This is a genomic window from Thalassospira australica (assembly GCF_000763295.1).
In the GTDB taxonomy this organism is placed as follows: Bacteria; Pseudomonadota; Alphaproteobacteria; order Rhodospirillales; family Thalassospiraceae; genus Thalassospira; species Thalassospira australica.
The window spans coordinates 1-163203 of record NZ_JRJE01000001.1; the positions used below are offsets into that span (position 1 = coordinate 1).

The 163203-nt window shown below is 54.6% G+C and carries 140 protein-coding genes and 2 tRNA genes; 73 read left to right on the forward strand and 69 right to left on the reverse strand.

Going from position 1 to position 163203, the window contains the following annotated elements:
- Window positions 1-148 precede the first annotated feature (148 nt).
- The 8 genes from JF44_RS0100005 to hutI all read right to left on the reverse strand — a co-directional run bounded on the left by JF44_RS0100005 (window position 149) and on the right by hutI (window position 9272).
- A complete protein-coding gene (locus JF44_RS0100005) occupies window positions 149-577 on the reverse strand; it encodes a dehydroquinate synthase/iron-containing alcohol dehydrogenase family protein (RefSeq protein ID WP_033066912.1) in 429 nt (142 codons plus the stop codon).
- A 103-nt stretch (window positions 578-680) separates the two neighbouring features.
- On the reverse strand, window positions 681-2228 hold the full coding sequence (locus JF44_RS0100010; protein ID WP_033067031.1) for a TRAP transporter large permease: 1548 nt from the start codon (window positions 2226-2228) through the stop codon (window positions 681-683).
- 2 nt (window positions 2229-2230) lie between these two features.
- Window positions 2231-2752 (reverse strand): TRAP transporter small permease subunit, encoded by a 522-nt coding sequence (locus tag JF44_RS0100015; RefSeq protein WP_033066913.1) that lies wholly within the window; start codon window positions 2750-2752, stop codon window positions 2231-2233.
- A gap of 62 nt (window positions 2753-2814) precedes the next feature.
- The gene (locus tag JF44_RS0100020; RefSeq protein WP_033066914.1) at window positions 2815-3909 is read right to left on the reverse strand and encodes a TRAP transporter substrate-binding protein; all 1095 of its coding nucleotides are present in this window, start codon (window positions 3907-3909) and stop codon (window positions 2815-2817) included.
- Window positions 3910-3986: 77 nt separating this feature from the next.
- On the reverse strand, window positions 3987-5663 hold the full coding sequence (gene hutU / locus JF44_RS0100025; protein WP_033066915.1) for a urocanate hydratase: 1677 nt from the start codon (window positions 5661-5663) through the stop codon (window positions 3987-3989).
- On the reverse strand, window positions 5660-6463 hold the full coding sequence (hutG, locus tag JF44_RS0100030) for an N-formylglutamate deformylase (protein ID WP_033066916.1): 804 nt from the start codon (window positions 6461-6463) through the stop codon (window positions 5660-5662). Before hutG ends, hutU begins: the two co-directional genes overlap by 4 nt.
- 2 nt (window positions 6464-6465) lie before the next feature.
- The gene (gene hutH / locus JF44_RS0100035) at window positions 6466-8007 is read right to left on the reverse strand and encodes a histidine ammonia-lyase (protein ID WP_033066917.1); all 1542 of its coding nucleotides are present in this window, start codon (window positions 8005-8007) and stop codon (window positions 6466-6468) included.
- A 62-nt stretch (window positions 8008-8069) separates the two neighbouring features.
- Complete coding sequence (gene hutI, locus JF44_RS0100040; RefSeq protein ID WP_033066918.1) at window positions 8070-9272, reverse strand: imidazolonepropionase; 1203 nt, start codon at window positions 9270-9272, stop codon at window positions 8070-8072.
- Window positions 9273-9354: 82 nt separating this feature from the next.
- Here hutI and JF44_RS0100045 point away from each other — a divergent pair, with 82 nt between their 5' ends.
- Entirely contained in the window at window positions 9355-10728 is a 1374-nt protein-coding gene (locus tag JF44_RS0100045; protein WP_033066919.1) for a formimidoylglutamate deiminase, read from the forward strand.
- On the forward strand, window positions 10725-11426 hold the full coding sequence (locus JF44_RS0100050) for a GntR family transcriptional regulator (protein WP_033066920.1): 702 nt from the start codon (window positions 10725-10727) through the stop codon (window positions 11424-11426). Before JF44_RS0100045 ends, JF44_RS0100050 begins: the two co-directional genes overlap by 4 nt.
- Window positions 11427-11521: 95 nt before the next feature.
- Here JF44_RS0100050 and JF44_RS0100055 read toward each other — a convergent pair whose 3' ends face one another.
- Window positions 11522-12544, reverse strand: coding sequence for a LacI family DNA-binding transcriptional regulator (locus JF44_RS0100055; RefSeq protein WP_033066921.1), 1023 nt, complete (start codon window positions 12542-12544; stop codon window positions 11522-11524).
- Between the two features lie 186 nt (window positions 12545-12730).
- Here JF44_RS0100055 and JF44_RS0100060 point away from each other — a divergent pair, with 186 nt between their 5' ends.
- The 7 genes from JF44_RS0100060 (at window position 12731) to JF44_RS0100090 (ending at window position 19964) form a co-directional block, all read left to right on the forward strand.
- Complete coding sequence (locus JF44_RS0100060) at window positions 12731-14053, forward strand: ABC transporter substrate-binding protein (protein ID WP_033066922.1); 1323 nt, start codon at window positions 12731-12733, stop codon at window positions 14051-14053.
- A gap of 117 nt (window positions 14054-14170) precedes the next feature.
- A complete protein-coding gene (locus tag JF44_RS0100065) occupies window positions 14171-15121 on the forward strand; it encodes a carbohydrate ABC transporter permease (RefSeq protein ID WP_202901457.1) in 951 nt (316 codons plus the stop codon).
- Window positions 15118-16056 carry a carbohydrate ABC transporter permease gene (locus tag JF44_RS0100070; RefSeq protein WP_033066923.1) on the forward strand — a complete coding sequence of 313 codons (939 nt, stop codon included), beginning with the start codon at window positions 15118-15120 and terminating at the stop codon, window positions 16054-16056. Before JF44_RS0100065 ends, JF44_RS0100070 begins: the two co-directional genes overlap by 4 nt.
- Complete coding sequence (locus JF44_RS0100075; protein WP_033066924.1) at window positions 16053-16241, forward strand: hypothetical protein; 189 nt, start codon at window positions 16053-16055, stop codon at window positions 16239-16241. Before JF44_RS0100070 ends, JF44_RS0100075 begins: the two co-directional genes overlap by 4 nt.
- A gap of 3 nt (window positions 16242-16244) precedes the next feature.
- On the forward strand, window positions 16245-17342 hold the full coding sequence (locus tag JF44_RS0100080; RefSeq protein WP_033066925.1) for an ABC transporter ATP-binding protein: 1098 nt from the start codon (window positions 16245-16247) through the stop codon (window positions 17340-17342).
- A complete protein-coding gene (locus JF44_RS0100085) occupies window positions 17335-18330 on the forward strand; it encodes an ABC transporter ATP-binding protein (protein ID WP_033066926.1) in 996 nt (331 codons plus the stop codon). The genes JF44_RS0100080 and JF44_RS0100085 overlap by 8 nt, the downstream gene beginning before the upstream one ends.
- An 11-nt stretch (window positions 18331-18341) precedes the next feature.
- The gene (locus JF44_RS0100090) at window positions 18342-19964 is read left to right on the forward strand and encodes a dihydroxyacetone kinase subunit DhaK (protein WP_033066927.1); all 1623 of its coding nucleotides are present in this window, start codon (window positions 18342-18344) and stop codon (window positions 19962-19964) included.
- Window positions 19965-20043: 79 nt separating this feature from the next.
- Here JF44_RS0100090 and yghX read toward each other — a convergent pair whose 3' ends face one another.
- The 3 genes from yghX to JF44_RS0100105 form a co-directional block, all read right to left on the reverse strand.
- Entirely contained in the window at window positions 20044-20931 is an 888-nt protein-coding gene (gene yghX / locus JF44_RS0100095) for a YghX family hydrolase (protein ID WP_033066928.1), read from the reverse strand.
- Window positions 20932-21112: 181 nt separating this feature from the next.
- The gene (locus JF44_RS0100100) at window positions 21113-21973 is read right to left on the reverse strand and encodes an intradiol ring-cleavage dioxygenase (RefSeq protein WP_033066929.1); all 861 of its coding nucleotides are present in this window, start codon (window positions 21971-21973) and stop codon (window positions 21113-21115) included.
- Between the two features lie 12 nt (window positions 21974-21985).
- Window positions 21986-22354: a hypothetical protein gene (locus JF44_RS0100105; protein WP_033066930.1), complete on the reverse strand. Its 369-nt coding sequence runs from the start codon at window positions 22352-22354 to the stop codon at window positions 21986-21988.
- Window positions 22355-22454: 100 nt separating this feature from the next.
- Between JF44_RS0100105 and JF44_RS0100110 the strand changes: the two genes are divergently transcribed.
- A complete protein-coding gene (locus JF44_RS0100110) occupies window positions 22455-22817 on the forward strand; it encodes a DUF2218 domain-containing protein (RefSeq protein ID WP_162181372.1) in 363 nt (120 codons plus the stop codon).
- 117 nt (window positions 22818-22934) lie between these two features.
- On the opposite strand, the gene JF44_RS0100115 is transcribed toward JF44_RS0100110, so the two are convergent.
- Complete coding sequence (locus tag JF44_RS0100115) at window positions 22935-23834, reverse strand: LysR family transcriptional regulator (protein WP_033066932.1); 900 nt, start codon at window positions 23832-23834, stop codon at window positions 22935-22937.
- A 150-nt stretch (window positions 23835-23984) separates the two neighbouring features.
- On the opposite strand from JF44_RS0100115, the gene JF44_RS0100120 reads away from it, so the two are divergent.
- Entirely contained in the window at window positions 23985-25484 is a 1500-nt protein-coding gene (locus tag JF44_RS0100120) for a CoA-acylating methylmalonate-semialdehyde dehydrogenase (RefSeq protein WP_033066933.1), read from the forward strand.
- Window positions 25485-25672: 188 nt separating this feature from the next.
- Here the strand turns inward: JF44_RS0100120 and JF44_RS0100125 are convergent, their stop codons facing one another.
- The 5 genes from JF44_RS0100125 to JF44_RS0100145 all read right to left on the reverse strand — a co-directional run bounded on the left by JF44_RS0100125 (window position 25673) and on the right by JF44_RS0100145 (window position 31054).
- On the reverse strand, window positions 25673-27091 hold the full coding sequence (locus JF44_RS0100125; protein ID WP_033066934.1) for an FAD-binding oxidoreductase: 1419 nt from the start codon (window positions 27089-27091) through the stop codon (window positions 25673-25675).
- Between the two features lie 22 nt (window positions 27092-27113).
- Window positions 27114-28013 carry a 4-hydroxy-tetrahydrodipicolinate synthase gene (gene dapA, locus JF44_RS0100130; protein ID WP_033066935.1) on the reverse strand — a complete coding sequence of 300 codons (900 nt, stop codon included), beginning with the start codon at window positions 28011-28013 and terminating at the stop codon, window positions 27114-27116.
- Window positions 28014-28050: 37 nt separating this feature from the next.
- Window positions 28051-29355 carry a TRAP transporter large permease gene (locus JF44_RS0100135; RefSeq protein WP_033066936.1) on the reverse strand — a complete coding sequence of 435 codons (1305 nt, stop codon included), beginning with the start codon at window positions 29353-29355 and terminating at the stop codon, window positions 28051-28053.
- A 9-nt stretch (window positions 29356-29364) separates the two neighbouring features.
- On the reverse strand, window positions 29365-29883 hold the full coding sequence (locus tag JF44_RS0100140) for a TRAP transporter small permease (protein ID WP_033066937.1): 519 nt from the start codon (window positions 29881-29883) through the stop codon (window positions 29365-29367).
- Window positions 29884-30019: 136 nt separating this feature from the next.
- Window positions 30020-31054 (reverse strand): TRAP transporter substrate-binding protein, encoded by a 1035-nt coding sequence (locus JF44_RS0100145; RefSeq protein ID WP_033066938.1) that lies wholly within the window; start codon window positions 31052-31054, stop codon window positions 30020-30022.
- 398 nt (window positions 31055-31452) lie between these two features.
- Here JF44_RS0100145 and JF44_RS0100150 point away from each other — a divergent pair, with 398 nt between their 5' ends.
- The gene (locus JF44_RS0100150) at window positions 31453-32070 is read left to right on the forward strand and encodes a helix-turn-helix domain-containing protein (protein WP_033066939.1); all 618 of its coding nucleotides are present in this window, start codon (window positions 31453-31455) and stop codon (window positions 32068-32070) included.
- Window positions 32071-32078: 8 nt separating this feature from the next.
- On the forward strand, window positions 32079-33224 hold the full coding sequence (locus JF44_RS0100155; protein ID WP_033066940.1) for an alpha-hydroxy acid oxidase: 1146 nt from the start codon (window positions 32079-32081) through the stop codon (window positions 33222-33224).
- Between the two features lie 30 nt (window positions 33225-33254).
- Here JF44_RS0100155 and JF44_RS0100160 read toward each other — a convergent pair whose 3' ends face one another.
- From JF44_RS0100160 to nirB, 4 genes are read right to left on the reverse strand one after another with little or no spacing between them, the layout of a single operon-like run.
- Entirely contained in the window at window positions 33255-34274 is a 1020-nt protein-coding gene (locus JF44_RS0100160; protein ID WP_033066941.1) for a precorrin-2 dehydrogenase/sirohydrochlorin ferrochelatase family protein, read from the reverse strand.
- Window positions 34246-36954 (reverse strand): nitrate reductase, encoded by a 2709-nt coding sequence (locus tag JF44_RS0100165; protein WP_033066942.1) that lies wholly within the window; start codon window positions 36952-36954, stop codon window positions 34246-34248. Before JF44_RS0100165 ends, JF44_RS0100160 begins: the two co-directional genes overlap by 29 nt.
- Window positions 36944-37291, reverse strand: coding sequence for a nitrite reductase small subunit NirD (gene nirD / locus JF44_RS0100170; protein WP_033066943.1), 348 nt, complete (start codon window positions 37289-37291; stop codon window positions 36944-36946). The genes JF44_RS0100165 and nirD overlap by 11 nt, the downstream gene beginning before the upstream one ends.
- 5 nt (window positions 37292-37296) lie before the next feature.
- The gene (gene nirB, locus JF44_RS0100175) at window positions 37297-39768 is read right to left on the reverse strand and encodes a nitrite reductase large subunit NirB (RefSeq protein ID WP_033066944.1); all 2472 of its coding nucleotides are present in this window, start codon (window positions 39766-39768) and stop codon (window positions 37297-37299) included.
- A 32-nt stretch (window positions 39769-39800) separates the two neighbouring features.
- On the opposite strand from nirB, the gene JF44_RS20235 reads away from it, so the two are divergent.
- The 4 genes from JF44_RS20235 to JF44_RS0100190 all read left to right on the forward strand — a co-directional run bounded on the left by JF44_RS20235 (window position 39801) and on the right by JF44_RS0100190 (window position 43773).
- Window positions 39801-40034 carry a hypothetical protein gene (locus JF44_RS20235; protein ID WP_156111545.1) on the forward strand — a complete coding sequence of 78 codons (234 nt, stop codon included), beginning with the start codon at window positions 39801-39803 and terminating at the stop codon, window positions 40032-40034.
- Window positions 40035-40541: 507 nt separating this feature from the next.
- Entirely contained in the window at window positions 40542-41852 is a 1311-nt protein-coding gene (locus tag JF44_RS0100180; protein WP_238318332.1) for an MFS transporter, read from the forward strand.
- 145 nt (window positions 41853-41997) lie between these two features.
- Entirely contained in the window at window positions 41998-42588 is a 591-nt protein-coding gene (locus JF44_RS0100185; RefSeq protein ID WP_033066946.1) for an ANTAR domain-containing response regulator, read from the forward strand.
- Window positions 42589-42591: 3 nt separating this feature from the next.
- On the forward strand, window positions 42592-43773 hold the full coding sequence (locus tag JF44_RS0100190; RefSeq protein ID WP_033066947.1) for a CmpA/NrtA family ABC transporter substrate-binding protein: 1182 nt from the start codon (window positions 42592-42594) through the stop codon (window positions 43771-43773).
- 27 nt (window positions 43774-43800) lie between these two features.
- Here JF44_RS0100190 and JF44_RS0100195 read toward each other — a convergent pair whose 3' ends face one another.
- The 4 genes from JF44_RS0100195 to JF44_RS0100210 all read right to left on the reverse strand — a co-directional run bounded on the left by JF44_RS0100195 (window position 43801) and on the right by JF44_RS0100210 (window position 48913).
- Window positions 43801-46566, reverse strand: a complete 2766-nt coding sequence (locus JF44_RS0100195; protein WP_033066948.1) for a sensor histidine kinase — start codon at window positions 46564-46566, stop codon at window positions 43801-43803.
- A 4-nt stretch (window positions 46567-46570) separates the two neighbouring features.
- Window positions 46571-46750, reverse strand: coding sequence for a hypothetical protein (locus JF44_RS0100200; RefSeq protein WP_052065278.1), 180 nt, complete (start codon window positions 46748-46750; stop codon window positions 46571-46573).
- An 83-nt stretch (window positions 46751-46833) separates the two neighbouring features.
- A complete protein-coding gene (locus JF44_RS0100205) occupies window positions 46834-47217 on the reverse strand; it encodes a response regulator transcription factor (RefSeq protein WP_033066950.1) in 384 nt (127 codons plus the stop codon).
- Window positions 47218-47338: 121 nt separating this feature from the next.
- Window positions 47339-48913 (reverse strand): helix-turn-helix domain-containing protein, encoded by a 1575-nt coding sequence (locus JF44_RS0100210; RefSeq protein WP_033066951.1) that lies wholly within the window; start codon window positions 48911-48913, stop codon window positions 47339-47341.
- A 204-nt stretch (window positions 48914-49117) separates the two neighbouring features.
- Here JF44_RS0100210 and JF44_RS0100215 point away from each other — a divergent pair, with 204 nt between their 5' ends.
- The 5 genes from JF44_RS0100215 (at window position 49118) to JF44_RS0100235 (ending at window position 54310) form a co-directional block, all read left to right on the forward strand.
- Entirely contained in the window at window positions 49118-50479 is a 1362-nt protein-coding gene (locus JF44_RS0100215) for an ABC transporter substrate-binding protein (RefSeq protein ID WP_052065284.1), read from the forward strand.
- Window positions 50480-50598: 119 nt separating this feature from the next.
- The gene (locus JF44_RS0100220; RefSeq protein WP_033066952.1) at window positions 50599-51615 is read left to right on the forward strand and encodes a branched-chain amino acid ABC transporter permease; all 1017 of its coding nucleotides are present in this window, start codon (window positions 50599-50601) and stop codon (window positions 51613-51615) included.
- 2 nt (window positions 51616-51617) lie between these two features.
- Window positions 51618-52796, forward strand: coding sequence for a branched-chain amino acid ABC transporter permease (locus JF44_RS0100225; RefSeq protein WP_033066953.1), 1179 nt, complete (start codon window positions 51618-51620; stop codon window positions 52794-52796).
- Window positions 52797-52799: 3 nt separating this feature from the next.
- The gene (locus JF44_RS0100230) at window positions 52800-53561 is read left to right on the forward strand and encodes an ABC transporter ATP-binding protein (protein WP_033066954.1); all 762 of its coding nucleotides are present in this window, start codon (window positions 52800-52802) and stop codon (window positions 53559-53561) included.
- Complete coding sequence (locus JF44_RS0100235) at window positions 53558-54310, forward strand: ABC transporter ATP-binding protein (RefSeq protein WP_033066955.1); 753 nt, start codon at window positions 53558-53560, stop codon at window positions 54308-54310. The genes JF44_RS0100230 and JF44_RS0100235 overlap by 4 nt, the downstream gene beginning before the upstream one ends.
- A 112-nt stretch (window positions 54311-54422) precedes the next feature.
- Here JF44_RS0100235 and JF44_RS0100240 read toward each other — a convergent pair whose 3' ends face one another.
- On the reverse strand, window positions 54423-54896 hold the full coding sequence (locus JF44_RS0100240) for an Lrp/AsnC family transcriptional regulator (protein WP_033066956.1): 474 nt from the start codon (window positions 54894-54896) through the stop codon (window positions 54423-54425).
- A 145-nt stretch (window positions 54897-55041) separates the two neighbouring features.
- Here JF44_RS0100240 and hppD point away from each other — a divergent pair, with 145 nt between their 5' ends.
- The 3 genes from hppD (at window position 55042) to JF44_RS0100255 (ending at window position 58660) form a co-directional block, all read left to right on the forward strand.
- Entirely contained in the window at window positions 55042-56154 is a 1113-nt protein-coding gene (hppD, locus tag JF44_RS0100245; RefSeq protein WP_033066957.1) for a 4-hydroxyphenylpyruvate dioxygenase, read from the forward strand.
- Window positions 56155-56252: 98 nt separating this feature from the next.
- Complete coding sequence (gene hmgA, locus JF44_RS0100250) at window positions 56253-57623, forward strand: homogentisate 1,2-dioxygenase (protein WP_033067034.1); 1371 nt, start codon at window positions 56253-56255, stop codon at window positions 57621-57623.
- 11 nt (window positions 57624-57634) lie between these two features.
- The gene (locus tag JF44_RS0100255) at window positions 57635-58660 is read left to right on the forward strand and encodes a fumarylacetoacetate hydrolase family protein (RefSeq protein WP_033066958.1); all 1026 of its coding nucleotides are present in this window, start codon (window positions 57635-57637) and stop codon (window positions 58658-58660) included.
- Window positions 58661-58767: 107 nt separating this feature from the next.
- Here JF44_RS0100255 and JF44_RS0100260 read toward each other — a convergent pair whose 3' ends face one another.
- On the reverse strand, window positions 58768-60360 hold the full coding sequence (locus tag JF44_RS0100260) for a gamma-glutamyltransferase family protein (protein WP_202901458.1): 1593 nt from the start codon (window positions 60358-60360) through the stop codon (window positions 58768-58770).
- A gap of 138 nt (window positions 60361-60498) precedes the next feature.
- On the opposite strand from JF44_RS0100260, the gene JF44_RS0100265 reads away from it, so the two are divergent.
- Window positions 60499-61212, forward strand: coding sequence for a GntR family transcriptional regulator (locus JF44_RS0100265; protein WP_033066959.1), 714 nt, complete (start codon window positions 60499-60501; stop codon window positions 61210-61212).
- Window positions 61213-61343: 131 nt separating this feature from the next.
- On the opposite strand, the gene JF44_RS0100270 is transcribed toward JF44_RS0100265, so the two are convergent.
- Window positions 61344-61769 (reverse strand): nuclear transport factor 2 family protein, encoded by a 426-nt coding sequence (locus JF44_RS0100270; RefSeq protein WP_052065305.1) that lies wholly within the window; start codon window positions 61767-61769, stop codon window positions 61344-61346.
- Between the two features lie 269 nt (window positions 61770-62038).
- Here JF44_RS0100270 and JF44_RS0100275 point away from each other — a divergent pair, with 269 nt between their 5' ends.
- From JF44_RS0100275 to JF44_RS0100290, 4 genes are all read left to right on the forward strand, one after another.
- Entirely contained in the window at window positions 62039-63226 is a 1188-nt protein-coding gene (locus JF44_RS0100275) for an ABC transporter substrate-binding protein (RefSeq protein WP_052065289.1), read from the forward strand.
- Window positions 63227-63330: 104 nt separating this feature from the next.
- Window positions 63331-64206, forward strand: coding sequence for a branched-chain amino acid ABC transporter permease (locus tag JF44_RS0100280; protein WP_033066960.1), 876 nt, complete (start codon window positions 63331-63333; stop codon window positions 64204-64206).
- Window positions 64206-66761, forward strand: coding sequence for a branched-chain amino acid ABC transporter ATP-binding protein/permease (locus tag JF44_RS0100285; protein WP_202901459.1), 2556 nt, complete (start codon window positions 64206-64208; stop codon window positions 66759-66761). Before JF44_RS0100280 ends, JF44_RS0100285 begins: the two co-directional genes overlap by 1 nt.
- Window position 66762: 1 nt before the next feature.
- Window positions 66763-67986, forward strand: a complete 1224-nt coding sequence (locus JF44_RS0100290; protein WP_033066961.1) for an amidohydrolase family protein — start codon at window positions 66763-66765, stop codon at window positions 67984-67986.
- Between the two features lie 110 nt (window positions 67987-68096).
- On the opposite strand, the gene JF44_RS0100295 is transcribed toward JF44_RS0100290, so the two are convergent.
- Window positions 68097-68330 (reverse strand): hypothetical protein, encoded by a 234-nt coding sequence (locus JF44_RS0100295; protein ID WP_033066962.1) that lies wholly within the window; start codon window positions 68328-68330, stop codon window positions 68097-68099.
- A 212-nt stretch (window positions 68331-68542) separates the two neighbouring features.
- On the opposite strand from JF44_RS0100295, the gene JF44_RS0100300 reads away from it, so the two are divergent.
- Window positions 68543-68980, forward strand: a complete 438-nt coding sequence (locus tag JF44_RS0100300; protein ID WP_033066963.1) for an Lrp/AsnC family transcriptional regulator — start codon at window positions 68543-68545, stop codon at window positions 68978-68980.
- A gap of 166 nt (window positions 68981-69146) precedes the next feature.
- Here the strand turns inward: JF44_RS0100300 and JF44_RS0100305 are convergent, their stop codons facing one another.
- The 6 genes from JF44_RS0100305 to JF44_RS0100330 all read right to left on the reverse strand — a co-directional run bounded on the left by JF44_RS0100305 (window position 69147) and on the right by JF44_RS0100330 (window position 76649).
- Window positions 69147-70211 (reverse strand): ABC transporter ATP-binding protein, encoded by a 1065-nt coding sequence (locus JF44_RS0100305; protein ID WP_033066964.1) that lies wholly within the window; start codon window positions 70209-70211, stop codon window positions 69147-69149.
- A gap of 1 nt (window position 70212) precedes the next feature.
- Entirely contained in the window at window positions 70213-71598 is a 1386-nt protein-coding gene (locus tag JF44_RS0100310) for an MGH1-like glycoside hydrolase domain-containing protein (protein ID WP_202901460.1), read from the reverse strand.
- Window positions 71595-72824 carry a carbohydrate ABC transporter permease gene (locus JF44_RS0100315; protein ID WP_033066965.1) on the reverse strand — a complete coding sequence of 410 codons (1230 nt, stop codon included), beginning with the start codon at window positions 72822-72824 and terminating at the stop codon, window positions 71595-71597. The genes JF44_RS0100310 and JF44_RS0100315 overlap by 4 nt, the downstream gene beginning before the upstream one ends.
- On the reverse strand, window positions 72824-74143 hold the full coding sequence (locus JF44_RS0100320; RefSeq protein ID WP_033066966.1) for a sugar ABC transporter permease: 1320 nt from the start codon (window positions 74141-74143) through the stop codon (window positions 72824-72826). Before JF44_RS0100320 ends, JF44_RS0100315 begins: the two co-directional genes overlap by 1 nt.
- 80 nt (window positions 74144-74223) lie before the next feature.
- Window positions 74224-75576, reverse strand: a complete 1353-nt coding sequence (locus JF44_RS0100325; protein WP_238318334.1) for an ABC transporter substrate-binding protein — start codon at window positions 75574-75576, stop codon at window positions 74224-74226.
- Entirely contained in the window at window positions 75573-76649 is a 1077-nt protein-coding gene (locus JF44_RS0100330; RefSeq protein WP_162181373.1) for a substrate-binding domain-containing protein, read from the reverse strand. The genes JF44_RS0100325 and JF44_RS0100330 overlap by 4 nt, the downstream gene beginning before the upstream one ends.
- A gap of 12 nt (window positions 76650-76661) precedes the next feature.
- On the opposite strand from JF44_RS0100330, the gene JF44_RS20425 reads away from it, so the two are divergent.
- The gene (locus JF44_RS20425) at window positions 76662-77024 is read left to right on the forward strand and encodes a hypothetical protein (RefSeq protein ID WP_033066967.1); all 363 of its coding nucleotides are present in this window, start codon (window positions 76662-76664) and stop codon (window positions 77022-77024) included.
- Between the two features lie 17 nt (window positions 77025-77041).
- Here the strand turns inward: JF44_RS20425 and JF44_RS0100340 are convergent, their stop codons facing one another.
- Window positions 77042-78283, reverse strand: coding sequence for a saccharopine dehydrogenase family protein (locus tag JF44_RS0100340; protein ID WP_033066968.1), 1242 nt, complete (start codon window positions 78281-78283; stop codon window positions 77042-77044).
- Window positions 78284-78363: 80 nt separating this feature from the next.
- Entirely contained in the window at window positions 78364-79461 is a 1098-nt protein-coding gene (gene nspC, locus JF44_RS0100345; RefSeq protein ID WP_033066969.1) for a carboxynorspermidine decarboxylase, read from the reverse strand.
- A gap of 623 nt (window positions 79462-80084) precedes the next feature.
- Between nspC and JF44_RS0100350 the strand changes: the two genes are divergently transcribed.
- On the forward strand, window positions 80085-80573 hold the full coding sequence (locus JF44_RS0100350; RefSeq protein WP_033066970.1) for a VOC family protein: 489 nt from the start codon (window positions 80085-80087) through the stop codon (window positions 80571-80573).
- Here JF44_RS0100350 and JF44_RS0100355 read toward each other — a convergent pair.
- Window positions 80570-81610: a LacI family DNA-binding transcriptional regulator gene (locus JF44_RS0100355; RefSeq protein WP_033066971.1), complete on the reverse strand. Its 1041-nt coding sequence runs from the start codon at window positions 81608-81610 to the stop codon at window positions 80570-80572. The two genes, JF44_RS0100350 and JF44_RS0100355, sit on opposite strands and share 4 nt — an antisense overlap.
- Window positions 81611-81786: 176 nt before the next feature.
- Here JF44_RS0100355 and JF44_RS0100360 point away from each other — a divergent pair, with 176 nt between their 5' ends.
- From JF44_RS0100360 to JF44_RS0100410, 11 genes are all read left to right on the forward strand, one after another.
- The gene (locus JF44_RS0100360; RefSeq protein ID WP_052065293.1) at window positions 81787-83340 is read left to right on the forward strand and encodes a sugar ABC transporter ATP-binding protein; all 1554 of its coding nucleotides are present in this window, start codon (window positions 81787-81789) and stop codon (window positions 83338-83340) included.
- On the forward strand, window positions 83333-84346 hold the full coding sequence (locus JF44_RS0100365; RefSeq protein ID WP_033066972.1) for an ABC transporter permease: 1014 nt from the start codon (window positions 83333-83335) through the stop codon (window positions 84344-84346). The genes JF44_RS0100360 and JF44_RS0100365 overlap by 8 nt, the downstream gene beginning before the upstream one ends.
- 63 nt (window positions 84347-84409) lie before the next feature.
- On the forward strand, window positions 84410-85366 hold the full coding sequence (locus JF44_RS0100370) for an ABC transporter substrate-binding protein (protein ID WP_033066973.1): 957 nt from the start codon (window positions 84410-84412) through the stop codon (window positions 85364-85366).
- Between the two features lie 92 nt (window positions 85367-85458).
- Entirely contained in the window at window positions 85459-86514 is a 1056-nt protein-coding gene (locus JF44_RS0100375; protein WP_033066974.1) for a sugar phosphate isomerase/epimerase family protein, read from the forward strand.
- Between the two features lie 54 nt (window positions 86515-86568).
- The gene (locus tag JF44_RS0100380; protein WP_033066975.1) at window positions 86569-87732 is read left to right on the forward strand and encodes a Gfo/Idh/MocA family protein; all 1164 of its coding nucleotides are present in this window, start codon (window positions 86569-86571) and stop codon (window positions 87730-87732) included.
- A 437-nt stretch (window positions 87733-88169) separates the two neighbouring features.
- Window positions 88170-89135, forward strand: coding sequence for a 2-hydroxyacid dehydrogenase (locus JF44_RS0100385; RefSeq protein ID WP_033066976.1), 966 nt, complete (start codon window positions 88170-88172; stop codon window positions 89133-89135).
- A 205-nt stretch (window positions 89136-89340) separates the two neighbouring features.
- Window positions 89341-90498 carry a TRAP transporter substrate-binding protein gene (locus tag JF44_RS0100390; RefSeq protein WP_052065310.1) on the forward strand — a complete coding sequence of 386 codons (1158 nt, stop codon included), beginning with the start codon at window positions 89341-89343 and terminating at the stop codon, window positions 90496-90498.
- Window positions 90499-90599: 101 nt separating this feature from the next.
- Window positions 90600-91172 (forward strand): TRAP transporter small permease subunit, encoded by a 573-nt coding sequence (locus tag JF44_RS0100395; protein WP_033066977.1) that lies wholly within the window; start codon window positions 90600-90602, stop codon window positions 91170-91172.
- A 55-nt stretch (window positions 91173-91227) separates the two neighbouring features.
- Window positions 91228-92649, forward strand: a complete 1422-nt coding sequence (locus JF44_RS0100400) for a TRAP transporter large permease (RefSeq protein WP_033066978.1) — start codon at window positions 91228-91230, stop codon at window positions 92647-92649.
- A 12-nt stretch (window positions 92650-92661) separates the two neighbouring features.
- A complete protein-coding gene (locus JF44_RS0100405) occupies window positions 92662-94014 on the forward strand; it encodes an amidase (protein WP_033066979.1) in 1353 nt (450 codons plus the stop codon).
- The gene (locus tag JF44_RS0100410; RefSeq protein ID WP_033066980.1) at window positions 94014-94199 is read left to right on the forward strand and encodes a hypothetical protein; all 186 of its coding nucleotides are present in this window, start codon (window positions 94014-94016) and stop codon (window positions 94197-94199) included. The genes JF44_RS0100405 and JF44_RS0100410 overlap by 1 nt, the downstream gene beginning before the upstream one ends.
- Window positions 94200-94278: 79 nt before the next feature.
- Here JF44_RS0100410 and JF44_RS0100415 read toward each other — a convergent pair whose 3' ends face one another.
- From JF44_RS0100415 to ehuR, 9 genes are all read right to left on the reverse strand, one after another.
- Entirely contained in the window at window positions 94279-94770 is a 492-nt protein-coding gene (locus tag JF44_RS0100415; RefSeq protein WP_033066981.1) for an Lrp/AsnC family transcriptional regulator, read from the reverse strand.
- Between the two features lie 2 nt (window positions 94771-94772).
- Window positions 94773-95771, reverse strand: a complete 999-nt coding sequence (gene doeB / locus JF44_RS0100420; RefSeq protein WP_033066982.1) for a N(2)-acetyl-L-2,4-diaminobutanoate deacetylase DoeB — start codon at window positions 95769-95771, stop codon at window positions 94773-94775.
- A 108-nt stretch (window positions 95772-95879) separates the two neighbouring features.
- Window positions 95880-97061: an ectoine hydrolase DoeA gene (gene doeA / locus JF44_RS0100425; protein ID WP_033066983.1), complete on the reverse strand. Its 1182-nt coding sequence runs from the start codon at window positions 97059-97061 to the stop codon at window positions 95880-95882.
- Window positions 97062-97109: 48 nt separating this feature from the next.
- A complete protein-coding gene (locus tag JF44_RS0100430) occupies window positions 97110-98102 on the reverse strand; it encodes a cyclodeaminase (protein ID WP_033066984.1) in 993 nt (330 codons plus the stop codon).
- A gap of 5 nt (window positions 98103-98107) precedes the next feature.
- Window positions 98108-99097, reverse strand: a complete 990-nt coding sequence (gene eutB / locus JF44_RS0100435; RefSeq protein ID WP_033066985.1) for a hydroxyectoine utilization dehydratase EutB — start codon at window positions 99095-99097, stop codon at window positions 98108-98110.
- Window positions 99098-99114: 17 nt separating this feature from the next.
- Window positions 99115-99897, reverse strand: coding sequence for a maleate cis-trans isomerase family protein (locus JF44_RS0100440; protein WP_052065295.1), 783 nt, complete (start codon window positions 99895-99897; stop codon window positions 99115-99117).
- A gap of 110 nt (window positions 99898-100007) precedes the next feature.
- Window positions 100008-101291 (reverse strand): TRAP transporter large permease, encoded by a 1284-nt coding sequence (locus JF44_RS0100445; protein WP_033066986.1) that lies wholly within the window; start codon window positions 101289-101291, stop codon window positions 100008-100010.
- 12 nt (window positions 101292-101303) lie between these two features.
- On the reverse strand, window positions 101304-101888 hold the full coding sequence (locus JF44_RS0100450; protein WP_238318335.1) for a TRAP transporter small permease: 585 nt from the start codon (window positions 101886-101888) through the stop codon (window positions 101304-101306).
- A 153-nt stretch (window positions 101889-102041) separates the two neighbouring features.
- Complete coding sequence (gene ehuR, locus JF44_RS0100455; RefSeq protein WP_033066987.1) at window positions 102042-103439, reverse strand: MocR-like ectoine utilization transcription factor EhuR; 1398 nt, start codon at window positions 103437-103439, stop codon at window positions 102042-102044.
- Between the two features lie 219 nt (window positions 103440-103658).
- On the opposite strand from ehuR, the gene JF44_RS0100460 reads away from it, so the two are divergent.
- Both JF44_RS0100460 and JF44_RS0100465 read left to right on the forward strand, forming a co-directional pair.
- Window positions 103659-104678 (forward strand): TRAP transporter substrate-binding protein, encoded by a 1020-nt coding sequence (locus JF44_RS0100460; RefSeq protein WP_033066988.1) that lies wholly within the window; start codon window positions 103659-103661, stop codon window positions 104676-104678.
- Between the two features lie 229 nt (window positions 104679-104907).
- A complete protein-coding gene (locus JF44_RS0100465) occupies window positions 104908-105327 on the forward strand; it encodes a hypothetical protein (RefSeq protein ID WP_033066989.1) in 420 nt (139 codons plus the stop codon).
- A gap of 130 nt (window positions 105328-105457) precedes the next feature.
- On the opposite strand, the gene JF44_RS0100470 is transcribed toward JF44_RS0100465, so the two are convergent.
- The 8 genes from JF44_RS0100470 to JF44_RS0100505 form a co-directional block, all read right to left on the reverse strand.
- Entirely contained in the window at window positions 105458-106858 is a 1401-nt protein-coding gene (locus tag JF44_RS0100470; RefSeq protein WP_033067046.1) for an aspartate aminotransferase family protein, read from the reverse strand.
- A gap of 45 nt (window positions 106859-106903) precedes the next feature.
- Window positions 106904-108391 carry an NAD-dependent succinate-semialdehyde dehydrogenase gene (locus JF44_RS0100475; RefSeq protein ID WP_033066990.1) on the reverse strand — a complete coding sequence of 496 codons (1488 nt, stop codon included), beginning with the start codon at window positions 108389-108391 and terminating at the stop codon, window positions 106904-106906.
- A 180-nt stretch (window positions 108392-108571) separates the two neighbouring features.
- Window positions 108572-108817 carry a hypothetical protein gene (locus JF44_RS0100480; RefSeq protein WP_033066991.1) on the reverse strand — a complete coding sequence of 82 codons (246 nt, stop codon included), beginning with the start codon at window positions 108815-108817 and terminating at the stop codon, window positions 108572-108574.
- Between the two features lie 42 nt (window positions 108818-108859).
- A complete protein-coding gene (locus JF44_RS0100485; RefSeq protein WP_033066992.1) occupies window positions 108860-112117 on the reverse strand; it encodes an ABC transporter transmembrane domain-containing protein in 3258 nt (1085 codons plus the stop codon).
- 102 nt (window positions 112118-112219) lie between these two features.
- Entirely contained in the window at window positions 112220-112999 is a 780-nt protein-coding gene (locus tag JF44_RS0100490) for an MBL fold metallo-hydrolase (protein WP_033066993.1), read from the reverse strand.
- Between the two features lie 128 nt (window positions 113000-113127).
- Window positions 113128-113949, reverse strand: a complete 822-nt coding sequence (locus JF44_RS0100495) for an ion transporter (RefSeq protein WP_033066994.1) — start codon at window positions 113947-113949, stop codon at window positions 113128-113130.
- A 126-nt stretch (window positions 113950-114075) separates the two neighbouring features.
- Window positions 114076-115032, reverse strand: a complete 957-nt coding sequence (locus tag JF44_RS0100500; protein WP_033066995.1) for an acetyl-CoA carboxylase carboxyltransferase subunit alpha — start codon at window positions 115030-115032, stop codon at window positions 114076-114078.
- 205 nt (window positions 115033-115237) lie between these two features.
- A complete protein-coding gene (locus tag JF44_RS0100505) occupies window positions 115238-115606 on the reverse strand; it encodes a winged helix-turn-helix transcriptional regulator (RefSeq protein ID WP_033066996.1) in 369 nt (122 codons plus the stop codon).
- Between the two features lie 187 nt (window positions 115607-115793).
- Here JF44_RS0100505 and JF44_RS0100510 point away from each other — a divergent pair, with 187 nt between their 5' ends.
- Window positions 115794-116816, forward strand: coding sequence for a zinc-binding alcohol dehydrogenase family protein (locus JF44_RS0100510; RefSeq protein WP_033066997.1), 1023 nt, complete (start codon window positions 115794-115796; stop codon window positions 116814-116816).
- A 63-nt stretch (window positions 116817-116879) separates the two neighbouring features.
- Here JF44_RS0100510 and JF44_RS0100515 read toward each other — a convergent pair whose 3' ends face one another.
- Window positions 116880-117791, reverse strand: a complete 912-nt coding sequence (locus JF44_RS0100515) for a LysR family transcriptional regulator (RefSeq protein WP_033066998.1) — start codon at window positions 117789-117791, stop codon at window positions 116880-116882.
- 102 nt (window positions 117792-117893) lie between these two features.
- On the opposite strand from JF44_RS0100515, the gene JF44_RS0100520 reads away from it, so the two are divergent.
- Entirely contained in the window at window positions 117894-118724 is an 831-nt protein-coding gene (locus JF44_RS0100520) for an NAD(P)H-dependent oxidoreductase (protein ID WP_033066999.1), read from the forward strand.
- A 73-nt stretch (window positions 118725-118797) separates the two neighbouring features.
- On the opposite strand, the gene JF44_RS0100525 is transcribed toward JF44_RS0100520, so the two are convergent.
- A complete protein-coding gene (locus tag JF44_RS0100525) occupies window positions 118798-119787 on the reverse strand; it encodes an HpcH/HpaI aldolase/citrate lyase family protein (protein ID WP_033067000.1) in 990 nt (329 codons plus the stop codon).
- A gap of 380 nt (window positions 119788-120167) precedes the next feature.
- Between JF44_RS0100525 and JF44_RS0100530 the strand changes: the two genes are divergently transcribed.
- Window positions 120168-121328: a GGDEF domain-containing protein gene (locus tag JF44_RS0100530; RefSeq protein ID WP_033067001.1), complete on the forward strand. Its 1161-nt coding sequence runs from the start codon at window positions 120168-120170 to the stop codon at window positions 121326-121328.
- A 15-nt stretch (window positions 121329-121343) separates the two neighbouring features.
- On the opposite strand, the gene JF44_RS0100535 is transcribed toward JF44_RS0100530, so the two are convergent.
- Together JF44_RS0100535 and JF44_RS0100540 are read right to left on the reverse strand one after the other, a co-directional pair.
- Window positions 121344-121865, reverse strand: a complete 522-nt coding sequence (locus JF44_RS0100535; protein WP_033067002.1) for a glycine cleavage system transcriptional repressor — start codon at window positions 121863-121865, stop codon at window positions 121344-121346.
- Between the two features lie 232 nt (window positions 121866-122097).
- Window positions 122098-122174, reverse strand: a tRNA-Arg gene (locus tag JF44_RS0100540).
- Between the two features lie 339 nt (window positions 122175-122513).
- Between JF44_RS0100540 and JF44_RS0100545 the strand changes: the two genes are divergently transcribed.
- Together JF44_RS0100545 and JF44_RS0100550 are read left to right on the forward strand one after the other, a co-directional pair.
- Window positions 122514-123632, forward strand: coding sequence for an OmpA family protein (locus JF44_RS0100545; protein ID WP_033067003.1), 1119 nt, complete (start codon window positions 122514-122516; stop codon window positions 123630-123632).
- A 112-nt stretch (window positions 123633-123744) separates the two neighbouring features.
- On the forward strand, window positions 123745-124044 hold the full coding sequence (locus tag JF44_RS0100550) for a DUF4169 family protein (protein ID WP_033067004.1): 300 nt from the start codon (window positions 123745-123747) through the stop codon (window positions 124042-124044).
- A gap of 374 nt (window positions 124045-124418) precedes the next feature.
- Here JF44_RS0100550 and JF44_RS0100560 read toward each other — a convergent pair whose 3' ends face one another.
- From JF44_RS0100560 to lipB, 3 genes are all read right to left on the reverse strand, one after another.
- Window positions 124419-124958, reverse strand: coding sequence for a hypothetical protein (locus JF44_RS0100560; protein ID WP_238318336.1), 540 nt, complete (start codon window positions 124956-124958; stop codon window positions 124419-124421).
- Window positions 124959-125348: 390 nt separating this feature from the next.
- A complete protein-coding gene (locus tag JF44_RS0100565) occupies window positions 125349-126359 on the reverse strand; it encodes a diguanylate cyclase (RefSeq protein ID WP_238318337.1) in 1011 nt (336 codons plus the stop codon).
- Window positions 126356-127018, reverse strand: a complete 663-nt coding sequence (gene lipB, locus JF44_RS0100570) for a lipoyl(octanoyl) transferase LipB (RefSeq protein WP_033067007.1) — start codon at window positions 127016-127018, stop codon at window positions 126356-126358. Before lipB ends, JF44_RS0100565 begins: the two co-directional genes overlap by 4 nt.
- Window positions 127019-127134: 116 nt before the next feature.
- Here lipB and JF44_RS0100575 point away from each other — a divergent pair.
- From JF44_RS0100575 to mgtE, 5 genes are all read left to right on the forward strand, one after another.
- A tRNA-Leu gene (locus tag JF44_RS0100575) sits at window positions 127135-127222 on the forward strand.
- Window positions 127223-127464: 242 nt separating this feature from the next.
- Entirely contained in the window at window positions 127465-128667 is a 1203-nt protein-coding gene (locus JF44_RS0100580) for an N-acyl amino acid synthase FeeM domain-containing protein (protein WP_033067008.1), read from the forward strand.
- On the forward strand, window positions 128664-129560 hold the full coding sequence (locus JF44_RS0100585) for a class I SAM-dependent methyltransferase (RefSeq protein WP_033067009.1): 897 nt from the start codon (window positions 128664-128666) through the stop codon (window positions 129558-129560). The genes JF44_RS0100580 and JF44_RS0100585 overlap by 4 nt, the downstream gene beginning before the upstream one ends.
- 287 nt (window positions 129561-129847) lie before the next feature.
- Entirely contained in the window at window positions 129848-132139 is a 2292-nt protein-coding gene (locus JF44_RS0100590; protein ID WP_033067010.1) for an NADP-dependent malic enzyme, read from the forward strand.
- A 136-nt stretch (window positions 132140-132275) separates the two neighbouring features.
- Window positions 132276-133679, forward strand: a complete 1404-nt coding sequence (gene mgtE / locus JF44_RS0100595; RefSeq protein ID WP_033067011.1) for a magnesium transporter — start codon at window positions 132276-132278, stop codon at window positions 133677-133679.
- 129 nt (window positions 133680-133808) lie between these two features.
- Here mgtE and JF44_RS0100600 read toward each other — a convergent pair whose 3' ends face one another.
- Complete coding sequence (locus JF44_RS0100600; protein ID WP_052065299.1) at window positions 133809-136436, reverse strand: bifunctional diguanylate cyclase/phosphodiesterase; 2628 nt, start codon at window positions 136434-136436, stop codon at window positions 133809-133811.
- Between the two features lie 380 nt (window positions 136437-136816).
- Between JF44_RS0100600 and JF44_RS0100605 the strand changes: the two genes are divergently transcribed.
- Window positions 136817-138208, forward strand: coding sequence for a class I SAM-dependent RNA methyltransferase (locus tag JF44_RS0100605; protein WP_033067012.1), 1392 nt, complete (start codon window positions 136817-136819; stop codon window positions 138206-138208).
- A 256-nt stretch (window positions 138209-138464) separates the two neighbouring features.
- The gene (locus tag JF44_RS0100610) at window positions 138465-139514 is read left to right on the forward strand and encodes a hypothetical protein (RefSeq protein ID WP_033067013.1); all 1050 of its coding nucleotides are present in this window, start codon (window positions 138465-138467) and stop codon (window positions 139512-139514) included.
- Window positions 139515-139601: 87 nt separating this feature from the next.
- On the opposite strand, the gene JF44_RS0100615 is transcribed toward JF44_RS0100610, so the two are convergent.
- Window positions 139602-140117 (reverse strand): SH3 domain-containing protein, encoded by a 516-nt coding sequence (locus JF44_RS0100615; protein ID WP_033067014.1) that lies wholly within the window; start codon window positions 140115-140117, stop codon window positions 139602-139604.
- A 199-nt stretch (window positions 140118-140316) separates the two neighbouring features.
- Between JF44_RS0100615 and JF44_RS0100620 the strand changes: the two genes are divergently transcribed.
- From JF44_RS0100620 to JF44_RS0100655, 7 genes are all read left to right on the forward strand, one after another.
- Window positions 140317-141303: a 2-hydroxyacid dehydrogenase gene (locus JF44_RS0100620; protein WP_033067015.1), complete on the forward strand. Its 987-nt coding sequence runs from the start codon at window positions 140317-140319 to the stop codon at window positions 141301-141303.
- A gap of 160 nt (window positions 141304-141463) precedes the next feature.
- Window positions 141464-141853, forward strand: coding sequence for a hypothetical protein (locus JF44_RS0100625; RefSeq protein ID WP_156111546.1), 390 nt, complete (start codon window positions 141464-141466; stop codon window positions 141851-141853).
- A gap of 152 nt (window positions 141854-142005) precedes the next feature.
- Window positions 142006-142692 (forward strand): fumarylacetoacetate hydrolase family protein, encoded by a 687-nt coding sequence (locus JF44_RS0100630; protein ID WP_033067017.1) that lies wholly within the window; start codon window positions 142006-142008, stop codon window positions 142690-142692.
- 60 nt (window positions 142693-142752) lie between these two features.
- Entirely contained in the window at window positions 142753-143550 is a 798-nt protein-coding gene (gene xth / locus JF44_RS0100635; protein WP_033067049.1) for an exodeoxyribonuclease III, read from the forward strand.
- Window positions 143551-143745: 195 nt separating this feature from the next.
- Window positions 143746-144597 carry an AsmA family protein gene (locus tag JF44_RS0100645; RefSeq protein ID WP_033067019.1) on the forward strand — a complete coding sequence of 284 codons (852 nt, stop codon included), beginning with the start codon at window positions 143746-143748 and terminating at the stop codon, window positions 144595-144597.
- Between the two features lie 470 nt (window positions 144598-145067).
- Window positions 145068-145919: an OmpA family protein gene (locus tag JF44_RS0100650; protein ID WP_033067020.1), complete on the forward strand. Its 852-nt coding sequence runs from the start codon at window positions 145068-145070 to the stop codon at window positions 145917-145919.
- A 31-nt stretch (window positions 145920-145950) separates the two neighbouring features.
- On the forward strand, window positions 145951-146148 hold the full coding sequence (locus JF44_RS0100655) for a YqaE/Pmp3 family membrane protein (RefSeq protein WP_033067021.1): 198 nt from the start codon (window positions 145951-145953) through the stop codon (window positions 146146-146148).
- 90 nt (window positions 146149-146238) lie between these two features.
- On the opposite strand, the gene JF44_RS0100660 is transcribed toward JF44_RS0100655, so the two are convergent.
- The 3 genes from JF44_RS0100660 to htpG all read right to left on the reverse strand — a co-directional run bounded on the left by JF44_RS0100660 (window position 146239) and on the right by htpG (window position 150013).
- Window positions 146239-146469, reverse strand: coding sequence for a hypothetical protein (locus tag JF44_RS0100660; RefSeq protein WP_033067022.1), 231 nt, complete (start codon window positions 146467-146469; stop codon window positions 146239-146241).
- Between the two features lie 2 nt (window positions 146470-146471).
- On the reverse strand, window positions 146472-147806 hold the full coding sequence (locus JF44_RS0100665) for a deoxyguanosinetriphosphate triphosphohydrolase (protein WP_238318338.1): 1335 nt from the start codon (window positions 147804-147806) through the stop codon (window positions 146472-146474).
- A 326-nt stretch (window positions 147807-148132) separates the two neighbouring features.
- Complete coding sequence (gene htpG, locus JF44_RS0100670; protein WP_033067023.1) at window positions 148133-150013, reverse strand: molecular chaperone HtpG; 1881 nt, start codon at window positions 150011-150013, stop codon at window positions 148133-148135.
- Between the two features lie 565 nt (window positions 150014-150578).
- Here htpG and JF44_RS0100675 point away from each other — a divergent pair.
- A complete protein-coding gene (locus JF44_RS0100675) occupies window positions 150579-150905 on the forward strand; it encodes an HPF/RaiA family ribosome-associated protein (protein WP_033067024.1) in 327 nt (108 codons plus the stop codon).
- A gap of 401 nt (window positions 150906-151306) precedes the next feature.
- On the opposite strand, the gene JF44_RS0100680 is transcribed toward JF44_RS0100675, so the two are convergent.
- Entirely contained in the window at window positions 151307-151906 is a 600-nt protein-coding gene (locus JF44_RS0100680) for an NADPH-dependent FMN reductase (protein WP_033067025.1), read from the reverse strand.
- 114 nt (window positions 151907-152020) lie between these two features.
- Here JF44_RS0100680 and soxR point away from each other — a divergent pair, with 114 nt between their 5' ends.
- The 7 genes from soxR to JF44_RS0100715 form a co-directional block, all read left to right on the forward strand.
- Window positions 152021-152482, forward strand: coding sequence for a redox-sensitive transcriptional activator SoxR (soxR, locus tag JF44_RS0100685; RefSeq protein WP_033067026.1), 462 nt, complete (start codon window positions 152021-152023; stop codon window positions 152480-152482).
- A 153-nt stretch (window positions 152483-152635) separates the two neighbouring features.
- Window positions 152636-155545 carry a helicase-related protein gene (locus JF44_RS0100690; protein ID WP_033067027.1) on the forward strand — a complete coding sequence of 970 codons (2910 nt, stop codon included), beginning with the start codon at window positions 152636-152638 and terminating at the stop codon, window positions 155543-155545.
- A 97-nt stretch (window positions 155546-155642) separates the two neighbouring features.
- Complete coding sequence (locus tag JF44_RS0100695; RefSeq protein WP_033067028.1) at window positions 155643-156050, forward strand: RNA-binding S4 domain-containing protein; 408 nt, start codon at window positions 155643-155645, stop codon at window positions 156048-156050.
- A 194-nt stretch (window positions 156051-156244) separates the two neighbouring features.
- Entirely contained in the window at window positions 156245-157969 is a 1725-nt protein-coding gene (locus JF44_RS0100700) for a peptidase domain-containing ABC transporter (protein ID WP_052065301.1), read from the forward strand.
- Entirely contained in the window at window positions 157966-160107 is a 2142-nt protein-coding gene (locus JF44_RS0100705; RefSeq protein WP_052065303.1) for a peptidase domain-containing ABC transporter, read from the forward strand. The genes JF44_RS0100700 and JF44_RS0100705 overlap by 4 nt, the downstream gene beginning before the upstream one ends.
- Window positions 160104-161459: an HlyD family type I secretion periplasmic adaptor subunit gene (locus tag JF44_RS0100710; protein WP_033067029.1), complete on the forward strand. Its 1356-nt coding sequence runs from the start codon at window positions 160104-160106 to the stop codon at window positions 161457-161459. Before JF44_RS0100705 ends, JF44_RS0100710 begins: the two co-directional genes overlap by 4 nt.
- A gap of 148 nt (window positions 161460-161607) precedes the next feature.
- Window positions 161608-163203 (forward strand): Ig-like domain-containing protein (locus JF44_RS0100715; RefSeq protein WP_033067030.1); only part of this gene is annotated, 1596 nt, incomplete at its 3' end.

A 163203-nucleotide genomic window follows, 5' to 3' on the forward strand; every position in this document is an offset into this window, starting at 1 on the left:
TCGCATAAATCCGGCGTTATCCTGCAGCCCCCAAAAAAGAAACATCTCGCTCCAAAAACAAAACCCCGCCTCTTAAAGACGGGGTTCGTCAGCAGTCTGGGTGCCTCAATCAAGGCACCGTTTTTTTGTTTCGCATATCTTATTCTGGTCAATAGACCTCGCGATAGATTGCCTCGATTTCCTTGGCAGTCATATCGCAGGGGTTGCTGTCAATCAGGCGGTGGATCTTGGTAAAGACTTCTTCTGCCATTTCCGGCAGAGACTCCTCGGTAACGCCAAGATCGCGCAAACGGGTTTCAAGTCCGCTGGCCGGGACCATTTCCTCGATCCGTTTGACAAAGGCTTCGGCGGCATCGTCTTCGTTGTCGAAATCAACACCCTCTATCAGGCAGGGGGCCAGTTCGGCATAAAGCGTCTTGGCCGCCGGCAGGTTGAACCGGATGACCTGTGCCATAACCAGCGCATTGGCATGACCATGCGGGATGTGGAAACGCGCACCGAGTTCCTTCATCAGGGCTCCGGCTTTGGCGATGCCGCCTGCATCAAGGTCTGCATGTGAATTGGATGGCCATGCCATTTGCGTGAAGCCTGTGTGCGAACCCAACCATTGTGCCTCATTTAAAAAAGAACGCCCGCGGAGTTCCGGGGCGTTCCTTGTGTCGGCGTTTTGTTTGGGTCGTTTAAAACACCACACTTGGTAACCAGTTGGCCAATGACGGCCATAGCCATATGACGAAAATGCCAAACAGCTGAAGGGCGATGAACGGGATGACGCCCTGATAGATTTGCCCGGTGGTGATTTCGGGCGGTGCGGCACTGCGCAGATAAAACAGCGAGAACCCAAAGGGTGGTGTCAGGAACGATGTCTGCAGGTTGATGGCAATCAGGATGGCCAACCAGACCGGATCGTGCCCCATCATGATCAATCCCGGCGCAATCAGCGGCAGCAGGATCACCGTGATTTCAACGAAATCAAGGAAGAAGCCCAAAACAAAAATCAGCGCCATGCAAAAGACCAGCGCACCCGTCGGACCGCCGGGCATGGATTCAAGGATCTCTGCCACATGTTCCTCGCCGCCCAGCCCAACAAACACCAGCGAGAACATGCTGGCGGTCAGGATGGTGGCAAAAATCATCGAGCTGACCGTCATGGTCGAGGTAAGGGCCGATTTCAGAATATCGGTTTTCCATGCCTGACGCAGGCAGGCAAGGATCGCAACAATCCCGATCACAGCAAGCACCACATAGCCTGCACCTAGCACATAATCAAAACTGGTCAGATCGCTGCGCTGGAACCGTACCGGTGCCACGCCGGCCATCACGGCCAAAATCAAAAGTGCGACGGTCCCGCCCAGAACCAGATTACGGTTCGCTCCCTGACGGACACCGGCCATCAACATGGCCCCGATCGCACCAACGGATGCGGCTTCGGTCGGGGTGGCGACACCGCCCAGAATGGCCCCCAGAACGGCAATGATCAGAAGAACCGGTGGCAAAATTGCCCGGGCAACCTCGCCGATGCCTGGGCGACCATCATCGCTTTTGACCGGCGGCATGTCTTCGGGGCGAAACACCCCGCGCAACAGGATATAAAGGATATAAATCGCAACCAGTGTCAGGCCGGGGATCAGCGCACCTGCAAATATCTGTCCGACCGAAATGGTTTCAATCGTGAATTTGCCCTGTTCATACTGGGCCTGCTGATAGGCCGATGACATCACGTCCGACAGAATAATCAAAAGGGTCGAGGGCGGAATGATCTGGCCCAGCGTACCTGCCGTGCAGACAAGCCCCGATGCCATTTTCGGATTATAGCCGGTGCGCAGCATGGTCGGCAGCGCAATCATCCCCATGGCAATCACCGTGGCCCCGACAATCCCGGTCGAGGCGGCCAGCAACGCACCAACCAGAACGACCGAAATCCCCAAACCCCCGCGCAACTGCCCGAACAGACGCCCCATGGTCTGAAGCAAATCTTCGGCAATGCGCGATCGTTCAAGGATGACCCCCATGACGACGAACAATGGAATGGCGATCAAAACGTCGTTGGTCAGGGTGCCAAATACCCGTTGTCCGAACGCGCCCATCAGGCTGATGTTCATCGTATCGGTGACCCAGCCGAGATAGCCAAAAATCACCGCCGTTCCGGCAATCGAAAACGACACCGGAAAGCCCAACAGAATGCAGCCCATCAGGGCGGCAAACATCAAAAGATCAAGATATTCCAACATCAGCTTTGCGCACCCCGGTCGTCAACGCCACTGCGCAAGGCAATGATTTGTCTCAGCAAACAGGCAAGGGATTGAATAATCAAAAGAATGCAAAAGGCAGGGATCAGTGACTTCAAAAGCCATACGGCGGGAATGCCCCCGACCGAAATTGCCCCTTCCATCATCGAGATGGAATTGATCACCGATGGCCAGGTCCAATACAAAAGGGCGACCATCGACGGGATCGCCAAAACCAGATAGCCAAACGTATTGATCCGCGCCTTGGTCTTGTCGGTGGCAGCAGCATAAAAAATGTCCACCCGGACATGGCCGTCAACCAACAGCGTATAACCCGCCCCCAACATGAACAAAGCGGAATGCAAATACAGAACGCTTTCATTCAGTGCGATTGAACTGAAACCGAAAACATAGCGTAACAACACCACGGCAAACTGCAAAAGAACCATGATCAGCGCAAACCAGCGCACCGTCATGCCGGTCCAGTGATTGACCAGATCAAGCCGATCAGCAAGGCGTTCCATGTCATTCCCCTGACAAATAAGCAACCGGCGCAGGATATTCCCTGCGCCGGTTTTCGGTTTTATCAGAAGCCGAGCACTTTGGCGCGTGCATTCATCTGACCGTTATCGGCATACGGCATATAGCCACCGATCAGGTCACGATAGGCAACAAAGCTTTCAGTGACCTTGCGGGTCAGGGCATCGTCGCTTTCGCGCAGATCCGCGATCACCTCGGCACCGGCTTTGCCCATGGCGTCAATCACTTCTTCCGGAAGCATGCGAACTTTAACGTCCTGCTCGGCAACCAGTTTCTGCAACGCCTTGGCATGGTTGGTTTCGTACTCGGTCCAGACTTCGTTATAAAGACTGTCACAAGCAAATTTAACCACAGCCTGAAGGTCTTCGGGCAGATCGGCAAATGCCTTGGCATTAACCGCACATTCCTCTGCCGAGGACGGCTCGCCAACACCCGGCCAGTAGTAGTTCTTGGCAACCTGATAGAAGCCAAGCGCGCTGTCCGTCCAAGGACCGATGAACTCACCGGCATCCAGTGCACCCGACTGCAGGGCCTGGAACATGTCACGACCGCCCATGGCCTGAACCGCCATGCCAAGTTTGGAACACATCTCGGATGCCAGACCGGTGGTCCGGAATTTAAGACCCTTAAGGTCATCAGCCGACTTGATTTCATCGCGGAACCAGCCTGCCCACTGCGGGCCGGAGTTCCCGCACAGGAACGGCTTCAGGCCGAATTGGCCATAAATTTCGTCATAGAGTTCCTGACCGCCGCCATAGGTCAGCCAGCCAACCTGTTCATCGGCACGCAGGCCAAACGGCTGCGAACCAAACAGAAGGATGCCCTTGGATTTCGATCCCCAATAGGCGGGAACCGCATGATACAGCTCGGCTGTGCCTTCGGAAACGGCGTCAAACACGCCACGTCCCGGGACAAGTTCGCCTGCCGCATGCAATTTGACTTCAAGGCGACCGCCCGAAAGGATGGTGATACGATCTGCCAGTTTCTGTGCCGCAACACCCGGCCCAGGCAGGTTTTTCGGCCATGCGGTGACCATGTTCCATTGCCGTTTGTCCTGGGCGATGGCAGGCGTTGCAAATGTCGCCGCGGCTGCTGCACCTGCGCCGGCAACACCGGCGGTCAAAAATTCACGTCTTTTCATGATAAGAAGCCTCCTTGATTGTACCCTGATTGGGCGGAGCAGGGGCAATCGTCACTGCCCCCACATGAGAGTTTTACTTATTTGCCAAGAATACCGGGCAGGTTCAGCCCGTTTTCCCGTGCGCAATCCAGTGCGATGTCATATCCCGCATCGGCATGACGCATCACACCGGTTGCCGGATCGTTCCAAAGGACGCGTTCGACCCTGCGTGCGGCATCTTCTGTGCCGTCACAACAAATCACCATGCCGGAATGCTGCGAAAAGCCCATTCCGACACCGCCGCCATGATGCAACGAGACCCAGGTGGCCCCCGATGCCGTATTCAGCAGCGCATTAAGCAGCGGCCAGTCACTGACCGCATCCGAGCCATCTTTCATCGACTCAGTCTCGCGGTTCGGGCTTGCGACCGAACCACTATCAAGATGGTCACGACCGATCACCACCGGGGCTTTCAGTTCACCATTCTTGACCATTTCGTTGAACGCCATGCCAAGACGATGGCGCTGCCCCAGACCGACCCAGCAAATACGCGCCGGAAGCCCCTGGAACGAAATACGCTCGCGCGCCATGTCCAGCCAGTTATGCAGGTGCGGATCATCGGGGATCAGTTCCTTGACCTTTTGGTCGGTCTTGTAAATGTCCTCGGGATCACCCGAAAGGGCGGCCCAACGGAACGGGCCGATGCCCTTGCAGAACAGCGGGCGGATATAGGCCGGAACAAACCCCGGGAAGGCGAATGCGTTCTCCAACCCTTCTTCCAACGCCATCTGACGAATGTTGTTGCCGTAATCGACCGTCGGAATACCCGCTTCATGGAAGGCGACCATGGCTTCGACCTGAACACGCATCGATGCACGTGCAGCCTTTGAAACGGCCTTGGGATCGGATTCCTGTTTTTCGCGCCATTCGGCAACACTCCAGCCTTGCGGCAGGTAACCATGCACAGGATCGTGGGCGGATGTCTGATCGGTCACGATATCCGGGCGGACACCACGTTTGACCAGTTCCGGGAACACATCCGCCGCATTGCCAATCAGGGCAACGGACTTTGCTTCGCCTGCCTTGGTCCAGCGGTCGATCATTTCCAGTGCTTCGTCCAGCGAATGGGTTTTTTCATCGACATAACGGGTGCGCAGACGGAAATCTGCACGGGTTTCATCGGACTCAACGGCCAAGCAGCAAGCCCCGGCCATGACAGCGGCCAACGGCTGTGCGCCACCCATGCCGCCAAGACCACCGGTCAGGATCCATTTGCCTTTAAGGTCACCACCGTAATGCTGGCGGCCGGCCTCGACAAAGGTTTCATAAGTGCCCTGAACGATGCCCTGTGATCCGATATAGATCCACGAACCTGCGGTCATCTGGCCGTACATCGCCAGACCCTTTTTATCGAGTTCGTTGAAGTGATCCCAATTGGCCCAATGCGGTACAAGGTTGGAGTTCGCAATCAAGACACGCGGCGCATCCTTGTGCGTGCGGAAAACGCCAACCGGCTTGCCCGACTGCACCAGAAGGGTCTGGTCGTCTTCGAGTTCCTTGAGGCTGGCAACGATTTGATCGAAATCCTTCCAGGTGCGCGCCGCACGGCCAATGCCGCCATAGACCACAAGCTCATGCGGGTTCTCGGCAACATCGGGATGCAGGTTGTTCATCAGCATACGCATCGGCGCTTCAGTCAGCCAGCTTTTGGCTGAAATCTCGGTCCCGGTGTCCGGATAGATGTCACGTTGATTGTGACGCGGATTGTTGGTCATGACTTGCCTCTTAGTGCTGGGGCCAAATCGGCCAGTGTCTTCAGGATTTCAGTAAGGTGCGTGCGCAATTTTGCCGCACGGCTTTCGTCATAGGTCCAAGGCGCTGCCTCAGCCGTCAGATAGGTTGATTGCGCCAGTTCCATCTGGATGGCGTGCTGATTGATGTCCGGTTGGCCATAATGGCGTGTGGTCCAGCCACCCTTGAAACGCCCGTTCAGAACCGCGCTATATCCCTCGGCCTGCGAACAGATATCGCTGGTCAGGGTTTCAATCATCGGGTCACATGTCGCGCCAAGATTTGTGCCGATATTGAAATCCGGCAGGGTGCCGTCAAACAGGAAAGGAATGTTTGAACGGATCGAATGGCAATCATACAGGATCGCCACCCCATGCTTGGCGCGTACACGTTCAAGCTCGGCCGCCAGCGCCTGATGATAGGGCGCGTGGAAAGTTGCCGCCCGATGGGTGATATCATCTTCGGTCGGTGCCACGTCCCAGATGTTTTCACCGTCAAAGTCGGTCAACGGCACAAGGGTTGTCGTGTTCTGACCGGGATAAAGGCTGACACCTTCGGGATCACGGTTGGCATCAATCACATAACGATGGAACGTTGCGCGCACGGTGGTGACACCATGAAGCAATCCGTCATACAGCGTATGGATATGCCAGTCCGTATCGGCCAGCTCGCGGCCACGGTCATTTAGTTTTGCGGCAATGTCGTCGGGGACATATGTGCCGGTATGGGGCAGGCCCAAAACAATCGGGCTGTCACCGCGTTTGATTTCAACCGGATCGGTCATGGTTATGCATTTCCCCCGACAACAAAGCCAGACAGCTTGGCTGCGCTGACAAGTGTTCCGTCACTAACCAGCCCCCCGGCCTTGGCAAGGTCCGGTGCCATGTAACGGTCCTGATCGACACTCGGGATGTCCTTGCGTACGGTCGCAAGGACATTTTGCAGACCCGCACTGGTTTTAAGCGGGGCCCGGAATTCGACACCCTGTGCAGCACAGATCAGTTCAACGCCCAGAATGTTTGACAGGTTGGCATTCATCCGTTTCAGGCGCAGCGCCCCGTGGGCGGCCATCGACACATGGTCTTCCTGATTGGCGCTGGTCGGTGTGCTGTCGGTTGAACACGGGTTGGCCAGATGTTTGTTTTCGCTCATCAGGGCTGCTGTGGTGACCTCGGCAATCATCAGGCCGGAATTCAGGCCCGGCTCCGGGGTCAGGAACGGCGGCAGGTCATGCGACAGGGTCGGATCAACCATCAGTGCAACACGGCGCTGGGCAATCGCCCCGATCTCGGCAATTGCAAGCGCGATCTGATCGGCGGCAAAGGCAACCGGTTCGGCGTGGAAGTTCCCGCCCGAAACAATGCGACCGTCTTCCTTGAGAACAAGGGGATTGTCGGTAACCGCATTGGCTTCGATCTCAAGCGTCTGACCGGCAAAGCGCAGCAAATCCATGGCCGCCCCGGTGACCTGCGGCTGGCAGCGGATGCAGTATGGGTCTTGAACACGGGTATCACCTTCGCGGTGGCTTTCGCGGATTTCCGAACCCGCCATCAGATCGCGCATCGCACGTGCGACATTGATCTGGCCCGGATGACCACGCAGTGTATGAATTTCATCAACCAGCGGGGCGGTTGATCCCATGATGGCATCGGTCGAAAGCGATGCGGTCACAATCGAACTTGCTGCATTCCGCCATGCCGAAAACAGCCCGACCAGCGCGCAGGCGGTTGAAAACTGCGTACCGTTGATCAGGGCAAGGCCCTCTTTCGGGCCAAGTACCACTGGCGTCAAACCTGCCTTGGCAAGGGCGTCACCACCGGCCATTGTCGCGCCTTCATACACGGCTTCGCCCGCACCGATCATGACCGCTGCCATATGTGCAAGCGGTGCCAGATCGCCTGACGCACCGACCGATCCTTGTGATGGGACAACCGGTGTCACACCCTTGGCCAGCATGCCTTCGATCAGGTCAATGACATCCCAGCGCACCCCTGATGCGCCGCGACCAAGCGAAAGCAGTTTAAGCGCCATCATCAAACGCGTGGTCGCGCCGTCAAGCGGCTCGCCAACGCCACAGCAATGGCTCAGGATCAGGTTGCGTTGCAGGGTTTCGGTATCTTCCGGGGCAATCTTGACCGAGGCCAGCTTGCCAAAGCCGGTATTTACGCCATACACCGCTTCTTCACCATCGGCGGCCTTACGCACCATCTCGCTTGCGGCTTCCACACCGGCACGTGCAGCTGGGTCAAGTTTGACCGGAACCTGGTCGCGCCAGATGTGTTCAAGCTCTGCCAGTTTGACCGAAGCGGGGATAAGGGTGACAGTCATGTTCTATCCTCTGGGCACGTGTTGATGCGGTGGCGCAGTGACGCGTTGGTATGGTCGTTTGGTTATGCAGCAGTACTTTCGCCCGCCAGAATGCGTTCGAACAGCGGGTTGAACCCGATGCGGTATGCAAGCTCGGCCGGGTGTTTGGCGTTCCAGATGGCAAGATCGGCGCGAAGCCCCGGCTTGATCCGCCCGGTATCCGTCAGGCCAAGTGCGCGTGCCGCATGGGCGGTCGCGCCAACCAAGGCTTCTTCCGGCGTCAGACGGAACAGCGTGCAGGACATGTTCATGGTCAAAAGGATCGATGCCAGTGGCGATGAGCCCGGATTGCAATCGGTGGCAATGGCCATCGGCACACCATGTTTGCGAAATGCAGCAATCGGCGGCAGTTGCGTTTCATGCAGGGTGTAAAATGCACCGGGCAGCAAAACCGCGACCGAGCCGGATTTGGCCATGTCAATCGCGTCTTCTTCGGTAGCGTATTCGATGTGATCAACCGAAAGCGCACCATAAGCTGCCGCCAGTTTGGTGCCGCCGATGTTTGAAAGTTGTTCGGCATGCAGTTTGACCGGGAGGCCAAGGTCGCGCGCGACATCAAATACACGTTTGATCTGATCGGTATCAAAGGCAATGCCTTCACAAAAACCGTCAACCGCATCAACCAGCCCTTCGGCGTGCGCCTTTTTCAGGGTCGGGATGCAGACATCATCAATATAGCTGTCGGGATTGTCTTTATATTCGGTGGGCACGGCATGTGCGCCCAAGAAGGTGGTCTTGACCCGCACCGCACGGTGATCGGCGATCTTGCGCGCCGCACGCAGCATATTAAGTTCGGTCTCTTCGTTCAGGCCGTACCCTGATTTGACTTCAATCACCGAAACACCCTCTGCCAGCAGCGCATCGACACGCGGCAAGGCCGTGGTCAGAAGGTCTTCAATCGTTGCCTCACGGGTGGCGGAAACCGTCGAAACGATGCCGCCACCGGCGCGCGCCACTTCTTCGTAGCTTGCTCCTTTAAGGCGCATCTCAAATTCAACCGCACGGTCGCCGCCATGCACCACATGGGTGTGGCAATCAATCAAGGCCGGGGTGATCAGACGACCTTCAAGATCGCGGGTGGGGCCATCAAGATATTTGGCGGGGATCGCATCATCTGTGCCGACCCAATCGATCAGGCCATCCTTGATTGCCAGCGCACCGCGCGCAATCAGGCCATAGCCACCGTTATCATCGACTGTGACGATTTGTGCATTTGTCAACAACATGACGAAGCATCACCCCTTGATAAGTTTGTTATTAAAGATAATATGTGCGTACATATTATTTCTGTCAAGACGGGTAGAGGCAATGACGGTTCTTTGGGCAAAACAGGCACTTACGACGGCAGGCTGGCAACAGGATGTCCGCATCGAGATTGATGAAAGCGGCAGAATTGCAGCGATTCAGGCCGATTCCCAACAGCCTTCTGGCGCAACCACCCGCACCGATATTCTGCTTCCGGCGGTTTCAAACCTGCACAGCCACGCATTTCAGCGTTCCATGGCGGGCCTGACGGAAAAGCGTGGGCCAGATCCACGTGATACCTTCTGGACCTGGCGGCAGTTGATGTTCCGTTTCCTTGATCAATTGACCCCGGATCATGTCGAAGCCATCGCCGCCTTTGTTCAGATGGAGATGTTGGAAGCCGGTTACGCCAATAATACCGAGTTCCATTACCTGCATCACCGCCCCGGCGGGCATTTGTATGACAATATCGCCGAGATGGCCGAACGCATTGCCGCAGCAACAGAAATCACCGGCATTGGCCTGACCATGCTGCCGGTTCATTACCAATATGGCGGCTGCGACAAGCGCCCGCTGGGGCCGGGGCAAATCCGGTTTGGCAATGATTCCGAACAGTTCGCCAAATTGTATGAGGAAACAGCACGCGCCATTCAAAACCTGCCGTCTGATACTGTTCTGGGGGTTGCACCGCATTCCCTGCGCGCTGTTGGCCGTGAAGACCTGATCGCGACCGCTAGGCTTTCCAAGGATGGCCCGATCCATATGCATCTGGCCGAACAACTGGCCGAGGTCGATGAGGTCAAGGAAAGCTGGGGCAAGCGTCCGACTGAATGGTTGCTGGAAAATGCCGATGTCAATGCGAACTGGTGTCTGATCCACTGCACCCAGATGCAAGAACACGAAACCCTTGGTCTTGCCAAAACCGGTGCGGTTGCGGGCCTGTGCCCGATCACCGAAAGCAGCCTTGGCGATGGCATTTTTGATGGCGTGCGGTATCTGAATGCCGGTGGCATCATTGGTGTGGGATCGGATTCCAACATCCGCATTTCATTGTCCGAGGAACTGCGCACGCTGGAATACAGCCAGCGCCTGCGCGACAATTCGCGTGCGGCATTGGCGACTGCGGAAAAATCGACCGCACGTCGTATCTATGAGGATGTCGCCAAGGGCGGGGCGCAGGCCGCAGGTCGCGACGCAGGCCGGATCGAGGTCGGTGCACTGGCCGATTTGATGGCGCTTGACGGTTCTGTGGTTGACCTTATCGGCCGGACAGGCGATACGATCCTCGATACATATATCTTCGCCGGAGATGATCGTATTGTGCGTGATGTCTGGTCGGCCGGTCGCCATGTCGTGACCGAGGGCCGCCACATCGCCCATGACGCGATCACGAACCGGTATCGCAAAGTGATGGAACAACTCAAGGAAGCGGTGTGAACAGCCCGCAACAAAAAAACTGGCAGTCGGTCCATGACGAGGTTTTGCGCCGCATTCACACCCGTGAATGGAAACCCGGCGATCAGATCCCCAAGGAAGTTGAGCTTGCCGAGCAACTTGGCTGCGCACGCGCGACCGTGAACCGGGCGTTGCGTGAACTGGCGTCCGAAGGGTTCCTTGATCGCAGGCGCAAGGCGGGCACAAGGGTGGCGGCTCATCCGGTGCGGCGCGCCAAGCTTGATATCCCGGTGATCCGTCTTGAAATCGAAGGGCGCGGGCAGAAATATGCCTATGGCCTGTTGTTTAGCGAACGGCGCACACCGCCGCCGGAAATTTGTGCCAATCTTTGTGTGACCGCAGACAGCGACATGCTGCATATCACGTCCCTGCATCTGGCCGATGGCAAGCCGTTCATGTTCGAAGACCGCTGGGTGTCGGTTGCGGCAACACCGGCGATCTTGGAAGCCGACCTTGATGAGATCAGTGCCAATGAATGGCTGGTCCTGCATGCGCCTTATACGCGTGGGGACATCTATTTTTCTGCGGTCAATGCGACCGAGGCCGAAGCCAGAATCCTGCGCACCGATCCGGGGACGTCGCTGTTTTTGATGGAACGTACCACGTGGGAAAATGAAACCGGAATCACATCGGCCCGACTGCTGTTCGCGCCCGGATATCGCAAGCATTCCGCGATCTGACCCTCTCCGAACGTCAAGACGGTGATTGCATCGCTGTTTTCCTGTGGCTTGTGTCTTGGGGGCGCTGTTATCGGACGGTGGTCTGATGTGTGGCGCTACAAATTTTCGGAAATAAGAATTTCAATTCGGATGCGTTCCTGTGAAGCCAGTGTTTCACGGTTTTCGCATTTGGCCCTGAGGGTGCGAATGGCGCTGCGCACGATATGGCCCGGGTCCTGATTGATCAGTGCATCAAGCGTGTTGTCGCGCAATGCCTGTTCGGTCGACGGGGTGCGTTCATGGGCAATGGTGATGAGTTTCCCGTCGGGTTTTAGTTGCCGGGCGCATTCAATTGCTGCGCGTGCCTCGGACCCCATGATGTATAGGCCGACTATGTCGGGATGGGCGGCAAGTGCGTTTTTTAAAACAAGGTTGGTGCGTTCCGGGTAACCATGTGTCTCAAGGGTCGGCAATGCATGGAATTGCGGGTAGCCAGGGCTCATCACCCGGTCAAAGCCAAGTCGCCGTTCAAGGCTGTCACGCGATTGCATGGTTTCGGCAAGAACAAGAATATCCCCCGAACGGTTGCCAAGAAAACGGGCCATAAGACGCCCGGCAGTTGCCCCGGCGGCAACGTTATCGATGCCGACAAAGGATTGGTCGTCTTCTTCCTGCTGGTTGGAGATAATGGCGACGGTCTGTATGCCGCGTTCGCGCATACGATAAAGCGCATCACGAATTTGCGGGGTTTCCGGTGCCATGATGGCAATGCCGTCATATTCATCCGCAGACAGGCGTGACAGTGTTCTGGCCGCGCGATGCGGGTCGTGCTCATCAATGCGCACGATCTTGGTCTGGATCATTTCGGCCCGGCTGGCCTGATCAAATTCCGAGATATGCTTGACGATGACGCTTAGGAATTCATCACCGGAACGCGGCACGACAAAGCCAAAGCGATACCCGCGCTGGCGGGCGAGGGTGGCGGCAACCTGATTGCGTTCAAAGCCAATGCGCGTGATTGCCTCATTAACCGCGTCAACGGTTTTCTGGCGCACGCCGCTGCGTCCGTTCAGTACGCGGTCAACCGTCGCAAGGCTTACACCGGCTGCCTTTGCAAGGTCTTTTGTGGTCGGTCTCATTGGTTTTGAAGGCCCAAGTCGGTCTGTTTTTCTTATCTTACCCTTAACTATCTAAGGCGTCTCTGCAAGAAATTTGAGGTACGTACCGCAAAAAATACTGTTTTTGAGGTGCGTACCTCAAAAACTTGTGGTAGAAGTGTCGCAGTCGCTAAAAAGCCGCGACTTTCCAATGGGAGGAAAAACAAAATGAAATCGATACCTTTGAAGGCGGTTATTGCGTCCGCAATCGTCGCCGGTTCGCTTCCGACAGCAGCTGCTGCCGAAGATCTGACCTTGTGCTGGGCGGCTTGGGACCCGGCAAATGCGCTTGTCGAGCTTTCCAAGGATTTTGAAGCCAAAAGCGGCCACAACATGAGCTTCGAGTTTGTGCCGTGGACCTCATTTGCCGATCGCATGCTTAATGAGCTGAATTCAGGTGGTCAGCTTTGTGATTTGATGATTGGCGATAGCCAGTGGATTGGCGGGGGTGCCGAAAATGGTCACTACGTCAAACTGAACGACTTCTTTGATGCCAATGGCATTGATATGGGCGACTTTATTCCGGCGACCGTTACCGGATATGCCGAATGGCCCAAAAACACACCAAACTATTATGCCCTGCCTGCGTTTGGGGATGTGGTCGGCTGGACCTATCGCAAAGACTGGTTCGAACGTCCGGAAATCCGCGAAGAGTTCAAGGCAAAATACGGCCGCGAATTGGGCGTGCCGGAAACTCTTGAAGAGCTGAAAGATATTGCGCAGTTCTTCCAGGGACGGGAAATTGATGGCAACACGGTTTACGGTGCGGCGATCTATACCGAGCGTGGCTCCGAAGGCATCACCATGGGCGTTACCAACGCGCTCTATAACTATGGCTTCCAGTATGAAAACCCGGATCAGCCCTATGACGTTGACGGGTTTGTCAACTCTGACGGGGCCGTCGCGGGGCTTGAATACTACAAGGAACTTTACGATACCGCGACACCCCCGGGTTCCTCGAACTGGTATATGGGCGAAAATATCGATGCCTATAAATCCGGTCAGGTTGCGCTTCAGATGAACTTTGCCTTTATCTGGCCAGGTGTTGAAGCCGATCCGAATGTTGGTGGTGGAAAATCCGGGTACTTCCCCAATCCTGCAGGCCCTGCAGGACAATATGCCCAGCTTGGCGGGCAGGGGATTTCGGTGGTTGCCTATTCTGAAAAGCAGGACGCGGCACTTGAATACATCCAGTGGTTCGCCCAGCCTGAAATTCAGAACCGCTGGTGGGAACTTGGTGGCTATTCGGCGCTCCGTGCCGTGGTCGAGGATCCCGGTTTTGCCAGCAGCCAGCCCTATGCACAGACCTTCCTTGATAGCATGGCAATCGTGAAGGATTTCTGGGCGGAGCCTGCTTATGCCGATCTGCTTTTGTCGATGCAGGAGCGCGTCCATAACTATGTTGTTGCCGGCGACGGCACGGCAAAGGAAGCGCTTGATGATCTGGTCAAGGACTGGATCGAAATCTTCGAAGATGAAGGCAAGCTTTAAGTCGTTTAGGTGACGACGACCGGCTTTGGACCGGTCCCGGTGTGATGGATAGTTGCGCCGGGACCTTCCCTGACCAAGCATAGACCGTGTGGCGCCGCCGCATGGCCAAGGGCATCCATGATGAAGAATACTCCGATCGAAAAGATCGCCAGTGCGACACCAGATAACGTGGCGCGGCACATTCGTGGCCTGTCGGACCGCAGTATCGCGTGGATATTTGTCGCCCCAACAATCTTCCTGTTGCTGGCGATTAACATCTTTCCGCTGATCTGGACCGTCTGGCTCAGTTTTACCAACAGTCGTGTAAACCGTCCCAACCGTGATGTTGATTGGGTGGGGTTACGCAACTACGAACGCATCCTGACAGATTCTGATATCTGGAACACGATGCAGGCAACAGCCCATTTTCTGATCTGGACCATCGTTTTGCAGGTTCTGATCGGTTTCATGCTGGCTTTCCTGATCAACAAGAAATTCAAGGGCAACGACCTTTGGACGACGATCATCGTCTTTCCGATGATGTTGTCGCCAGCGGTGGTCGGCAATTTCTGGACGTTCCTGTATCAGCCACAAATCGGCTTGTTCAATTATGTCATCGCCTTCTTTACCGGCGCGGACCCGGCAAGCTTTTCGATGATTGGTGATGTCCATCTTGCACCTTGGGCGATTGTGATCGCCGATACCTGGATGTGGACGCCGTTTGTGATGCTGATCTGTCTGGCAGGTCTACGATCAATCCCGGGCAGCATCTATGAAGCTGCCGAATGTGACCGGGCGTCGAAATGGCGACAATTCTGGACGATTACCGTTCCGATGGTCTTGCCGTTCCTGATGCTGGCCGTGCTGTTTCGCGGGATTGAGAATTTCAAGATGTTCGACCTTGTGGTCCAGCTTACGGGCGGTGGACCGGGAAACACGACGACATTGACGTCAATCGATCTCAAGCGTGAAGCCTTTGAAAAATGGCGGACCGGCTATTCGTCGGCCTATGCCGTCATCCTGTTTGTGACGGTGTTTGGCCTTGCGTCGATCTATGTCAAAGCCCTCAACAAGGTAAAAGAAAGATGAGTTTTTCTGTTACAGAACCAAATAAGGGAACCAAATGGTTCGCCGGGGTCCTTGTTGTTGGCTATGCCCTGGTGACGATAGCACCCTTGCTGTGGATCATTGCGACCGGGTTCAAATCCCCCGCTGATTCTATTGCCTATCCGCCAAAGGTGGTGTTTGAGCCATCAATGGAGGGATATGTAAACCTGTTTACCGAGCGTACCCGCGCGACCGAGGATATGCTTGAAGCGGCAGGCGAACCCGAAACCTGGTACGAGGAAATTGCACGTGATCAGGGAACCGTGATCAGTGGTCCGTCGCGCTATGGCGAACGGTTTCTGAACTCGGTGGTTATCGGGTTTGGTTCGACCGCACTTTGTATGATCCTTGGCACGGCTGCGGCCTATGCGTTCAGTCGTTTTCGCGTGCCGCTCAAGGACGATTTGCTGTTCTTTATCCTGTCAACGCGGATGATGCCGCCGATTGCTGTCGCCATTCCGATCTTTTTGATGTTCAGAAATTTGGGTCTGAATGACACGCATCTGGGGATGATCCTGCTTTATACCGGTGTGAACCTGTCATTGTCGGTTTGGCTGCTTAAGGGGTTCATTGATGAAATCCCGATCGAGTATGAAGAAGCCGCCCTCATTGATGGCTATACCCGTTTTCAGGCCTTCTACAAGGTGGTTCTGCCACAGGCGGCCACGGGCATTGCATCGACGGCAATCTTTTGCCTGATCTTTGCGTGGAACGAATATGCGTTTGCAGTCTTGCTGACGTCTGGCACGGCTCAGACCGCACCGCCGTTTATTCCGACAATCATCGGTGTCGGTGGCAAGGACTGGCCTGCGGTTGCCGCAGGGGCGACCATCTTCCTTGTTCCGGTCATGGTCTTCACCATCCTGTTGCGCAAGCATCTTTTGCGCGGGATCACGTTTGGAGCCGTACGCAAATGAGTGATTTCATCCATAACCTTCTTCGGCTGCGCCGTGGTCCATGGGAAATGGTGGCATCGGTGCTTATTGCGCTGGGTGTTGCCATGCTGATGCAACCGTTTGCGATCACGCTGTACACCTATTCCTTCATTACCACGCTGATTGGAACAGTCATGTTCATCATCGTCAGCCACTTCCCGGAGTAACCCATGGCACAGATTAGAATTGAAAACGTGCGTAAGGATTTCGGGGCGTTTACGGCAGTTCAGTCTTCAAGCTTTACGATTGAAGACGGTGAATTTTTCATGCTGCTGGGGCCGTCTGGCTGTGGCAAGACAACAACGCTGCGCATGATGGCCGGGCTTGAACTGCCAACGCGGGGCGAAATCTATATTGATGGTGAAGAGGTCGGCCAAAAGCCCGCCAGCCAGCGCGATATTGCTTTTGTTTTTCAGATGTTTGCGCTGTATCCGCATATGAATGTTCGCGGAAACATCAGCTATCCTCTGAAAAGTCAGGGGATGAAATCAGCCGACATCAAAAACAAGGTTGGCGAAGTGGCCGAAATTCTTGGCATTACAAACATCCTTGACCGTCCTGTCGGCGGGTTGTCTGGCGGGGACCGTCAGCGGGTTGCGTTGGGGCGGGCGATTGTCCGCGATCCCAAGGCCTTCTTCATGGACGAGCCGCTTGGCGCACTTGATGCCGAGTTCCGCGAACATATGGCCGAAGAACTTCGTGCCCTGCATGACCGGATGGGGGCAACCACGGTTTACGTCACCCATGATCAGCTTGAAGCCATGCAAATGGGCGACAAGATCGTTGTCATGAACCATGGCGTTGTCGAACAGTTTGGCGTTCCCCAGGACATCTATGACTGGCCAGCCACCCGTTTTGTCGCCGAATTTATCGGATCGCCGCCGATGAACTTCCTTGAGTTCGAAGGAATGATCGGCACCGGCGGCACAGAGGTGCGGTTAAACGATGTTCCGATGGAAGTGCCGCAAAGCCGCGAGGGAGCAAACGGCAAATTGACCTTTGGTGTGCGCCCCGAACATGTGGGTTTTGATGATGACGCGCCCTATCGTGGTCGGGTGACTGCGACCGAGTATCTTGGCACCACGCAAATCGTCACCTTTGATACGCCAAATGGTCTGTTAAAGGCGCGTGTCCCCAGTCATGAAGTTGTGACCAACGGGCAGCTGATTGGTCTGCGGTTTGATCCGAGAACAATCACATTGTTCGATAAGCAACATGGCAAGGCATTGCGTTCACAAGGGAATGAAGGAGTGCTCGGACATGGCTGAGGTATGCTTAACCGGTGTCAGCAAGCGCTTTGGCGCGGATGTGGCACTTGATGACGTGACAATGACCATTCCCGATGGATCCTTTGTCGTGCTTCTTGGCCCGACCGGGGCAGGGAAAACCACGACACTTCGGATGGTCTCAGGCCTTGATAAGCCTGATGCCGGACAGGTCATGATCGGTGGGCGTGACATGGCCGGGCTGACGCCAGCCCAGCGCGATGTCGCGATGGTCTTTCAGCAATATTCGCTTTATCCGCATATGACGGTACGCGACAATCTGGAGTTCCCGTTGAAATCGCCGATCCTGAAAACACCGCAGGATCAGATCAAACGCAAGGTCGATGAAATCGCCGAGATTTTGCAGATCAGCCACAAGCTTGATAACAAGGCGACCGAACTATCGGGTGGTGAGATGCAGCGTGTGTCGATCGGGCGTGCGCTGGTTCGCAAACCAACGGTCTATCTGATGGATGAGCCGCTCAGTTCGCTTGATGCCAAGCTGCGTGCAGATCTTCGGGTCGAGCTGAAATCCATTCAGGCAGATTCCGGTGCGACGCTTTTGTACGTCACCCATGATCAGATCGAAGCCATGACCATGGCAACCCATGTCGGGGTTCTTGATCAGGGGCGGCTGGTTCAGTTCGGTGCACCGCGTGAAATCTATGAAGATCCGGTCAGCATTTATGCGGCAAGTCGTCTTGGTTTGCCCCGGATCAATGTTCTGCCAGCAGATGTTTTTGCCGGTGCCCCCAGTGGTGCTGCGAAAATCGGACTGCGTCCTGAACAAATCATTCAGGGCGAGGGCGAGGAAAGCTTTGTTCAGCGGGTGGAACATCTTGGGGATCAAACCCGGCTTCATTTGACGTTCAAGTCCCATGACCTGATCACGGTTACAGATGCCCATACCGAACTTAAAACCGGAGACATCGTCAAGATCAGTCCCCGGAAACCATTCTACTTTGGCGCTGACGGCGCCCGGGTGGCCTGAAGGAGATCACAATGGCACAATTCATAAACAATAAAGACGCGACCGTAACCGAAGCCATTGACGGCGTGATCAAGGCATCGGGCGGAAAACTGGCCCGGATTGACGGGTATCCGCATATTCGCGTGGTTGTACGCAACGACTGGGACAAATCAAAGGTCGCCATCGTTTCCGGTGGGGGATCTGGTCATGAACCGGCCCATGCCGGTTTCGTCGGGGCGGGTATGCTGACAGCCGCCGTTTGCGGTGACGTTTTTGCATCCCCGTCGGTTGATGCGGTGCTTGCCGGTATTTTGTCTGTTACCGGCCCGTCCGGGTGTTTGCTGATTGTTAAAAACTATACCGGGGATCGGCTTAACTTCGGTTTGGCAGCAGAACGCGCGCGCGCCTTTGGCCTCAAGGTCAATATTGTCATTGTCGATGATGATATCGCCCTGCCGGATCTGCCGCAGCCACGCGGTGTTGCAGGTACGCTTTTTGTTCATAAAATTGCCGGTGCGATGGCCGAAAGCGGGGCGTCACTTGAAGATGTCACCGCTGCGGCCAATCGGGTAATCGACGGGACAAAATCAATTGGCATGTCGCTTGATACCTGTACCGTTCCGGGATCCCCCAAGGAAAACCGCATTGGCGATGGCAAGGCCGAACTTGGCCTTGGCATTCATGGCGAAGCAGGCGTTCAGCAGATTGATTACCATAATGCCGAACAGGCCATGGCGGCAGTAACCGCCAAGCTTGCAGCGGTCATGGAAAACAAACCGCATGTGGTCTTGCTGAATAACCTTGGCGGGACATCGGTGCTTGAGATGGCCATTCTGGCCAATGATCTGATCAATTCGTCGATTGCCAAGAACCTGAAATTCATCGTCGGCCCTGCGGCCATGATGACGTCGCTTGATATGCGTGGCTTTTCTGTATCGGTTTATCCGGTCAGTGCAGAAGATCACGCTTGGTTGTCTGCGCCCTGTGCGCCATCAGCCTGGCCCGGTTGCCATCCGATAAAGCCGGTCAGTGTCATCGAGCTTCCCGATGGTCTGACACCAATCCAGCCGATCCCGTCCGAGCACCGCCAGACGGCGGCGTTCCTGACCCAATGCTGTCATATTCTGATTGATGCTGAAAATGATCTGAATGCGCTTGATGCAAAGTCAGGTGATGGCGACACCGGCTCCACTCTTGCGACAGCAGCACGGGCGCTTATGGGGGCGCTTGATCGACTGCCACTTGCCGATCATACGCAGCTTCTGCGGGCAATCGGGCAGGAGCTTAGCCAGACCATGGGCGGGTCATCGGGGGTGTTGCTCGCGATCTTCTTTACCGCTGCGGGGGATGCTGCCTCAAGCGGGCGTTCCATGGTTGCCGCCCTTAAGGACGGTTTGGAACGCATGCAGCAGATTGGCGGGGCTGAACTTGGGGATCGCACGATGGTTGATGCCTTGAAGCCCGCACTTGATGCGCTCGAAGGCAAAGGCCTTGCTGCGGCCGCAGAAGCTGCGCGCAAAGGGGCTGTTCATACTTCAACCATCGTCAAGGCCAAGGCCGGACGGGCATCCTATATCAATGCCGAACAGCTTGAAGGACATATCGACCCGGGGGCAGAGGCCGTCGCTCGATTGTTCGAACAACTGAGTGCCTAGTTGGCAACAAGCATGAATAAAAACACCCCCGTCATCTGTGATGTGACGGGGGTGTTTTTCGTTCAGTGTGCAAGATGCGCTAGCTCAGGTACTTATTGAACCAGTCTATCGTGCGTTGCCATGCCAGTTCGGCGGCGTCCTTGTCATAGCGTGGTGTGGAATCGTTATGGAAACCGTGGTTGGCACCGGGGTAGATGTGGGCTTCATAGACCTTGTCATGTTCCTTTAGTGCCGCCTCATACGCAGGCCATCCGGCATTGATGCGTTCATCAAGTTCACCATATTGCAACAGGATCGGTGCCTGAATGCGCGGGACGTCTTCGACTGCAGCCTGACGGCCATAGAACGGCACGGCAGCGCCAAGTTCGGGATAGGCAACGGCTGCGGCATTGGCAACACCACCCCCATAGCAAAAGCCGGTAATGCCGGTTTTGTCGGTGGTGGCTTCATGTGCGGTCAGAAATTCAATCGCCGCAAAGAAGTCGTTCATCAGCTTGGTGCTATCGACAGTGCGTTGCAGTTCGCGGCCCTTGTCATCATTGCCGGGATATCCGCCAACCGATGTTAGGCCATCTGGTGCCAGTGCAATAAAGCCGGCCTTGGCAACGCGGCGGGCAACATCTTCGATATAGGGGTTCAGGCCACGGTTTTCGTGAACCACCACAACGCCGGGTACCTTGCCCGTCACATTGGCAGGTTTGACCATATATGCGCGCACTTCGCCGTGTCCGTTTGGCGATGGATAGGTGATATATTCGGCAACAATATCGGGATCGGTAAAATCGACCTGATGGGCCATGGCATAGTTCGGGCTCATGGCATTGAGAATCGCAAGGGCGGTCATGCCGCCAACGGCATATCGACCGGCACGATCAAGAAATTCGCGGCGATCAATCATCCTATGGGCATAGAAGTCATACAGTTCGAGAAGTTCTTGCGAAAAATCCTTGGCAGTCAAACGGTCCATCATGCGCTCCTTGTCGAAATGACGCAGCGATTGGGGGCTTTTGGTGACGGCACTTGATAGATAATCGGATTACGTGGGGCTGGCGGCAGGGGGTGTTTTCGAACACTGCGACCAGACGCGTTGATTTTCAGTGATTTACACAATTGCACAAATCACAACAGTGTTACCGGCAATAAAGCTGTCAGGCTGGATTGTTTGGCGGTGTTGCGGGTGCCAGCACAAAATCAAATGATGATTTCCAGACGGGGGTGCCGTTTTCGGTTTTCTCGAACGGTGCAATCAGACTTTGCTTGACGCCAAACACCGTATCGGATGTCAGATATTCATCCCCGTCAACAAAGGTATGGGTGACCAGTTTCTGATAGCCCGGAGCCGTGATCATGAAGTGCATATGCGCCGGGCGAAACGGATGGCGGCCAAGCAAGAATAGCATTTTGCCCACCGGGCCATCATCGGGGATCGGATAGCTGACCGGTTTGCTGCCAACAAAGCAATAGGCGCCGTCGTCGCCTGTGACAAAGATGCCCCGATTGTTCCATTTTGGCTGATGACCGGGTTGCTGAACGTCATAGAACCCTTCGGCGTTGTCCGCCCAGACATCGATTTTGGCGTTGCTGATCGGGGTGCCGTCCAGATCGGTAATGCGGCCCTCAAACAGGCAGCTTTCGCCCTTGCCATCAAGCGAGATGCAGTCACCCATCTTGCGGACCGGGGCGTTTTCGACGTGGAAGGGGCCAAATACCGTGCTTTCGGTCGCCCCTTCTGGACGTCGATTGTTAATGGCATCTACCAGCATGGATGCGCCAAGCACATCGCTTAAAAGGATATATTCCTGCCGTTGTTCGTCACACATCTGACCAGTGGCCGTCAGAAAGGATATCGCACGTTCCCATTCGTCTTCGGTCAGCTCCACCTCTTTGACGAAGGCATGCAGGTGATGGACAAGCGCGCTCATGACTGTTTTGAGGCGCGGATCAACATCCTTGCCCATGCGGGCATTGACCGCATCAGCCGATTGTTCCTCGCTAAAGAAGCTGGTCATGACATCCCTCCTCTACATAAAACGGCCCTGACGGTGACGTTTATCCGTGATGGAATGATAGCGCCGCTGTTGACTTGTCGCTAGCCGATATGGGTGGGGGCTAGCGAAAATGACCAAATGTTCTGTGTAATTGTCTGGTGTTTGATGAAGCTTGGCATCGAAGGTTTGGGCACTCTGCGCCAGGACGTGATGCGATTTCACGGTGTTGTAACATTCGGGCGCAGGCAGGTGAAAATACGGGAAAAATCCCTGCATTTGTGGGGTGTCTTCGTCAAAAAACCAAAAAAATGCCGCCGCAGACTTGCGGGCGGCGAAATTCAGAACATTTTTTGCGGGAGAAAGTGCATTGACGTCTTGCCGGAATTCATCATAAATGACCAAAAGTCATTGTGTATGGGCGGGGTGGCAGCCTGATATGCAGATCTAAGGGGTATGGGGATACCGTGCGCAGCTTTGCGCCCTAGAACGATTGGTGATGCACATGTCTAATCTGGCTCTCAAGATGAATGATGGTTGGCCTGATGCGGTCAAGTCAACGGAACTTTCCATAAATGATGGCGTCTTTGCATTTGCAGATATTTATCTGCGCAATGCGCCATGCTACCTCAAAGGACTGATGCTCCAGGCCCGTGGCGATGTCAAAGGCAAGCTCCGTGGTCCCGATGCAGGGGTGCTTGCGTTTGAAGATGGCGCTTGTGACGTCAGCGCGTCGTCGCTTTTCCTGACCGTGGCCATGGCGGCAACCGATGAGGCGGCCCTCTCAGACATGCAGGCTTACATCGAAAACAAGCTGCGCACCATGTCCCCGCAAACCAGAATTGACTTCGATTGGCGCAATAAGTGACTGTTGGTCGGATTGAGTGGCGTTGGTAATCCTGCGCCATTCGGTGCGATACCTGTCAGGGCGGGGCTGGGTGCAGGCGATGCATCAATTTTCCCGGACAACGACAAAGTCGATTGCTCAGGCGCGTTCTTCATGGACAATGAACCTGTCACGTGCGGTTCTGACCACACGTGTGATGTGTTCGGCAACCGTGGCGACGCTTCTGGTGTCCTTGGTGTCGGGATGCTGGAGCATCCAGTAATTTCGTGTAAAACGGATTTCAGGCAGCAGGCGGACAAGGTCCGGGATGCCATCGGTGGCGTAATCGTGCAGGATGCCGATGCCATATCCATTGCGCACGGCTTGCATCTGGGCGACGACACTGCCGCATTCAAAGCGGCGCTTCATCAGCTTGCCAAGGCGGGCGGCGTAATCCAATGCCCGGCTGTAAATCAGGTCTTCAATGTGGGTGACGAACAGCCGGTCGCTGAGATCAGCTTCGGTTTCGACGGTGCCAAAACGGTCGATATAAGCCTTTGTTGCATAAACACTTAGCGTATAATCCGTAAGCTTTTTGATCACCAGACGCCCCTGCTTGGGGCGATCAAGGGTGATGGCGATGTCCGCTTCGCGCTGGGACAGTGAAAATGTGCGGGGCAGTGGTACTAACTGAATCACAAGATCCGGGTGGTTGGATGCAAAGTGAGCCAACTCACTTGCCAAAAAATAATTCCCCAAACCATCAGGCACACCAACCCGCACCGTGCCGCTGATGGTTTCTGTTTGGTTGGAAACGGCGGTGCCTGCGCGCAGGAAAACGGATTCCGCCGCCTCCGCCGCACTCATGAGTTCCCGGCCGGCCGGGGTCAGGTCCGATCCGGTCGTGCGCCGTTCAACCAGTTTGGTGCCCAGTTCCTGCTCAAGTGCGGTTAATTGCCGCCCCACCGTTGCATGGTTCAGGCCAAGCTGATGTGCCGCGGCAAGGATTTGGCCGTGTCGGGCGACAGCAAGGAAAATGCGGAAGCGATCCCAATCCATTACGGGCCTATGTCTTTTGACTTTAAATTTTGCACATCGAAGGTGCAATAATGATAATTGATGTGCATCGCTGTGCATAGGCATAATGTAATCAGCTTATGATGTGTAGAACCACACAAATGGAACAACAGGTTTATCGGGAGAAACCCAATGGCGACCCAGCTTACCCACTATATCAATGGCAAACGCGTGGCCGGAACGTCTGGCCGCACCGCGCCGGTTTTCAATCCGGCAACGGGTGCGGAAAGCGCGACGGTTGATCTGGCCTCCAAATCCGAAGTGCGCGCTGCGGTGGAATCTGCGGTTGCTGTTCGTGATGCTTGGGCCAACACGACCCCGCTGCGCCGTTCGCGTATTCTCAACAAATTCCTGGGCATCCTTGAAGACCGTTCCGAGGAACTTGCCGCTGCCATCACAGCCGAGCATGGCAAGGTTCTGTCCGATGCGCTGGGCGAAGTGACCCGCGGGATCGAGGTTGTCGAGTTCGCCACCGGCGCACCGCAACTTTTGAAAGGTGAGTTCACCGAAAACGTTGGCACCAAGGTCGATAGCCATTCCGTGCGTCAGCCGCTTGGTATCGTTGCCGGTATCACGCCGTTCAACTTCCCGGCGATGGTGCCGATGTGGATGTTCCCGGTGGCCCTTGCGTGCGGGAATTGCTTTATCCTCAAACCGTCGGAACGTGATCCGTCTGCATCGCTTCTGCTGGCGGAATGGCTGACCGAGGCTGGCTTGCCCGATGGCGTATTTAACGTTGTTCAGGGCGACAAGGAAGCGGTTGATGCGCTTTTGTTTGATCCGGATGTAACGGCAATCAGCTTTGTCGGCTCCACCCCGATTGCGAAATACATCTATGAAAACGCAACAGCCCAAGGCAAACGTTGCCAGGCGCTGGGTGGTGCGAAAAACCACATGATCATTATGCCCGATGCGGATATGGATCAGGCGGTTGATGCGCTGATGGGCGCTGCTTACGGTTCGGCTGGCGAACGTTGCATGGCAATCTCGGTTGCGGTTCCGGTTGGCAAGGAAACCGCAGATACCCTGATCGACAAACTGGTTCCGCGCATCAATGAATTGCGTGTGGCACCGGGGACTGATCCGGCAGCTGAAATGGGGCCCCTGGTGACGGCGGCTCATCGTGACAAGGTTGTTGGCTATATCGACAAGGGTGTCGAAGAAGGTGCGAAACTGGTTGTTGATGGCCGTGGCATTAATCTGCAGGGCTATGAGGACGGCTATTTTGTCGGCGGGACCCTGTTTGATGAGGTCACCCCGGACATGAGCATCTACAATGAAGAGATCTTTGGCCCGGTTCTGTCGGTTGTACGTGCCGATGATTACGAAACGGCTGCCAACCTTGTTGATAGCCACGAATATGGCAATGGTACTGCGATCTTCACCCGTGATGGCGACACCGCACGCGAGTTTGCTGCACGCACCCAGACCGGCATGGTTGGCATCAACGTGCCGATCCCGGTTCCGATGGCCTTCCATTCGTTCGGTGGCTGGAAAGCATCACTGTTTGGCGACCATCACATGCATGGCCCGGAAGGTGTGCGTTTCTATACGAAACTGAAAACCATCACCTCGCGCTGGCCGACCGGCATTCGCAAGGGTGCTGAATTCGTCATGCCGACGATGAAATAAGCTCTGACCATTTTGTAAAAAACACCAAAAGGCGCACAATTTTTTGTGCGCCTTTTGGCGTTCTAAAGTAGGCCCGTCAGACCGAACCTTTTTGACGTCTGTTCGCATCGTACCGCGTTAGCAGGATACCAAGTTCACGGACACGCGATTCACGCCAAGCGTCGCGGATTTTAAACTTCGGTTCTTTGTCAGTTGAACAGAACGCCGGGGTTCATCCGGTTGTCGGGGTCGAAAGTTTTCTTGATGTTTTTCATCAGTTCATAGCGAAGCGGATCGCTCAGTCGCGCCAGTTCACCCGTCAGTTTGCGCCCGATACCATGTTCGGCACTGAAGGTGCCGCCGAAACTTGCCGAGATGTCGTGCACGCAGGTCTGGATATCGTTGATCATGGCCTCGGGGTCAGACAGATTGTTCCAATATTCATGCGGGAACATCAGGATGTAATGCACATTGCCATCGCCCAGATGGTTGACCAAAACCGGGGTGGCTTCGGGGAACTTTTGGGCCGTGACTTCCTTGGCCTTGGCGATGAATGCGGGAACTTTGGAAACACGCACTGCAATGTCATGTACGATGCCCATGCCTTCAAGCTTGTTAGCTTCGGTCACGGAGTGGCGTACATGCCAGATTTGTTCGGCCTGCTGGGAATTGCTGGCGATAAAGGCATCCAGCACAGATCCGTTATCAAGGTTATTACCCAGGATTTCCTCGAACGTCCCATTCAGATCGACATTGGCATCGGTTGATGTCAATTCGATCATCAACGACCAATCCGGCACGGTGTCAAACGGTATGGTTATGCGGTCGATGTGACGAACAACGGCATCAATTTCGGTCCCGGAAACCAGTTCAAATGCTTCGACATAGGGGCCACATTTGTCCTGAAACTCGGTAAACAGGCGCACAGCAGTTTCCGGTGAATCAACCGAAACCCATGCATGGGCATCATTGGTGTTCTCCGGGTGCAGGCGAAGCGCTGCCCCCGTAACAATACCAAGTGTACCCTCGGCCCCGATGAACAGGTGTTTTAAGTCGTAACCGGTATTGTTTTTTTTAAGCCCTTCAAGATCGGTCATGATGCGGCCATCGGGCAAAACAACTTCTATTCCACAAACCAGATCACGCATCGGGCCGTATTTTACAACCCCCGTTCCACCGGCATTGGTTGAAATCAGACCGCCGATTTGCGTGCTGCCTTCACTTCCCAGATAGAGAGGGAACTGGCGTTTGTTGGGGATACATTTTTCATGAAGGTCAGCAAGGATCACGCCCGCATCAACGGTTGCGATATTTGCCGCAGTATCAATCTCGCGGATCAGCTTCATTCGTTGCAGGCTGATGACGATGCCGGGTTTGTCCTTGGGGGTGGGGCTTTCGGGGACGCCGCCGTAACAAAGTCCGGTATTCCCCCCAAGGGGGAATACCGGCTGGCCTTCCTCGGCAGCCACTTTCATCGTTAGGGAGACCTCTTCGGTACTGGCCGGAAGGGCGACACAAAGTGCGTTGCCTTTCCTGCGATCACGCCAATCGATCAAGTAAGGGTGCATTTCTTGAGGATCGGTGATCAAACCTTTATCGCCGAGGATTTGGTGGAGACGATCAATCATGGCTGGTCCTTGGAAAGCTAGGTCAGGCTACTTTGGCAAGCGAAGCAGCTTCAAAGGCAATCTTGAGTGCGGAAATGGTTTGTTCGGACGGTCCTTCAAGCGGAAGGCGAACATCGCCAACCGGCTGACCAGCCAGTTCCATATATTTTTTGAGCGGCCCCGGATTGGTTTCGCGGAAGATCGCATCAATTGCATCGTCCAGTTTGGTTTGAAGTTTGAGTGCTTCTTTCAGTTTGCCTTCGCTGGCAATCTTGAAGATTTCAACCCAGATTTCCGGATATACGTTGGCGGAAGCCAGTACGCCACCCTTTGCTCCCATTGCGACGTGGGTTGCAAACAGGGGCTCTTCGCCGCTTAGGATCGCCATTTTGTCACCGGCGAGCTTCATGGTTTTGATGAAGGCAGGCATATCATAGTTCGAACATTTCATCCCGATGATCGAACCATCTTCGGCCATGGCCTGAATGGTTTCAGCATGGGTTGATACACCGGTACGACGCGGGATTTCATAAAGCAGAACAGGCACGCCGACTTCGTTGCGGTAGTTGGAAAAATATTCACGCATACCGTCTTGTGTCCCGGCAGCATAATAAGGGGTGACGGTCATCACCCCCTTGGCGCCAGCATCTTCGAAATCCTTGCCTGCTTCTACCGCATCCGGGAAGCCTGTGGCCAGTACGCCCGGAATGACCGGAGCGTTACCTGCAGCATCAACACAGGTTTTGACAATATCCTTGCGTTCCTGTTGTGACAGGGCGGGGTATTCACCAGTGCCGCCGATCGGGACCACGCCAGCAGCACCTGCCGAGATTTGACGGGTGACAAGATTGGCAAGGGCCTTGTGGTCGACCGTCTTGTCGGCATTAAAGGGGGTGACGATGGCCGTATAAAGACCATTGATGTCGTTTTTGGATAGCGTCATTTTTAGTCTCTTATTTTGTGGTGGCGGTAAGTGGTGTTTAGTTCAAAAAACCGAAGAGGCGCGGCAATGTGAGCGAAATAGCCGGGATGTAGGTAACGAGAAGCAATACGACTATGTTCGACACCAGGAACGGGAAGCTTTTGCGGACAATATTGGCAAGGGGCTGTCCGCTGATGGCTGATCCCAGATATAATCCAAGCCCATAGGGCGGGGTCATCAGACCGATCATCACATTGACCACCATGATCACACCAAACTGCACCGGGTCGACACCCATGGCAGCAACGATCGGGGTAAAGAGCGGCGCAAAGAGCAGAAGCTGTACTGAATCGCCAATCCAAAGACCGTTGATCAGGAAGAAGATATTAAGACACAGCAACAGCATCCACGGCTGCATATCCAGGGTCTCGATCAGCATGGTCAGTTCGGACGGCACGCGTTCGGTGGCAAGAATCCAGCTGATCACGCTGGCAAAGCCGACAATCAGATAGACGGATGCTGAGGTGCGGACCGCACGATCAAGGATTTCCCAAATCTGTTTGAGTGACAAGGTGCGATAGGCGCAGATGCCGACCAGAATGGCATAGGCAACAGCGATCGACGCGGCCTCAGTTGCAGTAAAGATGCCCGAAATAATCCCGCCGATAATGATCAGCGGCATAAAGAGGGCCCAAAACGCGTTGTAGAAAATGCGGAATGCAAGACCTAACGTCAGAGCCTTGATCGGGTTGGCGGGGAAATTGTTTTTGCGTGCGATGAAGTAAATCACAGCAATCTGAGCAATCCCCATCATTGCACCGGGAACAGCACCGCCCAGGAACAGGGCCGCGACTGAGGTGTTGGTCAGGCTTGAGAAAATGATGAGCGGAATAGAGGGTGGAATAATCGGGCCCTGAATGGCTGAGCTGACGGTGACAGCGGCGGCGAAATCTTCGCGGTAGCCATCTTTTTTCATCATATCGATTTCAACCGGACCAAGGGCTGAGATATCAGCCAATGCCGACCCCGATACACCTGAAAACATCATTGAGCCGACAACATTGACGTAGGCCAGTCCGCCGCGCCAGCGGCCAACCAATAAGCGGGAGAACTGAACAAGTCGTTCTGTCATCCCGACCGACGTCATTATTTCACCGGCAATGATGAATAGCGGGATCGACAGCCAAATAAACACATCCATCCCAGTAAAGAATTTATGGGAATACATGTGCAGCATGTCGACCATGCCAGGTTTGATGAAGAAATAGGAAAGTCCAGCAAAGCCAATTGCAAAGATCACCGGGCTGCCAAGGAACATCAGCAACAGCAGCAGGCCGATCATGATGAGAAGTGCGTAATCCATAATATTCCCCTAGAGCTCGGCGCGCAGAAGAGAGGCTTCGTGCTCGGTTTCGGGGCCTCTAAACAGGTCGCGGATGGCAAGGATAACCATGTGAAACAGCATCAGAGCTGCTCCGACGGGGACGGAAAGATAAATCCAGAACCATGATAAGTTCAGTGCCGCTGAGGTGCGCCGCATACCGAAAATGGCGGAATCAATACCTTTGACCAGCAAGATGCCAAGCAGCACAGCCAGAAGCAGACGAAACATGGCATTGCGATAACCCAGCCAATTGCGCGGCCAGAAACGGTCAAAGAAGTCAACACAGACAAGTTGTTCGTCACGGACAAGCAGACTGCCGCCCAGCATCACGACCCATACCATAAGGAAACGCGATGCTTCCTCAGGCCATGGCAGCGAAAAGTTAAAGCCAAATCGCAAAACGACCTGCACGAACAGAATGACCGCGACGGACGCAAGCATCAGCCGGGCCGCAATCGACGTTATTCGGGCGACAGTCGATGAGAGTTTGTCGAGGGTTTGAAGCATGGAAGATCCTCTCTCGGGCTATGCTTTCATATGAAAAGCACAGATCACGGAACAGCGCACGAACAGACCGCGTACAATCAGTAAATCAGGCGGGAACAGAAAAGGGCCTGGTCAGAAGCTGACCAGGCCCGGATCATTATTGCTGTGCCGCTTTGACGGCTGCATGAAGTTCGTCGATCAATTCAGCGCCAACCTTTTCTTCCATGAAAGCACGGATTGGTTCCTTGGTGGCGTCAACGAATTGCTGGAATTCATCGGGAGTTGGCTGATAAATTTCGACGCCAGCGTCACGGATGACTTTGAGGTCCTGTGATTCCTTGGCTGCGATGATGCCGAGCATTGCAAAGGTGGCTTCACGGCTGGCATTGTCGAAGATGATTTTGTCTTCGTCGCTCAGCCCCTGATAGAAGTCGTCATTGATGGTAACGAGCGGCATGTTGATCAGGTGATGATCGAGCGTGTAGTACTTCTGCACTTCCTGCAGGTTTGTCAGAAGCATGGTGTAAGGGGCGTTTTCCTGCCCATCGACAACACCCGTCTGAAGGGCACTATAAAGTTCGGCCCAAGCGATCGGGGTCGGAGAAGCACCAAGTGCTTTGACCATTTCCATATGCAGTGGGACGGTCTGGGTCCGGATTTTCAAACCCTGCATATCTGCAGGCGTCCGGATCGGGCGGACCGAGTTTGAGAAGTTGCGAAATGCACCGGTCAGATAGCTCATGATGCGCACACCGCTGCCCTCGGCAATCATGTCGGACAGTTTTGCGCCAAACGGCCCATCGTTGAGAACCTTGCGCGCGACTTCAGTAGTCGGGAAGGTGTAGGGCATCTCAAGGATTTGTGCAGGCGGATAATAGGCGGCAAGATGGCCGGCATTCAAGCCGCCAACCATGTCGACCAGACCGATGGAGTTTTGTTCGGCAAGGGATTCAAGATCGCCAAGCTGGCCGTTTGGGTAAACCTCAAGTTTATAACGACCCTCAGACTGAGTTTGAAGAACGTTGTCGAAAACCTCGGTAAAGGTCCAATACGGATTATCAAGAAGATCGCCTTCGCCATCAACGTGGGCGAATTTGACAATGGTTTGTGCGTAGGCAGGTGCAGACAATACGGAGCCAAGGCCAATGGTGGCGGCGAGGGTGGCAAGCCGAAGTTTTCGAAGGATCGTCATTTCTTCTCCTTTGCCAAACGACGTACAAAGCAGTGGCGCTTCGAAGGTCGCCCGGTTTCCCTGATTAAATTTGCAACGTTGGTCGGACTTTGTCCTGATCACAGACGTTCGTTTTGTTGCCGGATGCGTGTCAGACGGTCGAGCAATGGTGATTGGGCGAGAAAGCCATTACTGAATCCGACGGCATCCGGTAAAATCAAAATATATCGGATGCGATCAGTGTCAACATAATATGACAAAAAATTTCCTATAGTATATTTTTTGTCATATGTGGCATAATCCAGAGAATGTTATAAAGTGCGTTTGCAGCACAAGAGCACCGGTCGCGCAATTTAAGGTTGTCAGTTCGGTAACTAATTGAAATAAAATAAGATGTTTGCACAAGGGAATGAGTAAGGATGAACGTCGATCTGGAAAATCTTCAGAATCACCGTCGTCAGTTTAATGCGGACAGTAACAAGTCCGATGAAATCGGACCCCGGTTACATCAGTTGCGCAAGGGGCGCGGCTGGACGTTGCAGGATGCCAGCAAGGCGTCTGGCATCTCGGCATCGGCATTTTCCAAGATTGAGCGCGGTGAGCTTTCGCCAACCATCTCGACGATTCAGCGGATTGCGCGCGGGTTCGAGATGGATGTTCTCAGCCTTTTGTCCGACCCCGATGAACAGCCGACACTCTTGGGGCGCCGAAGTGTGACGCGTGTCAATGAAGGCAAGCCCCATCTGTCAGGTAATTGCGACAACCAATTGTTATGTGCGGACTTGAAAAACAAGCGCATGACACCGATTAGAACCCGCGTGGTGGCCCGTGATGTCGAGGAATATGATGTTTGGCCAAAAACCGACGCCGAAATTTATATGACGGTTCTAAGCGGTACGGTTGTTGTACACAGCAAGATCTATGAGCCGCTTGAACTGCATGAAGGTGACTCGATGTATTATGATGCGAGTGCCGAACATGTCTGGACGCGAGAGGGGCCCGAAGAAGCCATCGTTCTTTGGGTGCTGACGAGCTGACCAATATCATGACCAGCTTGCTAAACGCCGATGATTATCGGGCATCTGCCAAAAGATATTTGCCCAAGGGGCTGTTTGAATACATTGACCGCGGGACAGAGGCCGAACTGGCATTGTCTGATATTCGCCGGTCACTTGATGTGATCAAGTTCCGTCCATCGGTGTTGCAAGGTCATCTGGCCTGCGACATGACAGCGACGTTTCTTGGCAAGCGCCACGCAACCCCCTTGATCATTGCGCCAACTGCGCTGGCCGGACTGGTTTCCTATGACGGTGAGGTCAAGCTTGCCCGTGCGGCCAGTCGTTTGGGGATGCCGTTTTGTGTCTCAACCCAGTCAGTAACGTCGATTGATGACATCCGCAAAGGGGCACCCGATGCTGACTTGTGGCTGCAGTTATATGTCTGGAAGAACCGCGATTTGACCTGGGGGCTGTTGGGGCGCGCCAAACGTAGTGGGGTTTCGACATTAGTCGTGACTGCAGATACGCCTCTTTCGCCCAAGCGTGATTATAATCAGCGGAACGGATTTTCCGTGCCGTTCGTCCCATCGGTACGTGCATCTTGGGATGTGCTAACCCATCCGCGGTGGCTGTGTTCGGTGATGTTGCGTTATCTGATCCATACGGGTATGCCCGGCTATGCGCATTATCCAGATGCTTGCAGAACCTCGATTGCCAGCCAAGCAATAACCGAAGATGTTGAAATTGACAGTGCGATCAGTTGGGAAGATATCGCCGAGATCAAAAATCGCTGGCCGGGTAAAATGGTTATCAAGGGGGTGTTGTCCGTAAAAGATGCGCTGAAAGCCGAGGCCCTTGGCATGGACGGGATTGTTGTTTCGGCCCATGGTGGGCGGAACTTTGATGTCGCGCCCGCACCGGCGGATGTATTGCCCGATATTGTTAAGGCACTTGGCGGCCGGATGACGGTCATGGCCGATAGTGGCGTGCGCCGAGGCAGCGACGCGTTGAAGTATTTGGCACTGGGCAGTCAGGCGGTGATGATCGGGCGTTTGCCCCTGTATGGCTTGGCGTCGGGCGGAGAGCAGGGGGCTTGCAACGCGCTTTCCATGCTGATTGAAGAGATGCACAGCAATCTGGTGTTCGCCGGAGCCCGGAATATAGAAGCATTTAGTGCCGAAGCGATTTTGTAAGACGGTGCGCCAAACTGTCGTGTCATGGCATCAATGCGTGATCGGTTGGGTCAGGGTGACGATGTTGAACCCCTGACGGGCGAAGATCTTTGACTGTCGGGTGATGTTTTGGCGTTTTTGATCCGGGTTTTTATCCAGGCTGATGCAGCCAATCGGAATGATCGTGGCATCGCGCCGGGCAAGGGTCAGGATTTCAGCGGCAATATGATCTTCGTGAAACACGATATCGGCGGTTTCAATCGCACGCGCGATGCCATGCGGCAGGTCAAAGGCATTGTCGACCGTCAGCTCGGCAAACATGGTTTGTCCGCCCGCAACTGTTGCCAAACTGCCATCGGGAACAAATTGACGCAGTGCCAGATCAATGTCTTCGGGCCCGGCGCGGTCGGTGGCGCGCGCTTGCAGGCCGCGCTGAAAAAAATGGGTCCAGAACCGTTGGCGAGACAGATTGTCATGCAGGTGATCAGCAACCTTTTGCCGGGCATCGCGGGCAATGCGGGCCAATTGCGACATCGATGCGGGCAATACGGTTTCAAGGCGCTGGCGAATAATCCGTGCCAAGGCCGGTGCGCAGGCGCCCGTTGAAATCGTGATCATCACCGGCGAACGGTCCAGAATGGCCGGGACGATAAAATCGCAATGCGGGGTTCTATCCACTACGTTCAACAGGATATTGCGCCGCTTCGTTGCGGCCTGCAGTCGGTTGGTGAGGTAAGGATCATCCGCAGCGTCAAACACCATCGCGGCCCCATTGACCATGGTGTCAACGAAGGGCGCGTTTTCCCAAACGATCCGCCCTTCGTCCACCATCACTGCAATATCGTCACAGATTTCCGGGGCGACGACCGTGATTTGCGCCTGACTTCGGATCAGAAGGCGTAATTTGCCAAGGGCAACTTCACCCCCACCCAGAACCAGAACCTTTTTCCCGGTAACCCGAATGAATGCCGGGAAATAGGCGAAGTTTTCCGACCCGTCGGGCAACCCATGCCCTGCTGACGCGGTTGCGTCAGGGGTGTTGTTATTCTGCGGCGCGCGGTAGTGCGTCATCGAGAATCTCCTTTATTTCCGGCAAGCAGGACCCACATCCTGTCCCTGCCTGAAGCAGGCTGCCAATATCGGCGGCGGTGACGGCATTCTGTTGGGAAATTGCACGGCTGATGGCCGCAAGTCCGACCGAGAAACACGAACAGATCAAACGATCATTGAGCGCACTGGCATCGGGCATGCGCCCGGCCAAAAGCGCGTTGCGTTCAACCGGTGCGACAAGATCAGATGCAAACAGATTTGACACCCAGTCACGGCCAAGGGCGGGGCGGTCCGGGCCGATAAACAGCGCGCCGGTAATCCGGTCGCCATTCATGCGGGCATAGCGATGAATGCCTTTCTGGCTGTCGCTATATTCAATGACCTGTTCGACGTCATTGTTTGCAGCAACCGGTAAAAGGGATTTGAACATCAGCGCTTCATCCCCGGCGATCTCATAAATCATGCTGCCCGGCCCGGTGGTGCTGACCCAATAAGGCAAATTTGAAAGATCGACCGCTGTGCTGGAAAACAAAATGCCCTGCCATTTCGGGGTAAAGGGGCATACCGAAACCGGGACATGTTTGCTTTCGGGTTGGCCGGAGTGGGGGTCAACATTGGAGGGCGTTAGTCGACCAATCCCACCCGCAGCCGAGAAGATATCGTTCCAGTGCATGGGAACAAAAACCTGTCCCGGTGTTTGCGCATCTGTCACAGAAACCCGCATCAGTGCTGTGCCATATTTGCTCGAAATCCTGGCAATCCCGTTATCGTTCAGGCCATAAAAACCGGCATCCCGGGGGTGGATTTCAAGCAGTGGTTCAGGCCGATGCGCACTTAGGCGTGCGGCGGTTCCGGTGCGGGTCATGGTGTGCCATTGGTCGCGATAACGACCACTGTTGGCAATCAGTGGAAAGTCCCCATTTGTTTGCGATTGCGGCAGGGCATGTTCCACGGCAATCATTTTCGCCCGCCCGCTTGAGGTGGTGAAAATCCCGTCACCATAAAGGCGCTTGGCCCCCGATTTCGGTTGATGTTTGCGTGACGCGGGCCACTGGAACGGTTCCATTGCCTCATAGGCCGATTTCTTTGCCTTGCGCCAGATGCCGATGTCAAAGGCCCGCATGCCGTCGTTTTCAAATTCCGATAGCGCGGCATGTTCGGCAAAAATGTCGCTGGGGTCGCGGTATTTGAAAGCCTTGGCATATCCCATGGCTTTGGCGACCTCCGTCATGATCCACCAGTCGGGCTTGGCATTGCCCTGGGACGGGCGAAACGGCCGCTGGCGCGAAATGCGGCGCTCGGAATTGGTCACGGTGCCCGATTTTTCTGCCCATCCGCTGGCGGGCAGTTTGATGTGGGCATGGCGCAATGTGTCGGTGTCATTGACGACATCAGACACAATCACAAGCGGGCAGCGCGACAGGGCCAGACGTACGCGATCTGCATCAGGAAGGCTGACCGCCGGGTTGGTCGCCATGATCCAGACGGCCTTGATTTCCCCGCTTTCGATCGCGCGGAACATATCAACGGCCTTGTGGCCTTCGCCCGGTTCAAGAACGTCTGATTTCCAGAACCGTTTGATCCGATCCACATCCATCGGATCGTTCGGGTTCATATGGGCGGCCAGTTGGTTGGCAAGACCGCCGACTTCGCGCCCGCCCATGGCATTGGGTTGGCCGGTGACGGAAAACGGGCTTGAACCCGGTTTTCCGACACGGCCGGTTGCCAGATGGCAATTGAGGATCGAATTAACCTTGTCCGATCCGCTAGATGACTGGTTCACGCCCTGAGAAAACACCGTGACGGTGCGATCAAAGGCCGCAAACCAGGTAAACAACGTTTCCAGCTTTCCCAGACCTGAGCCGGTTTCATCGGCACTTTCTTGGGTGTCGAGCCCGCATTTTTCTGCGGTTGTCTCGATATCCGGGCAGTCAGCACGTGCGTCTGCCACGGCCTGTTCGTAGCCGCTGACATGGCGGGCCACGTAACGAAGATCGGTATTGCGGGTCTGGTCAAGCCAGGACAGCAAACCGTTAAACAGGGCAACGTCGCTGCCCGGTTTGATTGGCAGGTGCAGATCGGCAATATCGCAACTTGCCGTCCGCCTGGGATCAATCACGACGATCTTTGTGCCGCGTTTTTCCCTGGCCGCACGCAGGCGCTGATTAAGCACCGGGTGGCACCATGCCAGATTTGACCCGGTCAGAATGACCAGATCAGCGATTTCAAGGTCTTCATAGCAGCCGGGCACAACATCCGCGCCAAAGGCACGTTTGTGACCGACCACGGTGGACGCCATGCAAAGTCGGGAATTGGTATCGATATGCGGCGATCCGATGAAGCCTTTGATCAGTTTGTTGGCAACGTAGTAATCCTCGGTCAGGAGCTGACCGGAAACATAAAACGCCACCGACTTCGGGCCATGCTTTTCGATGGTGTCACGCAGGCGATTTGCGGTTTCGGAAATTGCCGCGTTCCAGTCCACCTGTACGCCATCGATTTCCGGTTCCAGCAAACGAAAATCGCGTTTGGTTTCGGCAGTGATCGTATCGATCAGTGCCGCGCCCTTGGAACATACCCGTCCGAAATTGGCCGGGTGGTCGGGGTCGCCGCCGACAGCCCATCCATCCCGGGTTGGCGAAATGATCAGGCCACAGCCAACACCGCAATAGGGGCAGGTTGTTTTGACCTCATCCCGCATGGCGCAAACCAGCTTGCAATTCTGTCAGGCCAACTCGCACGGTGCCATCCACCACCTGGCATTCCACCTTGGCCGCACAGCCGTCATCGGGGCCCTGGGCCTCGCCGGTTTCAAGTGAAAACACCATGTTATGAAGCGGGCAGGTCACAAAATGCCCATGAACGATCCCCTGCGCCAGCGGCCCCTGTTTGTGCGGGCAGCGGTCCAGCAACGCAAAGATCTGATCATCAAGGGTTCTGAAAATCGCAATACGATCGGTTTCCGTCTGAAGGGTGCGCGCCCCTTGTTGCGGAATGGCCGAAACAGGACCGATATCTATCCAGTGAAGGTTTGTCATCTGTCTTACTCCGCTGCGACCATCGAAAGAGGATTGAATTCATGCGCATCAACGCCTTCGGATGCGCGTTCGGCCCATGGATCAATCTGTGCGGTTTGCTGGCTGATCATGAAACGATCAAACAGCGCCTTGCGGTTGGCTGCATCGTCAACAACACGTTCCTGAACATGTTTCAGGCCAACCCGTTCGATCCATGGGGCGGTACGTTCAAGGTAACGCGCCTCTTCGCGGTACAGCTGAATGAAGGCGCCGCAATATTCACGGACTTCTTCATCGGTTGTGACCTTGCACAGAAGTTCGGTTGCGCGGACGTGAATGCCGCCATTGCCGCCAACATGAAGATCCCAGCCGCCATCGGTTGCCACGACACCGAAATCCTTGATGGTTGCTTCGGCGCAATTACGCGGGCAGCCCGATACCGCCATTTTGAACTTGTGGGGCATCCATGATCCCCAGGTCATCTTTTCAAGTTCAACCGCCATGCTCATCGACATTTGAGTACCAAAGCGACACCATTCCTGCCCGACGCAGCTTTTTACGGTACGAAGCGATTTGCCATAGGCATGACCAGATACCATGCCCGCCGCATTCAGATCGGCCCAAACACCCGGCAGGTCTTCTTTTTTAACCCCCAAAAGGTCGATGCGCTGTCCGCCCGTGACCTTGACTGTCGGGATTTCAAATTTGTCGGCAACATCGGCAATGGCGCGCAATTCACGCGGGTTGGTCAGGCCACCCCACATGCGCGGAATAACGGAATAGGTGCCGTCTTTCTGGATGTTGGCGTGAACACGTTCGTTAATGAAACGCGATGCACCGTGATCAACATAAACACCTGGCCAGGCGGCCAGCAGGTAATAGTTCAATGCCGGACGGCAGACATGGCACCCATCCGATGACCTCCATTCAAGTTCCTGCATGACGGCAGGCATGGATTTCAAATCCTTGGCAATGATCAGGCGACGCACGCTGTCATGATCATGGTCGGTGCAGGTGCAAATCGGCTTGATGGTTGCTGCCTCGTAGTCGCCGCCAAGGGTTGCCGCCAACAGGTTTTCAACAAGGCCAGAACAGGACCCGCAAGACGCGGATGCCTTGGTGTGGCATTTGACTTCATCAAGGGTTGTCAGGCCCTTTTCATTGATTGCCGAAACGATGGCGCCTTTGCAAACGCCGTTACAGCCACAGATTTCTGCGTCATCTGGCAGGGCTGCAACGGCGTCAAGAGGGTTTCCCGCAGATCCCCCCGCGAACGCCTGACCAAAGGCAAGGGTGTCACGCAACTCGGTGACGTCTTCGCCATCCTTCATAAGCTGGAAATACCAGGCACCATCGGATGTGTCGCCATATAGGACAGCGCCCTTGATCTTGCCGTCTTCAAGGACGATGCGCTTGTAAACGCCGCGCCCGGCATCGCGGAAGACGATTTCCTCGGTTTCACCGCCACCGGAAAAATCCCCGGCGGAAAACACATCAACGCCGGTCACTTTCAGTTTGGTTGATGTGACCGACCCGGCGTAGCCGGTGGTGTCAATTTCGGCCAGATGATCAGCACAGGATTTGGCCATTTCAAACAGCGGGGCAACAAGGCCATAGCATTGGCCGCGATGCTGGACGCATTCGCCAACAGCAAATACGGCCGGATCACTGGTGGTCATGACATCGTCAACAACGATGCCGCGTTCGACTGCGAGGCCCGCGTCTGCGGCAAGACGTCCGTTCGGACGAATGCCAACAGCCATAACCACCAGATCAGCCGGGATCATGCGCCCGTCCTTAAGGCGGACACCGGTCACATTTTCACTGCCAACAATTTCTGCGGTATCGGCTTCGGTGATGACCGTGATGCCGCGACGTTCAAGTTCCTGGGCCAGAAGATAACCGGCCGATGGGTCAAGCTGGCGTTCCATCACATGGCCAGCCAGATGCAGAACCGTGACATCCATGCCGCGTGATTGCAGGCCGACGGCGGCTTCAAGTCCCAAAAGACCACCACCAATGACAACCGCCGGGCCACCGTTGGCAGCAGCACCCAGCATGGTGTCGACATCATCGACATCGCGGAAGGTCACAACACCATCAAGCTTGTGGCCGGGAACCGGGATGATGATCGGGTCAGAACCGGTTGCAAGCAACAGCTGGTCATATTCAGTTTCGGTGCCGCTTTTGGAAATCACCACCTTGCGGTCCCGGTCGACTTCAACCACCGGATCGCCGGAATAAAGGTGAATGTTGTTTTCTGTGTACCATTCCGGGGTGTTGATGACGATTTCGTCGAATTCCTTTTCCCCGGACAACAGCGGGGAAAGCATGATGCGGTTGTAGTTCACGCGCGGCTCGGCACCGAAAACGGTGATGTCGTATTTATCCGGTGCGCGGCTTAGAACTTCTTCTACGGTGCGCATGCCGGCCATGCCGTTGCCGATAACAACCAGGCGGGCCTTGGTGGCTTTTATGTTGGCAGGGACGTGGTTCATTTGTCTCTGGCTCCTCGTCGCGGGATGCGAAGTTGGCACAAAAAAACGCCCGATGCGGCCTGCCCTTTAAAAAGGCATTTCGCAACGGACGTCGTTATCCGATGAACCCGTCTTTGGATTCTTTATATATAGGGTTGGCTTTTACGCCGGAGCTGCAGGCGACACTGCCCGCGCTCATGCCTTTCTATATTCAAGCGCCATGCCAGAATCGCAAATATCGTTGTTTTCCACACAAGGTGCTGAAATTAAAACGATTTCTCAAGTGATGTGCGGCGCTTGAAAACAGGCGCCGTGCTTTGTGTGATCAAAAAATAAACATCACGAAAAGCGTGTGATGTAAAATTGTGCAAATTGGATTGAAAAACACATGCTCAGAATTTTGCATCGCAGGCGCGATCTTTAAAAAAATAACCATTTCAAATGGTTGGAAGTTTTATCCCGCATCGCAGAAAAATTGGCGCGCTGTTTGCAATTCCTGATTTCGCGTGAGCAGCTTTGACGAAAGCAGGCCCAATGACGGGTGGCTCACAGTTCTTCGTCCAACGGCGGACGATCAGACGTTTGGAACAGCAGCGTGATACGCGCGCAGCCTTTCCGATACGAATGACGGGTCGCCTGCGGAATCTTCAAGATGATGCATGAGGCCCATGGGGAAAACCGTCGGTCGTTCACAGCCAAAAGCAAGCTCTGTACGACCTAACGAAGGGCTTCAAATCATGGATATCAAGAACAAGGCTACACGCATCAATCTATTCAGTCTCAAGACTGTTCAGATGCGGACTTTTCATCTTACCTGGCTTTCATTCTTCCTGTGTTTCTTTGGCTGGTTCGGTATTGCGCCGTTGATGCCACTGGTGCGTGATGATCTGGGTTTAACCAAAAGCGAAATCGGCAGCACGATCATTGCATCGGTTGCCATCACGGTTCTGGTCCGGCTTTTGATTGGGCCGTTGTGTGACAAAATCGGTCCGCGCAAGACCTATACCGGTTTGTTGGTGCTTGGGTCGCTTCCGGTCATGTTGATCGGTCTTGCCGACAGCTATGAGACCTTTTTGCTTGCGCGTCTGGCGATCGGGTCAATCGGCGCATCCTTTGTGATCACGCAGTATCATACCTCGATGATGTTTGCCCCCAATGTTGTCGGGACGGCAAATGCGACAACGGCCGGTTGGGGTAACCTTGGCGGTGGTGTGACCCAGATGGTCATGCCGTTGATTCTTGCCATGGTTCTTGGCTTTGGCGTTGTTGAAACCATGGGTTGGCGTTTGGCGATGGTCTTCCCGGGGGCGATCATGCTGATCGTTGCCGTGTTGTATTGGAAGTTCACCACCGATTGCCCGGATGGCAACTATGCCGAAATGCGCAAAAGTGGTGCGTTGAAGCCCGAAGACGACCATGCCGGTGCGACCAAGGGCATGATGTCTGCGATGTCTGATTATCGCGTTTGGGCATTGTTCCTGGTCTATGGCGCATGTTTTGGTGTCGAACTTACGATCAACAATATCGCCGCGATCTATTTCTTCGATAAATTTGATCTGTCGCTGGCGACTGCGGGCATGATTGCCGGTTTGTTTGGCCTGATGAACATTTTCGCCCGCACGCTTGGTGGTGTGTTTTCCGATAAGTTCGCCGCCAAGGGTGGTCTTTCGGGCCGGGTGAAATTCCTGTTCATGGCACTGTTCATCGAAGGGATCGCGCTTGTTGCCTTCTCGCAGATGGAAGCACTGGTTGTTGCGGTTTGCGTGATGGTCGTCTTCTCGTTGTTCGTGCAAATGTCAGAAGGGGCGACCTTCGGGATTGTGCCGTTTGTGAACCGTAAGGCGCTTGGTTCTGTTGCCGGGATCGTCGGTGCCGGTGGGAATGCCGGTGCGGTTGCGGCGGGCTTCTTGTTCAAGTCCGAGGCGCTGACGTATCAGCAAGGCCTTCTGTATCTTGGTGTTGCCGTGATCATCTGTTCTTTTGCCGCACTTGCTGTTCGTTTCTCTGCTGAAACGCAGGCCGAAGAGAAAGCACGCTTTGACAAGGCGCAGGCAGAGCGGTTTGGCACCAGTGGTGCACAAGGTCATCCGGTGCCGGCCGAATAAGGCCAAGGCCACAGGTTGACGAAAGACTTTTTCGGGATGCGGCAGATGCTGCATCCCGATATCCAATTCGGACCCGCAAACGGGCCGGAATAAATAATGTCAGAGAGATCTGGTCGCAAAAGACCGTCAGGGAGTAAGGGCTGGTTTGGTAAAGCTGGAAGAATTCAATATTCTGGTGATTGACGAAGACCCCGACCGCGCCGCCATTGTCGAGCGTGGTCTGGTCGAAAGTGGCTATACCCGTGTGGCGCGGATTGGCACGTCGCACAATCTGGTGGAGCGCGTTCAGGCACTTGCACCTGATATCATCATCATTGATCTGGAAAATCCCGACCGGGACACGCTGGAACAGATGTTTCAGGTGTCACGCGCCATTGCGCGCCCGATTGCGATGTTTGTCGATCAAAGTGACGCATCCATGATTCAGGAAGCCGTTTCTGCCGGGGTGAGTGCTTATGTCGTTGATGGATTGCGTCAGGATCGCATTCGCCCCATCGTCGAAATGGCGATTTCGCGCTTTAATGTCTTTGACCAGCTCAGACGCGAACGGGACGAAGCACAGGCAAAACTCAGCGAACGAAAATTGATTGAACGGGCCAAGGGTATCCTGATGAAGGAAAAGGGCCTGTCAGAAGAGGAATCCTATGCGCTGCTGCGCAAGAACGCCATGAAGCAAAATCGCAAGATTTATGAGATCGCGCAAAGCGTCATCACGGCGTTTCAGTTGGAGTTTTGAGGAATGGCTAACACGGTTCGTCTTGGGTTTGTTCCGCTTGTCGATTGCGCGATTCCGGTTGTTGCGCGGGCTATGGGATTTGCCAAACAGGAAAACATCGACCTTGAGCTGGTCCGCGAAATGTCTTGGGCGGCCATTCGTGACAAGCTGTCCTACGGCGTTTTTGAAGCGGCCCACTTGCTTGCCGGTATTCCCATCGCGGCCCGACTGGGGCTTGGTGGGGTTCCGGTTCAAAACATCGTTGTTCCCATGGCGCTTGGGCGTGGTGGAAATGCGATCACGGTTTCGACCGTGCTGTATCAGCGCATGCTTGAAGCCGACCCGGCCGCCATGCATGGGCCGCGCGGGCTGTCGGCGCGGGCCTTGAAAAAGGTGATTGATGAGGATCGCGCTGCCGGGCGACCTGTCATGTCCTTTGCGACGGTGTTCCCGTTTTCCAGCCATAATTATGAACTGCGCTACTGGATGGCGGCGGCCGGAATTGATCCGGATCTGGATGTAAACATTGGCGTGATCGCCCCGCCCCGGATGTTTGACAGTCTGCGCAATGGCTGGGTTGACGGGTATTGCGTGGGGGAACCCTGGAACCAGCGTGCGGTGTTTCATGGCGATGGTGTGATTGTTGCGCTTAAGGATGATATCTGGGCACGCAGCCCGGAAAAAGTTCTGGGCGTGCGCGAAGACTGGGTTAATGACAATGCCGATACCGCAGCAGCATTGGTGCGTGCCCTTGTAAGGGCCGCCGAGTGGGCCGATAAGCCGGGCAATCGGGCCGAACTTGCGCAAATACTTTCAGAAGAAGCCAATGTCGGCGCGCCCTATGAGGTTCTGAAGGCATCCCTTACCGGCAAGCCGGTTCTGCGTCCGGGCGAAGCGCCACTTGATGTGCCTGATCGGCATGTTTTTTACCGCTATACCGCAACTTTCCCGTGGTTGTCACAGGGCAGTTGGGTCGGAACCCAGATGAAGCGGTGGGGGCAGGTGCCGCCGGATGCGGATCTGAATGCTGTCGTTCGACAGGTTTATCGCCCGGATTTGTATCGTGCGGCGGTCGCGGAACTTGATGTTGCCGTGCCCAAGCATGACTGGCGGGTCGAAGGGGCTGCACAGGCAGATGACCGTGCCTTTGTCGGGCCAGATGGCTTTCTTGATAATACGATTTTCGACCCGGAAAACGTTCGCTAGGGCGCGTTGCGTTTAGGTCCGGGGGCATTAGTCAATGGAGGTTAGCGGTTTCACCGGTTCAATTGCTTCCATCATTTCGCCGGGGATGAAAACGCGGAAGGTTGCACCCTGGCCGGGGGGGCTTTCGGCCCATATTTTGCCCTGACAATGTTCGACCACATGTTTGGCAATCGCAAGACCAAGCCCTGATCCCGATGGCCTTGGCTTGTCATCGGCGTATTTGCCCCCGCGTGAGAACTTGTCGAAAATGATTTCCAGCTCGTTTTGTGCAATGCCTTTGCCGTTGTCGCTGATCGACACCAGATAGCCGCCGTCCATCGCCTCGCCGCGAACAGCAACTTCGGGGTGGTCGGGGTCGGAAAATTTGGCAGCATTGGACAGAAGGTTGATGAAAACCTGTGTCAGGCGGTCGCGATCCACATGCAGCAATACCGAATTGCGCGAATATTCGCAGGTCAGAACCACGCCCTTGCGGTCAAACAGGCCTTTGACGGCGTCGATGCTTTCATCAAGGACGGTACGCGGATCAACTTCGACGGCGCGCCAGTCCGAATGGCCGGCTTCGAGGCGGGCAAGGTCAAGATGATCGTCAATCAGACGTGTCAGGCGTTCGCTTTCGCGCACAATGATTTCAAGGAAACGGTCCGTCTGTTTCGGATCAAGGTTCGGGGAATCGACCAGAATTTCCGAAAACGACCGGATCGATGTAAGCGGGGTTCTGAATTCGTGGCTGACCATGGTCAGGAATTCATCCTTGAGGCGATCAAGCTCCTTGAGCCGTTCGTTGGCAGCACGCAATTCGGCAGCGGTTTTTTCAAGTTCAATCGACTTGGTTTCAAGGCGCTGGGAATATTCAATAACGTGTGAGGTTTCCTCAAGAATTTCAAGAACTTCGTCAAGGCTGACCATCTCGCCCTTGGCAACAGACGAAACCATCACCCGGGCCGACGCGGCCCCGATGGACCCCGCCAGAAGCCGTTCGGTAAAGGCGATCATGTCGGCATCGGCTTCGCCCTTGCCCCGCCAGGATGGGTCGGAGGTCCAGTCAAATTGCCGGAACGATTGATAGGCGCGATCGCGTCCCAAAAACCGTTCGACCAATTCATAAAGATCATTGGCCGAGGCCGACGACCGCCAGATCACCGTATCCTGGCCCTTGCGCGAAAAGGCATCGACAAACAGGGTGGCCTGAATGCGCTCAAGCGCACTTGGTTTGGTAAACAGGCTGATCAGGACATAGGCCCCGGTATTAAGCGAAATCGACCAGATCAGTGCATGGGTCAAGGGGGCAAAACCGGTCAGGCCAAGCAGGCTTTCGGGGCGCAGCCAGGGGTTGCCAAACGCACCTTCCTGAATAAGGGCCGGGTTCATCCAGCCGCTATCAGCAAGGGATGGCAGCAACAGCGTATAGCCCCAAACAGCAAAGCCGATAGAAAGTGCAACCTGTGCGCCCGTGCGGGTGCCGCCCTTCCAGTAAAGCCCGCCAATCATGATCGGGATAAACTGAGCAATGGCGGCAAAGGAAATCAGCCCGATTTCAGCCAGGGCATCGCTGGCCCCGGCAGACCGGTAATAGGCAAAGCCCATAAACACGACCACAACGATGGACGCGCGCCGGATAAAGATCAAAAGCCCGGTCAAATCATCGCGTTCGGTCAGGCGCAGCGGACGAATGCGCAAAAGGGCCGGGACGATCAGATCGTTACACACCATGGTCGAAAGGGCGATGGTCGCAACGATCACCATGCTCGTACTGGCCGACAACCCCCCGACATAGGCCAAAAGCGCCAGAAGCGACTGGTCCTCAAAAAGCGGCACCGAAATGACAAAGAAATCCGGGTCCGACCAGGCCGGAAGGGCGCCAAGCCCCGCCAATGCAATCGGCAGAACAAACAGGTTCATCGCCAGAAGGTATAGCGGAAAGGCCCAGCTTGCAGTTGCCAGATGGCGTTCATCGACATTTTCAACAATGATCACCTGAAACTGCCGCGGCAGGCACAGGATTGCTGCCATCGACAGCATCATCAAGGTAAGCCAGCGCGCACTGCTGTCTTCGCGCAGCATCAGAAGTTTGGCGGTGTCGGGATTTTGCGCCGATTGGGCAAATAAATCACCAAGCCCGTCATACATGACAAAGGACACAAAGAAACCCACAGCCAAAAGCGCGAACATCTTGACCAGACTTTCAAAGGCGATGGCCGCCACCATGCCTTCATGGTGCTCGTCGGCGTCAATGAAGCGTGTGCCAAACAAAATGCCAAACAGGGCCAGGCCAACAGCAGCCCAAAAGCCACTATCGGAAAACACGCTGATTGTTTCGCGGGTCGATTGGATCATGCCGTGATCCCACGCCGTCAGAACCGTATAGCTGGTGGCGATCGCCTTGAGCTGAAGGGCGATATAAGGCGTTGTTCCAATGACCGCGATAAGCGTGACAAGCACGGAAAGTTGCGTGCTTTTGCCATAGCGCGACGAGATAAAATCAGCAATCGAGGTAATCCGGTGGGCCTTGGAAATGCGCAGCATTTTGCGCAGCAAAAACCACCAGCCCAAAAAGATCACGGTCGGGCCAAGATAGATTGTCAGGTATTCAAGCCCGGTGCGCGCCGCCGTGCCAACCGCACCATAAAATGTCCACGACGTACAATAGACCGCAATCGACAGGGTATAGACCGTTGGATTGCGCACCCACGAATGACCATCACGCGCACGCTTGTCGCCCCACCATGCAATGGCATAAAGCAGGCCGACGTAAACCAGCGAGACAAAGATGACCAGTTCCGAGGACAACATATGCTTACGGTCCGTCGGCCTGGGCGGCACTTCTGAGTGCGCGCGTCAGAATGGCACAAAGCGCAATCAGAATAGCCCACCCTGCAAAGAAATAGACAAACAGGATCGGCAGCCCAAGGATGGTGCCATCAAGCGAAAACATCCCGACAATTGGCGGCAACCATAGGAAAAGGGCCACCAGCATCAAGACGAATGCGCGTTCTGTCAGTTTGCGTGGTGGTGTGATGGCGGCCTCCTGGCAGTTGTTATGAACGCAGCGGTGTTGGTTTAATTTTCTGCGCGCTCAAGCAGTGCTTTAACCCGCGATACGACGTCGCGGGTCGAGAAGGGTTTGGTCACGAAATCATCAACGCCAAGCTCAAGGCCCTTGCGGCGGTCCACTTCGCGGGTTTTCGCTGTGAGCATCATGATGGGAATTTTCTGCGTGCTGGAATCACCACGTACAGCGCGCACCACTTCAAAGCCGTCGCGAACCGGCATCATGACATCAAGCAAAACCATATCAGGGGTATCGCGCGCGATCATGTTGATCGCGGTTTGGCCGTCGGTGGCCACGCTTACCTCATAGCCTTCCTTTTCCATCAGGAAGGTAAGGGACTCAACAATGGTTTCCTCGTCTTCGGCAATCAAGACCTTTGGTCTCTTACTCAAGGACGTTCTCCCGATTTTTCGGATTGTTATGGCCCCAATCCTAACTGCTTATGGTGCAGATTATAATGCTACTTTGGGGTGGTATCCTTTGGGGTACTGTTTTGCCCGTGTTCAAGGGGTTCTAGCCTGCTGCTTTTGGGGTGCGGTCGGCCATTTCATATGCGCGTTGCGCACAGTCTTCTCGCGGGCACTGACGACATGCAATTCCCACAGGAACCGCAGAATCCGGGCGATCAAGCGACAGTCGGTCGCCGTAAACGACATCATTTGAAAACGCGGTATCGCACCCGATCATCACGGAATGAACCGAGCGCGGAACGCCATACCCACCCGCAGTTGAACGAAGCGCGCGGGCAACAAACAGATATTCGCTGCCATCGGGAAGGCGGACAAATTGCGGAATCACCCGTTCGGGGGCGGTGTAGGCTTCATGCACAACCCAGCGCGGACACGCCCCGCCATAGCGCGGCAATTGCAGGCCCGATGCGGAAAATCGTTTGGAAATATTTCCGGCAATGTCGGTGCGGATCAGGTGAAACGGAATACCTTCTGCCCCCGGACGGCGAAGCGTCGTCAGGCGGTGGCAGATTTGCTCCCAGCTTGCGGAATAACGTTGCTGCAGCAGTTCGATGTCATGGCGCATGCGACGTGCATCTTCAAGAAATGGCTCATAGGGAAACAGCAATGCTGCCGCAGCATAGGAAATCAGGGCTTCTGATGCGCGCACCCGTCCGGCGTCGCTGCCAATCTGGGCGTGATCAAGAATTTCATTGATCGGCTCGGCGGCCTCAATCCGGCAAATGGTGCGCGCAGCCTGAAACCGGGCAGATGTGATCGGCAGGGCGCGCGAAACGCGCAATGTGTTGTTTTGCGCATCCCATTGATAGCCGCTTGTCAGGAATTCCTCGGACGGCAGCCGTTCAATCCGGGTGTTGTGCGTGTTTTCAAGATAGTTGATCAGGTCTGTCAGATACAGGCCGCCTTGCGGATCAATGATCGGGCGCATGGCGCTGGCGTGATCTTCCAGCGTCGGGAAGTGGTTGGCATTGTCATATAGCAAATCATCGACTTCCTCGGCCGGGCTGGCGGCCGGGCGACCGGCCTCGCCGCGTTCAAGAAAGTTGAAAATTTCGGTCGCGGATTCTGCAAGGCGCTGGGACTCGCGTACCAGTGTCGCATTGAAACGCGCCCGCTGATCGGATGAAAGATCGTCATAATCATCAAAAATCTCGGCCACAGTGCGGATGGATGTGATCCGCGTAAGGATCGAATGGCTGGCCTCGGTCAGGAACGGGTCGTGGCTGAGCCGCTCGGACAGGGCGTTAATATCATCAAGGCCGCTGCGATACGCACGATATAGCGACAGAAAAGCGGTGATCATGCCCGGTGCTGCGGCGATCATCGCGGGGAACTCGCGGCTTTCAACCGGGGTGGTGCGAAAAACCGGATCAGAGGCGGCTTCGCTCAGATCAGACAGAAGGCGGCTTTCTTCGGATCCGGACAGGGTATGGGGCTGAATTTCAAGCGCTTCGGCGATCCGCATCAGCAAACCGCCACCGATCGAGCGACGGTTGTGTTCGATCAGATTAAGGTAGGAAGGCGAAATCCCCGCAGCCTTCGCCAGGGCATTCTGGGTCATGCCGATATCTTTTCGCCGTCCGCGAATGCGGTGCCCGATGGGTGCCTGACGCGCCATACTAAAGTCGTACCCCTTGACATAATTTACAAGTTTTCACAGCAACTGCTTATATATTTACAAAAAAAACGTTTTATATCAACTGGGTGTTGATTCATTTTCAAATGATGCTCATTGTTTGTACAGGTCGCTAAGAAAATAAGCCAAAAAACACAGACCTCAGATTTCTCTGAAACAAATCCCAAGACATTGGGGAGGAAAACCATGTCGGAGACTAAGCTTATCGGAAATGTATCCCGCCGTACGATCCTTAAGGGGTCAGCGGCTACTACTGGTGCGGCCCTTATTGGTGGCACGTTCCCGATGCATTTCATCAAGAATGCCCACGCCCAGACCTTCCGTGGCGATCCGGGCAATGCTGCCAGCGTCAAGCTCGGCTTTAACGTGCCGCAGACCGGCCCGTATGCCGATGAGGGTGCTGACGAACTGCGTGCCTACCAGCTTGCGGTCAAGCACATCAACGGCGAAGGCGACGGTGGTATGCTTAACACCATCAAGCCGCTGGAACTCAAGGGTAACGGTATTCTTGGCAAAAAAGTCGAGTTCGTTACAGGGGATACCCAGACCAAATCCGATGCTGCGCGTGCTTCTGCAAAACGCATGATCGAAAAAGACAATGTTGCAATGGTCACCGGTGGTTCGTCCTCGGGTGTTGCGATTGCCGTGCAGGGTCTTTGCCAGGAAATGGGCGTCATTTTCATGGCGGGTCTGACCCACTCCAACGACACCACCGGTAAAGACAAAAAGCGTTATGGCTTCCGCCACTTCTTCAATGCTTATATGTCGGGTCAGGCGATCGCGCCGGTTCTGCTCGACGAGTATGGTGCAGAGCGTCGCGCTTATCACCTGACGGCTGATTACACCTGGGGCTGGACCCAGGAAGAATCGATCAAGGCCGCGACCGAGAATATCGGTTGGGAAACTGTGAACACCGTTCGTACCCCGGTTGGTGCGGGTGACTTCTCGCAGTACATCACGCCGGTTCTGAACTCGGGCGCAGATGTCCTGATCCTGAACCACTATGGTAAGGATATGGTCAACTCCCTGACCCAGGCTGTTCAGTTCGGTCTGCGTGACAAGCAGGTGAATGGCAAGAACTTCGAAATCGTTGTTCCGCTTTATTCCCGCCTGATGGCACAGGGTGCTGGCGAAGCTGCAAAAGGTATCCTTGGTACCACCAACTGGCACTGGTCGCTGACCGATGCCGGTTCGCAGGCCTTCGTGAAATCGTTCGGTCAGGAATACGGCTTCCCGCCGTCCCAGGCTGCTCACACCTGCTACGTCCAGACGCTGCTTTATGCAAACGCCTGCGAATTGGCCGGTACCTTCGCACCTTGGGAAGTCATCAAGCAGCTCGAAGGCTTCGAGTTCGATGGCGCAGGCAACGGCCCGACCCTTTACCGTGCCGAAGATCACCAGTGCTTCAAAGACGTTCTGGTTGTGCGTGGTAAACAAGAGCCGCAGTCCAACTTTGACCTTCTTGAAGTCGTCAAGGAAGTGCCGCGTGCACAGGTTGAGTATCCGGCCGACATGTTCGGCGGGGAACTCGGACCCTACAAGGTCTGATCGACCTACATCGATGCAAGCAGGGCCGGCCATCTCCCAATGGCCGGCCCGTTTGCCCTCTGGCTTTGGCCTATACGACTTTTGACTAAGTCCCTTACGACTACGCGGCGGATAACCTGATGGACGCTATATTTCTTCAAATCCTGAACGGTCTGGACAAGGGTGGTGCTTATGCGCTGATTGCTCTTGGTTTGACCCTGGTGTTTGGCACGCTTGGCGTGGTGAACTTTGCGCATGGCGCCATCTTCATGATGGGCGCGTTCTGTGCAGTTACTGTTGAAAAACTTCTGACCTTGTCGGTCAAGGTCAAGGATGAGTCGGTTACCTTCTTTGACGCCTATAAGGAAACGCCCTACCTCGAACTGTGGTTTGGCGATACCGGTACGGCGATCATTGACTGGTCCGTGCCCTTATCCATCTTACTGGCGATACCGGTGATGCTGTTAATCGGCATTGTGATGGAAAGATCTCTCATCCGGTATTTCTATAAGCGTCCTCATGCAGAACAGATCCTTGTGACCTTTGGTCTGGCCATCGTTCTTCAGGAACTGGTCAAGGCGGCCTTTGGCGCCAACCCGATCCCGCAGGGGGCACCTGACATCGTTGCAGGTTCAGCCGCTGTTGGTGCGATCTTTGGTCTGGGTGAAGCTGTTGTTTATCCGTGGTGGCGTCTGATTTATCTGGCCTTCTCGCTGTTGACCATTGGTTTGGTCTTCTCGTTCCTGCATTTCACCACCTACGGGATGGTTGTACGTGCGGGGATGGCGGACCGCGAGACGGTCGAACTTCTGGGCATCAATATTGAACGTCGATTTACGATTGTGTTTGGCATCGCGGCAGTGGTCGCGGGTCTGGCAGGCGTGATGTACACGCCGGTTCTGCCCCCGGATTATCATCTGGGCATGGACTTCCTGGTGCTGTCGTTTGTTGTGGTTGTTGTTGGGGGCATGGGCTCTTTGCCTGGTGCGGTGGCCGCTGGCTTCCTGCTGGGGATCTTGCAGTCCTTCTCGTCGATGACCGAAGTAAAAGACATTTTCCCGGGTATTGACCAGATCATCATCTACCTTGTTGCCGTCGTTATTCTGCTGACCCGTCCGCGTGGTCTGCTGGGACGCCGGGGCGTGATGGAGAGCTAAAAATGACAAATACAAAAATCGTCTCGCCCAAAAAAGATATGATCTTCATGGCCATCCTGTCGGCCGTGGTCCTGACCATGCCGCTGTGGTTGCAGCCTTTCGGTGCGGCCTATCCCGATCTGATGCAGAAGTTCATGATCTTTGGCATCTTTGCCATCGGCTATAACATTCTGTTTGGTTTGACCGGTTATCTGTCCTTTGGTCACGCTGCCTTTCTGGGGGTCGGGTCATATACCGCTGTCTGGTCGTTCAAGCTGCTAAGCATGAATGTCATCCCGGCGCTGCTTTTCGGAACCGTGCTTTCGGGGCTGTTTGCCCTGGCGATCGGCTTTGTGTCGTTGCGTCGTTCGGGGATTTACTTCTCGATCCTGACACTGGCCTTTGCACAGATGTCTTATAATCTTGCCTATTCGGTTCTGACCCCGATCACCAATGGTGAAACCGGTCTGCAACTCGAACAGGCCGATCCGCGTGTGCTTGACCGCATGTCGGGGATCGAGGCAAACTCTTCGCTTCCGACCCCGAACCTGTTCGGGATCGAAGGTGTCGGTTATTCCGGCTTCTATATCTGTGCGGCCTTGATGCTGATTTCGTTCTTTATCTATCTGCGAATTTTCCGTTCGCCGTTTGGATTGAAGTTGCGTGCCATCAAGTCGAACCAGAACCGTATGAGCTATACCGGATACAGCACGCGTCCCTATCTGATGACGGCCTTTGTCATCTCGGGCATGTATGCCGGTCTTGCCGGTTCGCTTCTGGCGGTGACCGATCCGCTGGCGGGTGCCGAACGGATGCAATGGACCGCCTCGGGCGAGGTTGTTCTGATTACGATCCTTGGTGGCGTTGGCACCCTGATTGGTCCGCTTCTGGGCGCTGGTATTATCAAATACTTCGAAAACATCTTTTCGGCCTTTAACGATACGGTCCTGCTCAATGCGTTCTCCTTCCTTCCGGATTGGCTCGCGCATGGTGTGGCGTCTGTCGTTGGCCTGTTTGTTGGCGAAGGCTGGCACTTGACCCTTGGCCTTGTGTTCATGTTGATCGTGATCTTCCTGCCTGGTGGCATCATGGAAGGCATCAGTCGTCTTGCGCGGTTGGTCACCAACCGTAGCAAGTCCGATCCGAAATCCGATACGCATGAAAACAAAGAAAAAGAACAAACATCGGCGGGGGAGGTCTGATCCATGTCCGAATACATTCTTGACGTCACCGACGTTGACAAGAACTTTGGCGGTCTGAAGGCGCTTTCCGACATTAACCTTCGGGTTAAGGAAGGCACGGTTCACGCCATCATCGGGCCGAACGGTGCAGGTAAATCGACATTGCTGAACGTGATTGTCGGTCGACTGGCACCAAACCGTGGCCGCGTGTTGCTGGGGGATCAGGTTTTGACGGGCAAGGAGCCTTACGAAATCAACCAGCTTGGCGTGGCACGTGTTTTCCAGACGCCGGAAATCTTCCCGGAACTGTCATTGTTGCAAAACGTGATGGTCCCGGCCTTTGCCAAGCGCGAAGGCATTTTCAAGATGAACTTCATCAAAAGCCTGTTTGCGGAAAAAGAAATCCTCGAACATGCAGAACACCTTCTTGAAGATGTTGGCCTGCTGCAACACAAGGATCATCTGGCCGGTTCGATGTCACGCGGTGACAAACGCCGTCTGGAACTTGCCATGTGTCTGGGGCAGCAACCAAAGCTGTTCCTGCTTGATGAGCCAACCGCAGGCATGTCACGCCACGATACCAACCGCACGATTGACCTGCTTAAGCGGATCAAGGAACGCGGCATGACCAAAGTCATTATCGAACATGACATGCATGTGGTCTTTAGCCTTGCTGACCGCATCAGCGTGCTCGCGCAGGGGGCCATCATTTGTGAAGGCACCCCGGAAGAAGTCCGTAACGACCCACGGGTCAAGGAAGCCTATCTCGGAGGGGAAACGGTATGAACGCGTTGCCAAAATATGAACCCGTCCGCAAACAGGGCGGCGATCCGGCATTTTTCTCGGTCTATGACATTCACGCCTATTACGGTGAAAGCTATATCGTTCAGGGCGTGTCGTTTGAGATCCGCGAAGGCGAAATCCTCGCCCTTCTCGGGCGTAACGGTGCGGGCAAGACGTCAACCTTGCGCGCACTGGCCCGGATGTCGGACCCGGAACTCAAGCACGGTGAAATCTGGCTTGATCATCAGCCACTGCACGAAATGAAGGCATGGCAGGCCGCCCGTCTGGGTCTGCAGCTTGTGCCTGAAGATCGGCGCATCATTCCGGGCATGACGGTTGAACAGAACCTTGAGCTGGCCCAGATTGCCGAACCGCATGGCTGGTCCATTCAGCGTATCTACGAGCTGTTCCCGCGCCTTGGTGAAAGGGCAGAGCAAGAAGCCATCACCCTTTCGGGTGGTGAACAGCAGATGCTTGCCATTGGCCGTGCGTTGGCCCGTGACATCAAGCTTTTGCTGCTTGATGAGCCCTACGAAGGTTTGGCGCCGGTGATTGTTCAGGAAATCGAAAAGACGCTGCAAAACGTCAAGAAGCTTGGCATCACGACCATCATTGTTGAACAAAACGCGATTGCGGCCCTGAAGCTGGCAGACCGTGCCATCATCATGGACAGCGGCGAGATCGTCTTTGACGGGACCGCGCAGGCGGTTCTTGATGACGAAGAACTGCGCGACCAATACCTCGCGATCTAGCTTTGTTTGTGGGGGGCTTCCAAAGCTTTGTTGTAAGGGGAGCTTTGGAACAGGGAAGGCCGTGCCGATTGGGCGCGGCCTTTACCGTTTTTGGCATCTATAAAGTGTGTGTTTAATGCGCGCTGACCGCGACCCCTTCAAAATCCTTAAGCACATTTAGCACGATTGACGTTTTGACATGCTGGACCGAGTCATGGGGCAAAAGCACCTCATTGACGAAATGTGACAGGGCGGCAAGATCGTGCGTTGCGACTTTCAGGTGGTAATCCATCTCCCCGGTCAGGGAAAAGGCTTCTAAGACCTCGGGCAGGTCGGCCAGCAACCGGGCAAATCGTTTGGCATTGTCGCGGTTATGGGTGGCAAGCGTCACCGAAATCACCACCAGCAAGCCCAATCCCATCTTCTGACGGTCGATGTCGGCGCGATAACCCCGGATCACCTTGTCATCCTCAAGCCGTGCGCGACGGCGCGAACATTGCGATGGCGACAGACCGATGCGTTCTGACAACTCACTGTTGGTCAGGCGGCCATCCTTTTGCAGCTCAGCCAGTAATTTCAGATCCAGTTTGTCCAGGGTGCTTTGCATGTTTCACGCGCCAAATTTACCAAATACGCATGATGTGTGTATTGAAATGCGAAAATCAACCCTGAATGCATGCACGTTGCATCCGTTTTGGCGCACGATTGGGACATGACAAGAATTCGAATGTTTCAATCAGAGGAGACTTGCAATGGGACCGTTCCCGCATGACGCCCCCCGTGCAATCATCAGTGATAAGAACCCGGCCGGTACCGACGGGTTCGAGTTTGTCGAATTTGCCCACGAAGATGCCGAAAAACTTGGTGTCCTGTTTGAACGCATGGGCTACACCCCGGTCGCCAAACACAAGACCAAAAACATCACCGTCTGGCGCCAGGGCGATATCAACTACATCCTCAATGCCGAGCCGTCCTCATACGGCATGAAGTTTGTCGCAAAACACGGGCCTTGCGCACCCTCCATGGCATGGCGTGTTGTTGATGCCAAGCACGCCTTTGATCATGCTGTTGCCAAGGGGGCGGAACCCTATTTGGGCGATGACAAGACGCTTGATGTGCCGGCCATTGTCGGCATTGGCGGATCATTGCTGTATTTCATCGACAAATATGGTGAAACCGGTTCGGCCTATGACGCGGAATTTGACTGGTTGGGTGAACGCGATCCCAGGCCCGAAGGTGTCGGCTTCTATTACCTTGATCACCTGACCCACAATGTCTATCGCGGCAATATGGACAAATGGTGGGATTTCTACCGCGATCTGTTCGGTTTCAAGCAAATCCACTTCTTTGATATTGCCGGGAAAATCACCGGCCTTGTCAGCCGTGCGATCACATCCCCCTGCGGTAAAATCCGCATTCCGCTTAATGAATCGACCGATGACAAAAGTCAGATCGAGGAATATCTGCGTAAATACAAGGGCGAAGGCATTCAGCATATCGCCGTGGGAACCGATGGTATTTATGAGGCGACCGACAAGCTGGCCGCCAATGATCTGAAATTCATGCCCGGTCCGCCGGAAACCTATTACGAAAAATCCCGTGAGCGTGTGCAAGGTCATGAAGAGCCGATTGAACGCATGAAGCAACACGGCATTCTGATTGACGGCGAGGGTGTCATTGATGGCGGCACGACCAAAATCCTGTTGCAGATCTTTTCCAAAACCGTGATCGGGCCGATCTTCTTTGAGTTCATCCAGCGCAAAGGCGACGAAGGCTTTGGCGAAGGCAACTTCCGCGCCCTGTTCGAAAGCATCGAAGAAGACCAGATCCGCCGGGGCGTTTTGAAGGTTGATGCTGCGGAATAATCCCGCAATCCCCATATAAGCGTCAGGGCCGGGTCGCATGAGCGGCTGGCCCTGACGGTTTGTTGTCATCACATATGTTTGCTGCTTGGGACGTTGCCATGCTTGATAAACCGACCCGTGATTCCGCCAAGACGGCCACTGATCAGGCCGCGCTGACCTATATGTCTGGTTTTGGCAATGACTTCGAAACTGAAAGTCTGCCCGGTGCGCTGCCCCAAGGTCAGAACAGCCCGCAAAAATGCGCCTACGGGCTTTATGCCGAACAGCTTTCAGGCTCCCCATTTACCGCACCGCGCGGGACCAATGAACGGTCATGGCTGTATCGCATACGCCCAAGTGTCAAACATAACGGGCGCTTTACCGCGCTTGATCGCCCCCATTGGAAAACCGCACCATGCATCAATGATCATAGTCTCGCCCTTGGTCAGTTGCGCTGGGACCCGGTGCCCATGCCCAGGGATGCGACAGATTTCGTATCGGGCATGCGCACGATCACGACGGCGGGCGATGCGCTGACCCAGACGGGCATGGCAAGCCATGTTTACCTCTGCAATACCGATATGGTGGATGACTATTTCTTCAATGCCGATGGCGAACTTCTGATCGTGCCGGAATCTGGCACGCTTCGGATATTTACCGAACTTGGCATGATGGATGTGGCCCCGCTTGAGGTCGCCCTTGTTCCGCGTGGCATGATGTTTAAGGTCAGCATCCTTCACGCCGGGATTGATGGCGGTGCGCGTGGCTATGTTTGTGAAAACTATGGTGCGAAATTTACCCTGCCGGACCGGGGGCCGATCGGGGCGAACTGCCTTGCCAATCCGCGTGATTTCAAAACCCCTGTGGCCGCCTATGAGGATAAGGAAACGCCCTGTCGCGTCATGGTGAAATGGTGTGGGCAGTTCCATCAAACCGACATCGGGCATTCGCCGCTTGATGTCGTCGCATGGCACGGCAATTACACGCCGTTCAAATATGATTTGCGCAGCTTTTCGCCGGTTGGCGCCATTGCCTTTGACCATCCCGACCCGTCGATCTTTACGGTTCTCACCGCACCTTCGGACGAGGCCGGAACAGCCAATGTTGATTTCGTGATCTTTCCCCCGCGCTGGATGGTGGCCGAACATACCTTCCGCCCGCCCTGGTATCATCGCAACATCATGTCAGAATTCATGGGGCTGATTTGCGGTCAATATGACGCCAAGGAAAAGGGGTTTGTCCCCGGCGGGATGAGCTTGCATAACATGATGCTGGCCCATGGCCCGGATGCAGACGGGTTTGAAAAGGCAACGCATGCCGACCTTGCCCCGCAGAAGCTTGAAGGCACGATGGCCTTCATGTTTGAAACCCGTTTCCCGCAGCAACTAAGCAAATTCGCAGCTGAACTTGAAACACGTCAGGATGATTATCTTGATTGCTGGGCGGGGCTTGAACGCAAGTTTGATGGCACGCCCGAAGGCCGGAAGTGAGGGCGGGAAAAATGAAGCTCGCGACCCTAAAAAACGGCACCCGCGATGGTCAACTTGTTCTGGTGACCCGCGATCTGGCATTTTATGTCGACGCCAGTGCCATCGCCCCGACCCTGCAGGCCGCCCTTGATAACTGGGCCGTTATTGCACCGCGCCTGCAAGAACTGGCCGATGAAATAGATGCCGGTTCGACCATCGCAAAGCGCATCACGCTTGATCCCGAAAACCTGCATGCCCCTTTGGCGCGCGCCTATCAGTGGGCGGATGGATCGGCCTATGTCAATCATGTTGAACTGGTGCGAAAGGCGCGTGGGGCTGAAATGCCGCAAAGCTTCTGGACCGATCCGCTGATCTATCAGGGCGGATCAGACAGCTTTCTTGGCCCGCGGGATGATATTGTAATTGCCGATGCGGCCTGGGGCATTGATATGGAAGGCGAAATTGCCGTCATCACCGACGATGTCCCGATGGGGGCCAGTCTTGATCAGGCCAGGACAGCCATCCGGCTGATCATGCTGGTCAATGACGTTTCGTTACGTGGTCTGATTCCTGGTGAACTTGCCAAGGGGTTCGGCTTCTTTCAATCAAAGCCGTCATCTGCCTTTTCCCCGGTTGCGGTAACCCCTGATGAACTTGGGGATGCCTGGGATGGGGGAAAGGTGCATTTGCCGCTGCATGTTGATCTGAATGGTCAACCGTTTGGCCGCGCCAATGCCGGGGTTGATATGACCTTTGATTTTGCCCAATTGATCGCCCATGCCGCCCGGACCCGCCCATTGGTTGCGGGCACGGTTATCGGATCGGGCACCGTGTCAAACAAGCTGGAGGGCGGGCCGGGCAAACCGCTGGCGAAAGGCGGGGCGGGCTATTCCTGCATTGCCGAACTTCGCATGATCGAAACCATTGAAAACGGCACCGCCAAAACACCGTTCTTGCAGTTCGGCGATCAGGTCAAAATTGAAATGTTTGATGCGGACGGCGCATCGATCTTTGGCGCGATTGAACAATCGGTGCGCCAGTATGAAGCCCCGTCATAAGCCCGATGCAATAATGTGAGAAATCCTCATATTCGTTAAATTGGCGCATTTCGGTGATGTGCGATCACGCTGATCGCATCCCATTTCCCTGATCTTGACCTGATCGTTTACACGCCAATCGCCCTGCCATCACTGCGTGGATCGTGCGCGCCATCAACAATACCGTCGTCATCAATTCGAATGATCCCGGCCTGCCCGGCCAGTGCGCTTTGTGCTTCAATCGCGCGCAACATGTGCCCGCGCTGAGAAAGCGCGTCAAACACGTCATCCCCGGCATCGATTTCAAGTTTCAGACTGTCATTGGTATCTGAAAACGTCTTTCCCAGCAGGAAACGCGGCTTTGCAAGGGCGTCGGCGGGTGACAGGCCAAAATCAAGCAAGCGGGTCAAAAGCATGGCAAGGGTTTGTGGCTGCCCATCAGCCCCTTGCGTCCCATACAGCAAATGCGGTTTGCCGTCTTTCAGCGCCATGCCGGGGTTCAGCGTATAGAACGGAAGCTTGCCCGGTGCGAAGGCATTCGGGTGGCTTGGGTCCGTGCTAAACGCCGCCCCACGGTTTTGCCAGACAATGCCGGTATCCCCGGCAACAACCCCGCTGCCCCAATCGAAATAGGTGCTTTGCAAAACACTGGCGCAATTGCCGTTTGCGTCCTTCGCGGCAAGGAATACCGTATCGCCATGCCGGAACGGATGGGGCCACTCAAGCGCCTTGGTGGGCGAGATGCCTTTGGCGTCTTGGGCCAGAGCGGCCTGGTCGAGAAGGGCTGCAAAATCGGTGTCGGCGACGTCAGGATCGGCAATCTGATTACGCTTCAAAAACGCGCGTTTGATCGCCTCGACCACCAGGTGGTAATGATCCGCCGTTCCCTCTGCCCAGTTTTTTGCGCCCAGTTCACGCAACACCCCCATGGTCATCAGGGTCGCCAATCCTTGGGTCGGGGCAGGCGGGGCATAAAGCGTAACATCGCCATACTCAAGCGATACGGCATCCACTGTTCTGGTGCGGGTCTTGGCAAGGTCGGTTTTGCTGATCGGGGATCCGTGCGCAGACAGCCCGGCAACGATCTGATCGGCAAGCACACCCTCATAGAAATCGCGTGCGCCATGTTCGGCAATGCGTTTCAGGCTGCTGGCCAATTGGGGCTGATGGAATGTATCGCCGACATTGGGCATGCGGCCATTGGGCGCAAAGATATCGGCAAAGCCCGGCCATTGCGCGATTTCTTCCTTCCGGAAGCTTAGCCAAAAACACTGTGACGCGCTTATCGGAAAACCGTTTTCGGCAAGGGCGATGGCCGGTGCGATCAGATCAGACAGGCTTTTGCCGCCGCCCCAATGTTTGGCCGAATGATCCAGGGCATGTTGCCAGGAATCCACCGTGCAGGCCGTGGTCAGGGTTGATTCCGGACCGCGTAGTGGAATGGGCGTGTTGGGCGTGATGTGATCGCCGCCATTCTCCGCAGCCTGCCCGATGCCAAGGAAGGATTGCACTTTGCCGGAACTGTCTGACACCATCCAGACCGCGTCCCCACCAATCCCGCAGAAGTGCGGGTATGTGACGGCCAATACCGAGGCGGTGGCAACCACGGCCTCGATCGCCGTTCCGCCCTCGCGCAGGATTTTTGCACCGGCCTCGCTGGCGGCAGTACTTGGGCTTGTCACCATTGCGCGGCTTTTTGGGGCATTTTGGCTTACGGTCATGGGCGTTTCTTTCGGGAAGTGAGTGTGACGTCAAAAAGGTTGATCTGTTGCGCGGATCGGTTGTGGCGAAATTGCATGCAATCCTTTATACAAGCGCAAGCAACGAATTGTTCCTAACAAGAAACTTGGTGGGCAGGGATGAAGGCAGCGGACAAGGCAAAACATCGTACGGACATGATCAGTTCCGCGTTGCGCTCGGCAATTCTCGAGCGCGTGTTGATGCCCGGCATGAAGCTGCCCGAAGATTCCCTTGGCGAGCGGTTTGGTGTCAGCCGAACCCTGATCCGCCAATCGCTTGAACGGCTTGCCGCCGAAGGGCTGGTTGAACTGCGCCGGAACAAGGGGGCGATGGTTGCCAAGCCAAGCCTTGAAGAAGCCCGCGATCTGTTTGAGCTGCGCACCCAGATCGAAGATCTTGTGATCAGCCGGGTGATCAAGAACATGAACCCGGAAATTCTCGACGAACTTGAAGCCCATCTTGCCAAGGAAATCGCCGCCGAACATGCGTCCGAGCCGATTTCCATCCGTCTTGCGACCGAGTTCCACATCCTGCTGGCAAAGCTTGCCGGAAGCCCGGTTTTGTTGCGTTATGTCGAGGAAATCGGCTATCGCTGCGGATTGACCTTGTCGCTGTATGCGCGGCCGCATTCCACCGACTGCGGTATTCAGGAACACCGCCAGATCATTGATGCACTGGCCAAGGGCGATGAAGAAACCGCGCGCGAATTGATGCGTCATCACCTGACCGCTGTTGCCGACCGTGCGCTTTTCACCACCGTCGAAGGTGGGCCGCTTTTGTATCTTGATGCGCTTGAACCCTATGCCAAAAAAGTGCGCGACGGCGGGGCTTAGGGCAACGGTGCCGCCGCGCACATTGTCGCCTGTCCGCAAGAGCAGGCGATCTCCAAATCTTAGAAGATATTGGGCCGGATTGGCTGGATCGACTGGTTGGGCTGTGCGCATCAGGTGCATGGTTAAGCTGCTCAGGCCTTGATGCCCTTGCGGATCAGAATGCGCTCTGCACTTTCGTTCCACACATCCATTTTGATGATTTTCCCATTTTCGATCACAAAGCGGTCGATATAACGATTGCCTTCAAACGGGGTGCCATCGGGCCATTCGCCATATAGCCAGCCGGTGCTATAGACCACGGTTTGCCCGTTGGTATTGGCGACATCAAACTGACCAAACTTCTTTTTTACCCACTTATAGCGTGCTGCATTGAATGCGGTTGTTCCCGACGGATGGTCGTATTTTTGACCATCGGTAAAGGTAATCACGACATCATCAGACATGAAAGTCGCGGCCAATTCCGGGTCAGGCTTCATCGACGCATCAAGAAATTCACGCACGGTCCGGGCTTCGGGTGGCAGCGTATCAAGCACATTTTCCGTGGTCTGGTCGGTCATCTGAAAATCCTCATTCACAGCAATTGATCTTCGCGCAGCATAATATGTGAGCAGAAAATTTGCATGCATTAATTTTATGCAATAATTGCATGCAATTTGCGTATACATGAGGCAGTTGCCGTTCGAAGAATGACAGAGAGTCACATAAGATATTGAAAATAAACAATTCCTGTTCTTGGCATGGGCTTTGCTGCAGTGCGGTGACTGTTTGGCGCGCACCGTGAAACTGCGACGACCAAATACGAAGTCACATAATCAGGGAGTCTCACATGCCTATTTCTTCGCCTTTCCCGAAACTGACGCGACGGGCTGCCCTTTTGGGTGCGGCGGCTGCGTTGGTGTTTGCGGCCGTATTGCCGACCCAGAATGCCCGTGCTGAAGATACTGTTAAGCTTGGCCTTGTTGCCGCGCTGAGCGGTCAGTCCGCAAAATCGGGTGAAGCCATCACGCGCGGCATCACCCTTGCGATTGACAAGATCAATGCCGAAGGCGGCGTTCTTGGCAAGCCGCTTGAACTTGTATCGCGTGATGATGAAAGCAACCCGGGCAAGGGGCTGGTTGCAGCCCGTGAACTTGCCCAGCGCGAAGGCGTTGCTGCGATCATCGGCGGCCTTGATACGCCGGTATCCTTTGCCATCGTGCCTTACGTCAATCAGCAGAAAATGCCGTTCATTGGCCCGTGGGCAGCAGGCACCGGGATCACCAAAAACGGGGCTGACGAAAACTATGTCTTCCGTGTTTCGGCTGTTGATGAATATGTCGACGAAGCAATTACCGAATATCTGATCGCCAATTACGGTGCAAAGAAACCGGGCATGATCCTGATCAATAACCCGTGGGGGGAATCCAACGAAAAGGGCTTGCTCAAGGCGCTTGAAAAACGCGGCATGGACCATGCCGGGATTGAAAAGTTTGAATCCAACGACGTTGATGTTGTCCCGCAGCTGACCCGTCTCAAGGAAAACGGTGCAGATTCCCTGTTTGTTGTTGCCAACGTGGCCCCGACCGCACAGGTCATCAAATCGCTTGATCGTATGGGCTGGGATGTTCCGATTTCATCACACTGGGGCCCGGCAGGTGGTCGCTTTACCGAGCTTGCAGGCAAGTCGGGTGAGAAGGTCCACTTCATTCAGACCTATCTGTTTACCGATGCGGCTGATCCGATGTTCGCCAAGCTTCAGGAAAAATTCCCCGAGATCGAAACCCTTGCGGACGTAACCCCGGCAACCGGTATTGCCAATGCCTATGATGCGACCCTGTTGGTTGCGGCAGCCATTGAAAAAGCCGGTTCGACCGATGGTCCGGCCATCCGCGAAGCAATGTACGAAATCAGTGGTGTCGAAGGCATGATCAAAACCTATGACACGCCGTTCACCCCGGAAGATCAGGACGCGCTTGGTCCTGAAGATTACACCTTCGCGCATTTCGTCGAAGGTCAGATCATCCCGATCAAATAAGCAATCCATTTTACCTGTGCGGCGCGTTTTCCGATGCGCCGCACAGGGATTTCTTCCTTTTTGAATGATGCATCTTTGTGCATGGCAGAAGCAGGCGACTGGCAATGACATTATTAATCGCGGCCCTGATTACCGGTATCGGTCTTGGCAGTATGTACGGGCTGATCGCGCTCGGTTTTCAGATCACCTACTCGGTGTCCTCAAAGGTCAATTTCGCCCAAGGGTCCATGGTGATGCTTGGTGCGGTTCTTGGCTTTGTCTTTTGCGAGAAATATGGTTTCCCGGTCATTGTCGGTTATCCTCTGGCGATCCTGTGTTGCGGGGTCGCTGGCATTCTGGTGGAATTTTTCCTTGTCCGTCCGTTTGCCGTTCGCAATTCCGAAGCCTGGCTGATGGCAACCGTTGCCGGTGGTATCCTGCTTGATAACACTGTGCTGTTTACCTTTGGCAATGAGCCACGCACCTTGCCATCCGCCCTTGTTGGTGAAAGCTGGAACATCTTTGGTACCGGCGTTTATCCGCAACAAATTCTGATCCCGATTGCCGCTATTGGTGTGGCCTTGGCACTGCATGCGCTGTTTCGTCATACCCGACAGGGGCGCGCCTTGCTTGCGGTTGTGCAAAACCTTCAGGCAGCCAAGCTGATGGGGATCAACACCACCCTTATGGTGACGGGATCCTTTGCGATTTCATCGATGCTTGCCGGGGCGGCCGGTCTTTTGATCGCACCGCTGTTTTCGGTGCATTCTGATATGGGAACGCTGTTTGGGCTTAAGGCATTTGCGGTGGCCATTCTCGGCGGCATGACATCGGCCTATAGCGTCATGCTGGCAGGGTTCATCTATGGTCTGGTCGAAGCCGGTGTGACCACCTATCTCGGATCTTCCTATACCTTCATCGTCGTGTTTGCACTTGTCATCGCGGTTCTGACCATCAAACCAAGCGGCCTGTTTGGCCGTGCGGCGATCAAAAAGGTCTGATGATGAAACCCGAATTCAAAATCAAGAATCCCATGCCGAAACTCAATAAATCCATTGCCCTTGATAGCGTGATTCTTCTGGCTGTTATTGCCGGTTTGATCGGCGTTTCGATCACGGGCGGCTATACCCAGTTCATCATCGGCCTTGTCGCCATCACCACGATTTTATGTGTTGGCCTGAATGTTCTCTATGGCCTGACCGGTCTAGTATCGCTTGGTCAGGTTGGCTTCTTTGCCATTGGTGCTTATGGCAGTGCGATCCTGACTTTGGCGGGATTGAATTTCTGGCTGTCCCTTGTTGCGGCAACTTTGATTGCCGGTGTGGCGGGGTGTGTTTTGGCACTGTCTGCTGTTCGCATGGCCGGGCCGTTTTTGGCGATGGTCACCATCGCCTTTGCCTTTATCGTCGAACATGGCGCGATTGAATGGCGCGCACTGACCGGCGGGCAGAATGGGCTGATGGGTTTCCCGATGCCTGAACTGTTTGGCTATATGTTTAGCGAAGCGGATCTGGTGATGCTCTGCGTGGTGCTGGGCGGGGTTGCTCTTTGGGCGTTTCGTCGTCTCGCGACCAGTGGCTGGGGCATGGCAATGACCAGCATGCGTGATGCGGAAATTGCTGCAAGTTCGCTTGGCTATAATGCCTTTGCCGTCAAGGCCAGTGGCTTTGCCATTGCCGCAGCCATGGCAGGACTGGCTGGTGCATTGTTTGCGCCGCTTATGATGTTTATTGCGCCGTCAAACTTCCCGCTGAGCCAATCAATCCTGTATCTGTTTGCCGTCATTCTGGGCGGTGCGGGCACTGTGCTTGGCCCGCTGATCGGCGCATCGGTATCGGTTTTGTTGCCGGAATTTCTGGCGGACTTTGCCGAATATCGTTTGCTGATTTTCGGTGGTCTTTTGATCGTGGTTCTGTTGATTGCCCCGCGTGGAATTGTTGGCGTGATTGAACGGTTCATTCCGCTGACCAAACGTGGTGTGAATGCCACACCCGCCCATGAGATTGAAGCAGGGCTTAAGGCCTATGAAAAATCCGATGGTCTGGTGGTTGATGATCTTTCCATCGCCTTTGGCGGGGTGAAGGCCGTCAATGGCGTGTCCTTCACGGCCAAACCGGGCGATGTGACATCCATCATTGGCCCGAACGGGGCGGGGAAAACCACGCTTTTGAACATCATCAGCGGGTTTTACAAACCGACGGCAGGGACCGTGCGAAGCGGGGGGCAGGACATTGCCGGAATGCCAACCGATTTTGCCGCCCGCAACGGCATTGCCCGGACCTATCAGGCGACCCGTCTGTTTGAAAATATGTCGGTCATCGACAATGTGATTGCCGGTATCCCGGTGGGACGTTTTGGTAAACCGTTTCGTGCGATTGCATCAAGTGCGAACCGCAACCATGCGGCCGGGCTTCTGGCATTTTGTGGATATGGTGGTGATATCGATGCCCGTGCGGGGGACTTGCCGCATGTGGACCGACGTCTGGTGGAAATTGCGCGGTCGCTTGCGACCAAGCCTGCGGTCTTGTTGCTTGATGAACCGGCCGCAGGTTTGATGCATGCCGACAAGGTGGCGCTTGCCAAACTGTTGCGCCGGTTGGCCGATGCCGGGATTACGGTGGTTCTGGTCGAACATGACATGGAAATGGTCATGGGCATTTCCGATCAGATTTTGGCCGTCGACGCCGGAACGCCGATCATCTTTGATGTCCCGCAGGCCGTACAGCAGGATGCCCGCGTGATTGCCGCCTATCTGGGCGATGGGGAAATGAAAGCCCGTCCACGCCCGATCCCGTTTGAGGCAGGCCAGTCACCCGTGATTGAAACGCTGCGTCTGACCGCGGGGTATGGGGCAGCACCGGTGTTGCAATCGGTTGATCTTAAGGTCCGTCAGGGCGAAATGGTTGCCCTTCTGGGCGCGAACGGTGCAGGCAAATCAACCTTCCTGACGGCATTGGCCGGGTTGTTGCGTCCAGTAACGGGCAAGATCGTTTTGAACAACGAATATATCCATGACCTTGCCCCGCATCAGATTGTTGAGCAGGGGCTTGTTCTTGTGCCCGAAGGCCGACAGGTCTTTCCGGAACTGACCGTGCGCGAAAACATCGAACTCGGGGCCTATAAACAGCCCAAACCGGTTGGTGCGGATGAACTTGAAGCCATCCTGACCCGCTTCCCGCGTTTGCGTGATCGCATCAACAGTCCTGCTGGTCTGTTGTCGGGGGGTGAACAGCAAATGATGGCGATTGCCCGTGGCCTTGTGGCCAAGCCAAAGGCGCTGTTGCTTGATGAACCCTCCCTTGGTCTGGCACCGGCCATGGTCGAAGAGCTTTATGCCATTTTGGGAGAACTTCGCGATGAAGGTGTGACGATCCTGCTCGTTGACCAGATGGCGACCATGGCGCTTTCGGTGGCGGATTATGCCTATGTCCTCGAACAGGGGCAGGTGGTTGCCGAAGGCAATGCATCTGATCTGCGTCAGGATGAACGGCTGATTGCGGCGTATCTTGGTGGTGCGGAACAGGGTGATAAGAACAAAGAAAAGGTGGCACAGTAAGATGCTTGATTATCTGGTGAGGAACGCCTGCCTTCCGGGCGAGAATACGCTTGTCGATCTTGGCGTTGCCGATGGCAACATTACGCAAATCGCCCAGTCGATACATGGTGATGCGCCAAGCTTTGATGCGTGTGGCCAACTGATCAGCCCCGGTTTTGTCGAAAGCCACATTCATCTTGATAAGGCCTGCATCCTTGATCGTGCCAAAAACGAAACCGGCACCCTTCAAGGCGCGATTAGTGCGGTCGCCAATGCCAAAAGCGGCTTTACCGAAGATGACATCTATGCCCGCGCTGCCCGCGTGATTGAAAAGGCAATCACCGAGGGCACCAATGCGGTGCGCACCCATGTCGAAATTGATCCGGGTATTGGTCTTGCCGGGTTCAAGGCGATCAAGCGCCTGAAAGCCGATTACGCCTGGGCGATGGATGTCGAGATTTGCGTTTTCCCGCAGGAAGGCCTGTTTAATTATCCCGGCACCGAAGAATTGCTGCGCGAAGCGTTGGACAATGGGGCGGATTTGCTGGGCGGTTGCCCCTATATGGATACTGATCCCAATGGGCAGATCCTGCGCCTGTTTGAAATGGCACGCGAATACGATGTCGATCTGGATTTTCATCTGGATTTCGATCTTGATGCCAGTTGGCGTCATCTTGATGAAGTTGCCAAACAATCCATCGCCTTTGGCTGGCAGGGCCGGGTGATGATCGGCCATGTCACCAAGCTGTCGGTGCTGCCCAAACCCGAACTCGACGACACGATTGCCATCATGCGTGATGCCGGGATTGGCTTGACCGTGTTGCCCGCGACCGACTTGTTTCTGACCGGGCGCGATCATGATCATTCTGTGCCGTGTGGTGTTGCCCCGGCGCACAAGCTTGCCGATCATGGGGTGTGCTGCACGATTGCGACCAACAATGTGCTTAATCCGTTTACGCCTTATGGCGATTGTTCGCTGTCGCGAATGGCGAACCTTTACGCCAATGTCAGTCAGCTTTCGACAGAGGCAGAGTTGGAGAATTGCTTTGCCATGGTGTCTGACGCCCCGGCGAAATTGCTGGGCCGATCCAGCAAGATCGCGGTTGGCCAAGCGGCAAGCTTTATTGTCCTGCCTGCCCAAAGCCGCGCCCAGGTGGTCTCGGAAATCAGCCGCCCGGTCTGGGGCATGAAAGACGGGCGGGTAACGTTTGAACATCCGGTCGCAAAGCTGTTTCGCCCTGCATAGGCATCACATGTATTGCTGCGGATACCAAAAAGCCTGCCAAGCGTCATTGCACTGGCAGGCTTTTGGGTCAGACAGGGTGGGGCACCTGTCTTTTTGATATCTGTGCGTGGTTATCTTGGCGCGTGACCATGTTCGCAGACGAAATCGACGTCCATGCGATCAATACCGATATCCTGAAGAATTTCACGCGGGGCATTGCGCAGCATTTCTGCATCACGGCTGACCTTGTAGGCCAGTGCCCATTTGCGCGGAAAAAGGACGAGCCAGCGCCAGATGGATACGCCCGAAACCGGCGCAACATTGGTGGAGGCGACGAGGGAGTTATTTGTAAACTGTGCTGGCATGATGCTGGCTCGCTAGTTTGTTTGCTAATAAGGGGTCAAAGCTTCCTTTGAGCCCGCAAACAATTTACGCGCTGCTTTTGTTTAACGGTGCGCAAGTTTCGCAAATCCATGCGAGATTTTCGCAAAAATTCCTGAAAAACGATTTTCTTTCGTCGCGCGCATAGGTCATGTTTGCGGACGGGGCGTTACATCATTTTTTGAGGCATTGAACTTTGGCGGAACTCGATACGTTCGACTATCGCCTGCTGGAGCTGTTGCAGGAAAACAGCCGCATGACAGGTAACGAGCTTGCACAAAGGGTTGGCCTTTCGTCGGCGGCCTGTTTGCGCCGTGTGCAGCGCTTGCGCGAAACGGGTGTTATTGAACGCGATGTTGCCATCGTCTCGCCCAAGGTGTTTGGCAAGAAGATGATGGTGATTGTGCTTTTGACCATGGAGCGCGACCGCCCGGATCGCTACATGCTGATGCGCGACGAATTCGCCAAAATGCCCGAAGTCGTTCAATGCCATCATGTGACCGGTGCGCATGATTTTGTGCTGCGCATACAGGTCAGCGACATGGACGAATACAGTGCTTTCGTCGACCGGGTATTTCATGAACCCTATATCAAACGCTATGAAAGTCTGGCGGTTCTCGGCTCGCTGAAATAGCGCCAAAAGGGGCTTTTGGAATATTCAATTAAAATGAATAATTAGGCCGATTATTCAATATTGGTGAAAAGTCAGACATCGGGCGCAAAGCCCAATATTGGACGTCATTTTAATCCTCATACAATTAAAATGACGTCCAAATCGAAAACCCGGCATGTGCGTTTCGTCATGCCGGAATGGTTTTTTCCGACGCATCAAACAGGTGAACATCACCGGATGCGAAATGCAGCCCGACAGTATCGCCAACGACGGCTTGGGAATGGCCGACGATGCGCACGGTGAACAGTCCGACGTTGGGCACATTGACATAGGCAAAGCTGTCCGAGCCCAGATGTTCCATCACGTCAATCTGCCCTGACAGGATCGCCGTTGTTGTGTCGGTGGCATCGCACAGCGACATGTGTTCGGGGCGGACGCCCATTTTGGTCGCACCTTCGGCGTTGCGACCGATATCGGATGTATTGCCATTGGCAAATGAAAGCGCGCTGCCCTTGCCAGTGCAATCGACCACGTTCATTTTTGGTGAGCCGATGAATTGGGCGACAAACAGATTGCCCGGATGGCGATAAAGATCAAGCGGGGAGCCGACCTGTTCGATCTGGCCGGCCTGAAGAACGACAATCTTGTCGGCAAGCGTCATGGCCTCTACCTGGTCATGGGTGACATAGACCATGGTTGCGCCGAGTTTCTGATGCAGGCGGGCGATTTCAAGGCGCATCTCAACACGCAGGGCTGCATCAAGGTTTGACAGCGGTTCATCAAACAAGAATGCCCTGGGTTCGCGAACAATTGCGCGCCCGATGGCAACGCGCTGACGCTGCCCGCCAGACAGGGCCTTGGGTTTGCGATCAAGATAGTCTTCAAGCTTTAGCGTTGCGGCAGCTTCATCGACCTTTTGGGTGATTTCATTTTTGGGCATGCCCGCCACGGTCAGGGCAAAGCCCATGTTTTCACGCACCGATTTGTGCGGATAAAGCGCATAGGACTGAAACACCATGGAAAGTTCACGTTCTGCCGGTGGTTTGCCCGTCACATCATCGCCGTCAATCAGGATCTGACCATCGGATGCCTCAACCAGACCGGAAATCAGGCGCAGCAACGTCGATTTGCCACAGCCAGACGGGCCGACGAAAATGACCAGCTCGCCCTCATTGATCTGAAGGTCGATGCCCTTGATGACTTCGATGCCGCCAAATGATTTACGGATGTTTTTAAGTTCGATCTGCCCCATTTTATTTGGCCTCCTGATCTGTGGTGTCGGGCTTGGGGGTGTCGGGCTTGAGGGTGTTGGGCATGGGGATGGTGGCATCAGTGGGCGTGCCTGCGCCCCTGGGCCGTGCGGACCAGTAAAGTGACATGGATGCCGTCCATGAAAAGTCGGTGCCACCACCGCCACGGCCCGTTACCGGGCAGAAATATTCACGATAATCGGATTGGTCGATAAGGGCTTGGGTATCGGCGCGGATACGTTCGGCAAGTTCGGTTTCGCCATGTTCAATCAGACCCGTGGAGATCATCCAGTTGATCATGGCCCAGACAGGCCCCCGCCAATATCGGATTGAATCAAACAGTTCATGGTTTGGATCAAAACTGGGCACGCCATGCTTAACCGATGAAAGCCAGCGTGACAGGGTTGCTGCCATCTTGTTGGCCCGGATTTTTTCGACCTTGCCGGCAAACAGGGCAAGCCAACTGCCCGATGTCAGCGCGGTTGCATGTTCATTTCTTCTGAGATCAAGGGTGACATATCCGCCAACAGCCTCAGACCAAAGTGCTTCAAACCCGGCATCAAGACGGGCAAGGCGGGCGGTTGCGCGGGTTGCGATATCATCATGGCCCAAAAGTCTGGCCATGGTGATCAAATCGCGTTCGGCGCGCCGCAGGATTGCATTCATTCCCGGTTCAGCGACCCAAAACGGACAATCACGCGCAATCACCTGCGGGTCCCAGTTACAATCGCGTCCGAATTTTACCAACGACATATAGTGGTCGTAGTCATCTTTTTTCGGGCGTTCGTCTTTGTTGACGATATCCGTGTCACGCCGGTGATAGGTGCCAACGCCGGTTGTATCGATAAAGGACAATGGACGATCCCAGTCCGGCAGATTGTCACGTCCGCTTTCCCAGGGGTGCATGTTTGCGACGACACCGCGGCCTTCCGGATCACGGGCATCGAGAAACCATTGATGCCAGCGATCAAGTTTGGGCAGAAGTTTGGCGGCGCGGTCGCGGTGGGCGTTAATATCTTCGGCCAGAAGGTGTTCGATCACGGTCGCGGCAACGGGGGGCTGTGTAATGCCCGATGTTGGCGGGGTGTCGGCGATATTTTTTGTGCCCCATTGTTCCGGGCCGGGGAAATAGCTTTTTTCCTCTTTCCAGAAAATGATGTGGGGCACCATGCCGTTGTCCCATTGTGCAGACAGCAGGCTTTCGACTTCCTGCCATGCGCGGTCGGGATCAAAGACGGAAAAGCCAAGTGCGACCAGAGCACTATCCCAGTTCCACTGGAACGGATAAAGCTTGGCACTTGGCACCGTATAGCCGCCGCGATCATTGGCCAGAAGGATTTCGGCGGCACGTTTGTTCGTGCCCGAAAGCTGATCAATCGACATGGTCATCCCTTTACACTCCCGGCGGTCAGGCCCTGAACGAGGAAACGTTCGAACCACAGGAAGATCACAAGGATCGGGACCGTTGCGATGACGGCCCCGGCCATCAGGTGCTGGCGGGGGACTTCCGATGAATTCAGCGATACGACCCCGCGTGACAGGGTGAAGATGTCGGGATCATCAAGGAACATGAAGGCAAAGAGGAACTCGTTCCAGGCAATCATGAAGACGTAAAGCGATACCGACGCCAATGCAGGCAAGGCCAGTGGCAGGGTGATTTTCACGATCACGCCAAAGCGTGACAGACCATCCATCAGGCCTGCTTCTTCGAGTTCGGCAGGCAGACCCCGGAAGTAGCCCTGCAACATGTAAAGGGCGACGGGAACCGTCGTCGCGGGATAGACAATCAAAAGCCCAACCACGGTGTTGCGCAGTCCAAGTTGGCTGAATACCGCGTAAAGCGGGATGACCAGAACGATCATCGGCACGAGATAGATCAGCAGGACCGAGCTTGAAAGAACTGTCTGGCCGGGGAAATTCAATCGCGCAACCGCATATGCCCCGGGAATGGAAAAGGCCAGCGTGATGATGACGGTCGATACCGAGACAATCGTTGAAATCAACAGGAACCGGCCAAAGTTAAACTCGGTAAACAGTTCGACATAGCTGTCAAACAGGCTGGCGGCCCCTTGTGTCAGGTTAATCGACAAATCCAGCGGGTTTAAGAACAGCTCCTGCTGGTTCTTCAGGCTGGTCATGACCATCACATAGAAAGGCAGAATGACAATCACGCTAAAGAAGACAAAGCCGAACCCCTTGAGCACACGCACGATCACAAGATCAATGCTGTAGCGTTTGAGCATGCCGCTGTGGATGTCGTTCAGGACCGCCCGGTTGGCAAATGTCACCGACAGGGCAATCACCCCGACGCCAAAGGCCTGTGTGAGCGAGTTTTGCGAAAAGGCCAGACTGAAAGGGGCCCCAAAGGATACCAGCATCATGGCAACAATCACGGCAGCAAACGCAACCATGTAAAGACCCGGTGTGCGGTCTTTGGGGGCGCGCATCAAAATGATGGCGGCATTTACCGCCCCGCCCAGTGCCCCGGCGGACATGATCGGCGTTGCGGCAAGCCCGGTAATCAGGGTCAGCGAAATGCCGGTGATCGCAACGGCAATCGCGCCCCATAGCAAGCCTGACAGAAGGCCAAGAAGAAGACCCGTACCAATACGCATTACGAATCCTCCCGGTGGACGAATTTGAAGTAGAACACGGCAAAAATCAAAAGCAGGACAAAGATGGCAACCGCGACCGCCGCCCCGGCCCCAAGATTGGACAGGGCAAAGCCCTGCTCATAGACATCAACGGTCAGGGTGCGCGTGCCTGCGGCCCCGCCGGTCAGAAGGAAGATGTCGTCAAACTTGTTGAACGTCCAAATAAAGCGCAGCAGGAACAGGGTCGATAGAATGCCCAGAAGCTGCGGCAGGGAAATGTGCCAGAATTGCTGAAGTGGCGTGGCACCATCGACCTCGGCGGCCTCGTACATGTCTGATGAAATGGATTGCATGCGGGCGAGAATAAACAGGAATGACAATGGGAAATAACGCCAGGCTTCAAAGGCAATCACCGTTGCCAACGCCAGCGGGAATTCGATGGTCATGCCAAAGATATCGATTGGCAGTGCCCGCTGACCAAAGAAATTCACCCCCTCATCGGCAAGGTTCATGCGCTGTAAAATGGCATTGAAGGTGCCGTTGAACGGATCAAGCAGGATCACCCATGTAAAGGCAACCGCGATCACGGGCGCAACATAGGGAAACAGAAAAAGTCCGCGAAGGATGGATCGTCCGGCGAACGGTTTGTTGAGCATTTGGGCGGCAAACAGCCCTAAAACCAGCGCGCCCAGAGTACCAAACACGGTATAGGCGAGGGTCACCCACAAAACCGACCAGAATTCGCGGGAATCAAAAATCCGTGCGAAGTTATCGAGGGTAAATTCGCTGTTGGTCAGGATGTTTTCGGCGTTCCCGGTAACGGTCGGTTCACTGTCACGCGGTGATACCGGATTGGCAGCAAAGCTTTCATCTGCAATGGCGGTGAGTTCAAGACGGGTGCGTTCGCCTGCTTCAAGCTGATCAAGCGTGCAGCGCACATCCGATCCATTTACCGTACATGCAGGGTCATCTGTGATGATGGTGATGCCAGGGGGAAGAGTATCAATCAGGACAACATCGGTGATGTCACCTTTGCGCGATGAATTTCGCATTCTGTACTGAATGCGAAATTCCTGCCCGGCGACATCCATATCCCCGCGCACACGTTCAGAAACCACCGGTGTCGGTGGGCGCAGATCAGATAATTTGACCGGCTTGACCGAAATCCAGAAGTTGGCAAGCAGCGGAAACAGCACAACGCTCATGACGATCAGGAACGTCGGGGCAAGCATCCAAAGTGCCAGCCGTGCTTCGCGCCGGGCCATAGGCCCCAATTTTGATTTACGCTTTGGCGGAGGGGCCGTTGCGGACGGTGTCTTTGTGCTTTGGGACGTGGTCATCGTCTTGCCATCCGTTCTGAAAATCGGAAGTCCGGGGCACCGGCATGGTTGGGTGCCCCGGATACAAGGCTGTGCGTCGCTTATTCGATGGCGGCGATTTCTTCGTTGATCAGGTCAGCCGTGGCTGCGGCGTCACGTTCGCCGTCGATATATTCACGAACGTAGCGGTTGACCACCTGACTGTTGATGATGCGCGATGCCAACGAAAGCTGACCTTCGGCAACACCCCAACGGTTTGCGGTTTCAAGTCCGGAAACGATGTCGGTGATGACGGCCGGATCATAAAGTTCCGACAGCGGCTTTTTGCGATCGACGCCAACCGGCAGGGTCGACCATGCCTTGACGAATTTTTCCGGATCATCGGCTGTGCCGTGACGGACCGGGAATTTGCCCTCTGGTGCGATGGAAAGCGTGCTGGTGTAGCCTTCATCAAGCGAGAATTTGACGAATTCCTCGGCGGCATCGGTATCGGCATCATTGGTAATGCCGAAGTAACGAATGTCACCCCATGCCGCGCCATCCGGATTGGACGGGCCCATCAGGCGGGTCACAACACCGGTTTTGGAGGCCAGTTCATCAGAGGTCGGATCATCATTGATGGTGGGCGGCGCACTGTCACGAAGACCGGCCAATTCATCAAGGATGAAGGGTGACCAGATGATCATTGCTGTCTTGCCCGCGAAATAAAGCTCGCGGGACTGTTTCCAGTACAGGTCACCGGGCGGGGATGCTTCGGCGATGGATTTATAGAATTCCAGTGCCTCGACCAGCTTGTCCTTGTCAAAGCCAACCGAACCATCCGCGGAAACCGGGGTTGCACCGTTGGCGAGGAAAACATGTTCAAGCACCTGGCTCATGAAGTTTTCGTCGATCTTGGTCGCGGCGACGAAGCCATACATTTCGGGCGGATTATGCAGCGCATCAAGCGCCTTTTGGATGTTGGCATAGCTGTTGGGAGCCTCTAGGCCTGCTGCATCAAACAGATCCTTGCGGTACAGAACCATCTGAGTCCAGCCATCTGACGGCACAGCAGCCACTTCGCCGTCAAAGTCGGCCATCGAAAGTGCGGCTGGTGCGAAGGTGTCCTTGCCAAGGCTGGTGACAACTTCGTTGTTGGCTTCGGTATCGAGAATGCCTGCTTCGGACCAGGGCAGAACGTATTGCAGGGTCAAATAGATGACGTCTGGCAAATCACCAGCGGCATAGGCGGCCGTGGCGCGCGTGCCCAATTCTGACTCTGTGACCGGGATGACTTCAACGGCGGTGCCTGTTTTGGCTTCGAACTGCTTGGCCATTTCTTCTTGTTTGGCCAGGCGTTCGGGTTGTTCTTCGGTGGTCCAGAAACGCAGCTGGGCACTGGCGATGCTGGTTGAGACCAGCAAGCCGGCTGCTGCGAGCGTCAATGAACTCATCAATGCACGCTTAATGTTCATGAGATGCCTCCCTTGGCATTGGCGGCCAGCTTCAATGCTGGCGGGTTGGCTGACCCACGGATGGTCAGCGATGCTTCCCACAGAATTTGGGAAAATTCGGATGCAGGCGCATTGGCCTGCGAAACAACGATCCGGCCGACTTCACGGCCGATCTCATAGCTGGCCTGTGCCATCGTGGTCAGACCGGGGTGAATGGCTTCGCCCATGGGCAGGCCATCAAAACCAATGACGGATATGTCACGCCCGACCGTGATCCCGGCATGGGCAAGTGCATGAATGGCACCAATTGCGACGGCGTCGGTGACACATAAAAGGGCTGTGGGGCGGTCGGGGTGTTTGAGGAGTTCGGTCACCGCATCGCGTGCGGCCATTTCATCGGTGATGCCGTCATGAAGGTAGCCTGGCAAAACAGGGCATTCGTGTTTTCGGGCGGCAGCAAGATATCCCGCGCGGCGTTGCCAGGCATAGTTAAGGTCGGGATCGCCCCCAAGATAGGCAATCTTGCGATGCCCCATACCAACCAGATGATCCATCGCATCGGCAAATGCCTTTTCATTGTCGATATCAAGCCATGCGTAATCGTCGCAGTTTTCGGTGCGCCCCTGTACGACAAAGGGCAGGTTGGCTGATCTGAGGAAATCGACCCTTGGGTCCTTGCGCTTGGTGCGTGCGATCACGAAACCACCGACCTTTCCCGATCGGATCAACCGGTCCATGACTTCGACTTCGTCATGGCCATCGGGGACGGCTGCGACCAGCAAATCCCAGTCAGACAAGGCAAGTTCGGTCGCCAGACCATCAAGAATTTCGGCCAGAAACGGATCAATCTGATGGCCATCGCGGGCCGGTAAGACAAAACCGACGGTCTCGACAACACCGCGTGCCAAGCGCCGTGCTGTCGTAGACGGGCGATAGCCCAATTCATCTGCGGCCTTGCGGACCCGTTCGATGGTTTTCCGGGCAATGTCGGGATAATTGTTCAGGGCGCGTGAAACGGTTCCTTCTGACAAGCCAAGATGCTTTGCCAGTTGGGCAATAGACACAACCTCACGGCGTTTTTTAACCCGCGACACGGAACCTCCCTTATGCTTTTTCATCATCTTGTTGATGATGTTGGCTGTTTCCGAAACCGCTTTCGGAAACGTTCGAAACGCTATACGAAACCGCTTTCGGTTGTCAAATTGTTGATTTTGAACGATTTAATTTTGCGCCGCGAGATGGGCCTGGCGCTATTCTTAGGGATGGGGATATTCCGCGGGGAATCTTGGTTGTTGTGCGGGTTAAGGGCGGTTATCAACCAAAGGTATAAGCGATATTTGCTGCTTCCTGTTGCGACGCACACCGTCAACGAACAGGTGCCCAAAAGGCGCGTTCTTGACCAGCAGGTCAGGACTCGGCACAAAAAATGGCGGGCCAAATATGCGATGGCCCGCCATTTTACGTATTAGATCAGGATATACACCGCTTAGCTGAAATCGAGTGCGCGGTCGCCGTTGGCATCCTTGATGCGGGTCGGAAGACCCATGCCGTTGAGCAAATTCAGGAACGGTTTGGATGGCAGTTCTTCGACGTTTGCCATCTTTTTCACATCCCATTCACCGGTGGCGATCAGCATTGCAGCCGCGACGGGCGGCACGCCGGCGGTATAGGAAATGCCCTGACTTCCGACTTCGGTGTAGGCGTCCTTATGGTCGGCCACGTTATAGATCAGGACTTCGGTTTCCTTGCCGTCCTTCGTGCCCTTGACCAGATCACCGATGCAGGTCTTGCCGGTATAGTCCGGGGCAAGCGAGCTTGGATCGGGCAGGCAGGCCTTAACGACCTTAAGCGGCACGACTTCGAGGCCTTCGGCGGTGGTAACCGGTTTTTCGGACAGAAGACCGATGTTTTTCAGCACGGTGAAAACATTGACGTAGTGATCGCCAAAGCCCATCCAGAAGCGCACATTTGGCACATCAAGGTTCTGGGACAGGGAATGGACTTCGTCATGGCCGGTCATGAAGGTCTGGCTTTCGCCGACAACCGGCATATCCCAGATCTTTTTGACTTCGAACATCTTGTTGGACTGCCATTTGCTGTCCTGCCAGGAATAGACCGTGCCGGTAAATTCGCGGAAGTTGATTTCCGGATCGAAATTGGTGGCGAAATATTTGCCGTGGCTGCCGGCATTGATGTCGATGATGTCGATCGAGTCAATCTTGTCGAAGTAGTCTTCGACGGCCAGTTTGGCATAGGCATTCACAACACCCGGATCGAACCCGACGCCAAGGATCGCGGTTGTGCCAGCGGCTTCGCATTCTGCGCGGCGCTTCCATTCATAGTTGGCATACCATGGCGGGTTTTCGCAGATCTTGTCCTGCTCTTCATGGATGGCGGTATCAAGATAGGCGACACCGGTTTTGATACAGGCCGACATGACCGGCATGTTGATAAAGGCAGAGCCGACATTGATGACAATCTGGCAGCCGGTTTTTTCAATCAGGGCTGCGGTTGCATCAACGTCCGTGGCATCGAGTGCGTGACCTTCAAGAACGCCTTGTTCTTTGAGGTTTTTCTTTTCATGGATGCTGTCGATGATGGCCTGGCACTTTGATGCCGTGCGCGATGCGATATGAATATCGCCAAGCACGTCATTATGCTGTGCGCATTTATGGGCAACCACCTGTGCGACGCCACCTGCGCCGATAATCAGAACATTCTTTTTCATGTCGGGCCAAAAACTCCCCTGTTTTGAGAGGTGGGGAAATCGCTTTCCCCGGTTCGCTATGAAAACTGCGCTTTCGTGTTTTACGAAAGGCTCGAAACGTAATCGTCAAAGGTGAACTCACGCACGACGCGCTCTGTTCCGTCGAGTTCCCGGATCACGATGGACGGCATGCCGACCCCGTTAAACCAGTTCTTTTTAACCATGGTGTAACCGGCCGCATCTTCAATGGAGATGCGGTCGCCGACCTTGATCTCTTTTTCGAAATCAAATTCGCCAAACACGTCACCGGCAAGGCATGACTTGCCACAGATCATATAGGGATGATCGCCGGTGTTGGGCAGCACCTTGGCATTTTCGCGATAGATCAGAAGATCGAGCATGTGGGCTTCGATCGAGCTATCGACGATGGCAAGGTTCTTGCCGTTAAACAGGGTATCAAGCACGGTGACTTCAAGGGTGGTGCTGTTGGTGATCGATGCTTCGCCGGGCTCAAGATACACCTGCACGCCGAATTTCTCGGAGAAGGCCTTAAGGCGGGCGCAGAATTTATCAAGCGGGTAATCATCGCCGGTGAAGTGAATGCCGCCACCGAGGCTGACCCACTCAACGCGCGCGAGAAGCGATCCGAATTTTTCCTCGATATCGGTCAGCATGCGATCAAACAGATCAAAGTCGGCATTTTCGCAGTTATTGTGGATCATGAAGCCGGAAATCTGATCCATCACCGCTTCGACCTTGGCAACATCCCATTCGCCGAGCCGCGAAAACGGGCGGGCCGGATCGGCGAGATCAAAGCTTGAGGTCGAGACCTGCGGGTTGAGCCGAAGCCCACGCACGATGTTTGACGCCTGATCGGCAAAACGGGTTAGCTGGCCAATGGAATTGAAGATGATCTTGTCGGCATTTTCGATCACCTCCGTGATTTCATCATCGGAATAGGCGACACTATAGGCATGCGTTTCCTTGCCGAATTTCTTGCGGCCCAGCTTGACCTCATAGAGCGAGGATGACGTCGTGCCATCCATGTAGTCCGACATGAAATCAAACACCGACCAGGTCGCAAAGCATTTAAGCGCCAGCAACGCCTTTGCGCCGGAATGTTCGCGTACATAGGCGATCTTTTCCATGTTGCGCAGCAGCTTGGATTTATCGAGCAGGTAATAGGGCGTTGCGGGCATGGGCGGCTCTCTACAACTATGTCACGGGGAATGCGGGGTAACGCGGAACGCGCGATCAGGCGTTTATGTTCCGGGTTTGGGCAAAATCACCAGTCTGGTGGTGGTAACAACCGGCTTTTCTAGTGATCAGCCTGACGGTGCGTCATCCAATAGACAGAGACAGATAAACTGTATTCACTCATCAGACGCCTCCATCTTTCGGGTTGTTGCAAAGCTGCGCGTTGCCATTCATCAATCGGCGGTAACGGCATGTGTGTTTGCCGCGTCCCAATAGCAGCGAGGACCGGGGCGGTCAATACTGCAATGCCCCCTATGTAATGCAATTCTGCGTATCAAGGCATGTTGTGGTTTCATGACGCTTTGATCAAGGGGCAATCGCATTGATTTTGATTTGTTATTTCCTATCTGTTTATCTAGGGACTGTTGAGAAACAGGATGCCGTCGTGGTTGCCGCCTGAGGGCAGCAATGCCTTTGGGACGAGGGCGGCAATGCCTTGGAACGGGGCGTTTTTCAACAGGCCCCGGGGCAAGGGGATGAAAAATGACGTTGCCTTGCCTGCATCCATAATAAAGACAGCGAATTGTTTTAAAAACCGACAGGATAAAACCAGACGGAGGAGCCAATGTCACCCGCACCTGTAAGTGTCGATCATCTTGCTTTTCCGACCCGTGACCTTGAGGCAACCGACCATTTTTATTCCAAGGTATTGGGGGCTGCACTTGTCCATGCCGAAAGCGGGTATAGCCCATCGTGGAAAAGTGATTATTTGCTGATTACCTATGCACTGCCCGATGGCACGCGGCTGTCCTTTTTTGACTGGCCTGCTGATACCGGGCCGTATCCGGATGATCCTGATATGCCCGATGATGTTTTCCACATCGGTCTTCGCTGTGGCGCACCCCGCGATGTGATTGCCTGGCAAAACCATCTGTTTCAGCACAAGATCGTTTATCACAACGAAGATGATGGCAGGACGCGGCGCCTGTTTGTGCGTGATCCCAACGGCATCCGGTTTGAAATTTTTGCATCCGAAACCGCCAAATCCGGCGAAGACCACAAAGATCGTGCACGGTCGGTTGTCGACGAGTGGCAAAAGATTGCCGGCCGTTAGGCTCGGGTTTTGGGGCAGGGGCCGCTGCTTTGGCGGATGATCAGTTCGGTCGGAATGATCGCTGGTCCGGTTTCGGTGTTGGTAAAGGGCGCTTTTGCCCCCAATCGATCCAGCAGGAGGGTGATGGCCTGTTCGCCAAGCCGACGGCGCGGTTGGCGCACGGTTGTGATTGGCGGGTCATAGGCCGCAGCGTGCGGGATGTCATCAAAGCCGACGACTGACAGGTCTTCGGGAATGCGCAGGCCATATTCCTTGGCCGCGACAATCACACCAATTGCCATGCCGTCACTCGCACAGCTTATCGCGGTCGGGCGGGTTTTGGCATCACCAAGCAATGCGCGCCCTGCCGCGATCCCGGAATCGATTGAGAAATCCCCGCGATAGACCAGGGCCGGATCAAAGCCGATGTCCGCAGCATCAAGCGCGCGGCGGTATCCGGCAACCCGGTCGATGGTCAGGATATTGTTTGACGGGCCGCTGACATGGGCAATGCGGGTGTGACCGAAATCGGTCAGATGGCGGGTGGCAATAAAGGATGCCTCGTCATTATCAATGATCACGGTTGGCAAGGCACAGCCCGGGATGCGTTCGCAGGCAATGACGACGGGGGGCGTGGCATTTGCCGGGGCATTGGCAAGCGGTGCGGGCAAGCGCCCATTGAGCAGGATCATGGCATCGGCCTGATTGCTGCGCAGATAGGCGGCATAGGTTGCCTCGCGTTCGGGATCGTTTTGCGTATCACCGATCAGAACGTTATAGCCCGCCTGACTGGCACCTTTTTCAATGCCCGACAGAATCGCTGAAAAGAACGGGTTTCCGATATCAGGCACCAGCAAAAGAATCATGCCAGACCGGTTCAGGCGCAGGTTCCGCGCCATGACATTGGCGGTGTAGCCGGTCGCGGCGATGGCTGTTTGCACTTTTTCACGGGTGGTTTCGGAAACCACATCGGGTTTGTGCAAGGCCCGGCTGACAGTGGCAATAGAGACCCCTGCGTGGCGGGCAACATCTTCAATCGTCGCGATTTTTTCATTCATGCTTCTTCCTACTCCGCCGGTCACAGGCTGTCCAGCAGCATTCACTGTGCGTGTTTGGGGGGTGATTTTGGTCACTCTGAGTAAAATGTAAAGGTTTACATAAAAAATGAAAACGTTTACACAGGAGTCAATAAGCAGTTGATCGCAAAAAATGCGACGCTAGGGAGGATATATTCATGACGGATGCGGCAGTTCACGCCGTTGATCCCGGTCAACAGGCACGTCTGCGCCTGTCTGGTCGGCAGATTTGCAAGTCATTTGGCCCCGCACAGGTGCTGTTCGATGTTTCCATCGATCTGCATGCCGGCGAGGTCCATGCACTTTTGGGGGAGAATGGTGCAGGCAAATCGACGCTGGTAAAAATCCTGTCTGGCTATCACCAGCCGACCAGTGGTGAACTTGTCCTTGATCAGGCGCCGGTCACATTTGCCGACAGCGAAGTCGGGGAAAACCATGGTGTGATCCTGATTCATCAGGAACTCAATCTGGCCGAACAGCTTACCGTTGAAGAAAACATCTTTTTGGGACGCGAGATCAAGCGGGGCTGGTTCCTTGACAAGGCCGCGATGCGCGCCGAGACCCGCAAGCTTTTGGATCAGTTGCAATGCAATATTGATCCGCGCACCCGCATTCGCGATTTGCCTGTTTCAGATCGCCAGATGGTCGAAATTGCCAAGGCGCTTTCGAAAAACGCCGATATCCTGATCCTTGATGAGCCAACCGCGGTTCTGACCGGGCGTGAGGTCGACATCCTGTTTGATCAGATCAAGCGTCTGCGCGCGCAGGGCGTGGCGATCCTTTATATTTCCCATAAGCTTGACGAAATCAAAGCCATTGCCGACCGGGTAACCGTGCTGCGCGATGGCCGCCACATCACCACCGAACCTGTCGCCGGTCTTGAAAAAGACGATATGGCGCGCCTGATGGTGGGGCGTGACATCAAACAGATGTTCCCCGACCGTGAAGCGGTGCAGGCATCTGACATCGCCCTTTCGGTGCGCGATGTGTCTGTTCCTGGACAGGTCCGCGATGCCGGTTTTGATCTTCGGCGCGGCGAGGTTCTTGGTTTTGCAGGCATCGTTGGTGCGGGCCGTACGGCCCTGATGGAAGCGATCATCGGATTGCGTGAACGTTCATCGGGTGACATTGCGCGCAACGGTGCACCGGTCAGTATCAAGAACCTTCAGGATGCCAAAAAATGTGGCATTGCCTATTTGACCAAGGATCGCAAGGGCAGCGGATTGTTGCTTAATATGGATATGCGGCCGAACCTGACGTTACTGGCGTTGGAGAAATTTGGCCGTGTGATCATTGATCGCAAGGCAGAAGAAGCCGCCCTTGAACGCGCGATTGAGGCTTTTGATATTCGCGCGGCCGACCCGAAAACCAAGGTCGGTGATTTTTCCGGGGGCAATCAGCAAAAGCTGTTGCTGGCGAAGGTCATGGAAACCGACCCGGAAGTCGTGATCATCGACGAGCCAACGCGTGGCATCGATATCGGTACCAAAAGCCAGATTTATCATTTCATCGGCGATCTTACCAAGCGGGGTAAGTCCGTCATTCTACTGTCGTCGGAAATGCCCGAAATGCTTGGCCTGTCTGATCGCATCGTGGTCATGGCTGCAGGCCGCATCACGGGCATTCTGGAAGGAAACGACCGCAACGAGCATGAAATCATGCGGCACGCGACAGGAATATCAGGCAAGCAGGGAGTGTCTGTTCATGAGTAGCCTTGAACGAACCGAAGCTTCGACTTCGAAAGGGTTAAACATCGATTTCAAAGCATTGGGCCCGTTTCTCGCACTTGTGGCGCTGTTCGTTATCGGAACCGGTATCAACGAAGCGTTTCTGAGCGGTGGCAACCTTGCGAATATTTTCACCCGCGCAGCCTTTATCGGCATCATTGCGGTGGGGGCGACTTTTGTGATCACGGCTGGCGGCATTGATTTGTCGGTCGGGTCGATGGCAGCCTTTATTTCCGGGGCGATGATCGTTGTGATGAACACGCTTGTCGCAACCCTTGGCGCCGGGATCGAGACGGTGCTTCTGGGGGTGCTGATCAGCATCGTGCTTGGCATCGGGGCCGGTGCGGTCAACGGTTTGGTCAGCACAAAGGGCAAGATCGAAGCATTCATCGTCACATTGGGGACGATGGGGATTTACCGGTCGCTGGTTACCTATATGGCGGATGGCGGAACCCTGTCGCTTGATTTCGAAGTCCGTGGTGTTTATCGCCCGGTCTATTACGGTGACATCCTTGGCATTCCGGTGCCGGTGCTGGTGTTCTTTGCTGTGGCGGTTGCCGGCTATGTGCTTTTGAACATGACGCCGTTTGGCCGGAAATGTTTTGCCATCGGCTCAAACGAGCAGGTTGCGCGGTACTCGGCGATCCATGTCGATCGGGTCAAGACCCTGACCTATGTCATTCAGGGGCTGTGTGTATCGATTGCGACCATCATTTACGTGCCGCGCCTTGGTTCTGCATCAAGTTCCACGGGTGTCTTGTGGGAACTTGAAGCGATTGCCGCGGTGATCATTGGCGGCACGATGCTTAAGGGCGGCTATGGCCGGATCTGGGGCACGGTTATTGGCGCGATCATGCTGACGACCATTGGCAATATTCTGAATTTGACGGATGCGATCAGTAATTACCTGAACGGAGCAGTTCAGGGGCTGATCATCATCGTCGCCGTATTCCTGCAGCGTGGGGACTGGCGACGCAAAAAGAGCAAATAACCGGCGATCAACGTTCGGGAAGAATGTGAAAACGCATCATTTTTTGATCAGGAGGAAGCGTTTATGAAAACGTTTACGAAATATCTGGGGGCCGCCTGTATCTTGGGCCTTGGTTTGGCATCGACCGGTGCAATCGCACAGGAAAAAATCAAGATCGGGGTTTCAATCCCGGCGGCAACCCATGGCTGGGCCGGTGGCCTGAACTGGCATGCCGAACAGGCTGAAAAACGTATCGAGGCAACCCATCCCAACATTGACGTGATTGTTGTCAGTGCAAATGGTGCAACCGAACAGGCCAACGACCTTGAAGACCTTGTTTCGGTTCAGAACATTGATGCACTTGTTGTGCTGCCGTTTGAGTCCGATCCGCTGACCGTTCCGGTACAGCAGGTCAAGGAAGCCGGAAAGTTCGTCACGGTTGTTGACCGTGGGCTTTCGCTGCCGGGCATCGAAGACGTTTACGTTGCCGGTAACAACCCGCAGCTGGGCCGTGTATCGGGCGAATACATCCGTAAACGCCTGAACGACGAGGGCAAGATTGTTGTCCTGCGCGGCATTCCGACCACGATTGATACCGAGCGCGTAGATGCGTTTGTCGAAGCCATTGAAGGGTCGAAAATCGAAATCCTTGATATGAAGCATGCCAACTGGAACCGTGATGACGGTTATGAGGTCATGCAGGATTTCCTGTCGCGCTTCCCGGAAATCGACGCGGTTTGGGCACAGGATGATGATATTGCCCTTGGCGTGATCGAGGCGGTCAAGCAGGCCGACCGTACCGATGAACTGTTCATCGTTGGTGGTGCGGGCATGAAGGACATCATCAAACGTGTGATGGACGGTGACGAACTGACCCCGATTGATGTTCTGTATCCGCCGGCAATGATCGCAACGGCGATGGACATTACCGTGATGAAGTTCACCTCGAACGCACCGGTCGAAGGCCGCTACATTCTGGGCGCAACTGTTGTGACCCAGGAAAATGCCGAGAACTTCTATTTCCCGGACAGCCCGTTCTGATCGGGATGTGAAATCTATTGCGTCGGGCGGTTCCGCCCGACGCAAACCTTATCCACAAGAATTCTGTCAAGACGCAGTCAAAGAGGTCACAGATGAAAACGCTTAAGGGACCGGCAATTTTCCTTGCCCAGTTTGCAGATGACGAAGCGCCGTTCGATAGCCTTGATTCCATTGGCCGATGGGCAGCATCACTTGGCTATAAGGGTGTGCAAATTCCCAGTTGGGACAAGCGCCTGTTTGATGTCGAAAAGGCTGCTGAGAGCAAAGATTACTGCGATGAGGTGATCGGAATACTTGCCACGCATGGTGTGGCGCTGACCGAACTTTCGACCCATTTGCAGGGGCAGCTTGTGGCTGTGCACCCGGCCTATGATGAGATGTTTGACGGTTTTGCCGTCCCCGAAGTTCGCGGCAATCCGAAGGCCCGGCAGGAATGGGCGGTTAATCAGGTCAAAGCCGCCATCAAGGCATCACGCCATATGGGCATCAATGCGCATGCAACATTTTCCGGTGCCTTGGCCTGGCCATATGTTTATCCGTGGCCCCAGCGTCCGGCTGGTCTGATCGAGACCGCCTTTGATGAACTTGCCAAGCGATGGACACCGATCCTGAATACCGCCGAGGAGGCGGGCGTTGATGTCTGTTATGAAATTCATCCGGGCGAGGACCTGTTTGACGGGACGACATATGAAATGTTCCTTGAGCGGGTGAATAACCACAGTCGTGCGAACATCTTGTACGATCCGAGCCACTTTGTGCTTCAGCAGCTTGATTATCTTGATTTCATGGATATTTACGCCGATCGTATCCGCATGTTCCACGTCAAGGATGCCGAATTCAATCCGACCGGGCGTCAGGGTGTTTATTCCGGCTATCAAAGCTGGGCCGGGCGTGCGGGACGGTTCAGGTCGCTTGGCGACGGGCAGGTCGATTTTGGTGCGATCTTCTCGAAACTGGCGGCGATGGATTTTGACGGCTGGGCCGTGCTGGAATGGGAATGTGCGCTTAAACATCCCGAAGATGGTGCCCGTGAAGGGGCCGAATTCATCAAGAACCATATCATTCGTGTGACCGAAAAGGCCTTTGACGATTTCGCCGATGGCGGCACGGACGAGGCGGCAAATCGCCGTATTCTTGGTCTGGATTAAGTTTGCCCCGGCAGGCAAGCATGATTGAACACAGTTAGAAATCTGGAGACAGACATGAGCAAACCTTCCACTCCCGGTCGTCGCATCCGTCTTGGCATGGTTGGTGGCGGGCATGGGGCCTTTATCGGTGCGGTACACCGGATCGCAGCCCGGCTTGATGATCGCTATGAACTGGTCGCGGGCGCATTGTCATCGAAACCCGATGTTGCGGCGGCATCGGCAGCCGAGCTGTTTATCGATCCTGATCGCAGCTATGACAGCTTTGAAACCATGGCACGTGCAGAGGCAGACCGCGAAGACGGCATTGATGTCTGTGCGATTGTCACGCCCAATCATCTGCATTTCCCTGCTGCTATGGCGATGCTGGATGCCGGTATTCATGTCATTTGTGACAAGCCGCTGTGCATGACAGTGGATGAGGCAGAGCAAATTCAGAAAAAGGTTGAGCAAACCGGATTGCTGTTTGCGCTGACGCATAATTACACCGCCTATCCGATGGTGCGCGAAGCCCGCAAAATGGTCAGTGACGGAAAGCTTGGTGATATTCGCCTTGTTCAGGTCGAATATCCGCAAGGCTGGATGGCAACGCGGGTTGAAGATACCGACAACAAACAGGCCAGCTGGCGTGCCGATCCGGCAAAGGCCGGAATGGGCGGCGCGTTGGGCGATATCGGCACCCACGCCCATAATCTTGCCGGGTTTGTTTCCGGTCTGGAAATCAGCGAATTGTGTGCTGATGTTGATGCCATCGTTCCGGGCCGCAAGCTTGATGACAATGTGCAGATCCTGTTGCGCTATGAAAATGGTGCACGCGGGATGCTGTGGGCAAGTCAGGTTGCCGTGGGCCATGAAAACGGTCTTCGTCTGCGGGTTTATGGCGACAAGGGCGGAATTGAATGGGCGCAGGAGCATCCCAACCACCTGCATTTCAGCCCCCTTGAGGGACGCCCGGAATTGTTGACCCGTGGTGGCGCCGGAATTGGTGCCGAGGGGCTTCGCGGTGTGCGCGTACCGCCCGGACATCCGGAAGGTTACCTTGAAGGGTTTGCCAACCTGTACAGCGATTTTGCCGACCAGCTTAATGCCCATATTAACGGCACGACTGCTGATGCGGGATCGCTTCTGGTGCCTGGTGTGGTCGAGGGGCTTAAGGGCATGAAATTTGTTGAGGCCGTCGTTCGATCCGGTCGGGACGGGGCCGTTTGGGTCAAAATGTGATTGGGGCTTACATTCTGTAAATCTGGGGATTACCGAATGTGTGTCACCAAGCATTGAATTGAGAAATGGGTTCTTCCCGACCGGCGTCTTGCCGGCCACATTGCCGCTGCCTCATATCAAGGGCAGCGGCCTTTTTTTATCCTGCCTTGCGCCGATTCTATCGGATTGTGTCAAGAAGTGTATACATTGGCATGGTGAAATCAGGGCGCAAATATTGCGGCGTTTCAAAGATGTTTGACGCAATTTTTTATCATTAAAATCAAAATGTTAACCGGGAAATTGTGCGTATTAACGTAGCGTGATGTTGTCACTGGTTTTCCACGAAGTGAAAAAGAATTGCTGCTTGGTTGATCGCCTATTGCTGCTTTTTCCTTATAGGTGTTTCCTTGGATCATAAAAAATAACTCTACTTTCAGGGAAAACCGGGGAGCGTCCGCATGCCCGAGAAGCCAAAGCTTCTGATAACGCGCCGTTTACGTGATGCCGTTCAGGCACGCGCAGCGCAGGATTATCAGGTGCTGACCAATGCCGAAGACCGCGTCTTTTCACGCGCGGAACTGATCGAGAAATGCAAGCAGGTCGATGCTGTCCTGCCGTGCCATTCCGAGCATTTTTCTGCTGACGTGATCAAAGAATTACCCAAAACCCTTAAAATCATCGCAAACCATTCTGTCGGGGTGGATCATGTCGATCTGGCGGCCGCAAAGGCGGCAGGGATCGTTGTGACCAACACGCCCGATGTGCTGTCGGATGCCACGGCAGAAATCGCGATGCTTTGTATGCTTGGTGCTGCACGCCGCGGGGCAGAAGGGGATGCGCTGGTGCGTGCCGGGAAATGGGATTTCTGGTCGCCGGCCTTTATGGTCGGGCGTCAGGTTACCGGCAAACGGTTCGGTGTTCTGGGCATGGGCCGCGTTGGTCAGGTTGCAGCAGAACGTGCCCGTGGCTTCGGGATGGAGGTGCATTACCATAATCGCAAACCTTTGCCTGATCATTTGGCCAAGGGGGCGATTTTCCATGACACCATCGAAGATCTGTTTGCCCATTCCGATGTGCTGTCGCTGCATTGTCCGTCAACGCCTGAGACCAAAGGCATCATCAACCGCAAGACAATCGGCTTGTTGCCGGATCGGGCCATATTGGTAAATACCGCACGCGGAAACCTTGTTGACGAGGATGCGTTGGTAGATGCCCTTCAAAGTGGTAAGTTGTTTGCGGCAGGCCTTGATGTGTTCTGTGATGAACCCGGCGGGAACCAACGTATTAGCGCGTTGAATAACGTGTTTCTGTTACCACATATAGGCTCCGCAACTGAAGAAACGCGTGACGCGATGGGCTTTCGCGCACTTGATAACCTGGATGCCTATTTTCAGGGAAAAGAACCCGGTGACCGGGTTGCATAAACAGGCGGGATAACCGCCGGAATTCAGTTAGTTCAAGGTTTTAAAAATAACAAAATGCGTGCCGTTTTTTGGAGTCCCGAAACGGATCAAGCGCATCAAACATGATCTTCAATTCTGAGGTCAGGGGCTTTTGAGGCTGACAATTACCGTGTGTTTTCGACAATGGTTGTCGGGAAAAGACGGTATTTCTGGGAGGAAAATGGATATGAAAACCAAGTCAGACGACATGAAATCCAAGGAAGTATCCCGCCGTTCGTTCCTTACCAAAGGGGCGACCGGGGTGGTTGCAGGTGGTGCAGCAGCAACAGGCATGTTTGCCGCACCTGCAGTTCATGCGCAGCCAGCACCGATGGTGCTGAAAATGCAGACGTCCTGGCCATCATCCGACATCTGGATGACGTTTGCCCAACAATATGTTGACCGTGTTGAAGCCATGTCCGGTGGTCGTTTGAAAATCGACCTTCTGCCGGCTGGTGCCGTTGTCGCCGCTTTCCAGGTTTTGGATGGTGTGAATGACGGTGTGATTGATATCGCCCATTCCGTTCCGGTTTACTGGTACGGCAAGAACAAGGCGGCATCGCTGTTTGGTACGGGCCCGGTCTTTGGCGGTTCTGCAACCACCATGCTGAGCTGGTTCTATGCCGGTGGCGGTGAAGAGTTCTATCGCGAACTGATTCAGGACGTGATGGGTCTTGATATTATTGGTCTTCTGGGCTTCCCGATGCCAGCACAGCCGTTTGGCTGGTTCAAGGAGCCGGTAAATTCGGTCGCGGATATCGAAGGCTTCAAATATCGTACTGTGGGTCTGGCAGCAGATCTTCTGCAGTCGATGGGCATGTCGGTTGCGCAGCTTCCGGGCGGCGAGATCGTGCCGGCAATGGAACGTGGCGTGATTGACGCGTTCGAATTCAACAACCCGTCATCGGATATGCGTTTCGGGGCACAGGACGTTGCGAAGAACTACTATCTTTCTTCGTATCACCAGGCGTCGGAAAGCTTTGAATTCCTGTTCAGCAAATCGCTGATGGAAGATATGGATCCGGATCTGCAGGCCATCCTGCGCCATGCGGTTGAGGCGGCTTCGACCTCCAACACTGCATTGGCAATGGACAACTATTCTGCCGATCTGCAGAAACTTCAGGACGAAGGTGTTGAAGTTCACCGGACCTCGAAAGAGATCCTGGCTGCACAGCTTGAAGCCTGGGACAACCTGATCCCGACGCTTGAAGAAGATCCGTTCATGAAGCGTGTTCTTGATAGCCAGCGTGCATGGGTCGAACGTGTAACGTTCTACGAACTGATGAACTCGCCTGATTATCAGCTCGCATATGACCACTACTTCCCGGGCAAACTGAAGCTCTGATCGACCTAACCGGTTTTTCAGTGTTTCGATGACCCTGGCTGCTCCGCCTGCTGCGTTATTGCGGTGGGCGGAGCGGTCACGATGCGAACGGACAGGATTTCATGATCGGATTTATTGAATTCGCGGACAAGCTGTCGGCCTGGTTTGGCAAAGCCTTTGGCTGGTTGATCATCCTCATGACGCTTGGCATGAGCTATGAGGTGGCGTCGCGATACCTTTTTAATGCACCAACCACTTGGTCACTTGATGTGTCCTTCATCATGTACGGGACGCTGTTCATGATGGGTGGGGCCTACACCCTGTCGCGTGGCGGGCATGTTCGCGGCGATTTCCTTTATCGCCTGTGGAAGCCCAGAACCCAGGCCAAGGTTGATCTGGTTCTTTACATCTTTTTCTTCTTCCCGGGCGTGACCGCCCTGATCCTGTCGGGCTGGAAATATGCAGTCCGGTCGTGGGGCTATGGGGAAGTAAGTGTGAACAGCCCGGCGGGCGTTCCGATCTTTCAATTCAAGGCGGTAATCATTGCGGCGGGTATTCTTCTGTTCATTCAGGGCATCGCACAGGTGATGCGTTGCATTTTGTGTATCCGTGAAGGGTACTGGCGCAATGCTGATGATGATGTTCAGGAAACCGAAGAATTGCTGATGAAACAGCGCGTGACGAAGGAAGACTGATCAATGACGGATTTCCTGCCATTCGCGAAACACGCCCCCGAACGGAGCAGCCAAAGTGATTGACGCACATGTCGCCCTGATGATGCTGGGCATCTTTATTTTATTGGTATTTCTGGGTTTCCCGGTTGCCTTCACCCTGATGGCACTGGGCATCGGGTATGGGTATTACGCCTATTTCGATGCGGGTCGGATGTGGCGATCCTTTAACCGTCTTGCCGAAGACAGTGACACCCTGACATCCGCGTTGACGTGGTTTGAAGGGGCTTTCAACAACCGAATATTCGATCTTTTCATCAACCAGACATACACGGTGATGTCCAACGAGGTCCTGACAGCGGTGCCGCTGTTCTTGTTCATGGGCTATATCGTTGAACGCGCCAATATTGTGAACCGGTTGTTCTCGACGCTGAATATTGCGGCGCGCAACATCCCCGGATCGCTTGGTGTTGCTGCCTTGATCACCTGTGCGCTGTTTGCAACCGCGACCGGGATTGTCGGGGCGGTTGTGACCCTGATGGGGATGCTTGCCCTGCCAGCGATGCTTAAAGCGCGCTATGACAAAAGCTTTGCATCGGGCATCATTTGTGCGGGCGGGACACTTGGTATCCTGATCCCGCCGTCGATCATGCTGATTGTCTATGCGGCAGCATCGGGTGTTTCGATTGTGCGCCTTTATGCCGGTGCGCTGTTGCCGGGACTGACGCTTGTCGGGCTTTATCTTTTGTATGTGATGGGCCGTGCAATGTTGCAGCCCAAAGCAGCCCCGCGTCCGACCCCAGAAGAAGTGCCCGAAGTTCCGTTGCCCAAGGTTCTCTGGATGCTGGCGACCTCGTTCTTCCCGCTGGCCTTCCTTATTCTGGCTGTGCTTGGGTCGATCCTGTTTGGTTTGGCAACCCCGACCGAGGCGGCATCGATCGGTGCGCTTGGCGGCATGGTTTTGGCAGCGTCCTATCGTGCGCTGACCTTTGATCGGTTGCGTGAGTCGGTTTATCTGACGGTGCGGACCTCGGCGATGGTGTGCTGGCTGTTTGTCGGGTCTTATACCTTCTCGTCGGTGTTCTCCTATCTTGGTGGTGAACATGTGATTGCCGAGTTTGTTGGCGGGCTCGATCTGACGCCGCTTCAGTTCCTGCTGCTTGCGCAGTTGATTATCTTCCTGTTGGGCTGGCCGCTGGAATGGTCGGAGATCATCATTATCTTTGTGCCGATCTTCCTGCCGTTGTTGCCGCTGTTTGATATCGATCCGCTGTTCTTTGGTATCCTTGTGGCGCTCAACCTGCAGACATCGTTCCTGACTCCGCCCATGGCCATGTCGGCCTATTACCTTAAGGGGGTGGCACCAAACGGGATATTGTTGACCGATATCTTCAAGGGCATCATGCCGTTCCTGTTCATGGTGATTGTCAGCATGGTTCTGATGTACACTTTCCCTCAGATCGTATTCCACCTGCCTGACCTGTTCTATGGCGCGCGGTAAGGGAAGCTTGAGATGAGTGAGATCAATCCACTACTGACACTTGATGTTGTCGATCTGCGCGACCGCCTTGCCAGCGGGGCGGTGCGCGCAGTCGAATATGTCGAGGCATGCCTTGCGCGCATTGCCGAGATCGAACCACAGGTGCAAGCCTGGGCCTGGCTTGACAGCGATCATGCCATTGCCCAGGCACGTGCCCTGGATGCCCGGCGTCAGTCCGGCGCACCGATTGGCCCGCTGCATGGGTTGCCAGTCGGGCTTAAGGACGTGATCGATACGGCGAAAATCCCGACGTCAAACGGAACGCCACTTGACGCGGGACGGGTGCCCGAAGAGGACGCTGTTTTGGTCAGCCGTCTGAAAGCGGCAGGGGCGATTATCATGGGCAAGACGGTTTCGACCGAGCTTGCCTTTATGCATCCGTCCAAAACGCGTAACCCGCACAACCCGGACCATACACCGGGTGGGTCATCTGCCGGATCGGCGGCGGCCGTTGCCGCGGCCATGGTGCCGTTGGCCGTTGGAACGCAAACCGGCGGGTCGGTTATCCGCCCTGCGGCGTTCTGTGGGGTGGTCGGGTTCAAACCGACATTTGGCGCGATTGCCCGAACCGGGGTGCTGAGCCAAAGCCCCAGCCTTGATACCATTGGCGTGTTTGCCAATTCGGTCAACGGGGCGGCATTGGTTGCCGAAAGCCTGTTTGGGCATGATGCAGGTGATCCTGCAACGACCCCAAGCCCGACACCGCGTCTGTTTGACGTCGCCAAAGGCAAGCCGCTTGTCACACCGATGTTCGGGTTTGTCCGACCACCACAATTTGATGATGTGGCGGATGAAGAAACCGTGATGGCGTTTCGTGAAGTCACGGGGATGCTTGGTGATCAATGCTTTGAGGTGCCGCTGCCCAAGGCATTTGATGATGCGGCAAGTTTACGCGCGCAGATCAACTTTGCCGAAATGGCAAAGGATTTCTATGCCTATGAAAAACGTGGACGCGATCAGTTGTCGCCTGAAATCGTCGAGGCGATTGACAAGGGCAATGACGTCAAGGCGCGTGATTATCTTGCCGCCCTTGATTGGCGCAAGGTTCTGAATGCGGGGCTTGATGAAGTGTTCAACCGCTGTGATGCGATTATCACGCCAGCAACGCCGGGACCGGCGCCTGCGAACCTTCAGACAACCGGCAACCCGATCTTTAACGGGCTTTGGACATATTGCGGAACACCGGCTGTGACCATACCGGTGTTGTGGGCACAAAATGGCATGCCGATGGGCATACAGCTTGTTGGGCGGGTTGGCGATGATGCGCGTCTGATGCGAACTGCAAACTGGTTGAAAACATTCCTTAACAGTCAGGAGGCCGCGTGATGCAGAGCACTCTTTTAACCCGGATTATGGCGCTGCTATCCTTTGCAATCCTTGTCGGGTTTGTCGGCATTCTTCTGGGATATGTGCCGCGCTGGGACCTTGCGATCATTATTGCCGTTACTGTTGGTCTTGCCGGCTGGGATATCTGGCATGTTGCAATGGGCCACAAGGAAGACAAACACTGATCCAACAGGGGGAAAACCCCCTGGGGATGCAAGCAAACTTGCGGGGCAGGAAGCACTTCCTGCCCCGTTTTTTACGCGGTTATTTCCGTTCGGGAGAATCGACAAGATTTTCAATCGGCGTGATTGACGTGGTTTTGACTTTCTTGGTGACGATATAGGTGAAATAGCGGTCAATGCCGATATTGGACACCAGAAGTCCGTCGATCAGACGTTGATAGGCATCAACGTCATGACACAGCACCTTGAGCATGTAATCCACCCCGCCGCCCAACGCATAGCATTCGACGATTTCGGGGATGTCCTGAACGGCTTTTTCAAAAATCTGGAAGTCATCATGCTGATGATGGCGCAGGGTGACTTCGGTCAGGACCAGCGTTGGTTTGACCAGTTTTTCCAAGTTGATATGGGCGTGATAGCCCGAAATGACGCCAAGGTCTTCAAGGCGTTTCAAGCGTTCCCAGCATGGGCTGGGCGAAAGGTTCACCGCCTCGGCCAGTTTGACCTTGGTGATGCGCCCTTCGCGTTGCAGGGTTTTGAGGATTTTCAGATCCAGCTCATCAAGCCTGATCATGTTCAGAGTACCTCGGCAATCACAATCAGACAGTCACCTGTCTTGATCAAACCCGGGAAATGGCGGCATGACACGATGCCATCGCGCGGTGCAAAATATTCGCGTGGCGGTGTACCTGTGCGTTCAACATCATAGATGCGTGCGATCAGCTCGCCCTGTTTGACCATCTCGCCCAAATCAACACAGGGCTCGTAAAGGCCGGATGTTTCGGATGCGACAAAGCATCGGTCATCGGGCATATCAAGCATTGTCGTGTCTTCGGGGGCAGCTTCAAGTTCGCCTGTCAGAATGCCGGCATGGATCAGAAGATTGCGCACGCCGCGATCGGCAATGGCAACGCGTTCTGCGGTGGTTGATCCGCCACCCCCCAGTTCGGTGGTGACAAAGGTTTTGCCAGCTTCTTCGACGACGGTGTCAAACATGCCAACCGCATCAAGTTCAAGCATCATCATGGCATAGGGCGCGCCAAAGGCCTTCATGGCGGCCACACAGCGGGCTTCCTGTTCCTTGTCCGGCAGGACGTGGGCGGCGGCAAAGGGAATGAAATCAAGCGTTTTGCCGCCCGAATGAATATCAAGAACGATGTCGGCCTCTGGCACGAGATGACGCAACACATAATCGGCGATTTTTTGCGTGACGGTGCCATCAGGTTTGCCCGGATAGGACCGGTTCATATTGCCGGCATCAATCGGGGATGTCCGCGACGCATTGCGAAACGCCGGGTAATTCATTGCCGGCAAGATGATCACGCGTCCGGTAATTTCGGACGGGGATAATGCCCCGGCCAGTTTGAACAGGGATACCAGTCCTTCGTATTCATCGCCGTGGTTGCCCCCTGTAAGAAGGGCGGTGGGGCCATCGCCATTGCGGACCACGGTGATCGGGATCATCACAGCACCCCATGCGGAATCATCACGCGAATAGGGCAACTTCAAAAAGCCGTGGTGAATGCCATCCTGATCAAGAGGGATCGTCGGGCTGATGGGTGATGGTTTTGTCATGGTCGTGTCCTTAAAGAGCCTGGCGCCGCGACCGCCGTTGCCAGGCTGTGGCATCTGGAGCCGGACGCTGCAGGCATTATCTGGCAGCGTCCGGCGGTTTCAGGCGGGCTAGTTCTTGACGAAAAGCTGCCTTGGATAGCTGGTCAGCGTTTTGCTGCCGGTTTCCGTGATCATCATGCTTTCGGTGATCTCGATGCCCCAGTCATCAAACCAGAGGCCCGGCATGAAGTGGAAGGTCATGTTTGGTTCAAGAACCGTACGGTCACCGGGGCGCAGGCTCATGGTGCGCTCGCCCCAGTCCGGCGGATAGGACAGACCGATCGGATAGCCACAGCGGCTGTCTTTTTCGATGCCGTATTTCTGCAAAACGCCAAAGAAGGCATTGGCGATGTCTTCACAGACGTTGCCCGGTTTGGCAGCTTCCAGCCCGGCCTGAAGGCCTTCGATCAATGCGCTTTCGGCATCAAGGAAGCGTTGATCCGGCTCGCCGAGATAGATCGTGCGCGACAGCGGCGCGTGATAACGGCGATAGCACCCGGCAATTTCAAAGAAGGTCCCGGCGTCGCCCGGAATGGGTTTTTCATCCCAGGTCAGGTGCGGGGCGCTGGCATCCTGGCCGGATGGCAGAAGCGGCACAATGGCGGGATAGTCACCGCCAATGCCATCAACGCCGGCGATCCCGGTACGGAAAATTTCCGCGACCAGTTCGTTCTTTTGCATGCCCGGTTCGACGATTTCAAAAATGCGCTCATGCATGTTTTCGACGATGCGGGCCGCCTGACGCATATAGAAAATCTCTGTCTCGGATTTAACGGCACGTTGCCAGTTCACAAGTGCGGTCGCATCCGAGAATGTTGCGTTTGGCAAATGGGTTTGAAGCTGCAGGAAAGCCTTGGCCGAGAAATAGTAGTTATCCATTTCCACGCCAATGCGCCGCGATGCCCAGCCACGATATTCGATCACCTCGGACAGATAATCCATCGGGTGATGCGTGGTCGATTGCACATAATAATCTGCATAGGGAATGATGCGATCATGGGGCATGTAAACCGTGCGTTTTGCACCATTGGCGTCCTGAGAACGGCCAAACCAGATCGGATCATCTTCAATGGGTATAAGCACACATTGATGGACATAGAACGACCAGCCGTCATAGCCGGTCAGCCAGGCCATGTTTGACGGATCAGTCACGATCAGAAGATCGATTTCTTTTTCCACCATGGCTTTTTTGGTTTTCTCCAGGCGTTCGGTGTATTCCTCACGCGTGAAATTTAATTCAACCTGGCTCATCGCAGGCCTCCTGATAAAGGTGGGTCCAGACCCTGTTTCCCTTTGTTGTTAAGAATTAATCTCGACCCCTGCACCAACTGCATTGCAGCGGCTCCGGGCGAGGGTGGCGATAGCGGTGTCCTGTACACCGGTTCCGGTCAGGTCACAAATCGTAATCTGATCGGCAGAAGTTCGGCCCGTCATTGATTTGGCAATGATCTGACCAAGTTCGGGGAATGTGGCGTTCTTATCGGCAATTCCGGCAGTCAAGGCGTGATGAAGTTCGCCAAGAATGCTGGTCTGTGCCTGACTGTCGCAAACATAAAGATCAGCCGTCCCGATCAGGGCTGGATCAATTTCGTTTTTATGTTCGGCATCCGATCCCATGGCCGTTACATGCGTGCCCGGCGTGACCCAATCGGCCCTTAGAACCGGGTCGCGTGATGGGGTGGTTGTGACGATGATATCAGCATGCTGTGCTGCATCCTTGCCGTCACTGGTTGCGCTAACGGGGATGCCCAGTTCGAGCGATGCCTTTTTGGCGCAGGCTTCGGCCTTGGCAAGGTCGCGTGCCCAAATCGTGGCCGATGTAATATCGCGCACAAGGGTCAGCGCCTTGAGCTGCAAGCGGGCCTGAACACCTGCGCCGTAAATGGCGGCATGTTTGGCATCAGATCGGGCCAGATGCTTGGCGGCAACCCCGCCTGCGGCGGCAGTGCGGATATCGGTCAGATAACCGTTATCAAGCAGCACCGCTTCGAGCATGCCGGTTTTTGAGGAAAACAGGTTCATCAAACCATTTACAGATGGCAGGCCCAGTTTGGGGTTATCAAAGAAGCCCGGGCTGATTTTGATGGCAAAGCTGTCGATGCCCGGAACATAGGCGGTTTTGACATCGACCTCGCCATTATATTCATCAATATCCAAGCGCAGGATCGGGGGCATCCGGACATCTTTGGTCGCCAGTGCATGGAACGCATTTTCCACACAGTCAATTGCATCCATGTCCAGATCAATGACCTTGTGCAGGTCGGTTTCTGTGAGAATTCTGATTTCGGGCATGTCGGTTACTCCGCCATCAGGTCGACGTCTTCGCCGCCGACAATGCGTTTGTGTAAATCCATATCGATGTTGCACCCGGTGGTCAGCACAACGGTCCGACCGGGGTTGTCGACCAGTCCGGCCCGAAGGGCGGCAATGCCAACCGCGCCGGAGCCTTCGATCACCTGTTGGTCATCAAGATAGGCGGCACGAATGCCATCGGCGATCTGGGCTTCGTTGACCAGTACGAAATCGTCGGTCAGATCCCCGCACATATCAAAGGTGTATTGGTTCTGTTCGCCAATGCCGCCGCCAAGACTGTCTGCGAGTGTCGGCAGTTCCTTGACCGCGGTGGGTTTGCCTTCCTGAAGGCTTGTGATCATCGCACAGCCGCGTTCCATCGTAATGCCAACCACCCGGATCATCGGGTTGACCGACTTGGCCACCAGCGCCACACCGGCAAGCAGCCCCCCACCGGACAGCGGCACCAGCAAGGTGTCGACATCTGGCAGGGCTTCGATGATTTCAAGGCCAAGAGTTCCCTGACCTGCAATGACATCGGCATGGTCAAAGGGGGGCAGCATGATCATGCCTTCGTCCTTCACCAGGCGGTCGACTTCGTGTTGTGCTTCATCCTGTGATTGACCAATGATGCGCACTTCCGCGCCCTGGGCACGGATGCCATCGACCTTGTTTTGCGGGACAAGTTCGGACATGCAAATCACCGACCGGACGCCCGCGTTTCGCGCGGCATAGGCAAGGGCACGGCCATAGTTCCCGGTGGATACACCGACAACGCCTTTGGCCTTTTCTTTATCCGTCAGGCGCAAGACGGCATTGGCCGCACCACGCAGCTTGAAACTGCCAGTGTATTGTTGCTGTTCGCATTTGAGCCAGACCGGGCTGCCGACGTGATCAGACAGGCTTGCTGACGGACGCAACGGCGTATGGATCACATGACCCGAAATGGTTTTACGGGCAGAAAGAACATCAGCAAATGTGATGGGGTCTTTCATGGGACCTCGACTTTTTTCTATGGTTTTGAATCTTGATCAAACAGGGTTCCGAACCCTGTGACCGGTTTTGCGTAGTTCATCAGTTGCAAAGCATGCCAGACCAATGCCTGGTTGCTTGTAATCACGGGCTTGCCCAGTTGTCGTTCGGCTTCTGCGATAATCTCGGCAGACCGAACCGCCGTGCAGGAAATGAACACCGCATCGGCATCGGATGTGTCGACCTTAAGCGCCCCTTCCAGCAGGGCCGTGGGGGGCAGCGATGTCATGTCCAGATCGGTATCAAGGCCAAAGCCCATAATACGGGTGACATCAAATCCCCTGGCGCGGAATTCGTCTGCCACCGATTGGGTCACATCGGCAATATAGGGGGTCAGGATGGCAATTTTTTGTGCGCCAACGGCATGCAGTGCCATTTCACTGGCCAAAAGCGGGTTGGTGACCTTGGCACCGGGCATGCCCTGATTGATCAGTTCGCCAATTTTGTCCGAACCGGTGACAGCAGTGCCCGACGTACAGCCGAAAATGGCAACATCAACGCCATAACCGGGCAGCAGTGTTTTGGCCGCACGCGGCAAATCAGCGGCCATTGATTTCAGGTTTTCAACCGTCACAGGGTTGGCATTTTCGATGCGGGTGGTGAACAGACGTATATCAGCGGGCAGGATGCCACGCAGGTCATCCTCGCTGTTAAAATCTGTTGCCAGTGTGATCAGGCCAATGCGTCCTGCCGGTCCGACCGGATCAGGAAAATACGACACATCTACCGGCTCTGGCGTGACCGCATGGGAAACGGACATCATCCTGAACTCCAGAAGCGGGTCGTCCTTGCCATTTTGGCAGGACGACCCTGTTTCAAATTTTAAAGTTGCGTGTATCCGGGCGTGCCCGGGATTTTATTGCCTGATCCTGATCAGTGGAATGCAAGTTCAGGCAGGAACAAGGCGATCTGCGGCACGAAGATCAGGATCACCGCAGCCAGCAACAACATAATGATGAAGGGCGGTGTTCCGCTGATGACTTCGGCATAGGGTCGCCTGAAGATTGCTATGGCGGTAAAGATATCGCACCCGAACGGTGGCGTTGCAGAGCCGATCGCAACCTGCAGGGTCACAAGCGTCCCGACCAGAACCGGATCAAGTCCCGCTGCATTGACCAGCGGCATGAAGATCGGGGTCAGAACCAGAATGACAACAATCGGGTCAACGAACATGCAACCCACAAAGAAGGCAATGCAGATTGCCGCCAGAATGATGTAGGGATGCGCGCCTTCAAGTCCCAATGCGCCGATCACATGTTGCGGGATCTGGGCAAAGGAAATCACAAACGAGAACGTCGTCCCGGCACCGACCAGAATGAAAACAACGGCGGTAATCAGGCCGGTTGAACGGGCAATCGATAGCAATTCTGACCATTTGACCGATTTGAAGACCAGAACTTCAAGGATCACGGCATAGACCACGGCGACTGCGGCAACCTCGGTCGGGCTGACCCAGCCAAGATAAATGCCGCCAACGATCAGAACCGGGAACATGATGGCCGGTCCGGCATTGATCACGGCTTTGCCGCGTTCGGCCCAGGTCATGCGCGGGATGGTCGGGATGTTGTTCTTTTTGGCGTAGTACATGCAGTACAGCGAGAACATGATCAGGATGAGAATGCCCGGACCAATACCGGCCAAGAACAGCTCCCCGATCGAGACTTTGCCAACTACACCAAACACGATCATGCCAATGGACGGCGGGATCAAAAACGCGATGTCACTGGCATTGATGATCAGCGCCATGGCGAATTTGTCTTCGTAGCCAGCCTTGAGCATCTTGGGGCGCAAAGGCCCGCCCATGGCAACCACGGTTGCCTGCGTTGATCCCGAAACAGCCCCGAACATGGTGCAGCCAAGGGCAGTGGTCACAGCAAGGCCGCCACGAACATGGCCGACAAAGGTCATGGCAAGGTCAATCAGCCGGTTGGCTGTATGGCCCTTTGTCACGATATCGGCGGCAAAGATAAACATGGGCACTGCGATTAGTGCGACCGGTGAAATGCCCGTGACCATCTGCTGAATGAGAATGCGTTCCGGGATCGGCATGTAAAACAGGAATGCGACGACACTGGCAGTCGCAAGCGGCACCATCATGGGGAAGCCGAGCACAAGCAGTACAAGCATCACCAGAAGGATTGTCGTTCCTAAATCCATTTTTCTGTCCCCCTACAGATGATGCTCGTCGGCGTCACTAAAAGTATCCTCAACCTGATAGGACAGGTGTGTCCCGGGTTTGAGGATATTGGTCAGTGCGGCCAGAACAAACTGGATGCCGGTAACACACAAACCAAACGGCACGATCAGGACTGTGAGGTAATAAGGAATGCGCAACGCTGGCGTCAGCCGGTTGGACGTCATCAACGAGGATACGTAATCAATCGAATACCACGCCAAGAGGAACAGCAGACTGGCTGTGCCCAATGTAATGATGATCATCATGACCTTGCTTGCGCGCGGCCCCAGCATATCGGTAAAGGCGGACATGCGAATATGGCGGCCCATGCGGGCGGCTTCGCTGATGCCGACAAACGTCACAAGAATGATCAGAAACTGATTGAGCTCTTCGGAGAAGAAGATGCTCGAATTGAACCCCAAACGCATGATCACATTGGCGACGGTATTCACCGCCATGATCACAATGCTCCATCCAAGAAGCTGTCGCTCGACCACGGATAAACCGTGATCAAGTTTTCTCAGAATACCCAGCGCCCCGCCACTTGGAGCGGGGGCCTCCCCATTAGAACCTGACATAGAACCTCCTTGATGCGCGTGCGAGACATTGTTGTAAAACGATCTATGTGGTTGATGGTTCCCCCCACACGGGATGCCGTTCGCTTCGCGCCAGTTATGCCAGAATAAAAACGCTTTGTGGCGGTTCAATCAGATTTTTGTCATGAGACAAAATCAATACATGACGTCGAAGCCGTGTACGCCCGGCATCTGATCCATTGTATGGCGGATTTGGATCAGGGCGCGATGCGTTGTCGGTGTGTCTGGTGCCCCGCCAAGGCAAAGACGAATGGCGTTCGGACGGGGGACTTTTACCGTCATGAACGGGTCGGAAATCGTAACAGCCACGCCGTTTTTGCGCAGTTCAGAGGCAAACCATTCTTCCTGCCAGTGTTCGGGGATTCGGACCCAGGCGCTCAGGGATGTGGGGTGATGACGCACGACCGCATCCCCCAGAATTTCTGCGACAAGAGCTTGTCGTTCACGCATCAAGGCACGTTGGACTGTGACGGCCTGTTCAACGGTTCCATCGGCAATCCAGCGTGCGCCGATCTCTGCCATCAACGGAGTCCCCATCCATCCGGTGACGCGCAAAACGCTGCTGGCACGAATTGACAAGTGTTGGGGCACGGTCAAAAAGCCGGTTCGAAGTCCGGGCATAACGATTTTGGTCAGGCTTGAAACATGGAAGCCGAGTTTGGGCAGAAAGCTTGTGATCGGCGGCAGGTTTTCTTCAAGAAGTGGTCGATAGACGTCATCCTCGATCACGTAGACGCCGTAATGTTCGGCGATCTCGGCAATCTGTTTGCGCCGTTCCAGACCCATCAGGCAGTTTGTCGGGTTGGTGAAGATCGGTGTGACGACAAGGGCACGGATCTGACGTTGTTTGCATTCGCGCTCGAACGCGTCGGGCAGGATGCCTTCGTCATCGGTTGGCAGTGCGCCGAGTTTAAAGCGCAGGATACTCGCCGAGCCGATAACCCCATGGTCCGTCAGGCTTTCTGTTAGCACCACGTCATCAGGTTGCACGATGGTCGACAGGGCGGTGAAGACGCCCTGGGCGGCGCCATTGGTGATCAGGATATTGGGAACTTCGGCGTCTACCCCCATGCTTGCAAGCCAGCTTCGACCAATCTCGCGGTGGTATTCAAAACCCGCAACCGGTCGGCAACTTTCCATCCAGCTTTGATGAGGTTCGTCGGCCAGTTTGGCATGCATCTGGCGCGACAGGTCTGTGTGAAAGTCGGTAAATGCCGTGCGCACGATCGAGAGGTCAATCACATCTGGCTGGCGGCTGTCGAGGATGAAGGATGACGCACGGTCGGTCAGGCGCGCCTGAACAAATGTTCCGCGCCGGCGTTCAGAGCGCAGATACCCCTGACGTTCAACTTCCTTATAGGCCGCACTTACTGTTTGCACGCTGACTTTTAGGCGGTAGGCCAGCTCACGGTGCGTTGGCATTCGAATTTCATGCCGCAGTCTTCCGGACTCGATATCGGTAATGATTGCTTCGACAAGCGTTTTGTATTTCGGACCAGTTTCGCCGCTGAGGTCGATTTCTGGTAGCCACATGACACAATTTCCATCCCTGATGTTTTTTCAGACCCTAACATGGCTGGCGGTCGGATGTGTAGGCGTTACTGTTAATTTGTCATGATACAAAACTAGCATTGACCTGATGCAGGAACATTTCAACACTTTGCGCGTTTATGACTCTGAAATTTAATTTAGCGCTGCCGATTGTAGGCCTAATCGCCCGTCGTTGCGCGCGACAACCAGGGAGACTTCGATATGAGTTTGAACAAACTTCTTAAGGCGACTCTTTCTGCTGCTGCCCTGTTTGCAGTAGCCGGAACCGCCGCCCACGCCGAGGAATGGAAATTCGCCCACGAAGAAAGCCCGGGTGATGTCCAGGATCTTTATGCACAGGAATTCAAACGTCTGGTCGAAGAAAAGACCGATGGCGATGTGACCGTTACCATCTACACCTATGGCCAGTTGGGTACAGAGAACGACATTACCGAGCTGACCGCTGCGGGCGCTGTTCAGTTCTCCAACGCGTCGCCGGGCCATCTGGGTACTTTCGTTCCGGAAATTCAGGTTTTCGGCGTTCCTTACCTGCTGTCGCAGGATAACGAAGTGAACAAGAAAGTCCTGTCGTCCAGCCCGACCATCTATGAAGGCCTTTCCAAGGATTTCGAGTCCAAGGGGCTTAAGCTTTATACCATGTATCCGGAAGGTGAAATGGTCTGGACCACCAAGAAAGCGGTCGAAAAACCGGCTGATTTCGACGGTGTGAAATTCCGTGTGATGACATCGCCGATCCTGATCGAAACCTATAAATCGTTTGGTTCTGATCCGGTTGCCCTGCCGTGGGGTGAAGTTTATTCCGGTCTTCAGACCAGCGTGATCGACGCACAGGTCAACCCGATCTTCTTCGTTGAAAGTGCGAAATTCTACGAAGTGACCGATTACCTGATCTATGCCGGTCAGCAGCAGTACACCACCACCGTGGTATCAAATGCCGCCTTCTATGATGGCCTGTCTGATGAGCGCAAAGAGATGCTGGCAGAAGTTAAAGCCGAACTGGACGACTTCATCTATGACGCCCAGACAAAAGCAAACGAAGAAGCCCTTGCACGCATCAAGGAAGCCAAGCCGGAAATCGAAGTTATCCGTCTGAATGAAGAACAGCGTTCGGTCTTCAAGGAAGCTTCCAAAGGCGTTGGCGCAAGCCTTGTCGAAGAAGTCGGTGGTGACACCGAAGAAGTGCTGAAATCGCTTCGCGAAGAATTCGGTACCGCGATGTAATTCGACGTCCCCGATTTAACGGGATTTCGCAAAACCCCCGCAGGCGATGCTTGCGGGGGTTTTTGTTTGTCCTGGCCTACGGGTTCTGACGCCAGGAAATCCGGACAGGAAGGTTTGTTGATACACCCTTGGGATGCTCACAACATCAAGCGTCCCGCGTCTAACACGTGCCCTTTCCGATGATCGGACTGTGGTGATGAAACTGACGTGAAAGGATCTGGCTGTGAATATGTTCAACCTGCTTCACGGTGTCCGCGATGCTATCTTCCCGGCGATTATGTTTGCGGTGCTGTTGCTTGGAACGCTTGTGACCGCGCCAAAAGCCGAGGTTCGCAACCCCAATGGTGTGCCGATTTCCAAAGCCGAGCTGGCCGAGAAATCGCCGGATGCGGCAGAGGTGACCGTAGAGGATGCGCTGAGCAATTCTGCGAATCCCGACGTCGTTGCCGGGGTGACCAACACGGCGGCTGCGCCCTATTTGAATCTGTCTGGATCTGATGGTTCCGGGTCGATCTGGTGGAAGCCAGCAACGACCGGCGGAAATGCCGAAATCAAACTTACAATCATCAATGCATCGGGCAGCCCGACAGGCAGTTGCACGGTGTCGTCAAAAAAAGGTTCTGATGGCAAGTTTGAGACCAACTGCTGATGCGCTGGATTTCCGGTGCTCAGGCATAAAAACAGGGGCCGGTCATGGGCCCGGCCCCTGTGTATCGCCACGTCGGGAAGAAGGAATGACGCGGCGAATATGGGTGATATCGCAGTGATATCAGTTTGGCTTATTTGCCAGCGGCAACTTCGTCGGCAACCGCATCAACGGCCTGTTTGGCGATGTCGATGACTTTGTCGACTTCAGCTTTGGTGATGTTGAGCGGCGGTGCGAAGCCAAGGATGTCACCATGCGGCATGGCACGGGCAATCATGCCACGCTCAAGGCAGGCAGCCGATACACGCGGACCAATTTTGGCATTCGGGTCGAAACGCTCTTTCTTGGTTTTGTCGGCAACAAATTCAAGTGCTGCCATCAGGCCAACACCACGTGCCTCGCCAACCAGCGGATGTTCGTTGAAGGTTTCCCGCAGGCGTTTCTGGAAGTACCCACCCGTCTCAGCCGAGTTGCCGGTCAGGTTTTCACCATCAACGATATCAAGGTTGGCATTGGCCGCAGCCGCACAAACCGGATGCGCGGAATAGGTCCAGCCATGGCCGATCGGGCCCATCTGATCAGAACCCTGTTCAAGGACTTTCCAGACGCGCTCACCAATAATGACGCCCGAAAGCGGCAGGTAACCCGATGTCACACCTTTGGCAATGGTGATCAGGTCCGGCTTGATCCCGTAATGCTGGGAGCCGAAATACGACCCGGTACGACCAAATGCGGTGACAACTTCGTCAGCAACCAGCAGAACGTCATATTTGTTCAGAACGGCCTGGATGGCTTCCCAGTAGCCTTCTGGCGGGGTGATGATGCCGCCCGTGCCCATGACCGGCTCGCCGATGAAGGCGGCAACGGTTTCGGGGCCTTCGCGCAGGATCATTTTTTCCAGATCATCGGCACAGCGTTTGGCGAATTCGGCTTCGGTTTCACCGGCCTCTGCATTCCAGTAGTGATGCGGGCAGGTGGTGTGCAGGATCGGCGCACGCGGCAGATCAAATGCATTGTGGAAGGCAGCAAGGCCGGTCAGGCTGCCGGTCATGATGCCAGAGCCATGATACCCGCGCCAACGCGAGATGATTTTCTTTTTCTGCGGCAGGCCGCGAATGTTGTTGTAGTACCAGATCAGCTTGATGTTGGTTTCGTTCGCATCCGATCCCGACATGCCGTAATAGACGCGCTGCATGCCTTCGGGCGCGCTTTTGATGATACGGTCTGACAGGCGAATGATTGCTTCGTTACTGTGCCCGACATAGGTGTGGTAATAGGCAAGTTCCTTGGCCTGGGCATAGATCGCATCGGCAATTTCGGTACGGCCGTAGCCGATGTTGACGCAATAGAGACCGGCGAACGCATCGAGGCTTTCGCGGCCTTCGGTGTCATGGATGTAGATGCCCTTGCCGCCATTGATGATGCGGTTGGGGGTTTCGCCGTCGGCGTGCTGACGCATATGGGTCGAGGGGTGCATGACGTGCGCCCGGTCCATTTCCTGCAGATCAGCAGTGGTGTTTTTGATGACATTCATTTTCATTCTCCCATGTGAATGCTGTGGTGGCGCCAAGTGCGCAGGCTATGCCTTGTAGGCCGCGCACACGTATTTGAGTTCGGTAAATTCTTCGAGACCATGGCGCGATCCTTCGCGGCCAAGACCGGATTGCTTGACCCCGCCAAACGGGATCGGTGCGCCGGTAATCTTCACGCAGTTAAGAGCAACCATACCGTATTCCAGCGCATTTGAAACACGTGCGGCACGGTCGTTGTCCCTGGTCAGCAGATAAGCCGCAAGCCCGTATTCGCTGTCGTTGGCTTTGGCGACGACTTCGTCTTCGGAATCAAAGGCCATGACAGGTGCGACCGGACCAAAGGTTTCCTCGCGGTAGATCTGCATGTCGCTTGTGACATCGGCCAGCAGGGTCGGCGCATAGAACAGCCCGCCCATTGTCTTGCCGCCGGTCAAAACCCGTGCGCCCTTTGCCCGGGCATCGGTGACGTGCTCTTCGCATTTGCCAACCGCGCGGTCATGCATCAGCGGGCCGATTTCAACATGTTCCTCGATGCCATTGCCAACGCGCAGATTGGCGATCGCCTTGGCGTATTTATCAAGGAAATCGTCGTAAATACCGCGCTGAACAAAGATGCGGTTTGCTGCGAGGCAATCCTGCCCGCTGGTGGCGAATTTGGCATTGAGCGCATGTTCAACCGCTTCATCGAGATCGACATCATCAAAGACGATGAACGGCGCATGACCACCGAGTTCCATCGACATTTTCTTGATGGTCTGTGCGCCCTGGGACAGGAGCAAACGGCCAACTTCGGTCGAACCAGTAAAGGACAGGGCGCGGACTTCGGTATTGCCGCAAAGCTCACCCACCACCGGGTTCGGATCGCCGGTGACGATGTTAAACACGCCAGCCGGAATGCCGGCACGTTCGGCCAGTTCGGCCAGTGCGGTGGCGGAAAACGGCGTTTCGGTGGCCGGACGGACAATCATGGTGCAGCCTGCTGCCAGTGCGGCGGCGGCTTTACGTGTGATCATGGCGCAGGGGAAGTTCCACGGGGTGACCGCGGCGGTGACGCCAATCGGCTCACGCTTGACCGTCATGTTGCGACCCGGAAGGTGCGATGTGATGTTTTCAACATTCACCCGTTTGGCTTCTTCGGCGTAAAATTCGACAAAGCTTGCGGCGTAATCAATCTCGCCGCGGGATTCGTTGATCGGCTTGCCCTGTTCAAGCGTCATGAGCAGGGCGAGATCTTCCTTGTTTTCGATCAGAAGATCATGCCAGCGACGCAAAGCGGCACTGCGTTCCTGGGGCAGAAGGGCTGCCCATGTCGGGAAAGCTTCCCGGGCAGCCGCGATGGCCTTGCGGGTTTCGTGAACGCCCATGTTCGGAACGGTGCCGATGAAGTTGCCGTCAAACGGGTTGGTGACTTCGATCACCTGAAGGTTGTCAGCCGAGCACCAGCGACCATCAATATAGGCATGTTCGCGCAGCAAACGCAGATCGGAAAGCTGGCTGAGCGATACGCAACGCTGTTCCTTTGATTGTGCCGTCATGGTGGCCTCCTTCCTTAAGCTTGGCGCGGGTTGCGCGAAGCATGTCATTGAACTGGGAGGAAGGTAGCAGCAGGCGTTCAGAGGAGGTGACCGAACTCGGCGCCATTTGATGCGTTTTTTTTGGCCCGAGGTGGCAAAATCGATGTGTTTTTTCTGCCAGATGCGACAAACCGCAGAAAATCAGTCTTTTGGGCTGTCGAGGTAGTTTTGCACTTCGCGTTTCTGACGACGTTTTTCCAACACGGTACGAATGATGATCACCGCAAAGAAAAGGACAACAACGCTGGTCGTCATTGGAAATGCAACCGGGATGCCGACAATGAACAGCAACCCGCCAATGATGCTGCCGCCAACAAGGGCAGCAAAACCACCAAGCATGATAACGGCAAGCACGACGGCAAGCAGGATGGAGGCGATCTTATTCATAAAGGATCAAGTCTTGTTTCTGATCACGGTCGGGTACTGAAGTTAGCCATTGTTGCGGGCTGCTGACAGCTGTTTGGTTGTCTGATCAAGGCGATCGGCAAGAACACGGATCAGCTGATTGGAAACCGCCTGGTCCTGTCTTACCAGACCAAGGAATTCGGCCTTATCAAGTTTCAGGACTGTCATGTCTTCAACTGCACGGATCGTGGCCGAGCGCGGCGCATCAACAAGCAGGGCAATTTCACCAATGACTTCCTTGGGATGAACATCACGCAGTTTCAGGGTTTGGTGTTCATCGGTGGTCAACCAGATTTCGCCGCGTCCGGAAATGACAATATAGGCCGCATCGCCCGGATCGCCCTGTTTTACCAGAACCTCACCATGTTTGAATGTCAGGCGCGGACTGGTAAAGGCAAGCAGCTTGACGACACTTGGATCAAGACCGGAGAACAGCGGAATGGTACGCAGCAGGCGGACCTCCTGATCGATGTCGCCACCGGTTGCAGAGCTTTCTTCGTCGGGTTCGTCGGTGTCGGCAGCACTGTCATCAGCGGTGCTTTTGCGTTTGACCAGCTTGCCATTGGACATGTGCAGCAATGTGTCAAACTTGTCGCTATCATGATCATCATCATCGACCCAGACCAGACTGGTATGATCGGTTTCGCCGGTCAGGTAGTTGACGATGCTTTCGCGGGTTTCGCGGTCAAGCGCAGATAGACCTTCGTCAATGATGAGAAGATCAGGATTTTTGATCAGGGCACGGACCAGGGCGATCTTCTGGCGCAATGTCTGTGACATCCGGCTGCCGCCGACGCCAACCTGACTTTCAAGGCCCAGTGCAACCAATCCTTCGTAAAGTCCGCCTTCATGGGCGATCTCAAACAGGACTTCGCCGACCCGTTCTTCGGAATTCGCACGGCCATAGGCAAACCGACCAAACAGCAGGTTGTCAAGGATAGGTGCGGCCGGTGCGTATCCATCGGTTTCAAAGAAGTCGATATATTTTGCCAGTTCTTCTGGCAGGTTGGAGCGGACCTTTGGGCGGGCCTGCAAGACAAGTTCGCGGAAGTCATCATCAATCACACGCAAACGGTGACGTGCCGGGGTCAGATGCATCGCAACATCAAGAAGCTGCAACTGGTCTTCCTTGCGCATATCATCAATTGCGACACCGTCGGTCCGGCGCAGGATGTTTTTGACTTCGGGAATTTCATCAGCCGAGACAAAGCTGTAGCGATCAAAGAATTCGTGCCCCGGCGGCAGGCCGGTAAACAGTTCGATCATCAGATCAAGCGTTTCACGGCCCATCGTGACCATCTTGTCGTACAGGCCGTTTTCGCGCAGGCTGTTTTGCATATAGGGATGCGACAGGAAGTCGAACCGCTTGAATTCCGTGCGTGACGGTGTCCCGAACATCAGGTTCACGCCAACCGGTGCGTTGTCGTTGTATTTTTCAAAGTCGTAGGGTTCGACAAGGTCGGACAACTGACGTTCGGCAAGGATTTCCTTAAGGCGCGGACGGACATCAAGCACCGACTGCACAAGATCGGGGCGCTCATCGGGGCGGATACGGCGCTGAAGACCGATGCGATAGATATCACGATCAAGGCCGACGACCTCAAGCAGCCGCATCAATTCGCGCTGCAGGTCATCGCGTGATTTAAAGCCCGGCCCGACATAATCGACCCAATCGGCTGATGGATCATAGGGGATGTTGCCCGAAAGTTTGATCTCGTCATACATTTCGCGGGTCAGTTTCCACGGAAGTTCTGCCGGATCGGAAAGTTCAATCACATCAACAAATTTCGGGTCGGGGAAAGCCGCTTCGTCAGAGCTTGTCGACAGGGTTGTTGCAATGGCCTTGCCCGATTTCCTCTTTTCGGGCGCGGGAGTGTCATTGTCACCAGATGGCGCGATTGGTTTGGCATCGTCACTGTTGGCATCAATGATGATCGGACGGTGTTTCAAGCCATAAAACAGGTTGTCGGATATGCTGCCGTTAAACAGATATGCATCCGCCCCGACATAGGCCAGACGTTGCCCGACCACAGCCGCAGGCAGGCGCGATGCATCAAGGTCGTTAAACTGGATGCGTCCGTCGGTGGGATCAAGGATACGGGCCAGAAGACGGGCCAGTTGCGATTTGCCGCTGTCTGATGATCCGATCAAAAGCGCCTTGCCCGGCAGGGGCATGTTAAAGGACACGTTTTCGACCACGCGTGTGCCGTCATCATCGGTCCATGAAAGCGCGCTGACATCAAGCGGGCCGGTCAGGGCCGGTGATGTAGTTGCATTGAGCTGATGTTCGGGGGCAAGGTCGGACAGTTCAAACTGTTCGTGAAGCTGTTCGTATTTGATCCGCGCATCTGCCAGACGCTGGTAATAGGCCAGAAGTTCTTTCCAGGGGGCGGACATATCCTTATAGGCGGCAAGGGCTGCCACCAGTGCGCCGAAGCTAAGGTCGCCTGTGATCACCAGATAACCGCCAATCGAATAGAAAAAGAACGGGGTGATCTGGGCGATGAAATTGTTCAGGAACTTGATAAAGAATTTTCGATAATAGATTTCCTTGCGGATATCGAAAATGCGCCCCAGACGCTGGGTGAAATGGGTCAGCTCGAACCCTTGCGTTTCGTTGGCGCGAATATCGGTCGCGCCGCCAACGGCTTCACCGATATGCTCAGACATGCGCCGCACGTTCTGAACACGCTGTTTCCCCAGAAGATTGACGCGTTTTTGCAGTTTCGGGATCAAATATCCCTGCAAGGGATAAAAGGCGATGGCCGCAAGGCCCATCAACGGATCCTGAATGAAGATAAAGGCAGAAATCGTAATCAGGATGCCGCCCTGATAGAGCGGCAGTGAAATTGCCTCGCCAAAGAAACCGCCAAGCGGTTCGGCTTCGGCGGTGATCATGGAAACAATTTCGCCCTGACTTGTTTTGCGAAAATGCGGAACAGGAAAGCGCAGAACCCGATCAAACAGCAAATAGCGCAACCGGCGCAAAAGCCGTTCGGCCATCACGCCGCGATAGACGTTGATGAAATACTTGAAGCCGCCATTGACAAAAACAAGGGCAAGGAAAACCCCCGAGAGCGCGAACAGATATTCGACCTGCGTCATTGAAACGCCGGCAAAATCATAAGGCGCGCCAGCACCACCGATGGCCTCGTTGACGATCTGTTTGGGCAGGTCGAGCGAGTAATACAGGAACGGGAATGACGCCAGCGTGATCACTGTCAGAATGATCTGCTGCAGCCGGCTATGTCGCCAGATATAGGCAAAAACCGATTTGGGCATTCGCACGTCCCACCTTTTTGTTCGGAACCATTGTGTTCCGGGCGCTCGTTTTTGTTTGGGCAGGGTCAGGACCCTGATGCAGATTATGATCCGGAAGTCTGATCAACCAAGATCAAAACTTTGTTCCGGGTCAATGAACCCGCAAAAACCGTCCGCCTGAGCGTCGGGCTTGTCATACGCCTGATAATGATAGAGCCACATTTTGGCCTTTACGTCGTCGGGCAGGGTAACGAGTTGATCGTAATGTGCATGTACCCCTGAATGCCGGGGGCCCAATTCGCAATCCTGAAAGATGATATCGGCCTTTTTGTAGAAGGGCATATGGTCTTTGGGATTGAAAATCGCATCTGTTGTCAGGAAAAAGGATGTGTTTTTGCCATGCGCAAACAAGGCATAGGAGAACATCGTATTTTCAGGGGTTACAACGTGCGGGGCGGGAATGATATCAAAATGCATGCCCTGCCAGTCAAAGCCGTCCTTGGTGGTGAGCGGTACAACATCGAAATACGACGACAGTTCGCTGTTGCCATGATCGCTGGTTTCCAGCCCGCCGCGCAAGGAATGTTCCCATAGAGGTTCAAGCAATTCCTTAACCGCCAGCAGTTTCGTGCGGTGACCGTCAAAGACGAAATAATTGGCAAGCGCCATCCATTCCAGACCCCCGATATGATCGGAATGCAAATGGCTGATATAGACGCCCTCAAAGTCATTTGGCATATGACCAAGGTTGCGCAGCGAGTGGCGCGCATCTGAACCGCAGTCAATCAGCAGGCGCTGCGGTGTATCGTTGCCTGACGGGGTGGTTTCCAGAACCATATTGCTCTGAAAGTTGTCGGCAGCCATGCAAAAGGCTGAACCTGTCCCCGCAAACGTAAGCTTCATTCCCCGATCTCCCGATATTTTGTCGAAAGATTAGACGAGGTTCGGGGCGTTTAACCACCCCCTTTTATGAGGAAAGTTCTAATTTTTACCGACAGCCGTTTCTGACCGCCCGTCTTTGGGGATCACATTTACTGGTTTTTTTCCGACGACGTATTCTCGGGAACCCGATTTTGTGCATCGGCAAGCTTGCCCATTTCGGCCCTGAGAGCGCGGAGTTCTGCCATGATTTCGGTGTGGTCAAGCTCGATCCCGTCGCGGGTTATGTTTTCTTCAACATCGACATGTGTGGACATGGCATCCACGACAATCGCAATGAACAGGTTCAGGACCGCAAACGTCGTGATCAGGATAAACGGCACAAAGAAAAGCCACGCCTGCGGATAAGACTCCATCACCGGGCGGACAATTCCCATCGACCAGCTTTCAAGCGTCATGATCTGGAACAAGGAATAAAGCGACGCGCCAATGCTGCCAAACCATTCAGGGAAACCTTCACCGAACAGTTTTGTTGCCATCACAGCCGACACATAGAACACCAGCGACAGCAGTGTCAGGACGGAAACCATGCCGGGAATGGCCCGCATCAGTGCTTCGACGACCTTGCGCATGGAAGGCACTGTGGAAATCAGGCGGAAGGCACGTAGAATACGCAACGCACGCAGTACGGAAAGGCCCTGACCGGCGGGCAGCAGCGTTATCGTGACGATGGTAAAATCGAAAATATTCCAGGCCTTCTTGAAGAAGGCCAATCGATAAACCGCAAGCTTCATCAACAATTCCACGACAAAGATCGCGACCGCAAGCTGATCAAGGAAATGCAGAACAGGACCGGCCATGTCCATGACGGTCGTCGATGTTTCCAGACCCAGGATCACCGCATTTATTGCGATGACGGCGGTGATAAAGTTTTTAAAACGGTTGGATTCAACAATCCGGCGAAGAATGTTCATGATGCCTCCCGACCAAGTCGGAAATGGGCGCATCATTTTGCCGGATGTCACCGACGGACAGACTGCGCCGGAAAATAACGACAGGGCGCAGCACCGCTATCGGTGTCCTGCGCCCTGAATGAGAAATCAATTAAGGCCTTTGCGGCCCATTTCAAGGAACTTGTCACGGCGGCGTGCTTTAAGAACGCCACCTTCGACATTGTCCATGCTTTCAAGTGATTTGATGATGGCATCGCCAACCCGTTTGCAGGATTCCTTGGCGTTACGCTGTGCGCCGCCAAGTGGCTCGGGGACAATCTCGTCAATCACGCCAAGCTGCAAAAGATCCTGTGCGGTCAGGCGCAGCGCTTCGGCCGCTGTTTTGGCTTCGTCACCAGAACGCCACAGGATCGATGCGCAACCTTCCGGCGAGATCACCGAATAGATCGAATTTTCAAGCATCAGAACGCTGTTGGCAACGGCAAGCGCAATCGCACCACCCGAACCACCTTCGCCGATGACAACCGATACCAACGGAACCTTGATATCAAGGCAGGCCTCGATTGAACGTGCGATGGCTTCGGACTGGCCACGTGCTTCGGCATCGGCACCGGGGAAGGCACCGGCGGTATCAACCAGAGTGACAACCGGAATGTTGAACCGTTCAGCCATCCGCATCAGGCGAATTGCCTTGCGATAGCCTTCAGGACGGGCCGACCCGAAATTGTGTTTAACGCGGGTTTCGGTATCGCGGCCTTTTTCATGCCCGATCACCATTACCGTGCGCCCCTGAAGACGACCAAACCCGCCAATAATTGCGGCATCTTCGCCAAACTGGCGGTCACCGGCAAGCGGGGTGAAATCTTCGAACAGGTTGGCGATATAGTCGGTGAAATGCGGACGATCAGGATGGCGCGCCACCTGGGTTTTCTGCCAGGGCGTCAATTTGCCATAGGTGCCTTGCAAGAGCTTTGTCAGCTTGTCTTGCAGGCGCGAGACTTCGTCTGCGATGTTGACTTCGTCATTGCCCGTCAGGTGACGGAGCTCTTCGATCTTGCCTTCAAGTTCGGCGATCGGTTTTTCAAAATCGAGGAAGTTATGCATCAGGGCATCATATCCGACTGGGAAACAATGGAGCGGAACATAGTATATCGGCCCGCCACGTCAAGGGCTGAGGATATCGGGGGGCAAATTTTGCGTAACATGGCCTGCGTCTGCGTTCATGCCGGGCAGTCTGCACGTCGAAATGTCATACGTCCAGTATTCAGGCAGTATTTCAGATCACAGTGTTGGAGGCCAAGGTCGGCAGTCAGGCCGTTTCGCTTTCTGGCGATGGTTGTTTTGACAGCGCGTAGTAGGGCACGTGGGTCTCGCCCCAGTCTTTAAGTGCCAGAATGATGTCGCGCAAAGTTTCGCCCTTTGGCGTCATGCTGTATTCAACGCGCGGCGGCACTTCGGCATAGACTTCACGGTGCACCAGTCCATCGGCTTCAAGTTCGCGCAACTGGCGGGTCAACATCCGCTGGGTCACGCCGGGCATCATGCGGCGCAGCTCGTTAAAGCGTTTGGTGCCATCGAGTAGATGGAACATCACAACACCTTTCCACTTGCCGCCAATCACATCAAGCGCCCCCTCGACCGGGCAGCCGGGGCTTCTGTTGGGCGGGCAGATATTCATCAGGTGTCTCCTTTGACGGCGTCGATATCGACGGGGAAGGCGCGATGCTGTTTCGTTTTCCGCAGAAAGTCGCAATAGTATACAAATTGATACTATATGCATAAATTGTGCGTACTTATCATAATCGTGATTATGGTCTATTTGTTTTGCATTCACAATTCAAACCTTTGATGAAAAGGATGCAGAAATGAAAGCCATTGGTGTTTACACATCCGCGCCGGTTGAAACCCCGGACCTGTTCACCCAGATCGAAACAGATATCCCGGTGGCCGAGGGCCATGACATCCTCGTTCGGGTAAAAGGTGTCGCGGTTAATCCGGTCGATTTCAAAGTCCGCCAGGGCAAGCAGGATGATGGTGAATTCAAGGTGCTTGGTTGGGACGCAGCCGGTACTGTCGAGGCTGTTGGCGAAAATGTGACCCTGTTCCGCCCGGGGGATGAAGTTTGGTATGCCGGTGATGTGACCCGTTCGGGGTCAAATGCGCAGTTCCAGCTGGTTGATGAGCGCATTGTGGCACCGAAACCAAAGTCACTTGATTTTGCCGCCGCTGCTGCCTTGCCGTTGACGAGCATCACGGCGTGGGAAGCAATGTTTGACCGACTTTTGATTGATCGCACCGCAACGGATGCCAACGCATCGAAATCGATCCTGATCATCGGGGGGGCCGGTGGTGTCGGCTCCATCGCCATTCAGTTGGCCAAGCTTGCAGGTCTTAAGGTGATTACGACCGCATCGCGCCCGGAAACCATTGATTGGGTCAAAAAGCTTGGTGCAGATCAGGTGATCAATCATCGCAATCCGCTAAATGATGAACTGGCAGCGATTGATGTCGCCAATGTCGATTACATTTTCTGCACCTCGGAAACCGATCAGTATTTTGATGTGATGGCCGAAATCATCGCTCCGCAGGGCCGGATCGTGACGATTACCGAGGCCACGGAAAACCACAATGTGGATCTCCTGAAAGCCAAGTCTGCCAGCTTCTCCTACGAGTTCATGTTTACCCGTTCGATGTTTGAAACGGCCGATATGATCGAGCAGCACAAGCTTTTGACGACGGTCGCCCAATTGGTTGATGACGGAACGATCACCAATACGGCCAATGAAAGCTTTGGCGCGTTGTCGCCGGAAAGCCTTCAGAAAGCGCATGCGTTGCTTGAAAGTGGCAAGGCAATCGGCAAGATCACCTTTGAAGGTATCGCTGACTGATTACCTGAAATTGGACTAGATAAAGGCCGCCTCGCGTGTGTGAGGCGGCTTTTTCATGGGCGGTTAACGGCCTTGTTTTACCAAGGTGGCCAGCCTGTCGCGCAACCAACGATGCATGGGGTGACTGGTTGCGCGGTCATGCCAGACCAGGGCCATATCAAACCCCGTCACAGGCAGCGGTGGGGGAAACATTTGCAGATTGTGCGAGCGACCTTTGGCAACACGTTCGGGCACAAGCGCGATCATGTCACTGCAGGCGATAATTTCCGGCACAACCAGAAATCCGGGTGCAGACAGTGCGATGTTGCGTGTGCGCCCCAAAGCGCTAAGCGCATCATCGGTCGGCCCGTGAAACCCCCCGCCATCGGGTGATACAATCACATGAACAAGGTCGCAGAATGTTTCCAGATCAAGGCTGTTGGCGCTTGAAAGCGCCGGGTGCCCCTTGCGGACAATCGCGACATATTCTTCGCGATAGATTTTGCGCATGCGCAAGGTATCGGGCGTGGCTTGAGGTGTGGTCAGGGCAAGGCTGACTTCACCCGCGGCCATTTGTTTTTCCAGCGCCATCATATCAATGGTCCGCCAAGCAACCGTGATGCCGGGCGCCTCGGCACGCAGGATGTTCAAAAACGGCATCAGGATCGAATACTGCACATAGTCGCTGGCAGAAATGGCAATGGTTGCCGTTGCAGTTGATGGATCAAACGGGCTGCTTTCTGTCACAACCTGCCGGACGCCTTCGAGGGCGGCATGCAAGGGGGCCTGAAGTTCCAGCGCGCGTTCTGTCGGGATCATGCCCCGCTGTGCCGGGATCAGAAGCGGATCACCCAATAAATCGCGCAGACGGGTCAACCGTGTGGATATTGCCGGCTGGCTCAGGTTTAGTCGCTTGGCTGCATGGCTGACATTGCGCTCGGCCAACAGGGTGTCGAGTGTGACAAGCAGGTTGAGATCAAGCTTGCTTATATCCATTGAGTTTATACCAGAACATAAAATATTGAATTTCAGATATAGCAAAAACCTGGGCCATGATCACGCATCAAACGTGATCAACAGAAAATAAGGACGGGCCCGATGTCCAATATCCTGATTATCCATGCCCACCCGGAACCGCAATCGCTGACCAGCGCGCTCAAGGATCTGGCTGCTGCGCATTTGCGTGCAGATGGGCACGAGGTCAAGGTTTCCGATCTCTATGCCATGAATTGGAAGGCCGTTGCTGATGCCAATGATTTTAGCGCGCCTCAAGACACAGAACGCTTGAAATACATCCGGGAGTCCAAGCGTGCCTTTAAGGCCGGAACGCAAACCAGTGATATCCGGGCAGAACAGGACAAATTGCTTTGGGCCGATGCCGTTTTGTTTAGCTTTCCGCTGTGGTGGTATGGCATGCCCGCCATCATGAAGGGCTGGTTTGACCGTGTGTTTGCCAACGGATTTGGCTATGGCGTGGGCGAACATGGCCCCGAACGCTGGGGCGATCGGTATGGCGAGGGAACGTTGGCCGGTCGTCGTGCGATGGTTATCGTTCCGATCGGGGGGCACGGCCCGCATTACAGCGACCGCGGGGTTAACGGCAGCCTTGAAGATGTTTTATGGCCAATCCAGCATGGAATGCTTTTTTATCCGGGCATGGAGGTGATGGAACCATTTGCGGTCTATGGCAGTGATCGGCTTGATCCGGACGGCTGGCGGGGTGTTGCAGAAAAATTCAAGGACCGTTTGTCCGGGCTGTTTACCGACGCACCGATCCCCTATCGTACGCAAAATGGCGGGCACTATGATCGCGATCGTCGATTAAAACCCGGTCTGGGACATCAGGAAAGAGGTACGCGCATTCATCTGGTGCAGCCGGGAGATCCTGAAGAAGTCCTGGGCGGACGGGTGCGGCGTTTGGTGTCGTAACAGCGAAAATGAAAGCGGGCTGGCGTTATTACCAGCCCGCTTTTGATTTGGTGATTTAGGTTTGTCTTGGCTGTTACTGGCCCGCGTCGCGTGCGGCGATGGCTTCGGCCTGACGGACCATGACTTCGGCCTGTTTGATGGATGCGATATCAATCAGACGACCATCAAGGGCGACGGCACCAGCGCCTTCGGATTGGGCTTTTTCCATCGCTTCAAGGATGCGCTTGGCCTTGGTGACTTCTTCTTCGGAAGGCGAATAGACTTCGTTTGAAAGGGCGATCTGGCTCGGGTGGATGGCCCATTTGCCTTCGCAGCCCAGCACCATGGCGCGGGCCGCTTGCGCGCGGTAGCCATCGGGATCAGAAAAATCGCCAAACGGACCATCAATCGGGCGCAAACCATTGGCGCGTGCCGCAACCACCATGCGGGCAATGGCGTAGTGCCACATGTCGCCCCAGTGATAGTCACGCGGCGTGTCACCGTCCTTGTCGGTCAAAACGCCATAATGCGGGTTCGGGCCGCCAATGCCGGTCGTCATCGCCTTGGTCGAGGCAGCGTAATCGGCCACACCGAAATGCAGGCTTTCATTGCGCGGGGAGGCGGCGGCAATTTCGTGGATGTTTTGCATGCCAAGGGCTGTTTCAATGATCAGTTCAAACCCGATGCGCTTTTTGCGGCCTTTGGCGGTTTCGATCTGGGTTGCCATCATATCAAGCGCATAGACATCGGCAGCGGTGCCGACCTTGGGGATCATGATCAGATCCAGCCGGTCACCGGCCTGTTCAAGAACATCGACAACGTCACGATACATGTAATGCGTATCAAGACCATTGATACGGACCGAGAGAACCTTGTCGCCCCAATCAATGTCGTTGATGGCCTCGATGATGTTTTTGCGCGCCTGTTCCTTGTCGCTGGGCGCAACGGCGTCTTCCAGATCAAGGAAAATGGCATCGGCCTTGGATTTGGCGGCCTTTTCAAACAGTTCGATCCGGCTGCCGGGAACGGCAAGTTCGGACCGGTTCAGACGTGCCGGGGCCGGGGTTGGTGTGGTGAAGCTCATGGTAACGTTTCTCCAGAACCTGTCATTTAATCAATGCATCGCAGGCGATAAGTCATCGCACGAAGCATGTGGCGTATTTATGCGTCCCGTTTTCGGGATCGTACCGTGGCCGCCGTGACAGTTATGTGTTCTGCGGTCATTGTGCGCCGCAGTAAGCCTGAGGTCAATCTATGGTGCGAATGCGAATTCTGACAAGCTTTAATACAGGCTCTGTCGTTGTGCTTTCGACGGAGACGATCAGTATTTAAGAAAAAGTCGGGATAAGCCCGATAAAGCAATAGCCCCTTAACCGGACTGTCGTTAGATTACCGCCGATATCCGGGGCGCCATGCATCGCGCGCGTTCCCCATGTCTTCTCAACAGGTAGTAACAAACGACCCATGCGTCGCGCTTTTTCCATCGTCATTTCCGCCAGTTTGGCACCCGTCCTTATCATGGGTGCTTGTTTGGTGCTGGCGGTGTCACCGACGTTGGTGCCTGTGGAATTATCCGGACTGGTGCGATACGGGCCGTTTTTGCTGGCAGCGCTGGGCAGTGCGATCGGTTGGTGGTTTAACCGTGGTCGTGCGGTTTTCGTGATGCTGCTTTTGTTGATCTGCTATTGGCTTCTGGTGGGCAACGGGGCCGGGTTTTCGGCCGAGGGGGTGGCGTTTCTTCGGATCGCGACACTTTATCTTATTCCAGTCAATCTGCTGTTTCTGGGCTTTACGGCCGAGCGCGGGGTGCTGAACCCACGCGGTATTGCGCGTATGCTGGTCTTGGGCCTGCAGATATTCATCATGCTGATGCTTGCAGGGCAGCCAGACGTTGGTTCGGCACTTTATCAGCTGCTTGATGTACGGTTCTTTGACAGCACGGGCGTGCTTGATGCCATGCCCCATCCGGCCATGATCTTGTCCGTGCTGGCGGTGGTCTTGTTGCTGATCCGTCATAAACCGTTGGAAACCAGTTTTGCTGCTGCCGTCATTGCGATCAGTGTCGCCACCGTCATGGGAACCGGGTTTATTCAATATGGCTATTTGGCCGCAACCGGTGTTGTCCTGGCCGGGCTGGCGCAGGAAGCCTGGCGGATGGCCTTTGTTGATGATCTAACCGGTTTGCCGGGGCGTCGTGCGCTTGGTCATGCGATGGCAGAGTTGGGCAACCAGTATGCGATTGCGATGCTCGACGTTGATCACTTCAAGAAGTTCAACGACACTTATGGTCATGACGTTGGTGATATTGTTCTAAAAAAGGTGGCGCGTGAACTGGCCCGTGTTGGCGGCGGCGGCAAGGCATTTCGTTATGGCGGGGAAGAATTCACCGTTCTGTTTGCCGGGCGCACGGCAGAACGCGCACAGGAACCGCTTGATGCCCTGCGCAAGCGCATCGCCGAAAACAAGATCACCCCGCCAGAGAAAAACAAAACCGTCTCTGTTACGATATCAGTTGGCATATCCGAACGCGACGAGGACACTACCGATCCGTGGCAGGTTCTGAAGCGCGCAGACAAAAAGCTTTATGACGCCAAACAATCCGGGCGAAACCGCGTGGTTCTTTAAGGGCGTCGCGCCCAATCAGAGTTCATCAAATTTGAAGACCAGCCGCATGGAGCCCGCCGTATTGGCAAGGGTTGCCAGGCAGTTGGCGGCGCGTTCGGGCGGAATGGCGACCGCAAAACGCAGGGTATAAATCCGTGCGTCTTTCTCGTCGCTTGCCGATGCCGCCAGCTTTACGATGTTGGCCTTATATTCGATAAAGATTTCCGACAAACGTGCGATCAGCCCCGGTTGATCAACGCCCGAGCATTCAATCAGATGGGTCGCACCCGGTGCGGTGGTCAGTTTTGGTGCTGCTGCGATCGCCTCGACCGTGATATCGGCATTTTCAAGTGCGAGTTCACTCAGGCCGGTTTCACATTCCGATATCGGGCAATCATCGGGAAGTTCACAGGTTGTTTCGAAACGTGCTGTTGCGCCGTTCAGTGCAAAGGAGGTCGGGCCAAGATTGGTGCCGATGTCAAACAAACGCCCGGTGATGTCCGAGACCAGGCCGACACGGTCGTCGCAGGAAATGGTAATACGGGTGTTGGCATTCATGTGACGCTCCGTCCGATGGAAGTTTTCTTTTTGTGCAAGGGGCTTGATGCCGTTCCAATCATAGCATTGGACGGCTTGATCTGCAGTGACTTTGTCTGGCCTGCCATCAACGTCTTAGGATCGAAGGGGGATGGGGGCGGTCACGCAAGAACTGTTTCTTGCATGTTGGGCGTGGATTGAGGGGATAGATCGGAAATGACAAAGGCCCGACGGGTAACGTCGGGCCTTTGAATGGCGCGCCCGGGAAGATTCGAACTCCCGGCCTTCTGATTCGTAGTCAGATGCTCTATCCAGCTGAGCTACGGGCGCTTTGCCTTGTGTTCCGGCGGCTTGCATCATGTGTGCTCCCCGTCGGCGGAGCGGAACTTATGCAAATGAGCATGGCATTGCAAGTGGTAAATTTCAAATTTCACCATTTTTTCGCAAGGCCCGGATTACCTTGCTGCTACGGCCCTGTTTTGCCCGGCTTTGTCCAGTTTGACGGGTTTAAGGACAAGACTCGGCAAAAAAGGGGCAAATGCGTCTTGTTCCATAAGTGGTCGTAGACTAAGATGCTTTCAATCCCGGGGGAGCAGGGGCTTGTTTCACCTAGATAAAAAGAGCAGGCCCAGGGAGATTCGCATATTTCTACTTAGGTAATAGATCGAAATGGCCGTTCGTAAAACCTACCTTGCCGTAATTGGCGCCGCCCTGATGCTGGGGGGATGTTCTTTCTCTTCTGAGGCCTTGTGGCCGACACTTGCCGGAGAAGAAGAGGCGACGCAGGAAAATGCAGTCGTATCCGATCCGTCTGGTGCCAATACCACCACCAGCTATGACGTTGCTGCAAGCACGGCACCGCTGACCGGTGTATCTCAGACCGGGACCTTTGTTGGTTCCAAGGTCGAGAACATGCAGCAGGAACTCAACCGCCTGAAGGCGGCTCTGAACGAGCATAGCAATGAACTGCAACAGCTTCGCGGACAGACGGTCTCGCACTCGCAGGCCTATCATGGCACTGTAGCAGCGATCAGCGCGCGTCTGCAGGTTGGCACGACCCCGGGCAACCCGGTTCTGGTGCAGCAGTGGAATACCGCACAGGGCGAACTTGACCGTGTGAACGACGATATTGCCGCGCTCAATTCGCTGGCCAACAAGGTTGCTGCCGACAGCACGCTGTCGACCTTCCTGCTTGAGTCGGTTCGCTCGGCCTATCAGGTTTCAGGCGCGATTGACGAAGATCACCGTCAGTTGGCCCTGCTTGAAGATGAAACCAACCGGACCACGGTGTTGATTGATCGTCTTCTTAACGAAATCAGTGAAAGCCTTGCCCGTCAGACGTCATATGTCAGCACGGAGCGTGCTAACCTTAATGCGCTTGCTCTGGCTGTTAAAAATGGCGAAATCTTCGGGGATTCGCTTTCCAAACGTGTTTTCCAGTCGCAAGCCGCACCGGCATCGACCGGATCGCGCATGGCAGCCACAAGCGACCGCCCATTGGTGGTTATTCGCTTTGACACGGCCAGCGTGAAATACGAACAGGCCTTGTACAACGCGGTGAACCGTGTTCTGGAACGTCGCCCGCAGGCAAGTTTTGATGTTGTTGCGGTGACACCGAATCGTGGAACCCCGGCACAAGTTGCCTTGAACGCCAATAAATCCAAGCGTAATGCACAGGCAGTCCTTCGGTCCCTGACCGATATGGGGATGCCAAGCTCGCGTGTGCGCGCATCTGATGCGACCAGCGCATCCGTCTCGGCAAACGAGGTGCACGTCTTCGTGCGCTAAGTTCGACGGGACGACATACGGATTTCAAGAACGGCCATGCGGGTGCTTCGAATTTCGAAGCACCCGTTTGTTTTAGGCGCAGGTGACTGGGAAATGCGCAAAAGAGTGTGTCATGGGTGATCTTGTAAATTTGCGTCAGGCACGCAAACGCAAACAGCGTGAGGAAAAGGCCAAGTCGGCCGAGCAAAACCGTGCCTTGCACGGGCGGCCCCGCCATGAGCGTACTTTAAGCGATCAGCAACGCCAGAATGCCGAGAAGCAACACGATGGGCACAAGCGTGTTGATGAGGATGCTACCCCTTTAACCGATGATGCTGTCACAGATGTTGTCGCCAAGGCCCCAAAGACAAAGGGGCAGGATGAGGATAATGTGATTTCGATCTTTGCCCCCGAACCTTCTGCCATCGACTGACCATCGGCATTGCAACATGTTTAGGCGTTTTGTCGGATGGCAAGAGTCCCTGAGAGGCGGGGGGGTAAGAGGCGTGGGCTGATCGTTTCTGAATTCCCCGGCATAAGGCTGAAACCTGAAATCGCTTCGGGGCAGGATTTGGCGGGCACTGAGCCGCTGCCTATGCTGTTGGTGTGGTTGCCAGCATTGTACCGGCAAACGTATCACACGGGCAGGTTTGGGGCCGTTACATCATGCATGTACGGCGCGGCCGGCGTTCTGCGCCGGGATTTCAAATCACACAACCGAAAGGCCAGGGTCGCCGGTTGCTGATCACAAATCTTTTGGTTGCCTTGTCAGCGCATTGGACAAGGCTTGGTTCAGTTCAGTTCAGTTCAATTCACAAGCGTTTCTGCTTCGCGCTTGGCTTGGTCAAGGGCCTCGTCCCATCCCATCAACCAGTCCTCATGATCACGGGAATCAGAGGGATAGGGGTTTTCCGTCAGGCGATGGGCATCAATGCCTGCCGAGAAACCCGAGCCATATGCAGGATTTGGCAGGTGGCGTTCATGCACAACCGGTGCATGGGTTTCATAGATGCTGTTGCGGAATGCGGGAAGCGAACACAGCACGCCATCGTCAATGCCGAGCGGATAGGCCATCATCATGGCTGTTCCAAGGGATGTGATGGAAAGTTCTTCGTTGGCTGTTTCGCGGATCAGGCCCGCCATTTTAAGATGGGCTATGGCACTATCGATGCGACGCTTCAAATCAGGGCCGTCTTCGATGGTAATCTGATTGCCATCATCATCGGTGCAGAAAAGAGACAAGACACGGCGCAGCAACATGCTGCGGTCAAGGTTTGCTTCGGCACTGCGAAGCACGGTCAGCATCAAGGCGGGATCGCCAGGCGCGAAATCCATAGAACTGGACATTCATGGGCCTCCGTTCAAGTCAAAACGAATTCCCTCCCAAGTCAGCAGCTTTTCTCTTCCTCGGGTTTATAAACCCTGCTGCTTTATTGTTATTATAGTTTGCAGATATGTTTCCAACTTGTGAAGACAAGATTGCATGAGAATGAAAGTTTTCATTCCCATGAGTGAAACAGAACACATTTGATGGCTATTAAATTGAAAAGGCGCAGGGATTTGCCGTCGATCGTTGCGCGTTTTATCGTCTAATAAGGCCGATAAATATTTTCCGTGTGATCCAGCGGGGCTGCCAAATCATAAGGTGCACCGCCTGCGGGCCGTTGGGCACAATCGGGCCTGATGCGGTAACAGATGTCTTGAGGCGAAATTAAAAGAATCTCGGATTCTGCCGAGTTACTTTTGGTGTTTTCCGGCCCGAGGTTTGCGATCGGGATTGCGCCAGACACGCACCCGGTTGCGACCGCCTTCCTTGGCGGCATAAAGGGCCTTGTCGGCCTTTTCAATGATCTGTTCGGCGGTTCTGTTTTTGGTCATCGGGGCCGCGCCGATAGAGGCCGTGATCGGCAGGACGGTGTCGTCAGAGATGGCGACGGGAGAGGCTTCTATCACGCGCCGGAGACGTTCAAGCACGCGCGCGCATTGCTTCATGTCGGCATTGGGCAGGCAAATCAGGAATTCTTCGCCACCATAACGGTAAACCTTGTCAAACGGGCGCACATGCGATTGCAGGATGCCTGCGACCGCCTGCAGCACCACATCCCCGGCCTGATGACCATAGGTGTCATTGACCGATTTAAAGTGATCAAGGTCGACCAGGGCAATTGCGGTCGGCACCTGGGTGCGAATGGTACGTTCCCGTTCGGAATTAAGGTCGCCCATCATGGTTTGACGGTTGTAGGTGCCTGTTAGCGGGTCGACATCGGATCGTGCGGTTCGAAACGCCCGTTCAAGGCGACGCAGTTGGGCAAAGAACGACTCCGCACGCAGAGACATCATGTCAAATTCTGCCGAATCGACTTCACCATCAACTTCGTAGGCCGACAAAAGCCGTTTTGCAGAATCGTGAAGTTGCTGATGGGTGGTCGCCAAGGCGTGCATGGCGGGCTGGTCGATCAGGCGATTGTGGCGGTTTAGGGCGTGCCAGGCGCCAAAATCGCAGTCATGGTCATCATCGTCGGCATCATGCGGATCATTTGGCGCTGATGAATTGGGCAGCAGCAGTTTGCGATTCCAGCGCAGCAACAGCGCAATATGTTCACCCAGCGCCTTTTCAAGTTCTGCCAATATGTCGCGTTCGGCATCGGCCATGCCGCCATCAGCAACGCTTTCGGGCATTTTGTGGCCCGTTTGCCTGCTTTTGGCTGGCAGGTTTTCTGCCCTGGCCGGTTGCGACTTGTCATTCATTCAGAAGGTCCGGGAAAAATTTCACTAAAGGTTTGTTTTAACAGGCGGTCGAGTTCTTCCATAGGAATATCCACGCCAAGGTCCTTGAGACTCGTCACACCGTGTTCTGCGATGCCACAGGGTACAATCCCGCCAAAATGTGACAGGTCCGGGGCAACGTTGATCGCAATGCCGTGGAAAGTGACCCACCGGCGCACACGCACACCAATGGCGGCGACCTTGTCTTCGCGGCCATTGTCACGTGCGACCCAGATGCCCACGCGTCCGTCACGTCGTTCACCCGTGACTCCCAGAAGCGAAAGGGTGCGAATCACCCATTCTTCAAGGTTATGGACGTAGGCGCGCACGTCGCGACCGCGATTCTTAAGGTCAAGCATCAGATAAACTGTCCGCTGACCCGGGCCGTGGTAAGTATATTGGCCGCCACGCCCTGCATCGTAGACAGGAAAGCGATTTGGATCGACAAGATCGTCAATATGCGCGCTGGTGCCCGCTGTATAGAGCGGGGGATGTTCAAGAAACCAAACAAGTTCATGGGCTTCGCCCGCATGAATGGCTTCTGCGCGGGCTTCCATTTCGGCAAGCGCTTCGGGGTAGGATACCAACCCGGAGGTGGTGCGCCACTCGGGGATTTGCACGGTGGGGGCGTTGCTTTGCATTTTTCCTGTCAAATAAGTGAAATGAGCCCTTGATCAGGGGATACCAATTTGCTATCTCCCTTTCCGCGCCAAGGCAAGCCCGCTTCGATACCTCAAGGGCTTGTGGACATACATATGCGGTCGTGGCGGAATTGGTAGACGCGCAGCGTTGAGGTCGCTGTGGGTTAATAGCCCGTGGAAGTTCGAGTCTTCTCGACCGCACCAAAAAGGCCTTCCCTTATTTTTAAGGGAGGGCCTTTTTGATTCCGGCATGTCTTTGCATCGCGCAGCCCAAAACATCACAAATTTTGTTTGTATAACCTATGGTTATGGCTATTGTCGGACACGTATTGGTGTGAAGGTCGGTACTAAAGGAAGTCCCATACCCTTTCAGTCGGTGTCGCCATAGCCTCTTGCGGTTGCCCTCGATAAGGCCATCGGGATAGCGAAGGCGTGAAGGCGATACGATGTCTATCAGAATAAAACTTGCCGAAACCGAACAAGAACTGAGTGATGTTTATCGGTTGCGTTATCAGGTCTATTCCGAGTTGGGACGCTTTGCCGAAGAATATGATGATGCAATCGTCGATGTATTCGACGCCATACCGTCGGTTGCCAATATCATCGCCTATAGCGATGATGTGCCAATTGCGACGATCCGGGTCAATCTGGATACCGCACTTAAGCTGCCCTCAGATCACACCTTTGATTTCACCCCTTACCGGGAACGCATTGCCGCAGAGGAACAGGCTGCTGGTCGGAGCCAGCCGGTCTTTGCCAGTGCCGGGATGCTTGCGATTGCAGCAGAGTGGCGCAATCGTCGCAATGTGTTTGCAGGGCTTCTGCGGATGGCTGTTGATATCGGTCACATGTTGGGGGTTACCCATATTGTTGCGACGGTGAACGATGAGACAGCGGGCATCTATGAACGGCTGGGGTGGGAAAGGTTGTCCTCGCCGGTGCCGATGGGGGACTTTGGGGTTAATATATCGCCCTTTGCAACGCCGATGGCGTCAATGTATCGCTGGGCCTTTGGCATGTTCCGGGAGAAAAAGGACCTGCTGGAACAGTTCAGCGGGTGCTTTACCTGGTATCTGGTCGACAAGGGGACCAAAATCTTTTCCCAGGGGGAGCCGGGCGACGAAGCATATCTGATCACCACGGGTGGCGTTGATATCACCTGCTTTCATGAAGCTGCGGACAAAACGCTCTATCTGGCGAGGCTGGGACCAGGCGATATGTTCGGCGAGCTTTCACTGATTGACAGTTCCGAACGATCCGCAACGGCGGTTGCGAGCCGCAATACCGAATTGATTGTGATCAATCGCGATGTGTTCTGGGAAAAAAGCTATGAGGATCCAACGCGGCTGAAAGACCTGATGCGGGTTCTGGCTGCGCGACTTCGCGACGCAAACAACCTGAGCATGATCTATGCATATGCCTCTCTGGGCGAACGTTTGAGCTATTTTGTCGAAATGCTGCGCAGAACGGCGGTCGAAGATGTTCGGAACCCCGATATTTTGCGGTCCAAAATGACCGTGCACGAATTTGCCGACATGTCGCGCGCCTCTTTGGAAGAGGCAGAGCGTTTCCTTGATAAGCTTCAGGCAGAAAACAAGCTGGAATATTCCAAACACCAGATCACCTTTTTTGAAGGCAGGGACTCTTGAAGGAAAACACCGCAAGCTCGACAGCCTATACGGTTTTGCAGGGGCTTATCTATATCGCGAAATGCACCGAACACCGGTATCTGGTGCCAGATGAAATGTATCGCCTGGGCGAACAGGTTCTGCTGGCGTCCGACGAAGGCCGCAAACGGTTGGCAGAGTTGGACAAGCCGGCAATCAGGATCAAAACAGCCATTCGCGAGTTTATCTTTCTGCCGGGCATTACGCTGCATTACATTTTGCGCAAGCGGTGCATCGAAGAAAAAACACGCGAAGCAATTGCCGGCGGGGTGACGCAGGTGATCAGCCTCGGCGCGGGGTTTGACAGCCTGGCGTATCGGTTGTCGCGGGAGTTTACCGATGTGAATTTCATCGAAATCGACCATCCCGATACCCAGAAGTTCAAAGAAAATGCCTTTGATCAGGCGGATGCTGTTTCGACCGATCAGGCAAACCTGTCTTATCTGAGTGTTGATTTTACCCACCAGAACATCGAGAGCCGATTACAAGGTTTTGCCGCGTTTGACAGCAGCCGTCCGACCCTTTTCATCAGTGAGGGGGTGACCATGTATCTGACTGAGGACGAGATAACGCATATGTTTCAGTCCATACGCAATCTTGCTGGTGTGGGGACCAAATTTCTGTTTACGGCACTTGAGCCACGTGAAAGCCCGCGCAACAATACGCGGCTTGCGTTGTTCCTGTATCTCAAGCTGATTGGTGAACCGATCAAATGGTCGATGGAGGCACCGCGCTTGGGGGCGTTTCTTGAAAAACAGGGATGTGCTTTGCATTCGATTGACGCGACAGAAGAATTTAAAAGTCGCTACCTGCGATCAGGCCGTCAGCCGCGGTTGCACCATGGGGAATATGTTGCAATGGCCGAGTTTCAATAAGTTTGGCCAACCGGGTTTTTCGTTTTTGGTCCCACCCCATATACCTTACAATGATCAACCAACGAATGCCGGAACCGTATTGACAGTGTCCGGTGGGCGTCATGTTTGATTTATTGTGAAGTACGGCATTGAGAATTGTGCAATGCTGCCCACGGACTTGATGTGAACTGAATGCTTCAATCGCGGGGAAAACTGCATTAGTCTGCCGGTCCCGCTAGAGTGAATTATCAGGATTTAACCGATTCACGGTTAATTAATGTAAATACCTGAAATTAAAAGGTATTATAATGGCAAATAGAAATGACAAGCTGCGCGAAGCAGCTTTGGACTATCACCGGTATCCCACCCCGGGGAAATTGTCCGTAACGGCGACCACCACCCTTGCAAACCAGCGTGACCTTGCCCTGGCTTATTCGCCGGGTGTCGCGTTTGCCTGTGAAGAGATCGTCAAAAACCCCGATACAGCAGTCGATTACACCGCACGCGGCAATCTTGTTGGTGTTATTTCCAACGGAACAGCGGTGCTTGGCCTTGGCCCGATTGGGCCGCTGGCCTCCAAGCCGGTGATGGAAGGCAAGGCGGTTCTGTTCAAGAAATTCGCCAATATCGATGTTTTCGATCTTGAAGTGAACGAAACCGATCCGGAAAAATTCATCGATATTGTTGCTGCGCTTGAGCCGACTTTCGGGGGTGTTAACCTTGAAGACATTAAGGCGCCGGAATGCTTCATCATCGAGAAAGCATTGCGCGAACGCTGCAATATTCCGATTTTCCATGATGATCAGCATGGCACGGCCATCTGTGTTGCCGCAGCCGTTCTGAACGGTTTGCGGGTGACTGGCAAGGATATCAACAAGGTCCGCCTTGTGACGTCCGGTGCCGGTGCCGCAGCGCTTGCATGTTTGAATCTTTTGGTATCCATGGGCCTGCCGCGCCATAACATCACTGTGACTGACCGGTTTGGCGTGGTTTACAAAGGCCGTGCCGAGGAAATGGACCCTTGGAAGGCCGAATACGCCATTGAAACCAATGCCCGCACACTGAGCGATGTGATCGAGGGTGCGGATATTTTCCTTGGGCTTTCAGCGCCAAACGTGATGGGCGAGGAAGAATTGCGCAAGATGGGCGAAGGCCCGATCATTATGGCGCTTGCCAACCCGACCCCCGAAGTTTCCCCGGAACTGGTCAAGGAAATCCGCCCTGATGCGGTGATGGCCACCGGGCGTACAGATTACCCCAACCAGGTGAACAACGTACTTTGTTTCCCGTTCCTGTTCCGTGGCGCACTTGATGTGGGTGCGACCGAGATCAACGAGGAAATGAAGATTGCTGCGGTTGAGGCAATTGCGGATCTGGCAACGGCGGAAGTATCGGATGTTGTGGCAACTGCCTATGGTGGAGAGGCGCTGAAATTTGGCCCGGAATACCTTATTCCCAAGCCGTTTGACCCGCGCCTGATGCTTGAAATTCCGCCGCGTGTTGCCAAGGCCGCGATGGACAGTGGTGTTGCCAAACGCCCGATTGCCGATTTTGATGAATATCGCCAGCAGCTTGAAGGTTTTGTCTTCCGGTCTGGCCTTGTCATGAAGCCGGTCTTTGACGTCGCCCGGGCGCACAAGAAGCGCGTTGTTTATCCGGAAGGCGAATCGCGTCGCGTTTTGCAGGCCTGTCAGGTGCTTGTCGATGACGGCATCTGCCATCCGGTTGTGATTGGCCGTCGCGAGGTGATTCTGGAACGGATTACCGAACTTGGCCTGCGTCTTGTGCCAGATGAGCAGATCGAAATTCATGATCCCGATGACAATCCGCATTTCGAACAGGATTGGCAGGATTTCCACAACATCATGGGCCGTCGCGGGATCAACCCGGAATATGCCCGTGCCATCGTGCGTACACGACCGACTGTGATCGCAGCCCTAATGCTGCGTCGGGGTGAGGTCGATGCGATGCTGTGCGGCTGTCAGGGTGGTTTCCTGCGTCATCTGCGCTATGTCCGTAACCTTGTCGGCCTGAATAAGGGTGTTACCGACTTCTCGACCGTCAACATGATGATCATGAAGCAGGGGACGTTCTTCCTGACCGATACCTATGTGTCGGTTGATCCAACCCCCGAACATGTGGCGGAAACCGCCATCATGGCGGCGGATGTGGTCAAGCGGTTTGGCATTACGCCAAAGGCCGCGCTGATTTCGCATTCCAACTTTGGCAGCCACGAAAACAAGTCGGCTTGCAAGATGCGGGATGCGCTTCAGCTTATCAGGACCCAGGCCCCCGATCTTGAAGTCGAAGGCGAGATGCATGCGGATGCGGCGATTTCGCAGCCGATCCGTGATCGTATCTTCCCGCATTCGATGCTGAGCGGTTCGGCCAACCTTTTGGTGATGCCGACCCTTGATGCCGCCAATATTTCCTACAACATGGTGAAAATGCTGGGCGATGGCTTGCCGGTTGGGCCGATCCTGGTCGGCGCGGCGAAGGCGGCCCATGTGGTCAGTCCGTCCATCACGGTACGCGGTATTGTCAATATGACGGCGATTGCGGTTGTCGATGCGGTTACCCGCAGTCAGGAAGACGCCTAACACCAAACTGCTATCGGGCTCTTGACCGGGGCCAGGCGATAGCGCAAAAACAGCCGTGTCGGGAAATCTCAAACAGTTCCCGGCACGGCGTTTTACGGTCAGGAAGCAAAACCACACGTACATCAGGGAGCGGCAGATGACAGGTCAAGTTGAAGAGCTCGACCGCCCGGCGGATGCGTCCACCGGCGATGAATATGTCGATCTGACACCTGAATATGCGCGTGAGATTTTTGATGCGCTGGGGGAAGACCAAGGCAATACGGCAGGTGATCTGCTTGCCGAGCTGCATTTTGCCGATATCGCCGACTTGCTGGGATGGGCCAGCTCCAACCAGCGTGAACAGCTTGTCGATCTTATTCGCCCGGATTTTGACCCGGAATTCCTGACCGAACTTGATGATGAACTGCGCGAGGAAGTCATCGGGCTTCTGGGCACGGACGTGGTGGCCGAGGCCATTACGGAACTGGATTCCGATGATGTTGTCGAAGTCATCGAGGACTTTGACGAGGACGAACAACGCGAACTTCTTGGCGCGCTGTCGGACATCGAACGTGCGCGCGTTGAAGAGGCCCTGTCTTATCCGGAATATACCGCCGGTCGTATCATGCAGCGCGAGCTGGTGGCGATCCCGGATTATTGGTCTGTCGGGCAAACCATTGATTTCCTGCGGTCGGCCAAAAGCCTGCCCGAAGATTTTTACGACATCATCGTGGTTGATCCGCGCTACAGCCCGGTGGGCATTGTGCCGCTGTCACGCGTGATCCGCACGAACCGCCCGGTTCTGGTGCGCGATGTCATGGAATCCGATGAAATGCGCACGGTCGTCGTGACCGAAGAACAGGAAAACGTCGCCCATCTGTTCCGGCAGCGCGATTTGATCTCCGCCCCGGTGGTGGATGACAACGGCCGGCTGGTCGGGGTGATCACGGTCGATGACGTCGTTGACGTTATTGACGAAGAATACGAAGAAGACATGATGCGCCTTGCCGGTGTTGGCGAGGAAGATGACCTGTCGAGTGCCATCATCGCAACGACGCGATCACGCTTTACCTGGCTTCTGGTCAACCTTGGAACGGCGATCCTGGCATCTGCCGTGATCGGGATGTTCGAAGGTACGATTGAAAAACTGGTCGCACTTGCGGTTCTGATGCCGATTGTTGCGTCCATGGGCGGCAACGCCGGAACCCAGACCCTGACGGTTGCGGTGCGTGCGATTGCAACCCGTGAATTGTCCAGCACCAACGCATGGCGCGTCATCCGCAAGGAAGTTGCGGTCTGTGGGTTGAATGGTGTCGCCTTTGCGATTTTGTCGGGGTTGGTGACCTGGCTTTGGTTTGACGATTTGATGCTTGGCGGGGTTATCGGGGTGGCGATGATCATCAACCTGTTGTTTGCCGGGTTGTTCGGGGCCTTGATCCCGCTTGGTCTGGAACGCGCCGGGATTGACCCGGCTGTCTCGTCATCGGTGTTTTTGACAACCATCACCGACGTTGTTGGCTTCTTTGCCTTCCTTGGCCTTGCTGCGGCCTTCCTGCTTTGAGTCGTGTTGGGCATCGGCCCATCAGCCCCATTACCCCAGCAAAGCTATGAATTTCCTGATGATGAAAAACCCCGCACCAGAACCGATGCGGGGTTTGATTTACCTGCGCGATCCAGACTGACGTTCGGATCAGCCCGATGTTTGGCTTTCTGACGAGTTGGGTTTTGCATCCGATTTCGACGACGGCGTACTTTGCTGTGTTAGCAACTCGTAGGTATCAATGGCATCACGTGGCGCAGACAGCAGGAAGCCCTGCATCTCGTCACAATCGGCAGCCTTAAGCGAGGCCATTTGTTCTTCGGTTTCAACACCCACCGCGACGACCTTGCGGTTCAAGCTTTTGCAAAGCCGGATCGCAGGTTGAAGGACGCTGTTTTCCGGCTGCTCGTCGAGTGCCACATTAAACAGTGATTTGGACAGTTTGATTCGTTGAACCGGGAACCGTTTCAGATAGCGAAGTGATGTATTGCCTGCGGCAAAGTGATCAAGGGTCAGGCCAATGCCGGCTTCGGAAAAGCGATAGAATTGACCAAGGGCGCGTTCCGGATCGCGCATGGCGATATCTTCGGAAACTTCGATCTCGATCATGGCGGCCTCAACTTCATATTCTGCCGTCAGATCAGTGATGTTCTTGATCAGATCAGCCTGAATGAACTGGCGGCTTGAGACATTAAGTGCAATTGGCACAGGCATGTAGCCCTGCTGACGCCAATCGGCAACCTGTTTGCAGACCGTTTCAATGATCCAGTGCCCCAGCGGTGACAGAAGGCCGGTTCTGTCTGCAACGGCAATAAAATCAGGTGGCAGGCGGCGTTTCCCGCTGTCATCAATCCAGCGCAGAAGGGCTTCGAAGCCGGTCAGGCTGCGGTCCGAAGTCCGATAGCGCGGCTGATATTCAAGGACAAAGCGTTTCTCATCAACAGCGCGCCTAAGCTGCGTTTCCATCGACAGGCGCGCATGCATCACATTGTTCATCGTCTCGACAAAGAAGCAATAAGACGATTCGGCCGATTTTTGCGCCCGGTACATTGCCGCATCCGCATTCGCCATCAATTGTGATGGTGCGCGCGCATCATTGGGGTACAGGGCAACGCCGACACTGACATGCAGGCGGATTTCCTCGCCGGTGGTTGTTTGAATCGGTTGGGACATCGCCTCGACCACCCGTTCGGCAACAAGGGCGGCACCCTCTGCTTCGGAAAGGTCGGTTGCGATGATGGCAAACATATCGCCCGAGAACCGCGCACAGGTATCTTTTTCACGGACTGTTGCCCGCAGGCGCCCGGATATTGTGCGCAGTGTTTCATCGCCAATATCGGCACCAAAGCGGTCATTGATGGCCCGGAAGTTATCAATATCAACAACCAGTACTGACAACAGCTTTTCATACCGCTTGGCGTGGGCAACCGCCTGGTTTAGGCGGTCTTCAAACAGCGCATGGTTTGGCAAGCCGGTCAGCGGGTCATGGGTTGCCAGATACCGCAACCGGTTGACCGATGCATTGGCAGCCGGATTGTGGTGCAGGGTGATGTCGACGCAATCCGGATTTGTCGTCGATGGCTTCATCGTCAGGTTACAGACAACATGAACACCTTCGGCACTGCGGACGATCCATTCACGCCTGAGTTCTTCATCGCCGCGATTGATCGCCAGCAGCATCTTTTCCTGTGACCGGCGCGATGCGGTGCCGTCTGACTGGAATTCCGGCGCCAGGTTATAGAATCGGATGAAGCCGTAATCTTCTTCGCGCAGATCAAAGAATTCCGCCGTTTCAGGCGACATGGATTTCAAATGCCCATCAAGCTTGGTGATCGACAACAAAAGATCGTTGATGTCATCCCCGGCGTTGATGTGATGGAGGCTGCGTCGCATTGCTGCTTTTTGCCGGTTGGCCAACAAGAAGACAATTACGGAAAACAGGGCAGCCGTGATGCCGCCAAATATCAAGACCAGTTCCGGATTGACCGTTCCGCGCGATGCCAGTGCGGGGTTGGCGATCACATCGACCAGCCATTGGCGGCCAACGACATCAACGGCAACGGTTTGCTGCAATGTTTCGTCGTCGCCTTCGCCCCGGATCTCAAACAGTACGGTGTCGCCTTCGCGCACACGCACCGTGTAATCTTCGACCTGTTCGGTGTTAATCACCGAGGCCAGCATGGATCGGATGCGAAATGCCCCGTTGATCACACCAATGATTTCACCGTCGCGCCCAAGAACCGGACTATAGGCCGTAAAGCCACGTCCGCCTTGCATCAGTTCAAGGGTTGGTGTGATTTGGGTGCGGCGTTGATCAAGGGCGATATCAAGAACAGGCCCCGCCAAGGGGTGGCGTTTCAGATCCGCGCCCATGGCCGGTACGTTGCCCTTGATCGGGGCAACATACAAAATGATGTAGTTGGGGGTAATCCAGTTGATCGCCTGCAATGCGGGGAACCGGCTTTGTAGCGGGGTTGCAACCGAAAGATATTCACGTTCATCTTCGGGCGGGCCAGCTTGCCAGTTGTCGGCAAAACTTTCGAGCACCGCCAGATTGTTTTCCACAATCGTTTGGACCTGTCGGGCAACAGCGTTTGCGGTGATTTCGCCGGCGGACTGAAGGATAATCTTGCGGTTGGTTTCAACCGTTTTCCAGGCCATGAAAGTGACTGCGACAAAGAAAGCAGCCGTCAGAAATCCCGCCGCCAATGCACGCTTTTTCAAGCGTGACGTTTGCTTCGATGCGTTTTCTTCAGCCTGCTGTACTTCTTCTTCCATTTATCCCCCGACACCGCGCTGTTTACCATCTTGATGCGCGTGCAAATAAGGTATTCCCCGTTTGCAGCGGTGTATTGCCCGCTGATGGATTTACCGAAAACGGTGGCAAGGACCTTGATCCGGGTCAATCCGCATTGTTTCTTTTATGGTGTTATTCTTACACGACTTTAAGGGGGGGGTCGCCTTCATTTAAGGAATTAATTTTCCATACCGCGCATAAAAAGCTTTCCAAGGACGGGGTCGGAGGGCGCGAATACGGATATAAATCTGCGTTAGACCCTGTTCGGACGCAGAGAAGTGTTGTATCTCAGGCGGGAATCAGGCGTCCGCCACAAACCGGCGAAGAATCGCGTGACAAAGATCGCCCTCAGAGAGAGTTCATGAAACACCATCACCGCAATCCCCGTGCCCGTGGGGGACGCAAGCGCCAACCTTCCCGGCGTGATCCGCTTATCGGGTTTGAAGCAGACGTCACCATCGAACAGATTGGTGCGCGTGGCGACGGGATTGCGCATGTCGCAGCACCAGATGGAAAATCTGTGCTGATCTATGTCGATTGCGTTTTGCCCGATGATGAGGTGCGTGTTGCCTTGCGTCAGAAGCGCGGGGATGGCTATGGCGCAGAAGTCATCAAGGAAATCGCCCATGGCGGGGGGTATACCCCGCCAAAATGTTCGCATTTTAAAGAATGCGGCGGATGTGCCCTGCAGCATATGCAAGAATCCGATTACCGTGCGTGGAAACACGACAAGGCGATGGTTGCACTTAAGCGTGCAGGTGTTGACCCGCAGGATGCCGAAAACATCATTGCTGACGTTGAAATTTCGCCGCCTGCAAGTCGCCGACGGGCTGGATTTTCGGTGCATGTCGGTGCGACGGGTGTGTTTGTCGGTTTTCATGGCCGTTTCAGCCATACGGTGCTGAATGTGCCCGATTGTGCGGTGCTGCGCCCCGAAATCATGGCATTTCGTGCGGCATTTGTGACGTTCCTTTCGTCCTGTCCGCCCGATGATGCGCGTGACATCAAGGAAGTGTTTGTTACCCTGACCGATACCGGTCTTGATGTTCTGGTGCAGGCAGGCAAGGACCCTGATCTTGATATGCGTCAGGATCTGGCAGAGTTTGCCGATGCCCAGAATATTGCACGGCTGAGCTGGAAAACCGGTGATCTGCCGGATGAACCGGTTGCAGCCCGCCAGACGCCCCTTGTCAGTTTTGAAAATGTTGATGTGCCAATTGCGCCTGGTGGTTTCTTGCAGGCTACCAACGAAGGCGAAAAGGCCTTGGTCAAGGCTGTGACATCTGTGGTTGCGGAAATTGCCCCGAAACATGTTGCCGATCTTTTTTGCGGTGTTGGCAGTTTTACATTTCCGCTGGCACTTTCGGGCAAGCGGCGTTCGGTCACGGCGGTCGAAAGTGACCCCCGCGCGGTCGAACTTTTGCAATATGCGGTTGGCCAGTCGGGAAGCCCGATCAAGGTCGTGCAGCGCGATCTGTTCCGCCAGCCATTGTCTGGTGATGAACTGCGTGATTTCGATCTTGTGGTGTTTGATCCGCCGCGCGCCGGTGCATTGGCCCAGTGCGAGGCATTGGCCGCAGACGGACCGGAATGGGTGTTGGCAGTTTCGTGTAATCCGGCAACCTTTAGCCGCGACATGCGTGTATTGCGCAACAGTGGCTATGAGATCCTGAAACTTGTCCCGGTTGACCAGTTTTTGTGGTCTTCGCATCTGGAATTGTTTGCCGTTTTGCGTCGCACATCGGTCCAATAGGGAACCGATTCGTATAGGTTTCAGAGTGGTTTGCCACGCAAACACCATCAAGATTCCGGCAAAATCCGTCCGATTATAGCGGATTCTGCGGCTAATCCCTTTTGGGGCTTAAGTTTTCTTGCCTAATATACTATACTGTTAGCTGATATTTCCACCGGACACCAGGATGGTCGATTGGGCAAGGGATTGAGCATGTTCGATCCATCTGCCTGCGCAGCATGTAGTTGCCTTGCCGGCTTGTTTGTGCGGAATGACGATGGAACCACTGGCCAGTCAGCTGCCGATTTATACCAATACTGCGCGTGCAATCGCACCGCAGAACAGGTTAGCTGAATCTGAAAACAGCCAGTTTTCCGCCAATAGCCAAAGTACGAACCGCAATGCGGATGCCTTTCGCAGTGCGAGCTACGCCAGCCAACAGCTTAACGGTTCGCTTGGCAGTGCGGGGGCGCTTTTGGATCAGGCGTCAAACGATCTTTCACGGATCGGGGATGCGCTTGACGAAATTGACGCGATCGTCACCACCGTCGAAGAAAACAGCGATCTTTCGCGCCAGCAACGAGCGCAACTGAACGCGCAAATCGAAGATTATCTGGCCGAGATCGACGATATTGCCGCAAACAGTACCTATAACGACATAGACCTTCTGGCTTCAGAACAGACGATCACGCTGCAAGTCGGGTCCGGGACATCTTCAGACAACCGCCTTGATGTCGAATTGTCGGCTTCTGCGTCCGAGGATCTCGCGACCGGACTTTCCGATATTGATGTATCTGATGATGGCGGTGTTACCAATGCGCGCAGCTTGGTGGATGACGCACAGGAAGCGCTGCGGGATCGGGAAATCGCGCTGGCTGCAGATCAGGGCAGCCTGACAACGGCCCGCGATCAGAACCGTGTGTCCCAAGTTGCCGGCGAGAACATCTTGCAGGCGCAACTGGCAGCATCAGAAACGAGCGGCCGCGACGATGCGCAAAGCCGCATTTCGGAAAACCTGCAGGCTTATCTGGGGAACATAGCATCACAGTTGGCAAGTCAGACAGTGACTGTTGGTGGCTTTGGCCTGCCAGAACCACAATCTGATCCGTTCCTTGAGCAGGAAGACGCGCCGGTCTTTGATCCGACGGTTGACGAGGATGGCACATCTGGTCAGGACTTCTTTGGTCAAACCATCAACGGTGCGGGTGGTGGCCAGCCGTTCAATGCCCCGGTATTTGGCGGGTATGACAGTGGCGGCAATGGGACATCAAGTGGCGGTGGGGGCACGACAGAACGTCAGTCAAACCGCGTATCCGTCGATGCCTGATGGATACAGGCATCCCGGAATGCTGAATAATTCAATCCGGATCATGCGCCCAGGATAGCAGCATTATGATGCATGTTCGGTGCGCAATTAACCTTCGATGTTTTCACCGTCATAAATGCCCCAGAAGCCATGGCGGGGGGCCCAGCCTTCAAAATCGCCAAAGCGCAACTGGCACCAGTTCATGGTTGACGGGCAATCTTCGATCCTGCCGATGACACTGGCAGATACCATTGCAATCTTGCGCGCGTTTTCATCAGCAGCGGAATAAAGCGTGATGCTGTCATCGGTTACGATGACATGACGTGATCCAATCAAAAGACTTTGATGGACCCAGCCTTCACTTCCTTCCCAATCGCGAACCTTGCGCCAGGTATCAAACTCCGACACCACCTCCATCGGCATGTTGCGCCGATGATAAATCCAGACCTTGGGATAACGAAGGCCGGGACCAGCCCGCAGAAATACCTTGTCGGAGCGCAGTGCGACAAATCGCGGAATGGGCAGACCGGATTCTTGCGCGCTGGCCACAATCGGCGCGGTCAGACTGCCCAGAATCGCCAAAGCCATGAAGCGATACAGAAAACTGCGCAAAAACTGCGGCATCTTGTTGGTATTCCCCTGTTTACTTTATCTGAGCCGCTCTTGTGCATATTCGCGTCTGCGAAATAAAATTACAAAAACTGCGTCAAAATCCTTGCTTTTGTACCTTTTGGCATGGCATCACTGCATTGCGGCAGGGCACAAAAGTGAACCATGCCTTAGTTTGTCTGAAAAAAGTTAAAAGACCGCATAGGAACGGCACATGACCAAGAAAAAACCGCTTGTCGTCGTGACCCGGAAGCTGCCGGAAGCGATTGAAACCCGCATGATGGAATTGTTCGATGCACGTCTGAACATTGATGATGTATCCATGAGCAAACAAGAGCTGATTGATGCGGTCAAAGAAGCAGACGTTCTTGTCCCAACCGTGACCGACAAGATCGATGCAGCGGTTTTGGCACATGCCGGTCCCAACCTGCGTCTTATTGCCAATTTTGGCACAGGTGTTGATCATGTTGATCTGCAGACTGCCCGTTCGCGTGGCATCACCGTGACCAATACGCCAGATGTCCTGACCGAAGATACTGCTGATATGACGATGGCATTGATCCTGTCGGTGTCACGCCGTCTGGCCGAAGGCGAACGTCTGATCCGCAAAGGGGCATGGGACGGCTGGGGCCCGACCTTGATGCTGGGGCACCGGATTTGGGGCAAGCGTCTTGGGATTGTTGGCATGGGGCGTATCGGCCGTGCGCTTGCGCGGCGCGCCAAGGGGTTTGGTCTTTCAGTGCATTACCACAACCGTCGTCGTGTCCATCCCGATATCGAAGAAGAGCTTGATGCGACCTATTGGGAAAGCCTTGACCAGATGCTGGCGCATGTGGATGTCATTTCGGTCAACTGCCCGCATACACCGGCAACCTATCATTTGCTGTCAGCGCGCCGTTTGAAGCTGATGCAGCCCCATGCCATTCTGGTGAATACCGCGCGCGGTGAAATCGTGGATGAACCGGCATTGACCCGCATGCTTGCCGATGGCGAAATTGCCGGTGCTGGACTGGATGTGTTTGAACATGAACCGGCAGTAAATCCGAAATTGCTTGAGTTGCAAAATGCAGTACTGCTGCCGCACATGGGGTCGGCGACAATTGAAGGCCGCGTTGACATGGGAGAGAAGGTCCTGATCAATATCAAGACCTTTGTCGATGGTCATACGCCACCCGATCGTGTGATCGAGGGGCTTCTTTAGACCCTGATCCCGCGCCAGTTTAAGTAATGATTTCAAAGGGGTGATGCGTTTTGCATCGCCCCTTTTTCATACTCCCCATTTGTGGATGGTGAGCCGATCCCGAACAAGGCATTTTCCCGACACCCAAAAGAGAGAAGCTTGAGTTCCGGAATACCCGATAATGGTAAAACACACAGAGACACCTGTTACAGCACCCAATTCAGAAACAGCGTCGTTTGACGGTGGGACGTCAGGTGTTGAAGCCCGAGAAATGACGCTTAATGGGCCATGTGTGGTTTCAGGTGTTCAGGATCGTTGTGCCGAAGAACTTGTTTTCGTTCGGTCAGGGGCGGTCGATGTTTTTGACGGTGATGGAAACATTATGGAGCACGAGGGCAATTGTTTCTCGATCCCGTGTGGTCAAAGATATCATCTGCATGTGACGACTCGCGGTACTGCCAGATTTCTTGTTCTTATGATTCCGGCCTCAAACGACCCCGATCAGATTGCAGCAGTTCAGGCGATCAAAGCTGAATACAAGGACATGCTTCTGGGCAAGGCCGCAAGTTGAGCGATTGCAGCATGGCTGCGTGATTGGCCGCGAAATTCTGGCTCCTGACAATTCCTGACAGTAGATTGACGATTAACCGTATTGAACATTTCTTTCTGCGGGCTGCTTGGTTATGACTGTTGCATGATAGGAATAACCGCCAAGGGGCCATAATGAGCTTGATCTTTGATGCACCCAAACCGATCACCATTCCCGTTCAGGGAACTGATGACCTTTTTCCGGTAAACCGTATTTTCTGCATCGGTAAAAATTACGCCGATCATGTGCGTGAAATGGGATCGGATCCCTCTGATACGCCGCCCTGTGTCTTTATGAAGCCAACAGACTGCCTTGTCGTTGGCAGTGGTGATTTGCCTTATCCGTCCGCGACGGAAGACTTGCATTACGAAGGCGAATTGGTTGCGGCCCTGTCAAAGGGCGGCAAGGACATGGACCGTGCGGCGGTTGAAGATGCCATTTTTGGCTATGCTGCCGGACTGGATATGACCCGGCGTGATGTTCAGGCGGGTCTTAAAGAACGCCGACTTCCTTGGGATATGGCGAAATCCTTTGACGGCAGTGCGGCGATTTCTGCCATTCAGCCAAAGGCCAATGCCGGAAACCCGCATGCGACCGATCTGAAATTATCGGTCAATGGTGATGTGCGTCAGGATGACACCACGGCGAAAATGATCTGGCCGGTGGTCGATGCACTTGTTCATCTTTCGACCCTGATTGAACTCAAACCGGGTGACTTGCTGTTTACCGGAACGCCCGAAGGCGTCGGCCAGGTTGTGCGCGGCGATCGCATGGATTTGGTGATTGCCGATGTCGCGGAACTTTCAGTGACCCTGAAATAAGCAGACCACGGGGGCCAGGGTCAGGAGCCCGTCTCAATCAAAATGAAAACGGAGCCCGTTTTGAAAATCGTTAGCTGGAATATCAATTCCGTTCGTCTGCGCATCGAGCAGGTCGTCAAATTCCTTGAGGAACAGCAACCCGATGCGCTTTGCCTTCAGGAACTGAAATGCCCCGATGAGCATTTCCCCCACGAGGCATTTGAAGCCGCCGGGTACGTTCATCGCCACAATCATGGCATGAAAAGCTATAACGGGGTTGCCATCGTTTCACGTCTGCCTTTCGTTGAAACCGACATCAAACATTTTTGTGGCAAGGAAGACCGCCGTCACTGCATGGCGAAGTTTGAAAACGGTGTCGAGCTGCACAACTTCTATATCCCGGCGGGCGGTGACGAGCCGGACCCGGAAATCAACGAGAAGTTTGCCCACAAGCTGTCCTTTCTGGATGAAATGACAAACTGGTGGGATGAACGCCGGACAACGGACCCGGATCGCAAGGCGGTTCTGGTGGGGGACTTTAATATTGCCCCTTCGGAAAACGATGTCTGGTCGCATAAGAAACTTCTGCGCGTTGTCAGCCACACGGCGATTGAAATCGAAATTCTCGAAAAGTTTCGTCAGTCGGGCGATTTTATCGATGCCGTGCGTGAAGTGGTTCCGGAACCGGAAAAACTGTTTAGCTGGTGGAGCTACCGTGCACGTGACTGGCGTGCGAGCAACAAGGGGCGCCGCCTTGACCATGTCTGGATGACCCCGAATATGGCGGGAACGGTGCGTACGGCATCGGTCTATGATATCGCACGTGACTGGGAAAAACCATCGGACCACGCACCAGTGGTGGTGGAATTCAATCTTTGAGCCATACGGCGCACTGACAGAATAAAACAGCGGATTAGCAATGCTTAATCCGCTGTTTTGTCATGGGAAATAACTTGATTGTCAGGCTGATCGGGGTAACTCTTTTGGTTGAACGGAACCGAAAGAATGCCCATTTGATCCAGAACGGGGCGAACTTCGCTAAGTTTCGGTGACACATTACGCAGGATACGGGCAATGAAAAAGATACTGATTGGTCTGGCAGCGATCATCGTTTTGGTCGTCGGTGGCCTTATCTATGTCTACGCAAATCTTGATGACATTGTGAAAACCACCATCGAGAAGGCCGGTACACGTGTAACCCTGGCCGACGTGACTGTAAGCGGCGTTTCGATAGAACCAACGCAAAACACAGCCGCCATCGACGGGCTGGTGGTTGGCAATCCGGATGGGTTCGATACCGATTATGCGTTCTCGCTGGGCAATATCTCGGTCCGGTTGGATGGTTCGACCCTGACCAGTGATACCATCCGCATCATTGAAGTTGTCGTTGATTCGCCAAGCGTGATTTACGAACTGGGGAATGGCAGCTCGAACATCGCGACCATTCAGCGCAATGTCGAAGCCTTTGTTCAGCGTGTTTCGGGGCCGACCGGTGCTGGCGGCGCGGATCAAGAACCGGCTGATGATGTTGCCGGCTCTGAAGGTAGCGGAACCAAGATCATTATCGATAACGTCTATGTTCGAAATGGTGATGTTGGTATTTCTGCCGGGGTGCTGCAGGGCAAAAAGCTGTCGGCCAGCCTGCCGGAAATCCACCTTACCGATGTTGGCAAGGATGAGGGCGGTGCCACACCGGCCGAGGTTGCCGGTGAAATCCTGACCGCGATCAACGCATCTGTCTTCAAGGCGGTTTCCAGCCTGAATGTTGATGGTCTTCTGCAAGGTGTGGGTGATCTTGGCAAGGGTGTTGTCGGTGCCGTGGGGGCTGTCGGTGGTGCAGCCAGTGGCGGCGGTACCAAACTGAAAGACGGTGCCGACGCGCTTGGGGGTGCTGTCAAAGGATTGTTTGGCGGATCATCGGATTAACGTGATCACAGTGCCTTTGATCTGGATTTAATATATGGGCCCGATGAACGTGTCATCGTTCATCGGGCCCATTTTTGTCATTTCGCAGGTCAGCGCGCGTTGTGTTCAGAGTGGTTTTTAACGCAATGAAAACTCAAGGATACCGGACGCGGTATGGTGCGTGATGTAAACGGCGTGTGAACTTTCTCTATCCCACTGCTTTTTTTCAGGAAATTGACTTCTATATATGGTTGGGTAGGGACGGTTGTATCCAAACTCTGTATTGTCTTGGGGTGTTCGGCTGCAAATTTGGAGTGGCCGACGTGTGGGGTCGGGTCGTTTTGATCTGATCGGAAACAAGAACTGCATGGAAGCAGACAGACCAACAAATCAAATTCGCGGGCATCGAAGACATTGGCGACAAATGTCGATATGCCCACAAAATAATGGGATTGGGATTCCGATATTCGGTCAGACAAGGAGAAACACCGATGAAAGCGAAACTGCTTACTGTTGTGTCCGCCGCGGCCTTTTTAAGCGCGTGCGCAAACATGAACATTCCAGGGGTGCGTGATATGGCTGACGAAGGGTCGGCCTTTGACGCGGCCCTTCACCAGAATTACGCCGATCTTGCCCAGGCAGAATATGATGAAGCCGATTGGTCGGATGCACGGTACTTCACAGATCGTTCGAAAATGGCCGCCATGAGCCAGGATACCGGCCCGCAGATGATTTCCGAGCGTACCCTGCCGGAAGGCACCATGTCCGAGGTTGAAGTTGCCCGCAGTGATCTGTTGGCGGCACTTGATGCCGGTGGACGTGAAAAAGCCTCTTCGGCGGCGGCACGTGCCCAATCGAGCTTCGATTGCTGGCTGCAGGAACTTGAAGAAAACATCCAGCAGGAAGACATCGATAACTGCCGTGCTGCTTTCTATCAGGCACTTGCCATCGTTCAGGCCGAACTCGACACTGGCCCTGCACCAATGGCAGCGCCGATGGCAATGCCGGTTCCAATGAATGTCTATTTCGGGTTCGACAGTGCTGACCTCAGCGGCAAGGCAATGTCTGTTGTTGATGGTATCGTTGAGGCATATGGCAAATACGAGCCGGAAATGATCAGTCTGGTTGCTTATGCTGACCGTGCGGGCGATGCGATGTATAATGACATGCTTGCCAAGTCGCGTGTTGATGCGGTGGTCAAGGCATTGCGCGGTGCGGGCATCCCGGCAAGCAAACTTGTAATCAGCGTCAGCGGCGAAGCCGATGTGCCGGTTACAACCGCTGACGGTGTTGCCGAACAGGGCAACCGCGTTGTGACGGTAACTTTCGAAGACGGCATGTAAGCACGTCGAATTAATATAGGGGATTTCATCCATGCGTCTATTGATCGCACTTCTTCTGCCCTGGTTGCTTTTCTTTACCATCGGGCGTCCGATTGCAGGTGTTATCTGCCTGATCTTGCAGATTACCCTGGTGGGTTGGGTTCCGGCCGCGATTTGGGCCGTTTACTCGCTTAGCCAGTATAACACCGACAAGAAAATCAGCAGCGCCATGGGTGGCGGTCAGGAATAACTGGCCCTGTTTGTCGGGGAACCGGCAACAGCGAAAACCCGAAATAAGGAGGCAGGCTTTCGGGCCTGCCTTTTTTGTGTTTGGGGGCTTTTAATGCATTTGGCGGCGGACGCCGCCGATAAACCGGCCAATGACACGTGAAACGATGAAACGGGTCAGGACAAAGGTGATCGCACTGGCAACCGATGGCCAGTACCAAGCCTGTATTTCGGGCCGTGTGCTTTGTTCGACCAGACCGTAAATGATCGCAGCCATTGCAGCGGCGGCAATGAAAGCCGTCCGGCGTCGATAACGTGCGATAAAGGGGCCGAGCAACCACATGACTAATGTTGTCCGCCACCGATATCGCGGGCAAGTCGCGCGGCGAAGTCATCGGTCATGCCTGATACGTAATCAAGGATCACTAGATAAAGCTCGTATAGGGAGGCACCAATCGGCATGGCATCGGTACCGATCAATTCACGCACCCGTCCGGCGCGATAGGGAATATCGGCTTCCGACCCGGCGCGGTGCACATCAAGGGCGGTTTTACAGAAGGTTTCAAGCAGGGTGTCAAGATGGGCGAACGCCCCGACTTCGATCTGGACCTTGCGGCGGTTCAGGATGATTTGCTTTTCAGAAAACGACTTGGCCTCTTTGATCAGGTCATTATAGGGGCCTGCCGCACAGGCCAGAAGGTCGCCTTTCCACTCGCCAGCCAAAAGGGCCTCCTCGTTGGCGACAAAGGCATCAACCAGCGCATCAAGCAAACCGGTCATGATCTTGCCGCGCAGGAAGGAAATCTTGCGGCTGATATTGGGTTCGCGATGATATTCGCCGGGCAGTTCATCGGTGATGCAGGGCAGCAACATCTTTTCGAGAACGGCGAACTCCACCAGTTCAAGTTCAACCCCGTCTTCGATGTCAATCAGGGCATAGCAAACATCGTCTGCGGCCTCGACCAGATAAACAAGCGGATGGCGGCAAAAGGACTGATCCCCGGTGCGGATCAGGCCGGTGGCATTGGCAACATCTTCCAGAAGGCCAAATTCCTTTTGGAAGGCACCGAACTTTTTCTTCTGCGGGAAGGGACTTCCGGCTGCTGACCACGGATATTTCAGAAAACTGGCCAGCGTTGCATAGGTCAAACGCATCCCGCCATCATACAGACCAGTCCGTTTGTTGGTCAGAAGGCGGAAACCCTGGGCATTGCCTTCGTAGGTCGTAAGGTCCGCAAACTGTTCGGCGGTCAGGCTTTGGGTAAATTCGGGGGCGGCATCAATAAACCATTGGCGAATGGCATATTCCCCGGCATGACCAAAGGGCGGATTGCCGATATCGTGGCACAGGGCGGCGGCCTGAACAATGGCGGCCATATGGTCTGGTTCTATGGTGCTTGGCAGGCTGCCCTTTTCCTGCAGGCGATGCCCGACCATCAGGCCAAGCGAACGACCAATGCACGATACCTCCAGACTGTGGGTCAGGCGGGTATGGACATTGTCATTTTCCGGCAATGGATGGACCTGGGTTTTACGCTGCAAGCGACGAAAGGCAGCGGAAAAAATGATCCGGTCATAATCCTTGTGAAAGTCGGACCGGCCAAATGGCCCGACACTGGAATGACGGGTGCCAAGGCGCGCCGGTGAAAGCAGTTTTTGCCAGTTCATCATCGCAGTCATGGTATTTCGCGCCTTCCGGTCGGGCTTTGGATCTTGAGCATATGGGGCCTTTATGCCCACTGTTGGTAAATAAGCATTTTAAATTTTGCAGAAAACTTAAGGGGCAGGGCCTATTAATTTGATCGATCCGCCGGACAGACGTCGTTGTATTTGCAAAATGCGGCGTAGAACCCCTTGACCGGGATACCGACCCGCCCAGCGTGATTTTCCCAGGATGTCACAAATAAAACGTCTGTCATTCCAATCAAATTAATAGGTCCTGACCCTAGAGAAAACGGCGCATCAGATGACGCGCCGTTTTCAAGATTAATCACATTTGGGGCAGGTTATTCACCAAGACCCTTTTCCATTACCAGATCAAGACGGCGCGCGAAGCTGACCGGATCGGGCAGGGCTTCGCCTTCGAGGATGCGGGCCTGATCAAGCAACAGCAAGGCTGCATCATTCAGGATCGGTGCCTTGGCATCCTTGATGGCAATGTCAGACAGCTTTTTGATCAGGCTGTGCTTTGGATTGATTTCAAGGATACGCGGGCTGATTTCATCAACACGATTGTGCTGTTTCATCAGGCGTTCCATGCGCAAATCCATACCGGTTTCATCGGCAATCAAACAGCAGGCCGAACTTGTCAGGCGATCGGATTCACGAACATCCTTGATGCCGGTGCCCAGCGCGATCTTGATCGACGCAATCAGCGCATCAAGGGATGCATCGCTTGGTGCATCGTCTTTTTTCGCGTCCTTGTCGTCATCCTTATCGTCAGATTTGACGTCGTTCAGATCAGCACCGCCACGGGTGACCGATTTGAAGTCTTTTTCGTCAAACTGACCAACTGATGGCATCCAGAATTCATCAACCGGATCGGTCAGAAGCAGAACTTCAATTCCCTTGGCGTCAAACCCTTCAAGTTGCGGGCTGCGTTTAAGCGCATCAATGTCTTCGCCGCTGATGTAATAGATGGCTTTCTGGCCTTCTTTCATGCGTTCGACATATTCCGCAAGGGTCGTCCAGCCATCACCGTTGGTCGAACGGAACTTGGCGATTTTAAGGATACGGTCCTGGTGGGTGTGATCCTCATACAGGCCTTCCTTGACGACCGAGCCAAAGTTTTCCCAGAAGGTTTCAAATCCTTCGGCGTCTTTCTTGGCAGCCTTTTCAAGTTCGGACAGGACCTTTTTGGTCAGGCCGTTCTTGATTTTGGTCAGCAACGGATGGTCCTGAAGCATCTCACGCGAGACATTCAGCGGCAGGTCCTGACTGTCAACCACGCCCGAGACAAACCGCAGCCACGGCGGCAGAAGTTCGTCGGCACCCTCGGTGATGAAGACCTTGCGCACATAAAGCTTCAGATGGCCTTTGCGCTGGGGATCATAAAGATCGAACGGGCGCATGGTCGGAAGATAGAGAAGGCCTGTATATTCGATCGCACCTTCGGCCTGGTAGTGGATGGTTTTCCACGGATCATCAAAGGCGTGCGAGGTGTGCTTGTAGAATTCCTTGTATTGCTCTTCGGTGATCTCGCTTTTGGGGCGGGTCCAAAGGGCGGAGGCCTCGTTGAGCGTCTCGTCGCCATCACCTTTCATCAGGACCACCGGAATGCCGATGTGATCGGAATAGGTTTTGACGATATGGCGCAGACGCTGTTCTTCGGTGAATTCCTTGTTGTCATCGGTCAGGTGCAGGGTGATCTGCGTGCCACGACCTTCCATTTCAGCTTCGGCAATGGTGTATTCACCTTTGCCGTCAGATGACCATTTCCAGGCCTGATCTTCACCCGCCTTGCGACTGACGACTTCGACCTTGTTGGCAACCATGAAGGCGGAATAGAAACCGACGCCGAATTGACCAATCAGGTCAACATCCTTGGCATTGTCGGATTTCGAAACAGCATCAAGGAACTTTGCGGTTCCCGAATTGGCGATGGTGCCAAGGTTTTCGACAAGGTCTTCCTTGTTCATCCCGATCCCGTTATCGGCAATCGTCAGAACATTGCGGACATTATCTGTGAGCAGGCGGACCTTGAATTCAGCGTCGCCAGCGAGCAGATCTGGTTTTGCAATCGCTTCATAGCGCAACTTGTCGCAGGCATCCGAAGCGTTGGAGATCAACTCGCGCAGGAAGATGTCCTTGTTGGAATAAAGCGAATGGACAACGATATCGAGCAGTCGGCTGACCTCGGCCTCGAACCGCATTTTTTCTTCCGTCATGACCTCTTATTTCTCCTTTGTTTCAAGCGTCTGTCGGGCTTCTCCGATATTGGCAAAAGCACCAACACCTCAACGGGGTTAAACTTTAGATTCAGGACCTGTTAATTTTGTCGTCATGGCAACCATTATGTTTGAGAACTCCTGTGTCAAAACCCTTGTCCGGGGAGCCACCCCGCACAGCGGGCTTTTCCTCGGATTTCTCAAACATAATGGTTGTCCTACGGATCAAACGGATTAGCACGGACTACTTTGTCGTAAAACTTTGAAAGATGGCAATCTTCCTGCAGTTTTTCTCCTCGTACCCGTACAAATCTGATTGACCATGGCGGCAAAATTAACAGGTCCTGAATCTAAACCGAGCTTGATATGCGTCAACGCATCTTGCAGCGCAAGTCTTGTATCCTAAGTATAAAGTAAGACGGTTTTTTTACAGGGGCGCCCAACACAGTTTGGAAGCGTCCCCGAAAGCCCCGGAACAGTAGATGCGCATCGCAATTGTTCCGGGTTAATCCGCAGGGTGCAACGCCCTGTCTTGCGTCCAAGGCTTTATACAGGAGGCCGTATCATGAAGGTTCCCGTTCAAATCACCTACCGTGATGTTGATCAGTCTGATGCACTCGATGAGCGCATCCGTTTCAAGGTGCAAAAACTTGAAGAAACCTTCGATCGCATGACCAGTTGTCATGTCGTAGTGGAGCGCCCGCACGCATCGCATAATCATGGAAATCGTTTTGCTGTGCATTTTGGTATTAACGTGCCGGGCAAGGAAATCATGGTGAAACGCGACAGTGCGGATCATGCCCATGAAGACGTATATATCGCGTTGAAAAACAGTTTTCAGGCAGCCCGCAGACAGCTTAAGGAATACGCAGACAAGATGCGTAACCATTAAAACCTTCCCCAATCCATAAGGTAGACACGGGGCGGCCATATGGCCGCCCCGCATATAGGGGAACATCGACCCAACACCATCCGGGGGGGCGGGGGAGCTCAGGTGACAGTGTCAGGTCGATGTAACAGGTGAAGACCAGACGCGTTTAAGACGCCATGGCTTCTAGGCTCAGGACCTATTAATTTGATTTGAATGGCAGACGTTATATTTGTGAAATCCAAGGAAAATCCCGCAGGGCGGGCTGGTATCCCGGCCAAGGGGTTTGACGAAGGAGTTTGCAAATATAACCTCTGTCCTTCGGATTAACCGGATTTGCACGGGCTACTTTGTCGCAAATCCTTGAAAGATGTATATCTTCCTGCGGCTTTGCTTCGTGTATCCGCACAAATCCGGTGAACCATTCAAACCAAATTAATAGGTCCTGAGCCTAGTTGTTGGGGGATGGTCTGCGGTGATCGGGCGTTGCGCAGTGCGGCTGCCCACCATTTAAGATCAGTCGTCATATGGTGCAGGGCGCGATTGGTGCCCTGAAGGTCCGTGGGCAGACCTGTATCATCGAACCGGTCCCAGGCTTGGGCGAAACTAACCACATCGCGCATGGTGACCACATGCAGTTCGGCAAAGACGAGGCGCAATTGTTCCACAGCGCGCAAGCCGCCCGACACCCCGCCATAGGAGACAAAGGCAAGCGGTTTGCGTTTCCACTGGTCCTTGGCCGCATCAATCATCAGTTTCAACTCGCCGGGGAAGCTGTGATTGTATTCTGGGGTGATGACGATAAAGGCATCGGCCTTGGCAAGGGTGGACTGCAGTCGCGCCACGCCGGGATGGTCGGCACCAACATGGGCAGCAGGCAGATTGAGCTGTTGCGGATCGAGTGTTTCAATCGAAAGATCGTCATCGGTCTTAAGTGTGCTGACCGCCCAGTTTGCGACAGTGTCCCCAAACCGACCTTCCCGTGCACTTCCGTAAAGTACGGCGATATTGAATGCCTCTTTCATGGCGATGAACCCTTGATAATTTCTCTTCAATGGGTAGAGTTCTAAAACCTCAACTAATATTGAGGTCAAGCGCGAAATAGCATCACGCCAACAAACAAGAGGCGAAGTGGGGAAATGGCAGAAAAGGGCGTTTTACAGCGCTATTTGAGTGTCGGTGAGGTTGCCCGTCGATCTGGTGTTGCCGTGTCTGCAGTGCATTTTTATGAACGCAAGGGCCTGATCAGTTCGATCCGGACCGATGGCAATCAGCGCCGGTTCCATCGTGGAATATTACGGAAAATTGCCATTATCAAGGTGGCGCAACAGACCGGCATTCCACTGTCGGAAATTGGCGCGGCCTTTGATAAATTGCCGCATAATACGGTGCCCACGGCCAAGGATTGGGCCAAATTGTCATCGCAATGGCGCGATGATCTGAATGACCGTATCGAACAGCTTACCCGTCTACGTGATCAATTGGGGCAATGTATCGGGTGTGGATGTCTGTCGATTTCCGATTGTCCGTTGCGTAACCCGGCAGATGCGCTTGCCGATGATGGTCCCGGTGCCAGATTGCTGGAACTCGAAGAGGAATAATCTGCCTCGGATCTGCGTGATGGGGCCGCCACCGCATTCACGGCGCAGCCGCATGAACATGGGCAGAAAGCTTGACATTGCGCTGGTTCGCGTGTTGAAAGGCGCAATGATTGCGACGGTCCGGATCATTGGGCTGTCGATTGGAAAAGTTTGATGCAGATTTCAACCCGAACCAGCCCACGTATCCTTGCCATATTGGGGCCGACCAACACCGGCAAGACCCATCTGGCCATGGAACGGATGTTGGCGCATACCACCGGGATGATCGGGTTCCCGCTCAGACTTTTGGCGCGTGAAAACTATGATCGCGCAGTGGCCAAAGTCGGCAAAGGTGCCGTGGCACTGATCACCGGCGAAGAACGCATTCTTCCGAAAACAGCGCGTTATTTCCTGTGCACCGTCGAAGCGATGCCGGTCGCCAAACAAGTCGACTTTTTGGCCGTAGATGAAATTCAGATGTGTGCAGATCCGGAACGTGGACATGTGTTTACCGATCGGTTGCTGCATGCGCGCGGGCGTCATGAAACCATGTTCATGGGTGCGGAAACCATTCGTCCGGTGATCCGCAAGTTGGTCGATAACGTCGAATTTGATCGTCGCGAACGTTTTTCGACGCTGACCTATAACGGAGCGAAGAAAATCCAGCGGTTGCCTGCGCAGTCTGCGGTTGTGACCTTTTCCGCACAGGAAGTTTATGCAGTAGCCGAGCTGGTGCGGCGTCAAAAGGGCGGGGCTGCGGTTGTGCTGGGTGCGCTGAGCCCGCGGACACGTAATGCGCAGGTCGAAATGTTCCAGAACGGTGAAGTTGAACATCTGATCGCGACAGACGCGATCGGCATGGGGCTTAACCTTGATCTGAACCATGTGGCCTTTGCCGCCATGAAAAAGTTCGACGGCAAGTTCAATCGTGGCTTGAGTGCGGCTGAAATCGCGCAGATTGCCGGACGTGCCGGGCGGCACATGAATGATGGTACGTTCGGGGTGACCGGAAATCTGTCTGGCATTGATCCCGATATCATCGAACAGATCGAAGAGCACGAATTCGAACCCCTTGCCAAAGTCTTCTGGCGTAATGCGCGGCTTGATTTTCGCACTGTTGGCGCGCTTCAAAAATCGCTGCGCCGCCGATCCGATGACCCGACCCTTATTCTTGCGCGCGAGCCGGTTGATGAGATCATGCTGGATCATCTGGCGCAAAACGAGGATGTCGCACGCATTGCAACCGCACCGGATCGCGTACAGTTATTGTGGGAAGTCTGCCAGATTCCCGATTTCAGAAATATCCATACCGATGCGCATCCAAGGCTGCTAACATCTATCTATCGCTATCTTGCGAAACCCGGAAGCAAACTGCCCATCGACTGGTTGGGCGAACAAATCTTGCGTCTGGATCGTTATGATGGTGATATTGATCAGTTATCATCACGTTTGGCAGGTATTCGCGTCTGGACATATGTATCGCATAAGCATCACTGGCTCGAAGATGCCAATCATTGGCAGGAACGTACGCGGGCCATTGAGGACAAGCTCTCTGATGTGCTACATGAACGCCTGACCCAAAGGTTCGTCGACAGGCGAACTTCGGTTTTATTGAAAAGTCTCAAGGACAAGTCTGAACTCATGTCTACCATCACTGCGAATGGTGAAGTACAGGTCGAAGGTGAATTTGTCGGCCGTCTTGATGGATTCCGTTTCATTGCTGATGAAACCGATGCTGCTTTCGAAGGCAAGGCTATTGCCAGTGCCGCACGTCGCGCGCTTACGGGTGAAATCGCCCAGCGTGTCAAACAACTTGAAACCGATGAAGACGACAAGTTCGCAGTGAATGGGCAGCTTGATGTGCTCTGGAACGGTGCACAAGTTGGCGTTCTGAAAAAAGGCGACACGGTTTTGTCGCCCGAAGTTCAGGTCATCGACAGCGAGTTCTTTGACGGCCCGACCCGCGAACGGGTACGCACCCGTCTGCAGAATTTCATCAATGCTCATATTGAAGCGCGCCTGAAGATGCTCACACGGCTGCGCGATTGTCAGCTTTCCGGGCCGATTCGGGGTCTTTTGTTCCAATTGAACGAAGGTCTGGGCTGCGTTCCGCGTTCGGAACTTGAAAGCCTGGTCAAAGACCTGTCTGACGAGGACCGCAAGGCACTTGCCAAACTTGGCGTGCGTCTTGGCGTTGAAACCGTCCATGTGCTTGATGCGCTCAAACCCGATCCGGTTGAGTTGCGCGGCATTCTTTGGGCTGTTGCACGCGAACTTGAAGCACTTCCGGAATTGCCGCCAGCGGGCCGTACCTCGGTCCCGAATGATCGGGCAAACTCCAAGGGGTTCTATCTGGCAGCAGGTTATATGCCGGTTGGTCCACTTGCGGCCCGTGTGGACATGCTGGAACGTTTTGCCGCCCTTCTGCGCCAGAAGGCACGTGAAAACGATGGCAAGGTACGTCCTGATCCTGATCTGTTGTCGCTTTTGGGCTGCACGGTTGAGCAAGCCGAAGGCGTGTTTACCGCTCTTGGCTGGCGTGCCGAAGTGACCAAGGTCAAGAAATCCGAACTTGAAGCCAAGGAAGCCGAGAAAAAGCCGCAAGAGGCTGCTTCGGCTGACAAAGCTGAAAAACCTGAAGCCGACAAGGCCGAAAGTGCAGCACCGGCAGAGACCGAAGCAAAAGCAGAAGCCGATAGCCCGGCAGAAGCGCCCGCGCCGGTTGAAGCAGCAGCAGAAGCTGACGCGACGGCTGACGCCACCTCGGATACCGCCGAGGAAGGCCCGGCAGTTGAAACCGATGCCGATGGGGATGAACTGGTCGAAGTCAAATACTTCGTCCGTGTTGATCGTCGTAAACGCGGTGGCGGTGCAAACCGTGGCCAGCGTGGTGGTCCGCGTCAGGATGCACGTGGCAAAGGTGGCCCGAAAGGCAAGGGTGGCAATCGCCCGAACCAGGGTGGCAAAGGTGGTCGCGGTGGCAAGCCTGGTGGTGGCCGGGGGCAGGCACCGGACAAAGGCAACCAGATCAACGAAGATTCGCCTTTTGCCAAGCTTAAGGAAATGCTTGAAGCCAAAGGCTGATTGCATCGAAGACTGTGTTTTGAACGGCGGCTCATGCGGGTCGCCGTTCTGCGTTCCAAATGTATAATATTCAGATGGTTGCGGGAAAACATTGGCTGTGAAGGAACAGGCTGAGAAGCTCAGGATTGATAAATGGCTTTGGCATGCGCGGTTTTATAAAACACGGTCGCTGGCCAGCAAGGCATGTCAGGCCGGCCACATTGTTCTGAACGGTCAGTCGGTATCCAAGGCCAGTGTTACGGTTGTCGCCGGGGATCGCCTGCAGTTTTTTCAAGGGACGCATTTGCGTGTGGTCGAAGTTGTCGCCTTGGGCGAACGCCGTGGCCCCGCCCCGGAAGCCCAGACCCTGTATGTCGATCATTCGCCACCGCGAATACCGAAACAGGACGTCGCGGCAGACATTCGTACTGCCCCGATTGCCAAACGCGAAGCCGGGGCAGGACGCCCGACGAAGGCAGAGCGTCGGGCAATTGACCGATTGCGCGGTGAGGATGGCGACGCATAAAGTGCGATATTTGATGTGTGCAGGGGCGGTTCGTTGATCCGCGCGCATGGTTGGAATGTACAAGGAACTGGCGGGTTGTATTTGTCGCGCTAACTTCTTGCGTTAGATAAGACGATCCGATAGATATACTATCTAATGGTATATAGTCACCACTTTAGGGTGGCTTGTGTAAAGTTCTGGAGCATGCCAGCCTGATGAGACGCCGGTCTCGATTAAATATCGGTACTTTGTCGCACTTGAGCACGGGCCGTTTTGCCCTGTTGATCACAGCCCTTGTGATCAACCTGCTCACGCTTGCCTTGCCGATTACGTTGCTGCAGGTCTATGACCGGGTGCTGCCTCACAGTTCCATCCCGACACTGACGCTTTTGATCTTGGGGGTGTTGGGCGCACTTGTGCTTGAAGCAATCCTTCGCCTTGGGCGGGCTTATATTTCCTCCCTGTCAGCGGCGAAGTTTGAACATTACAGCTCTCAGCAAGCGGTTGGACATCTGTTGTCAACGAGTTTGACCGACTATGGGCGGACCGCGCCGGGCCTGCATTTGCAGCGCCTCAATAGCCTCAATATGCTGCGCGACTTCTATTCAGGTCAGGCAATTGGGGCGGTTGTCGATTTACCTTTCATCGTTCTTTTCCTTGCGCTGATCGCGGTGATCGGTGGTGAATTGGTGGTGGTTCCGCTTGGAATTCTTCTGGCCTTCTTTGTCACGGCGATGTTCCTTGGACGGCAGTTGCGCAGCGCACTTGATGATCGCAGTCAATCGGACGAGCGGCGCTACAACTTCATCATTGAAACACTGACCGGAATTCACACCATCAAATCGATGGCGATGGAAAACCTGATGATCCGCCGTCATGAGCAATTGCAAAATCAATGCGCCGAGGATGATTTGCGCTCAGCGCGTTCGGCGCATAGTGCGGTCAATGCCAGTGCGACTTTTTCGACACTGACAATGGTGCTGGTGGCGTCTGTCGGCAGTGTGCTGGTGATCAACGGCAACCTGACGGTTGGTGGATTGGCAGCCTGTACGATGTTGTCTGGGCGTTCTATTCAACCGCTTCAGCGTGCCATGAGTTTATGGACCCAATTCCAGAACATCCGTGTTGCACGACAGCGCGTGAACGAGCTGTTTGAAATCGAAGAAGAAGATCAGCCCGGTTCTTCGGACATGCCGCTGCTTGAGGGCAAGATTGAGCTGCGCAATGTTTCCTTTTCGCATTCTGACGGAAAAAGGGTGTTCGAGGACCTTGATTTGGTCATTGAGCCCGGGGACTCAATTGCGATCACCGGTGATAACGGGACGGGTAAAACCACATTGTTGTGGTTGCTGATGGGGGCTTTGCGCCCCGATCAGGGTGAGGTGCTGCTTGATGATAAAAAACCGTCGGATTACACAGCAGAGTCCACCCGTCGGCAGATTGCCTATTTGCCCCAACACGGGGTGATGTTCAAAGGAACGATCCTTGAAAACATTACGGGTTTCCGCAAGGACATCAGCGTTGAACGGGTGATTGAAATTGCCCGGCGGCTGGGGCTTGATGATATCGTCATGCGTATGCCGGAAGGCTACGATACCGAAGTCGGCGGGCAGGCGTCAGAAACCCTGCCGCGTGGTGTGAAACAGCGGATCGCTGTTGCCCGGGCCCTGATCGATTATCCGCAGATCGTTTTGTTTGACGAAGCCAACAGTTCGCTGGACATGGCAGGTGACAACATCATGTCCAGCCTGATGCTGGAACTTAAAAAACACTGCACGCTTGTGATGGTGTCGCATCGGCCATCGCTGATTGCGTTGGCGAACAAACAATATCGTCTTGTCGACAAGCATCTGGTGCCGGTCCTGCGCCGTTCGAACAAGCCCGTTCCCCTTGGTCAGGCTGCTGCACCCAAAGCGCAAGTCAGGACGGGGGCACGATGAAAAAACTCGAAAACATGGACTATGCGCTGAACTATCGGATGGGACTGTCCAGCACGGATGCCCTGTCTGATTTCGATGCATGTCTTTGGCCCTTGCTGCAGTCTCTTGGGTGGCGCGGGTTGCCCCGGCAGGTTGCAGAAGCCCTGCCACATATGGATCAGGCGCTTGATCTGACAGATTTTCGCAATGTTCTGGCGCATCTGAATTATCAGTCGCGCGAAATTGACGCGACGCTCAATCAGATTGATGAGCGTCTGATGCCGTGCTTGTTCGTGCCTGATTCCGGAACGGCTCTTGTCGTGATCCGCCCCGAAGAAAACGGGGTTCGTGTCTTTGACGGTGGTACGGACCGGGAAATGGTGATCAAGCTATCGTCGCTTCCGGGCAAGATTTATCAATTCACGCAGGCCGACCGCCGCGAACGTCATTTTGAAGATGACAAACGTGGCTGGTTTGGTGGCATTGCCGATCGGTTTTCCGGACTGGGGCGCCAGTTGCTTGTGATGACCTTTGTTCTGAACATCATGGCATTGGCAACCCCGATTTTCGTGATGGGGATCTATGATCGTGTGATTGGAACACGGTCGATCCCGATGCTCGTTCAATTTTCCATCGGGATTGGCATTGTCCTTATTTTAAGTTGGGTTCTGCGGGCGCTGCGCAGTCAGATTGTCAGCCATTTCGGGGCCCGGCTTGATACGTTGGTCAGTGGCGCGATTTTTGAACGCCTGTTATCGCTTCCGCCCGCCTTTACCGAACGTGCTCCGGTCGGGGTGCAGATTTCGCGTATTCGCGATTTTGAAAGTGTGCGTGAATTCTTTACCGGTCCGATGGCGCTGGTGATGATGGAAATTCCATTCGTGCCGCTGTTCCTGATTGTCATGTTTTATCTGGGCGGCTGGTTGGCGATGGTGCCGATTGCCTTGATCTGTGTCTTTGTGCTGATTGGATTTGTGGCATTTCCGGTGGTTTCGCGCAGGGTTTCGGAGCTTGGCCGACATGGGGCAAGCCGACAGGAGTTTCTGGTTGAAACCGTTGGGAAAATGTCGGCGCTTAAATATACCGCCTCGGAAAAACGTTGGTTGGGGCGTTTTCGCGAAGTTTCGGCCGATACGGCCTATGCCGGTTTTCGCGTTGCCATGGTCAATAATGTGATCAATACCTTGGCCCAGGTGTTGATGATTACCGCTGGTGCGCTGGTTCTGGCATTTGGGGCGCAACAGGTGATGAATGGCCATATGAGTGTTGGTGCGCTTGTGGCCTCGATGATGCTGGCATGGCGCGTTCTGGGGCCGATAAATCAGGCCTTTTTGGGGATGCCAAGGCTTGCGCAGTTGCGTGGCAGTGTTCGCCAGATCAACCGTTTGATGACCATTGCACCGGAAGGTGACCTTGTGCCGCGTTCGGTTGAACAGCGGCGCTTTGACGGGGGGGTTACGTTCTCACGCGTGAGTTTCCGATATAGTGCGGATTCCGATCCGGCCCTTGTCGGGGTGAATTTTGATATCGAGCCGGGGCAGGTTGTTGCGGTGGTCGGGGCCAATGGCGCAGGGAAATCATCGCTGATCAAATTGGTTGCAGGCATGTATCAACCCCAAGCCGGTGCGGTTCTGATTGATGGGGCGGATATCCGTCAGATGGACCCGCAAACCTTGCGTCAGGCGATTTCCTATGTGCCGCAGGACATCGAATTTTTCCGGGGATCCATTGCCCAGAACCTGCGGCTTGCGAACCCGGTGGCCTCAAATGATGACCTGCGCATGGCCTGTATGGCAGCGGGCATTCTTGATGAGGTCGAAGCCCTGCCGGACGGTTTTGATACCCGTGTTGGTGATCAGCATTCATCACGTTTTTCAGCAAGCTTCCTGCAGCGATTGGCACTTGCCCGTGCGTTGGTGCGCGAAGCACCGGTTATTTTGTTTGATGAGCCAACCAATGGTCTGGATCAGCGTGCTGATCGTGCTTTCCAAAGTACGATCAACCGTTTGCGTGGTGGTTCAACGATTTTCCTGATTACCCATCGGCCAAGTCACCTTGATTTGGCGGACCGCATTCTTGTGCTTGAAGCCGGTCAATTGCGCGGGGATGGCCCGCCTGAACGCATCAAGCAACAGGTGATAGACGGAGGCTACCTATGAGTGATGCTGCAACTCAGGACACCGCGATCGCGCGGTTCCGGCGCTCCCGGCGCATGGCGCGGTATTTGTCACATGCTGTTCTCCTTGAAGAAGGTGGCATTTCGGTTTTCGTGCGCTCGGCGATGGTTATGCTTTCGGTCGGTTTTCTGGCGCTGGTGGCCTGGTCGGCAACAACCGAAATCAAGGAAACAGCAATCACCTTTGGTCAGGTGATGCCGACAAGTGCCGTGAACAAGATTCAGCATCTTGAGGGCGGCATCATTGAACAGATCATGGTGCGTGATGGGGATCTTGTCGAAGAAGGGCAGGTGTTGATGCGGCTCAAGGCCGATGGCGCACGTGCGGAACTGTCCCAGACCGAGACGCGCCTTGGCAACCTTCAGCTTGAAGCCGCGCGTTTTCGTGCATTGGCCGAAGGCCGTGAACCGGATTTCACAACCCTTCTGGCGCAATATCCCGTATTGGCGCGTAACCAGCAGGAAATCTATAATATCCAGACGGAACTTGATGCGAACCAGAGTGAAATCCTTCAGGTCCAGATCAAGGAACGTAACGCCGAACTCGCCCAGCTTAGCGAACAGGAAGCAACGCTTCGCAAATCGGTTGATTTGCTTAGTCAGGAAGTGACCATGCGCCGCTCGCTTTATGAGCAGGGGCTGAATTCCAAGGTGCTGTTTTTAAATATTCAGCGTGAACTGAACGAAGCACAGGGCAATCTTTCCGGCGTTGTTGCCGAAAAAGCCCGGGCGCGCGAAACCATTGCCGAAGCCAATTTGCGTTTGAACGAACTTGAAAAAAGTCAGCGCGAAGAAGCCATTACCGAGCTTGGACGTCTTGGTGGCGAGATTGCCCAGGCCCGCGAAGCCTTGCGCAAGTTGCGTGACCGGGTTGCACGTCTTGAAATCGTTGCGCCGACGCGCGGCTATATCAAGGGCCTGCAGTTTACAACAATTGGCGGGGTTATTGCCCCGGCGCAGGTCGTTATGGAGCTTGTGCCGGTTGACGATGTCCTGATTGCGGAAACGCGCATTTCGACCGAGGATATCGGTCATGTTCATCTTGGGCAGCCGGTAACCGTCAAAGTTAGTGCATTCGACTTTATACGATATGGTGGTATAACCGGTGAACTGGTATCGATTTCTGCATCTACTTTTATTGATGAAGAAGGACAGCCATATTATAAAGGCAAGGTTGCGCTTGATGACGACTCTGTCGGCGAAGGTGCGACGGCTCAACGGATCATTCCGGGCATGACAGTTCAGGCCGATATTCAAACCGGGGAACGGACACTTCTTCAGTATCTTCTGAAGCCGGTTTATGTGTCTCTTGATCAAGCGTTTAGCGAACGTTGAGCAGATTTTTTTGGTCCCGCTGGAAATGAAGATTTCATTTCTACCGCCTGGCCGCACATTTCTCTGGTTTACATCGGGGAATCTATACTAAGGTATAGAAGTGTGAGCTGGGCTATACCCATCTTACATTTCATGGAGATTGGGTTTAATGGCGGACGATCCTCGCGATACTGAAAATTCACGTAGTGAAGGCAATGGCGGCTTCGGGAATGAAGACGCGCCAGATGATCTTCAGCGCGAGAGCGGTGAGGAAAACGAAAACGACGAACTGGTCGAGTTGCATGACGACCAGAACTCTTCCGGTCGGCCGGCACAGGAAGAACTTGGCTCTGTTCATTACGGCAATCAGGTCTTCACACCACAGAGTGAAGCACAGCAAGCTTTTCGTCGCCAGAATGCTGCCTCTCAGCGTGAAGAAACTGCACAGGCAGAGGAAGCCTCCGAAAAACAAGCCATAGCGCAGATCGAAGAAGCCGAAATCAATAGTGAAATTGATACCGGTGCAGAGACTTCTGATACCAACGCCGGAAACAGTGGTTCTGACGAAATCTCCCTGCAATCGGACCCGAGCACGGTCGATCTTCCCGATGTTCCGCTTTCAACCAATGATACGAATACGCTGCGCGGGGATCGTGAGAACCCCGGTGCCGAGGGTGGGGAATCTTTGGAGCCCGACTTCGTACCGACAGCAGGTGAAGAGGTTCTTGATCTCGAAGAAGAAGCTGTCGAAGAGGTTGAAGAGGCCGAAGAAACTGCCGTTGCCGAGGAAATAGAAGAAGTCGTTGAAGCCCCCAAGGTTGCTGACGCGCCAACGCTTTCAGCGGGCGATGTGAGTGGCTCGGAGGATGGTGCGATTTCGCTTGATCTTTCGGCGGCGCTAAATGACCTCGATGGTGGCAGCGAAACCCTTTCGATTGTGATTTCAGGCGTGCCGGACGGGGCAACGCTTTCGGCTGGTACTGATAACGGGAACGGCACATGGTCCGTCTCTGCTGGTCAGCTCTCAGGTCTTGCCATTACCCCGCCAGAGAATTTCAGCGGCAGCTTTGACCTTGGCGTGACGGCAACCAGCCGCGAAGCAAATGGCAGCACTGCGAAAAACAGTTCAAGCTTCACAATCGACGTCGAAGGTGTTGCTGATGGTGCAACGCTTGATGTCTCGGATGCCGCCGGCAGCGAAGACAGCACCATTGCGCTTGATATCGATACCGAACTTCTTGATGACAGCGAAGACATCTCGATCACGATTGAAGGCGTACCAGACGGCGCGACCTTGTCCGCGGGCGCCGACAATGGTGATGGCACCTGGACGCTGACCCCGGATCAACTCGAAGGTTTGAGCATCACACCTGCAGGTGACTTCAGCGGTGAAATAGACCTTTCTGTTCTGGTCTCTACAACCGATGGCAATGACACCGCCGTCGTGATGGAAGAAATCACGGTTGATGTGGCGGGTGTGGCTGATGCGCCGACTTTGGATGTCGCGGATGCTTCTGGTTCGGAAGACAATGCGATTGCATTGGATATCGATGCCGGCCTGACGGACAGCTCGGAAACTCTCTCAGTCACGATCAGTGGTGTTCCCGATGGTGCAACCTTGTCTGCTGGTTCGGACAATGGCGATGGCACGTGGACGCTATCTGCAGATGACCTTGAAGGCCTGACGATTACGCCAGCTGATGACTTCTCTGGCAGCTTTGATCTCGGCGTCACCGCCCAATCGGCTGACGGCGAAGATGTTGCC

What these genes read in the sequence shown, in the direction of transcription:
- JF44_RS0100005 (WP_033066912.1), bottom strand. Translation starts at nt 577, where the DNA reads ATGGCATGGCCATCCAATTCACATGCAGACCTTGATGCAGGCGGCATC.
- JF44_RS0100015 (WP_033066913.1), bottom strand. Translation starts at nt 2,752, where the DNA reads ATGGAACGCCTTGCTGATCGGCTTGATCTGGTCAATCACTGGACCGGC.
- JF44_RS0100020 (WP_033066914.1), bottom strand. Translation starts at nt 3,909, where the DNA reads ATGAAAAGACGTGAATTTTTGACCGCCGGTGTTGCCGGCGCAGGTGCA.
- hutU (WP_033066915.1), bottom strand. Translation starts at nt 5,663, where the DNA reads ATGACCAACAATCCGCGTCACAATCAACGTGACATCTATCCGGACACC.
- hutG (WP_033066916.1), bottom strand. Translation starts at nt 6,463, where the DNA reads ATGACCGATCCGGTTGAAATCAAACGCGGTGACAGCCCGATTGTTTTG.
- hutH (WP_033066917.1), bottom strand. Translation starts at nt 8,007, where the DNA reads ATGACTGTCACCCTTATCCCCGCTTCGGTCAAACTGGCAGAGCTTGAA.
- hutI (WP_033066918.1), bottom strand. Translation starts at nt 9,272, where the DNA reads ATGTTGTTGACAAATGCACAAATCGTCACAGTCGATGATAACGGTGGC.
- JF44_RS0100045 (WP_033066919.1), top strand. Translation starts at nt 9,355, where the DNA reads ATGACGGTTCTTTGGGCAAAACAGGCACTTACGACGGCAGGCTGGCAA.
- JF44_RS0100055 (WP_033066921.1), bottom strand. Translation starts at nt 12,544, where the DNA reads ATGAGACCGACCACAAAAGACCTTGCAAAGGCAGCCGGTGTAAGCCTT.
- JF44_RS0100060 (WP_033066922.1), top strand. Translation starts at nt 12,731, where the DNA reads ATGAAATCGATACCTTTGAAGGCGGTTATTGCGTCCGCAATCGTCGCC.
- JF44_RS0100065 (WP_202901457.1), top strand. Translation starts at nt 14,171, where the DNA reads ATGATGAAGAATACTCCGATCGAAAAGATCGCCAGTGCGACACCAGAT.
- JF44_RS0100070 (WP_033066923.1), top strand. Translation starts at nt 15,118, where the DNA reads ATGAGTTTTTCTGTTACAGAACCAAATAAGGGAACCAAATGGTTCGCC.
- JF44_RS0100075 (WP_033066924.1), top strand. Translation starts at nt 16,053, where the DNA reads ATGAGTGATTTCATCCATAACCTTCTTCGGCTGCGCCGTGGTCCATGG.
- JF44_RS0100080 (WP_033066925.1), top strand. Translation starts at nt 16,245, where the DNA reads ATGGCACAGATTAGAATTGAAAACGTGCGTAAGGATTTCGGGGCGTTT.
- JF44_RS0100085 (WP_033066926.1), top strand. Translation starts at nt 17,335, where the DNA reads ATGGCTGAGGTATGCTTAACCGGTGTCAGCAAGCGCTTTGGCGCGGAT.
- JF44_RS0100090 (WP_033066927.1), top strand. Translation starts at nt 18,342, where the DNA reads ATGGCACAATTCATAAACAATAAAGACGCGACCGTAACCGAAGCCATT.
- yghX (WP_033066928.1), bottom strand. Translation starts at nt 20,931, where the DNA reads ATGGACCGTTTGACTGCCAAGGATTTTTCGCAAGAACTTCTCGAACTG.
- JF44_RS0100100 (WP_033066929.1), bottom strand. Translation starts at nt 21,973, where the DNA reads ATGACCAGCTTCTTTAGCGAGGAACAATCGGCTGATGCGGTCAATGCC.
- JF44_RS0100110 (WP_162181372.1), top strand. Translation starts at nt 22,455, where the DNA reads ATGTCTAATCTGGCTCTCAAGATGAATGATGGTTGGCCTGATGCGGTC.
- JF44_RS0100115 (WP_033066932.1), bottom strand. Translation starts at nt 23,834, where the DNA reads ATGGATTGGGATCGCTTCCGCATTTTCCTTGCTGTCGCCCGACACGGC.
- JF44_RS0100120 (WP_033066933.1), top strand. Translation starts at nt 23,985, where the DNA reads ATGGCGACCCAGCTTACCCACTATATCAATGGCAAACGCGTGGCCGGA.
- JF44_RS0100125 (WP_033066934.1), bottom strand. Translation starts at nt 27,091, where the DNA reads ATGATTGATCGTCTCCACCAAATCCTCGGCGATAAAGGTTTGATCACC.
- dapA (WP_033066935.1), bottom strand. Translation starts at nt 28,013, where the DNA reads ATGACGCTATCCAAAAACGACATCAATGGTCTTTATACGGCCATCGTC.
- JF44_RS0100135 (WP_033066936.1), bottom strand. Translation starts at nt 29,355, where the DNA reads ATGGATTACGCACTTCTCATCATGATCGGCCTGCTGCTGTTGCTGATG.
- JF44_RS0100140 (WP_033066937.1), bottom strand. Translation starts at nt 29,883, where the DNA reads ATGCTTCAAACCCTCGACAAACTCTCATCGACTGTCGCCCGAATAACG.
- JF44_RS0100145 (WP_033066938.1), bottom strand. Translation starts at nt 31,054, where the DNA reads ATGACGATCCTTCGAAAACTTCGGCTTGCCACCCTCGCCGCCACCATT.
- JF44_RS0100150 (WP_033066939.1), top strand. Translation starts at nt 31,453, where the DNA reads ATGAACGTCGATCTGGAAAATCTTCAGAATCACCGTCGTCAGTTTAAT.
- JF44_RS0100155 (WP_033066940.1), top strand. Translation starts at nt 32,079, where the DNA reads ATGACCAGCTTGCTAAACGCCGATGATTATCGGGCATCTGCCAAAAGA.
- JF44_RS0100160 (WP_033066941.1), bottom strand. Translation starts at nt 34,274, where the DNA reads ATGACGCACTACCGCGCGCCGCAGAATAACAACACCCCTGACGCAACC.
- JF44_RS0100165 (WP_033066942.1), bottom strand. Translation starts at nt 36,954, where the DNA reads ATGCGGGATGAGGTCAAAACAACCTGCCCCTATTGCGGTGTTGGCTGT.
- nirD (WP_033066943.1), bottom strand. Translation starts at nt 37,291, where the DNA reads ATGACAAACCTTCACTGGATAGATATCGGTCCTGTTTCGGCCATTCCG.
- nirB (WP_033066944.1), bottom strand. Translation starts at nt 39,768, where the DNA reads ATGAACCACGTCCCTGCCAACATAAAAGCCACCAAGGCCCGCCTGGTT.
- JF44_RS0100180 (WP_238318332.1), top strand. Translation starts at nt 40,542, where the DNA reads ATGCGGACTTTTCATCTTACCTGGCTTTCATTCTTCCTGTGTTTCTTT.
- JF44_RS0100190 (WP_033066947.1), top strand. Translation starts at nt 42,592, where the DNA reads ATGGCTAACACGGTTCGTCTTGGGTTTGTTCCGCTTGTCGATTGCGCG.
- JF44_RS0100195 (WP_033066948.1), bottom strand. Translation starts at nt 46,566, where the DNA reads ATGTTGTCCTCGGAACTGGTCATCTTTGTCTCGCTGGTTTACGTCGGC.
- JF44_RS0100200 (WP_052065278.1), bottom strand. Translation starts at nt 46,750, where the DNA reads ATGCTGGTGGCCCTTTTCCTATGGTTGCCGCCAATTGTCGGGATGTTT.
- JF44_RS0100210 (WP_033066951.1), bottom strand. Translation starts at nt 48,913, where the DNA reads ATGGCGCGTCAGGCACCCATCGGGCACCGCATTCGCGGACGGCGAAAA.
- JF44_RS0100215 (WP_052065284.1), top strand. Translation starts at nt 49,118, where the DNA reads ATGTCGGAGACTAAGCTTATCGGAAATGTATCCCGCCGTACGATCCTT.
- JF44_RS0100220 (WP_033066952.1), top strand. Translation starts at nt 50,599, where the DNA reads ATGGACGCTATATTTCTTCAAATCCTGAACGGTCTGGACAAGGGTGGT.
- JF44_RS0100225 (WP_033066953.1), top strand. Translation starts at nt 51,618, where the DNA reads ATGACAAATACAAAAATCGTCTCGCCCAAAAAAGATATGATCTTCATG.
- JF44_RS0100230 (WP_033066954.1), top strand. Translation starts at nt 52,800, where the DNA reads ATGTCCGAATACATTCTTGACGTCACCGACGTTGACAAGAACTTTGGC.
- JF44_RS0100235 (WP_033066955.1), top strand. Translation starts at nt 53,558, where the DNA reads ATGAACGCGTTGCCAAAATATGAACCCGTCCGCAAACAGGGCGGCGAT.
- JF44_RS0100240 (WP_033066956.1), bottom strand. Translation starts at nt 54,896, where the DNA reads ATGCAAAGCACCCTGGACAAACTGGATCTGAAATTACTGGCTGAGCTG.
- hppD (WP_033066957.1), top strand. Translation starts at nt 55,042, where the DNA reads ATGGGACCGTTCCCGCATGACGCCCCCCGTGCAATCATCAGTGATAAG.
- hmgA (WP_033067034.1), top strand. Translation starts at nt 56,253, where the DNA reads ATGCTTGATAAACCGACCCGTGATTCCGCCAAGACGGCCACTGATCAG.
- JF44_RS0100255 (WP_033066958.1), top strand. Translation starts at nt 57,635, where the DNA reads ATGAAGCTCGCGACCCTAAAAAACGGCACCCGCGATGGTCAACTTGTT.
- JF44_RS0100260 (WP_202901458.1), bottom strand. Translation starts at nt 60,360, where the DNA reads ATGACCGTAAGCCAAAATGCCCCAAAAAGCCGCGCAATGGTGACAAGC.
- JF44_RS0100265 (WP_033066959.1), top strand. Translation starts at nt 60,499, where the DNA reads ATGAAGGCAGCGGACAAGGCAAAACATCGTACGGACATGATCAGTTCC.
- JF44_RS0100270 (WP_052065305.1), bottom strand. Translation starts at nt 61,769, where the DNA reads ATGACCGACCAGACCACGGAAAATGTGCTTGATACGCTGCCACCCGAA.
- JF44_RS0100275 (WP_052065289.1), top strand. Translation starts at nt 62,039, where the DNA reads ATGCCTATTTCTTCGCCTTTCCCGAAACTGACGCGACGGGCTGCCCTT.
- JF44_RS0100280 (WP_033066960.1), top strand. Translation starts at nt 63,331, where the DNA reads ATGACATTATTAATCGCGGCCCTGATTACCGGTATCGGTCTTGGCAGT.
- JF44_RS0100285 (WP_202901459.1), top strand. Translation starts at nt 64,206, where the DNA reads ATGATGAAACCCGAATTCAAAATCAAGAATCCCATGCCGAAACTCAAT.
- JF44_RS0100290 (WP_033066961.1), top strand. Translation starts at nt 66,763, where the DNA reads ATGCTTGATTATCTGGTGAGGAACGCCTGCCTTCCGGGCGAGAATACG.
- JF44_RS0100295 (WP_033066962.1), bottom strand. Translation starts at nt 68,330, where the DNA reads ATGCCAGCACAGTTTACAAATAACTCCCTCGTCGCCTCCACCAATGTT.
- JF44_RS0100305 (WP_033066964.1), bottom strand. Translation starts at nt 70,211, where the DNA reads ATGGGGCAGATCGAACTTAAAAACATCCGTAAATCATTTGGCGGCATC.
- JF44_RS0100310 (WP_202901460.1), bottom strand. Translation starts at nt 71,598, where the DNA reads ATGACCATGTCGATTGATCAGCTTTCGGGCACGAACAAACGTGCCGCC.
- JF44_RS0100315 (WP_033066965.1), bottom strand. Translation starts at nt 72,824, where the DNA reads ATGCGTATTGGTACGGGTCTTCTTCTTGGCCTTCTGTCAGGCTTGCTA.
- JF44_RS0100320 (WP_033066966.1), bottom strand. Translation starts at nt 74,143, where the DNA reads ATGACCACGTCCCAAAGCACAAAGACACCGTCCGCAACGGCCCCTCCG.
- JF44_RS0100325 (WP_238318334.1), bottom strand. Translation starts at nt 75,576, where the DNA reads ATGAACATTAAGCGTGCATTGATGAGTTCATTGACGCTCGCAGCAGCC.
- JF44_RS20425 (WP_033066967.1), top strand. Translation starts at nt 76,662, where the DNA reads ATGCTTTTTCATCATCTTGTTGATGATGTTGGCTGTTTCCGAAACCGC.
- JF44_RS0100340 (WP_033066968.1), bottom strand. Translation starts at nt 78,283, where the DNA reads ATGAAAAAGAATGTTCTGATTATCGGCGCAGGTGGCGTCGCACAGGTG.
- nspC (WP_033066969.1), bottom strand. Translation starts at nt 79,461, where the DNA reads ATGCCCGCAACGCCCTATTACCTGCTCGATAAATCCAAGCTGCTGCGC.
- JF44_RS0100350 (WP_033066970.1), top strand. Translation starts at nt 80,085, where the DNA reads ATGTCACCCGCACCTGTAAGTGTCGATCATCTTGCTTTTCCGACCCGT.
- JF44_RS0100355 (WP_033066971.1), bottom strand. Translation starts at nt 81,610, where the DNA reads ATGAATGAAAAAATCGCGACGATTGAAGATGTTGCCCGCCACGCAGGG.
- JF44_RS0100360 (WP_052065293.1), top strand. Translation starts at nt 81,787, where the DNA reads ATGACGGATGCGGCAGTTCACGCCGTTGATCCCGGTCAACAGGCACGT.
- JF44_RS0100365 (WP_033066972.1), top strand. Translation starts at nt 83,333, where the DNA reads ATGAGTAGCCTTGAACGAACCGAAGCTTCGACTTCGAAAGGGTTAAAC.
- JF44_RS0100370 (WP_033066973.1), top strand. Translation starts at nt 84,410, where the DNA reads ATGAAAACGTTTACGAAATATCTGGGGGCCGCCTGTATCTTGGGCCTT.
- JF44_RS0100375 (WP_033066974.1), top strand. Translation starts at nt 85,459, where the DNA reads ATGAAAACGCTTAAGGGACCGGCAATTTTCCTTGCCCAGTTTGCAGAT.
- JF44_RS0100380 (WP_033066975.1), top strand. Translation starts at nt 86,569, where the DNA reads ATGAGCAAACCTTCCACTCCCGGTCGTCGCATCCGTCTTGGCATGGTT.
- JF44_RS0100385 (WP_033066976.1), top strand. Translation starts at nt 88,170, where the DNA reads ATGCCCGAGAAGCCAAAGCTTCTGATAACGCGCCGTTTACGTGATGCC.
- JF44_RS0100390 (WP_052065310.1), top strand. Translation starts at nt 89,341, where the DNA reads ATGAAAACCAAGTCAGACGACATGAAATCCAAGGAAGTATCCCGCCGT.
- JF44_RS0100395 (WP_033066977.1), top strand. Translation starts at nt 90,600, where the DNA reads ATGATCGGATTTATTGAATTCGCGGACAAGCTGTCGGCCTGGTTTGGC.
- JF44_RS0100405 (WP_033066979.1), top strand. Translation starts at nt 92,662, where the DNA reads ATGAGTGAGATCAATCCACTACTGACACTTGATGTTGTCGATCTGCGC.
- JF44_RS0100410 (WP_033066980.1), top strand. Translation starts at nt 94,014, where the DNA reads ATGCAGAGCACTCTTTTAACCCGGATTATGGCGCTGCTATCCTTTGCA.
- JF44_RS0100415 (WP_033066981.1), bottom strand. Translation starts at nt 94,770, where the DNA reads ATGATCAGGCTTGATGAGCTGGATCTGAAAATCCTCAAAACCCTGCAA.
- doeB (WP_033066982.1), bottom strand. Translation starts at nt 95,771, where the DNA reads ATGACAAAACCATCACCCATCAGCCCGACGATCCCTCTTGATCAGGAT.
- doeA (WP_033066983.1), bottom strand. Translation starts at nt 97,061, where the DNA reads ATGAGCCAGGTTGAATTAAATTTCACGCGTGAGGAATACACCGAACGC.
- JF44_RS0100430 (WP_033066984.1), bottom strand. Translation starts at nt 98,102, where the DNA reads ATGCCCGAAATCAGAATTCTCACAGAAACCGACCTGCACAAGGTCATT.
- eutB (WP_033066985.1), bottom strand. Translation starts at nt 99,097, where the DNA reads ATGAAAGACCCCATCACATTTGCTGATGTTCTTTCTGCCCGTAAAACC.
- JF44_RS0100440 (WP_052065295.1), bottom strand. Translation starts at nt 99,897, where the DNA reads ATGATGTCCGTTTCCCATGCGGTCACGCCAGAGCCGGTAGATGTGTCG.
- JF44_RS0100445 (WP_033066986.1), bottom strand. Translation starts at nt 101,291, where the DNA reads ATGGATTTAGGAACGACAATCCTTCTGGTGATGCTTGTACTGCTTGTG.
- JF44_RS0100450 (WP_238318335.1), bottom strand. Translation starts at nt 101,888, where the DNA reads ATGTCAGGTTCTAATGGGGAGGCCCCCGCTCCAAGTGGCGGGGCGCTG.
- ehuR (WP_033066987.1), bottom strand. Translation starts at nt 103,439, where the DNA reads ATGTGGCTACCAGAAATCGACCTCAGCGGCGAAACTGGTCCGAAATAC.
- JF44_RS0100460 (WP_033066988.1), top strand. Translation starts at nt 103,659, where the DNA reads ATGAGTTTGAACAAACTTCTTAAGGCGACTCTTTCTGCTGCTGCCCTG.
- JF44_RS0100465 (WP_033066989.1), top strand. Translation starts at nt 104,908, where the DNA reads ATGTTCAACCTGCTTCACGGTGTCCGCGATGCTATCTTCCCGGCGATT.
- JF44_RS0100470 (WP_033067046.1), bottom strand. Translation starts at nt 106,858, where the DNA reads ATGAATGTCATCAAAAACACCACTGCTGATCTGCAGGAAATGGACCGG.
- JF44_RS0100475 (WP_033066990.1), bottom strand. Translation starts at nt 108,391, where the DNA reads ATGACGGCACAATCAAAGGAACAGCGTTGCGTATCGCTCAGCCAGCTT.
- JF44_RS0100480 (WP_033066991.1), bottom strand. Translation starts at nt 108,817, where the DNA reads ATGAATAAGATCGCCTCCATCCTGCTTGCCGTCGTGCTTGCCGTTATC.
- JF44_RS0100485 (WP_033066992.1), bottom strand. Translation starts at nt 112,117, where the DNA reads ATGCCCAAATCGGTTTTTGCCTATATCTGGCGACATAGCCGGCTGCAG.
- JF44_RS0100490 (WP_033066993.1), bottom strand. Translation starts at nt 112,999, where the DNA reads ATGAAGCTTACGTTTGCGGGGACAGGTTCAGCCTTTTGCATGGCTGCC.
- JF44_RS0100495 (WP_033066994.1), bottom strand. Translation starts at nt 113,949, where the DNA reads ATGAACATTCTTCGCCGGATTGTTGAATCCAACCGTTTTAAAAACTTT.
- JF44_RS0100500 (WP_033066995.1), bottom strand. Translation starts at nt 115,032, where the DNA reads ATGCATAACTTCCTCGATTTTGAAAAACCGATCGCCGAACTTGAAGGC.
- JF44_RS0100505 (WP_033066996.1), bottom strand. Translation starts at nt 115,606, where the DNA reads ATGAATATCTGCCCGCCCAACAGAAGCCCCGGCTGCCCGGTCGAGGGG.
- JF44_RS0100510 (WP_033066997.1), top strand. Translation starts at nt 115,794, where the DNA reads ATGAAAGCCATTGGTGTTTACACATCCGCGCCGGTTGAAACCCCGGAC.
- JF44_RS0100515 (WP_033066998.1), bottom strand. Translation starts at nt 117,791, where the DNA reads ATGGATATAAGCAAGCTTGATCTCAACCTGCTTGTCACACTCGACACC.
- JF44_RS0100520 (WP_033066999.1), top strand. Translation starts at nt 117,894, where the DNA reads ATGTCCAATATCCTGATTATCCATGCCCACCCGGAACCGCAATCGCTG.
- JF44_RS0100525 (WP_033067000.1), bottom strand. Translation starts at nt 119,787, where the DNA reads ATGAGCTTCACCACACCAACCCCGGCCCCGGCACGTCTGAACCGGTCC.
- JF44_RS0100530 (WP_033067001.1), top strand. Translation starts at nt 120,168, where the DNA reads ATGCGTCGCGCTTTTTCCATCGTCATTTCCGCCAGTTTGGCACCCGTC.
- JF44_RS0100535 (WP_033067002.1), bottom strand. Translation starts at nt 121,865, where the DNA reads ATGAATGCCAACACCCGTATTACCATTTCCTGCGACGACCGTGTCGGC.
- JF44_RS0100545 (WP_033067003.1), top strand. Translation starts at nt 122,514, where the DNA reads ATGGCCGTTCGTAAAACCTACCTTGCCGTAATTGGCGCCGCCCTGATG.
- JF44_RS0100550 (WP_033067004.1), top strand. Translation starts at nt 123,745, where the DNA reads ATGGGTGATCTTGTAAATTTGCGTCAGGCACGCAAACGCAAACAGCGT.
- JF44_RS0100560 (WP_238318336.1), bottom strand. Translation starts at nt 124,958, where the DNA reads ATGTCCAGTTCTATGGATTTCGCGCCTGGCGATCCCGCCTTGATGCTG.
- JF44_RS0100565 (WP_238318337.1), bottom strand. Translation starts at nt 126,359, where the DNA reads ATGAATGACAAGTCGCAACCGGCCAGGGCAGAAAACCTGCCAGCCAAA.
- lipB (WP_033067007.1), bottom strand. Translation starts at nt 127,018, where the DNA reads ATGCAAAGCAACGCCCCCACCGTGCAAATCCCCGAGTGGCGCACCACC.
- JF44_RS0100580 (WP_033067008.1), top strand. Translation starts at nt 127,465, where the DNA reads ATGTCTATCAGAATAAAACTTGCCGAAACCGAACAAGAACTGAGTGAT.
- JF44_RS0100590 (WP_033067010.1), top strand. Translation starts at nt 129,848, where the DNA reads ATGGCAAATAGAAATGACAAGCTGCGCGAAGCAGCTTTGGACTATCAC.
- mgtE (WP_033067011.1), top strand. Translation starts at nt 132,276, where the DNA reads ATGACAGGTCAAGTTGAAGAGCTCGACCGCCCGGCGGATGCGTCCACC.
- JF44_RS0100600 (WP_052065299.1), bottom strand. Translation starts at nt 136,436, where the DNA reads ATGGAAGAAGAAGTACAGCAGGCTGAAGAAAACGCATCGAAGCAAACG.
- JF44_RS0100605 (WP_033067012.1), top strand. Translation starts at nt 136,817, where the DNA reads ATGAAACACCATCACCGCAATCCCCGTGCCCGTGGGGGACGCAAGCGC.
- JF44_RS0100610 (WP_033067013.1), top strand. Translation starts at nt 138,465, where the DNA reads ATGGAACCACTGGCCAGTCAGCTGCCGATTTATACCAATACTGCGCGT.
- JF44_RS0100615 (WP_033067014.1), bottom strand. Translation starts at nt 140,117, where the DNA reads ATGCCGCAGTTTTTGCGCAGTTTTCTGTATCGCTTCATGGCTTTGGCG.
- JF44_RS0100620 (WP_033067015.1), top strand. Translation starts at nt 140,317, where the DNA reads ATGACCAAGAAAAAACCGCTTGTCGTCGTGACCCGGAAGCTGCCGGAA.
- JF44_RS0100625 (WP_156111546.1), top strand. Translation starts at nt 141,464, where the DNA reads ATGGTAAAACACACAGAGACACCTGTTACAGCACCCAATTCAGAAACA.
- JF44_RS0100630 (WP_033067017.1), top strand. Translation starts at nt 142,006, where the DNA reads ATGAGCTTGATCTTTGATGCACCCAAACCGATCACCATTCCCGTTCAG.
- JF44_RS0100645 (WP_033067019.1), top strand. Translation starts at nt 143,746, where the DNA reads ATGAAAAAGATACTGATTGGTCTGGCAGCGATCATCGTTTTGGTCGTC.
- JF44_RS0100650 (WP_033067020.1), top strand. Translation starts at nt 145,068, where the DNA reads ATGAAAGCGAAACTGCTTACTGTTGTGTCCGCCGCGGCCTTTTTAAGC.
- JF44_RS0100655 (WP_033067021.1), top strand. Translation starts at nt 145,951, where the DNA reads ATGCGTCTATTGATCGCACTTCTTCTGCCCTGGTTGCTTTTCTTTACC.
- JF44_RS0100660 (WP_033067022.1), bottom strand. Translation starts at nt 146,469, where the DNA reads ATGTGGTTGCTCGGCCCCTTTATCGCACGTTATCGACGCCGGACGGCT.
- JF44_RS0100665 (WP_238318338.1), bottom strand. Translation starts at nt 147,806, where the DNA reads ATGACTGCGATGATGAACTGGCAAAAACTGCTTTCACCGGCGCGCCTT.
- htpG (WP_033067023.1), bottom strand. Translation starts at nt 150,013, where the DNA reads ATGACGGAAGAAAAAATGCGGTTCGAGGCCGAGGTCAGCCGACTGCTC.
- JF44_RS0100675 (WP_033067024.1), top strand. Translation starts at nt 150,579, where the DNA reads ATGAAGGTTCCCGTTCAAATCACCTACCGTGATGTTGATCAGTCTGAT.
- JF44_RS0100680 (WP_033067025.1), bottom strand. Translation starts at nt 151,906, where the DNA reads ATGAAAGAGGCATTCAATATCGCCGTACTTTACGGAAGTGCACGGGAA.
- soxR (WP_033067026.1), top strand. Translation starts at nt 152,021, where the DNA reads ATGGCAGAAAAGGGCGTTTTACAGCGCTATTTGAGTGTCGGTGAGGTT.
- JF44_RS0100690 (WP_033067027.1), top strand. Translation starts at nt 152,636, where the DNA reads ATGCAGATTTCAACCCGAACCAGCCCACGTATCCTTGCCATATTGGGG.
- JF44_RS0100700 (WP_052065301.1), top strand. Translation starts at nt 156,245, where the DNA reads ATGAGACGCCGGTCTCGATTAAATATCGGTACTTTGTCGCACTTGAGC.
- JF44_RS0100705 (WP_052065303.1), top strand. Translation starts at nt 157,966, where the DNA reads ATGAAAAAACTCGAAAACATGGACTATGCGCTGAACTATCGGATGGGA.
- JF44_RS0100710 (WP_033067029.1), top strand. Translation starts at nt 160,104, where the DNA reads ATGAGTGATGCTGCAACTCAGGACACCGCGATCGCGCGGTTCCGGCGC.